The organism is Arcticibacter pallidicorallinus (assembly GCF_003002875.1).
Classification (GTDB): domain Bacteria; phylum Bacteroidota; class Bacteroidia; order Sphingobacteriales; family Sphingobacteriaceae; genus Arcticibacter; species Arcticibacter pallidicorallinus.
In genome coordinates, this window is the sequence record NZ_PVTH01000001.1 from 403,699 (window position 1) to 634,384 (window position 230,686).

Genomic DNA, 230,686 nt, shown 5'->3' on the forward strand with positions numbered 1-230,686 from the left:
TAGATACGAGTAATGGCGTGTCTGTGAGAGAGGTTTCGATAAACGCTCATAGTGTTCCGGATGTTGCGGGAATGGGATTAAAAGATGCGGTATATCTGTTAAGCAATGCCGGTCTCAAGCCAGTAGTGAAGGGTAGCGGCAAGGTTATCAAACAGTCGCTGGCTGCCGGTTCGAGAATTGTTAAAGGATACCCAATAAATATAGAATTGCAATGAGAAGAACATTTACTGAATTATTAAGCGGAATCACGATTCTTGATCTGCAGGGCTCTGGCACTGTCGGCATCGGGAATATCTGCTTTGATTCGAGACAGGTAAAGCCAGGTTCTTTGTTCATTGCAGTTAAAGGCACGGTTTCTGACGGGCATGATTACATCGGAAAAGCCGTTGAGCTGGGTGTGTCTGCCGTTGTGTGCGAGACGATGCCCGCTGTGTTGGCAGAGGGTGTAAGCTATGCGGTCGTGGCGGATTCAGCTATAGCGCTGGGTTTGATCGCCTCTGAATTTTACGATCATCCGTCTGAGTCAATGAAGGTGGTTGGCGTTACCGGAACGAACGGTAAGACGACTGTTGCTACGCTGCTGTTTAAGTTGTTTAAGGAGCTGGGGTATAAGGTGGGCTTGGTTTCTACGGTCGAGAACTATATTCATAATTCGGTGGTTCCCTCTACGCATACTACGCCTGATCCGATCGCGCTGAACACGCTTTTGGCTGAAATGGTGGCCGCGGGCTGCGATTATTGCTTCATGGAAGTCAGTTCTCATGCAGTAGCTCAGCACCGTATTGCGGGTCTGCAGTTTACGGGTGGGGTTTTTACTAACCTGACGCACGATCATCTGGACTTTCACAAGACCTTCGATGCTTACCTGAAAGCAAAGCGGGGCTTTTTTGACTCTTTGCCTAAATCGGCTTTTGCCTTAACAAATGCAGATGACCGCAACGGGCAGGTTATGCTGCAAAACACGAAGGCCTATAAGAAGTCTTATGGCCTGAAGAATATGGCCGACTTCAAGGTTCGTATTATTGAAGACGAGTTGAGCGGACTGATTCTGGAAATTGATGGTCAGGAAGTTTGGTTCAAACTTATCGGGAATTTCAACGCCTATAACCTGCTAAGTGTGTATGCAACCGCTATGCTCCTGGAGCAGGATAGCAACCGCGTGCTGACCATTTTGAGCAGACTAAGCAGTGCGGAAGGAAGATTTGATTATATAACTGCCCCTAATGGCGTGATCGCTATTGTCGATTATGCTCATACTCCTGATGCTGTCCAGAATGTGTTAAGCACCATTCAATCCGTCAGAAAAGGTATTGAACAGGTGATTACGGTGATTGGTTGTGGTGGTGACAGAGACAGGACAAAGCGTAAGCCGATGGCGCAGATTGCATGCGACTGGAGCGATAAAGTGATTTTGACGTCTGATAATCCGCGTTCGGAAGAACCGATGGAGATCATCAGAGAGATGGAAGCGGGAGTAAGTCCGGAAAATAAAAGAAAAGTTTTGGTAATAGCGGACAGGGGAGAAGCCATTCGTACGGCATGTCATCTGGCGAAGGCCGGAGATATCATTTTGGTGGCTGGAAAAGGGCATGAGAAATATCAGGAGATAAAGGGTGTAAAGCATCCTTTTGATGACAAGAAAGTATTGACTGAACAACTAATCCAGGTAGGCTGATGTTATATTATCTATTTACATGGTTGCATAATGAGTACGGTCTAACCGGTACGGGTGTTTTTCAATACATATCCTTCAGAACTGCCATGTCGATCATCTTCTCGCTATTGTTCACTACGATCTACGGAAGTCGCCTGATAAAGAAGCTGCACGCGCTGCAGGTTGGGGAAACGGTACGGAACCTGGGACTTGAAGGACAGATGCAGAAACAGGGGACGCCTACCATGGGTGGTATCATCATACTTTTGGGAATCCTGATTCCTACACTGTTGTTTGCCAAGCTGGAAAATGTCTATATCATTCTGATGCTCGTTACTACAGTTTGGATGGGTATCATCGGGTTTATTGACGATTATATAAAAGTATTTAAGAAGGATAAAGAAGGTCTTGCAGGGAGGTTTAAGATCCTCGGTCAGGTTGTGCTGGCGCTGATTATCGGCTGGACGATGTATTTCCATCCGGATATTGTGGTACGTCAGCAGGTTACCCTGCCAACGACGAATACGAGTCCGCTTGAAGTACACCAAAAGGGTAATTCCTACTACTTCACGCAGAACCTGAAGTCGACCATGACAAACATACCTTTCGTGAAGAACAACGAATTCGACTATGCGAAATTCCTGAGCTTTTTGGGAGAAGGACATGAAAAGTATGCCTTAGTGGTGTTCCTGTTCTTTGTGATTGTAATCGTTACGGCGGTATCGAACGGCGCCAATATAACGGATGGAATAGACGGACTGGCCACGGGGACCTCGGCGATAATCGGGGTGACGTTGGCCGTGCTGGCCTATGTATCGGGTAATACCATCATGGCGGAGTATCTGAACATCATGTATATCCCCAACTCCGGAGAGCTCGTGATTTTTGCGGGGGCTTTTGTGGGTGCTTGCGTAGGCTTTTTATGGTACAACTCCTATCCGGCACAGGTGTTCATGGGTGATACGGGAAGTTTAGCTATTGGTGGTATTATCGCTGCTTTTGCGATTATGATTCGTAAGGAACTATTGATTCCGATCCTCTGCGGTGTGTTTTTGTTCGAGAATTTATCGGTAATCCTACAGGTGTCATATTTCAAGTACACAAAGAAGAAATTTGGTGAAGGGCGTCGGATTTTGCTGATGTCGCCAGTTCACCACCATTACCAGAAGAAGGGGTATCATGAATCGAAGATCGTGACCCGTTTTTGGATCGTCGGGATTATTCTGGCTGTGTTAACTATTGTAACCTTAAAACTGAGATAATGGAATCAAAGCGTTATATCGTGATTTTAGGTGCGGGTGAAAGTGGCACGGGAGCGGCAGTCTTAGCCCAGAAGCAGGGCTTTGAGGTTTTCGTTTCAGACGCGGGACCTATAGCTCCTCAGTATATTAAGGAACTGGAAGATGCAGGGATTGCTTTCGAGCAGCTTCAGCATTCGGTAGAGAAGATCGAGTCGGCTGATGAGGTAATTAAAAGTCCGGGTATTCCCGAGAAGGCTCCTCTGGTAAAGAAGCTTCGGGAGAAAGGTGTTTCAGTTGTTTCGGAAATTGAGTTCGCTTCAAGATACTCCAAGGCGAAGACGATTTGCATTACCGGATCAAACGGGAAATCAACAACCACGATGCTGACCTACCACATTCTGAAGAATGCAGGGATGAACGTGGGGCTTGCCGGAAATATCGGACAGAGTTTCGCCCGTCAGGTTGCGCAATCGGAACATGACTGGTACGTTTTGGAGATCAGCAGTTTCATGCTTGACGACATGTACGAGTTCAAGGCAGATATTGCGGTGTTACTAAATATCACACCTGACCACCTGGATCGCTATGACTACAAGCTGGAGAACTATGCGGAGTCAAAGATCAGGATCATTCAGAACCAGACGGAAGGCGATGTTTTTGTTTACTGTGCAGACGATCCGGAGACGATCGAAATATTAAAGAAGCATCCCGCGGTAGCGGTTACTTATCCTTTTTCAATAAAGGAAGAGCTCGAAAAGGGCGCGTATATAAAGGATAATCAGATAATTATTAAACTCAATACAGAACAAGAATTTAAGATGACTATTACAGATTTAGCGTTACAGGGAAAGCATAATATCTACAATTCTATGGCTTCGGGTATTGTGGCTAAGGTTCTTGAATTGCGCAACGAAAGCGTAAGAGAGAGCATGGGCGATTTTAAGAATATCGAACACCGTTTAGAGCATGCCGGAAGAATCACGGGCGTTGAATTTATCAATGATTCTAAGGCGACCAATGTAAACTCTACATGGTATGCATTGGAAAGCATGACGACTGACGTGATCCTGATACTGGGTGGGGTAGATAAAGGAAATGATTATTCTATTCTGAAAGATCTTGTTCGGCAGAAAGTGCGCGCAATTGTTTGTCTGGGTAAGGATAACAAACGTATCCATGAGGCTTTCGAGGAAGATGTGGAAGTGATTGTAAATGCATTCTCGGCTCAGGATGCGGTAGAGATGTCGTATCATCTGGCGAAGAAGGGTGAAACGGTATTGTTATCACCGGCTTGTGCGAGTTTTGACTTGTTTAAGAATTACGAAGATCGTGGAGATCAGTTCAAGGCGGCTATAAAGAATTTGTAGTGATAAAACTATAAGAATATGGTTGAAAGTATATTAAGCAGAGCAAAAGGAGACCGATGGATCTGGCTGATCGTGATATTACTTTCGGTATTATCATTATTAGCGGTGTACAGCTCTACAGGTACGCTCGCCTATAAGAAGGGCGTGGGTACGGAGCAGTACTTATTCAAGCATCTGGTGATGATTGTTGGCGGCCTGGCGCTGATGTATTTCTCGCATTTGCTGGATTATCGCTATTATGCGGGAATCTCGAAAGTGCTGATGATCGTGACTGTGCCATTGCTTTTATATACTTTGATTTTTGGTAATAACGTGAACGACGCGAGTCGCTGGGTAACGATTCCGATCATAAATCAGACTTTCCAGACTTCGGATTTGGCTAAGCTGGCCTTGATTACTTTTCTGGCGAGGATGCTAACCCGTAAGCAGGAACAGATAAAGGACGTCAGGAAGTCGTTTCTTCCGATCATTCTGTATGTGGGTCTGGTATTCGTGTTAATTGCCTGGGCGAATTTGTCTACGGCTATGATGCTCTTCGGTGTGAGTATATTGCTGTTGATCATCGGAAGAATCAGTATCAAGCAGATAGGTGCTGTATGCTTGTTTGGATTTGTGTTGTTGTTAGGCGTTATATTTTTGGGACCCAGAAAGGCAACTTATGCTTCCCGTATTGATGTATATCTGCATCCGGAAAAAGCTGATCCTGATAAAGCGTTTCAGGCCAATCAGGCTAAGATTGCAATTGCGACGGGTGGAATTTTTGGTAAAGGGCCGGGTAACAGCACGCAGAGGAACTACCTGCCGCATCCGTATTCTGACTTTGTGTATGCATTGATTATTGAAGAGTATGGAATGGTGGGCGGTGTAGGAATTGTGTTTTTGTATCTGATGTTGCTTTACCGCTGCATTTTGATTGTAACAGCGAGTCCGAAGGCCTTTGGCGCTTTGCTGGCGGCGGGACTGAGTTTCAGTCTCAGTATCCAGGCGTTCGCAAATATGGCCGTGGCGGTCGGTTTAGGTCCCGTTACGGGGGTGCCCCTGCCTCTGGTTAGTATGGGAGGGACGTCGATCTTATTTACGAGTGTAGCTTTCGGGATTATACTCAGTGTAAGTCGTGATATTGAAGAGAAGAAGGGTAAGGAGAAAACTGTAGAAGATAGAGTAGTTGTGGGTGAAATACCGGCAATGTAAGGAGATAAAGAAATGGCGAAAAGAATAATCATCAGTGGAGGAGGAACCGGAGGGCATATATTCCCTGCGATAGCCATCGCTAATGCGTTGAAACGCCTTGATCCGGCAACGGAGATCCTCTTTGTTGGAGCTAACGGACGTATGGAGATGGAAAAAGTCCCTGCTGCCGGATATAAAATAGTGGGACTGGATATTCAGGGTTTTCAGCGCAAGTCTCTGTTAAAAAACCTGAAGCTGCCTTTTAAGGTAGTAGCGAGCCTGATGAAGGCGAGGGCTGTAATCAGGAACTTTAAGCCGGATGCAGCTGTAGGTGTTGGTGGTTATGCATCAGGACCGCTCTTGCTGGCGGCGGGGAATATGAGCGTGCCCTATCTCATTCAGGAGCAGAATTCATACGCGGGCATGACCAATAAATGGTTAGGTAAAAAGGCGGAAAAAGTATGTGTGGCGTTCTCGGGAATGGACCAGTTTTTTCCTGCCGGAAAGATATTAATGACGGGTAATCCGATTCGTAAGGAAGCGGTTGAGGTAAGCGGAAAACGGGCGGAAGCGCTTGCCAGTTTTGGATTGTCAGCAGATAAGAAGACCGTTTTAGTTACTGGCGGAAGCCTTGGCGCTGGTACGCTGAATAAGAGCATGCTGGCTGAGCTGGATCTTTTTGCGAAAGAGGACGTGCAGCTGATCTGGCAGACGGGTAAGTTTTACTATAAGTCGATACTGGAAAAAACTCAGGGAAGGTTGCCGGCAAACGTGCGCATCGTTGAGTTTTTAAACCGTATGGATCTGGCTTATGCCGCTGCTGATGTGATTGTATCGAGGGCAGGAGCGGGGACGATTGCTGAGCTGTGTGTTGTCGCCAAGCCGGTGATTCTGGTGCCTTCGCCAAATGTGGCAGAAGACCATCAGACGCAGAATGCGATGGCCCTTGTAAAGCGTAATGCAGCTGTTCTGATCGCTGATCATGAAGCCGAGGGAACGCTTGGTTCGCTGGCGGTAAGCTTGATCAGGGATGAGCAGAAGTCCAGGGAGCTGCAGGCGAATATCGCCAGCCTTGCGCTTCCGGATGCGGATGATGTGATTGCAAAAGAAGTTTTAATTATAGCTAAATGATCGTATAAATGGAGCTGGATTCAATTAAAAAGGTTTATCTCATAGGTATTGGCGGCATTGGAATGAGCGGCCTCGCCAGGTATTTTCATAAAAGAGGATGCCAGGTGAGCGGTTACGACCGTACGCGGACTGCCCTTACAGATAGCCTTGTTGAAGAGAATATCAGCATTTCGTTTATTGACGATACCAGCGAACTGGTGAGTGCGTGGGCGGACAAGGAAAATATCCTTGTCATTTATACGCCGGCTATTCCGCGGGAATCCAGGATATTGAATTATTTCAAAGATGGCGGTTACATCCTGAAGAAACGTTCGGAAGTTCTGGGGATCATCAGCAGGGGTATGTTTACGATCGCTGTGGCGGGTACCCATGGGAAGACCACTACTTCGACGATGGTTGCGCATATACTGAAGCATACAGGATATGATTGTACCGCTTTTCTTGGGGGTATTTCGTCAAACTTCAATACGAATGTGCTCTTTGGAGAGAATAATGTGATGGTGGTGGAAGCGGATGAATATGATCGTTCATTTTTGACGCTGCATCCTGACATCGCTATTGTAACATCCATGGATGCGGATCATCTTGATATCTATGGAACAGACGATCAGGTAAAGGAATCGTTTCGGCTTTTTGCTTCGCAGTTGAAAGAAGGAGGAAAGCTGATTCATAAAAAGGGTCTCGCGCTGACAGGTGGATTGACTTATTCAGCGTCGGAACAGGCGGAGAGTTATGCACATAACGTTCGTGTGGAGAATGGTCAGTTCTTTTTTGACTTCTCTGGTAATGGAAATGCGATCAGCGACATCGCTATGCCTTTGCCGGGACTACATAATATTGAAAACGCGGTAGCAGCGATACAGGCAGCCCTTTATTTGGAAATTCCGGCGGAGGATATAAAAACGGCAATTGCTGATTTCAGGGGCGTGAAACGTCGCTTCGAATATGTGGTAAGAGCAGAAAAGTCGGTTTATATCGATGATTATGCCCATCACCCGGAAGAATTGAGAGCCTGTATCTCGGCAGTAAAAACCCTGTATCCGGATAAGACTTTAACGGTGATTTTTCAGCCGCATTTGTATTCCCGTACCAGGGACTTTGCTCCCGGCTTTGCCGAGGCGCTTGGTATGGCAGATGAGTTGATTCTGCTGGATATTTATCCTGCCAGAGAGCTTCCGATAGAAGGGGTGACGTCGAGGATTATTCTGGATGAAGTGGAAGGCGGCCTCAAAATGCTTTGCAGCATGGAGGAGTGCCTGCATTATATTTCAATCCGGAAGCCGGAACTTCTGCTTACGGTTGGAGCGGGTGATATTGATACTATGGTTGGACCTTTAAAGGAGATGATGAGCCATGCTTAAAAGGATCGCCTGGAAACGGATTTTGTGCGTATTCACGTGGTTACTCAGCATTGGGGGACTGATGGTATTGATGAGCTTTATCGATGGTAAAAAGAGCTATTTAAAGTGTAAGGATATTAAAGTTATCATACCGGGAACTGCGGGATTTATTGACCGCAACGAAGTGAACAGGATTATTCAGAATCATTCAGGTCTGATTATCAGCAAGTACTTGCATGAGATTAATTTGCATGAGCTGGAGAATGAATTTAAGAGGAATCCTTATATCAGGGACGCGAAGGTTTTTGCGGATATGGACGGAACGGTAAACATTAAAGTTATTCAAAGTGATCCGATTTTAAGGGTCATGACTTTGAACAACCAGGATTATTACATTGACAGGCTGGGAAACAAAATTCCTGTGTCTAAGGACTATACACCTCATGTACTGGTGGCGAACGGACATATAACGGAAAATTATACAAAAAGAGAAGATTCGCTTAGAACAAAAGTGACGCGCGATTTGTATAAAACAGCTCTGTACGTTGAAAAAGATTCTTTATGGCGAGATCAGTTTGAGCAGCTCTACGTGAATGCACAACGAGAAATTGAGATCGTGCCTCGTGTTGGAAATCAGAAGATTATTTTAGGAGATGCAGACTCCCTGGAGACAAGGCTGCGCAATTTAAAAGTATTCTACAAAAAGGCTATGCCGGTTGTGGGGTGGAATGCTTATAAAACAATAAACATTAAATACACGAACCAGATCATTTGTGAGCGCAACCTCGCAGACAGTGCCTGGCTCGTGATAACACAAAAGTAAAACGGAAAACATCAACAATACATCAGCAAAAAAAATTAACACCTTAGTTATGGATAAAGGCACTTCTACATCATCGAAAAATTCGCCTATTGTCGTCGGTTTAGACATAGGAACAACTAAAATTTGTGTGATAGTTGGCCGCCGAAGTGGACATGGGAAGATAGAAATACTCGGATTGGGTAAGGCAGAATCGGCTGGTGTGAGCCGGGGTGTGGTAGCCAATATACAGAAGACTGTTCAGGGCATTCTTCAGGCGGTTGAGGAGGCCAGTGTCCAGTCTAACGTAGAGATTAAGATCGTCAATGTCGGTATCGCCGGGCAACACATAAAAAGCCTTCAGCACCGCGGAATTCTTACAAGGAAAGATCTGCAGAACGAGATTCAGCGTAAAGACATCGAGAAGCTTATCGAGGATATGTATAAGCTTGTCATGCCTCCGGGAGAAGAGATTATTCATGTCCTTCCGCAGGAATTTACCATCGACAACGAGCCGGGTATCAAAGATCCGATCGGAATGGCAGGAGTACGTCTTGAGGCGAATTTCCACATCATTTCGGGTCATGTGAGTGCCGTAAGGAACATTTTGAAATGCGTTCGCAATGCAAACCTGGAAACGCAGGAACTGATCCTGGAGCCACTGGCGTCATCTGATGCTGTGTTGAGCGACGAGGAAAAAGAAGCTGGTGTTGTTTTGGTAGACATCGGTGGTGGTACTACCGATATCGCGATCTTCCACGAAGGCATCATCAGACATACGGCTGTGATTCCATTCGGTGGTAACAGCGTTACAGAGGATATCCGTGAAGGGTGTTCGGTAATGCGCAATCAGGCAGAGCTCCTGAAAACACGCTTCGGATCTGCCCTGGCTGACGAGAATAAAGACAATGAGATTATTTCAGTGCCGGGATTGAGAGGAAGAGAGCCTAAGGAAATTTCTGTTAAGAATCTGGCTTATGTGATCCAGGCGAGAATGGAGGAGATCATTGAGCACGTTTATTACGAAATCAAGGCTTCGGGATATGAGAAAAGGTTGATCGCCGGGATCGTGATTACGGGTGGTGGGGCGCAACTGAAGCATCTGCCACAGCTGGTTGAGTATGTTACAGGGCTGGATTGCCGTGTGGGATATCCTAACGAGCATCTTGCTAAAAATGAAGTGCTGCCTAAGAATATATATGATGATCTGAAGAGTCCGCTTTATGCTACAGGTATCGGTCTTTTGATCAAGGGAATTCAGAAAGCAGAAGAGGTGCAGGAAATGATGAAACAGCCAGGTGTTTATGTACAAGCGCCTCAGGATCCGAAGAATAAGAAAAGTATCGGCTTATTTGATAAGCTCCTTCAAACGGGTGCGAGGTTTATCAAAGATGATATCAAGGACGAGGATTACCTGAAGTAATTTTCAACAAAGGATTAGTTTTCCACAATCTTAACAAATGTGGAAAACCTTTGTGTAAAATTATTTAATATTACGATGGTGCAATGGCGATAAAATTCGAAATCTATTCTATTGATTGATAACGATATGCAGTTTGAAATGTTAAAAGAAAAATCATCAATTATCAAGGTAATTGGTGTTGGTGGCGGCGGTGGTAACGCAGTAAACCATATGTATAGGCAAGGAATTACAGGGGTGGATTTCATCATTTGTAATACGGATGCCCAGGCCCTTGAACTTAGCCCGATTCCTAATAAGGTTCAGCTGGGTGCAAGTTTAACGGAGGGAATGGGCGCTGGATCAATACCTGAGGTGGGGAAGAACTCTGCAATAGAAAATATTGAAGATATAAAACGTATGCTTGGCAGCACGACCAAAATGTTGTTCATTACTGCAGGAATGGGTGGTGGAACCGGTACGGGCGCAAGTCCGATCATAGCAAAAGCTGCGAAAGAACTGGATATTCTTACGGTAGGCATCATTACTACTCCTTTCTCTTTTGAGGGAAAGCGTAGAAAGATGCAGGCAGAAGAAGGGCTCGAGGAGTTTAAAAAGTACGTAGATTCTTATCTGGTCATATCCAATGACCGGTTACGGGAAATCTTCGGAAACCTGACGCTTAGTGCAGCCTTCGCCCAGGCAGACAATATTTTAACAACTGCAGCAAAAGGGATAGCGGAAATTATTACGATACCGGGTTATATAAACGTCGACTTTAAGGATGTTCGCACAGTTATGAACAACAGCGGTGTTGCGATCATGGGTAGCTATTCTGCAGAAGGCGAGAGCCGTGCTCTTCGCGCTGTTGAGGGTGCTCTTGCATCTCCATTGCTGAAGGATAACGAAATCGAAGGTGCCCGTTACATTCTGTTGAATATCAGTTCGGGTTCGAGGGAAGTCTCTATGGACGAGGTGAGCGTGATTACAGATTACATCCAGGATGAAGCTGGTTTAGCGGCTGATCTTATCTGGGGTAACTGTATGGATGAAAATCTTGGTGATAAAATATCGGTAACGATCATTGCTACAGGCTTCCAGACGAAAGAGGAAAGGGCTATAGAGAAGAGTCATCAAAAAAAGGTGTCTTTGCTGACACCGGACAATGCGCCGATGATTAAGCCTGTAAATTCTTTCATTGAACAAGTTGAAGAGGCTGAAGAGCTGAAAGAAGAGGAGCCTGCTCCGTCTAAGTTTACAGCGGAATTACAGGTTGATTTGTTTGGAGGTTTTGCTCCGAAGAAAATAGAAGAAAAGAAGGTTGCTGAACAACCGAAAGTGATCAGACATACTTTGCAGGATGAAGAAAAGCAGATTCAGGAGTCGTCTTTTGAATTTGGTTTTAAAGTGGCTGAAAGTGAATATCAGTTTGATGATGTACCCGTACAATCGGCACCCTCAGCTCAGGAGCCAGCTAAACCGGTTGAGCCAATAGCTTATAACCCCGACGAGAACAAGACAGATGAGTCTATCGAGGAGCAGCTCAGAAAGTCAAGGGAACGTATTTTGAGACTAAAGGATTTGAGTATGAAGCTACGTTCAGCGAATGGGCTTCAGGAGTTGGAAGCAGAGCCAGCTTACAAAAGGAAACAAATGGCTCTTCAACAGGTTCCGCATTCTTCAGAATCTCAGGTTTCTCGGTTTACCTTATCTAATGAAGATGGGGTGACTGAAATCAGACCTAATAATTCGTTTTTACACGATAATGTAGACTAGATTTATTTTAATAGAAATCAAAGCCCTTGCAGTTAGTAAGGGCTTTTTGCTTTTGTAAGAATTAATGCAGGCAAGCTTTTTAAAATTGCTAACTTTGCAACTTTATTTTGTAGTTAATTAAATTTTAATACGTTGGATATATTCGATAAGATATCTCAGAACATGGGACCGTTAGGCCAGCACCAAAAGATGGCGCATGGATACTTTGCATTTCCTAAACTGGAAGGTGAGATCGGACCTCATATGAAGTTCAGGGGAAAGGATCACCTGGTGTGGAGCCTGAACAATTACCTTGGCCTTGCAAATCATCCGGAGGTAAGGGAAGCGGATGCGAAAGGTGCGCAGGAGTTTGGAATGGCTTACCCAATGGGAGCCAGGATGATGTCTGGAAATTCCAACCATCATGAGGCTCTGGAGCAGGATCTTGCAAAATTTACTGGAAAGCAAGATGCGTTCTTGCTGAACTACGGATATCAGGGGATGGTATCGATTATCGATACGCTTGTTGACCGTAACGATGTTATCGTTTATGACGCGGAATGTCATGCGTGTATTATAGATGGTTTAAGGCTTCATATTGGTAAGCGGTTTGTTTACCAACACAATGATATTGAAAGCTGCAGAAAGCAGTTGGAGCGTGCTACAAAGCTTACCAGTCAGACTGGTGGTGGTATATTAGTGATTACAGAAGGTGTATTTGGTATGTCGGGTGCTCAAGGCAAACTGGCGGACATTGTGGCTTTGAAAAGCGACTTTAATTTCCGTTTGCTTATCGATGACGCACACGGATTCGGTACAATGGGAGCAACAGGAGCGGGTACTCACGAGGCTCAAAACTGCATTGACGGAGTTGATGTTTACTTTGGGACATTTGCGAAGTCTATGGCAGGAATTGGTGCGTTCGTGTCTTCCACCGAGACGATTGTTAACTATCTCAGGTATAATATGCGTTCACAGACCTTTGCGAAGGCTCTTCCGATGCCTATGGTTATCGGTTTACGTAAGAGGCTGGAGCTGCTTCAAAGTAAGCCTGAGCTGAGAGAGAAACTATGGAATATTGCTGCTACTTTACAAAAGGGACTGCGTGAACGCGGATTCAACCTAGGTGTAACTGACACCATGGTAACTCCTGTATTCTTGAAAGGTGAGCTGAACGAAGCTACGGCCATCACGATGGATTTACGTGAGAACTACAGTATTTTCTGCTCAATCGTTGTGTATCCGGTTATTCCGAAAGGTTTAATGGAGCTTCGGATCATTCCAACGGCCGCACACTCACCGGAAGATGTTCAGGTTACCCTGGATGCGTTTTCAGAGGTTGCAGAAAAGCTTAAAGCAGGTTATTACAAAGAGCAGAGTGCTGTAAACGTATAGTCTTCGTTTTCAGGTCGGTTAGCTGTCTTAATTCGTAGATAATTATTTTTTTTCTTCAAAAAAGCTATTACATTAGCTTAAGCTTAATAGAAGCAGAACTAAAACTAACGTATTATGGCAAATTTTGAAAGGTTTACCGAGCTAAAGGAGCTCCTGACTGGCTTAGAGGCAGATGCAGACAAATTCTATAACAAAGGAAATAGTGCTGCCGGTACTAGATTAAGAAAAGGCTTGCAGGATATTAAAAATCTTGCACAGTCCATTCGTCTGGAAATTCAGGAATCTAAAAATTCGGTAGCTGCTAAGAAGTAATTTTACACAAAAAAAGAGAGTAGCGATACTCTCTTTTTTTGTTTTTATATGATTTTATCCAACTCCAGGCGGATCACTTCGCTGTTCTGCTCACTAACAGGACATAGCGGTAAGCGGAGGTAATCATCACAAATCCCTAAGTGCTTCAAGGCTGATTTTATGCCCCCAGGGTTGTTTTCAGCGAAGAGTTTGCTGAAGAAATTCGTAAGCTTCAGAAACTTGGGTGCAGCTGTCTTAAAGTCGCCGGAAAGACCAAGCCGAACGACATCCGAGAGTTGCTTTGGTATGGCATTTCCTGCTACAGAAATGATACCCGAGCCACCCATCGCTATAAGGGGAAGGGTGATGCCATCATCTCCTGAGATAAAGAGGAAATCTTCCGGCTTATCACGCAGTATAACGTTAAACTGATCGAAATTACCGGAGGCTTCTTTAGTGCCAAATATATTGCTGCAATCGTTAGCAAGACGCAGCGTGGTTTCAGCAGAAATATTGCTGGCTGTTCTGCCCGGAACATTATAGATCAGAACCGGCAGGGGAGATTGTTCAGCAATGATTTTATAATGCTGATAAATTCCTTCTTGTGTTGGCTTATTATAGAAAGGGCTCACAGAGAGGATTGCGTCGTAGCCTTCTGTATTAAACTTCTTAAGTCCTTCAAGCACTTCTGCGGTATTATAGCCGCCTATACCTGCCATGAGAGGAACCCGTTTATCTACCACTTCGGCAGTAAACTTCCATACAGCTTCTTTTTCACTCTTGCTTAGGGTAGCAGCCTCACCTGTTGTTCCCAGAACAACCAGGTATTCGACTCCGCCGTCTATTTGATAGTTAATCAGTTTGCTTAGTCCCTGATAATCTATTGATCCATTCTGATCGAACGGGGTAACCATAGCTACTCCAGTTCCTAAAAATTTATTCATTCGTAAGTGCCTGTGATTCCTAATTATCGGATTTGAAATTTAGTCTGCTAAGTTAATAGGTTTTATTGAAAAATAGTTCCGTTTTATCAATCGTTTAGCATCTTAAGGAGGTCTTCATCCGAAATAATCGGAATCTTGAGCTTGTTGGCCTTCTCTAGCTTAGATGGTCCCATGTTGTCGCCCGCTAACAGGTAGTTCAATTTTCCGGATATCCCACTGAGTATTTTTCCGCCGTTCATCTCGATCATGGAGGATAACTCATCCCGACTGTACTGCTCAAATACTCCTGATATAACAAAGGTCTTGCCGGCCAGCTTATCACTGGAAAAGATAATTTCCTGCTCCTGACGGCTAAATTGAAGTCCACTATCGCGCAAACGGCTGATCTGATCAATATGCCGTTGGTCTTGGAAATACAGTTGAATACTCTCGGCAATGCGTCCGCCAATTTCGTCAGCTGCAATCAGTTCATCATAACTGGCACTCATCAAACTATCGATGTCTTTAAAGTGTATGGTAAGCTTCCTGGCGACTGTTTCGCCTACATAACGGATGCCCAGTCCGAAAAGTACCTTCTCGAAAGGCATCTGCTTCGACTTTTCTATGCCTTCGAGCATATTGCTGATTGACTTTTCACCGAAACGTTTCAGTTCACGCAGCTGATCGGGCTTCTGGTAAAGAACGTAGAGGTCACTTATATGCTCAATCAGGTTTTTGCGATAGAGGAGTTCTATGGTCTCATTACCAATACCGTCTATGTTCATCGCTCTGCGACTACAAAAATGCTGGATCTTGCCAACGATCTGTGGCGGGCATGCTTCGTCGTTCGGGCAGTAGAATGCCGCTTCTCCCTCTTTTCGGATGAGGTTACTTCCGCATTCGGGGCAGAGCTCAGGATATACGATTTTTGCACTTCCTTCTTTCCGTTTCAGTGTATTCACGGAAGTGATCTTTGGTATGATCTCACCGCCTTTTTCGACGAAGACAGTGTCGCCTTCGTGAAGGTCAAGGCGCTCCATCTCATTGGCGTTGTGCAGAGTAGCACGCTTAACCGTTGTTCCAGCAAGCAGGACAGGTTTGAGGTTGGCGACGGGGGTTACTGCACCAGTACGCCCCACCTGATAGGTTACGAGCTTCAGCTCTGTTTCCACCTCCTGCGCTTTGTATTTATAGGAGATGGCCCATCTCGGAGATTTGGCCGTGAAACCAAGCTCCTCCTGCTGGGCATAGCTGTTTACCTTGATCACGATACCGTCGATGTCGTATCCCAATTTGTAACGCTCGTTTTCCCAATAATGGATGAACTCAATAACATCGTCAATGGTATGGCAGAGTCGGTTATGTTCACATACGTGGAAGCCCCATTTACTGACAGCTTGCAGGCTCTCCCAATGAGTCCTGAAAAGGCGTTTATCGGTATATAAAAAGTAGAGAAAGCAATCTAGCGGTCGTCTGGCTACTTCGGCAGAGTCTCGAAGCTTGAGCGTGCCTGACGCAAAGTTCCGGGGATTTGCGTAGGGAACCTCGCCGTTATTGATTCGCTCCGTATTGAGACGCTCGAAAGCGGCCCTGTGCATAAATACCTCGCCCCGAATCTCAAAGGTATCTGGGTAGTCATCAGCCTTTACGTGATGTGGAATGCGCTTAATGGTTTTAACGTTCGTTGTAACATCGTCTCCCTGTGTTCCGTCGCCACGTGTTACCGCCCTTAGGAGTTTGCCGTTTTCATATGTCAGACTGATGGATAAGCCGTCGAATTTAAGTTCGCAAACGTATTGGAAATCATCACCGATAGCTTTTTTAATGCGGTCGTCAAAATCACGCAGATCTTGCTCATTATAGGTATTGCCCAGGGAAAGCATAGCCCACTTATGCTTAACCGTCTTAAACTCTTTCGTTATCTCTCCACCGACCCGTTGGGTGGGGGAGTAGGGATCTTGAAGCTCAGGGTTATCCTTTTCAAGCTGCTCGAGTTCCTTGAGTTTCTGATCAAACTCAAAGTCAGTTATGGTGGGCTGAGCGAGAACATAATAATTATAATTATGCTGGTTAAGCTCAGCTGTAAGGGCATCTATACGGCTTTTGATATCAGAAATTGACATAAAGCGAAGATAGGTATTTTGAATTATTTAGCGGCGTAGGGTAGGAGACGGACTTCGATCTGATTGAAAATGGTAATGAAGTCTTCTTTCAGGACCTCGAGGTAAGCGGTAAGGATTGTGGCAATACGGAACTTCTCTTCGTCTGTAAAAGGTTGAGGCCATATACGCTGACAGATCTTTCCGATAGCGTACATGATGTCCTTGGGTTCGCGATAACTTTCCAGATATTTCGAGCGTATGAACCCTTCCAGGAAGTTAAAAAAGGTCGAAGGTTCCGGGATGTTGTTTAATAGAAGAAAGTTGTCCAGCATATCTTCGTCTGCATTCGTTAATTGAGTGTAAAAACGCGAGGAGTTGAGGTTTAACTCAGTAAGGAGAAGGCTGTCGAGCATGAGTTCCAGTGCGATATGAGCTACGAAAGAAGGCCTGACATTCGAATGGAGAAGATGGGGTACGATCTGCAGACGTAGTATCGAAGTATGCCTGCGGAAAAATTCTGAAGAGTGAAAGTAGCGATCTACTTCCAGATGCCGCTTCCAACCCTCGAGAAGGCCTCTCTGTGAGTCATCGTGCAGAAAAAGATGCTCGTTCTTCTCTGGTCGCAAGTTCCATTCCTTATTGGCATTCTTTAGCAGATCAGGCAGTACGATGCCCATGATCCGATATGGGTTCTCTTCATCTCTGTCAAAATAAAAATGGGAAAGGAAGTTCATGGGTTGGAGGTGACGCGCAATTGCTACAATATAATAAGATTTATTGATTCAGGGAAGCGAGAGCTCATTAAGTCGCAGAATTTCTATCTTTGCGACTTTAAACGAACAAAATGAATTTTATAGAAGAACTCAGATGGAGAGGCATGCTACACGATATGATGCCTGGAACAGAGGAAGAACTGAATAAAGGCATGGTATCGGGATATATTGGTTTTGATCCAACTGCTGATTCTCTCCATGTGGGGCATCTTACACAAATCATGACGCTCATCCATTTCCAGAACGCAGGACATAAGCCTTTTGCGCTTGTGGGTGGAGCCACAGGAATGGTTGGGGACCCTTCAGGGAAATCGGCGGAGAGAAACTTGCTCTCGGAAGAAACGCTCCAGAAGAATGTTCATGCCCTGGAAACGCAGTTGAAGAAGTTTTTGGATTTCGACTGCGGTCCTAATAGTGCCGAGATGGTTAACAACTACGACTGGTTCAAGAATTTCAACTTTCTAGACTTTATTCGTGACGTTGGAAAGCACATCACCGTGAATTATATGATGGCCAAAGACTCCGTTAAGAAGCGTTTGGAGGGAGATGCCGGTCTGTCATTTACCGAATTCAGCTACCAGCTGATTCAGGGTTATGATTTTTATTGGTTGTGGAAGAACAAAAACTGTCAGGTTCAGATGGGTGGTTCAGATCAGTGGGGCAATATTGTGACCGGAACAGAGCTAATACGCCGTATGGGCGGAGGAGGAGCTTTCGCGATGACTACTCAACTCATCAAGAAGGCTGATGGTAACAAGTTCGGAAAGACTGAGTCTGGTGCCGTTTGGCTGGATCCCGAGAGGACTTCTCCTTATAAGTTTTATCAGTTTTGGCTGAATGCGAGTGATGAGGATGCGAAAAATTGGATCAGGATCTTTTCCTTGAAATCTAAGGAGGAAATAGAGGCTATTGAAGCTGAGCATGCAACGGCTCCACATATGCGCGCACTTCAAAAAGCCCTCGCTGCTGAGATTACCATCCGCACTCACTCTGAGGAAGCGCTGCAAAAAGCGTTAACGACCTCAGACTTCCTTTTTGGAAACGGACCGATCGAATTTCTTTCACAACTGACTGAAGCTGAAGTGCTGGAGATATTCGAAGGGATACCCCAGTTCGACATGTCAAGGGAATTGCTTAGTGAAGGTCTCAACGTGGTAGATATGCTTGCTGAACATACGAAGGTATTCCCCTCTAAGGGCGAAGCACGCAAGATGATTCAGGGTGGTGGTTTAGCTATTAATCGTTCCAAGGTTGCTGATGCCGCGGAGCTCATACAGTTAACACACCTGATTAGCGACAAATTTATAGTGGTACAAAAGGGTAAGAAGAACTATTTTCTTATTACCGTAGCATAATAGTAAAAAAAAAGGTGCAGTGTGGGCGCGGGAGGGAAACTATTACCAGCGCTGCGCCTTTTTTATTCAGTGTAACCTCCGTATGGTCAGCTGTCGCATCCTGAAGCTGCCGCTAAGTCACAGGCCTGATAATGTTACTGAACCAGCAAGTTACAGCCGCGTATGTCACTGTTATCGAACCTTCCTATGATCTCAAATGAGCCGTCCTGGTACTTCTTTCCAAGATCCTGAGTTGCAATGAACGAACACGAATAGATATTCGCCAGATCAATGATGTTGATTCCCCCCGTCGCTCCTGTTTGCAAGAAGCTAAATGGATCATTGATATCCCGTATGTCGATGCGCATCCAGGGTGGGCACCTAAATAACCCTTTTCCCGAAGAGTATGCCTGGGAAAGAAGCTCGGTCATCCCGTATTCTGAATGAATAGCATTCACGCCAAAGCCCGCACACAGCTGCTGATGAAGCTCCTCCCGGATCATCTCCTTGCGCTTTCCTTTCATTCCCCCGGTTTCCATCACAATAAGATCAGGAAAATCCAGCGTATAGCGTTCTACAAAATCAAGCAAGGCGTACGTTACACCGATTAGTATCACTTTACTACCGGCATGGCGCAGTTTAACTAGAGCCTGATACAACTCATCGTGATTGTATAAGAAGTAGCCACTTTCCGGATTACCAGTTCGTTGAATCAGATCTTCGACCATATAGATCAAAGAGGACCCCTCTCGCTCCAGGTAAGATGGCAGGAGCGCCAGAATGACGAGATCACGGATATCGCCGTAGAAAAGTTCGAACGTTTTACGGAAACTCTCCTCGTACACCGACAGATCAAGTACTTCATGCTTGCTTTGCACCATTCCGGTGGTTCCGGAGCTGCTGAAAACTATTTCCGGGGAATCTGAGCCGGATATTATACTGTGATTTTTGAAGAACTCCACCGGCATATAGGGGATATCCCTGACGTTGGTAATTGATTCAGAATCTTTCTTTAACCCTTTCACGAAACTTGCGTATACAGCGTTATGAGCTACCTGAAATCTGAACACGTCTATCGCCAGATTATTAAAGTTTTCTTCTGAACGGTTCAGAAATAGCGGTTTTGAAAAAACATGTTCCACAAGACAAAGGTAACAACATTTAAAGTTCAATTTTCTATATTTACCCCCAAACACTTTCATCAGGGCAACAGAATTACATCATGGAAGAAAAAGAAAAGCAATCATTGCCGGAGATCAGCATTGAGCAATTGGAAGAAGGCGTACAGCATGTCAACAATCCAATAATAGGTTTAAAGCCCATTGAAAAGCGTTACTTACAGTCTGTAAAGGAATACAAACAGGTTAACAACAGTTTCTATTTTACAGACGGCGAGTCGACCGTTGAAGTTATGGTCCTGAGTGACGAGATTATTCGCGTCCGCATGGCCCCCCAGGGTACCTTTCTGGAAGACTTCTCCTACGCTGTTCCCAAGCTTGTTAACACGGCAACAGTATTCTCTTTTACCGAAACAGCCGAAGATTACCGTGTGGAAACCAACACGGTCTCTTGCATCATCGACAAAAAGCACTTCCTGATATCGTTTGCCGATAATCAGCAGAATATCATCAACGAAGACCTTTCTGCAATGCATTGGGAGGAAAACGTCGACTTCGGAGGGTATTACGTCTACTGTACGAAGAAAGGTCACCCCGGGGAAGGTTATTTCGGATTAGGAGATAAGCCAACCACATTTAACATGCGTGGCCGTCGTTTCCAGAACTGGAATACGGATACCTATTCATTTGCAAGAGACCAGGACCCCCTATACAGGTCAATTCCTTTCTATATAGGGCTGAAGGATACGACTGCTTACGGAATCTTTTTTGATAATTCTTACAGAACTTACTTTGACTTCGGTCAGGAAGATCAGGACAAAACCAGTTTCTGGGCCGAGGGCGGAGAACTACTATACTATTATATTCACGGTCCTCATATGATGGACGTAGTGAAGAGATATCATACGCTTACAGGAACCCACCCTATGCCACCGCAATGGGCACTCGGTTATCAGCAATGCCGCTGGAGCTACTATCCTGAAAGTAAGGTTAAAAAACTCGCGCAAACATTCCGGGACAAGAAGATTCCTTGTGACGCACTGTATCTCGATATCGACTATATGGACGGCTACAGATGCTTCACCTGGAACAAGAAATATTTCCCTGATCCAAAGAAAATGGTCAAGGAGCTGTCAGACGACGGCTTCAAAACGGTAGTGATCATCGACCCGGGAATTAAGGTCGACGAAAATTATTGGGTCTACAAAGAAGGGAAAGATAATAAGTACTTCTGTCGCAGGAGCGACGATTATTTCATGGAAGGCCACGTATGGCCAGGCAGATGCCAGTTTCCTGATTTCACCAATCCCGAAGTACGCGAGTGGTGGGGAGGTCTTTTCAAAGGTCTTGTCGACACAGGAGTAGCCGGTATCTGGAATGACATGAATGAGCCAGCGGTATTTGGTTCAGGTACTTTCCCTGACGACGTCAGGCATCAATACGACGGACACCGTGGTTCCCATCGTAAAGCACACAACGTCTACGGCATGCAGATGGTACGTGCAACCTATGACGGCTTGAAGAAACTTTATAAAAACAAACGTCCGCTTACTATTACCCGTGCGGGTTATGCAGGCGTTCAGCGATATTCATCTGTATGGACGGGCGATAACCTCGCTTCATGGGATCACTTGAAGCTGGCCTTGCTGCAATGTATGAGGCTTTCCTTATCAGGAGTGTCCTTCTGCGGAACCGACATCGGAGGCTTTACAGGTGAACCTGATGGAGAACTTTTCACGAGATGGATCCAGTTAGGCGTGTTCACGCCGTTTATGCGCGCCCATTCTGCCGGTGATACCAGAGAAAGAGAGCCCTGGAGCTATGGCGAAGAACTTGAAGCCATCAACCGCAAGTTCATCGAGCTTCGGTACAAGCTGATGCCTTATATCTACTCAACTTTCTGGGAACACCACAAATATGGCTTCCCTATTTTAAGGCCCGTGGTGATGCTGGAGCAGGATAAGATTGAGAACAGAGCACGTGAGGAAGAGTTCACATTTGGCGACAAGATTCTTATTTCGCCAATCCTACATCCGGGACAAACGTCTAAAACCGTCTATCTTCCCGAAGGTAAATGGTACAACTACTGGACTTACGAAAGCTACGAAGGAGGGATGGAGCATACCGCACATGCGGCGCTCGATAGCATGCCTATATTCGTGAAAGCAGGTTCTGTAATACCAGAATGGCCGGTAATGCAATATGTGGGAGAGGTAGATCTTGAAGAGATCAAGTTCCAGGTTTACCATGCGCCGTATGAAGTGAATTCCTTCTATTATGAGGATCATGGCGACACATTCGCCTATGAGCAGGAAATTTATACAGAAAAGAAATTTGTCGTCAAAGGAGATGACCACAGCCTGAGCATTCGTCAATTCTCGGAAGGCTTATACACCCCGCGTTACGAAACGTATGATCTTAAGCTGATTGGACTTCCTTTCCTTCCAACACGCGTTATTATCGACGGGAAGGAACAGCAAGTGGAGCTTGAATTTGATGCGTTAAAGCGCGTACGTATTAATGCAAACAAAAACTTTAAGGAAATACAGGTGTTAAGTTAACCTACTCAAACCATATAATGAAAACCAGGAAAAAAAGTTTAACTCCTATATCGACCCCTGTTATTGCTTATTCTCGTTTTACAGACTATGATATTCACCTGTTCAAAGCCGGTAAACACTATAAGCTCTACGACAAGCTGGGCTCGCATGTAGTCACAACCGACGATGGCCAGACTGGCACTTACTTCGCGGTATGGGCTCCCAATGCGCTCGGCGTATCGGTCATAGGAAACTTCAATGGTTGGAATAGAGAATCCCATCAGCTTTCAAGCAGATGGGACAGTTCAGGGATATGGGAAGGCTTCATACCAAACATTGCTGCAGGCGAAGTCTATAAGTATCTGATCAAGTCAAATACAGGCGAGGTCCTGGAGAAGGCTGATCCTTACGCATTGAGATGGGAGGAACCTCCGCATACGGCCAGTATCGTCTGGGATACCTGGTTTGAATGGACAGATGCGGAGTGGATGGAATCCCGCTTTAAGAACAACAGCCTGAACAGACCCTGGTCTGTTTACGAAGTACACCTGGGATCATGGAAAAGAAGCCCAGAAGCTCCTGAAAAGTTCCTCGGGTACCGTCTGATGGCGGACGAGCTGGTGCCGTATATCAAGGAGATGGGCTTTACGCATGTAGAGTTTATGCCTTTAATGGAGCACCCTTACTATCCTTCTTGGGGCTATCAGATTACCGGCTTCTTCGCAGCATCGTCACGATATGGTACACCACAGGATCTGATGTATCTCATCGAACAATTGCATCTGAACGGAATAGGCGTAGTGCTCGACTGGGTGCCTTCTCACTTTCCCGGAGATATGCACGGCTTATATAAGTTCGATGGTACTAATCTCTACGAGCATGCTAACGATAAAGAGGGTTTTCATCCAGATTGGAAGTCATATATCTTCAACTACGGGAGAAACGAAGTTCGTTCTTTCCTGATAAGCAACGCCCTTTTCTGGCTTGATCGCTACCACATTGATGGCCTCCGTGTGGATGCCGTAGCTTCAATGCTTTACCGGGATTACTCCCGTAAGGAAGGAGAGTGGATACCTAACGAGTTCGGTGGAAGAGAGAATCTTGAAGCCATTAGCTTCCTTAAGGAGCTGAACATAGCTGTGTATGGGCAATTTCCCGACGTACAAACTATCGCCGAGGAATCAACAGCGTTTCCGGGGGTAAGTAAACCCGTATTTAGCGATGGCCTGGGTTTCGGTATGAAGTGGATGATGGGTTGGATGAACGACACACTGTCCTATTTCCAGCAAGATCCCATTCATAGGAGATATTTTCATGGCCAGATTACTTTCAGTACCGTTTATGCCTTTACAGAGAACTTCATGATGCCCCTGTCGCACGATGAAGTTGTTCATGGCAAGAAGTCGCTGGTTTATAAAATGCCCGGTGACGAGTGGCAGAAGTTTGCCAACCTCCGGTTGATGTACAGCTATATGTTTACGCATCCCGGTACCAAGTTGCTGTTCATGGGTAATGAGTTTGGACAGACCTCAGAATGGAACTTCGAACAGTCGCTTGATTGGCACCTGCTCGATTTTAAGCCTCACCAGGGCATAAAACAACTCGTTAAGGATCTTAATGCTCTTTATACAACAGAAGGCGCCCTGTATCAGAAGAACTTTGAATGGGAGGGCTTTAGATGGATAGAGGCAGGGGATGCAGAGAACTCAGTTCTTGCTTACTGCAGAAAAGGCGATGTGAACGATGAGAAGCTCGTCATTGTACTCAACATGACGCCCGTCCCGCGCTACAACTACCGCATTGGCTTACCTATGCATGGCGATTGGGAAATTGTCTTCAATTCAGACGAAGTGCAATATTACGGTAGCGGCTTTGAGCTAAACTACAATATCACCACTCAGCAGTTACCCTGGCAAGGAAAAGAGCAATCTGTATTGCTCAATCTTCCGCCACTTTCAGCACTCGTGCTGAAGCGATTTAACAGACAGTCCAAGTTCTGGTAAAAGCCAAAATAGAAAGCATAAAAAAAGAGCTTTGCGAATCGCAAAGCTCTTTTTTATGCTTAAGGAATATTAAGCTTTACCAACTAACTGAACAAGGTCAATAAGTTTGTTTGAATATCCCCATTCGTTATCGTACCAAGATACAACTTTCACAAAGTTGTCATTCAAAGCGATACCTGCTTTAGCATCAAAGATGGAAGTTCTTGCGTCAGTTAAGAAATCCTGAGAAACAACATCATCTTCAGTATAACCTAAGATACCTTTTAATTCACCTTCAGAAGCTTCTTTCATGGCTGCTTTGATATCTTCGTAAGTAGCAGATTTTTCTAAACGAACTACTAAGTCAACAACAGAAACGTCAGGAACCGGTACACGGAAAGACATACCTGTTAATTTGCCTTTCAGCTCAGGAATAACTAATGCAACCGCTTTAGCAGCACCTGTGGAAGAAGGGATGATGTTCTGGTAAGCTCCACGTCCACCTCTCCAGTCCTTAGCAGAAGGACCATCAACAGTCTTCTGAGTAGCAGTAACCGCGTGGATAGTGCTCATCAAACCTTCGATGATACCGAATTTATCGTTTAACACCTTAGCAATTGGAGCAAGGCAGTTTGTAGTACAAGAAGCGTTAGAAACGATGTTCTGATCAGCTTTTAATTCTTTGTGGTTTACACCCAATACGAAAGTAGGGGTGTCATCCTTTGCAGGAGCAGACATAACTACTTTCTTAGCACCAGCAGTGATGTGTTTTCCAGCAGACTCCTGAGTAAGGAATAAACCAGTTGACTCAATAACTACTTCAGCACCAACTTCATCCCACTTCAGGTTTGCAGGATCTTTCTCTGCAGTAACACGGATAGTTTTTCCGTTAACAACCAGGTTGCCATCTTTAACCTCAACAGTACCATTGAAACGACCGTGAGTTGAATCGTATTTAAGCATGTAAGCCATGTAATCAGGCTCCACAAGATCATTAATACCCACAACTTCAATATCGCTGCGGTCTACAGCGGCTCTGAATGCTAAACGACCGATGCGGCCGAATCCGTTAATTCCAACTTTCATGTTAATTAATTTTTGTTCGTGTAATAATTCAATATATTATAAATCGGTCTCTTAATGACCGACGATATATTCAGATTATGATCCCCTGCAATCTGGCTTAATGTAGATTGAAAGCCATCCGCGACCGGACCTGTAAAATGTAGTGGCACACCCGGGTGCTTTTCAGTGATAGGTAAGACGTAAGTTTTAAAATACAAGCTTAATCCTTTTTGAACCAGTTGTTTAACATACGGTTGGTCAAAGTGTTCTATTAAAAAATCAGTATAAGAACTCAGGAAAAGAACCGGACTCGTTTGCCTGTAAATTTTATCCAGAATCTGTTTTCTATCAGGGTTGTACCGCAATACAAAGATACTCTCAAATTCTTTAGGCATTGTCCCCGTAAAGTAATCCCGTAATAAATTACGGCCAAGCCAGTTAGACGAACCCTCATCTGCGAGGATATACCCCATCCCAAAGTTGTTTTCCTTGATCTTCTTGCCGTCAAAATACGCTACGTTCGAGCCACTACCAAGGATACCCACTATACCTGGCTGATCGCCGCAGGTAGCCAGGGCAGAGGCCTTTAAATCGTGGTTTATCGAGATCTTAGCCTTACTAAAGAACTTGCTGAACGAAGAGGCTACTACCTGTTGGCGTTCCCTGGAAGAAGCTCCGGCGCCGAAGAAGTAGATGCGCTTGATGTCATCCGCATAGGATATCAACTGGTGATTCTTGGCCAGGATGGCGCTGATTGCTTTTTCGTCATTAAAAAAGGGATTAATTCCAGCAGTTTTCACGTCGCAAACAATCCTTCCCTTTTCGGCAAGCTTCCAGTCTGCATTTCTCGATCCGCTATAAACTACTGCAATCATATCTATTTATTATATTGACAGGATGGCGGCCATTTCAACAAGATCATCTTCCAGCTTGTAGGAATGATTGTTGATCGCCTCCTGTATATCAGTGAGCTTGATCTCGTTTCCGCGAAGGCCTACCATTTTTCTGCTCTCGCCCGCAACCAGTGCTTTTACAGCTGCATAACCCAATCTGCAAGCCAAAACCCTGTCAAAGCTGCTCGGAGTTCCGCCCCTCTGAAGGTGGCCAAGAATAGTAACCTTGATATCGTAGAAGTTGAACTTCTCTTTTACGCGTTTAGCAACGTTATATGCCCCGCCATTCTTATCACCTTCGGCGATAATCACGATACTGGAGCTTTTATTACTCAAAGCACCTGCTTCAAGTTTGGCGATAAGGTCGTCAATAGCAGTCTCTTTCTCGGGAAGCAAAATAGCCTCTGCACCACCGGCAACGCCTGAGTGTAATGCAATACATCCGGAGTCGCGACCCATTACCTCAACAAAGAAGAGCCTGTCATGAGAAGCTGCAGTATCACGGATCTTGTCAATAGCCTCCAAAACAGTATTGGTTGCCGTGTCATATCCCAGGGTAAAGTCAGAACCATACAAATCGTTGTCAATTGTTCCGGGAATACCGATCACAGGAATATCAAACTCTCTCGACAGTACTTCAGCACCTGTAAATGTACCGTCGCCACCGATAGCAACAATCGCATCGATACCCTCTTCCTGTAAGTTTTTATATGCTTTCGCCCTTCCTTCAGGAGTCCTGAATTCCGCGCAACGGGCTGTTTTTAAAACCGTTCCCCCTAATTGTATGATATTTCTTACTGATCGGGCATCCATGTTGATGAACTTCTTTTCGATCATTCCCTGATAACCCTGATGAATGCCAACCACTTCCATGCCATGGAAGATGCCTGTACGTACAACAGCACGAATGCAGGCATTCATGCCGGGAGCATCACCACCAGAAGTAAAAACACCTATTTTTTTTATGCTGGACATTTTATTTTTGTTTTATTTGGCTAATATACTGTGTGTGACTTACACTAAGAGAATTTTTGGGAATTTTTTCCACTTTTGTGATGACGATCATAGTTAGATTTTACTAATAGCACAATGCTTTCAAAATTCGATTCCATATTTTCAATTGACTGTGTCATCTTTGGCTTCGAAGAAGGTGAGCTCAAAGTATTACTTATCGAAAGAAACGATGAACCTTTTCAGAACTGGTGGGCCCTTCCTGGTTATTTTGTAGAAAACGACGAAAGTATAGAAGACGCCGCGGAGCGTATTTTGCATAGCTTTACTGGCTTGAGAGATATCTATCTGGAACAGTTTTATACCTTCGGCGACGTAAACCGCCATCCGCAGGGGCGGGTGATCACAGTTGCCTACTATGCCATGATCAGGTTAAACGGTAAGGCAGATCTTCATCCAACCACACCCTTTGTTAAAACGGCGGTCTGGCATCCGGTTAGCGAAATGCCCGACCTTGCTTTTGATCATAAGCTCATATTTGACAAGAGCCTTCAGAAGATACGCAGAAAGATAAGCTACCAGCCGATTGCCTTCGAGCTATTACCCGAAAAGTTTACGCTCACCCAGCTCCAGAACGTCTATGAAGCTATTCTAAACAAAAAGCTGGATAAAAGGAACTTCCGGAAGAAAATGCTCAATCACGGAATCCTCAAGGAGCTTGACGAAAAGCAGCAGGGGGTGTCGTATCGCGCGGCAACTTTTTACAAATTCGACAGACGCGCATACAACAAACAATTCAAAAAGGAACTCAGCTTCTCGAAGGAATAATCAGAAGCAATCAAAAAAAAGGAGGGTCTCTGCATAAGAGCCCTCCTTATAAAAACATTAAACTTGATATCGCTTATCCCCGCGGATGATCAATATGGAATTTTACCAGGTCATCTATAGGGGAACGAATGAGCTTCCCAATCTTCATTCCGAATTCGTCAGCTACCTCTTCGAGAATATTCCGGAAATTATAACCTACTGAACCGATACAGTTTAGCTCGTATTTTTGATAGTCAGGATAATGGCTGACCAGATTTTTAAAGAAATCAGTAAATGAAGTCTTTACCAGGTTATGCGTATAGCCAATGTTGTCTGAATTGTCATAAACAAACTTCGCGAAACTCGCACAAAAGCGGTTTGCAAGTGGCTTGGTATACACGTTTTCCTGAATATCATCAGGTGTGAGCTTGAAAGTCTCCCAGAAAGTTGCTCTTACCGCCTCTGGCATATAGCCTCTCAGGTAATCCGTGAGGAGTTTCTTGCCGATGTGGCAACCACTACCTTCGTCTCCCAGGATGTAGGCAGCCGAGTTAATTTGAAAAACAATATCATCACCGTCGTAAATTCCGGTATTGGTTCCGGTGCCCAAAATGGCCGCAAAGCCGGTATCCTTACCTAGAAGAGCCCGTGCCGCTGCCAGCAGGTCGTGACCTACGAAGATATCACTATGAGTAAATACAGCTCCGAACGCCTCTTTCAATTGCGCGGCTTTCTCCTTATTGTGCACACCAGCACCGTAAAAATTCACTTCCGTGATCTTTTCGAACTCCAGATCGTCAGGGAGATTCTTTTTGAGCGACTCAATTACATATTCTACGGTAACAAAATAGGGATTATACCCTTCTGTGTTAAAATAGATCTTTTTATTGTCGTCATTTAACAGACACCAATTGGTTTTTGTAGAACCGCCGTCAGCTATTATTATCATGTTATTTTAATAAGCGTAAATAATCAATGGTAAATGTAAATAATTCTTTAAGATTGTATAAAAACAAAAAATATTTGTTGTCTTAAGCCAAAAAAATACGCCGATTTATGATAGTCGATCTACGAAGTGATACTGTAACGAAGCCAACTCCCCAAATGCTCGACGCCATGTTCTCAGCAAACGTCGGCGATGATGTTTATGAAGAAGACGAATCTGTAAACGCGCTGGAGCGCAAAGCAGCTGCCATGTTCGGAATGGACGATGCCCTGTTTTGTCCCTCCGGAACCATGACCAACCAAATCGCCATCAAATGCCACACAGCTCCTATGGACGAAGTAATATGCGACGAGTCATCACACATTTACCGGTACGAAACCGGAGGTATCGCTTTCAACTCAGGCGCCTCTGTTAAGCTGCTTTACGGAGACCGCGGTCGTCTGACAGCAGAAATGATCGAAAAAGTTATTAACCCGGACGACGTTTGCATGCCCCATTCTAAACTGATTGTTCTTGAAAATACCTGTAACAGGGGAGGAGGCAGCTATTATGATCTCGACGAAATAGAATCGATTTACCATCTTGCCCGGCTGAAAAACTGTAACCTGCATCTTGATGGCGCCCGGCTGTTTAACGCGCTCGTGGAGACTGGCGATAGCATGGAGCGGTACGGTCATTTCTTCGATACCATTTCCATCTGCCTGTCCAAAGGACTGGGGGCGCCGGTTGGCTCGGTGTTGCTTGGAGATATCAAAACCATCCGTCAGGCAAGACGTATCCGCAAGGTGTTTGGAGGTGGAATGCGTCAGGCAGGGTTCCTGGCCGCAGCCGGCAGCTATGCGCTCGACCATCATATCGACAGACTGAAAACCGATCACCTCCACGCGAGGTTACTCGGTGAGACGCTGGAAAAACTTTCTTACGCGGATAAGGTATTACCCGTCGACACCAATATTGTCATTGTTAAGCTTCAGGATGATGTGAACGCAGATGTTTACGTGGAACGTATGCGTGATAACGGAATTTTATGCAGCAGGTTCGGAGAGCAGCTGGTGCGCTTCGTCACTCATCTGGATATCACGCCCGAAATGATAGATCATACCATTACCGTTTGCAAAAAGCTACATTAATGATCAGCCGAAAAGATCAGTGCTGAGATACCTGTCGCCGCGGTCGCATGCAATAAAAACGATAACGCCGCTTTCAAGCGTCTCAGCCACTCTAAGCGCAGCGTGTGCAGCTCCGCCGGTACTCATTCCTGCAAAGATACCCTCGGTTCTGGCCAGCTTACGCGCCATGTCAGTCGCATCAGCCTGCGAAATATCCAGCACCTCATCAACGCGCGATGCATCAAATATCTTCGGCATATAAGCGGCAGGCCAGCGTCGGATCCCGGGGATAGACGATTCTTCCGTAGGCTGGCAACCAACAATCCGAATCTCCGGATTTTGCTCTTTCAAAAACATGGAATTACCCATAATGCTTCCTGTGGTGCCCATCGCACTCACAAAGTGGGTGATCTTTCCCTCCGTATCCCGCCATATTTCCGGACCGGTAGTTTTGTAATGCGCCAGGTAATTATCCGGATTGGAGAACTGATTCATCAGGTAATAATCATCTCCCAGCCCCTTCTCCTCTGCATAATCCCTGCAGATTTCCATCGTTTCCATCAGCACCACTTTGGCGCCGAACGCCTCCATGGTCAGCGTCCGCTCCTTGCTGGAGCTCGCCGGCATAATCAGCTCAATCTCCAAGCCGAATAAACGCGCCATCATGGCCAGCGCGATACCCGTGTTCCCGCTTGTCGCTTCTATAAGCTTCATCCCGGGCTTGATATCCCCCCGCTCAAGCGCAGTCCGAATCATATTCAATGCTGCCCGGTCCTTTACACTTCCGGCAGGGTTATTACCCTCGAGCTTGGCATATATTTTTACATTTTTGTTCGGATTAAGCCTTGTAAGCTCCGCCATGGGCGTGTTCCCAACAAGATCGATTATTCCAGCCATAACAAATCAGCTTTTGCGTTCAACAACCTTAAACTGCGTCTCATGGTAAACTACCGAACCCGCAGGCACACTCTTAGTCAGCCAGACGTTCCCGCCTATGATGCTGTTTTCTCCAATAACGGTGTCGCCACCCAGGATTGTCGCACCTGAGTAGATCACTACATGATCCTGTACCGTAGGATGACGCTTCTTAGACGCCATCGTTTTGTCCACACTTAAAGCGCCCAGCGTAACTCCCTGATATAGCTTAACATGACAGCCTATATGCGTCGTTTCACCAATAACAATACCGGTGCCGTGGTCGATATACAAATAGTCGCCAATCACCGCTCCAGGATGAATGTCAATACCCGTCTTGGAATGAGCGTATTCAGTAAGTATCCGTGGTAACAAGGGAACATCCAAGATAAACAGGGCATGCGCGATCCGGTAAAACGATATGGCATAAAAGCCAGGATAAGCCCGGATAATCTCAAATTCGCTCCTCGCAGCTGGGTCGCCCTGCAGAATGGAGCTGATATCGGTATTCAGGGCACGGTACAGTTCAGGAACTTGTTCAAAAAACGCTTTAGCGCGCTGTTCGTTGTCGCATTCCTCACAGGCACGTGTTGAGTCCATGATCTCTTTCAGTCGCGCCTCCAGCGACTGAATCTCCATCTCAATATCCCTCACAGAAAGGAAAAAACTCTTCGACTGTTCCGGAAATAAAAGGCGTATAAGGGCCAGAGCCCAGCCGGCAATCTCTTTATTGGACGGGACGGCCTCAATTTGCTGGTGCCTCTTGAAAATGTATTCGTAAAAGTCTTTATCCATTAATCGGCAAAATAAAAAAGAAAGTAGAGCCTTCTTGAGGTTTACTGTCGACGCCAAACTTTCCCATATGAGCTTTGATGATTTCGGCAGATATATACAAGCCAATACCTAAGCCGCTGGCTGCATAATTTTTATCATCAACTCGATAGAAACGTTCGAATATACGGTCTTTTTGATGATCTGACAATCCAATTCCAAAGTCTTTTACCGATATCTTTACCGAGTCGCCAATCACTTCCGTGCTCAGGATAATGTCTTTGTTTACGGGCGAATATTTTACCGAGTTGTTGATCAGATTCATGATTACCTGTTCGAGTCGCTCCTGATTTCCCTCCAATATCACCTCCTCGCTATTTTCCACCGTGATATTATAGGTTGGATACATAAATCTCGCGTTGTCGGCACATGAATGTATCAAGGTGTTCAGACTAAGAGAATACTTGCTGAAGGCAAGTTTGCCCGCCTGGATCTTACTTACGTCCAGAAGGTCATTAACCAGGTTAGCAAGCTTTCCGATAGCTTCATTTGCCTTGTTTGTAAACTGCCTGATCGTCGCCGGTACTTCCTCCTTTCTATAAGAGGAGATCAGCTGCAGATAACCCTTCAGGCTTGTCAGCGGGGTCTTCAGCTCATGACTCGCGATTCCTATAAACTCATCTTTTTTCGCAAGCGCCTGTTTCTGGTCCTCAATATTGGTTTTGGTGCCCAGCCAGGTCATAACCTGACCCTCCTCATCGCTGAAAGGAATAGCTTTCGCCAAGTGCCATAAGTACTCTCCTGAACCATCTTTTCTTAAACGGTATTCTGTTTCGAACTGTGACCCCGTTAGCAAAGAGGTCCTCCAGGCAGCGATGGTTCGGTCAATGTCTTCGGGGTGTACGGCGGTAATCCAGTTTGAATCCAAAGAGGCCTCGGCGCTGAGTCCGGTGTATTCAATCCATTGCTGGTTAAAATAGTCAAACTGACCGTCGGCATTGGCGGTCCAAACAATCACCGGGATATTGTCTGATAAAAACTTGAAGTTTCCCTGACTGATGAGCAGGTCCCGGGTTCGTTCCTTAATCGTCTTTTGAAGTTCTTTGTTCAAATGCGCTGCAACCCGCTGAGCTTCCTCGAGTTCATCATTCTTGGCTTTCAGCACGTACCTGTTTTCAACTACCGAACTCAGGTCAGTCATGATAATACTCATCGCCGTGCCGTCTTCCAGTTCCAGAGCGGTGAGCGACAGGAGAAAGGGAATCGCTTTACCGTCGTTCCCTACCAGGTCAAGCTCCGCCTTGGCTTCCTCCAGCCAGCCCGTTTGCAGAAGCTTGTTGAATTCTCTTTTCGACTCTTCCGGAAAGAAGTTAAGCAGGGGCACGCCGATGAGGTTTTCAAGCGGAATACCAAGAAGAGCAGCAAACCTCGAATTGCTATACAGGATGATGCCATTTTTATCCAGAGTAACCGCACCTTCGGTCATCTTTTCTATAAATGCACGATACGTATGATCGGCGTTCTTTAATGTATAAAGACGATGACCGGTCTCATGCTCCACAATTATAGCATCGATTTGTCCCGTCCGGATGGCATCTATTGTGTCCCGGGCTTCTTCCAGTTGAAGCTTGAGTTCGGCTACCTCTTTAATTAAAGCCTCTGTTTTCTCCGTTTCCATTTTTCTGCTTAAATGACAATGCCCAGCCCCTTCAAAACTTTCTTTTCATCCGACAAATCACCAAGCAAGCGACGTTCAGGTCCTGGCGCCTTCTTAATTAAAAGGGGTAAAGCGACGAGCTGTTCCACTAGTGCCCTTTCAGGCTGCTGATAAACATCGATAATCTCGAGGGAATATCGGTTTTTTAAGTGCAGCTCACAAATTTTTCGAATGTTAGATATCGCCCGGGCCGAGTTGGGTGAAGCCCCCGTAATAAACAACCGGAGAACAAACTCTTCATTATCAGGACGGTTTAATATATTTCCGGTTTCTTTCAGCACAGCGTTTAGGTAAGGGGTCGGATGTTCAATCCAACCAGTACTTTTTCTTCATTAGACAAATCACCAATTATCTTACGTATAGGAACAGGCACCTTCCTTACGAGTGTGGGTACTGCAAATATCTGATCACCTTCGGCCAGCTGAGGCTTCTCCAGCAAGTCAATTACTTCAATCTGATATTTTCCTTTCAGGTGTTCTTCACAATAACGCTTTAAATTATTCAAGGCAGTTACCGCTTTAGGTGTCTTTCCGGCGATATAGAGGCGTAACTCCCACGTTTGTTCTGTTTCAATTTCCTGCTCTTCCATATTATTCTTCCATATTGTTTTCTTCAGGATCCACTGTTCCTGACAGGCCTCCCCGCCGGCTGGTAATTTCCCGGCGGTTACTCTCAGTCGCGTCCTTCTTAATCCGTTCTTCCGTATAAACGCGGTTCAACTCTTCTTCTACCGATTCAAATTCGGCTTTCAGATTTGCAATCTTAGCTTCAAGGATGTTCCGCTTTCGTAAAACTTCCTTGTCCTTAGCGCTCATCTGATAGCCTTTTAGAACCTCACCGGCATGCTCCTGAAGAACCTGTTCTTCACGTGCCGACCCGGTGAGTATCCCGTTTGGACCCAGATAGACGTCCACCAGTTCAAGGCCATTATCCGTGATTACAAATTCTCTTACCTGATTAGAATGCTTCATTCCTCTCGACTTCATGATGTACATTCCGCGGTTTCTTTCCCCATTCGACTCAATGTCGCGCACCAGAAGCCAGGCGTCCACCAACGAGGATATTGTCTCATCCGTCTGTTCCTGCACGATATTGTTTAGAGCCAGAGCTGTAAACATAACCGTAACCTGTTGATCCTGTAAAAAACTTATTAATCTGATCAGCATCGATTTAACTTCATTGATCGATCCGATGGTGATCAAGTTAGTGATCGGATCAACTATGACCGTATCGGGCTTAAACGCCTTGATGCGTTTGTGAATATCCACCAGGTGCATCTCAAGGCCATATAGTGTAGGTCGGGAAGCACAAATTTCCAGAAGGCCCGATTGTATGTGCTTTTCGAGGTCCAGGCCGATGGATTTTGTATTTCTTAATATCTGGCTTTCCGATTCCTCAAACGAAAAGTAAATGCACTTTTCGCCTCTTTCACAAGCTCCTGCGGCGAAGGTTGTGGCGATACTCGTTTTTCCCGTGCCTGCAGTGCCCGATATCAGAATGCTGCTGCCGCGATAGAAGCCTTTTCCGTCAAGCATATCGTCAAGACTTTTAACTCCCGTCGAGACCCTTTCAGAGGAAGCTTCATGGCCCTGGCTCAAACTGGTTACCGGTAACACCGAGATTCCATCACTGTCGATCAGGAACGGGTATTCGTTAGTGCCATGAAGGGAGCCACGGTATTTTACAATACGCAGCATTCTGGTGGATATCTGATGCTTTACCCTGTGTTCAAGCAAGATTACACAATCTGATACATACTCTTCCAATCCCTGCCGTGTTAAGGTGTCCTTACCCCGCTCACCGGTGATGATAGCCGTCACACCTTTATCTTTAAGCCACTGAAAAAGACGACGTAATTCAGCGCGTATAATGCTTTCATTCGTAAGCCCGGAGAAAAGGTTTTCTATCGTGTCGAGCACAACCCTTTTTGCTCCAATGCTGTCTATCGCGTAAGAAAGACGTATAAATAATCCGTCCAGGTCATATTCACCGGTTTCTTCTATCTCGCTTCGGTCAATGTGAACGTAATCCACTCTTATCTTTTTCTCCTGAACCAGTCTGTCGAGGTCGAAACCTAAAGAAAGTGTGTTAACACTCAGCTCGTCTGCTTTTTCTTCGAATGCCATGAAAACCCCCGGCTCATCAAATTCGGTCGCACCCCGAACGATGAATTCCATAGACATCAGCGTTTTTCCGCATCCCGCACTCCCGCAAATCAGCGTAGGGCGGCCCTTTGGAAGTCCTCCATTGGTGATTTCGTCCAATCCGGTGATCCCCGTTGGCGTCTTGGCGAGGTGTGAAGGCTTTGTTTGTTTTATCTGCTCCATTTGTTAATGCATTTGCAGACCGGGACATCAAAATACAGCTCCGGCCTGGAAATAATTATCTAACAAACGAAGTAATACGATTTCTGTTTGACACGTCGTGCCAAATGCGCAACAGAATGACCGATTCGCTTTTGGGGTAGGCGGGTTATTTTCTTAAGCTGATATTACTCAGCGTCGTAAATAACAACCTTCTCAAAGTAAGCCCTGAACTGCTCAAGGAAAGCAAGGTGGAGGGGGTGCGTCTGATAAACGTTATGTCCGTCCAGATCCTCAAATAGCGCCAGAAGAGAAAAAGTATAGGTCGTGTCTACTACGACGCGCTCAATGGGAGCAGGTGTGCCGATAAATAAAGATTTAACCGTTTCAACACCATTCAGTGTTTCGAGGCTTGATCTGAAAGCGGCTTTTTGTTCTTCGGTTGTATCGGCTTTCAGCCAGAAAAGTACGTGATGAGTAAGCATGGTTATGTATTTAGTTAATGGGGTAAAGATATTAAAACTTGCATCACCGATTCGGAACTTTATAAACCATAGAATTGAAAAAGCCAGAATTTAGAACTACGTTTATCGCATGAAAGAGCTGGAAGCCCTCGTAAAGGCATACTATCCGAAAATGAAGACGGGAAGTGAAGTAACAGAAACGTACCTTGATTTTTTAAAAAATGAGTACAATTCTGATCTGTCCAAAATGCTTTTTGCAACATCATTGTGTTGTGATGACATTAATGTTTCCACAGACTTCCGCAGGGTTCTTACTCGTCCCTTTTCCATGGGTGGACTCGGGGGATTGCCTTTTTCTGGCTTCACGGGCATGGTTGCGTATGCGCACCACATCCCTGACGGTGGCGACGCGTTTATTTTCTATGGTCCGCATATCGGGATGACGGATGAGGGTAAGCTCGGCAAAATGCGCCGGCCAGGCCAGAAGCAGCTAACCAACAGCTGCGGAGCGCTGATGCTGGCCTTGCAGCGCTTGCAGCAGGAAAATGAAGTTTATGTTCCCATCAACTCTGAACTCGACTACCAGCAGACGCTTTTAGAGCGTACCGTTATGCCCTATAAGCACCGCATTCTTACTTCGGCTAATCCGGAGAAGGAGATAACGGACGTTGCTTATGAAGAGATTCATAAAAAGCTGAACATGCTCATCCGGATGAGCCGAAAAGAATTCCGTTGCGACCGGATTTTCTTATTGGGAGGCGTAATCGTCAATACCAGTCCGGAATACGAAGACGCTGTAGAGGTGCGTAATTTTGAAATCGTCGACACGAATGAACTTGACGACGCCGTGCCATCCTTTTCCATCCTTGAATCTGAAGCGTTTAAGAATCTGTAACCACAGCTGATCTCGACGAGTTCGCTCGTTATAAATCCGTTTCGGCCCGCTTAAGTAAAGCCAGTAATCCGTCGGCGACCATCTAGTGGTCTTGTTAGGGTTGTGCTCTACCCAGCCTTAGGTTGTAGCCGCATTGAAGCCACGGTGAGGCCACGTTGAAGCCACCTTTTTCAGGGAAAACGTGGCCTCACTGTGGCCTCACTGTGGCCTCACCGTGGCCTCAGTCTGGCCTCATCCACTGGCTATCTGCCAGGTAGTCACCGGCTGGTCACCAGTAAGGCCTTTGTAGAATCAGAAGCAGTTGCCCTTGGTGCAATCAGAAAGCAGTCGCCCTTTGCCTCATGTCGCTGTTCCTTGATCTCATCTCCTCTACTCGACAGGAGGCAAAATCTTCCAGGTTGTTTAAAAGGCAGTGTATGAATTGGTTAGGATAGATGTTAACATGTGTTAATAAAATATGTGCACACTCGTTGTGAAAATTTGCTAACTTTTCGCTGCCGAAAGATTATTATCACTCTCATTTATAAATATTTATAAATTTTTTCGGGAAACTTCTTCAGCTTTTCGTTTTAACTTGAATACAAATATTAACTTTGCCACTTCAAAAATCTGATCATGGAAATCGAGAATCTCTCTGAAATCAAGACCACATATTCTGCGGACGAAGCCTATCAAAAGTCTCTTGTTTACTTCAAGGGCGATGATTTGGCAGCGCGGGTTTGGGTAAATAAATACGCGTTGAAAGATTCGTACGGAGCCATTTACGAAGCTACACCTGATGATATGCATCGCCGTATTGCTTCTGAAATTGCGCGGATAGATCAACGATATCCAAACGCCCTGACTGAAGATGAAATCTTCGAACTAATAAGGGATTTTAAGTATATCATTCCTCAGGGAAGTCCAATGACCGGTATAGGTAATCCTTATCAGATTGCCTCCCTGTCAAACTGTTTTGTTATCGGTAATAATGGCGAATCCGACTCTTACGGTGGGATCATGAAGATCGACCAGGAGCAGGTACAGTTGATGAAAAGACGTGGTGGAGTGGGTCATGACCTGTCACATATCCGTCCGAAGGGCTCTCCTGTAAAGAATTCGGCACTGACCTCTACCGGAATTGTTCCATTCATGGAACGTTTCTCCAATTCAACTCGCGAGGTAGCTCAGGACGGAAGAAGAGGAGCACTGATGCTTTCGGTGGCTATTAAACATCCGGATTCTGAAGGTTTCATTGACGCCAAAATGGAGCAAGGCAAGGTTACGGGAGCAAACGTGTCTGTACGTATTGACGATGAATTTATGCGTGCTGTAGAAGAAAAACGCAGTTACGTTCAACAATATCCTATCCACGGAAACGATACCTTATATCAAAAAGAGATCGATCCGACGCTGTTGTGGAAGAAAATCGTTCACAATGCATGGCGCTCGGCTGAACCAGGAATCTTATTCTGGGATACGATCATTCGGGAGTCGGTGCCAGATTGCTATGCAGACTTAGGTTACCGTACCGTTTCTACCAATCCGTGTGGTGAAATTCCATTGTGTCCGTATGACTCATGCCGCTTGCTGGCCATCAACCTGTTCTCCTATGTAGAGAAACCGTTCACGAAGGATGCGTATTTCAACTGGGAGCTGTTTAAAAAGCATATCCATGCCGCCCAGCGTATGATGGACGATATTATCGACCTGGAGCTGGAGAAGATCGACGCTATCCTGAAAAAGATCGACGACGATCCGGAAGAGGCTGAGGTGAAACGTACCGAGAGAAACCTGTGGCTGAATATTCAGACCAAGGCAAACGAAGGACGCAGAACAGGTATCGGCATCACAGCAGAAGGCGATATGCTTGCGGCCCTGGGTCTCCGTTACGGCAGTGACGAGGGAACTAAGTTTGCGGTAGAAATTCACAAGAACATCGCAATCGAGGCGTACCGCGCTTCTGTAATGACGGCAAAAGAAAGAGGCCCGTTTGCAATTTTTGATGCTGAAAGAGAGAAGAACAATCCTTTCATTCAGCGTTTAAAAGAAGCAGACCCTGAGCTTTATTTCCAGATGCTGGAGCATGGTCGTCGTAACATTGCCTTGCTGACCATCGCACCTACCGGAACCACCAGTTTGATGTCGCAGACCAGCTCGGGTATTGAGCCGGTGTTCATGCCGGTTTATAAGAGAAGAAGAAAGGTTAATCCGAATGATAAGGAAGTACGCGTTGACTTTGTTGACGAAGTAGGCGATTCCTGGGAAGAATATGTGGTTTTCCACCACCGTTTCAAGCAGTGGATGGAAGTGAATGGCCATGATCTGACCAAGAACTACGGACAGAAAGAGCTTGATGACCTGGTGAAGCAATCGCCTTATTACAAGGCTACATCCAACGATGTCGATTACCATAAGAAGGTTCAGATGCAGGGAGAGATCCAGAAATGGGTTGACCACTCGATCAGCGTGACCATTAATATGCCGGAGGATGTTACCGAGGAACTGGTAGGGCAGCTATACATGGAGGCCTGGAAGGCCGGATGTAAAGGTGTTACGGTCTATAGAGACGGATCACGTTCAGGGGTGTTGATTTCAAATTCGGAGAAAGAGGCCAAGGCTGAAGAGGATGAAAAGAATCATGCGAGCTTCCCGGTAATACGGCCTGTCGTTCTTGAGGCTGACGTGGTACGCTTCCAGAATAACCGTGATAAATGGATCGCCTTCATCGGTTTGATTGACGGAAGACCTTATGAAATTTTCACCGGTTTTCTGGATGATGAGGATGGTATCCTGATTCCGAGATGGGTTAACGAGGGTCTGATCATTAAGAACAGAGAGGCTGACGGAAGTTCAAGATATGACTTCCAGTATCAGAATAAGCGCGGACATAAGACTACTATTGAAGGTCTGTCTTATAAGTTTAACCCGGAATACTGGAACTATGCGAAGTTAATTTCCAGTACGTTGAGACATGGAATGGCGATTGAGAAAGTGGTTGATCTGATTAATAGCCTTCAATTGGATGAATCCATCAATACCTGGAAAAATGGTGTTGCGCGTGCTTTGAAGCGTTATATTCCGGATGGAACAGAAGCTAAGAAACAAAAATGTCAGAACTGTAATTCTACCAACCTGCTTTATCAGGAAGGTTGTCTAACCTGTAAAGATTGCGGTTCGTCTAAATGCGGATAATGCTGTAATCGGTCTGATTATTGTTAAAAAAAGCCCTTTCAGTCTGCGGATTGAAAGGGCTTTTTAGTATGTTTAGCTCTCCAAAAAAACCTAAAATCTATATGAAAGTAAGAACTGAACTTTCTCTGAGGCATGCTTTTATGATGCTTCCTTTGCTGTTAAGCGCTAATCTTCACGCTAAAGTTAAGTTGCCTTCGGTGTTCGGAGACAATATGGTTTTTCAGCAGAAGACTGAGGCTGCGGTTTGGGGGAAAACCGACCCCGGCAAAACGGTGGAACTGGTGCCGGGCTGGAGCAAGAAAACCTATACGGGAAAAGCCGATGCAAAGGGTAATTGGAAGATCTTGATGCCCACCCCATCTTACGGGGGACCTTATACGCTAAAGATATCCGACGGGGAGCAGTTAATACTCAATAACGTTTTGATCGGAGAAGTATGGGTTTGCTCAGGCCAGTCTAACATGGAGATGCCGCTTGCCGGCTGGGGACGGATTAATAACTACCAGCAGGAAATCGCTGCAGCGTCTTATCCGAATATACGTTTGCTGCAGGTAGAGCGTGAGACGAGTCTGACTCCGCAGGAGGATGCCAAAGTATGGGAGGGCGGCTGGCAGGCATGTAGTCCGGCCAGTGTTCCAGGGTTCTCATCGGTAGCGTATTTTTTCGCAAGGGATATCTATAAGAAGACGGGGGTGCCTATTGGCTTGATCCATACGTCATGGGGTGGTACGATCGCCGAAGCCTGGACGAGCGGTGGAGCACTGAAAAAGATGGCTGATTTCAAAGATATGGTTGTGCAGATGGAAACCTCGCAAGCAAATGAGAACGGCAAACCTTTCAAGCAGCAGATGGAGGAATGGGAAGCTTCAGTGAAGACCCGGGATGGTGGCTTTAAGGCCGGTTCGGCCATTTGGGCCGCTTCTTCATTGGATGATGTATCATGGAAGAAAATAGACGTTCCGGGCTTTTGGGAACGGACGGCTCTGCCCGCTTTCGATGGAGTGGTTTGGTTCAGAAAAAAGATCACTATACCTGCATCATGGGCCGGGAAGGAGCTTGAAATTGATCTAGGTGTAATCGATGATGACGACATTACCTATTTTAACGGTCAGGTGATCGGTGCGACGCAGGGCTATAATAAGCCGAGAGTCTACACGGTGCCGGCAGCGGCGGTAAAGGGTACTGAAGCCGTGATTGCAGTAAGGGTGTTTGATTCTACAGGTGAGGGTGGCTTTTCGAGCGATAAAAACACGATGGCAGTGATTGGGGGAAATGGTGAGCGTATATCGTTAGACGGCGACTGGCAATACAAAGAGGGCTTTAATCTGAAAGACGTTCCGGCTATGCCGGTTTCCAAAGAAGGACCCAACAGACCAATGGTGTTGTACAATGCCATGATTCACCCTTTCATTCAGTTTTCGATCCGGGGTGCGATCTGGTACCAGGGAGAGAGTAATGTCGGAAGGGCTTATCAGTATCGGGAGTTGTTTCCGCTGATGATTAGCGACTGGAGGGAGAAGTGGGGCAGGGGAGACTTTCCTTTTTACTTTGTGCAGCTGGCTAATTTCATGAAAGTGAATGATCAGCCTGAGGCTACAGGTTGGGCGGCCTTAAGAGAAGCTCAACTTCAGACCTTGTCATTGCCGAATACGGGTATGGCAGTGAGTATTGATATTGGTGATGGAGAGGATATCCACCCTAAAAATAAACAGGATGTGGGTGGCAGGCTCGCGCTGATTGCGCTGGCTAATACCTATGGTGAGAAAGTTCAGTTTTCGGGACCTCTGTTTAAAACGAGTCAGGTAAAGGGCAAAGAGATGATTCTCAGCTTTACACATGCCGATGGGGGACTTCGTTCCAGCGATGGTAAGCCCTTAACTGGTTTTGCTGTGGCCGGCGAGGACCAGAAATTCTATTGGGCAGATGCAAAGATACAGGGTAATCAGGTCGTGGTAAGCAGCGAGCGGGTGGCTAAACCTGTGGCGATAAGGTATGCCTGGGCGAATAATCCGGTTTGCAATCTGGTGAATGAGGCCGGCCTGCCTGCATCGCCTTTCCGGACAGACAGTTGGTTTGATCCTTCCTATGGGCAGCGATAGTCTTTAGTTTGAGAGCACTAAAAACGGTCGGCGTAACAGCTTATTTACCAAGTTCGCTGTTATGCCGGCCGTTTTGTTTACATATTTGAATTACATGAAAACCCAATTATTTATCTTACTTTCTGTGGCCCTGGGCCTCGGAGCTCAGGCTCAGAACTCAGCGACACCTCAAAACTATTCATGGGATAACCTCCCCAAAGTAACCAGACCAGTTTTTAAAGCCGACACGATCAATATTGTCAAGTATGGCGCCGTGCCTGACGGCAGGACGCTGAACACCCGGTTTATCAACCAGGCAATAGAAGATTGCAACAAAAAAGGAGGCGGAGTAGTCTTGATTCCAGCAGGTCTTTGGATAAGTGGACCAATTTATTTGAAGAGTAATGTTAATCTTCATGTTGCGAAGAGTGCGACATTGTTTTTTACTGATGATAAATCGCAGTATAAGATCGTCGAAGGCGAGTACGAGGGTAGAAAGGTCGCCAGAAATGAGTCTCCTATATTCGGACAGGACCTGGAGAATATTGCTATCACCGGGAAGGGAATAATCGACGGAAATGGCGATGTGTGGAGAGCCGTGCATCAAAGTCAGCTCCCACCGCCGGATTGGAAAAAGAAGGTGGCTTCCGGAGGAGTGGTGAGTGATGATGGTAAGACCTGGTATCCTAGTCAGCAGTTTAAGGAAGCCAGCGCACAGAAAAAGAGCATGCTGCTGGTACCGGGAAAACCGCTTTCCGCTTTTGAAGACATGAAGGATGTTTTGCGGCCCAACCTTCTGGTGTTGAACAATTGCAAAAAGGTGCTTATAGAAGGGGTTATTTTGCAAAATTCTGCTGCATGGTGCTTACATCCCATCCTTTGCGAAGACCTTACCATCAGTGACGTGATGGTAAAGAACCCTGATTATGCGCATAATGGTGACGGGATGGATATCGAGTCATGCCGCAATTTCATCATTGAAAACAGTATTCTCGATGTTGGCGATGATGCTATTTGTATCAAGTCAGGTAAAGATGAGGAAGGTAGAAAACGCGGCAGACCAACGGAGAATGGAATTATTCGTGGTAACACCGTATATAAAGGGCACGGCGGCGTTGTTGTGGGAAGTGAGATGAGCGGAGGTGCACGAAACCTTTTCATTGAGAACTGCAGTTTCCTGGGCACGGATAAGGGATTAAGGTTCAAGTCGACAAGAGGCAGAGGGGGAGTGGTCGAAAATATCTACGCTCGCAATCTTTATATGAAAGATATTATACAGGAAGCTGTATTCTTTGATATGCACTATTTTGTAAAGTTCATTACGGATAGCGAACGTGATACCCGTCCGGTTGTGAACGAAGGGACACCCGTTTTCAGAAACATGGTGTTCGAAAATATCGCGTGTAGTGGAGCGAATACGGCTTTGTTCATAAGAGGGCTGTCTGAAATGCCTATTCAGAATATTACGCTGAAGAATTCAGTTTTTAAGTCAACTGTTGGGGTTGAACTCATCGAAGCAAGTAATATTCATATTGAGAACGTACAGCTGCATACAAATCCTTCGAAGCCGTTGGTTTCTGTCAATACGGCAAGGAACGTAACGATTGACGGATTGAAATACGCTTCCGGACTAGGCGTATTGCTGAAGGCAGATGGAAAGGACAATCAGAAGATCAGTATTAGAAATACTGATACAAAATCGGCAAAGCAGGCTCTCGAACTGACGGGCGGTGCGGTTAAGGGGCAGGTGGTGTTTAGATAGCGTGTGACGAAAACAGAAAAGCCGTCTTAGCGATATGTTAAGACGGCTTTTTTGTTTTTGATATTCTGTGTGTTCCCGACGAGATTCGAACTCATATCTTTAGAACCGGAATCTAAAATTCTATCCATTGAACTACGGGAACAGAGTGGGCAAATATAGTAATCTAGGCTTAGTATTTTTAGATTTTTGTAAAATTCAAGAACAGGCAGTTTATGTAAGCGGCCACATCGTCTAAATGACATTGGATGTTGAATAAAGCTTGCGTTGATGTAATATTCTCATAATTTTGCCAGACCCATTTATAAACCAAAGAAACCTTTACTTTGCAGTCCATTGACGAATTGAGTGAGTCTAAAGACGATGTTTTGCAGTGAAGTGTTTGCGATAACCAGAACCCCAGATGAGATGCGCAAAAAGCAGTAACTTTGCTTACAGTAGATTTATCTTTCTCGCCACCTTTATTTTACTCTATTCCTGTAAAAGCGAGTTATTCTCACAAGAACTGGTCTCGATCAAGGATCATGTGCCTCAACATATCTTTTCTTATAATGAGATTGAGATGTACGAGGATCCTGAAGGTACCTTGCAAATGTCGGAGGTTCTTAAACCTGCGATAGACACACTATTTAAGAAGAGCAGATCTTACACACCGAAGATCTTTAATTTTAAGTCCTACTATTGGTTTAAAATCAGGGTCCGTTCTCTCCCTTCGTCGAAGAAGAACTGGATGCTGGAGTTTTTTGACCAAACGATAGATGAGATAACACTATACGCTCCGGATCAGTATAAAAGATATACTGCTTACCATTTTGGAGATCGCTACCCTTTTCGTCATCGAACGTTTCAGCATAAAAACTTCACCTTTAATCTCGATCCTTCCGTAACAGGTGACAATGTCTATTACGTCAGATTAAAGTCGTCACAATCTGCCAGCGTCATCATCGTATTAAGAAATGTTGAACGGTTTGTCGAGTATGCGATCGAGGAGTACATGATCTTCGGGATATTTTACGGGATGATTATTGTTTTCAGCCTGTATAATATACTCATGTTCTTTGCAGTCAGGCAGAAGCAATATCTGTACTACGTACTTTACAATTTGAGTATTGGATTGTATGAGATGTGTATTGACGGTATTGCATTTCAATATCTGTGGCCGAATTACCCCGACTGGAACCAGTATTCTTACGGGATTGCTTTGTTCTCGAGTAGCGTCTTCGCTCTGTTGTTCGCATCGAGCTTTTTATATCTCAAAGCTAAGTTCCCCAGGCTTTATCACCTCATCAACGTAGTGATCTTACTGAGGATAGCGTTCCTGCTAGCTTGTTTAATAGATAAGAACTTGTTTACCTATAAGATTGTCGAGGTAGTGCCGACTTTGGCAGCCTTGTATGCGGGGATTTATGTGTGGAAGAGTGGCTATCGTCCTGCCCGTTTCTTCGTGATCGGCTATTTGTTTCTATTACTTGGAATAGTGGTGAAAATTCTGATCCTCTTTAACGTAAACTGGTTGCCATACGGCCCTGTTACCCATTACAGTTTGAGCTTTTGCTTCGTGATGGAGATGGTCCTTGTTTCCTTTGCGATAGGAGATAATGTTGCTCACCTAAAGAGGAAGAAGGTCAAGGCTCAAAGGAGAATGATACATCAGCTGCAGGTCAACGAAAAGCTCAAAGACACCCTTAACAAAGAACTCAGCACCCTGGTGGATAAAAGAACCAGACAGCTCGTGGAGAAGGCCTCTATTATTGAACAGCAAAACGCGGAGCTCTCTGATGCTAATGCGTTGCTAGAAAAGCAGTCTGCAGAAATTTCCCGTATAAACGGCCTGCTGCAGCAGGATAACCAAAATCTGCACGTGAATATTGAAAAGGTTACGCGTGCACGCGTCATGTCCCAGGACGTAGACTTTAGTGAGTTTAGTGAGATCTATCCAGACCGCGAAACGTGCTTCAAATTTTTATCAGACTTAAAATGGGCAGAAGGTTATAGTTGCAAAAAATGTGGAAACACCAATTATCTTCATGGACAGCTCCCTTACAGCCGCCGCTGCACCAAATGCAGGTATGAAGAGTCGGTAATAGCAAACACAATATTTCAGAACAGCCGGATACCAATTAATAAGGCTTTTTACATGTTGTTTCTTGTATATAGCACCAAAGGAAAGATCTCATCACATAAATTGTCAGAGATCCTGGAGATTCGACAGAGCACCTGCTGGTCTTACAGCAGCAGAATGAAAAAGGTAATGGAAGATCGAAAGAAGGATATCAAGAACGCCGGCGACCGGGGATGGAGTAAACTTGTTCTGGATTACCCCATCATTTTTTCCGAGAAATAAGAAAATTTTCATTTATTTCATTGCTATCCAAGCGTATCATGATACGCTTGGATACTCTCGGTGTAAAGCGGTTTGGCGCTAACTATCAGTGTAATAGGAAATGGACGTTATTGCAAATATGCGTATCGGTTTGTTTGTAACTCTCTAAATAACAGGCATTTATAATTATTTTCATTGTTTTTATTGCTAACATTGCCTTACATTTGACTAGCCCAATTCTAAAACTAATATTGTCAAAATGAATTAAAGACTCCATGCAATTTTCCAGAGCCTCTGAAACCAGGTTGCAGGCGCCTGAACTCAATAACCAACCAATAATTAACCGATTATTAAGCGCTGTTGTGTGACGAAGACTGACACCTTAATAACAAAAGCCAATTATGTTATATGGATAAATTGTACCATTCCAAAGAAGGGGATGTTCGGTATTTGAAAGGGTACCTCCCTCACTTAAGAAAAATTATGTACCTGCTCTTTATGAGTATCTGGCTGGTATCTCCGGCGTTCGCTCAGGTAAATGTGACGGGAACAGTGACCGATATTAAAGGAGAGCCTTTGCCGGGCGTAAGTATCCGGGTAAAAGGCACCACCACAGGCGTCAGTAGCGCTGTGAATGGTAAATTTAGTTTGAGGGTACCAGGTAAAGATGCCATTCTAGTCTTTTCTTATGTCGGATTTAACCCCCATGAGGAACCGCTCAAAGGACGTTCGCAGGTGGATGTTAAACTAAGTGAGAACATCAATACGTTAAATGAAGTCGTGGTTGTGCAAACTGGCTATGGGGGGACAGTAAAGAAGAGGGATCTGACAAGTGCAACCTCGACTGTTACAGCCGCCCAGATTGAAGACAGGCAGCCTTTGAATATATTCGACGCCTTGCAAGGGCAGGCTGCGGGTGTAATGGTTATGAACGATAACGGTGAGCCAGGAGGAGAGGGTTCCATTACCATCCGCGGTCCTTCTACTTTCTCGTCAGAAGGTAATGGCACAAGTCCACTCTACGTAGTCGACGGGGTTATCACACAAAGTATCAGCGCGATCAATCCAAGCGATATCCAGAGTTTTGAGATATTGAAAGACGCGGCTTCAGCCTCTATTTATGGGTCCAGAGCAGCCAATGGCGTAATTTTGATCAGCACCAAGCGGGGTGTCGAAGGAAAGCCGCGACTGGATGTCCAGTATGTGTACACCATGGGTAAGATCGCACATGAGATCCAGCAGTCTAATCCGGTGGACATTCGCTACTACAGGCAACTGCAGGGTCAGTTGGGCGTACTGACAGATTCATTGAATCCGAGTTTAAATTCAGCAAATGACCTTCAGGATTTGTTGCTTGGCAATCTGGGACAGAAGCATGATGTCAGGTTCTCGGTTAGCGGCGGTGGTAAAAATCTAACATACGCCGGGAGTGTGAATTATCTTGACGATAAAGGAATAGCGCTGAATAGCAACAGCAAACGCATCCAGTCAAGGGTTAATGTTGACTACCAGGCTTTAAAGAAGCTAAAGTATTCGACAAACCTGTCGGTTTACCGCCAGACAGGAAACATGGCGAATGTAAATAACTCCATTCGTCCGGTATTTGACAGGCCCACCAGCTATCTGATCTATTACCCGGATGGCAGTCTCACGAGCTATATCAACAATAAGCGAAATCCGGTGGCCTATGCGCTGCAGGAAACGAATACCAGAGAAGATTACAGGGTTCAGTTCGTCAATACGATCAATTACGATATTTTGGATAACCTTAAGTTCACGGCGGCAATAAACGCGCAGCTGGATGACGGACAGCGGGTACAGTTCACACCAAGATATATCGCCACACAGACGGGAACTACGAATTCGGCGGTAAATCAGTTCAATAAGAAGTTCTATTACGAGGCACAAGCCTATATGAACTATAATAAAACGCTTAATGAGCATCATACGTTTACCGCTACCGCCGGAATCACTCGCGATCGTATGCGTTATGATAATGTTTATCTAACAGGTACCAACTTCGTTCTGGAAAATGTGACCACCATAACCGGTAGTAATATGACCAACCTCACTCAACAACGTGTAGGCGCAGGCGCAGTTTCCACAGCTTCTTATTTCGGACGAATTGGCTATAGTTACAAAGGGAAGTATTTATTGCAAGGGGTCTATAGAAATGACGCGTCTTCCCGCTTTGGTAAAGATAATCGGTCCGGAGGGTTCCCTGCGGGATCTATAGGCTGGCGTTTTACCGATGAGAAATTCCTTTCATGGACCAAGAAGCTTCTGGACGATGGTAAGTTGAGATTTAGCTATGGTAGTGGTGGTAATGACCCGATCGGTGATTATGAGTCTATCAGCCGGGTGGAGATTGGCGGCAATAGCTATAACAGCATATCCGGAATATCGCCGACGGGAAGCTTCAGTAACTCCACACTCAAATGGGAATCCACAGTCACCAAGAACCTGGGGCTGGACCTGAGTTTCCTCAAGGGAAGACTTGGTTTCATAGTAGACGCCTATGTAAGGACTACAGAGGATCTGCTGTATGACAGACAGATGCCAAGGGAGACCGGATACAGCTCCATTAAGGTAAACGTAGGAAATATCGAAAATAAAGGATTGGAATTAGTATTGACGGGTAACCCTGTTGTTTCACAGAACTTCAACTGGACGGTAAATGCCAACCTGACGTTCGAACGTGGAAAGATTACCAAGCTTTATAACGGTGAGTCGTTTATTGCGACAGGATCAGGAGGAGTAAGCGGAGGTAACGCACGTTATCTGATCGCTGAAGGAAGCAGAATAGGGGATTTTTATGGCTGGCGCAACCTGGGTGTCTACCAGTATGACGTTTCGAATGCATACACACCTGAAGGGCAGAGGTTAACTCCTGTGGGTGTTACAGTAGGGGGAGGTCTTGGTCGGACCGGTACATCTTCTGCTGATCATTATGAACTGAATGGAGAGGTTTATAGTGGTGAGATCGTTAAAAAGCGCGACCACAATGGCAATGTTCTATTGGGAGGTGATACCGAATGGGAAGATATAGACAATAATGGTGTGATCAATGATAACGACCGTCACGTCATCGGAAATGCACAAGCGGATGCTTACCTGGGGTTCGTTAATAACTTCTCTTATAAGCGGGTTTCCTTATCTTTTATCGTTAACTCCACGATCGGCGGGAAGGTGTATAACCAATTCAAGCAGAATCTTACCAACTTCGCCAATAACGGTAATCCCTCACTGCCTGAGGCGATTTATGGTGCCTGGACCAAACAGGGTGATGTTTCTACATTTCCTTTTTACCCCGACAAAGACACGAGGGGAAGTCAGCGGGGTGGCGGCAACAGTTACTTTCTGGAAGACGCAACATTTGTTAGGTTGTCTAATGTCCGTTTGACGTATCGCCTGAGTCCCGACCTGGCCAAAAAGGCTTTTGCCAGAAATATTTCAGCCTACGTCTATGGCGTTAACCTGCTTACCTATACCAACTATACAGGATATGACCCTGAGTTTACTTCATCGTCCGGACTAACGCCCGGCGAAGACAACGGTAAATATCCGAAGCGCAGGGAGCTTGGTTTTGGTATAACTCTGGGATTTTAAAGAAAGAAACATGAAGAAGAAATTTCATATTTATATGTTGGGCTTGCTGATGATTTTAGTAAGCTGTGCGAAGTCGATTGATGAAAAACCTGTTTCTGAGGGTACGCTGGAAGCTTTTTTCAAAAGCAGGCTGGACGCGGAAGCGGCATTGGCCGGGATGTATGGCGAGTTTCAGTCGACTATGATCGGAGAGACGCAGTACAGTAACCGGATTACCTGGTGGGGAGAGGCACGTTCGGACAATTGGGAAAGGCGACTCTCTTATTCAGTGAATGCCACCAATGAGATCGAGTTTAATGGTCTAACCGCCAATAATTCTTATGCCGACTACTCGTTTTTATACAGTACTATTGGACGGGCTAATCTCCTGATCAAGAAGCTTCCGGAGATTAAGAACTTTGCTGCTCCAGGATCGCCTACAGCCTTAACTCCTGCTCAGGAAGCAAGTTATACCGCTCAGGCACATGCCATGCGTGCGCTCTGCTATTTCTGGATTGCGCGGGTTTGGGGAAATGCACCTATCCGGACCGAGCCCTATACCAATATCAACGATCAGGCCGAAGCAGCTAAGGAACCTCAGGAGAAAATTCTTGCTCAGGCAATAGCGGATCTGGAGCTTGCTTATCAGCTGACTGCTAAAAATCAGACACCGACGGTTTGGTATCTGGGCGAAGGGGCTATCTGCGCGATTATGGCAGATATCTATATGTGGAAGCATGATTACGAAAACGCTATTGTTTGGTTTAAACGATTGTTTGCTGCCAAGTCACCAACGGGAAAAGTATACAATGCCTCTGGCGCCCAGGCAACGGGTGCAGGTGGTGCGGTGGCAGACCTGCAATCAGGAACCACCTGGAATACGCAGTTTGTTAGTCCGGCTTCAAGCGTAGAAAGTATCTTTAATATCCACTGGGACTTTGTATCGAATGGATGCGCTTGTATGGCTGGTGTATCGAGAACCACTAATGAGCCCCAGATACGTATGGCTGATCCGTTGTGGACCGACTGGCCTAAGGTATCGACTGCGACCTACGGCACAACTACCGCGACAACCGATTTGCGCGTAAGACAGACATATAACATTACTTCTGCGACCAGTCAGCCAATCCGTGACAGGAGTTTTTGGAAGTTCTATGCGGGGACATTTACTCCTGCAACAGCAACGGCCGGATACTCATTTGTAACTGCTTTATATACGAGTAATTTACCTGCAGCACAGGAAACGAACGTGTATATCCCGTTGTACCGCCTGAGTGGTATGTATCTTCTGTATGCTGAAGCGCTGAATAAGATCGGTGATAGGGAGAATGCGGTGAAGTACCTGAATCTGATCAAGGCCAGGGCGGGGGTTCCGACGGTTAGTGCTGCGCAGTTCGCAAGCGTGAATGACCTCGAGAATGCGATATTAAAAGAAAGACAGTTCGAGCTTATAGGTGAGGGTGTAAGATGGTTTGATCTGGTACGTACTGACAAAGTCAAGGAGGTCATGGACCCTATCCTGATCGCACGTCAGACAGCCGCTGGAAATGCCGTTACCGGATGGGGAGATGATAAGCGGAAATATTACTGGCCATTCAGTACGAATGTCATGTATGCGAACAGTATGCTGGTTCAGAACGAGCCTTATGGAGGCCAGTAGTTGTATAAGCAGGAGAAACTTAATCAAGCAAGTACATCATCTTAAAAATAATCAGATGAAAGGAATTTATAAATTATTATCAGCACTCGTTCTGAGCAGTCTGCTTTCCAGCTGCTCCATGTTCGGGCTGGATCTTCAGGAGGATTATCCTTACGAAAAATCTGTTCTTGATCCGCATATTGATAAAACAGCTCGTCAGTATCTGGAAGCGAGAGGCAAAAATCCCGTTGTCGCCAATGACACTATTTTCAAATGGATGCAATTGGGGCTGGAATATGCAGAGATGGACCTGAACGAATATGAGCAAAGCGGCAGGTCATTCATTCTGTTAGCCAATAATGCAATACGCGTCAGAAACGCAAGTACCGGCGTCATCACTGCCGGTATGTGGTTTGACTTTCCGGTTATTGAAAAGAACCCCAATGGAAGCATACGCTTTGCAACGGATGGAGTGACCCCGGTAACCAGACCCGCGAATAAATGGAGCGACTATAGCAAGGAAACAGTCAGGAACTACTTCTTGTATCTGATATTTCAAGGCGACTTTGGCTTCTCAAATGCGAAGTTGGAAAATACAACCTTCCAAACCTTGTTGCCTGCAGGCGCTGTTGCTACAAAAGAGAGCAAGCTGGGCTATGCAGTGACTTCTACGAGTCCTGTGGTTAGTCCGAGTGGTGGAAGAGTCCTCACCTACAACTATATCACAGGGGGGAGCGGTTTCGATCCGGAAGGCAAGATCAACATGAAAATATTGAACAGTGATTACTCACCTTTGCAAGTTAATGATCAGACGGCTGTTTCCACAGCCGGGATCATTGCCTTAAACGGGACTGTTCATGTCTGTTCTACCACGGTATATCCCTGGAGATACTAAAGACCAAATGTTAAAGTACATCATTTAATTCTTATCCCATTGCCCGCACCGGCGATGGGATAAGAAATTACCCTCAAGTTTATGTCTAAATTATTTTTTCCGGTTCTTCTCTCGTTAATTATAGGTAGCTCTGAGCTTTGTGCTCAGACGCGGATTTCATCGCCAAAGTCTATCGATGACAAGGTCAGTGAGCTGATGTCCAAAATGACCCTCGAAGAAAAAGTAGGTCAGTTAAATCAATACACGGGCGAGCGGCTCGCGACAGGGCCTGTTACCGCGAACAGTACAAAATATGAGGATATAAAGGCAGGACGCGTGGGGTCCATGCTCAACGTTAGGGGAGCCAAGGACACGCGTGAGGTGCAGGCTTTGGCCATGCAGTCGCGTCTTAAAATTCCCCTGTTATTTGGACTTGACGTGGTTCACGGGTACAGGGTGACCTTTCCTATACCGCTGGCTGAAGCTGCGAGTTGGGATATTCCGGCGATTGAGGGAGCGGCGAGGATCGCCGCTGAAGAGGCCTCAGCATCAGGGATTCACTGGACTTTCGCACCGATGATTGATATCTCCAGAGATCCGCGCTGGGGGAGGGTAATGGAAGGCGCAGGAGAGGACCCTTATCTTGGATCGATCATTTCAAGTGCCAGGGTAAAGGGATTTCAGGGGAAAGGATTGGGAACGTTAGACGCAATCATGGCCTGTGCTAAACACTTCGCAGCTTATGGTGCGGCGTTGGCCGGCAGGGACTATAATTCGGTAGATATGAGTGAGCGGATGTTACACGAAGTTTATCTCCCCCCGTTTAAGGCAGCTATGGATGCAGGCGTAGCCACATTTATGAATGCGTTTAATGATTTGAACGGTATTCCGGCTACGGGAAGCAGCTATTTGCAGCGCGACATCCTGAAAGATTCGTGGAAATTTCCGGGATTTATCGTGAGCGATTGGGGATCTATCAAGGAGATGGTTCCGCATGGCTATGCCAAAGACAATCGGGAAGCTGCCCGCCTGGCTATTCAGGCTGGTAGTGATATGGATATGGAAAGTCATAGCTATCTCCCTTATTTAGCCGATCTGGTAAAAAAGGGTGAGGTAGAGGAGCGTCTTATTGATGATGCCGTTCGCCGGATTCTGACCAAGAAATTTGAGATGGGTCTGTTCGATGACCCTTACCGATTCAGCAATGAGGCACGTGAGAAGAAAACTTTAAACTCAGCCAAGAACAAAGAAGCGGCCAGAAAGATGGCTGAAAAAAGCATTGTTCTCCTGAAGAACGAAGGGCAAATTCTGCCCCTATCGAAAAATGCCAAGAAAATTGCTGTAATAGGTCCACTTGGGAAGTCAAAAGAGGATATGAAAGGCTTCTGGTCGGTAAAGTGGGATGACGATGACCTGGTATCTCTTTATGAGGGTCTGCAAAAGAAGGTTGGCGCAGGATCTAGGATAGAGTACGCGATGGGATGTACAATTAGTGACACTTCCCGTGCAGGTTTCGCTGATGCTATAGAAACGGCAAAGCGGTCTGATGTAGTCATTATGGCTGTAGGAGAGACGTTTGACATGAGCGGCGAAGGAAACAGCAGGGCGAATATAGGTCTGCCCGGAGTTCAGGAGGAGTTGATCAAAGCGATTCAGGCCACCGGAAAGCCGGTTGTGGTGCTAGTGATGGCCGGACGCCCCCTGATATTTAACTGGACGTCGGAGCATGTACCTGCGATTATGTACACCTGGTGGTTAGGCAGTGAGGCCGGTCATGCCATGGCGAACGTTCTGTTCGGAGATTACAATCCGGCCGGTAAACTTCCGATGACCTTTCCGAGGTCAGAAGGACAGATTCCTCTGTTTTATAGCTATAAGAACACGGGACGCCCCCCTTTAAATGAGAATGATCGCCGGTATAGATCCATCTATCTCGATCTGCCCAATACCCCTCGCTACGCCTTCGGTTACGGACTAAGTTACACGCAGTTTGCCCTGTCAGACCTGAAACTGACGAAGAACAGTATTCACTCTTCAGACTCCATCGTGGTAAGCTGTACCATCAGGAACACGGGTAAGTACGCGGGCGAAGAAGTGGTACAACTCTATCTTCAGGATATGTTTGCCAGCGTAACGCGTCCTCTGAAAGAGCTTAAAGATTTTAAGAAGGTCATGCTTCAACCGGGAGAGAGCAAGAAGTTACAATTTGTTATCAATAAAGATAAGCTGGCCTTTTACGATCAGCAAATGAACTGGACTACCGAGCCGGGAGAATTTAATCTGATGCTGGGTACGAGTTCGGACAAAATATCACTGGAGAGGAAATTTCAATTGATAAACTGATGATGGTGAAAAGAATTATCCTGTTAGTAGGCATGTTTTTGCCGGTAATATCTGTCCACGCACAGTATGTGAGTTTGAATGTGTCTGAACTGGATGCATTCAGACAGCTTGTGAAGAGCGATGAGCAGGCCGCTGCGTTTTACAAACGTACAGAGAAAAGGGCGACCGAGGCACTCCGTGATGTGCCTGCACCGATCGCGCTTATTACTTCGCAAGGCTTGCTCATGGGAGATCCGAATAAGATGGCCAGCTTGCAGGCGCTGCATGACGTAGACAAGATTTTCTCTCTGGCACTCGTAGCCGGCGTTGGTAAGGATCCGCGCTATCTGGATAAATGCATTTCGTTTCTGCTGGCTTGGGCAACAGGTAATAATCCGGACGGAAACCCGATTAACGAGACGAAATTAGAAGATTTGGTGTTTGGATATGATCTGATTCGTTCATCAGTTCCGGTCAGAGATCGAAAGGTTATTGATGGCTGGCTATCGACGATGCGCGACAAAGAGGCCGAGCATGTGTCGGGGAAAAGCGGGAAAAGCACTTCGGTTAATAATTGGAACAGCCATCGGGTAAAGATGATGATCATGATCAACTATACATTGAAGGATGGGAAGTACGACAAGTATGTAGAAGAGCAACTGCAGAAGCAGATCGCCAATAATCTAAATGCCGACGGTTCGACGTATGACTTCCATGAAAGGGATGCGCTGAACTACCATATTTTCAGTGTTGAACCTCTTCTGAAAGCAATCACGGTGCTTAAAAGGGCGACTGGCAAAGACTATTTCCGGTTCGAATCAGCTTCGGGAGGCTCAATAAAGAAAGGGGTTGACTTTCTTGTGCCCTATATGAAAGGACTTAAAACTCACAAGGAGTTTTTAAATAGTAAGGTAGAGTTTGACAGGAAGCGCGCCAGGAACAACGAGAAAGGCTTTCAGATCAATGATTTTGTACCGGCCAGGGGGATCCCGGCACTAAGTCCTGCAGTCTACTTTGATTCGTCTTATCTTGATGTGATCGACAGTGCGAAAGCAGAGAATGGACCTTACTTCGATTGGCAGATACTTTTGTACAAAGTCAGAAAGCAAAACGGCAGTTAGCTGCAGGTTACTATTAAGAAGATATGAAAGTGAACTACAAAAAAGTTAAGAGCAGCCATTTCGGACACTCGGTTTGTATGCTGATCCTGATGATGGTCTTCCAATCGTTCGATTCGGTCGGACAGGTGGGGAGGGTAAAAACCAGTCTGAATCATGGCTGGCAATTCAGTAGAACTATTGCATCAGATTCCCTGGAATGGGAGGCTGTCAATCTTCCTCATACCTGGAATGCTCAGGATGTAATGGATGATAAGCCTGGCTATCACCGGGCGGTATGTAGCTACAGGAAAGAACTGCAAATTGATAGCAGATGGAAAGGCAAGAACCTCTTCATTTATTTTGAAGGGGCAAACCAGGTTGCTGATCTGTTGGTAAACGGCAAAAAAGTTGGATCTCATACCGGCGGGTACACCGGGTTCATTGTTCGGGTGGATCAGTTTCTGAACTTTGAAGAAGGCGCCCGCAATGAGATCGTTGTCTATGTGGATAACCGGCATAATGAAAATATTCCTCCTTTATCGGCTGACTTTACCTTCTTTGGCGGTATTTATCGGGATGTGTTTCTGATAGCGACAGACAGAGTACATTTCAGCCTGGACCATGCGGCAAAAGGGATCTATGTAACCACTCCGCGGGTTTCCGAAGAGGAGGCTAGCCTTCATATCAGTGGGTTTTTAGAAAACACATCTGAGAAAGATCAGCGTGTACGTCTGAAAACTACCTTAAGAAACCCGGATGGTAAAGTAATTGGAGAGAGAACTTCGTTGGCTAACTTAAGGAAAGGAAGTCAAACGCCTCTCGTTCTGAATATGCCAAACGTTCAGAAGCCTAAACTATGGAGTCCTGAAAGTCCGAATCTGTATCATGTCCTGGTTCAGGTTCTTGACGCTCGGTCAAATACTGTGCTCGACGAGATATCCAGTCCGGTAGGCTTCAGGTGGTTCAGATTTGATGCGAAGACAGGCTTTCACCTAAACGGCAAGCCCTATAAATTGATAGGTGCCAGCAGACATCAGGATTTCAAAGGTTTAGGTAATGCTTTGCCTGATAGCTACGCTATACAAGACTTGAAATTATTAAAGGCGATGGGCGGTAATTTTTTGCGGGTTGCTCATTATCCGCAGGATCCTGCAGTGCTCGAAGCCTGTGACAGATTGGGTTTACTCGCCTCTGTGGAGATTCCTGTTGTGAATGCCATCACCGAAACAGAAGAATTCTACCAGAACTGCAGATCCATGCAGGTCGAGATGATCAGGCAGAACTTCAATCATCCAAGTGTGATCATCTGGGCATATATGAATGAAGTCTTGTTGAGGATGAAGTTCGTGGGGCAACCTGAGCGGCAGAAAATCTATATAAGCAATGTGGCGAAGCTGGCTCGAGAACTTGAAGAATTAACCAGTAAGGAGGATCCGTCAAGATACACCATGCTTGCTCACCATGGTGACTATACCAGATACAAAGATGCTGGATTGCTGGATATACCCATGATAACCGGCTGGAATTTGTATCAGGGTTGGTACTCGGGTAATATCGCAGGGTTTGCCGGCTTTATGGATCGGTTTCATCAGGAATATCCCGATAAACCTGTAGTCGTTACAGAATATGGGGCAGATGCGGATCCGCGCATTCGCTCCCTTAGCGCTGAACGATTCGACAAGAGCATGGAGTATTCTTTGGATTACCATGAGATCTACCTGAAGGCGATTATGGACAGGCCCTTCATTGCGGCTGGTATGGCATGGAACCTCGCGGACTTTAATTCGGAGACCAGGGAGGAGACAATGCCGCATATCAACAATAAAGGTTTGCTGACGATCGACAGGAAGCCTAAAGATATCTACCGTTTTTACCAGTCGAAGCTCTTGTCTGCTCCTTTTATTCAGATTTCTGACTGGGATAGACGGGCAGGTTGTGTTGATTCGGGACAGGTATTCTCTACGCAGTCTATGGACGTCTTTTCAAATGGAGAATCGGTTGAGCTCTTTTTAAACGGCAAATCATTAGGGCAGAAGCAGCAGTCTGACAAACGTTTCAGCTGGCAAGTGCCATTTGTTTCGGGAACGAATAGAATTGAAGCAGTTATGAGCAGTGGGGGCCAAGAATACCGTGATGTCAGGAATGTGGAGTTTCAGCTAATACCCCGCAAGTTAAAGGGTGACATGCTATTTGAGCAGATCAATATCCTCCTTGGGGCGAAACGGATTTACAGTGAAACGCAGAGTGGGCTGATATGGCTTCCAGACCAGCCTTATCAGTCGGGTAGTTGGGGGCACATCGGCGGCAAGCCTTTTGAACTGCCTTCGAAAGCCAGACAGGGGTATGGTACAGACCGGAACATACGGAAAACAGAAGACGATCCCATCTATCAGACTCAACAAGTCGGGATTAGTCAGTATAAAATGGATGTTCAGGACGGACACTATGAATTGATCTTGCACTTTGCAGAATTGACCAGCGACGAGAAAAAGGAAGCCTTGGTTTATAATCTTGGGCAGGCAGAAAAGCAACAAGCAGCGCAGGAACGCGTATTTGATATTTCGATCAATGGCCTGACGGTATATCGGGACATGAACGTCGCAAAACGCTATGGGGCGCTGACCGCGCATTCCGAAAAGATCAGCGTTGAGGTAAATGGCGGCAAGGGAATCGAGATTGGCTTTCATCCCAAGCAGGGCGATCCCATACTGAATGCTATACAAGTAATGAGGAAATATTAAACGTCCGGATTTATTTCGAGACAAAAGTAATTTATCTAAGTACGGAAATATGAAGAAGTACATTATTGTGCTGCTGGTGTCTCTACTATGCAGTCAATCGTTCGCTCAGCAGAGGTCGAGAATAAACACGGGCTGGGAGTTTGTAAAGCATGATCTGGGTGGTATCTGGGAGGCTGTACGCGTTGCAGCGAAAGGAAGCTCAGAAAGCGTTCCGATCTGGGAGGAAGTGACTTTACCCCATTGCTTCAATGCGCAGGACGCAGTAAACCCGGATGTGAATTATTACCAAGGGCCCGGATGGTACCGTACCCAGCTTAAACTTGAGAATCCTTACAGCAAGGGAAGAATATTGCTACATTTCGAGGGTGCGGGACAAAAGACTGATGTCTACGTGCATACCACCAAAGTTGGTTCTCACACCGGGGGGTATGACGAATGGACACTCGATATTACCGATGCTGTTGAAGCGTTTAAAAAGACAGCACTTTATACTTCTCAGTTTAAAGGCTTAATTCCAATCTCTATCCGCTGTGATAATTCAAGGGATCTGCAGATGATCCCTTCAGACTTAAGTGATTTTAACGTTTATGGTGGAATATATCGCTACTTGAACCTGGTATATGTTCCCCAACTTAGTCTGGAAAAGCTATTTGTGAAGGCAGAAACTGATAAAGATGGAAAAGCAGGGCGTGTGGTGGTGAAGGGAAGGTTTTACGATCCGGGTAAGGTTGGTAAGGCGTCTATAACGCTTCATCTAAGAGACCCGGAGAATAAAATATTGCAGACTCTTCGTGTTGATGTCGGGAATATAGATGAAGATAAATTCTTAGCTGAATTCAAGATAAGATCTCCTAAGCGCTGGTCGCCAGATCAGCCTGCGCAGTATACTGTTGAAGCTGCTGTACATGGTGAGGAAGAATATATCCATAAGGAGAAGATTGGTTTTCGCCATTTTGAATTTTTGGAAAACGGTCCATTTGTTTTGAACGGCAAACGCCTTCTGCTGCGTGGTACACACCGTCATGAGGATCATGCGGGAGTGGCAGCAGCAATGTCTGAAGGTCAGATCCGCCAGGAAATGGTCATGATGAAGGATATGGGGGTTAATTTCATTCGGCTGGGCCATTATCAGCAGTCGCGCATCGTGCTCGATTTATGCGATAGTCTGGGAATCCTGGTATGGGAAGAAATTCCATGGTGCAGAGGTGGATTAGGAGGTGACGTATATAAAGAACAGGCGCGGAGAATGCTAACCAACATGATTGAGCAGCACTACAACCATCCTTCTGTGATCATCTGGGGTTTAGGCAACGAGAATGACTGGCCAGGTGACTTTTCGGAGTTTGATCAGGATAAAATCCGGGCTTTTATGACCGAACTAAATACTTTATCACATACCCTCGATCCCTCAAGGAAAACAGCAATAAGAAGATGTGATTTTTGCAGGGACATCGTAGACGTTTATTCACCGTCCATCTGGGCCGGATGGTATCGGGGTGTCTATACCGACTATAAAAGGGTCTCTGAAGAGGAAAACAAGCGAGTAAAGCATTTCCTGCATGTCGAATGGGGTGGAGATAGCCATGCAAGAAGACATTCGGAGGACCCGGACAACGCGCTTCAGAAAATTGAAAAAAGTCAGGGAGCAGATGAGAGGTCTGGCGACGCATCACTATATGGAGGCTCTGCGCGGGTGTCTAAGGATGGCGATTGGAGCGAATCGTATATCTGTAACCTCATCGACTGGCATTTGAAGGAGCAGGAAACCATGTCCTGGTTGAGTGGCACGGCGTACTGGCCGTTCAAGGATTTTTCCACACCGGTAAGACCTGAAAATCCGGTGCCTTACATGAACCAAAAGGGGGTCGTAGAACGTGATTTTACGAAGAAAGAATCTTATTATGTTTTTCAATCCTACTGGGCCAAAGAACCTATGGTCCATATTTATGGCCATTCATGGCCTGTGAGATGGGGTAAACTCGGCGAAGAAAAGATGGTTAAGGTGTTTTCAAACTGTGATCGTGCGGAGATCTTTTTGAATGGGAGAAGCTATGGTGTTAAGAAACGGAACAGTGCTGATTTTCCGGCAGCTGGACTGCGATGGAATCTGGTCTTTGAGTCGGGAAAGAACATGCTTGAAGTAAGGGCTTGGAAGGGAAAAACGATGCTCAGAGATACGGTTCATTTCGATTATGAAACGAGGCCATGGGGAAAGGCCGCTAAACTGGAACTCTCGAAAGTTAGTTCGGAGAACGGTATAGCGGTATTGGAAGCAAAATTATATGATGAGAAGGGAGTGCAATGTCTGGATGCATCAGACCTGATAAGCTTTTCTCTTTCGGGTGATGGAAAGCTGATCGACGACCAGGGTACATCAACAGGATCAAGAAAAGTTCAATTATACAATGGCCGGGCCATCATCCGAGTGGAGGAACGTAGAGGAAACAGTGTGGTGGGGGTAAGCTGCCCGGGAGTTAAAACAGTTTTTATCAACTTATAAGCTATACGTATTATGCGCTATTTTTTAGGATTACTATTTCTTTTCGCTCAGGCCCTGCCTTCTATGGCACAGAAAAAACCAAATGTGGGTAACGAGATTAAGTTTGCTCAAACGCAAACCGACCAGATGTTGCTGGAGATACGAGGGATAACCGGCAGTCCGGAGAAGGTGTCGCCGAGGACTATCGAAAATGGAAAGCTTAAGATGGTCGTTTCAAGAGACTGGACGAGCGGATTCTTTCCTGGAGTTCTGTGGTACCTATATGACTATACTAAAGATCCAAAATGGCTGGCGGAAGCTAAATCCTTCACAGCCAAATTAGAGAAAGAGCAATACAATACGGGAACGCATGATCTGGGCTTTATGATCTATTGCAGCTTCGGAAATGGTTACAGGCTTACTGGAGACAAGGCATATAAAGATGTTATCGTGCAGGCAGCCAAATCATTGTCTACCCGCTTTAATCCCAAAACAGGAGTGATCCGTTCATGGGATCATAATCGGGATAAGTGGGAATATCCGGTCATCATTGACAACATGATGAACCTCGAGCTGCTTTTTGAAGCAACACGCTTTTCGGGAGATTCTTCCTTCTATAAAATTGCTGTAACCCATGCTGATAATACGCTAAGAAACCACTTCCGCCCGGATTACAGCTCATTCCATGTTGTTGACTACAGTCCGGAAGACGGCAGCGTGCGATCCAGAGTCACTCACCAGGGATACTCAGATGAATCTGCCTGGGCAAGGGGACAAGCATGGGGCCTTTATGGTTATATCATCTGCTACCGTGAAACGAAAGACCCACGATATCTCGAGCAGGCAAAGAACATCGCAAAGTTCATCTTTAGTCACCCCAATCTGCCGAAGGATCTCATACCGTACTGGGACTTTAATGACCCTTCAATTCCCAATACCAGCCGGGATGCGTCTGCTGCCGCTATAACCGCCTCGGCTCTTTATGAGCTAGCTGGGTATACGAAGTCGAAAGATTATGTTAAAAAGGCGGATGCTATACTGGGAAGCTTGAGTAGAGGGTATAAATCCCCGCTGAAGGGAAATGCGGGTTTTATTTTACAGCACAGCACGGGTCACAGACCAGCCAAAAGCGAGATAGATGTTCCTATCAACTACGCTGACTACTATTACGTGGAGGCATTATTACGAAGTAAAAAAGCGAGGTGACATGATGATGTTAAGGAGATACCTATTTTGTTTGGCGATGCTAACGGGCTGTACAGCCTATGTGTTTGGTGCTGATATAGAAAAGAATGCCGTAAAGGTTTTACGCAGGCAGATCATAGAGGAGGCATTGTGGGCGTTGCAGCAGCAACCTGTTACAATTACGGCGGAGCAGTCGGAAAGAAGTGCCGGAGGTAAGCATGATTTCTACTCAGAAGGCGATTACTGGTGGCCTGATAGCACCAACTTGGCTGGCCCCTATGTACAAAGGGATGGATTGACAAACCCTCAGAATTTCACCGCACACCGAAAGGTCATGATCCGCTTTAGTCAGATCATCGGAGCCCTGGCTTCAGCATATAAGATTACCGGAGACGAACGATACGTGAAGCATGCGATTATACACCTTAAGGCCTGGTTTGTAGATCCGGAGACGCTCATGAATCCACATCTGTTATATGCGCAAGCTATTAAAGGAAGGTTTACCGGAAGAGGGATCGGCATCATTGATACGATTCAACTAATGGAAGTTGCACAAGGTGTTTTGGTGATGCAGGGTTCAAAAAATATGAATCCCTTAGTGTTAGACCCGGTGAAAAGCTGGTTTGCCAGTTACATCAAATGGCTGACAAGTCACCCATATGGAAAAGACGAGATGAACGCGGAAAATAATCATGGAACCTGTTGGGTGATGCAGGTTGCTTCATTCGCTAAACTGACGGGCGACCTGGAAATGCTCGACTTTTGTCGCCAGCGATTCAAGGAGGTACTTCTACCCATGCAAATGGCAGCGGACGGAGGTTTTCCGCGCGAATTGAAGCGGACCAAACCATATGGATACTCTCTTTTCAACCTAGACGCGATGAGTATGATCTGTCAGATTCTTTCCAACGATGAGCACGATCTATGGAGCTTCAAACTTTCTGACGGAAGATCCATGAGCAAAGGAGTGAGTTTCTTGCATCCTTTTATCGAAGATAAGGCGAAGTGGCCTTTCCAGAAAGATGTCATGTATTGGGATCAGTGGCCTGTAGCGCATCCCTCTCTTTTATTCGCAGCAAAGGCATTCGGGAACAAGCGATACTTTGATACCTGGCAACGATTCGATCATCATCCGAAAACAGAAGAGGTGATCCGGAACCTTCCGGTCAGACATCCGCTTATATGGTTTTAATTCGCGGAGTTAATAATTAGTGCTTCCTTGCGAGATTAATTCTCTTAGCCGGGGAGCGTCAACCGTGGTGAATATCAGTTTAACTTGGCAATGAGGGGTAATTTTCTTTTATTTATCGAACACGACAATCAGATAGTATGAAATTACCCCTCATTATAGTCAGTACTCTGCTTCTGTTTTTTGCAGTGCCTGCAAATGCACAAACCCCTGCCAGGGAGATTCCAAATTTTACATTTTTCACTGTCGACGGTAATCCCTTCGCTTCGAGCCAAATACCAAAGGGCCGCCCCTCGGTATTTAGTTTCTTTGATGTAACCTGTACACACTGCAAGTCTACAATGAAGACACTTGGAGACCGGTATCCTGATCTCCGGAAAGCCTCAGTCTACCTGGTGACTCTTGATGGCAGAAAAGAAGCACTTGATTTCGTCAAAAAGCACGGTCCTCAGCTCCTTAATAAACCAAACGTCACGATACTTATTGATCTGAATAAAGAGTTTCTACCAAAGTTTCAGCCTCAGCAATACCCATCCGTTTATGTGTATAATAAGTACAGGCGCCTTGAGCTTTATGAGAAAGACGAGAGGAAGATCCCGCATATCTTTGAAAAGATCAAAAGCCTTTAGTGGGATTCACTAACCCTAAAGATCATTTAAAGTGCGATTAGCGGAAAAGTTACATTAAAAAGCCAGTATATTTGAGTGCCTTGTTTTCGCGGCAAACATATCTAATAAGTGCTGTTGAATGGATTCAATCAATATTAAACAACTAGCAGAAAAGCTAAATCTATCGACTTCTACCGTCTCTCGTGCTTTCCGGGGTCATAACGACATCAATAAGGAAACGAAAGAAAGGATTTTGGCTATGGCGCGGGAATTGAACTATCAGCCCAATCATCTCGCAAGTAATCTAAGAGAGAATAAAAGCAAGACCATTGCGGTCGTTGTCCCGGAGATCGCCAATAATTTCTTTTCCAGAGCTATTAACGGGATTGAGAGGATGGCCAGAGACAAGGGATACCATGTATTGATATATCTGACTAATGACGATTTTGACAAGGAAGTCGAATTCCTTTCTGAACTTCATAATGGCAGGGTTGATGGCATTATTATGTCTGTTACGGGTGAGGCAAAAGACCACAGTTACATGCATAAAATAAGGAAGAAGAGTATTCCACTGGTTTTCTTTGACCGTGTGTATGATGACGTCGTCGCATCAAAAGTGCTGACAAATGATTATGAAAGCAGCTTTACAGCTACCAAACACCTTTTAGAGAAAGGTTGTAAAAAGATTGTCTATCTGGTAGTGAATAAAAATCTATCCATCGGAAAAATGAGGATGCAGGGTTACTGTGATGCGCTCGAATCCTCGGGAATCAAGTTTTCCGAAGATCTGGTTATTGATTGCAGTAACGATATGTCGAGTAATATGGAGCTGCTGGGGCAGGTGTTTCAAACAGTTAAACCCGATGGAGTCTTTGCTTCTGTGGAACGCCTGGCGCTCGCCAGCTATTATGTTTGTCACGATCTGGGTATACGGATCGGTCAGGATCTAAAAATTATCTGTTTCTCCAGTCTGGAGATCGCACCCCTCTTAAATCCCTCACTATCTACCATTACTCAGCCAGCTTTCGATATGGGGGGAGAGGCAGCCCGAATCCTTTTTCGTCGCCTGGAGGATGCCAATCCCGACGAGCACGAAAATGTAGTGCTGGCCTCTGAACTTATTATCCGAAATTCCAGTCTCTAACAGCAAATTTTTAGGCGTTGCACCACGCTTTTTGGCGTTTTAGACGTCCGATTTCGTGCCGAAATGGTTAAAAGTTTTCCACATTCGGGAACGTTCCCATAGAATGGGTACCCGTAGAATTATTGAATATTTAGATACTTTAACGTCTTAAAGTCTATTAACTATCTGATTTTTAGAGCAGTACATTGTTTTTAGCTCCTTTTTCAAAGCCCGTGACTATAGGTCTTTCCAGAGGATTGGAATGTTAATAACTTTTCCCGGGAAAGCTTTTGCTCGGGAACGTTCCCGACTATCTTTAACCCATCAAAACGCTGGTTTTGCTAACCCAAAATTGAAACTTAAATAACCCTCAAATGAAAAAACGTTACATGGAGAGAATCCTTCTGTTGCTATTCTTCGTTGCGCTATCCGGCTTGAGCTATGCCCAGACAGGTAGTATAAGCGGAGTGGTGCTGGATGAACTTAACCAGCCCCTGCCAGGGGCATCCGTCAACATTAAAAGCCTTAGCAGGGGCACGTCTACAGACGGCAACGGGCGCTTTAATCTGCCTAACCTTCCTATGGGGGAGCATGCTGTATCGGTTACCTTTATTGGCTATGAAGTCCTCAACAGGCAGGTCACCGTCAATGGAGCAACACAAGTGTCGCTTAAGCTCGTGCCTTCAGCGCAGAACCTAAACGAAGTGGTAGTAATCGGGTACGGTACCCAGGAAAAAAAGGATGTTACCGGTTCGATATCAACGGTAAGCTCCAAAGATTTCCAAAAAGGGACCATTACATCGCCCGATCAGCTGATCGTAGGTAAGATAGCCGGTGTGCAGGTTACCACTAATGGCGGTCAGCCAGGTGGCGGAAGCACGATCCGGATCCGTGGAGGAGCTTCTCTTAACGCCAGTAATGATCCGCTGATCGTAGTGGATGGTGTGCCTTTGTCTAGCTTTAAAGATAAAGACGGCAATAATACTTTGCCCGGTGTAGGTAATCCGCTTTCCTTGATCAACCCCAATGATATTGAAACCTTCACTATATTGAAGGATGCAAACGCAACCGCTATTTACGGATCGAGAGCTTCTAATGGAGTTGTATTGATTACGACTAAAAAAGGAAAGAGTGGAAAACCATCGGTGAGCTTCAGTACTCAGAACTCCGTGGCAACGGTTGCCAGGAAACTGGATGTTCTTTCTGCTGATGAAATCCGTGATTTCGTTAATGCGAACGGATCAGCAGCGCAGATTGGGATGTTAGGAGCAGCTAATACGAACTGGCAGGATGAAGTATATCAGAAAGCTTTCACTTCTGACAACAACCTCAGCATAGCTGGTGCGTATAAGAAAATGCCTTATCGCGTGTCTCTCGGATACCTGAATCAGGATGGAACGCTGATCACCGACAATCTGAAACGTACCTCAGGTGCGGTTAGCGTAACACCTAAGTTGTTTGACGATCATCTGAAGATCGACTTGAATCTGAAAGGATCAATGACTAAGTCGCGCTTTGCTTTTCAGGACGGGATAGCAAATGCTATTCAATTTGATCCGACGCAGCCTGTGCGTACTGAAAACGAGTACGGCAATTACTTTGAGTGGTTACAGACTTCCGGAGTTCCGAATCCTAATGCGCCAAGAAACCCTGTAGGGCTGATTGAACTGAAGGACGACCGGGGCGAGACAGCTCGTAGTTTCGGTAATTTGCAGTTTGACTATTCTTTCCACTTCCTTCCTGAGCTACACGCCAACCTGAATCTGGGGTATGACGTATCTCAAGGAAAAGGTTCTACCTATATTCCTGATTTTGCTGCGCAGAGTGCATCCACAAACGGATATTTCAAGGAGTATAAATCTGATATCTCTAATAAAGTAATTGAGTTCTATCTGAACTATGCGAAGGATATCCCTTCTCTGAAAAGTAATATTAATGCAACTGCAGGATATGGTTTCTACGCCAACAGAACCAAGGTATACAATTTTAACGCATACGAGGGCGACCGTGAGACCGTAACATCTACGCCGGTTTTCCCTTTTGACCAGCCTGAAAACAGATTATTGTCTTATTACGGTCGTGTAATCTATACGTTCAATGAGAAGTATATTCTGGCGGGTACCGTGCGTACGGATGGTTCTTCACGCTTTAGCGAAGATAACCGCTGGGGTGTATTCCCATCTGCCGCGTTTACATGGAGAATTAACGAAGAAAACTTCTTACAGTCAGTTCCTGCACTATCCGATTTGAAATTGAGACTGAGCTATGGTATAACCGGACAGCAAGAGGGTATTGCAAATTACTCTTATCTGGCGAACTATGCAACGAGCAGCAATGAATCGATGTATGAATTAGGCGGTCAGTTCTATTACATGAACGCTCCGGTAGCATACGACGAGAACGTAAAATGGGAAACGACTGAAACATATAACGCAGGTTTAGACTACGGGTTTTTGAACGGTCGTGTCAACGGAAGCATCGATATCTACAAAAAGAAAACGAAAGATCTGTTAAGCGTTATTCCTATTCCTATTGGTTCAAACTTCAGCAATCAGCTGCTAACCAATGTGGGTAACATGGAAGCAACCGGTTTTGAGTTCTCCCTGAACGGCAAGCCTATACTAAAAGAAGATTTCTCATGGGATCTCGGATTCAACGTGACTTATAACAAATTGAAGGTTACGAATCTTACTGCATCATTTGACCCTAGCTACAGAGTGCTTACGGGTGGTATCAAGGGATCTACCGGAAATTTCGTTCAGGCACATACTTTAAACCGTACGCCTTATTCATTTAACGTGTACAAGCAGGTTTACGATGCGGAAGGGAAACCACTGCAAGGGGTATATGCTGACCTGGACGGGGATGGAGCGATCACAGAGAGGGACAGATATTTCTACAAATCTCCTGCGCCGAAGGTTATCCTTGGCTTCTCTACAGGAGTAAATTACAAGCAGTGGACATTGAACACCGTTATGCGTGCCAGTATTGGTAATTACCTATACGACAACGTATCATCCAACTTCTCTACGCGGTCTGCCTTATTAAATGCAGGAGCTGGTATTTTAAACAATGTTACCAGAGACTTTTATAACTCAGGCTTCACAACCGCTCAATACCAGAGTGATTACTTCGTGAAGGATGCTTCATTCCTGAAGATGGATAACGTTGGACTGAGCTATAATGCGGGCAACATTCTAAGTAACCGCACAACCGGCAACCTGACTATTTCAGCTAACGTCCAGAACGTATTTACGGTAACAAATTATAAGGGAATCGATCCGGAGGTACAAAATGGTATTGACTACCAGTTGTATCCAAGACCAAGAACATTTGTATTAGGTCTAAACATTGGGTTTTAATTATTAAAGGAATCGAGATGAAAAAACAGAATAAAATATTCACAGCGATAATAGGTTTGCTATTTCTTGCTTCTTCATGTAAGAAAGATCTAAACCTGGCGCCGACAAATGATATAACTGCAGATGTTGCCTACTCCACACCTGAGGGCTACAAGAGCGGGATCGCGAAGGTATATGGAAGTATGGCGAATACGGGTAATCAAGGCCCCGGGTCAGGAGATCTTGGGGGAATTGATGCCGGAACGTCTGACTTCCTGCGCTTATACTGGATGGTGCAGCAATTACCTACGGACGAGGCTGCTTGCGCCTGGGTGGGCGACGATGGTATTCCCGGACTGGATTACCTGAACTGGTCATCGTCAAATATTATGTTACTGGGCGTATACGCACGCAGCATCTATCAGGTAACATTGGTTAATGAATTTTTACGTGAGAGCACCGACGCGAAGCTGGCTTCAAGAGGCATCAGCGGTGCGGAAGCTACCAATATTAAGGATTATGCTAATGAAGCACGCTTCTTAAGAGCTTTCCAATACTGGGTTCTAATGGATCTTTTCGGCAATCCCCCTTTCGTAACAGAAGAAAGTAAGGTGGGAAAGGAATCTCCAAAGCAGATTTCCCGCGCAGATCTTTTCAAGTACGTCGAGTCTGAACTGCTCGCTATTGAAGCGAACCTAAAGGATACGAATGAATATGGACGTGTAAGTAAAGGCGCTGCATGGGCGCTACTGGCCAGACTTTATTTGAATGCTCAGGTATACACAGGCACGCCTAAGTTTACAGAAGCAGCAAATTATGCCGAAAAAGTAATCAACTCCGGTAAATATTCACTGCACACCTCTTACGCCAACTTGTTTAAAGCTGATAACCACCTGAACAATCCGGAGGTAATCTTTTCTATCAACTATGATGGTGTGAAAACACAGAACTACGGCGGTACTACCTACCTGATCAATGCTGCTGTGAATGGCGATATGAAACCTGAAAACTTTGGTATTCCAAGAGGTGGGTGGGGTGGAAACCGCAGCCGTGAGAACCTACCAGCTGTTTTTGGAAATTACAAAACAACGGCCGATAAGAGAGCTATGTTCTTTGGCGATAATCCGGTAATCAACGACATGTCGGTTTTTAAAGAAGGCCTTGCTGTGACGAAGTTTACTAACCTTACATCGACAGGCGCAACTGCCGAATCTATTGGCGGTACTTTCTGTTCTACAGACTTTCCTTTGTTCCGCCTGGCGGAGATGCATCTGATTTATGCTGAAGCGGTACTTCGCGGAGGGACAGGCAGCGCTGCAACTGCAGTGAACTACGTAAATCTTCTGCGTCAGCGGGCTTACGGTAACACTTCGGGAAATGTATCTGCACTTACTGTTGATGATATTCTGAACGAGCGTGCCAGAGAGCTGTATTGGGAAGGCTTCAGACGTACCGATCTTATTCGCTACGCCAAGTTTGTAGAAGGAACCTATTTGTGGCCGTACAAGGGTGGCGTTATTAACGGAAAGGCTGTTGAGCCTTACCGTACGCTGTATCCACTTCCGGCTTCTGATGTTATCGCGAATCCAAACCTGACACAGAATACCGGTTACTAAGATATTCCGATATAGGAAACTATCATGGGCATGGGGTTTACTCAGTGCAGCGAATCCTGCTTATGATAGTTTCTTCACCGCAAAAAAGAAATTATAGTCTGATGAAAAAGATATTTAAAAATATAGGGGTACTGGCACTCAGTATGTTCGTGCTTGCGTCCTGTACAAAGGACGAGGAGATGTTAACCATCAGTACTGGAGAGTCTCCGGTACTCACATCGTCCTCAAATGCTTTGATCCTGTCCAAAGAAACTGCGGCAGATACAGTCATTTCGTTCTCCTGGAATCCATATGATGTAACCTGGTCTGAGCCTGGTCAGGCGATTGGTATAACAAAATATACACTGGAGATCGACTCGGTGGGGCAGAATTTTGCTTCTCCTTATCAAATTGATATGACAGGCAGAACTGTTGGAAAGTACAATGGAGCTGACTTCAACGCACTGCTGCTGAACAGGCTTCAGTTACCCGCGGGTAAAGAGTCTTCTCTGGAGATTCGTCTGAAGTCGATGCTTTCTGAGAATTCCGTGCCGGTATACTCGAATGTAGTCGGTATGAAAGTAACACCTTATCTTGTTTCAAGTATTCCTGACTATCCTTCTTTATTCGTCGTAGGTAGTCACCAGGGATGGTCGCCAGAAACTGCTCCTGCAATCCGCTCTGCTAAGAATGATGGAGCCTACGAAGGCTTTGTCAATTTCCCAGAAGCTAAAACCGAGTTTAAGATAACTACGGCCAGAAACTGGACAGAACCAGCTTATGGTAATGCGGGTCCAGGTGTGCTCAGCACTACCGGTGGGAACATTACTCAAGAAGGGCCGGGTTACTACTACATCAAGTTCAACGACAAGACCCTCACCTGGTCTGCAGCAAAGACAACCTGGGCGCTAATTGGTGCTGCTACTCCAGGTGGCTGGGATGCGGATACTCCGCTTGCTTATGATGCGGAAGCGAAGGTTTGGAAAGCTACCGTTTCGCTAACGGCCGGAGAGTACAAGTTCAGAGCCAATGGTGGCTGGGACGTTAACCTTGGAGTTGGAAGTGCTGATGGCGTATTGAGCTTCGGAACAGACAATTTGAAGGTGGAAGAAGCAGGAACCTATGATGTTGTTCTAGACCTCTCCAACGGCGCCTACTATATCTATAAGCTAACGAAGAAGTAATCTAAATGCATACTGCCGGGATCTCCCATAGGAGCCATGCAGTATGCTTATTTGTATGCTTTAAACCTGTCGGAAGCACAGCCTGCTGCTGCGACATCCTCCAAAATACATAAGGAATGAAATTAAAATTTACTTTAGGCCTGCTCTGTCTTTTCCTGCAGTTCCAGGCATTTGCTCAGATACCGGCTCTCGAGAGAGTGGAACCCTCTTTCTGGTGGGTAGGTATGAACAATCCTAAACTACAGTTGGTCGTTCATGGTAATGGTATAGCGTCCCGCGAGGTTAAGCTCAATTATGCGGGCGTAACGCTTTCGCAAGTCCACAAAGTCGAGAACCCCAATTATCTCTTCCTTGACCTGCTGATTTCAGCAGAGGCCAGGCCGGGTAAATTCAACATTGAGTTCCAGGGAAAGAATCAGAAGAAACTCAGCTATACCTATGAGCTGAAGGATCGTGATAAGTCGTCCAACCGCATCATGGGGGTAACGAACAAAGATTTTATGTATCTCATCATGCCCGACCGCTTTGCCAATGGCGATAAGCGCAACGACGTGATTAAAGGGATGCAGGAAACGGCGCTAAACCGTGATTCCATGTATTACCGACACGGGGGAGACCTGCAGGGCATCATTAACCATCTCGATTACCTGGAAGACCTCGGCGTAACCGCCCTATGGCTGAACCCGGTGTTGGAGAATGACCAGCCTAAAACGTCTTACCATGGCTATGCTAACACGGAGAACTACAAGATTGACCCCCGTTTTGGCGATAACGCGCTGTATAAAAAGTTGGTTGATGAGTCTCATGCCCGTGGAATAAAAGTGATCAAAGATTTGGTACATAACCACTTCGGAAGTCAGCACTGGATCCTGAAGGATATGCCTTCCAAAGACTGGGTACATAACTGGCCCGAATTCACTAAATCATCCTTCAAAGATCAGGTGTTATTCGATCCGTATGCATCAGAGGCAGACAAAAAGATCATGACCGACGGATGGTTCGATGGGCATATGCCTGACCTGAACCAAAAGAATGAATTCGTGAAAAACTACCTAACTCAGAGTCACATCTGGTGGATCGAGTACGCGGGTCTGGACGGTTTTCGTCTGGATACCTACGCTTATAATGATCCGGAGTTCATGGCTGAATGGGCTAAATTCATAAAGGCAGAATATCCTCGCTTTACTTTCTTCGCTGAGACCTGGGTGCACGGCATCCCGAATCAGGCGTTCTTTACCCAGGGAAATACAATCAACAGAGGTTTCGATACCGAACTTCCCGGAGTTACAGATTTCCAGACACTCTGGGGCATCAACGAAACCCTGAACGGAAAGTTTGGTTGGAATGAGGGCGTAAATAAGCTTTACACCACCATCGCAAGCGACTTCATGTATCAGGATGCCACAAGAAATGTGGTGTTTCTTGATAATCATGACCTGAGCAGATTCTATTCGGTGATCGGTGAAGATTTTGATGACTTCAAATCGGGTATAGCCTGGTTGCTGACCACCAGGGGAATCCCTCAGCTGTACTATGGTACTGAGATTCTCATGAAGAACTTCTCTAACCCGGATGGTCTTGTTCGTGAAGACTTTAAAGGTGGCTGGTCTGGCGATAAAGAGAACAAATTTACCGCGCAGGGTCGTACGCCAAAAGAGAACGAAGCCTTCAATTTCGTGCGTACGCTGGCCAACTACCGTAAGAACAACGAGGTGCTGCAAACCGGTAAGCTGATGCAGTATGTGCCTGAAAACGGCATTTACGTGTACTTCCGGTATAACGCAGATAAAACGGTGATGATCGTTATGAACACGAATGACACCATTTCGGATCTATCATTGAAACGATTCAATGAGCGCCTCGATGGCTTCAATAGCGCTTTGAACGTCATCACTTCTCAAAAAATCAATTCACTGCTAACCATCAATATTCCCGCAAAGACCACTCTTGTGCTGGAATTACAGAAATAAAATGTCACAAATAAGAGCTTGTATATTTGACCTGGACGGAGTAATAGTCGATACAGCCGTATATCACTACCGCGCCTGGAAGCGCCTGGCTAACGAACTGGGCTTCGACTTTACCGAAGAAGATAACGAAAAACTCAAGGGGATCAGCAGGGTTCAATCCCTTGAGCTCATCCTCGGTTGGGGTGGGGTAGAAAAAACACCCGCTGAAAAGCTGGAACTTGCTACGCGCAAAAACACCTGGTACGTGGAAATGATTCAGGCTATGACTCCCGACGAGATTCTGCCTGGCGCTAAAGAATTCCTCCAGGAGGTGAAGGCTGCAGGCTTAAAATCAGCCTTAGGATCCGCAAGTAAGAACTCCGGCCTCATCCTCGAACGCACCGGCTTACTCCCATTTTTCGATGTCATCATTGATGGAAATGTTGTCTCTGCGTCCAAGCCAGATCCGGAAGTCTTTCTTAAAGGTGCTGAAGCTCTTCAAATACCACCACAGCAATGTGTCGTTTTTGAAGATGCCCTGGCCGGAGTGCAGGCTGCCCGCGCAGGCGGAATGAAAGTGATCGGGATCGGGTCCCCTGAAATATTAGGCGATGCCGATGTAGTTGTAAGTGGACTCTCAGCGTTTCGCGTCAATATGTTGGACGCCCTGTAGTCTGTATTAGCTGAATAATTTTTTTTCGAATAAAATGAAGAAGTATATCGTTGCTGACGAGTGGAATATCATAGAGGAAGGTTTTGATCCTCATTTAAATAAAATATCAGAAAGCATCTTCAGTCTGGGTAACGGGCGCATGGGGCAGAGGGCAAACTTTGAAGAGAACTATTCCGGCGAAACACTACAAGGGAACTACGTTGCCGGGATTTATTATCCCGACAAAACCCGCGTGGGATGGTGGAAGAACGGATACCCGGAATACTTTGCCAAAGTGCTCAATGCTGCCAATTGGATCGGGATAGACATACGGATTGGTGAAGAAACGCTCGACCTCTACACCGCTGAGGTGTCAAATTTTAAGCGGGTATTGAATATGAAAGAAGGCTACCTGGAACGCACCTTCACAGCTAAACTTCAAAGCGGCAAAATGCTTCAGGTTTGCGCAAAACGTTTCTGCAGTATCGTAGACGACGAAGCTGCCGCTATTCAATATTCCCTAAAAGCGCTGAACTTTGATGATGTACTTACCATCATTCCTTATATCGACGGGGATGTGCAGAATCAGGACTCTAACTATGACGAGAAGTTCTGGGATGAAGTCTATAAGGAAGTCAAAGGGGCGGATGCTTACCTGACGCTGCGGACGAAGAAAACAGCTTTTGATGTATGTACCGCTACCCGATTCAGCGTTGATACCGATCAGCATTATGATATCGAAGAGCTGATGAAGGAGAAGCATGTTGGCGCACGTCTTCAGATTAACATAAAAGCGGGAGAGGAGATCCGGATCTTCAAATATGCGGTCAACTTATCTTCTGAAAATTATCCTAAAGACCAGCTGCTGCAGGCAAGTAAAGATCTCTTAAACCGAGTATCAGCGAAAGGCTTTGACACAATGCTTCAGGAGCAGGCTTCTGCCTGGGCAGAGAAGTGGAAAGAAAGTGACATCATCATTAAAGGCGATGTCGAGGCTCAGCAGGGAATTCGCTTTAACATCTTCCAGCTCAACCAAACCTATACAGGCGAAGACGAGCGTCTCAATATCGGCCCGAAGGGCTTCACCGGGGAGAAATACGGAGGTTCAACATATTGGGATACGGAAGCGTATTGTGTGCCATTTTATCTGGCTACAGCCTCGCCCGATGTGACACGCAAGCTGCTGATTTATCGCTATAAGCATTTGCAGAAAGCCATTGAGAACGCGCAAAAGCTAGGCTTTAAAGACGGAGCAGCCTTATATCCGATGGTAACCATCAATGGAGAAGAATGCCATAATGAATGGGAGATCACTTTCGAAGAGATCCACAGAAACGGCGCCATTGCTTTTGCCATTTACAATTACATCCGCTATACTGGCGACCAGGAGTATCTCAGTGAATACGGACTCGAAGTTCTGGTCGGCATAGCACGGTTCTGGAGCCAAAGGGTTAACTGGAGTGAGGCCAGGAAGCAATATGTTATGCTTGGCGTCACCGGTCCGAATGAATACGAGAACAACGTCAATAATAACTGGTACACCAACACCATGGCTTGCTGGTGCATGAAATATGCGATCGAAGCACTTGACTATGTAAGCGGCACTCACTCTGATCGCTATACCGAGTTAACAACAAAGATGTCTTTCGATGCGCATAAAGAAATTCAGGCATGGAAGCATATTATCGACAACATGTACTACCCGCAGGATGAACAGCGCGGCGTATTCCTGCAGCAGGACGGCTTCCTCGATAAGGAGCTGATACCCGTTTCAGAACTCGATCCTTCAGACAGACCCTTAAACCAGAAGTGGAGCTGGGATCGCATTCTCCGTTCGGTTTACATCAAGCAGGCCGACGTTCTACAGGGCTTGTATCTTCTGGAGGATCAGTTCGACGAAGTTACCCTGCGCAGGAACTTCGACTTTTATGAGCCACTTACCGTACATGAGAGCTCGCTTTCGCCATGTGTCCACGCTATCCTGGCAGCAAAACTGGGTGATCAAAAGCGCGCCTATGAGTTCTACCTCCGTACATCGCGCCTCGATCTGGACGATTATAATAACGACACAGAAGATGGCCTCCATATCACTTCCATGGCAGGTACCTGGATGAGTGTAGTAGAAGGGTTTGCTGGGATGCGTGTGAGAGACGGACAATTACAGTTCCACCCGTTCCTTCCGGAGAAATGGCAGTCGTTCTCTTTTAATATTTTCTTCCGGGGGTCGGTGATCAACATCAACGTAGATAAAGATGGCGTATGCCTGAATAACCGCTCGGAGAAAGATATTACAATTCTTCTTTTCGGGAAACCAGTTTTTCTGGCCGGATCAAGCAGCGTGAATGTTGATAACCATTGTGCTGAATTTCAATAGATTTACTACTTAAATTAAATATTATTCGATGAAAGTTCACTTCCTGATAGCCCTGATCGCATCCATAGTCTGGATATCATGCGGTAATCGCGCGAAAAAGTCAGCTTCTACGACTACTGATTCGATAAATACTGCCCACAAGTCATCCGATAAGATCAATATTTATCAAATGATGGTTCGCTTATTTGGAAACAAGACCACTACCAATAAGCTCTACGGTTCGAAAGATGAAAACGGTGTTGGCAAGTTCAATGATATCAGCGACAGGGCACTGGAGGAGCTAAAAAAAATGAGTATCACGCACGTTTGGTACACCGGTATTATCGAACACGCTACGATGACTGATTATTCCGCGCAGGGTATTCTGGTCGATGATCCCGATATCGTAAAAGGTAGAGCCGGATCACCTTACGCCATTAGAGATTACTACGATGTGGCCCCCGATCTTGCCGTCGATGTGAAGAACAGGATGGCTGAATTTGAGTCCCTCGTCGAAAGAACGCATAAGCATGGTCTGAAGGTCATTATCGACTTTGTGCCCAATCACGTAGCGCGCACATACAACTCCGACGCCAAGCCGGCGGGTGTAAAAGACTTCGGCGAAACGGACGACGTCACCAAGGCATTTTCTCCCGTTAACGACTTCTACTACATTCCCGGAAAGGCCTTCGTGGTTCCTTCGGGTACTGATGCCGGGGGCAAAAACTTCAAAAGTCCCTTAAAGGACCTCCGGTTCAATGAGAATCCCGCCAAGGCTACGGGTAATAATGTGTTTAGTGCCAAGCCTAGTCTGGGCGACTGGTCCGAAACCATCAAACTCAACTACGGTGTTGACTATCAGAACAAGGAAAAGACTTATTTTGATCCGATTCCGCCCGTGTGGGTTAAGATGAAAGACATACTCGTGTTTTGGGCCGGCAAGAAGGTTGACGGTTTCAGATGTGATATGGCGGAGATGGTGCCTGTTGAGTTCTGGAACTGGGTAATTCCCCAGATCAAAGAAGTCAATCCTGAGATTATTTTCATAGCAGAGATTTATAACCCCAAGCAGTATGAAAAGTACATTCGCCAGGGTAAGTTCGATTATCTGTATGACAAAGTAGGTCTTTATGACGGCATAAAGCGTCTGATCAGGAACGAGCCGAAGGCAGACGTTCAAGATATCAGCCACGTGGTCAACGTAGAAAGCAAGGGTTTTTCGTCAAAAATGCTGCGCTTCCTGGAGAACCACGATGAAGAACGGATCGCATCCTCTGGCTTCGCCGGGGATCCCGCCTTTGCCAAACCGGGCATGGTGATCTCTGCTACGCTTTCCGGCGGACCGGTGATGATCTACTTCGGACAAGAAGTTGCTGAGCCCGGTAAGGGTATCGAAGGCTTCGGAGGGGATGATAACCGCACCACCATCTTCGACTACTGGGGCGTACCCGAACATCAGAAATGGATGAACAACGGCGCTTTCGACGGTGTTAAGTTAAGTCAGGAGCAACATGAATTACGCAAATTCTACAGCGATCTCCTACGTATATCGAAAGATACCGAAGCCATTGCAAACGGAGAAATCATGGAGCTGACCAAGCAGCCACAGTTCAACAACCGGATGTATGCTTTCGTACGCTATACAGGCAAAGAGCGCGTATTGGTTGTTGCTAACTTCGACCGCTCAAAGACCTTGAAAACCCACATCAATCTTCCGGAGAAGCTTCTAAAAGGAGTTAAGAAGGGTCAGATAGAAATACAGGATCTCCTGAAAAGGGAGAGCTTCAGCGTAGATCCGGCATCAGGCGGCATCCCAGTAGACCTGGGGCCGTCTGATGCTCTTGTTTACAAGTTTTAACTAACAAATCCTAAATTATGAGCACTGTTATAGACAAGCCGAAACTGTCTTTTTGGCAAATTTGGAACATGAGTTTCGGCTTCTTCGGAATCCAGTTCGGCTTTGCCCTCCAAAATGGAAACGCTTCACGAATCCTGCAAACCTACGGCGCAGACGTGGAACACTTATCACTTTTTTGGTTAGCAGCGCCTATAACGGGAATGATCATCCAGCCAATTATCGGCCATTACAGCGACCGCACCTGGACAAGATTAGGTCGCAGAAGACCATTTTTTCTCGTCGGTGCGATTCTTGCAGCGCTGGCTCTTATCTTGATGCCCAACTCCGCTGTGCTGGCGTATATGCTTCCTCCCATTATGGTGGGTGCCGGTATTCTTATGATCATGGATGCGTCTTTTAACGTGGCTATGGAGCCATTCCGGGCGCTCGTGGCGGACAATCTACCCAATAGTCAACATAGTGTAGGCTTCTCGGTTCAGACCTTCCTGATCGGTGCAGGTGCTGTTATAGGCTCCTGGCTTCCCTATATTTTCTCTGAATACATAGGAGTTTCCAAGATTGCAGGCGAAGGTCAGGTGCCAGATAACGTCGTTTACTCTTTTTATGTAGGTGCGGCGGTCTTACTCACAACATTGCTGTGGACCGTATTTACCACCAAAGAATATTCTCCGGAGGAGCATGCCCGCTTTCAGTCACACGAGCCTGCAGTCGAAGAGCAAAAGGGGATACTCAGTATTTTTACTGATTTCTCCAATATGCCCAAAACCATGAAGCAACTGGGATTAGTTCAGTTCTTTTCCTGGTTTGCGCTTTTTTCGATGTGGGTGTTCTCTACACCGGCAATCGCACAGCATGTTTACAAGGTTCTTCCGGGAGATACCTCATCTACACAATATGCCGACGCGGCCAACTGGGTAGGGATCTTGTTCGGAATTTACAACGGGGTGTCGGCAATCTACGCGCTTTGTCTGCCATCAATAGCCAGGATGACCAGCCGCAAGATCGCGCATGCGTTCTCGCTATGCGCAGGTGGCGCTGGACTGCTGTCCATCTACTTCATCGAGGATCCGCAGCTACTGATCTTTTCTATGATCGGGATAGGTCTGGCCTGGGGTAGTATCCTCGCGATGCCTTACGCTATCCTGTCGAGCTCCATTCCTGCCCGCAAAATGGGCGTGTACATGGGGATATTTAACTTCTTCATCACCTTCCCACAGATCGTTAATGGATTCTTCGGAGGAATGATTCTGAAGCAGGTGTTCGGCGGACAGGCTATTTATGCCCTGGTAATGGCGGGTGTACTGATGTTTTTAGCTGCCATTTCTGTGCTTTATGTACAAGATCAGGGTGAAAGACGCCGGCAATAATCGCCCTTTATCATATAACTAACCATACCTATGAAAAACATATTTATCTACATGCTTGTGCCGCTGTTTATCCTGTCGGCTTGCAAGAAAAAGGACATCGACGATGTCGACGTTCCGGTAGTCGAGGCCTCAGCGGGGCTAATAACCTGGTCGCCTGCTTTCCCTGACGGGGAAGATGCGGTTACCATTACTTTTGATGCTACAAAAGGGAACGCCGGGTTAAAAGACGCTTCCGGAGAGATCTATATGCATGCCGGGGTAATCACCGATAAAAGTACCGGCAGCTCAGACTGGAAGTATGTAAAAAGTAGCTCGTTCAATACAGCAGATCCCGCTGCGGTGATGACACCGCTCGGCAACAATCTATTTAAAATAAGCATCAGCCCGCGCTCTTTCTTTAAGGTTCCTGCGGGAGAAAAGATTCTGAAGTTGGCCCTTCTTTTCAGGAATGCAGATGGCAGTAGGGTAGGCCGAAACACCGACAACAGCGATATCTACCTGCCTGTCACCCAGCCAGGTGCTCTGGATATACGTTTTATCAATCCAGAGTTCTCACCGATGTACCAGCCCACACCAGCCGTACAGGTTAAGGAAATGGGGCAGGATCTGACGATCTCTGCATTAACCTCGCGGCAGGCAAACATCACCCTGTATTTCAACGGGACAGAGATTGCCACAGCTTCCAACGCTAGTTCCATCAGTGCGAAACAAAAGGTGGAGGGGACAGGCACTCAAACGGTCAAAGTGGTAGCTACCAATGCAGGCTCCACTGCCGAGTCATCCTTTACCTTCACCGTAAATGGAAGCGTCCAGGTTGCAGAGCTCCCTTCGGGGGCTAAAGAGGGCGTTACCTTCATCAACGGCGGTCGTTCGGCTATTTTTCACTTATATGCTCCGGGCAAGCAGTTTGCCTATGTGGCAGGCGATTTTAATGACTGGAAGTCTGAAGCCGCACAATTTATGAAACGGACGCCAGATGGCAAAAGCTGGTGGATACAGGTCGATAACCTGGATCCCGCAAAAGAATATGCCTACCAGTATTGGGTAGACGGATCGCTCAAAATTGCCGACCCCTATTCAGAAAAGATCCTTGACCCCTCGAACGACAGCTACATACCCTCAGCAGTATACCCGAATCTTAAGGCATACCCGCAGGGCAAAACTACCGGCAACGTGAGTGTTATACAAGGTGGAAGTACAAAGTACAGCTGGAAAAATAATACTTTCCAAAGGCCTGAAACGAAAGATCTGGTGATTTATGAACTGCATCTGCGCGATTTTCTGGGGGCGCATAGCTACAGCGCACTGAAAGATACGCTGAATTACCTGAGCCGCCTGGGTGTCAATGCCATCGAGCTGATGCCGGTTAAGGAGTTTGAAGGCAATTCCAGCTGGGGATACAACCCCTCATTCTTTTTTGCCGCAGATAAGTATTACGGTACAAAGGCAGCCCTGCAGCAACTCATAGATGAATGTCATTCCAGAGGAATGGCTGTGATTCTGGACATGGTGTTGAATCATGCATTCGGGCAATCGCCCATGGTGCAGCTCTACTTTGACCAGAGTGCCGGAAAGCCCTCTGCCAGCAGTCCCTGGTTCAATGCCGATCCAACACATCCGTTCAATGTAGGGTACGATTTCAACCACGAGAGTCCCGATACCAAACGCTTCGTGAAAAACGTCCTGAAGTTCTGGATAGAAGAGTATAAAGTAGACGGCTTCCGGTTCGATCTTTCCAAGGGCTTCACCCAAAAGAACTCCGGTACATCCGATGCTGCAGTTAATGCCTGGAGCGCTTATGATGCCAGCCGTGTTCAGATCTGGAAAGACTACAATAACTTCATCAAAACGATAGATCCTAAGTTCTATGTTATACTGGAGCACTTCGGCGCCGATGCGGAAGAAACCGAGTTAAGCAACGAAGGCATGATGCTCTGGAATAATCTGAACCATGCTTATAACGAAGGGACCATGGGTTATGTAAACAACTCAGACCTGTCGCGCGCTTTTTACGACAAGCACGGTTTTACGAAACCCTACAATCTCGTAACCTATATGGAGAGTCATGATGAAGAGCGGCTGATGTTCAAAAACCTCCAGTATGGCGGCTCTGCAGGTACTTACAGTACCAAGGATCTGGCAACGGCCCTCAAACGACAGGAGCTTGCTGCGGCCTTCTTCTTTACCATTCCCGGTCCGAAGATGATCTGGCAGTTCGGCGAGCTCGGTTACGATAAGTCAATTGATGAGAACGGGCGAACAGGGGAGAAGCCGATCCTCTGGCAGTACAACAACGATGCCCGGCGTAAGGTGCTTTATCGGGTCTATTCCAGACTGATCAACCTGAAGAAGAATAATGCAGTGTTCTCATCTACCGATTTCTCGTACAGCCTTACCGGGGCGGTAAAAACGATTACCCTGAAGAGCCCTTCGGTGAATGTGGTGGTTGTTGGAAACTTCGATCTGGTATCGAGACAGACCACCCTAACGTTCCCTGCGGGAGGTATGTGGTATGACCATTTCAGCGGCAGCCAGATAGACGTCTCTGGCAATTCGCTAACGCTGGATCTGAGTCCGGGGGAATATCATCTGTACAGCAGTGCTCCATTAAAATAGCGTAAGGTCATTCCAACGGACGACACAAAAGAAAAGGGCTTCAAGTTGACGAAAGATGAAGCCCTTTTATATTTTAAGCAGTCAGCGTCTTAAACGTTGAAGCGGAAGTGCATGATGTCGCCATCTGCAACAACATAGGTCTTACCCTCCACACTCAGTTTACCGGCTTCTTTACAAGCAGCCTCAGATTCATATTTAATGAAATCTTCGTACTTGATAACTTCCGCACGGATAAACCCTTTTTCAAAGTCACTGTGAATAACACCGGCAGCCTGTGGTGCAGTGAATCCCAGCGTGATGGTCCAGGCTCTAACTTCCTGCACACCTGCAGTAAAGTAGGTACCCAGGTTCAGCAGGCGGTATGCCGCACGGATCAACTGGCTAACGCCAGATTCCTGCAAGCCAAGATCATTCAGGAATTCCTGTCTCTCTTCATAGCTTTCCAGCTCAGCGATCTCCGACTCAATCTTCGCAGAAATGATCAGCACCTGCGCGTTCTCTTCTTTAACAGCCTCTTTTACGCGGTCTACGTATGCGTTTCCGTTTGTAACCGAGTTCTCGTCAACATTACAAACGTAAACTACCGGCTTTTCAGTCAGCAGGAACAAGTCTTCGATAAACACTCTGTCCTCTTCAGAAATCGGAGCGGTACGCACAGACTTACCCGATTCCAGGTGAGTCTTCACCACATTGCAAACCTCATAGGCCTTCTTTGCATCCTTGTCTCCACCGGTCTTCGCCATCTTCTCCACTTTCTGGATCTTCTTGCTTACCGCGTCAAGATCTTTAAGCTGAAGTTCGGTATCGATGATCTCTTTATCGCGGATGGGGTCTACAGAACCGTCAACATGAATCACATTGCCATCATCGAAGCAACGAAGCACGTGGATGATCGCATTGGTAGCACGAATATTTCCAAGGAACTGGTTTCCAAGTCCCTCGCCCTTGCTTGCCCCCTTAACCAGACCGGCGATATCTACGATCTCGATCGTATTCGGAACCACGCGGTTAGGGTTAACCAGTTCAGCCAGTTTCGTCAGACGCTCATCCGGAACTGTGATAACACCAACATTGGGTTCTATCGTACAGAAAGGGAAGTTGGCAGCCTGTGCTTTAGCATTCGATAAACAATTAAAAAGAGTTGATTTTCCAACGTTGGGTAAACCAACGATTCCGCATTGTAAAGCCATTTATATGTGTAAGTTGAATTTTAAATTTGGTGTAATTAATTATACAGTGGTTTGAAAGCGATAACCGATGAGCTTATAAGCCAGTTTCGCGAGCGTATATTCAGAAAGGATACTGCCTTCGATAGGGGCACATTCCACGATATCGAAACCGACAACGTTTCTTTCTTTGCACACCTGCTGCAGCAAGGCCAGTGTCTCCGTCCAGAACAAACCGTTGGGTTCTGCAGTACCCACCCCCGGCATGATCGAGGGGTCGAAGCCATCGGCGTCGATGGTGATATAGACATCGTTGTTCAGCGGGCCGATGATCTCATCTATCCATAAGGGGTTGTTCCGGATCTGATGAGCATAGAAGGTATGGATGTTTTCAGATGACTTGATCAGTTCAGCTTCTTCACGCGCTTGTGCGCGGATACCAGCCTGACAGATCGTTAGCCCCAAATCGTGAATACGTGCCATTACGCAGGCATGCGACAGCGGATTATCCTGATAGCTCTGGCGCAGGTCAGAATGGGCGTCAATCTGAAGGATGCTCAGGTTGCGGTATTTTTTAACGAAAGCCTTAACGATGCCATAGGTCACGGTATGCTCAGCTCCCAATGAAACTACAAATTTATCGTCTTTCAGGAAACGCCCGGTAGACTCCTCAATCAGGCTAATCGCCTGTTCGTTAACAACGCCCTCAAAAATCAGCGGATCTGCTGTGAAGATCCCTGTTTCTTCAACGATTTCGGTGTCGATCTCCTCATCGTAGCATTCTACAAAACCGGAGGCCGCAACAATAGCAGCCGGACCTTTGGCAGAGCCTGCGATATAAGATGAGGTGTACTCATAGGGGAGCTGCTGAATTACCACTTTACTGGTATCATAGGCAGTAAGAGCAGGATCAGAGAGTCCAAGGAAATGATTACCAGATGTAGCCTTCATGGTTTAAAAATAAGGGCAAAGATATAAAATATCAATCAGGGTAGTCTCTAAAAAAGAGAAACCCTACCGCAGGCGGTAGGGTTTCTCTTTTTAATCTCTTATAAAGGGATTTTAACGACCGTTAAGTTCGTTAAAATGTAAAATCATCCTCTGTTTTAGCAACTTCTACAGGTTGCTCGCTGAACTCATACTTTTTTTCTATAACATCCTGGTGAGCTTTGATATAGTCTACGGTGTCTTTCAGACCTTCTGCAAACTTCTCAAAATCTTCCTTGTACAAAAAGATCTTATGCTTAACAAAAACCCCATCCTCAAGGCGTTTTTTGCTCTCCGTAACCGTAATGTAATAGTCATTTGAACGTGTTGACTTTACATCAAAAAAATAGGTACGTTTCCCGGCTCTTACTTTCTTTGAAAAAACCTCTTCTCTCTCTTTGTTTTCAAAATCTCCCATGTTATAGTTAAAGTTTGGTTGCGGTAAATATAACGTATAAATATTTAAAGATCAAAATACAATTTATTACACAGATAATCACTTTTTTTCGGGCAGCTGGTCCTCCAAAAGCTGTTTTTCATACAGATATCGGTAAGGCCCGTCTGTTTCTAACAGTTCTTCATGATTTCCCTGCTCCACAATTTGTCCCTCATCAAACACCAGAATCTTATCAGCGTTTTTTATGGTAGATACGCGGTGTGAAATAAGGATGCTCGTTTTTCCCTGCAAATTAGTTCCCAGATTTCTCAGAATCTCTTCTTCTGTCTTCGTGTCGATCGCTGAAAGGCAATCATCCATAACGAGAACCTGCGGAGACTTAATCAGTGCTCTTGCGATGGAAACACGCTGTTTTTGTCCCCCCGAAAGCGTTACACCCCTTTCGCCAACCAGCGTTTCGAAGTCGTGTTCAAATTTCATGATATTGGCATATACTGCAGCATCTTTCGCCGCCTGATGCACTTTCGGCATGTCTGTAGACGCTTCGCCAAAGGCGATGTTATTTGCTATCGTATCTGAAAACAGGAAGACTTCCTGAGGAACAAAGCCCAGTTGACTCCGGTATTGCTTGAGATCCACATCCGGAAGGGGTACGCCGTCGATCAGTATGCTGCCTTCTGTAGGGTCGTACATCCGCATGATCAGATTAGCGATGGTCGATTTGCCCGACCCCGTTCTGCCCACTATGGCAACGAACTGACCCGGCTCCATGGTAAAGGACACATTATTCAGCGCCTTAATGCCCGTGTCCGGGTAGACAAAGGTGACGTTTCGGAATTCAATCTTTCCTTTGATCTGAAGCGGAGAGGATGTTTTGAAATGGATGTCTGAAGGTGTATGCAGGAATTCGTTGATCCTTTTCTGGGAAGCTGCGGCACGCTGAATCAGCGATGTGACCCATCCCAGCGACATCACCGGAAACGTCAGCTGGTTCACATACACTACAAACTCGGCAATATTACCTGCAGAAATGGAGCCGTCCATCACCTCCAGTCCGCCGATATAGATCGTTACAATCGTGCTAATACCAATCAGCAGCAGCAAAACCGGATAGAAGATTGCCTGCACCTGCACCAGAGCCAGCGACGTCTTTTTATAGGCCTCACTTTCTTCGGCAAACTTCCCGCGGATATCGTCTTCCCGCCCGTATGATTTGATCACCCGTATTCCGGAGAAGTTCTCCTGAGCAAAGCCGGATAAACGGGAAAGCTGTTTCTGGATCTGCTCACTCCTGGTGTTGATCATGGAGTGGACGTAGTAGATGATGATAGCCATTAATGGAAGTGGCAGCAGACTGAAAAAAGCCAGCTTTACACTCACGTTAACCATAGAAAAGATGATCAAAATGAAGAGTACGATCGTGTTGAGGCTGTACATGATAGCCGGCCCCACGTACATGCGAACCCGGCTGACGTCTTCGGTAGCCCTGTTCATCAGATCACCGGTGTCGTTTCTCCTGTAGAAGCTCATTGACAGATCCTGGTAGTGGGCGTATATTTCGTTCTTGAGATCGTATTCAATATGCCGCGACATAAGAATAATGGTTTGCCGCATAAAGAACAGGAAGAGCCCCCGAAGCAGGGCTAATGCCAGCACGAGCACACCGAAGAACAGCAGGCTGGAGCTGAATACCTCGTGAACGAGCTCTTGCCGTTCGAAACCGTCGAACAGCCGGTACACCCCGATGTTCTCGCTTACCAGGTCGAAAGCTATTTGTATGACCCTCGCCGGAAGTACGGCGAAGATGTTGGAAATGATCACGAAGATGATCCCCGGAAGCAGTCTCCAACGATATTTATAAAAGAATTTATTTAGATAGGCCAGATGTTTCATACCGCGTTCTACAAAAGTACATATTTACGGGACATCTCCTTTAATCCTGCCTGATACTGTCTTGTACAACCGGCCGGAAAACCCGGATCAGCTACGTGAGAGCGTCGCCATTTCTATGGGTTTTATCGAAGCTGGTACGACGTTGGTACGACTTTGGTTCGAGTTTGCCAGGGCGTTCATGAAACGCCCTGGCAACCCCGAAGACGGGCGGTGGGGAGTCTCACAAGCCCGGCGCTTCTCAGAAATTATGCGAACCAGCCATAAATTGCCGTGATTATCGCGAAAAATTACTACTTTTGGAGCCTTATTCCGCCCCAAAAAATATGTCTTTAAAGTCGTTTGAAGAAGGTTCTGTTTTTAATCAGCTAAGTAAGTCATCGCATCAGAACGTTGTTTTCTGTAGTGATGAGGATACAGGATTGAAGGCCATTATTGCCATCCATGATACCACATTAGGTCCCGCATTAGGTGGAACCAGGATGTGGACTTACAGCACAGAAGCAGATGCATTAAGTGATGTGCTTAGGCTATCACGCACGATGACATACAAAGCCGCTATCAGCGGACTTAATCTGGGCGGAGGTAACGCCGTCATTATTGGCGACAGCTCTACAGACAAAACGGAGGCTTTAATGCGTCGTTTTGGTCGTTTTATTAAGAATCTCAACGGAACCTTCATTACAGCGGAAGATTTGGGTACCAATACCAAGGATATGGAATATATCCGGATGGAGACCCAGTATGTAACCGGCGTACCTGAAACTTTAGGTGGAAGCGGTGATCCTTCGCCAATAGCTGCCAAAGGGGTGCTGATGGGTATAAAAGCCTGTATAAAGGAGCATTTCGGAAATGACAGCCTGGTGGGTCGGTCTATAGCCGTTCAGGGAATCGGTCAGGTAGGCGAGAATCTGGTTCATTTGCTTCGCGAAGAACATGCAAAAGTTTACGTCAGTGATATCAACGAGGATCGTTTGATGCGTGTAGCCGCCAAGTATGGTGCGCAGGCTGTTTCCAACAATAACCTGCTTGATTTTGAATTTGATGTTTATGCCCCTTGTGCTATGGGAGGTACGGTCAATTCGCAGACTATTCCCAAGATGAAGTGCGCGATTATTGCAGGTTCGGCAAACAACCAGCTGGCTGATGAGGATGTGCACGGAAGAATGCTTTTGGAAAAGGGTATCCTTTACGCACCGGATTATCTGATCAACGCCGGTGGGATGATCAACTGTTACTCTGAATTATCAGGTTACAGTCGCAAGCGTACCATGCAGCTTGCAGAGAATATTTATTCAGCAACGAGAAATGTATTGCAAAAGTCTGCCAGTGACCATATTCCGGCCATCAGGGCGGCAGATATCATTGCAGAGAAGCGTATCGCAGATATAAAGAAAATTAAAGGGTCTTACTAAATGAATTGATCCGCAATAGCGGAAGTTCGTCAGTAAGTCGGGTATATTTATTACAAATCGTTCTTATAACATGTTAAACAGAAGGCAGCTTAGAGTAAAAGTTTTACAGGTACTATATGCGTACAATTCCTCAGAAGACAAAGTAGTAAAGGTTTTCGAGAAAAAATTATTAGAGAGCGTGGATGAAGTGTACGAAATGTATATCCACTTGCTCGGTTTACTTGTTGATGTTGCCGACTATGTACTTGTTGACGCCGACGAACGTGCGAATAAGCACCGCCCATCCGAAAGCGATTTGAACGCCAATACCAAGCTCAATACCAATAAATTTATTCAGCTGCTGAGGGAGAACCCAGCCTTCCAGATCAACGCGAAGAAGTATTCTTTGGCGTCCAGCCTTGATCTTGAGGTGACCAAACAGATCTTCAACATCCTGAAAGATTCTGAAACTTACCAGAATTATCTCGAGAGTGAAGATACTTCGCTACGTGCCGAGAAAGACATCATTAAATATATCTACAAAAAGATCATTCGTGTAACGCCCGGGATTGAGCAGACCTTCGAAGAGAAGTTCATTAACTGGCCGGTAGACAAAGAGGTTCTGGAGGCTATGCTTGCCAAAACTTTCAGTAACTTCCAAAGTGAGGTTGCTACCGAAAATAAGCTCGCGCTGATCAGCTCTTCATGGTCTGAAGACCGCGAGTTTATCCTCGACCTCTTCTCGAGGGTGATTGCCTTTGACGAAGAGTTTCAACGGTTCATATCGGATAAGACAAAGAACTGGGATGCCGATCGTATCGCCATCATTGATATCCTGTTGATGAAGATGGCCATTGCGGAGCTGATTCACTTCCAGGGGATACCGGTTAAGGTAACCATGAACGAGTATATCGAAATCGCAAAAGAGTTCAGTACCCCTAAAAGTAATTTGTTTATTAATGGTATTTTAGACAAAATTTTAGCCGACCTTAAGGCCGCGGGTAAAATCCGCAAAGTGGGTCGGGGATTAATAGAATAAAATTTATATGAAAAAGCTTTTTATCACCGCCGTTGCGGGACTTGCAATTAGTTTATCTGCATGTAACAGCAACTCATCATCTAAAGTGAATTCACAGGACTCTGTTTCTGCTGATTCAGCGAGTGCAGCAACCATTGTTTTCGAAAGCCCGGTATATGATTTCGGTAAAGCAACAGACGGAGACAAGGTTTCTCACGACTTTAAATTTACGAATTCAGGCACAAGCCCGCTAATAATTACCAATGCTTCTGCGAGCTGTGGTTGTACAGTACCCGACTATCCGCGCGAGCCGATAGCACCTGGTGCGAGTGGAATCATCAAGGTTGTATTCGATACTTCAAATAAGGTGGGTATTCAAAATAAGCAGATTATTATTGCGTCTAACGCGGCAACACCTTCGACAGAACTGTTCATCAAGGGTGAAGTACAATCTTTAACTAAATAAATTTCAAAATGACAGTATCAATCTTACTACAAGCTGGCGGTGCGTCTCAGCTGATGAGCTTCTTGCCAATGGTGTTAATCATCATTGTATTCTACTTTTTCATGATCCGTCCGCAGATGAAGAAAGCAAAAGATCAGAAGAAGTTTATCGAAGAGCTGAAAAAGGGAGATAAAGTAATTACATCTGCTGGTATCCACGGCAGAATTGTTGATATGAACGAAACTTCTTTCTTAATCGAAGTGGAAAGTGGCGCTAAGATTCGCTTTGATAAGTCGGCAATTTCGCTTGACGCGTCTAAAGCGCTGAATGCCGTTAAAGCCTAGAAATTATGAATGCCGTCTTTTAAGACGGCATTCTGCTTATTAAGGGAAGTTTGTTATATCTTTATTCTTTATGCCCTTGATAACTCTGAATCGTATTGAAAGACGGCGTTTGACAGTGTTTATAAGCTGCTTGATTGTCGCATTTTCTACCTGGATGATGATCGCGTTATCGGGTAACTATATTTACAAGGTTGAATCCAAAGTCAACTATGTGGATCCGCCCGAAAACCGGGCATACCATCCGCTGCAAGACGATAGTGTGTCGTTGCAAATTGAGGGCTCAGGGTGGCAGTTGTTGTTTTCCAGACTACGTTTGCAGCCTACGGCTATCAATGTGAGCCTCAAGTCGCTTCAAACGCGTAGCTTCATCGTTTTCTCCAATCAACTGGGTGATATAAACAAGCAGTTTACTTCCAGTCAGAAAGTTATATCTGTTGTCCCCGATACCTTATTTTTCGATTTTTCTAAACGTTCTGTTAAGAAAATCCCCATCCGCTTGATGCATAATCTCAGTTTTGAGAATAATTACGGCATTTCGGGGCCTATCAGGATGACGCCAAACCACGTTATCGTCAATGGAGCAACCGAAGAACTGAAAAAGATTGATATCTGGCCTACAACTATGCTCACACGCAGCGATGTAAGTGCCCCTATTACCGCTAAAATAGGTTTTATGGAATCGAAAGCGAACAATATCGATGTGTTTCCATTGTCTGTTAAAGTGGAAATCCCGGTGGAGATGTTTACCGAAAAGATTATAGAGGTACCGGTAAAAATCCTGAACGCGGGCGGAAGGGAAGTGCAGGTGCTGCCCGAGCGGGTGGCGGTAACGGTATTGACTCCGCTTAGTCGCTACCCGGCTGTGAAAGTGGATTCATTTTCTGTCGCTATTGACCTGAAGGACAGGCCGACGGGTGGTTACTCGCAGCTCCCCGTATTGATGAGACGGCGCCCTCAGTTTATCAAGTTGGTGAAAGTCGATCCTCAGGTTGTCGACTTCTTTATAAAATAATCGGATGTTGAAAATTGGTATCACCGGTGGTATCGGTAGCGGCAAAACTACAGTATGCCGGATATTTGAGCTTTTAGGAGTTGCGGTATATTATGCAGATGTACGGGCGAAAATGCTGATGCAGACTGATCTTGAACTTATCGAAGGGATTAAGATGGCCTTTGGCAAGGAGGCTTATAATGGACTCGTGCTTAACCGGGCATTTTTGGGAGCTATCGTTTTTAATAATGCCGAACGACTTCAGCAGTTGAACGGACTGGTGCATCCGGCGGTTTTTCGGGACTTTGACACCTGGTCTTTGAAGCAAAAGGGATTATATGTGTTGAAGGAAGCAGCCATTCTTTTTGAAAGCGGCTCTTCGAAGGATTGTGCATATACGATACTGGTTAAGTCGCCGGTGGATCTCCGGACGTCTAGGGTCATGTTGCGCGACGGTATCAGCAAAGCGGATGTAATAAAGCGGATGGATAAGCAGATGAGCGATGAAGAGAAGGATAAACTGGCGAGCTTCGTGATTTTGAATGACGAGGTGCAGCTGGTGATACCGCAGGTTCTTGCCCTGCATAACCAGATAACTGATTTAGCATTGATAAATAATGATCATAGATGACTTTCTGGCTTTTAAAGAGTCGGGATTATATTGCAGGGTAGGAGACTTTTACCTCGACCCCAAGCTGCCGGTAAAAATGGCTGTTATCACCCATGCGCATGGAGATCACGCCTGCCCGGGCAATGAATTGGTCTACTGCACGAAGGCCACGGCGGCGATTATGCAGCTGCGGATAAGAAAGAATGCGGCGAAGCAATTCCACACCGTAGACTTTCATCAGCCTTTTTACATAGGTGGGGTGAAGATAACGCTGATTGCTGCAGGGCATATTCTGGGCTCGGCTCAGATATTGATGGAATATGAGGGTGTGAGGTATCTCTATACCGGCGACATCAAAATGCAGGACGACCCTACCTGTGAACGGATCGATACCGTGCAGGCGGATGTGCTGATTACGGAGACGACCTTTGCCAATCCGGAGGTAATTCATCCGGACCCTGTCGATGAAATCAGGAAGCTCAATGCCTCCGCTCACAATGTGCTGCTCGGTTCTTATTCGCTCGGAAAGAGCCAGCGACTCGTTCATCTAATAACTGAACATTGTCCGCAACGTTCGGTACTTTTGCACCATTCGATGGTGGGCATCACGAAAATATATGAAGATTTCGGGTTTAATCCGGGGAATTATGCCCCATATAACCGGAAATTAATGAAATACCCTGATAAGGGGTTTGTTTATATTGTTCCTCCTCTTACATTTGACTGTTATTTCAGAGCTAAGGGAGTATTGAGAGCTTTCGCCTCCGGATGGAAGCGTTTGCAGGCTCAGAACGATCTGTCGATCTATATATCCGATCATGCGGATTGGAACGATCTTTTGAAGTATATTGAGGCTGTAAGGCCTTCGGAAGTATGGACTCTTCATGGGGACGGTGAGCATCTGAGAAAGCATTTCGATGGTGTGATGCCGGTTAAATTATTAGTTTGATGTGGAAACATCATCATTAGTATTTTAATGAAGAAGGGTACATGGCTTTAACAGCTGGATGCCAGTTTACATTACCCATGAAATTGCGGACAATCAGATAAGCTAGAAAAGATTAACCGTTAATTTGAAGACAAATGGAATTAGAGAAGGAAATCCATCAGGTAAGATTTAAGAATGATTATCACAAGCTGGTGGTCAATATGATCTATTCTTATAGTTGGGTTACGGGGCTGGTAAAAGAACGCCTGAGCACTGAACAAGTAACATTGCAACAATATAACCTTTTACGGATACTGCGTGGCCAGTTTCCAAACCCTTCAACGATCAACCTGCTTAAGGAGCGGATGCTCGACAAAATGTCTGACGCTTCCCGTATTGTTGAAAGACTGGTACAGAAGGAGCTGGTGACACGTACGGTGAACGCTGCAGACAGAAGGGCTGTAGATATCCTGATCACCCAGAAAGGGCTCGATGTGCTTGCTTACCTGGATCCGGTAGTGACACCTGTTGATATTCTTAAGAACAACCTTACGGAAGATGAAGCCAGGCAGCTTAACGTGTTGCTGGATAAGCTGCGTGGGTAGAGGTGCTAATGGCTATGCATGAAGAAGCCTAACAGGGCGATAGCGGTGCCTCCGAGTACAGCCAGCAGCTTCTTCTTGTTGAAATGATGATCGACGCTTGACTCGAATAAAATGGTAGTAGAGATGTGCAGGAATATGCCGATAACTACAGCCATAATTCTATCGAAGTAGGCGTCGATATTGCCCATTGAACCGTTGCTGATCCCGTTGCTCAGGATGTATCCGAAGGGCGACATCAGCGAGAATAACACGATCATCGCAATAATCATGTTTTTGCTGATTTTATTTTGCATTAACACGCTGGCGAGCGCGAAGGCAGCCGGGATATGGTGCAGGGCAATACCAAACAGCAGTTCGTTTTGATGTCCCTGTGTAAGCGGCATACCTTCCAGAAAGGCATGAAGGCAGAGGCTGACCATGATTCCGTAAGGAAAATGGGGGTGGCTATGGGCGGAAGTATGCACGTGACCGTGTTCTATGCCGTCTGAAAACTGTTCAAGCACGATCTGAAACAGAAATCCTCCGAGTATGAACAATCCGATATTATGATCGTGGGCTTCGTAAACCTCCGGGATGAGGTGCAATACCGTTATGGCAAAGAGATAGGCCCCGCTAAAAGATAGCAGTAGCTTAATGCTTTTGGTATTCTCTTTCTTAAAAAAGAAGATGCTCATCCCTCCCACGAAGCAGCTTGCAAAGAGGACTATCAGCTTCCAGTATTCCATATTTGTTTCATGTAAAGGGTAAGGAAGGTTGAGCCGACAACATAGCCGACCAGGGATCCCAGAAGGGCGCCAACGGTTACGTCGACCGGAAAGTGTACACCTACATACACCTGAGCAAATGAGATGCTGAAGGCCCATCCCAGGGCCAGAATCGTGATGGGTTTCCAGCGGTGAGAAAAAACCACGATGAGAAATACCCCGATGGCGAAATGGTTGGTTGCATGGGATGAGGGAAAGCTAAACCCGCTTCCGCAATGTACCAGAGACCGAATCTCTTCCCTGAAACCTATTTCATTGCAAGGTCGCAGCCTTTCGAAGATCGGCTTAATCATAGAAGCGCTTACGAAGTCGCTGATGGCAAAGGTAATAAGCAGAAAAATGATGCATATCCAGCCGAACTTCTTGTAATGTCTTGCCAGAAAGACGATTAAAAAGAAGTAAAGCGGTATCCAGAAGAATCTGTTCCGGAGCAGGGGCATGATCCAATCGAAGAATGGATTGGCAAGCCCTTGGTTGATCCCAAGAAACGCCTGGTGGTCAAGTTGGTTTAGCTGCTCAATCATCTGCTTTTTTGCAAATAAATATTAGTCTGTCGGATGTGTTCTCTTCGTATTCTGACAATGAATAATCACCGTAATAATGAATTATTTCAAAGCCGCTGAGTTTGAATATTTTCTGGAAGTCGGTCAGTGAAAAAGCGACGACTTCTTCTTTGAACTCGTAATGATGGCCCTTGTCATCAAAGTTAATGGTTTTGATGACTTTGCCATTATCTACGTGCTTGGTTATATGAAAGCTGATGCCGTCGATTTTTTTGGTTGACTTGTTGGTGAGGTGGCTTAATATCTTGCTGCTGTTGAAATAGTCGAGTACAAGCAGGCCATCGGGTTTAAGTGATTTTCGGAATGCCTGAAGGGCCTTAACGTGATCGCTCTCTGATTCAAAGTAGCCAAAGCTGGTGAAGAGGTTCAGCGCTATGTCGAAATAGTTGATGTAGAGGAGGTGGCGCATATCATGCTCGTAAAAATGAAGCGTCTCATTTTCATAGCGTTTGGCGTAGGTAACGTTTGAGTGCGATAGGTCTATGCCTGTAACATCAAATCCTTTTTTGTTGAGGTAGATGGAATGTCTTCCTCTGCCGCTTGCAATGTCGAGGATCCGCGCATTGGGCTGGGGCGTCAGTCGCGAGCAAAGCTTATCGATAAAGAACTCGGCCTCAGAATCATTGTGCTGACTGTAAAGAATGTGATAGTATGGTGAGTTAAACCAACTCTGATACCATTTGTCGGGCATATCGTAGATATTTACAAAGTTGCAAACTTACATAAATTTTTATCTCTCACTAACAACGGTGGTAAAAGACCGCTGAGATTTTATTCTTATTTTTGACGCTCATTTAAAAATCTAAACGTGACTCTTATAAAATCAATTTCAGGAATCAGAGGTACTATCGGCGGCAAGTCCGGAGATGGTCTTACCCCTGTAGATATATTAAAGTTTACGGCCGCTTATGGCAAATGGATAGCTGCGAAGACAGGTAAAAAGAAGATTGTTATTGGCAGAGATGCCCGTATTTCCGGTGAAATGGTTCGTAACCTCATCGCGGGTACCCTGCAGAGTATAGGAATGGACGTTATTGATCTGGGCCTTTCTACCACACCTACAGTGGAGGTAGCGGTTCCTTTAGAGCGTGCAGGTGGCGGTATCATCATTACAGCCAGCCATAATCCAAAACAGTGGAACGCACTGAAATTGCTTAATGCTTCGGGCGAATTTATCAATGATACCGAGGGTAAGGAAGTTCTGGAGTTGGCGGAAACCATGGATGATCTTGATTTTGCGGGAGTAGATCATCTGGGATCTATCAAGATGGACAATAGTTATATGCAAAAGCATATTGATATGATCCTTGCTTTGCCTCTGGTGAATGTGGAGCTGATCAGAAAAGCGAAGTTCAAGATTGCTATTGACTGTGTTAACTCTTCAGGGGGTATCTTCGTCCCGGCTTTATTGCGTGCTTTGGGAGTGCAAGCGATCCATGAGTTGTATTGTACCCCGGACGGGCATTTTCCTCATAATCCGGAGCCTTTGCCGGAGAATCTGGTAGCGCTTTCGCAGGAGGTAGTGGCTAAGAGGGCAGATCTGGGTATTGCGGTTGATCCGGATGTGGATCGTTTGTGCTTTATATGCGAGGATGGCTCTGTGTTTGGTGAGGAGTACACGCTGGTAGCGGTCTCGGATTATGTTTTGAAGAAGCAGGGAGGCAATACGGTATCGAACCTCTCTTCTACGAGAGCATTGAGGGACGTAACCGAAAAAGCCGGCTTTACTTACCAGGCTGCGGCAGTGGGAGAGGTGAACGTGGTGAACAAGATGAAGGAGACTAACGCGGTGATAGGTGGTGAGGGTAACGGTGGAGTGATCTTCCCTGAGCTGCATTACGGCCGGGATGCGCTCGTTGGAATCGCTTTGTTTTTGACTCACCTGGCTGAATCTGGTCAAAAAGTGTCTGCCATGCGGGCGTCTTATCCGAACTACTTCATCTCGAAAAACAAGATGACGTTGAGAGAGGGTATGGACATTGATGCGCTGTTAAAGCAGGTGCAGGATAAGTATATCAATCAGCCGCATTCGACTATAGATGGCTTGAAGATTGAGTTCGATAGCGAGTGGGTTCACTTGAGAAAGTCGAATACAGAACCGATCATCAGAATATACTCTGAATCTACTTCAGAAGAAAACGCAAATGCCCTGGCAACAAGGCTGATTGCGGATATGAATGCAATTTTAAGTGCTTAATTATACGATATAATGCGGGTGTATTTAGATAATGCCGCGACCACTCCGCTTGACGCTGAGGTGTTGAGGGAGATGACTTTGGTGATGGAAAGTTGCTTCGGCAATCCTTCATCCATTCATGGTCACGGCAGAGAGGCGAGATCGCTTTTGGAGAAGTCGCGGAAAACAGTTGCAGGTTTGCTGCATGCTGCGCCTTCGGAGATTTTTTTTACTTCAGGTGGTACGGAAGCGGATAATACGGCTATCCGGTCGGGCATTTCGAGCTATGGTATCAAACATGCTGTTACGGCAAAGACGGAGCATCATGCGGTATTGCACACCCTGGAGGACCTGGAGAAACAGGGACAGATCAGGCTGAGCTATGTAAACATTGATAGTAAGGGAAATGTTGACCTTGCCCATCTGGAGGAGCTCATAGCTCAGGAAAGGAGCTTTGTGTCGCTTATGCACGCGAACAATGAGCTGGGTACCCTGACGGATATTGAGGCGGTAGGGGAGATCTGTGAAAGGCATGGAGCCCTGTTTCATTGCGATACGGTTCAAACGATGGGACATTATCCTCACGATGTTGAGAAGCTGAAAGTGCATTTCCTGGTATGTGCGGCGCATAAACTGCATGGACCGAAGGGAACCGGGTTTTTATATATCAATCATCGGGTGAAGATTGCTCCAATGATCAGTGGTGGCGCCCAGGAGCGGAATATGCGCGGCGGTACGGAGAATATATACGGCATCGCCGGTATGGCGAAGGCTCTGGAGATTGCGTACCGGGATATGGATGAGCATCATCAGCACATCCAGGGTATCAAGTCTTACATGAAAGAACAGCTGGAGACCATACCGGGTGTTACCTTTAATGGTGAAACCGATCCTTCGTCGAGCTTATATACGGTGTTGAATGCGTCTTTTCCGGAGATGGAAATGGCTGATATGCTGTTGTTTAATCTCGATATTTCGGGGATATCGGTATCGGGTGGCAGTGCCTGCAGTTCAGGTACGAGTATTGGCTCCCACGTATTGGAAGCGATCGGAGTAAGTGCCGACAGGCCAGCGATCCGGTTCTCGTTCAGTAAGTTCACGACAAGGGAAGAAATTGATTTCACGATCATCAAGCTTAAGGAGGCCCTGGGGGTGTAATCCCGGACGGCTTTTGTAATATTTCTTGTTTCCTCAAACAATGTACCTGTATGCGATTGTTAGTAAGGGTGTTAAACCTTTAAACTCATTTACGTATGGAACTATTTGAAGAAAAGTATCAGGAAAGAGAGCGAATAGCAGAGACCTATTCCGGCCCTGAAGACGAAGATGATATAGCACCTCTTGACGATGAAGATGATAGCGACATTGATCTCGACGCTGATGAAATAGATGATGATGATGACATCGTTGCCCGTGATATTGATCCCGAAGATGACGATGATGATCTGATTGCAGATGATGACCTTATTGAGGATGATGATTTTGCGGATGACGATGACATCATTCTTGACGACGATGATGATGAGGAAGACCTTGTATTGGATGATGACGATGAGTCGACCACGGAAACCAATGCACCTCAGCACCTCAATTCGCCTAATACAGGATTTTCGTCGCGGGTAGAATCCCGCCGCTCCGGCCCTATAGTAGGGCATGAGCCAGGAACAGGACCAGGAGGCGATCTTTAAGGTTGTTCGCTAGAAAGATTTATTTACTAAAACGCCCCGTTTGCAAGCTGCAGACGGGGCGTTTTATTTAGTGGGCAGGCATTCCTACCGGGTAAATCATTAGTTATTCATCAGTGAGATGAAGTTTGAAATCTTGTTTTTCATTTCTCTCCTGTCTACGATGAAGTCGAGGAAGCCATGCTCGAGTACAAACTCGGAGGTCTGGAATCCTTTAGGAAGATCTTTTTTAATGGTTTCCTTGATGACGCGGGGCCCGGCGAATCCGATAAGCGCTTCCGGTTCTGCGATATTAATATCACCCAGCATGGCATAAGATGCCGTAACGCCTCCGGTAGTAGGATCTGTTAAGAGCGAAATGTAAGGGATCTTTGCTCTGCTCAACAATGCGAGTTTAGCAGAGGTTTTAGCCATCTGCATCAGCGAAAAGGCTGCTTCCATCATTCGCGCACCACCTGATTTGGAGATCATCAGAAAAGGGATCTTATTCTCGATGCAGTAGTCAATAGACCTTCCGATCTTCTCGCCTACAACTGAACCCATGGATCCGCCAATAAAGTTGAAATCCATACAGGCAATCACAAGTTCCTGTCCGTCTATCTTACCATGCGCGGCGCGGATAGCATCTTTAAGGCCTGTTTTGGCGTTGCTATCTTTTATCCTATCGGTATATTTTTTAGTATCTGTAAAGTTTAACGGGTCTCCTGACATCAGGTTAGGGGAAAGCTCCGTGAATTCGTTATCGTCAAACAGTACGGAAAAGTATTCTGCTGAACCGATCCGTAAATGGTAGTTACAGTAGTGACACACGTACTTATTTTCTACCTGTTCAGCATAATGAAGGGGTTTCTTGCACTGCGGACATTTATTCCAAATGCCATCGGGTGCCTCCTTCTTATCCTGAGTAGATGTTATAATTCCTTTTTTATCTCTTTTGAACCAAGCCATGTCTTATGGAATAAGCTTGCAAAGAAACGAAATTTTAAGAAAAGAACTTCGATTATGACATCAAAGCGTTAAATTTTATGATCCAAATCATTTAGGATTTAGTTATAATTCTTAATTTCGGAAATCCAAAATAAATTAAATTAGTATGAATCTGAAAAACTATAAAGGCGTATTGTATGGCGACGCTGTTCAGGAATTATTCGAGCAGGCAAAGAAACACCAGTTTGCTTTACCGGCGGTTAATGTGATCGGAACGAACTCCATCAACGCGGTTATGGAAACGGCTAAAGCTGTGAATTCACCCGTTATTATCCAGCTTTCTAATGGTGGAGCGCAGTTTTTTGCAGGCAAGTCGCTTGATAATTCAAAGTTAGAAGCATGTATTCTTGGTGCTGTGTCGGCAGCAAAGCACGTACATTTGCTGGCTGAGCACTATGGTGTTGCCGTGATATTACACACAGATCATGCTGCGATGAAATTATTGCCATGGATCGACGGCATGCTGTCGCACGGCGAAAGATTCCATCAGCAAACAGGAAAACCATTATTTTCTTCGCATATGATTGATCTTTCTGAAGAGCCTATCGAAGAGAATATCGCTATAAGCAAAAAGTATCTGGAGCGTATGAAAAACCTGGGCATGACTCTCGAAATAGAGTTAGGTGTTACAGGCGGTGAAGAAGATGGTGTGGATAACACCGATGTGGATAGCTCACGCTTATACACGCAGCCGGAAGAGGTTTTTTACTCTTACAAAGAACTAAGCACAATTAGCCACAGATTCACCATCGCAGCAGCTTTCGGTAACGTTCATGGGGTTTATAAGCCAGGTAACGTTAAGCTTGAGCCGAAGATTCTTAAAAACTCTCAGGAGTATTTGAAGAAGGAATTGGGTCTTGAAGCTGAGAAACCTATTAACTTCGTGTTCCATGGTGGCTCGGGATCTTCTCAGGAAGAAATCAGAGAAGCAATTTCTTACGGAGCGGTGAAGATGAATATCGATACAGACATGCAATGGGCATTCTGGGAAGGTATCAAAGACTTCTATCAGTCGAAAGAAGGCTACTTACAGTCTCAAATAGGTAGTCCGGATGGTCCTGATTCTCCGAATAAAAAATTCTATGACCCACGCGTATGGTTACGTAAAGGCGAGGAAACGTTTGTAAAGCGTCTTTCTCAGGCTTTTGAAGATCTGAATTGTTTAGACGTGAATAGCAAGTTATAATTCTGCTGTTCTTCTAACTCAAAAAAGAGACTGGTATCATCATGATTCAGTCTCTTTTTGTTTTTGATAGTTTGCTTTGATGTCTTTTTAAACAGGGAGTTGTCCTTTATTTGTTCGCCGTATCTTCCGTCATGGACTCCCTGTTGAAGGGCCTGATGATTAGCCGTGTCCCCCTGTCGTAGCTAAAATAGCTCCAAATCCAATTCACAAGTACCACTAGTCTGTTTCTGAAGCCTACGAGGCTCATCAGGTGCACAAACATCCACACGAACCATGCAAAGACTCCCTGAAAGCGTATTTTGCCCACATCTACAACGGCACGATTACGACCTATAGTAGCCATCGATCCCTTGTCTTTGTATTTAAAAGGCTCTGGTTCTTCTTTGTTGATTATTTTGATCAGGTTATTGGCGAGATGCTGACCTTGCTGCATGGCCGCAGGCGCCACCCCCGGATGCCCGTTAGGATAATCCTCGGTAGACATAGCCGCGACATCGCCTATAGCGAAGATGTCGTCATAACCATCTATTCGATTGAAATGATCTACTTTGATGCGGCCGCCTCTGACGATTCTATCCATCGGAATTCCTTCGGGCACTTCACCCTTAACACCAGCAGACCATAAGACATTCTTTGTAGCTATCTCCTGATTATTTGAAAGGACGATTTTGTCGCCGTCATAGGAAGACACACGGGTATCCGTTAGAACGATTACGCCGAGTTCCTCAAGAAACTTTCGGGCATGCTCCTGTGATTGCTTAGACATGGGCCCCAGAAGCACAGGGGAGCCCTCCACGAGATAAATATTCATCTCGTTCATATCTAGCTCAGGATAATCTTTTTTGAGCACGTGGCGCTTTAATTCAGCTATTGATCCTGCGAGTTCTACACCCGTAGGACCTCCGCCCGTAATAACGAAATTAAGCAAGGCTGATTTTCTTATAGGATCTTTTTCAATTAACGACTCTTCCAGGTTCTGCAAGATCATGCTGCGGAGATTCAGCGACTCAGGAATTGTCTTCATCGGCATCGTGTAATGCTCCAGCTCTTTAGAACCGAAGAAGTTCGTGTCTGATCCGGTCGCCACTACCAGATAGTCGTAGGAGATTTCGCCTATGGAGGTGCTGATTACCTTTCGCTCGGGAATGATGGATTGTACTTCCGCATTTCTGAAGAGAAAGTTGCTCTGGCCTTTGAATATCTTGCGGAGGGGAAACGCAATAGAGTCAGCTTCCAGACCCCCGGTAGCTACCTGATAAAGCAGAGGCTGAAACGTATGATAATTATGTCTGTCGAGCATAAGAACCTGAACTTCTTTATCTCTTAGTTTCTTACTGAGCTGAATGCCACCAAAGCCTCCGCCTATAATAACCACACGCGGGAAATTGGTAGTAGAATCTTGTGAGTTCATATAATGAGTAGATGGTATTTTCAATTAACCTCATTTTGTTGAAAATGTTGGAATTAAAAAAAAAGGCCCCCACTTATGAGTGGGGGCCGTTCTAAATCGTAAGACTATTTATCTTATGGATGGTGAACTTCAGTCTTAGTTGCTTTTTTATCTTCAAATTCCTTCTCACGAATCAACTCCACAACAAACGGAGTTGCTACGAAAAGTGAAGAGTAAGTTCCGAAGATTACACCGATCAACATCGCAAAGGAGAATCCTCTTAGAATTTCTCCACCGAAGATGAAGATAATGATCAATACAGCAATTACACAGATACCCGTTACCACCGTACGGCTCAATGTGCTGTTAAGGGCGTTATTGATCACGGTTGATACACTCTGTCCTTTTCCTTTACCCTCATTGATATATTCCCTGATTCTGTCAAAGATTACGACCGTGTCATTGATAGAGTAGCCCATCACTGTAAGAATCGCAGCAATGAATGCCTGATCGATATCTAAAGAGAACGGTAAAATACCGTTGAACAAGGTGAAAATGGACAGGAGAACCAACACGTCGTGGGCTAATGCTACGATTGCTGATACACCAAACTGCCATCTTCTGAAACGGATAAAGATATACAGGAAGATAACCAGAATAGAGAATAGTACGGCGTACACAGCGGAGATCTTGATGTCGTTCGCTATAGTAGGACCGACGGTCTGCGCATCTTTGATCTCATAGTTAGGGCTGATCTGCGATAGACCGTCGCGAAGCTTCTTGCTCACGATAGCTTCAGTCTCCGGAGAGCTGTCATCGATCATGAAAGAAGTAGTGATTTTAACCTCGTTGCTTGATCCGTAAGTTTTAACCTCAGGCGCTACATCGAACTCAGTTAAGAGCACATCTCTTACATCATCTGTCTTAACCGGTTTATCGAATTCTACGAAGTACGAACGCCCGCCTTTGAAATCAACACCAAGACTGAATCCTCTGGTGAACATCGAGACCAGACCAGCAATAATGATGATACTGGAGATAGCATAGAATTTCTTTCTGCCTGAGATAAAGTCAAACTTGGAATCCTTAAACAGGTTTTCAGTCGCTTTGATAGAGAAGCTGATATTCTGCTTTCTGTCAAGCATCCATTCCAGGATCAGACGGGTAATGAAGATCGCAGAGAACAACGACGTCAGGATACCCAGCATCAAGGTAGTTGCGAATCCAAGGATCGGACCACTACCGAAGATGTATAGAATTACGCCTACAAGGAATGTGGTAATGTTGGAGTCAAGGATAGATGACATTGCCTTGCTGAAACCTTCAGAGACTGCTACCTTCAGCGATTTGCCATTAGCGATCTCTTCTCTTATTCGTTCGTATATCAGTACGTTGGCATCAATAGCCATCGCAAGAGATAGCACGATACCCGCGATACCTGGTAGTGTCAGTACTGCTCCCAAGGATGCCATTACACCCATCAGGAAGAATAAGTTCACTAACAGAGCAGCGTTAGCAACCCATCCGCCTTTGCTGTAATACATACCCATAAACAAGAGGATCACGATCACACCAATGATGGAAGAAGCAAGTCCCTTATTGATAGACTCAAGACCCAGTGACGGACCTACAACATATTCACTAACAATTTTGGCTGGTGCAGGTAAGCGACCGGCTTTAAGTACGTTTGCAAGATCCTTTGTATCGTTAGATGTGAATTGTCCGGTTATCGATGATACACCGCCTGAAATTTCATTCTGAACAGTAGGAGCAGAGTACACATAGTTATCGAGTACGATAGCGATGCTTTTTTTGTTGTTTGGATCAGCCGCGGCTGCAGCAGTTACCTGTCTCCATTTACGTGAGCCTTCAGCGTTCATAATCATGACCACTTCAGGGTTATTGTTCTGATCAACGTCTGAACGAGCATCAGTGATCACATCACCGGCCATTGCAGCCTCACCATTGAATCCGGAGGATTTCAATGCATAAAGTTCCAGAACTTTGCTTTCAGCACTGATCGGTTTAACACCCCAAAGAAGCTTTAAGTTACGCGGGATCAGGGCCTGAACTGCTGGAGAGCTCAGGTAGGCATTCACTTTAGCCGTATCTTTTTGTGCTGCGTAACCTACAACTGGTCCTGGACGAAGAGCCGGTTGTCCGTTTTCTGCCTGATAAGTAGCAGGAGCAAGAACAGCGAAAAGTGGGTTCTGACGAGCCTGATCTGCTTGTGTTCCGGCCAGGCCAGAAGTATCACCACCGGTTGAATCTTTTCTTGCACCAAGTTGTGCCAGCTTACCTGCTGCCGAATCAGGCTTTGCGGTAGTAACTGGTTTAGCGGCTGTAGTATCTTTAGTCGTCTGCGTTGCTGCAATTGTCTTATTGATGTTTTCGATTAAGCCAAATATCTCCTGGTTATCATACGTTTCCCAGAATTCAAGCTGAGCAGATCCTTGAAGTAGTTTTCTTACACGCTGCGCATCAGAAACACCCGGAAGCTCAATAAGAATTCTGTTAGTACCCTGCTGCATCTGAATGTTTGGCGAGGTTACACCAAATTTATCGATACGGGTACGCAGGATGTTAAATGATCTTTCAACAGCACTCGTTGCCTGCGCGCGGAGAAAATTCAATACATCTTTATTGCTTGCGTCGATCTTTACCTGAGCTGCGTTTTCACGTGTAGCAAAGATAGGTGCCAGCTTTCCGCCGGGACTCAGCTTTTCAAATTCTTCGCCAAACAGGGTGACGATATCTTTCTGGCTGGTCTTCAACCGTGCTTCTGCATTCTTTAATGCTGTAGCAAATGTCGCATCAGGATTGTGGTTCGCCAGGTTCTTGATCAAATCTACCATGGAAATCTCCATAGTAACGTTCATACCACCTGCAAGATCCAGTCCTAGTGGAATTTCGCGCTCTTTAACGTACTGGTAGGTAAACTTGGCGAAACCAAGGTTGTACACGGGCTCAGTAGCTACTGAGTCAAGATACGCTGTTTCCTTATCTGGATCTCCCTTGGCGTACTCGCGCGCGTCATTTTCCACCTTTTTAGCCATCCACGTAAACGATAAGGAGTATAAACATCCAATCGTCAATGCGATAGCGGCAAACTTAATCAAACCTTTACCTTGCATTTTTGTTATTGTATATAGTGTAAATTTTGTACTCTTCTACTTCCGACTGCTCAGAAGGGTTTATAATAAGCAATCCTGAATAAGACGGCAAATCTAAATAAATTTTTAATTTATAAAATTCTTTAATTCAGAAAACTCTGCGTTTAAGAAGCCTGTTTTTGGTACTTTAAAAAAGAATATGTATATAGGTTCTTTTCGTCCGGCTCGCAGTCTTCCCTTGATACTTCTTCCCAGTCGTTCCAGTCTATCCCGTTCAGGAATGTATCCGCATCGAAGTGATGCTTTATACGTGTAATATACATGGCTGAAATCAGTGGCAAGGCTTGTTTGAAGATTTTTGCCCCTCCTATTATAAATACTTCTGCCTCCGAAGAGCATAAGGAAATCGCCTCTTCCAGAGAACGAACGAGCTCCGCGTCCTGCAGATGAAGGTTTTCCTGTCTGCTGATAACTATATTGCGACGATTAGGAAGGGCTTTGCCCATGCTGTCGTACGTTTTCCTTCCCATGATCACGGTATGTCCGGTCGTGACGGACTTGAAGTATTTCAGATCAGCAGGCAGATGCCAGGGAAGCTGATTGTCCTTTCCAATACCATAATTCTCGTCAACCGCGACGATTATGCTTAAATTCATAAGGTTTATCGGTAATTAATGTGCTTATACGGCCACAGGCGCTTTAATATGCGGATGTGGGTCGTAGTTTTCAAGACTGAAATCTTCATACTTAAAATCGAAGATATCCTTTATTTCGGGATTAAGAACCATTTTCGGCAAAGGTTTCGGCGCTCTGCTCATCTGAAGTCTTGTTTGTTCCAGATGATTATTATATAAGTGCGCGTCTCCAAGCGTGTGGATGAAGTCGCCCGGTTCCAGATCGCAAACCTGTGCAATCATCATCGTCAACAAAGCATACGACGCAATATTAAACGGTACTCCCAGGAAAATATCCGCGCTCCGCTGATAAAGCTGGCAGCTAAGTTTGCCATCGGCAACGTAAAACTGGAAGAAGCTATGGCAGGGTGGAAGCGCCATTTTCGAAATCTCGGCAACATTCCACGCTGAAACGATTAGACGCCGGGAGTCGGGATTATTCTTGATCTGGTTGATAACGTCTGTAATCTGGTCAATCTGTCCGCCGTCGGGAGTTGGCCATGACCGCCACTGCTGACCGTAAACCGGACCAAGTTCGCCGTTCTCATCTGCCCACTCATCCCAGATGCTGACGTTGTTTTCTTTCAGATACCTGATATTGGTGTCGCCCTTTAGAAACCAGATGAGCTCGTGAATGATCGATCTCAGGTGTACTTTCTTAGTGCTGACCAAGGGGAAGCCCTCCTGCAGATCAAAACGCATCTGATGACCAAAGACGCTTAAAGTTCCAGTGCCGGTGCGATCGTGTTTTTGCGTGCCATTCTCAAGCACATGCTTCATCAGCTCAATATATTGCTTCATCTCAGAATCTCTGTCTAATGCTCCGTCGGCTTCATCGGGTGATGGGTCGGGGCAGAGCCATGCGAATTTAGGAAATAAATGTATTTTTACCACTTTAACGATAAAGATATACTATGATATTGTTTCCGAATGCCAAAATCAATATCGGACTGAACGTGATCAGCCGACGGACTGACGGCTACCATAACCTGGAAACAGTTTTTTACCCCATTCCGCTTCACGACTCCATCGAAGTTGTAGAGGCAGAGCAGATGAGCTTTCAATCATCAGGGATCGAGATTCCCGGACATGCAAACGAAAACCTCTGTCTGAAAGCCTACGATCTGCTGATTAAAGATTTTGCGTTACCTCCCTTGAGTATCCATTTGCACAAGCACATCCCGATAGGAGCGGGACTTGGAGGAGGGTCGTCTGACGCCGCTTTCTTTGTTAAGCTGCTCAATCAAAAGTTTAATCTTGGTTTAAGTACCGCGCAGATGGAAAACTATGTAAGACAACTTGGTGCGGATTGTGCTTTTTTTATAACCAACAAGCCGGTGTTCGCAAATGGAAAAGGCGATGAGTTTACCTCTATTGATCTTGATTTATCTGCCTACAGCATCGTACTGGTTAAGCCCCCGGTCCACGTCTCCACTGGCGAAGCTTATCGGGGTGTCATTCCCCATACTCCGGAGAACTCTCTTCTGGACTTAATCAAGCTGCCCGTCTCCGAATGGAAGAATAAGATCAAGAATGACTTTGAGGATTCGATATTTGAAACTCACTCGCTTATTCGAGAGGTTAAGGCCGACCTTTACGAGAAAGGGGCTTTATATGCCGCAATGAGTGGCAGCGGATCGGCTGTTTACGGAATATTCGAATCTAAACCTGATATCCCTGAGTTTGGTGATGGCTTAAAGGTCTATTGTTTTTAATTAACTTAACAATTTGTCTCTTAGCTAAATAGCGGATCGTGTTTGTTGAGTATCGTTATAGATACAGAAGATATTGATTAATGTTGTCTTTAGTTTAAGCTTTTTTGTAGATATGTGATACTTTGGTTGTTTCAGGTGTGAAAATGGAATTATTCAAGGTTAAAATGTCGGAGTCCAGACGCCTGATTAGCCCATAGTTAATCTGGATAGTCAACAGTTGACCTCGTAATTAGGCATGAGTAAAAATGTAACTAGATGTAACAATCGTTTGAGTCAATGAAACTATTTATCTTAAGTGCCGTTAAAAGCGTATTATATATAAAACTAAACGTACACAGCCATGGCAAATGTGACCGAGCAGGATGTAGTCAACTTCCTGAAGCAAAAAATCACCAAACTTCAAAATGAACTAAAGAAAGCTCAATCAGCACTGGACTTATTCACCGGATCTACGGTTGAGGAAGGTGGCGAGCCTGTTACCGAAGCTATTATTAAGCAGGCGAAGCCAGGTCGGGGACCAAAGGCGGATAAAGTCAAGGCTTTATTGGCTCCCGAAGAATATAATTCAGGTTTAAAGCTGGATGGTAAAATCGCTTATGTTCTTGCCACTAACGGTCCGTCATTTAATACAGATATTATTAGCAAACTACAAGAACTGGAACCTGAGAAAAACGCAGATAAGCTGTTTAAGGCGGTAATGGTTAAACTATCGTCTTTGCACAAAGCCGGAAGGATTAGGGGCGCTAAGGAAGGGCGTAAGTTTAAATACCAACTCTGAGTTTTAGGAAGACATTCCAGGCTTGACTTTGGTCAGGAGCTGAAGAATAACTAATTCTCCCATTCGGGATGTAAGGGTGATCGTTAATCAGGATCACCCTTTTTTCGTTCGTAGGCAGCTTGTCGAGAACCAGTGGTCTGCCGGTGGTTATACTGTGGCTGCACCCACTAGCAGTCCCTAAGCTAGCTACCAGCAGACAGACAACTGGGCATTCGCCAGCGACCAGCGTGTTGCCAGCAGCAGTCCAGTCAGCCACCACTGGCTAGTATGCCCTGGTGAAACAGGCGCTTTACTTATAAATAAATACAGCCTGTTGAGGCGATTGGCCTGTTCTAAACTTGTACGCAAGTGTGCCGTCAGACTTAAAGCAATAGGCCATTCCTGTAGCGTCGCCAAATTTTCCGGAGTCCGTAATCAAAACGTCGCCGTTAAGTGAATTAACCGTTATCCCATAGGGCGTCGTGATCGAAGTCGTACCAGTAGCAAAATTACCAGCCATTTCTCCTGTCGATGTATTAAAAGTCATTACCTCTCGCTGTCCCCACTGCCCCACGGCAGCATATCCGGAGTTTCCCGCAACGGTAAAGATGTCAACCTCCATTTTGTGACTAGCTGTTACGACGTCAGTCTTCGTGTTGATTTTTTTAAATGTGTAGTTGTTTCCTCCAATACCCGGGACGGTTACAAACAGGTTTCCGTCAGGAGCTACGTCAATATATTTGGGGTTAGAACCTACTTCGATTTCCTTTAACTTGGTAAAGCTGTTCAGGTCAACAATCGATATCGTAGATCCAGATCCCGTCCAGAACCGGTCTGAGTTGGCAGCGTAAAGCTTCCCGTTGGCGATGGCCAGGCCTTCCAATGTTCCCCCGGTCTGTACCTCTTTATCAATCGTCAGCGAGGCCGTATCAATCCTGCGGATGTATCCGTCAAATCCTGCCACGTATGCTTTAGTTCCTGCAAAAGCGATGGATCGGGGCAAATAAACCTCTGTTCCTTTGAAAAACGGGATCCTTTTTATAGACTTCAGACTAGACGGATCAAGGACTTCAAGAAACGATTCAGACGCCCCATCTGTACCCGAAACAATACAATAAATCTTGTTTCCATACTGTTTTAGTTGTACAGCGCTTTCTCCCAAGTTATAGCCATTAACCTTCTTGAAATAGTCGGCTATCACGGTATCCTTTTTAATATCATAAAAATCGATGCCGCTATTTTGCATGTTCCATGTGCCTTCATGCAATAGATAAACCCCCGCTGTCTCCGGGTCTGACTTCGTTTGCAGGCTGTCTTTCTTGCAAGCTGATAGGCCAATCAGCAGGAATGCCATTGCAAAAGTTAAGTTTCTGATCAGGTAGTTGTGTTTCATATTTTTGATATTATTTATTGCTGTTTAAGGTATTTGAAGGTCTATAATTCCGGATACGTCGGTCGAAACCTCGCCGACCTGTCGTCCTTCGGTGGTATCATCTCCGGTACTTCCAGCGCTGTTTTGAGCGGTCATAACGCGCACGAAGTCGATATGCTGAAGATCCACTTTGTTGCCGCTCTTGTCCACCGCCCAGGAAATATCAAACGTGTTATATCCGCGCCCATATTCATATCGGAGCTGTATGAACTCTTCAGAACCGCTGTCTGCATAGCCCCAGGCAAACGAAGGATTCGTATTGAGTCCCTCCGAACGCGGTGCAGGAGGGAGGAGCGTTCCGCTGAAACTTATAGAATCCTGTTCTTTAAACCAAAGCGGATAGTACTCCTGACTATGAAAGATATTCCGCAGCACCTTTCCCCGTTTTCCCTGGTTATCTTCCCAGAGAACGTCATCGGTGCTATTTCGGGGATTGTAATAGGTGATGCGGTAATTTTTAACGGTCGCGGGATTAAGATGCTCGCTTCCCGCCAGCTCATACCACTCCCCATCGTCGGCAAGGCCATTGCCGTTCTTATCCTGCATAACGGAAACAATGCCGGGCTCTGACCATTCGGTTCCAACTCCGGTGTTCGGGTTTCCATATATGCCGATGTCTGCGCCCTCTCCATTCTGTATCGTATGGTCGAACGCCACCACTACATAACCACCAAAGGCGCCGAGCGACAGCAGAGATGAGGTTCCGCCCACTAAGGTCTCTGCTGCTTCCGGAGTGCCGGTGTTCTTTTCGTTGATGAACTGTCCCGGTGCTGGCCGGTACTCCAGTACTCTGCTCACATACTTGCTGATAACAGCAGAGTCTTCGCTTTTTTTGCACGAACCAACTGCCATCGCGGCCGCTATCAAAAATGCTAGATATCTTGAATTGATCATGTTCATCAGTTGTTTGGTATAAAGGCCAGGTGAGCAGGGATGTCGCCGGTTACCACCGACCATTTTTTTATGCCGTTTTTGTCGAAACAATAGAGGGTACCCGGACTGAGGTAATCCTTTGCATCAGTAACATATATATCCTTCGTTTCCGGATCTACTGCTATACCGAAGGGTTTAGTAATAATTTTATCCGTTCCGTCTTTAATGAAGTTACCCTCGATTACTGTCTCGTCGCGGACGTTGATCAGCGAGTAATTCACTGTGTTACGCTGGCTGGCGTAGTCCCATTCCAGGCTGTAGACATAGGCCAGGTCATCATCTATCCAGATATTGCTAGTTGAAATATCGAAAACCTTTTTTACCTGTTCTGTGCGTGTATTGATGACGGAGAGTTTGGAAGGAGTGCCGTAATAGTCGCCCCTGGAGCTCACATAGATGTCGCCATACTTATCGGCACGTACACGGTGCAGGTTTTCCGCCACGTCGATCCGCTTGAGTTCCTGAAAGCTGTCGAGATCAATTACCGAAACGCTTCTTTCATAATTGGTGGGGTCATAGCCGCCCGAGTTTGCTACGTAGAGTTTTCTTCCTACAATGGCCATTTCTTCAGGTTGTCTGCCCACTTTGGTGCTTGCCTCAATACGCAGGCTTGCCGTATCGATCCGTACCACCGACCCTTCCGCTTTATTACTGTTGCCGGGAGTGCCTTCGTAAGAACTTACATAAGCTTTACCCGCATCAAACGTGATATACCGGCAGTTCTGAATGTCGATCTTGTTTATTCTCCTGGCGGTGCGCAGGTCGAGCACTTCCACCTTGTTCGAGATGTTTACCACCACATACAATTTAGAGCCGTAGACTTTGATGTCATTTCCAACATCTCCCAGTCCCCTGATCACCTCCGGGTTGGTCGCTTCGAAGATGTTCCGCCGATAGGTTCCAGAAGAGGCTTCGAATTTATCAAGAGAGGCTTTGTTCATGTTCATGTTCCCCTCGTTTAGCAGGAAAAAGCTCCTTGCTTTGGATGGACCCGTGACCTGTTCGGTTTCTTCGGGCACCACGGCTGCATCCTTCCGGCAGGCTGCCAGAACAAGCAGTAAAAAGCTTAAGCTATAGAGTATTCTTTTCATTTCAGATGTTGGTGCTAAGGGTAAATCTGAATGAACGTCCCGGCATCGGGAAGTTCAGCACAATGTCGCGATATTGGTTGAAGATGTTATTCAACTCACCGCTGAGTTTGTATTGGTGACCGGAGATTTTAACCGTCTGTATAAGCGATACGTCATGGGTGTACCAGGGCTGAATGTAGTTAGCAGGGATGTTCGTTTTCTGACTGTAGCGCTCGCCACAATAGGCGTAGCTGTAATTCAGCGACAGATCTTTATAGTCGGCCCCCAATGTTAGCGAACCGCTATGCACCGGGGTATAAGGAATCTGATGATTGAAGTTGGCGGCCCCGGGCGTTACGTCAATGGCTTTCTGGTAGGTATAGTTTAAACCGATTTGAAGTATGACCTCTGAGGAAGCTTGCAACTGAGACCGAAAAGTGCTTTCAATCCCCCGGATATCTACTTCGCCGAGATTGGTCATGGTCCAGCGGAAGAGGTTCTCAGCGGGTATCGCCACAATCTTGTCTTTTACTTTATTATAGTAAGCATTTGCCTGGAAAGACAGGCTTTTCCAAACGCTGCCGTTCAAGTTCTTGTTGAATGAAGCTCCCAGGTTATGTTGTGCAACTTGTTCCGGTTGGAGCGCGGTGTTGCCAATCATACTATAATAAAGATCATTGAAGGTTGGCATCCTGAAGGTCTCCTTATAAAAGGCGTTAACAAGCAGCGGATGTCTGCTGAAGGGCTGCCAGGAGGCGCTTACCGCAGGGGTGTATTTATGGAAGTTGCTGGCTGACTGATACGTTTTCACTTTTTCCGACACATAGGTTCCCAATAAACTTGCCTGAAGATGGAATGTTTTGAAATCTAAAGAAGATGCTGCGGCAACTAAGCCGCTGTTGCGGGTAGGGTAGGCGAAGAAGTCAAGATCAGCGTCCAGCTTATTGCTTATCCAGTCGCCCGAGAGCCCCACTGTCCAGAATGGTTTGATATGATATTTATTCGCGAGGGAGATGTACAGCTCCTTTTGCCGGTAATGGTTGTCGAGCGGCCCTTCCTGACGGTAATAATCCGGGTCAAGGTAGCGGGTGTAGTCATACGCATATTTGGCGTTAGCCATAGTCTGCAGCCTACGCCCGACAGGCGATTTCCAGGATGCCTGTACAAAGCTGTTCCTGTCCCATAGCCGCTCATCCGACTCGAAGTTATTGCTTACGATGGCCCGGGGCAGTCCGCGTGCCGACCGGTAGTGGTAGCTCTTTATTGTCCATTGGCTGCTGTCGCGCATCGTTCCATATAAACCAGCTTCTAATCGCATAGCGTCAATATCCCCGTTCTGCCGCGAGGCGGTGGTGTCGTACACACCATTGGTGTATCTGAATGGATAGTCACCATCCGACTTCTGCCATTCAGTGCTCAGACTGGCAAAAACGTTTTTAGAGATCTTTTGCTGCAACAGGCCAGAAGGGTTGATCAGTCCGAACGACCCGGCCTTTAACTTTAGCCCTGCATTCGTTCGGCGACCTTCTCTGAATACAGGCGCCTTCGACTCCAGATACAGGGAGTTCCCTGCTGCAAACGCCCGCGCAGGTTGGAAGATGTCGCTCTTTTGGAAAGTGTATAGATGGATTTCGCCGATATTATCGAGAGAAAATTTACCCAGGTCGGTCTGGCCGTTCATGGCATTGCCCAGCTGAACTCCGTCATAAAATACCGACGTGTGGTTTGTGCCCATGCTTCTTACATCGACAGTCTTGAGGCCGCCCACGCCGCCATAGTCCTTGACCTGTAAACCCGAGAAGAACCGCAGCGCATCGGCAACGTTCAGACTGTTGAGGCGCTCCAGCTGTGTGCCTTTAAGGCTTTGGTGTGGTACCGGAGACTTTACGGGGGGTAGTAGATGACTTGCGTTTATTTGTACCTGGTGGAGGGTATCGGTATGCAGCAATGCGGGTGCCGGCGAGCTTTTATCCTGACCATAGCAGTATCCTGAACCGGCCAATAAGACCAGCAAAGAAAGCAGGTAGTTAATAAAAGACTTTTGCGGAGCTTTTCCGGCTATTCCTGTCGCCATTGCATATTGATATTACAATTGAGCACAGAATGAAATATAGCCCGACAGATAGATCTCATTCCAGCCTCAATCCACGAAAGCTATGAATCATACATGCTTATGGCAGGTCTTCTGACTTGCTCCTCCTTTGCCTGTCTTCCCGTAAGCATGCGTGCTTACAGTGACATCGTGTGGCATCGGATTAAGGAGCTTACAGCTGCGGGACAGTTCCGGACTCGCACCGGATTCCCTTTTAATCCCCGTCGTGAGACAGAGAACCAAAGCGCAGCAAATGTAAGTCTTTAGGTTGTCAAATGCAATATTGGGATATCAGCTGATGTAATCGCGATCCTCGTCGCTCAACTTTGACTTGTAGGTGTTGACAGGGGTATTTTGAGGATCTTCTTCGGGATAGATGTCTTCTTCTTCATCTATAAGTACCTTCTTTTTTCGCGGACGCATTATCAGCGCACCGACGATGAAGCCAAGCACAAATACAACGGCGAGAATAATAAGCTTTGATATCCTCGTCGTGCCGAATAGCCACATATCTATTTCTTCCGTATTGTTCATCAGAACAATGGTCACCAGAACGGTGATCAGAATGATGAAGAAGGTTTTGATTCTCATAATTAGAAGCTATAAGTTGCAATCGTTTCGAAGATCGGCTTCCGACCCGGTCTATCATTTAAAAATACGACTTTTCCGCCAATATCAAAGTTAGGAAGATAAAAACGGAGCAGGTTCATGTCGCCACGTAGCTCAGCGCCAAAGGAGCGTGGCGAAAATCTGTTGTTATGTCCCACGTTTTCGAAATCGGCGAAGAGTCCCACCTTGATTCGTTTGATATAAGCCAGCGGGCCCATTTCCAGGTCGGGATAGAAGAGCGGGAAGCGGTAGTTAAAAAACAGGGTGTTGTATGTGTTGCCTATTGGTGTCAGAAAGCTATAGCCGGCCACTCGTGGTACATCGACCGCATTCTGGTAGTTGCCGTCTCCTTCCTGGAAGTTGAAGCTGGCGGCGAAAGAATGGTTGCGCATGAGTCCGGGGAAGTACAGGGTGCTCCTGAAAACAAAGAGCTGTCCCTCTACTCTTGGCTCGAAAGGGAAGTGACGGTAGGTTAATGTGATGTTCTGACCCCAGCGCGGAACGAGGTCGCGGGCGCTTCGCCTGCTGTTATGCGAGGCCGACAATTGGTAGTGCATTGGGAAGTCCAGTCTCGTGACGAGCGAAGGCATGCGGTTCTCGATGTCGTATCGGTTGGTGAGGCTGGTGCCCGTCTTGAAGGTTAGACCGTAAGTATGGTTGAATCTATTGAATGTTAGAGGTACGCTCAGCTCCGCCTTGATCTCATTCTCCCGCCAGGTTACGGGGGTATAGGTCGTCACGTTATTACTCGTCGCCCGGCGATAGATCAGTCGAGGTCTGTTGAGGTAATTGACGTTCAGGATCGGGAAGAATCTCTTATAGGCGAAGCCGGCGTTGTACTCACTTTTTCGGAGGGCATTGTTGTACTGATAGCCCGTGTAAAAGCTCATGGTGTTAAGCAGATTGTCGGACTGAATCTCCAGCCCGATGTTGCTGTTATCGAAGTAAGGATTGTCTTCCACGATTGGAATCAGACTGTGAAAATTGAAGAGATTATTCCATTCGTTATACTTGGTGGAGGGATAGCTCTTGTGGATAACATCGTATAATATATTACTGCTTCCTTCCTGTTGATAAGCCGCGTTGCCGTAATCCACAAAATGATTCTTCACCTCTTCCAGAGGAGTGTTTTCTAGGGAATTCGCATTTAGAGTCGCTATATCGTATCCAAAGGGCGTATACGTGTTGAAGGTCATCTTTTTCGAGATCGTGTCGTAGAAGGGATTAAAAGCGCCCAATTTTGCGGAGCTTACCTGGAAGATTTTGCGGTCCGCCAGCTGTAGGCGGTAAATATTATCGGTTCCGTTATAATGCGCTTTAAAAAAAATGGATCCTTCAGCGTACACCGGGCGGAGGATCTCCTGTTTCTGATAGGGTAGGAGAGGGGCAAACTCAGCCAGATCGAGGTCAAGCTCCAGGAGTGTCTTTCCTGAATCGCTGACCGCCACGACCACCGCCTTTTTTGCGTCGGGACTATACGACGGCATTTGCAGCATGTCGTTCTTTGGAGACCTGAATCGTCGGAGTTCTTTGCCGCTTGCGGCGTCAATTTCTGTGAGCGAGATTTCATTAGTATAGGATACTGAAACGGCAATGATTCTGGAGCCGTCAGGCGACAGGGAAGGAGCGAACAGGCGAGTCTTTTTGGTGATCTGTCTAGCCTTTTTTGAAAGGGTGTCATAGACGTTGATGACGTTGAAAGATCGTTGATGAAACCGGCCGTCGAAGCGGTGTTCATCCCACACGATTTTACCCCCGCCGTAGCCGAACCAGGGTAGCTCCTGGTGACCTATTTCGAGTACCTTTTTTTCTTTGCCTGAGGCGTTGATCCGGACGATTCTGGGGGTGCTCGCCTTGCTCTGTTTTAGTGCCAGGATTTCGCCGCCCGGAAGGGTTTGTGGCATCAGGTAATTTTCAGGAACGCTGTCTCGTCTCCTGTTGATCGAAGGGTAGTCGCGGGTGTTGGAACGGTCTGCCTGTGCCTGCCAGAGACGGCGCAGTTCGCTAATGGTAGAGTCGTGGAGCTGGCGGGTGTTCATGCCCGTCAGATTCTTCATGGAGCGGCTCAAATTATATGGCCTGAAGGGTTGTTTAACCATTCGCGAGAACAGCTGTTCCATGATGTCCTCTCCATAATCTTTTCTGAGTTTACTGGTCATGAAAAAGCCGAGTTGATAATAACCGGGACTGAAGTCTTTTACCGAGCCGAGGAAGTTCTTTGAGTAGGAGAAGTTTCGGCCGCTTAGTGTATTGGCGCGTAGTGCTATGCTCCACTCAGGGATCCGGCCTCTGCCTGCATCCGTTAAAGCTGTCTCCGTTACTACGGCATCTCCTTCGAAGAACCAGGGTGGGAGCGTTATCCCGAAAATAGCGAGGGCAAGTTGTTCGAAGAAGGGGGCGTTCAGTTTACCTGTCAACTTGTCAAACTGTATAACGTGTCTCATCTCATGTATAGCCAGACTGTTCAGCCAGCTTTGGAAATCGAAGCTCTGAGAAGGGGTGGTGTAGAACTCTGATCGGCGGGGGGCCAGCTCAACAAATCCATTGGAGGTGACGCCTTGATTTTGGAGGATGATAGAAATCTTTTTAGGCCTTACCCGGATGCTCTGGCGTTCCTTCTCTATAATAGTTTCCAGCACTGCGGTGATCTTCTGAGCCTCTTCCGAAAGGGCGGATGGGAAGATTACCTGAAAGTTTGGAGTGTTGATTTGGCGCCATCGGAGGGAGGGAGGGTTCTGGTCAGAGCTGTAGACTTGGGCAGAAAGCTTATCTGAAAGTAAGGTTGAGCATAAAATAAACAATGTGCTGATAGTAATGCGTATATGTGAGATAAAATGTTGGTTTTTTGGCACTTGCTAAATATATTAGTTAAAAATACATAGTGGTCAGAATATTACATAAATGAATACATGAAGATGTGGTAAAATTAATGCTGATTACCATCGGTTTATTCTATTTATACAATCTCTTCTTAATCGGGATAAAAACTGAATTTACGCATTTTTTGTAACAATACGGCCGATTGCTTTTCGAATCTCTGTTTGAAAGAGAGGTCTCTCTCCTCCCCCTCTGTCCTGTGTGAGTTTAAGCAGTTTTTGGACGCTCGATCATCACACATACCTTACACTAAGAAGAGCAAATGCCGTGCCACCCAAGGCGAGGAAGTAGTCCCGATGCCGGGTCTCCGACAGGCTGAGGCAAGAGGCGAGAAACGCAAGAGACCACGTTTGCTGTCATATCTGTTCCTCTTAAATTCGGCTGCTTTTAGGTGTCTCCGGATCGGCTGGAAGGCTCCTTTTGGATGTGGATATAGTGCTCCCGCTTGCTGAAAGTCGATGTGTGAATTGTGTCGATATGGCAGTATGTCGTGATGTTGCTAAGGTCAGAAATTTCTGGATGATCTGCTTTCGGGGAGCTGAAGAAGGGGTCAGTAGTGATCCGAGGTACCGTGGTTGATTACCAAGGCGCTACTGATGTATGTGTTTTTATCCCTGGATATCTTCCATAATAAATGCCCGTAAACTAAAAGGGCCCGTTTTAAACGGGCCCCTTAGTGTATTTTTTGAATATCTATACCAGCGGTAGAGTCTTCTCGAGCTTTCGCTTTTCAATCTTGTTTCGCAAGTAAGGGTACATGAAGATAGCCCCCATGATCATGGCCGCACCGCCATAGAAGCCTAGCGTCATATGCTCCCTGCTGCCATAGAAAATGAATGCCAGGAGTATGCCGTATACGGGTTCCAGATTGGTGATCAGGGCAACCCTGAATGCTGATAATTCACGCATCACAGCTACCCCTGCAACGTAGGCCAGCGAGGTGCAGATCGTTCCCAGGATCATGAGGTAAACGAAGTCGGAAGTCTGTAATTTCATGCCCGAATCAAAGCCTCCGGTGAGCGACATGTACAGCGAAAGCCATATAAATGCACCAATCATTTCATAGAAACTGATGAGGCTCGCAGGGTGCTTTTGCACCTGTTTGGAGTTAATGATGGAGAATAAACTGGCCAGGAAAGCACTGCCTAATCCCAGCGAAATTCCCAGTGAATACTGGCTCTCAAATTTGAAGATCATCACGATTCCGCAGATGATAAAAACGCCTGTGAAAATTTCCAGCGGAGAGATCTTTTTACGGCCAATCAGAGGCTCCAGAATAGCGGTAAAAAGAGTCAGCGAAGAGAGGCAAACGAGGCCCACAGAGATGGTTGAACTCTTGATGGACTGAAAGAATAATATCCAGTGTCCGCCTACCAGTGCACCTGTTAAAAACAGTTTCAATAGTGCCTTTCGGGGCAAAGAAAGAGAGGTCTTCGTCACCTTGAAATAGACATACAAAGTGATGAATGCGATGAGCACCCGGTACCATACCAGAGGTACGCTGGGGATGCTGATAACGGAGCCGAGGATGCCGGTAAAACCCCACACCAATACCGTTCCGTGAAGGATTAAAAGATTACGATTACGAGAAGAAAATGACATGTTTTTATTTCGGTGCCTTAATCATGAGATAAACACCCAGGGCACCAAAAAGGATGTTCGGTATAAAGACGGCAACAAGAGGAGGGAGTCCTCCTTTAAGGGAGAACATGGTGGAAAATTGAATAAATAGGATATAGGTGAAGCTCAGGAAGATTCCGATACCAAGCGGCAATCCGATACCTCCACGTACCTTTCGCGACGACAGAGAGACTCCCATGAGGGTTAAAACGAATGCGGCAAGTGGGTTTACATACCGCTTATACAATTCCAGCTGCAGCAGCTGCATCACGCCCGTTCCCCGGATCTTCTCTTTCTCAATCCGTTCATTCAGTTCAGGGGTAGACATGGCCGAATAGATATTGTCGTAAACTACAAAGTCTACGGGTCTCATATCCAGCGTAGTATCCTTCTTTGTGCCCGAGGTCATCGTCTCTTTCAAGCCCTTGATGGTTCTGACGGTATAGTTCTCTATGCTCCATTTCGACTTAACGGAATCCCAGACAATACGGTCGGCCATCATTTTCTCAACGAGCTGATCGCCGTTAAACTTCTCCAGAATGAAAGTATAGCCAACTTTCTGCACGTTATCAAAGTTCTTGATGAAGACCAGTGTATTCTTGTCGATCTGCATATGCGTCTCTGACTTGGATTCGTTATTCGCCGGTTTGATATAAATATTCTCAAACCGGATCATCAGTTTATTCGTCTGAGGGATTACAAAAAGATTGGCAATCAGGCTAATAGAAAACAGAATGAAGGAAGATATGAAGTACGGCCAAAGAAAGCGTTTGAAGCTGACCCCTCCGCTCAGGATGGGGACGATCTCCGTTTGGTCGGCCATTTTAGCCGTAAAGAAGATCACTGCAATGAAGTTGATCAGTGGCCACAGGAAGTTCAGATAGAAAGGTACAAAGCCCGCATAGTACTCAAACAGGATCTTGGAGAGGGGAGCACTCCTTTTAAGGAAGTCGTCCAGCTTCTCTGACACGTCAAAGATCACAATCACTACGGTAAAAATAGCGCAGGTAAACAGGAACGTACCCAGGTACTTCCTGATAATATACCAATCTATGATCTTGACGAATCTGTTCATTTGTACTACAAACGTTGAGCTAACTGTACTACCATTTTCTTCTTCCAGTCGTAAAATTCACCGGAAATAATCTTCTCACGCGCCTCGCCCACCAGCCAGATATAGAAATGGAGGTTATGCAAGGTTGCTATCTGAGCGCCAAGGATTTCCTTTGAAGAAATCAGGTGACGAAGATAGGCTTTTGTGTATACCTGGTCAGCAAAAAGATCGCTGTCTGCCTCAATGGGCGAGAAATCGTTCTTCCACTTTTCGTTCCGCATGTTCAGGATACCGTTCTTGGTGAAAAGCATACCGTTACGTGCATTACGGGTCGGCATAACGCAGTCAAACATGTCCACGCCAAGGGCAATGTTCTCCAGGATATTCACCGGAGTACCAACACCCATCAGGTAACGAGGTTTGTCCTGAGGTAAAATATTACATACCAGCTCGGTCATTGCGTACATTTCTTCTGCGGGTTCTCCAACAGAAAGTCCGCCGATAGCGTTGCCTTCGCGGCCAAAGGAAGCGATCACTTCTGCCGATCTCACACGAAGATCTTTGTATACAGAGCCTTGAACGATAGGGAATAAGGTTTGCGAATAGCCATATTTAGGCTCCGTAGAGTCGAACCGGTCGCAGCAGCGTTTTAGCCAGCGGTGCGTCATCTCAATAGAGCGCTTCGCATAGTTATAGTCGCATGGGTAAGGTGTACACTCATCAAAGGCCATAATGATGTCGCCACCAATCACCCGCTGGATGTCCATCGCCGCTTCCGGAGTAAACAGATGTTTTGAACCGTCGATATGCGAGCGGAAAGTTACCCCTTCCTCCTTGATCTTTCGTACATCTGACAATGAATACACCTGATAGCCACCGCTATCCGTCAGGATGGGACCATCCCAGCCATTGAACTTATGCAAACCTCCTGCTCTTTCCAGCGTCTCCAGTCCGGGTCTGAGGTAAAGATGATAGGTGTTTCCCAGTATGATCTGGGCCTTGATATCGTTCTTTAACTCCCTCTGGTGTACGGCTTTAACCGTACCTGCGGTGCCCACAGGCATGAAAATGGGTGTCTTTATATTACCGTGATCGGTCGTGATCTCACCGGCTCTTGCCTGTGATTGCTGATCTTTAGCCTCTAATTTGAATTTCATTTAACGTGCAAAGGTAAGAATTTGATTGAGGTTCCAACTTTACTTTTAACTTTGCGCTCTATAAACGAACGTACACCTTGGTAGATTATATCTTTGTATCTGTTTTTATTTTACTGCAGGTAGTCCTGATTATTCAATTATACTTTATTACCATTGTGCACGGCCGGCTTCGAGCTTATAAAATCACGGAACCGGCAGAGCAAACAACGCTCCCTGTATCCGTTATCATCTGCGCCCGGAACGAGGAAAAGAATCTCGAAAAGAACCTCAGTCTGATCCTGGAGCAGGACTATCCTGACTTCGAAGTGGTCGTCGTGAATGACTGTTCATCCGACGATTCTGAAATGCTTTTACGCGGATTTTCTTCCAGATATCCGCATCTGAAAGTCGTCACGCTTACCGAACATGCCCGCTTCAAGCACGGAAAAAAGTTCGCCGTTACGATAGGGGTGAAGGCCGCTAAAAACGAACATCTGCTGTTTACTGATGCCGACTGCCGTCCCGCGTCACCCAACTGGATCCGCAGGATGCAGGCCCAATATACCCCCGGCATATCTATCGTACTGGGATATTCTCCCTACGAAAATCGTGGCGGCTTCCTCAATGCCTTTATCCGTTACGAGTCCTTCAGTACCGCATTGAATTACCTCTCTTTTGCCTTGGCCGGCAATCCATACATGGGAGTCGGACGTAACCTCAGCTATACCAAGTCGCTTTTCTTTAAGGCCAAGGGCTTCGCTTCGCACATGCATATTCTCTCAGGCGATGATGACCTTTTTGTGAATGAAAATGCCACATCAGCCAATACCGGGATCGAAGTTCATCCCGATAGTCATGTCTGGTCTGAACCCAAAACCAGCTGGTCGTCGCTATGGCGCCAAAAGGTTCGCCACATGGGTGCGGGTAAGGCTTATAAAGCAAGAGATAAGCGGATCCTGTCCCTGCAAACAGGAAGTTCGGTGCTTTTTTACGTCCTGCTGGGCGCGATGGCTGCGCTGCAGGCACAATGGTGGATCGTTCCGGCAGTTTACCTGATCCGGCTGATCATCCAGATTGTTGTGTACTATCCTGCAATGAAGAAATTAAATTGCAAAAATGTGATATGGTGGTTCCCGCTATTGGATTTGTTTTTTAATACCTTTATAAGTATACTGGCATTAGTGGCATCATTCAGGAAAAAGGTACAATGGAAGTAAACCCGAATTTTTCAGTTAACGCAGTAAATGATTTCAATCAGGTACAGCGTGCCAAGGGCGGCGATCAAAAGGCTTACGCCGAACTGATGCAGCGGTATCGGGATTCTATCTTTTTCATGACCCTGAAGATGGTGAACAACCGCGATGATGCCAATGACCTCACCATCGAGACTTTCGGAAAAGCCTTCGAAAACCTCGAAAAGTACAAGCCCGACTTTGCATTCAGTACCTGGCTCTTCCGCATAGCCACCAATAACTGCATCGACTTTATTCGTAAGAAACGCCTTAACGTCGTTTCCATGAATGCGATGGAGGATAAAGATGGGGATGAACGAACATTCGATATCAGGTCAGACGTCCTGAATCCCGAAGAACGCTCCATCAAGAAACAGCAAAAAGAAACCCTGCAGCTTATCATCGATAAGCTTCCAAACCGATATAAAATTTTAATCAACCTTCGGTATTTTGAAGAGATGTCTTACGAAGAGATCTCTACACAGCTCGATCTTCCCCTCGGCACTGTCAAAGCACAGCTGTTCAGAGCAAGAGATCTGCTGGCAAACGTTTTAAACCGCAGGAAAAAAAATCCCTCAAGTGACTTCTGAATTAATTACACATTACTTTCCCAACCTCAGCGAAGAGCAAAAGCAGCAGTTCGCACAATTAGAGGAGCTGTATGCCACGTGGAACGCGCAGATCAACGTGATCTCCCGCAAAGACATTGAGAGCCTTTACCTGCGTCATATCCTGCATTCCCTGGGTATTGCCAAGGTGATATCCTTCCTGCCCGGAGAGAAAGTCCTCGATGTAGGTACTGGAGGAGGTTTTCCGGGAGTTCCCCTGGCAATTCTTTTCCCTGAAACATCCTTCCATCTTGTCGATTCCATCGGAAAGAAGATCAAGGTGGTGAAAGAAGTATCCAAAGCTATCGGACTGAAAAATCTCGAAGCTACCCATGCCCGTGCTGAACAGATCGATGACAAGTTTCACTTCGTGGTGTCCCGTGCAGTTACGCAACTTAAAGACTTCTACCCGTGGGTGAAAGGCAAGTTCGAGAAGACCTCAGGCAATACCCTGCCCAACGGTGTATTGTACCTGAAAGGCGGAGATTTGCAGCAGGAGATTGCAGAATCAGGACTGAAAGACGTAACGCTTACACCCCTGTCAAAATACTTCGCAGAGGATTTTTTTGACACAAAATTTGTGCTATCTTTCAAGGCCCAATAAAGCCTTATGTCCTCTTTACATGAAATAGCCTTAACGTTCATTCCGGGCGTTGGAGTCGTAACTGCCAAAGTCCTTTTAGACTATCTTGGCGATGCCCGGTCCATTTTCGATGCAAGCCGCAAAGACCTTATCAGCGTACCTGGCATAGGCCCCAAAACCGCAGAAGCTATCCTCTCGCAGTCGTTCATGCAGCGCGCGGAAGAGGAGCTGAAGTTTCTCGAGCGTTACAAGATCAAGCCACTTTTTATCAGTTCACATGACTACCCCTGGAGGCTGCGCAACTGCTATGATGCGCCTGTGATGCTTTACTACAAGGGCAATGCGGAGCTGAATGCCGATAAAATCGTAAGCATTGTCGGTACGCGAAACGCAACAGAATACGGCAGGGATCTCACTCAGCAGCTCGTAGAAGGCCTGAAAGCGCAGAATGTACTGGTGGTAAGCGGACTTGCCTATGGTATCGATGTAGCGGCGCATAAGGCCTGCCTGAAATCAGGCGTCCCCACGGTAGGGGTGGTAGGTCATGGTCTCGACCGGATATATCCCGCACAGCATCGCGCAGTAGCAGAAAGTATGCTTAGCACAGGAGGGCTCCTTACCGAATTTGCCTCTCAAACGAAACCCGACAAAGAAAATTTCCCCAAACGCAATCGTATTGTCGCCGGACTGGCAGATGCCACTATCGTTGTCGAAGCAGGGCTTAAAGGAGGGGCGCTCATCACCGCAGAGCTGGCTAATTCATATGACCGCGATGTAATGGCGTTTCCGGGGCGGGTAAATGACACCTATTCAGCCGGCTGCAACTTCCTGATCAAATCAAACAGGGCCCACCTCGTTACAGGTGTGAAAGATGTGGAATATCTGATGGATTGGATCCCCTCACAGAATCCCAAGCAAGCAGATCCCCAACTAAGTCTGCCTCTAAACCTCTACGGCGAAGAAAAAACGATCGCAGAGTGCCTACACGAGTACGGCTCGTTATCGTTCGACCAGTTGCAGGCAGCTGTGGAAATACCACAAACCAAGCTTACCATGGTACTCCTGAATATGGAAATGCAGGATCTGGTGATCGCACTGCCGGGTAAAAGATATCGACTGCGTTAATCAGCTTCCCCCTCCTCATTCTTGGGGTAGTCAAACAGCAGCTGATCTCCCGTCTGGCGGCTCAGCAGTTGCCAGCTCGCAAAGGGGAAGCTGATCAGTACCACACCGCAAGTCGGCAGATTATACAGATCGCTATTACAAAGCTGGTTAACGATCTCCGTCAAGCCCGGATTATGACCAAAGAGTGCAACAGAGTCATAACGGTCATCCAAACCGTTGATCACCTTCAGCAGGGTAGAAGGGGAGGCCTCATAAATCTCTTCCTTAAACAGGATATCCGTAGCCGGATAGCCCCACTCCCGGCAAAAGATCTCCGCCGTAGTTTTCGCGCGAACGGCCGGACTCGATACCACAGCCTGCGGAACCTCATTTCGCTCCGCCAGGCGCCGCGCCATCTCCGGTGCATTCCTTAGTCCCCGTTCATTTAACGTACGGTCAAAATCTCCAAGACCCCGATTGCTCCAGTCAGATTTGCCGTGTCGAATCATCAGCAGTTTTTTCATAACTCATTCAAAATTGAAGCGATCATCTTGTCATCCTGGTGGTTCATGCACTTGAAATGACCCCGCGGACACTTCTCATGACCTATTTTAGAACAAGGCCTGCAAGGCAAACCTTTCACCTCAGCAGTATAATGCCTGTCCGTTTTGTAAGGGTACATCCCGAATTCAGGAACCGTATTTCCCCAAACCGAAACGATCTTTTTGTTGAAAGCGGCGGCGATATGCATCAGTCCCGTATCATGACTCACCATTTGACGGGACATCTTCACCAGAAAGGCCGATTCATTCAGCGAAAAGCTCCCACAGCTGTTTAAAACCCGTTCGCCTACCGCCCGTACCACCGCATCGCCGACAGCTTTATCCTCTTTGCCCCCCAGCAGCACAATAGCACCCTCCGTCTGTTCGCAGATCCGGATGATTTTCTCCAGCGGAAGCCTCTTCGTCGCATGCTGGGCACCGATAGCGAAGCCGGTATATTCCAGGTGGCTCGAAGGAAGCATCTGATCCAGAGCGTAATCATCACCCAGGAAGTAATCCAGACCCTTGCCGTCGTTCTTCACACCCAGCGAAGCAACCGTTTCCAGGTAGCGGTCAACGATATGTACATCCGGCAGCCTGTTGATCATTAAGTTCACCAGCAGGAACTTTTCAATGTTCAGCTTATTAAAAGAGGCCGACTTAGCACCCAGTGCCCGCTTCATCCGCAGCGTCCGCAGATTATGATGCAGGTCCACCACAAAGTCAAACTTCTCCTCCTTAAGCCTGCGGATCTGATCAGAAAGAGAACCTTCCAGCAGGTGCAGCTTATCGATATAAGGGTTGAATTTCAGAACACTTTCGTATGCCTTTTTCGTAATATAATGAACTTCGACACCCGGAAGCTGCTGCTTTACGCAGCGGATCACCGGCGTCGTCAGCACGATGTCCCCTATGGAACTAAATCGTATGATGAGTATTTTCATGGGCACGTCTGCTTTCAAAGAAAGCACTTATCTCCGTTAAATTTAAAGCATTCAGGCAGTTTTCCGCTGCCACACCGCCCTTGCGGGCGGCGATAATGCCATAGTGAATATCATTGAAACCCCTCACGCTGTGCGCATCCGGGTTAACCGACAGCATCACGCCCTTTTCAATAGCGTACTGATGCCAGCGCCAGTCAATATCCAGTCGCAGCGGATTCGCGTTGATCTCGATCACCACGCCGTTCGCCGCACAGGCGTCGATTACCTTGGGTATGTCCACCGGATAACCGCTTCTGCTCAACAGCAGGCGTCCCGTAGGGTGCCCTAAAATCGTCGTATAGGGGTTTTCAATCGCCTTGATTAAACGACTCGTCGCTTTCTCTTCCGACATCTTGAATACCGAGTGGATCGAAGCCACTATAAAGTCAAACTGCGACAAGATCTCCACCGGGTAATCCAGCGATCCATCAAAAAGGATATCCGATTCAATACCCTTAAAGATCTTAAACGGAGACAACTTTGCATTCAGCGCGTCGATCTCCGCATGCTGCGCCAGCACCCGTTCCTCACTAAGCCCCTTCGCATAAAAAGCCGATTTCGAATGATCGCAGATTCCCAGGTACTCAATCTTCATCTCGTCCCTGCAGAACCTGGCCATCTCTTCCAAAGAACTGGCCCCATCACTCCAGGTGCTGTGGTTATGCAGCGTCCCTTTCAGGTCCTCATAGCAGATCAGCTGAGGCAGGGCATTCTTCTCCGCAAGACTAAACTCAAACACCCCTTCACGAAGCTCAGGCTCAATAAAAGGCAGACCGGCAGCACGGTAATACTCTTCTTCTGAGGCAATAACAGAGGGAACTTCTTTTACACGCGAAGACAACTCCTCCAGATGCTCCGCAGATCCCGTCTGCAACACCAGCTCCTTAAAGTACGCTTCAGCCGTACAAAAACGGATATAAACCTTCACTCCCGAACCACTCTCCGCAGTCAACACATCGTCCTTCCGCTCAACAAGCTGCAAATCTTCAGACGATTCAATCCAGGAAACCACCTCCTCCAGAACCGGGGCACCTATTAAGATGTCCAGACCATCAACGATCTCCGCCTTCCGCCGAAACGCTCCCGTAAAGGATATCAGCTCAGTCCCCGCAATCTCTCTCAACCCCGAAAGCAGTCCCTTGGCAAAACCATGAACATGCGCATACAAGAAACGCCCGCTGTTCGCCATCTTGAACTCAATCGACTTCCTGATGTCTTCCTGCGTCTTCAGTCCGAAGCCCTTCGCCTCCATAAGCCGGTTCTCATTGCAGGCATAAAAAAGCTCACCAATATTCTCAATACCCAGCTCTTTCCAGATCACCAGGACCTTTTTCGGACCAAGGCCTTTGATACTCATGATCTCCACCACTCCCGGCGGCGTCTCTGCAAGCAGCGCCTCCAGCTCTTTCATCGTACCGGTTTCCACAATCTCGCGGACCTTTGCGGCTACGCTTTTACCGATAACCTTAACAGCAGCAAGTTCCTCAAGGCTCTTTGTCGCCACGTCAAAAGGAAGCTTGCCGATTGCAAGAGCCGCATTGGCAATGGTCTTGGTCTTAAATGATTTCTCTCCCTGAAGCTCCATAAGCTGACTTAACAGCCGCAGGAGTCGCGATATGGGCTTGTTTTCCATCAGTCAAAAATAGGAAAATATGTTCGCAAAGACTATTCAAAACCCTAGCCCGGCTTTTCTGTTCTACAAACACACCATCCAGATTTCGCCCATGGCTCAAGTTTCCCTTACCGATTCCATCAAAGTTCTCGTCTTTCTATTCCTCCTGTTCGGAGGGCTTTATTTTGCCGCCGAATTTCTGATTCCCCTCAGCTTCGGAGGAATCATCGCTACTCTCATTTTACCTTTTTGCCGACGCATAGAATCGAAAGGTGTGCACCGCGGAGTGTCTGCGGCATTATGCATCTTGATACTGCTGACGATTATCGGGGGGCTTGTGCTCATCTTTGCCTGGCAATTGTCGGATCTCGCGAAAGACTTTTCCCAGATGCAGCACCATCTCGGCGGCCTGCGCGATAAGATCGAAAGCTATATCAGTAATACCGTTGGCATATCCAGGGAAAAGCAGACGGAGATTATTGATAAGCAGCAGGATGCTACTACTAATCAGATGGCAGGGGTTATTACCGCTTTAATGGGTATAGGTGTGGACTTTATTCTGGTTACGGTGTACACCTTCCTGTTTGTCCTGTACCGCAGCCGGCTGAAAAAGTTTATCCTGATGCTGGTGCCTGTAGAACAAATGCAACGCACGGAGAAAGTGATTAATGAGTCGGCAAAAGTTGCCTTCCAGTACCTGTCGGGACTCTCCATGATGATCGTTATGCTCTGGGTGATGTACGGAATCGGCTTTTCCATTGTGGGAATTGAGGGCGCCATCTTTTTCGCGGTGCTGTGCGGACTGCTGGAAATCGTACCCTTTGTAGGAAACCTGACCGGTACCGGCTTTACTGTGCTGATGGCCATTTCCCAGGGTGGGGGAGGCAGCATGGTACTCGGTGTTCTGGCTACCTACTTCGTGGTTCAATTTGTACAGTCCTATATTATCGAGCCACTGGTAGTCGGTGCTGAAGTCAACATCAATCCTCTTTTTACCATTCTTGTTCTGGTCCTTGGTGAAATGCTATGGGGAATACCCGGAATGGTTCTCGCCATCCCCCTTCTAGGGATAGCGAAGATCATCTGCGATAACGTGGAACCCCTGAGACCTTATGCTTACCTGATAGGAGGAGAGCGAAGAGAAAAGAAAGACAGCGGTTTCATCAGCAAAATCAAAAACGCCTTCAATAAAAAAGCGGAGTAGGCCAGGCCTGCTCCGCTTCAAAGATCTTTAGAATAGCTTACCTGATCTCCAGATTAAACATCATTCTAGCCTGTACACCCGTACCCTCCAGGATGGTCTTCAGCTGCTTATAATAATTATAGCTCTCACCAAACTGAAGCCTGGCATAATGTTCCTTCAGCTTATCCTCACCACTGCTGAAGATCGATTCAAACGGATCCTTCTGCGTCGGATATTCCACTAATTTATAGTTCTTCAGCTTAGCCATTTTTACAGCCGAGTTCACAGCATCCTGAACGTTACCCAAACGGTCGACAAGACCGATCTTCAACGCTTCCGTTCCGCTCCAGACACGTCCCTGACCAACGCCGTCTACATAATCCTGCGTCTTCTTGCGGCCATCAGCCACCCGCTTGGTAAAGGTACCATAGATCCGGTTAACCTCATTCTGGACGATCAGTCGCTCGCCAACCGTAAGCGGACGCGTGGTCGAACCCAGATCCGCATATTCAGCGGTCTTGACCTGATCAAAGGTAATTCCCAGCTTATCATTAAAGAAGTTTTGCATGTTCGGAATGATGCCAAACACACCTATAGAACCCGTTATCGTATTCGGCTGAGCAAAGATAGAGTCGGCAGCACAAGCAATATAATAACCACCCGAAGCAGCAACATCACCCATAGAAACAATCACCGGCTTTACCTTGCGGGTAAGAGCCACCTCGCGCCAGATCACGTCCGATGCAAGCGCACTGCCACCCGGAGAATTTATCCGAAATACAACCGCTTTGACCTTCTCATCGGTGCGCACTTTACGCAAAGTTCTCGAGATACGTTCAGAGCCGATCGTCTCGTCATCACCCTCACCACTCATGATATCACCGGATGCGTACACCATCGCCACACGCGAATCCAGGTCTCCCTCAGCAGGGCGGTTACCTTTAATATAGCCGCTCAGCGTCACAGACTTTATATCCTTTTTCTTATCAACACCCGTCTTTTGTTTCAGCTCATCAATGACTTGATCCTTATAACGAAGCGCATCTGCCAGCTTATACGTTACCGCATCCTTCGCCTGCTGCACCTTCAACTGGTTGGCGATAACAAACAACGAATCCTTCGGAATCTTTCTCGACGCGGAAACATTAATCAGCAAATGATCATAGATAGAACCCAGAAACGAAGTAACCTGCTTCCTGTTCGCATCACTCATCTTGTCGAGAATAAAAGGCTCCACCGCACTCTTAAACGTTCCTACCTTGATGATCTGAGGCTCGATGCCCAGCTTGTCCAACGCGCCCTTGAAGAAAACAGACTGAGAGCTCATACCTGCAAACTCCAGAATTCCCTCCGGATTCAGGTACACTTTATCGGCTACAGAAGCCAGGTAATAGGCTTTTTGCGAATAAACCTCACTATATGCGATGATGAATTTCTTGGATTTCTTGAAGTCGAGCAGTCCGTTACGGATCTCCTCCACTGTTGCCATTCCTGCCTGCACACCCGAAAAGTCCAGGTAGATCCCCTTGATATTGTCGTCTGTTTTCGCCCTTTTCAGCGCTGCCAGAATATCATTCAGGCCCATGTTTTTGCTCACACCAACACCCGCGAAGCTGATATCGTCGAGCGGATTCTTAACGGATCGTTCCGTAATCGGTGCGTTAAGCGAAACATGCAGGAGCGAACCCGGTTCCACTTTAACCTCCTGGTCACCTGCCGAAGAAGCAATGCCGACAATGAGCATCACCATCAGGAAGCCTATGACTATAAACGAGAGGAAAAACCCCAGCATAGAGGCAAAAACAAACTTAAAAAAACCCTTCATGGATATTAAAACTTAATGGTTATACAAGTATATGCAATTAGATATGAATATATTTGAAACGTTACAGCCAAAAAAAGTTTTATGCATTCAGTCATTATATTACTTGGCAGCAATCTGGGAGACAGGTTAACGTATCTCCATAAAGCTACCGCAAGCATAGAAATAGAGGCTGGAAAAGTAGTACAAAAGTCGGCTGTCTATCGAACAGCATCATGGGGGAAAACAGAGCTCCCGGAGTATCTCAATCAGGTGCTTCAGATCGAGTCTGCACTCCCGCCCCAGAAACTACTCAGCACGCTTCAGCAAATAGAAACCAGCCTGGAGCGAACCCGGGAGGAGAAGTGGGGATCGCGAACGATAGATATAGACATACTTTTTTACGACGCACAGCAGATAAATGAAGCCAACCTCATCATACCGCACCCCCTGTTGCAGGAACGGCGGTTTGTTCTGGAGCCCTTAATGGAAATTGCACCTGCACTGGAGCATCCCGTTTTTGGCAAAACGATTGAACAGCTTTACGCACAACTAAAAGACACACTGATTGTTGAAAAGATCTAGAAACCTAAATTATACATCATGAGCAATGCATACCAAGTCGATCTCTCTTATCTCAATGATATAGCAGGAGGGAATGTAGAATTCGTAATCGATATGATCGATATCTTTCTGGAGCAGACGCCGGGATATTTCGAGGAGCTGGGTGCAGCGATACAGCTGCAGGACTGGAAAGTTACCGGCGACATCGCTCATAAGATCAAGCCCACACTGGCGTTTATAGGCGCAGAGGATCTCCGGGTGAAAATGCAGCAAATGGAATCAAACGCAAGAGCACAGCAGAATTTAGATACTATTCCTGAAAGTTTCCGTGAGATTAATGGTACTGCCGAGCAGATCTATGAAAGTTTGCAGCAGGCAAGGGCAGAGCTGTCTGCCAAACTATAAAAAAAGGGATCCATTGTAACAATGGATCCCTTCCTGTTTTATCTCAGTCTGGTAAACTGAATGATCGATAAAACGATATAAATAAATATGATGATCGGGATAGCTACAAATTGCAGCAGCAAAATCAGCAGGACCGAAGAGCCCAGTAAGATATACCGGAAGAGGTTCTCCTCCAGCCCGAAATTCTTAAACTTCAGCGAAATCAGTGGAACTTCCATCACCAGGAGGAATCCCGTGCCGATACTGAATACAAACAAGAAGAATGGATTCAGTATATAAGCATCCAGCGCCCCGCTTCCCGCGGCAATAATCATCGGCAGTGAACCTACCAGCAAGGCATTCGCCGGAGTCGGCAAACCGATGAAATGATCACCCTGGCGCGGGTCAATATTGAACTTTGCCAGGCGAAGAGCCGAAAACATCGCAATAAAGAAGGCCGAGAACTTCAGGTATTCACTCATCTCCCCAACCTGCGGGGCCTGCAAAAACAACTGGTAAACAATTGCAGCAGGCAACAGACCAAAGCTGATCATATCAGCCAGCGAATCCAGTTCTTTCCCCATAGGAGAATAAACGTGAAGCGCCCTTGCGATCAGTCCGTCAACAAAGTCGAACAATGCAGCAATAACAATAAAATAAGCAGCTAAGGTCAGATCATTACTGAAAGCAAACGTAACGCCTATACACCCGCTGAACAAGTTCAGGCACGTGATGGCGTTAGGTATATGTTTTTTCATCAATATCTATTTGAATTAGCTATTCATCGAAATTAAAAATTCCTCATTTGATTTAGTACCTCTCATCTGGCTCAGCAAGAATTCCATTGATTCCTGAGAATTCATATCCGCCAGGTGGTTACGCAGGATCCAGATCCTTTGCAAGTTCTCCCTGTCATGAAGAAGATCGTCACGACGGGTGCTCGATGCAGTAAGATCGATAGCCGGATAGATTCGTTTGTTCGCCAGTTTACGGTCAAGCTGAAGCTCCATGTTACCCGTACCCTTGAACTCTTCGAAAATTACCTCGTCCATTTTAGAACCCGTATCGATCAGCGCAGTAGCCAGGATCGTCAGTGAACCGCCATCCTCGATATTACGTGCCGCACCGAAGAAACGCTTAGGTTTGTGTAGCGCATTCGCATCCACACCACCCGAAAGGATCTTTCCTGATGCAGGCGCAACAGTATTATAAGCACGTGCCAAACGCGTGATTGAATCCAGCAGGATCACCACATCATGTCCGCATTCCACCATTCTCTTCGCCTTTTCCAGAACGATATTGGCAATCTTCACGTGACGCTCAGCAGGCTCATCAAAGGTAGATGAAACCACTTCCGCACGTACACTTCTCGCCATATCCGTTACCTCTTCCGGACGCTCATCGATCAACAGGATGATCAGATAAACCTCAGGGTGGTTCTTTGCAATCGCGTTAGCAACATCCTTCAACAAGATCGTCTTACCGGTCTTAGGCTGTGCCACGATCAAACCACGCTGACCCTTACCAATAGGAGTGAACATATCGATGATACGCGTCGAGTTGTGACTGGTATCCATGAACAGGTTCAGTTTCTCAGAAGGGAAAAGAGGAGTCAGGAAGTCAAACGGTACACGATCCCTTACCTCAGCAGGCAGGCGTCCGTTAATCGCTTCAACCCGAACCAGCGGGAAATATTTTTCGCCTTCTTTCGGAGGACGGATGCTTCCACGTACCGTATCGCCCGTCTTCAAACCGAAAAGTTTGATCTGCGACTGCGATACATAGATATCATCAGGAGAAGTCAGGTAGTTATAGTCAGAAGAGCGCAGGAATCCGTAGCCATCAGGCATGATTTCCAGAACACCTTCGTTCACAATCACGTTGTCAAAATCCAGGTTCACCGCAGCATTCTGATCAGAAAGCCTTTGTTCCTGCGGTCTTTCAGGTGATCTCTCAGCCGATCTCTCTACCGGACGCGCTTCTACCGTTCTACCGGTAGGCGTGCTAAAACGCTTTTCAAACTTGGGAGCCCTTTCGCCTGCAGGAGCTTCAGCATTTGCCGAAGGTTCTTCACGTCTTCTGGGTTGCTCCGAAGGAGGAACGATAGTCCTGTCATGCTTAATGGTGATCTGTCTTCTCGGGCGCTGGGTAGGCTGTGCCGGAGCAGCAGCAGGTTCAGCACCTTCAGCCGGTTTGTTTTCAACCGCAGCAGGAGCAGCTTCCGCCGGAGTGTTCGCACTCTCAGCAGGAGCAGGTGTATTTTGATCAGCTTCCGCTTGTTTTTCTGTAGTAGCCGGTGATTCCGGAGCAGGGGCAGAGAAAAGTGTCTCCTGCGCAGCACTTGCCGCCGCAGCTTTTACCGCATCTGTATTGGTTTTTATAGATCTGCTGCGTTTCTTTGGTTTTTCACCTTCAACACTTGCGCCATTGGCAGCACCGGTATCAATTGATGAGGAACCCTCGCCGGAAGTAGCAGCGTTTTGTGATTGATGAGCCTTTATTTTAGTGATAAGTTCTTGTTTTCTTAAGGCATCTGAGCCCTCCACACCAAAGGATTTGGCAATCTCACGAAGCTCGGACACAAGCTTGTCGTTCAATTCAGTAATTTCCATTCAATTGAAATATTATATAGGATTCTTTTTGTAAGACTTAGTCCACACCCGTAAAAGAAAATCATGTGCAAAAATAAGGCTGATGAGTTTTCTTTTGAGAAAGAGGGGACTGCTTTTTTGAGATAAAGCACAATTCTAAGTGAATAAATCGTAAAAAACAAAAAATATGAAAAAAAATTTTAAAGCCCTTTAATGTTTTGGTTACTTTGAAGCTTATTATTACTATGAATCGTAAAGAGCTAATTGAGCAGATCCGGACCAAAAAATCCTTCCTTTGTATCGGACTCGACACAGACATTACCAAAATCCCAAAATACCTTCTTGATACCGAAGATCCTGTTTATGAGTTTAATAAGCAGATTATTGAGGCAACCAAAGAATACTGCGTTTCCTATAAGATCAATACCGCGTTTTATGAAAGCCGCGGCCTGGCCGGATGGCAAAGTCTGATCCGCACCTGGAATGAGCTGCCGAAAGACACCTTTAGTATTGCCGATGCCAAGCGCGGCGACATAGGCAACACTTCTGAAATGTATGCAAAAGCCTTCTTTCAGGCCGAATCATCCGGAATGAGCTTTGATTCAGTCACCGTCGCACCTTATATGGGAGCCGACTCGGTTAAGCCCTTTCTCAAGTTTGAAAACAAATGGGCCATCGTACTCGGCCTGACTTCCAACGAAGGCAGTAAAGACTTCCAGTTTCTGCCCGTAGCAGAAGAAACCATGCTTTTCGAGCGCGTAATTCAAACGGTAAGCGGCTGGGGAACGAACGATAATATCATGTTCGTTGTAGGTGCTACACGGGGCGAGTCCTTCCTGACGATACGTAAACATGCACCAGACCACTTCCTGCTCGTTCCGGGCGTAGGCGCACAAGGCGGCAACCTGCAGGACGTTTGTAAATATGGAATGAACAAAGATTGCGGATTACTCATCAACTCATCACGTGCGGTGATATATGCATCATCCGGAGAGGATTTTGCAGAAGCAGCAGCGGCAGAAGCACGGAAAGTTCAAAACGAAATGAAGCTGATACTTGAATCGATGTAAGTTGTGCGTATTCTGCTAATAACTAGCTGAATGCACAATGAATGAAGACCTTATCAATTTTATCTGGAGGTTCAGGCTGTTTAGACAAAAAACACTGCTGACCTCCAGAAATGAGCCCATCGAAATTATTTCCCCGGGTTTTTACAATAGTCATGCGGGTCCGGACTTTACCGATGTTAAAGTCCGCATCGGCAGCACTACCTGGATCGGCAGTGCCGAGATCCACATCAGGGCCTCCGACTGGGAGCGCCATGGCCATTCCGGCGACAAGGCTTATAATAACGTCATCCTGCATGTGGTCTATGAGAACGATCTCCGCATGCTGCGTGCGGACGGAACAGAGCCATCCGTATTCGTCATCAAACCCTATATCCCCGAAAACATCCAGGAGCACTATCTGCAGCTCATCCGGAACATGAACTGGATCCCCTGCGAAAAGCAGCTGTCGCGGGTCGACCCCATCTACGTGGAAGATTGCCTCCAGCGCATGCTGATCGAAAGGATGGAAGAAAAATCCGAACAAGTCGCCGAGCTCCTGAACCGCAATCAGGGCGACTGGTCCGAAACCTTCTATATCCTGTTGTGCCGGACATTCGGCTTCAAGCTCAACGTCCTGCCCTTCGAGCTGCTCGCCAGGTCATTGCCCATGCGCATTCTGGAAAGGCACCGGGACAGCCTGTTCCAGCTCGAAGCGTTGTTATTCGGACAGGCAGGCTTCCTCGAAGAGCCCGCTTCAGACGAATACATTCTTAGTTTGCAGGAAGAGTACCGCTACCTGCGTCATAAATACAGCCTTACACCCATCGAATCGTACCTCTGGAAATACCTGCGACTGCGACCACAGAATTTCCCCGCAGTACGCCTGGCACAGTTCGCATCGCTGATCCACCGCTCCCCGCACCTCTTCTCCCGGATCCTCGAAACCAGGGAGCCTGTAGCGTTGCGCAAGCTCTTCGAAGGAATCAGTATGAGCAGCTACTGGCAGAACCACAACAAGCCCGGAAAAGAAAGCGCGAAGATCGCCGCCGGGCTAGGCAGGGAGTCCGTCAATAACATCCTCATCAACACCGTTTCTGTCGCCTTATACAGCTATGGTAAATACACAGATAACAGTCATTTTTTTTCACGCTCCATCTGTCTCCTCGAAAGCATCCCAGCAGAAACGAATCGCATCGTGTTGAAATATAGAGAAATAGGTGTGAAATCTATGAGTGCCGACAGCTCCCAGGCGCTGCTGCAATTGAAAAAAAAATACTGCGATCAGAAAAAATGCGTAAATTGTGCTGTCGGAGCAAGAATTATAAATTCCGCTTAAAATGATACAACGTGTCTTAGCCTTTTTTGAGCGCTATTCTTTCGGAGTTTCCACATATCTGGGCGAGAGGTTCGATATGTCCATCTCCAAAATCCGCTTATTCTTTATCTATTCCTCCTTTTTAGCAGTAGGCTTTCCATTGATCTTTTATTTTTTGGCAGCTTTTGTCCTTGGAATCAGAACCTATATGAAGAGGATCCGCACCCGCATCTGGGATTTTTAATCCCGAAAAAAATATCTTTCATATATTTGAACGGTACAAAACCGCTTACAGATGCCGGTAAAAGGAAATCAGTTCAGATCAAATTCATTCAGAGGGGAAGATGCGCCTAAAACAGCGGGGAAAGGACGCCTGATTAGGGAGAAAGCAGAAGCATTACCAACCTTTACATTCAATAACGGGAGAGCAATCAAGATAGCAGGACTATTCTTCCTGATCCTGTCTATATTCTTCATGATTGCCTTCACATCCTACCTCTTTACCTGGCAGGATGACCAGAGTTACGTATCCGGACCAAACGGCGGCTGGAGCAACTTTTTTAGTCCGCCCGAAGAAATTGCACCCGAAGGACCACAGGAACTGCCCGTAGAAAACTGGCTTGGCCGCTTAGGCGCGCTGTTATCTCACCAGTTCATCTATCAATGGTTCGGTGTAGCCTCCTTTATATTCATCGGCATCCTGTTCATCATCGGGTATCGTCTGTTGTTTAAGGTCAAAATCCTTCCGCTGGGCAAATCATTAGCTTATTCTTTCTTCCTGCTGATATTCACATCTGTCGCCCTGGGTTTCTTCCATAGCTTCGGCTCCGACTATCCGCATTTTCTTGAAGGAGAATTCGGGTTCTGGACCAACCGCCTGTTACAGGGACAGATCGGAAATGCCGGAATAGCAGGACTGCTCGGCTTTTCAGCGCTTACCGCATTGATCATCGCTTATAATATAGACTTCAAAATACCCGAAAGGAAAAAGAAAATCTCCCTGGCCGTTCCGCCTATACCCGACGATCTCGAGTCGGAAGACGATTACCGCAGCGAACCCGTCGAATTTCCATTAGAAAACAAGCGCAGCAGGTTCAACAGAGAACAGCAGAAAGCAGAAGACGAAAAGCCCTTTCCTCCGCTGAAGCAGGAGCGGGTTACAGCACCTTTGGAATACCAGGAGCCAAGCCGTCCCGAACCAATCGTTCCCAAGACCGTCATTCCATTCGAATCCGTAACCCCGATAGCAGACGCGACCCCGGCAGTCGTTGCCGCCGCTGCCGCATCCGCAGCCAGTTCCATTCCGCTGAATATCGAGCGTAACGAAGAACCGAAGCCGGCAGAAGAAAAAGCACAGCCAGCCTTCACCGTTACCAAGACCGCAGAAGAGAAGACCGCAGATCACCTGGTGGAGCAGTTCGGACAATATGACCCGAAGCTCGATCTTTCCTCATACCAGTACCCTCCAATCGAGTTACTGGAGAACTACAAGTCCAACAAGATCCAGGTAGATCCAAATGAGCTTGAGGCCAACAAGAACAAGATCGTTGAGACCCTCAACCATTACAATATTGAGATCGACAAGATCAAAGCGACGATCGGTCCCACTGTTACCCTCTACGAGATTATTCCCGCACCCGGAGTGCGTATTTCCAAGATCAAGAACCTGGAAGACGATATCGCGCTCAGCTTAGCCGCACTCGGCATCCGTATCATCGCCCCGATGCCCGGAAAGGGAACCATCGGTATCGAGGTACCTAACAGGAACCCCGAGATGGTCGCCATGCGTTCCATCATGAACACCGAGAAGTTCCAGAACAATACCATGGACCTTCCGATCGCATTAGGGAAGACCATTTCCAACGAGGTTTACATCGCCGACCTGGCCAAAATGCCCCACTTGCTGGTAGCAGGAGCCACCGGTCAGGGTAAATCCGTCGGTATCAACGCCATTCTCGTATCGCTGCTGTACAAGCTGCACCCATCACAGCTGAAGTTTGTACTCGTCGACCCGAAGAAGGTTGAGCTTACCCTGTTCCGCAAGATCGAAAGACACTTCCTGGCCAAGCTGCCCGGAGAAGAAGACGCCATCATCACCGATACCAAGAAAGTAATCAATACACTGAACTCCCTTTGTATCGAGATGGACCTGCGTTATGACCTGCTGAAAAACGCACAGGTGCGTAACCTCAAAGAATACAACCAGAAGTTTGTCAACCGCAAGCTGAACCCCGAAGAAGGACACCGCTTCCTGCCATTCATCGTACTGATCATTGACGAGTTCGCCGATCTGATGATGACCGCAGGAAAAGAAGTAGAGACCCCGATAGCGCGACTCGCACAGCTGGCCCGTGCCGTAGGGATTCACCTCGTGATCGCTACCCAGCGTCCGTCCGTCAACATCATCACCGGTACCATCAAAGCCAACTTCCCTGCCCGTTTAGCATTCAGGGTACTGTCGAAGATCGACTCCCGCACCATTCTCGATTCAGGAGGCGCAGACCAGCTGATCGGAAGAGGGGATATGCTGCTGGCGACAGGAAGTGAGCTGATCAGGTTGCAGTGCGCATTCGTAGATACCCCAGAAGTAGAGCGGATATCCGACTTTATTGGCGAGCAGCGCGGTTATGCCTCTGCCTGGATGCTTCCCGAGTACGTGGATGAGAACGGAGAAGCAGGCGGTATGAAAGACTTCGACGCCAGCAACCGCGACCCACTGTTCGAAGACGCAGCCAGACTCATCGTGATGCACCAGCAAGGATCCACATCCCTGATCCAGCGCAAGCTGAAACTCGGCTACAACCGTGCAGGAAGAATCATCGACCAGCTCGAAGCCGCAGGAGTAGTAGGACCGTTTGAAGGAAGCAAGGCCCGGGAAGTATTACTGCCCGACGACTACGCCCTGGAGCATTTCCTCGAAAACCTCGATAAATAGATAAACCATTTTTCGTTACAGGAGTCTATACAAGGTATAAACACACATACCAGATGAAAAGAACATTTTTAACCAGCTTTATATTATTTGTATTCGTCAGTCTGAGCATGGCGCAGACCGACCCGAAAGCCAAGAGCATCCTTGCAGCCGTAAGTAAGAAATACGCGTCTATGCCGGTTATTAAAGCCGACTTCAGCTATACGATCGAGAATCCCAAGAGTAAAACGAAGCATTCCGAGTCCGGCACCCTGTACACCCGGTCAAAAGCCAACAAATACAAGATCATCACCCCAACCCAGGATCTGATGAGCGACGGCAAGACCCAGTGGACCTATTTGAAGCAGGACAATGAAGTAAACGTGAGCGATGTCGACAACAGCTCCAACTCCATTAACCCCGCAAAGATCTTCAGCATCCACGAGAAAGGATACAAATACGTAGCCCTCCCCGATATCAGGCAGAGCGGCAAAGTGTTCCACGTGATCGACCTGACACCAACAACCGAGGGAAACAATTTTTTCAAGATCAGGCTGACAATCGACAAAGCCAGCAGTCAGATCGCCAAAACGATGGTCTTCGACAAAAATGGCAACCGCTATAGCTATGTAATTAAATCACTTACGCCTGCAAAAGTATCCGACTCCATTTTTGCCTTCCAGGCAGCCAGCTATCCAGGCGTAGAAGTCGTAGATTTGCGATAAATTTATGTCTTAATGGCCATTACGTACACACAGCACACCCTTGAAAAACTGGAAGTCTTGTTAAAGGACCTGCAGTACAAGCTGCGCTATGAAAAAGGAAATTTCAAGACGGCGGCCTGCATTCTCGACAAGAATAAAGTCGTCGTCGTAAACCGATTTTCCACACTCGAAAGCAAAATAAACGTGCTCGCAGGACTCATCCAGGAAATTGAAGTTGATGAAGATTCGTTGAATGAGAAACAAAAACAGTTTCTTTATACTTTGAAAAAATCAACACTGCAGCTGTGACCGTTACATTTTTAGGAACAGGAACCTCCCAGGGCGTGCCGGTAATCGGTTGCGAATGTCCCGTTTGTACCTCTGAAGACCCAAGAGACAAGCGCCTTCGCAGCTCAATCCTGGTGGAGCGTGAGGGGAAACACCTGGTAGTTGATACTGGTCCCGATTTCCGTTACCAAATGTTGCGCGAAAAAGTCAAGACCCTCGACGCAGTGATCTTCAGTCACGAACACAAAGACCATATAGCCGGTCTGGACGACGTCAGAGCCTTTAATTACCGGCAGGGTAGGGCAATGGACATCTACGCCCATCCGAGAGTTCAGGAAGCCCTGAAACGCGATTTTCATTACGCCTTCGCAGAAATGAAGCATTACGGCATTCCGCTGCTGGAACTGCACGACATCAGCAAAGACTCAAGCTTTACCGCCGCCGGCCTGGAAGTGCAACCCATCGAAGTTTTACACTACAAGCTGCCGGTTCTGGGCTTCCGTTTCGGCGACTTCAGTTACATTACCGATGGCAAAACGATATCCCCTACGGAAAAAGCCAAGCTAAAAGGCTCAAAGGTTTTGGTGTTGAATGCGTTACAAAAAACTTCACACATTTCACACTTTACACTGGAAGAAGCGATCAGTCTGGCTGAAGAAATAAACGCTGAACAGACCTATTTAACCCACATCAGCCACCTTTTAGGCAAGCATGCCGACGTTAACACCGAGCTCCCCGATGGTGTAGCGTTAGCTTATGATGGATTAAAGATTAATTTTTAGTGATTTATTGTAAACCAAGAAGGGCAAGCGATGTTGTATAAGAAAATACACATATGAGCACAAGACCAAGTTTCTCAGACATCATTCATTCAGAAAAGCCAACGCTGGTTGACTTCTTCGCTGAGTGGTGCGGTCCCTGCAAAATGATGTCGCCCATATTAACTGAGTTGAAAGGCACGCTGGATGATTCGGTAACCATAATTAAAATTGATGTTGACAAGAACCCTGCGGCCGCGCAGGCGTATAACGTGCAGGGAGTACCTACACTTATTTTGTTCAAAAGCGGAGAGATTAAGTGGAGGCAGTCGGGTGTATTGACCAGCTCGCAATTGCAGCAGGTGATACAGCAATATTCCTGATTAATTTTAAAACATACACAGTATTTTCCTCATTAATATAACATGGATCAGACAGTTTTTCTATTGGTAAAAGACCCTAATAATGCTTGTCAGGATATTATCAGGCACCGGGACGGATCGCTGAGGATCAGGGTTTACTGCCTTGGAAAGGACAAGTTTGAGCCTCATGAAGATGAGCTGCAGTTCTTCGCGAATGACGCCGGCGATCTGATGGCTTTCGAAACCTCGGATTATGACGGCGATGATCCCTTGCTGGTGATTGAAGCGATCCGGTGGTATGCCGAGTATATCGGAAATCCGAAAATGGAGATCCTCGCTGAGGATCCCCGGTTATTTGATCAGGAGCATTAGGGGGTTGGGTACCTGATGATGTTTAGGTAAAGGCTGTTGGAGGCGTTTTTCCGGTCTCTGCTAATGGTTCCTATGTAGACGTGGAAGTTGAAGTCGACGTCTGTATTGCTGAGGTCGAAGGTGTATTCTCCGGCTTGTCTGTTTATTTCTGCGACACTTTCCATCACGAGTTCTCGTTGCGTGTCAACAAGCGCGATAATCATCTGTTGACTTTTAGCTGCTTTCTTATCCCAATTTATGGTGATGCCCGTTGGAGTCGACATGACTCTGGCATCTTGCACCGGCTCGAGCTTTCCGAAGCTGATCAGGACATTGGGGTAGTCTATCTCCCCGCCCTCAGGGCTTTCCTTCCAGGCTTTCGTTAAAATATGCGATTGAGCTGCATTCCTGCCCGTCATTCTCTCCGGGTTTTGAATAAAGGCCAGTTGAACGCATTCATTCACCAAGCTTAAAAAATTGTTGGCGGCCCTGAATTTTGCACGAGACTGCAGCTGTTTCTCTGTTGGTTCTTTAGTTGATTTTTTGTTGTGACCTTTAAAGTAATTGATATCGCGCCAGCTGCTTGCGATCACGCTTCCGACTTTTCCGGAGGCAGGGCCATTGAGGCCTTTTTTGTACGTTGCCATTTTGATAAGATTAGGTTAAAAATTCAATTTTTATTGGTTTTCATTGAGGGTTAAAAAGGGTCTTTTTTAGCGCGTATCTGGGACGGGTCGGGTACGTGTTTTCGACGGGTTTTATCGAAGCAGGTACGACGCTGGTACGTCTTTGGTACGGGGCTGAGAAGGCCTTGATTAACGGTGTTATAAAGATGAGGAGAGAAGTTGGGAATATGAAATTATTTCGGGGGATTTGGCTTTGTACCCTTTGTTAACCAGAGTTTTGTGCCATTTTGGTTAACAAGGAGGAGGTGATTTGATGGAATTTTCTTGGAATTTTGAAAGGAGATTGTATTTTTGCTCTTGTAAAGAAAGCAGGTGGGGTAACTGCCTGTTTCGGGATGTAGCGTAGCCCGGTATCGCGCCAGCATGGGGTGCTGGAGGTCGTGGGTTCGAATCCCGCCATCCCGACGGAGAGAAGAAGGACTTCGGATTTCAGAATCGAAGTCCTTTATTACAACTTTTAAGCGGGAATTTTTACAAAGGTCTTCAAGATCAAGGGCTCTTAATCCTTGCAGGGCGCTTCCTGATGTTTGTCGAAGCCAATCCGATTAAGATACAGTATTCTCTTCGATTTGTCTCAGCATGATTTCAGTAGCTTCTTCTTTTGTAATCCTGTTTCCCAATTCCTTCAACGATTGTTCGTCCGAGTAAATTCCGTTGGGATCATTCCAATTAAGCCACTCAACCATATCCTCTCTTGAAAGGGCGTTAATTTGTAAAATAACTTTCTCCAAACTCAGCTCGGCGAATTGCTGATATGTATAACGTGAATCTTGCCAAAAGCCCATATATAAATATCTGAAAAATACGTGTAAATTAGATAAAGAAAGTTACAAATAATCGGTTTTTAGATGGTAATGGAATATTCAAATTTTGGAGTCGCTTAAACTGAATACTTGATATAATTGTGCGATGGCGGATGTACATACAGAGGCGATTCGGAGCTACAACATGTCCCGAATTCGCAGTAAGAATACAAAACCAGAAGTTCTGGTTCGGAAACAGCTACACAGAAGAGGATTCAGATTTCGAATTAATGTCAAAAATATGCTTGGCAAGCCGGATATTGTATTGCCTAAGTATAAAACTGTAATCTTCGTCAATGGTTGCTTTTGGCACGGGCATAAGGGTTGCAGATACTTCGTAATTCCGAAGACCCGAACGGAATGGTGGCTGAATAAGATTAGTAGAAATAGTTTGAATGATGAAAAAGTTATCCAGATATTGGCAAATCAAGGATGGTTTTCTATTGTCTTGTGGGAATGTGAACTAAAGAACGAACATCTGGAATCGACTATCGAAAGGTGCGTAACCGCTCTCGGCAGTTACACCAAACCAGTTATCCAAAATCCTTGATAGTCCCTGTTTGGTTAGATGCTATTTTTGCTGATTCAAATGCTACCGAAGTAAGTATGATACACGCTTTTTCGCTATCTTTTAGAACGCGCGGCGAATCCCGGTAATAGTTAAAAATGGTTGACAACGTCATTTCATTAGATCGTTGGACAATAGAAACTCTGAGTCCACAGATCTTAAGGGTTAATGATACTTGCAAAATTCCTAGTTCGTCAGACGAGTGCCTGATTAGGATAAGTCAAAATTTATTTACCTTGAAATTAACAGTAAAGCCTTGTATTATTCCAATGAAGGTTATTATCTTAGAGGCTAACATTCGTAAAGACAGAAATATGCCTAAAGCAGGAGATAGTTTTATTGCTATTTTAAAACGACCCCATGTTGGATGGGGTACCCATCGACATACAGGAACCAGAAAATTAATAAATGGAGAAGGTTATTTGCATATTCCTGCATATATAGCAAGGAAGTTCGATATCACGAATATTCATGGTATAGGAAATAGAGACTATACTTGTAATTCAGCAGACGGATATTTAAAGAACAGTGCTCTCATAGCCTCGGGTGGAACTGACAGATTAAGTAAATACGCTAAGAATCTTCAAGGAAAGGGGGATCTTAAAATATTAGGAGGCTGGTTTAACCATATAAATGCACAAGTTGGAGATAGAATCGAAGTGAAATTTGTAACTCCAACGGAAATATTGCTTTCGAAAATCTCTCGATAAGAGAAAGCTATTGCAGTTTCATAAACGAGAATTTATGCAGTTAAAAGTCTAGATGCTAGTAGAATTTAATTCAAATTTCAGGCGTAGCTGGATGTTGCCAAGAGCGATTAGGAAGATTTATCCCTGGAAGTTAGCTCAAATCTGCCAAATCTTGAATCAAATGGCATTGAACAATTGGAGTCAGGAGATACAAAACGAATTCAGCGGATTGTTAACAGCAGGGAACCTTAAAGGCCGAAATGAGATACGAGACCCTAAAAGTGGTGGTGCAAGAACATACATTTCACAACTTGAAAGTATTGGCCTACTTTATAGAAGGCAAAAAGAATTGTTTTTTACCCTTGCGGGCAGGAGTTTGATTGATTTTGAAACCCCTCTAAAAGTTTTACAATCCCAAATATTAAATTATCAATATCCCAGTACATATAGCAACGGAAGAAATGTACGCATACATCCAGATATAAAGGTTAAACCCTTCGTGTTTGCATTAAGGCTATTAAGAAACAATAAGATTAAATATCTTACAGTAGATGAGATTGTTTTTTGTGTGGTATATGGTCATAATTCTAAGTGTGAAGATTTTGTAGTTAGCAAGATATTAAGCTTTCGAAGCCAAAATTTGCAGAGAAATGATCTCCTAAAACTTATCGATAGGCCATTAGAAGATTTATCAACTCCAAAAGCGACGCAAAAAGACAATGCTCATAAATTATTATTGGAAGCTATAAATGTCGCAAATACATTTAAAAATTATCTCATCAGCTCTAGTCTAGCGTATGAGGATGCGACAACAAAAAACATCATTATAAGTGAAGAGTTTGCAGATATAATCGATGAAGCAATATCGAAAATGCACAACTTTATCTCTTACTCGCCAGGCTTTGAAGAAAAATATACAAGAACGTACGGAGCTTGGAACAAGAAGAAGGATACGACAACTAACTCGGAGCGTAAGAAATTAAACAAGGGGGAATCGATCATCTCTGCACAGTTTTTTGAATATATAGGCAATGTTTTAATAACCGAACATCCGGAAGATTTTATATCAAAAATGGTAAAGGATTTTGGCTTTGACCGTGATCTTGTTCTTGATGTAATCACCCCCCTAATCCCTAAGTCTCTAACGTATTTTGAAAGCAAGTATTTAGAATTATCTAAAGGCGGGGTAACAACTGCCCGAGATTTTGAACTTGCAACTGCAGAGCTATTCAAAACACGATTAGGAATAAATGCTAAACACACAGGAAGCGCTTACAAAAAGGGAGTTGGAGGATATTCAGATATAATACTAATTAATGAATCTGTTGGAGAATGTGCAATCGCCGACACAAAAGCAAGTAGCCATTACACACTACCATCAATGGATTATGCTAAAATGATTAGTAATTATATACCTAATTATCAGGAACTTGAATTAGCTAAGGGGCATAGATTGGGTTTTATATTGTATGTAGCGGGAGGCGTCGGTGGGGAAATACAAACTAAATTACTTACTTTGTATCGAGAAAGCGGTTTGCCAGCGTCAGCAATAAATGCACGAACCCTTATCGAAGTAGCCCAGATAAAAGGTCTTGAAAGGGACTACCTCTGGAAAAAGCTAAAAGCAAATAAAGTACTTAAAATATCAGATTTTCATTAGATGGCAGTGTTTAGGTTAGGGGAATTATTTTCGGGACCGGGAGGTATAGCTCTTGGTGCGATTAATTCTGTGGTAAATAATGGAAGAGAAGAATATAGTATCGCTCATGAATGGGCGAATGATTACGACAAAGATACATGCGAAACATATCGACACAATATCTGCCCTGAATCTAGAACTTCAGTAATTTGTAGAGATGTAAGAAAGTTGGATATAGAAAAGTTGTCTGATATTGATGCATTAGCGTTTGGCTTCCCATGCAATGATTTTAGTATTGTAGGGGAGCAAAAGGGAATAGATGGTGTTTTTGGTCCCTTGTATTCTTATGGAGTAAGTATATTAAAGAGGTTTCAGCCAAAATGGTTCTTGGCGGAGAATGTCGGAGGCTTGAAAAATTCGAATGACGGACAGGCTTTCAAAACTATTATTAGCGAATTGGAATCAGCAGGCTATAGGGTTGTTCCACACCTTTATAAGTTCGAAAACTATGGGATTCCGCAGGCAAGACATAGGATTATAATAATAGGCATAAGGAATGATCTAGAAATAACATTTAAAGTTCCTTTTATCCCCAACAATAAAATAGTTACGTCCCGAGAAGCAATTTTAAGTCCTCCAATAGATCCAGGTACGCCAAATAACGAGCTGACCAAGCAATCAGAAACAGTAGTTGAACGCTTGAAATTCATTAAGCCGGGCGAAAATGCCTTTACGGCAAATATGCCAGATTATTTAAGATTAAATGTAAAAGGTGCCAAAATCAGTCAAATATATAAGCGATTAGATCCTAATAAGCCAGCATATACGGTAACTGGAAGCGGTGGAGGCGGGACTCATATTTATCACTGGGAGGAAAATCGTGCTTTAACGAATCGGGAGCGTGCACGCTTACAAACTTTCCCGGATAGTTTTGAATTCTTAGGTTCAAAAGAAAGCGTAAGAAAGCAAATTGGAATGGCTGTTCCTCCACAGGGAGCGAAGATCATAATTGAAGCAGTTCTTAAGTGTTTTGCTGGTATTGAGTATCCTTTTATAGAACCTAATATTAAATTAAGCGCAAAAACTTTAAAGACGCCAGAAGTCTTAGTGGAAGTATGATAACGGGCCAAGGAGAGCTATTTGACGAAATTTTGGCTAACCCAGTCATTGAAGGAGCGGATAAGCTACTTATTGTGACCGGATACGCCTCAGCAAATATGGTAGCCAGACATGTAGATTATGTAAGAAAAATACTTAAAAGGAGCTTCCGTCTTGAGCTTATTATCGGAATGGCGGTCAAGGATGGAATTGAGTTGAAAAACCATAAATCTTTCATTCAACTTCAAGAAAGCAAGGATTTAGATTTCGAGTGTAACTACATTATCAATCCTCCTGCTATCCATTCAAAGGTTTACACCTGGCTAAAAAAAGAAGAGCCTTATAAAAGCTTTACAGGATCTGCTAATTATACTCAAAATGCATTTAGTACTTCGCAGAGAGAGGCCGTTGCTCCGAGTTGTCCCAAGTTGGCGAGTGATTATTTTCAAAATCTTTTGCGCGAGAGTATTAACTGCAATGACGACTTCGACATTATCAGTTCCCACATTGATTTTTATGAGTCTAAACGAATAATTAAAGAGGTACATAAGTATGATGATACTAACTTGTTAAGTTATGAACTTGAAAAGGTTACACTCACACTTTTAGATAGATCTACTGGTGAAGTTCCTAATCGTTCAGGTTTAAATTGGGGACAACGTCCTGAATATAATAGGGATCCCAATCAAGCATATTTAAACATTCCATCAGATATTTGTAGATCGGGATTTTTTCCAGACTTAAGAAACGTATTTACAATATTAACAGATGACGACAAACAGTTAATATGTGTCAGGGCACAACAAAATGGGAAGGGACTACATACAACTCTTAACAATGCACTAATGGGTCAATATTTCAGGTTTAGGCTATGCCTTGGGAACGGTAAAAAGATAACATTGAAGGACCTACTCAAATATGGGCGGACCGATGTAGATATATATAAAATTGATGAGGAAACTTACCATTTGGATTTCTCCGTATAAGGAGTCCTAGTCTCTAATTAAAGTTAAAAAATCAAAATTTTTCAGATGTCCGAAATATAGTGCCTCAAACATTGGCGAGATACTAGAAGAATCTATATTAGCAATAAGAGTCTCTTGGGGGGCAAATCCAAGGATCTGAACGTCTCTACTATCGACATTAATAAAGGCAACAATACCAATATCATAATTGCCTCTCGGAACAGTTGGGTAAGAATCTAAGCTTGCAGTAATTAATTCCACAGAACGTCCGTTGTAGGTAAATTGTGGTTTATAATTCTTACTGTCAACTTTCAGCGTCCAATCAATGGTGGCCTGATTCAAAAGTTTTTCCAGGGCTACTTCTGCATAAGACCGAATCAAAAAAGAGTGGTAAAATTTTTGGCCCTCGAAACGATCTCTTAACTTATTCATGTCAGTAACATTTAGATGCTTCAAGGCAATGTGCTGTAGTTTCTGATAGATCTTATATTCGACTTTAAACCTAATAGCCGGTTTACCAATTAATTCTTTTATCATGCTATATATTTGGCAAAAATAGCTTTATAAATTTAGAATAAACTGTTATTGTCGCTGAATTTACTGACGACAATGAGTTGATCTTGGCAATAATACTAAAAGTGCCCCTTATATTGCACAGCCTCTATCGAGCAAAATTTGTCATAGCGACCTCGAACTCGAAACATTTTAGGACTATCTGAAAAGTTGAATATACGATACAAGTGAAAATTTTCGCTGTTAATTATCGAGAATTTATATTCATTAGAGGAAAAGAAAAAAGGCGAATATATTCCGAGTTTTGTTGTTTTTACTTCTATATACTTATCAGTTCCGTCGAGATTCGATGAAAGTATATCGAAACCTGCGCCATCTCCGAATTTATCTGATACCCACTCGACCTTTTTTGCTAGGGCCTCCTTTCCAGCCATAATTAATAGATTTCTTTCGAATTCCAATGCCAGTTCCTCTCCTTTTTTCCCTAGCGTAATGTTGTGTTGCTCTTTTTCCAAATAATTTATTTTGCCAGAAATTTTGAAGGAAGGGGAAGGTTCCATAAGTACGCTTTTATTCTTTTCGGGAGGGTTTACTAATAATTCGTCAAATTGTACAACGGAGGGCGAGACTAAATCGGCATTGTTACAGAATGAGTCGAGGACTTTCTGGATTTCTGGATTTAGTAAGATATATCGTTGAATGGAAGGGATCAGCTTGCTTCTCTGAGCCTTACTCAAAGGTTTATACCCCTTGATATAAGGAAGGCCGAGTTCTATATTGACTGCACTAATATTTTGGTGTTTTCGTTCTATAGATAAATCGGGGCGATCGTTTAACAGAGGCTTTAAGTGTCGTCGATGTTCCGATTTATTGTAAGAATTCCCATTTAGTTCCTCAATCAGCATGGAGAAATAATCGTTGACAATCAAGTCAACCTCGTTATCAGACCAATTTTCTCTCATGGTGAGCTAAGTTAGTGAATGTTTTCTAATTCTATTTGCAAAGAGAACGATTCGATGTATTCTGCTTAATTGGAACGGAGCGTGTGTTTCAAGGGCGAACGTAAGCATACAGTTACATATCAAAGCTGTTCCAATAGGTTTTCGAGTACGCATGGATTCAAGCTCATCTGAAGGTCGGTAAGCTGGTCGCCAAAGATAACCATGGCCCGTCGAAAAAACATTGCAATGATAAGGTGTAGGAGAAATAGGAACCCGGTAGGGGAGCGAGAACGCCAGGGGCTGGATCTTTATGGAAATGCTCTTTCGAGAACCTGAAAGGGGTATTTAACTGGGCTTTAGACGATTGAATAAGGAGTAATGCGACTTCTCATACAGTGCCTTTTTCTTATCTTAGAACCTACATGGGGATTCCTGAAACACTACGTAAATACCTTCACAAACTAACCCGTCTCAACCGTGCTCCAACCGTCTATGGTAAAGCTCCTCATAAACCGGTTCTCTTGATATCGATTATAGATTTATTCGAAAAAGGAATGATTACCGCAAATCGGATATTCGTGAACACAGAATTGGTTGCTACATTCCGGGAGAACTGGGACCTCCTGGTGAATACTGCTCACCAGTCCGACTTTACTCAGCCTTTCTATTATCTGCAGAGCGAGAGAGTTGAAGGAGAGCAGATATGGTTCTTGCAGCCAAGAATAGGATGGAATGGGAAAAAACATCGGGCATTGGGGAGGACGGTTGATTTGGCAGCTTGGAGATGTTGGTGATTTGATCATCTGTTGGAAATCACTACCAAATGAGGATCCGCGCCTGGTAGAGAAATCTTTGATAAGAAGTTTCACCTCCCAGTTTGTTAAGCGCCCCTTTGCAAAGTCGGAGACTTAGAATCCTATCGTCGATTTTGGTGAGGCCGTTATGCTGATCAGCGTTGGCTTATCTATGATGCCAAACGAAAATACGGCTTATACTATGACCTAGAAACCGTTAGTACAGTAGAGTTGCAGTTCCACTCAGGAAAAGTGCCATCTTCTGCTGGCGCAGAAATATTTGATGAAAGGGAGGGATTTTATCAGCAGCTATGGAAGCGTTATTTTGGCGCTGTAAATATAAAAGCCAGGAAAACATGAAGCTGCATTTACAGCACATACCAAAACGTTACTGGAAACATTTAACGATGCCCAATTCTCTCAAAGCAAGTAACCAGCTTGATCTGATTTTTCTGGTAATTGATATTTTAGGTGTGCTGCCGCATTTATTTTTTAGCTGACAAATGATCGATATATTTATTGATCATTTTTTCTTGTTTGCTTTCATCATGCGCTGCTAGAATATCTTTAATCATAGCTTCCTGCTCATCGTCCGGCAAAGTTTTAAATTTTTGATAAACATCAGCATCCTTAAAGCAATCTTTTACATCATCTTCCTGGGTTAGATGATTATCAGTGGTTTTATATAAGGTCACTATCACTTCGTCACCACCTTTTTTGCCAATAGCTTTCCTGATCTTACTATTAATGGAGATGCGTTTATCCTTTCCAGTTAATGGGGCAAGATTAAGATCTTTAATTTCATGGCCGTCGATGGTTCCGGAAACTTTCATAACACCCCACTTTCCCCGGATGTCTTTAGTATCTGGAATGACCAGATGATACGTCCATGCACCTTTGCCAGGAACGTGCTGCAGGACTAGCTTTTTATTTTTTAAGAGTTCTTTCACAGTTGTACTTAAATGGAATTTACGAAAATATTCAAATTCGGACAAGCTTTAAAACATTCCACGATGGTTTCAAAGTTATCCTTTCCATGAAAAAAGTATCAGGGTAATAGTTTCTGACGAAGTATCCTTTCATTTTTAAAAAATCACCCGCAGGGCTGTCTGAATCAAAGTCTTTAGGCACTTTTCGTAAACTTTCCTGGGCAACGATCCCATCAGAAAATGCGTTGAGCAACTTAGCATTTTCAGTAATTTTCTTCCAATCCTGGAAATTGTAATTAATTACCTGACGGATTTTTTTCAACCTCTGGGGTTCTGGCTGAAAAGCACCAGCTCCTAAATAGCATTCGCCAAATTTAATGACGATAAAGTAACCAGCGTTACCACTTTTGCGATCACCCTCATTAATGATCGAATATAAATAGGTTTTATAAGGTGATTTATCTTTAGCAAATCGTAAATCACGGTTTAACCTGGGAATACAATCTTTCCCTCGCAGATCTGATTTCGCAAAATTTTGGAAACAACGTGGACTTATTTAAGGTCATGTAGTGATCGATGTATTGTTGCTGCTCACAGGCCATTTTCTCGAAAGCAATGGCCTGGTCATCCGATCCTAAATTTTCCGCGCTGATCAGTGAAACACTTTTAGTCGATCCGTAGATCTATTAACACTTAGTCCTATGTATGGCTTTTTTCTTTCTGAAATATTTCTTGTTTATGATTTAATCCCCAATTTTTTAACGCCTCAATTATCGGTGTTAACGTATCGGCATAAGGTGTCCATTTATAAGTGATTTTAACTGGATAATCATTAGTGATAATTCGCTGAATAAGCTTGTGCTGTTCCAGTTCCTTTAATTCCTTTGCCATAGCCTTCGGGGAGATACCCGGTATGCTGTCCTGAATATCCGTAAACCGCTCGTTACCTACACCAACAGAAATGATAATAGGTAGTTTCCATTTTCCATTTATTACGTCCAGTGCATCCCGCACTGGTTTTACTGAATCCAAACAAGATAGATACGGTTTTTTAGTAGCCATAAGTGTATAATGATAAATTGTACTTTACTTTAGGTAAGTACTATACAAAGTAAAGTATTATTTAACTAATTTTGTTGCACAACTCTAAAAAAATGTAATTATGAAAATAGGAATTATAGGTGTTGGTCATATAGGAAAGACATTAGCGTTAAGATTAGCACAAGCAGGTCATGATGTGGTGGTAGCTAATTCTCGCGGCCCAGAAAATATAGATTTAAATGTACTCTCTACTGGTGCTCGCGCCGTTACTATTGAGTATGCAATTGAAGGGAAAGATGTAATTATCCTGTCTATCCCCTTGAATAGAATCCCTGATATTAAAAACCTATTCTCAGCGGTTTCAGATTCTACAACCATCATTGATACTTCTAATTATTATCCTGCTCGTGACAGCAAAATTGATAGCATTGAAGCAGGGCAAGTTGAAAGTTTATGGGTAACGGAACAATTGGGACGTCCTATAGCTAAAGCCTGGAATGCCATTGGTTCAGATTCTTTGGTAAAAAATGATAAACCAGCTGGAAGCTCAGGGCGTATTGCAATTCCTGTAGCCTCGGATCGTGAGGTTGACAAAACAATTGCTATGCAATTAATAGACGACACCGGCTTTGAGGCTTACTATACTGGATCCCTGGCAGACTCATGGAGACAACAACCTGGAGCACCGATCTATTGTACGGATCTGACAATAGATGAAATGGCAACGTTAATTAATACCGCAGAAAAGGAACGATTACCTGCACGCCGTGATATAGCAGTATCAGCTATTATGGAGCGCATGAGCAATCCTACTACAAATCCTGATGCAGAATTCGGCTTACGGTTAAGTCGTGCCCTGTATATCTAATACATCTAAGGTAATACATGAAAGAGAAACTTGATACTGTTTCGGCTACCGATAGAAAAATGTTAATTGGCCTCCACTTAGGTAATGGGTATGGTTCCCAATCTGGAGCATGGCGTATGCCATGGGTCGACCGTCAGCAGAGCGTTACGGTCGTGATCCCGATGAGATCAAGTACATTCCAGGATTAATGACAACCATAGCCAAAGACAGACGCTCGGCACTTGACCGCCGAATTCGACTAGGGGGTGATCAATTCCCACAAAGGATTGGTTATCTTCAACAGATGATAGGTATTCAACTTGATCCTTTAAGAATGAACGAACCGCTATCGAAGGCCCAATTGAATACTGCCAGACCTTCACGTTACGATCCCCGATCCGACAATGCTCTAAAGATTGCTAAAGAAGGATGGACCCTGCGCGATATTCTAGCACATGGAGTGATCGATTATCATCCAGTCATTGTAGGTCCAGGTATTGAGGCAGCAGATCATATGCAAGAATGGTTTGAAGCAGGCGCAGCTGACGGCTTTTGGATTTCAGCGGATGTTAATTCAGATGGAATTGATGCTTTTGTCGATGAGGTGATCCCTGTCTTGCAGGAACGTGGTTTGTTTCACAAAGATTATGAAGGAAAAACTTTACGCGAACATTTGGGTGTGCCCGATCAGTATGGACTTGATCCCCGGGTTTAACAAAATCATTTAGTACACATAAATTTAACTTAATATGGAAATAGGAATAATCGGATCTGGTAACATTGGTAGTACCCTTGCTGGATATTTAATAAAACTTGGTCACCAGGTTACTATTGCAAATTCACGAGGACCAGAATCCTTAACTGATGTAGCAGAGAACACTGGCGCGAAGCCTGTTACAGCAGAAGAAGCTGCTCGAGCAAAAGATCTTGTCATTATCGCAATTCCTGCCAAGGCGATTAGGAAACTCCCTGTTGATATTCTATCCGCTTCGAAAGCTATTGTTTTAGATGCTGGTAATTACTATCCTTCGCGTGACGGGCAAATCGCAGAGATTGAAGATGGATTAACGGATAGTGAATGGGTAGCAAAAGTTATTGGTCACCCGGTAATAAAGGCTTTTAATAATATAGTTGCCGGAAGCTTAGCTTCTAAGGCCAGGCCAGGTGGAGGAACTGATCGAATCGCCTTATCAGTTGCCGGTGATAACAAGGAGCAGACAAAAGATATTATGAAACTGATTGAAGAAATTGGTTTCGATGCTATTGATGGAGGCACGTTATCAGAATCTTGGAAACAACAGCCGGGTGAACCAGCTTATTGCCAGGATTTAGAAAAAGATGCTTTGGAAGCAGCGCTACAAGAGGCAGACCCTAGCACGCATCGAGAAAACCTTGCGAAGGCCGATGAGATGGCACGGCCATATTTCTAAGAACGGATAAGACTGATTTAAGACTTAGTTAGATGGGAAGATTTGTGAATGAAACCATTGCCTTCCTTAAGTTGCGCGACTTTACCGGATACACAAAAATTATTGTCCTATGCCTGACAAATTAGGTATCGTAAAAAGCTACTTACCTTCTGATCTCTCACGATCTGACGTACTGAAGGAACCTTGTCACCCGCCTTTAATTTTAGGAGTTTTAAGTTTCTTCTACTTTATCCGCAATCTGTTCCTAACGGAGGCTTTTTCCTGTCATCACCTGTATCAAAACACCTAACTATCAGTTGAATCGGCTATTTCTTACGATAGACAACAAAGACATCAAAGACTATCGCGAACTATGGGGCGTGAATCTGTTCGCCATTGATGTTAACGACTTTTTCAAGAAAGGGAATCTGATCATGACGTTAGATGATGCAAATGGAAATGTTGTATATTATAGGTTACTTAGGCGAGTAGATTAGGTGAAGCTGCGCTTATTTTCAAAAGACGGAATTTAATATATGTAGTTTATTTTGTGAGCACTTCTTCCAATTTTTGAGAGACCATACCTCCGGTTTCCCTTAATTCAACCGCTATGATCTTCCCCTCAGGATCAATTAAAAAGTTTTCGGGCACAGCCCAAACGCCGTACATATGTGCAACGGGACTATCATATAAGCTCTCATCGACAAGGGTTGTCCACTTTACTCCATCCTTTTGGATGGCCTTCTCTAGCGCTGTTTTTGTATCCAAACCAACACCGAGAATGTCGAAGCCTCGGTTTTTATATTTTTCATATACCTTCCTTAAGACAATATTCTCTCCGCGGCAGGGGCTACACCAACTTCCCCAAAAGTCGAGCAATACATACTTTCCTCTGTAAGAAGATAATTGCACTGATTTTCCACTAACAGACGTCATCGTGAAGTCTGGAGCGTTATCACCCACCTTAAGCTGTCTGTATTGTTCAATAAAACCCAGGAGTAAGGTGCCAAATGAATGGGCTTTTACTCTGTCTGTAAACGCGCTATAGAAGCTCTTTACCTTGCCTATCGGAATAACCTGTCTGTAGAGGTATAGTTCCATTACGCTCTTGTAAGCATCAGGATGACTTTCGATATACCTTGTCGTTAGAGCTGTCTTAAGCGAGTCGGAATAGTTGTCTACAGTTACTTTGCCTTTGATGTAAAATTCGTTAAAATAAAAGTCATAGTCAATGTTGGAAGCTGAACCTGACACGACAGCTGCAGGCAGGTTTCCACTGGTTCCGCTAATTCTAATTTCGCTATTCTCCAGCCAGAAGATCTTTCTCTTTTCCCTTTCAACAGCATTACTCAAAGAGGAAAAAACGATGGCAGCTTCCACGGGTTCTTTTACTTCTCCTTGAAAGCTGAATCTGTTTGCTTCAACAATTGTGGAATCAATTTGATCAGAGAGGAACTTCAAAAGATAAACCTTTGCGCCATTCTCAACCCCACTAATATTTCCAGCAATTGAGTAGGAGTGCTGTCCTAACAATGAAAGGCTACATTGTAGCAGGATGAATAAAGGCAATAAATGTTTCATCTATTAATATAAAAATTCCTTCACTCAGATTGAGCTTAAACGCTTTGACGCGTGCAGGTATTGCGCATCTATATTTTATCGCGATAAGAGAGGGGCAGCACCGTACAGGCACTACTTCCCGAGCGTTTCATAAATAAATATTTATCGCCGCATTTCATTGTTTAAATAATTAAGGTTATCTTAAGTGATCAATTAACCATCTGACAATTAGTAACTTTCCTAGCCTTTATCTATGAATAATGTGTTAATTATGGCTGGAGGTCGGTCAAGCAGAATGCGAAACACAACCAGTCTTAGCCTGCACAAAGCTCTGGCTCCAATTTTCGGCATACCTTTGATTGAACTGAACCTTCTTTATGCTTACGTTTACGGCTATCGTCAGGCGTGGGTGTCTGTAGCCGCAACAGAGCAGCAGTTACTGACCCACTTGGATAGGCTTAAGAAATTGTATCGGAATAAACTTGGCCTCATTATTCAGATTATTGTTGAGGAGATACCTCTCGGGACTATAGGCGCGGCACAGTTTGTCGATATAGGAGATGACGATGTGCTTGTGTTGAATGTAGACAATCTTCTGAATCTTGACCTTAGTGTTTTGGAGAACTCGCATATCTCTTCAAGGGCCGTTATGACTATTGCTTCTCACTACGAATCTTTTTCGATTCCTTTTGGGCAACTTGTGGTTGAAGAAGGAGAAGTGGTAGATTACCTGGAAAAGCCGAAACAAAGAATATTAGTATCCAGCGGGACATATATACTTGGACCGAAAGCCAGGAGTATAGTTAGTCAAAATTACCCGGAGCAACGAATAGATATTCCGGGTCTTAGTAAAGACTTAATAGCCTTGGGCGATAAGGTACATTCGTTCCTTCACCAATCCATCTGGAGTGATATAAATGATAAAGACACACTGGAACGAGTTCGGGAGTCGGAAAAGTGGCCTCTGATCGATAAAATACAAGACCTTATAAGAGAGGTGGTTTAATAATCGCGCAACCATGAAAAAACAACCCATAAATATCCTTTCTATAGTAGCCTACGGATTGTCGTTTGGAGGGGATGAAACCAGGTTGTTAAATCAATGTCGTTTAATAAATAAGGAGAAATTTAATTGCATCATTTGTACACCGCGATCTGCGGGAGCCAACATGATGTCGCACTTCAAGAACATAGATGCAAAGATTATCTACATAACCATATTGCCATTCAATTTGAAAAGCGTTTGGAAACCGCTGAGATTTTTCTTGTTGTTGATCAACTTTGTGATGTATTCAGTTCAATTGGTTAGAATACTGTATAACAAGAAAATTGATATAATAGACGGTCGCCTTTTGGCGGGTGGAATATACGGCCTTCTCGCAAAAAAAATAATGGGTTTACCAGTATTGGTGACCCTTTACCAAAAGAGTGACTATAGCTTTCTTGGATCTCTTTGCTCGTACCTGCTGCGATCCAGTGATGTCATAATTTGCGACTCTCAAATGCGGTTGGACGAACTAAAAGAATGGATAGGTAAATCAAGAGCTAGATTTTTGGTAATCCCAAGTGCAATAGAGGTAAAGTTTTCTGATAAAGATGAGCTGAGAAGAATGAGCTGGTATAGGGAGGATACGAAGAAAATAGTTATTGGACAGATAGCTAGCATTATTCCGTTCAAGGGCCAGGATTTACTGATCGATGTTTTTGGTGATATTTCGGCACTGCACAGTATGGCGGAGTTATGGTTAATTGGATATTCGCGGGACGATATCTATTACGATCGCTTGCAGCAACAGGCTTGTGAGTTAGGAATTGGGGACAAGGTTCGTTTTATCAGCTATCCCGGATACATAGGGGACGTTTTTAAAATGATCGATATACAGGTCCATGCTAGCAGATTTGATTCGCTCCCTAACAGTATTTTGGAGGGAATGTCATTAGGAAAGGCTTTGATCGCGTCGTCTGTCGGTGGAATCCCTGAGGTGGTGGACCATGGTTTGACAGGTCTGCTTTTTGAAGTAAATGATCGTCGGGCTCTAGCTGATCATTTAAGTGAGCTGATTGTTGACGAGAAAAAAAGAGAGCGGCTCGGCCAGGCCGCGAGGAAAAGATTTGAAGAGGGGTATTCGCCAGATTTTTTGATAAAGCAACTGGAGGATGAAATAGCTGACCTTACAACTTGCAAAAGATGAAAATAGCAATCACAGGTGCTGGCGGTTTTATAGGTTCCAATTTGGTTGATAGCCTGCGTAAAGAGGATGTTGATCTGGTGCTGATCAGCGGGGCTCATGGAAATGTAAAGTTGTTTGATGATGCTCTTGTAGTGGATATTCTGGATTTTGAGCTGATGAGAAAATCCTTGACCGGGGTGGATCTTGTAGTGCACCTAGCCGGCTTTAACAGTGTTCGGGAATCTTTCGAGAACCCCGATCAGGCTATAATGGTGAATACCATGGGTACAAGTATATTGTTAAACGTATGTTTTCATCTCGACATTCGCAAGGTTGTGATAATCTCCTCCGCCGAAGTTTACGGACGTCCTGAATCAAATCCAGTGACAGAGAGTGCTATGTTCAGGCCGCTTTCGCCTTATGGGGTGTCGAAAGTAGCTATAGAGCAGCTTTGCTATGTATATTACGTTGCTTATAACATGAATTTTAAGATTCTTAGACCGTTCTCAATTTATGGTCCGGGAATGTCATCCAGATCCCTGATAAGGGAGATATATAACAGCGCTAGGGATCGACATGGTGTAACATTGTTTAACTGCTCTTCCACTCGCGATTACTGCTATGTAGGGGACGTAACGTCCGCGATCAAAAAGGCTCTTTTTTCTGAGTTTTGCGGGGTCGATACCTATAATATTGCCAGTGGCATCGGCACCAATTCGAGGCAGCTGGCAGAAGCCATCCTAACATTAATGAATGAATCAGGGCGTATATCTGAGAGCCCGTTACCCGACAGACCAAGAAATGCTGATATCGATTGCCTGGTTGCTGACGTTTCGAAAGCGGGAGAGGAGCTGGACTGGTGGTCAACTACCGGCTTAAATGATGGCCTTAAACAAACTATCGAGTCTTTTGAAAATGAATGAACGTGTATTAATAACAGGAGCACAGGGCTTTTTAGGCCGGTATGTGACGGCCGCAATCTTGAAGGCTGATTCCAACTGCGAAGTTATCGGGATAGGCAGATCAGGGCGTTCTGATGATAGTTTTACGCATACTCTTCACATTAAAGATGGTCAAAATATCCCTGCGCCTCTGCCTTTAGCACTTAGAAACATTTTCACAGAACGTTATCGTTACCTTTCGGTAGATATCAACAGTAAAGCGCAAATAGATGAGCTTTTCCAAGCTTATCGTCCATCGGCCATTATTCACCTGGCGTCAGGGTTAAGAGGTGACAGTTGTAGTAAATTATTCAATACCAATATTAGTGGGATGTTGAATTTAATGAGTGCTTGCAGGGCTTATGATTATACCGGGTCATTTATTAGCGTCTCCAGTGGTGGGGTATACGGTTTTCCAAGTAAACCAGGTGATCTTCCGTTTTTGGAGTCGCATCCTTGCAATCCCGAAGATTCGTATCAATTAACCAAGGCGGCCGAAGAAACAATTGTAAAGGAGTTTTGTGAGTATTTGGCGATCCCCTGGATGATCCTGAGGGTCTTTAACGTTATAGGTCCGGGGCAAGACGAACGGCATGTTTGCGGCCGGTTTGTAAGCGAACTGGTGCGCATCAAAAATGAATATAAAGACGCATACTTGAAAACGTCAGCACTTACATCAGTGCGTGATTTTGTAGACGTAAGGGACGTGGCAAGTAATATAGTGGGTCTTTTTATGAATAAGCAGTACAAAAACGTATTTAATATCTCATCAGGGAAGCCTGCAGAGATCGCTGTCGTTTTGAATAGCTGTTTGGCCGCGGTCTTTGGTGCAGAGATCGGTCATTTAAAGATCGATAGCGTGCAGACGGACGAAACCGTTAGTAAACAAATTGATCACCATTTTGGAGACAATTGTAAGTTGCTTTCTTTTGGAGGTTCTGTGAATTTTAGTTTGGAGAACAGCATCAGGGACATGGTAGCATATTATGATTCGGTGTATACTAAACATTAGCCGGCATTGGTCCCGCCCTTGCTTATAGGTGTTTCCAAAACTATCAGATGTACGTCTTCGCTTCCTGTATTTAGCAATTGATGTGTCCCGCCGATTGGATTAACAATCACGTCTCCTTCTTTGACACTGTATGCTTTACCTTCAACTATCATCTCCGCTTGTCCGGATATAATGATGTAAATTTCTTGGTTATCAGCGGAATGGGTGTGCTTTCCAATGCCGGAGGATACAGGCACCTTCACAAAATCAAGAAAGTTAAAGGCAAAATGTGAGGACAGAGTAGCCACACGGGAGAAGTAAATCGGGTTCATGCCGTTATGAGCTTTGCCATAACTATAATCAAGATTATCAAAGGAATATTTCATAACTCGTTTTAGATAGTGTCACAATGGGATAGGGTTGTTTAATTTCAGGGACAGGTTGACTGCGTCTACCAATTCCTGGGTTTTTTTCGCTTCTTCTACATTACATAAAATGGATGATGGATCGTTGTTGATTACTGCGTTCAGAAAGCTCCTGGTTTCGATATCGAAGATGTCCTGACCTGACAACATAGGAAGCGATAAGTCATCCGGAGATGTCAGATTGAAATCCCATCCGGTCAAGCTGACTTTGTTTTCTTTCGTGTAAAGATCAAGTCCAATGTTCTTGGCGCTTGCATCACAGCTGTACAAAATGTTCCCCACGATACCAGATTTAAACTTAAGCGCAATGCTGATGGAGGTTGCAAAGGAAAGCTCATTGTCGGCGCCGGTGGCATATACTTCTCTTACTTCACCCATGATATAGCGGTTAAGATCAAGTAGATGGGTAGCTTGTTCGTTTAGTGGTCCTCCAGATTCTGATTGATTAGCCCACCAGGGTACCTGATACATCTTATTAATCCAGTAACTTGAAATGCCCAGACAGGCAACGTCTTTTACATGCTTTATGGAGGCGCGATATCTGTTCATGTATCCTACCGCATTTATCAATCGTTTCTCGTTGATTTTTTGCAGCAGGTTCTCTAATCCATCGGAATTGAGGGAAAGAGGTTTTTCTATAAGAAAAGGCAGATTATTCTCAATAGCAAATTCAATATGCGTCAGATGGTGGCAAGGGGGTGAGCATATAAAAAGCGCATCAATCTTTTCTGTCGGGAATTTCTCCAGGCTTGGATAGGTATGTACATCGGGATATACTTCTTTGATTTCTCTTAAACGATTCGCGTCAGTGTCTGAGACAGCTACAACACGGTGGCCGGAAGCCTGAGTAGATGCAGCCCTGATCTTACCCATTCTCCCACATCCCAGTATGCCTATGTTAAGTGTTTGCATGTTCTTGTTCTTTATGATAAACATTTGAAATGTACTTTTCCATTATATCTATCTCCGTGTCTTTGGCAAGTGGGTCAAGTTCTAATGCTTGTTTAATGTTTTGTGATGTGGGATCCAGCGAAGCTGTCAAAACTGCGCTTTCAAGTTTGATAAATGTTTGTAACCATTTCCCGGCCTCCAGAGGAGCTTTTGCTGATTCAAGAGCGGTCAATGATGATTGGCTTACCTGAGTTAAACCCTCGATAGTTAATCCTGAATGGTTTACCGTATTCAGCACCAGGGTTTTTGCAGAGTCGGAACCCATGGCTTTCAACAGGGGTATCACCCCGTTTTCGTACCAGTCCATATTTCGGTCTTTAAGGCTTAAGGGCGAATGATCAGCCTCAAGAAGGAGCTCCTGTATTATTCGATTTCCAATTAATTGTACCTCTTGCGCTCTGTACTCCGGGTGATGTGACTCGGTAAACAGATGAAAGTATTTGAGCGGAATGGCACCCAGCGCTTCGATTTCGTTACAAGTAAATCTGTTGAATCCCTCATCGGCTATCATTTCGAGAAAAGTAGCAAATACGTCCTTCCCTCTAAATTTAACGCTATGGATGAACCCACGATGGTTAAGTCCCGAATATTGCCAGTCTATTTCCTCCGGAGGAAGCTTCAGCACTTTGGCAACTTTTTCAAGCGTTGTAACCGGTAATTCGCAAATACCGACAACATTTCTAACGTTACAATGATGAAATATGGAAACTGCGATACTGAGTGGGTTGGTTAAATTAATAACCATTGCATCGGGGCATAATTTCATAATTTTACCTGACAGCTCTCTTAAATATGGGGCCATTCGAATGGCTGATTTCAAGCCGCATGGGCCAAGAGTTTCATCAGGGGGAAAACCAAATTTTCGAGCGAAGGATTCATCCTCCATACGTCCCACCAAACCTCCGTACCTGTTTTGATGAAGTAAAATATCTGCGCCATAAAGTGCATCATCTAAGCTGATGCTGCATTGGATGTGCCAGCCAGCTTTTCTCAGGAGTTTTGTTGCGTACACGGCAATTAAATCCAGCTGTCCGCTATTTCTTCCATGTAATACCAGATGGTAAGCTTGTTCAAAACTCGCTGAAGCAAATTGTTCAATAAGCTCTATGGTGAAAGGGCTGCTGCCCCCTAGAATAGTGAGTTTTGGTAACCGGGCCAGGCTCATGTGTTGAAAAACTGGAGAGTGCTGTCACAAACGTAGTTTAACTCATCTTCCGTCATATCTGGTCTTACCGGCAGGCATAATAGTTCACGGGATAATGCTTCTGCTACAGGAAAATCTCCCTTTACCCAACCTTCATTCTGAAAGGCATGCTGTAAATGGATAGCAATAGGATATCGGACAACTGCGTCTATCTCCTTACTTTTTAGAAAGGCCATGAGTTCGTCTCGCTTTTTGGTCCTTATAGTAAACTGATGATAGGCATGTACTTCATTCACATCGCGTCTTTGGAAAATTAAAGGGAGTCCGCTTAGTTTTTGAGTATAGTAGTCCGCAATTCGATTCCTATCCTCGTTCCATTTGTTTAAAAACTGAAGCTTCCAATCGAGTATTCTGGCTTGCAGAGCATCTAGCTTACTGTTAAAGCCTAACACTACATGGTTGTTTTGACCATCTTGTCCGAGTGACGCTATCCATTGGCTTTTTACGTAGAGATCTTCGTCATTGGTCACAATACAACCCGCATCACCAGCAGCTGCAAGGTTTTTACTTGGATGAAAGCTGAAGCAACCGATCTTTCCAAACGTGCCCACAAACTGTCCATTTAAAGCAGAACCGTGAGCGTGCGCACAATCTTCAATTACCGACAGGTGGTATTTGGCGCAGAGCTCTGTTATTTCCGGCATTGGAGTTGGTTTTCCATAAAGGTGTACCGGAATAATGACTTTTGTTCTATGGGTTATTTTTGCTTCGAGTTGATTGATGTCAAGGAGGTAGGTGTCATTATCTGCATCAATCAATATCGGAGTTGCTCCTACAAACTTTATAGCCGCTACAGTAGCATGAAAGGTGTTTGCTTGTGTTATTACTTCATCACCCGGGCCAATGTTTAATACCTTCAATGCAAGTATCAGTGCATCGGTGCCAGAGTTGGTGCCACAGGCATAGCGAGCATGAGTAAATGCAGCGAAGTTTTTCAGAAACGATGTTACTTCTTTAGTGAGTACGTAATTACCTACCAACAGCATTCGTTTTATGTCATCAAATAGTTCTTCTACATCCGGCCCGAATTGCTTTTCATACGCATATCTATTTATTTTCATATATCGCTTTTCTTACAGTTTCAGAGAATCTGCCGGCGCCCGCTAATCCTATTTCTGTTCCTTCCGGTCCAATTTTTACCATTTCATCCCAGTTCTGTCCGAGATTCCAGCAAAAAGTAGCAGCAAGATCCGCAACACTACGGCGGTATGTTTCGCCCAGTGCGGTTGAAAAGCCGCCAATGATTATAAACAGCTCTATGCCCGTAGTCGTATGTATAAGCGCTATCGCTCTGGCAAGTTGCCTTGCCGTTTTGTCGATTACGCTTACCGTCCACGCGTCGCCCTTTAAGTAAGCCGTCACAAGAGTTTCGTTAAGAATATCCTGGCAGTCAGGATGTATTTTGCCCACATATGATTTCTGATAGTCTGCATGATTGGACATGGATTGGGTTTTTGCAAACCCGAGAACACCCCTGCCAGAACATATGCCTCCAAGATGGCCCTTTCCTCCGCAATCGCAAATCGGTGCTTCCTGTGAATCATCGGTTACCCAGTGACCAATTTCTCCACCACGCCCCATAACACCGGTATAGGGTTTCCCGTTGATAAAAAGCTTACTACCGATTCCCGAACTTACACTAATGACACAGAAGTCTTCCGGGTAAATGTCTTTCAAAAGGTATCCAGCTGCCGAAATATCATTCAGGACATGAACATTCGAATTTGGCCAAAAGCTTTTAAGACGCGGGATAATGGATGACGAACCTTTAAACCTTTCGCCCCAGATAGTGGGCGTACTCAGTAGCTCGCCGCTCGGGGTGATAGGACCGGGGAAGCCAATTGTGACCACTTCCGGCTCATCATATTCAAAAAGCTCCTTACTCAATAGAGTCATTTCTTTATAGAGTTGCTCAAAGGGCAAGACATCAGACGGGGTGTTCCAGGCATTAGGTGTATCCTTTCTGCTGATACTGACGAGTTGTTGTGTGGCAAAGGAATAACGCCCCGCTCGCAAATTTGTACCACCAACGTCAAACACTAAAGCATCGGCCATATTTTAAAATGATTGGTTAATAATGTGTTGAAGCCTTAGATAATGCAAGTTCATCTTTCGCTACCAGATCGTTGCACGCATATTCAAATTCTGAAAAAGAAAAATCGCTTAGAAAAAAGGGGTCGCCGATTTTCCGGAGAGCCACGATACTAAAGTTGCCACCCTTATGTTTAGTCACGACTTCCTTTTTATCAAATAGTTGTTGGCAAGTTAAAGCTGAATGCCAGCTCGGCATGTTTAATGAGTCAAGCACTGAGACGAAATCCTCATAATGACTTTTATCCATTAAACCTTGCACATAAGCGAGGTTGTTAGATAATCGCATTCCAATACCGACAGCTTCTCCATGTGATATTTCAAAGTTGGTTAGCACCTCTATTAAGTGACCAAATTCGTGACCATAATCAACGACACGGTACAGGTTTTCCTCAAATAGATTATCGCGTAATTCCTCCAGCATAAAGTATATTGACCGGTCTATCAATTCAATTACATCCGCATCTATTTTTTTGAGCAGAAAATTGTGAATATTGCGCTTTAATAGGTGCCAGCTATCGTTGTCTTTTAATGATATGATTTTAATCATTTCAATTAATCCATTCTTGATCTCACATAGGGGAAGCGTATCCAGGAAGTCCAAGTCGATAAAAACAACATCCGGCAAATAAAACGTGCCAAGGGAGTTCTTACAGCCGGCATAATTAATACCGTTTTTCACTCCAACAGAGGCATCGATGATGCCTAACAAAGTGGTAGGGATCTTGATGCAGGGCGTGCCCCGTCTGATTAAATTAGCAGACATACCGGCCAGATCACAAACTATGCCGCCTCCAATAGCAATGATGGAGTCGCGCCTGCCAATACCATTCTTGAAACAAAATGAGGTGAAGTCTATAACAGTCTGTAAGTCTTTGCTCTTCTCTGAAGCATCAATCAAGAAGTGATAAGCTTCAATACCATTTCGTGAAAAATAGGCCTTTGCCGCAAGGTATTCGTTTATCAGCTTTCTGTCAATAAGGCAATATGCTTTATGGGTCTTGATATGATTGCCTAATGCCGGATTGTTTTCATCGAAAATGTTTGTCACCCGTTTTATCTCATACGTTAACGTATTCTCGAGGGATATTTTAAAGACTCGATCCATATACTGAATTTGTGATGTATTTAGGTTCGTAAAGAAAGCTGACTACTTATTGCTGACAATCACAACCAATAACCAATTGTATAGTAGGTTATTTTGTGGTTAAAAAACAGAGAGTATGAACAATTATATTGATAGCCTATATTGGCTAAACGAGTTAGTTGTTAACGAAGTGAAAGAGTCATACGATAAATTTAATCAGATTTTAATGTAAATTATGTGAACTCAGGAGACAGTTTTAGGGCATTTTTTTACCATACAGGAGCTAAAGTCGAGTAATTTGTGGGATAATAACCGGGCACGATCATCATTGCCGGTTTTCTTTCTTCTTCCGCCTGTACTCCGTTGGGCTGCAATTATATCGGGCTTTGAACACCGTGGAAAAATACGTCGGGGAGGCAATACCTACTTGATAGGTTATTTCAGAGATGGATATCTCTTCGTTCAATAATAAATATTTGGCTTTCTGTAGACGCCTGTTTAAGATATAGTCGGTAATCGTACAATCCAACAGCGCTTTCGCTTTGCGGTATAGCTGAATTCTGGACATACCTATGCTTTTGCAGATATCGTCTACACTGAAGTTTTCGTTGGCGATATTGCTCTCCACTATAGAAGCAAACTCGTTTAAAAATTTCTTGTCAAGCTTTTTGGAGGCGGGTAGTTTACTTTCTACCGGGAACTCACTGCTAAAACGGGATCGTAATAAATCTCTGTTATGAAGGAGGTTTTTGATCGTTTCGTCGAGATATTGAAGATTAAAGGGTTTGGTAATGTAAGCATCAGCCATTGTTTTTAAGCCCTTTATCTGCTGTTCCTGGCTTCCTTGAGCCGTTAGAAGGATGATGGGTATGTGAGATGTCCGGATGTCGTTTTTAAGCGCCTGGGTGATTTCTGTTCCTGATTGTGCTGGAAGCACAACGTCTGAAATGATAACATCCGGGACGTTTTCAAACGCCTGATGTAAGCCGCTGTTTCCGTTGTTAGCTGTAAACGTCTCGTATTGGGTGGAAAACTTCTGTTTCAAGAAGTTCAACAGTTCTTCGTTGTCTTCGATTATGAGAATAGAACGCTCCTTTAATGATTGCTGAGGTATTGGTGTATCTGCTATCTCTGTTGTGTCTTCTAATTCAGTGGTATAGATCTTAATGTTGTCGTAATCCACTGTAGATTCTTCTGCTGTATGAACTTTCTCGTCCTCATGGAGATGTCTATCACCTAAGGGCAGCTGAATAATGAAGCGTGCGCCTTTTTCTTTTTGACTGGACACTTTTATTGATCCTTTGTGTAACAAGATCATCTCTTTCGAAAGCGACAGTCCCAGACCAGAACCTTTGGATCGCTTCAAATCATCTTGATAGAACAGGTCGAACGCATGCGTCAGTGTATGTTCATCCATTCCTGCGCCATTGTCCTCGACTTTCAACTCCACGCTATTCGTCTCCTCGTTCTTTTCTATGGTGACAATGATTTTTCCGCTGTCGTGGCTGAACTTAAAGGCGTTGGATAGCAGGTTGAATAGCACTTTGTCAAGCATATTGGTGTCGAACCAGGCGCTTATACGGCTTTCGCGGCTTACCATCCGTAAATCTATATTTCTTTTATACGCGATATCTTTGAATAGATCGATAATCTCCTTTGTGAATGCTAGAAGATCATTTTCTGTAGCGCGTACCCGCATCTTTTCATAGTCTATCTTTCTGAAATCAATCAACTGATTGACCATTCGCAGGAGCCTCATCACGTTTCTGTTAATAAGCTGCAAATGACTTCGTGTTTTTTGAGGAAGTTTGCTGTCGGCAAGCAGCTCTTCTAATGGTATGAGTATCAGGGTTAAAGGAGTTCTGAATTCATGTGAGATATTGGTAAAGAAATTAAATTTGGCTTCCGTGGCGGATTTGGCTTTTTCAGACATTTCTATTAGCTGATTTTGCTTTTCGAGAATCTCATGATTTTTGTTTTCCAGGTGCTTATTGTTTTTCCAGTTTTCGTTAAGTGAATAAAAAGCGATTCCGGCGAACACAATCGCTAATACCAGGCTGACGACCAGAATATTCAGTATTACTTGCTGATTGTTATAAACAATTTTTTGTTCGGAAAGCATATTCTGCTGCCTCTCAATATCTTTCTGCTGGCTGGTCATTTTATCTGCCTGCAGGATCATCAGTTCTACATTGCTTGAATCGATCACAACTGACTTCAATGCTGTGTTTTTATCGAAGGGCAACTTGTTCAGGATATTGATGGCTGTGCGGATCGCTTCTTTTCCTCCTGTAGGGTACAACATGGATGCATCGAGTACTTTTTTTGATACTAGTTCAAGACCGTTGTTTTTTCCGGGTAAAGCATCAACGCCTACGAGTTTGATCTTTCCTTCAAGGTCGTTGTTTCTAAGAACAGCGCAGGTTCCCAAGGCCATTTGATCGTTATGAGCGAATATGGCATCGGCCTGGAAGAGTAAGTGCTTGTTCAAGCTGACCTCTTCTTGTGCCTTATTGTTGAGCCAGCTTCCCGAAAGCTGCTTAATGATTTTGATTGATGGATAGCGTTTTAGAGCATTCTTAAAGCCCTCGTTTCGCTCTATTGCAGGAGAGGATCCGGTAAGTCCTGTCACCTCAATAATATTTCCTTTTTCCCCCAGACGGTGAGCCAGGTATTCGCCGGCCATTCTCCCGATCTCAAAATTGTCGGCACCCACGTATGCTGTATAAAAGTTAGAAGAGACCTTACGGTCAATTACTACGACTGGCGTTCCCTGGCTGAAAGCTTGTTCGACAATGGGTGTCAGGGGCTCTGATTCGTTGGGGGAAATAATCAGGAGATCGATATCTTTCTCCAGTAGTGATTTGACCTGTTCAATCTGTTTATTACTGTTTCCGCCCGCATCTTCATAAATGAGCTCGATATCTGAATGAAATGATAGTTCTCTGCGCATCTCTTCCAGCATGGTGACCCTCCACTGGTCGGAACCGATGCACTGGGAGAAACCGATTGTGAATCTGGGCTTATCTTGATTGCCTTTACAAGCACTCAAAAACCCTGCAAAAAGCGATAAGAGTAAAATCAAAAGATGAAGTCTCTTCTTATTTCCCGTCATGTGTTTCCTCTGATTCTATAATTGATTATTGAAAGCTACATAAATTTGATTAAATGCTAAACCTTAAGGGTTTGATCACCGCGTTTGAACTCCTCAGACCTATCTCTAAAGTGATTTAAAAGTTAAAAAAGGTGATACAAATTTGAAAGTGTAGTTGGTTCTTAAATTGGTGTTTAAAGATAAATATTTGATATATAGATATTTACAAATATATTCGACTGCGCTTCATTTTTTGAAGACATTGATACGAATTCAAAACCTAAAATTGGAATAAGCATCTACTTTGGTGATTGTAAACCTAATAAGTATATGCAAAAAAATTCTGTTATCGCCTGGTCACTGGTTGTGGCACTCGGCGGATTTCTCTTCGGCTTTGACACTGCGGTGATTTCGGGAGCTGAAAAATCTATCCAGCAATATTGGGCACTTAATGTCTTCGAACATGGCCTGACGGTGTCTATAGCTTTAATAGGTACCGTAATAGGCTCCCTGGTTGGCTCGGTTCCTTCTGATAAATATGGTAGGAAAAATACGCTATATATGGTTGCTGCTTTGTATTTGTTGTCTGCTATTGGAACGGCTTATGCAACCGACTGGTATGTATTCTTGCTATTCAGATTGATGGGCGGATTCGGAGTGGGTATGTCTTCGGTTACTGCTCCTATCTACATCTCGGAAATATCTCCTGCTAATCTGAGAGGCCGTTTGGTTGCCTTGTTTCAGTTCAATGTGGTACTGGGGATTTTGATTGCTTATTTATCCAATTACCTCATTGGTCAGGAGGGGGAGAATTCATGGCGATGGATGCTCGGTGTTCAGGCATTTCCGTCACTCATCTATCTTGCGTTAATCAGGTTGGTTCCTGAGAGTCCCCGTTGGTTGGTATTGCACAAGGGGAGGGATGCTGAAGCTTTGAAGGTATTGAAACGGATCAATCCGCTTAATTCGGAGCAGGAGCTGATCGCGATTAAGCAATCACATAGGGTTCTGGCTGAATTTGAAAAGCCGGATTCTCTGCTCACAAAGAAGTATAAAACGCCGATAACATTGGCGGTTTTATTCGCTGTCTTCAATCAGGTGTCAGGTATAAATGCGATTATCTATTATTCTCCGCGCATTTTTGAGATGGCGGGACTGGGTGCTCATACATCTTTATTATCTACTGTAGGTATTGGGCTAGTAAACTTTACTTTCACTTTGATAGCCATTGGCTTCATCGATAAGGTGGGAAGAAGGACCTTGATGTTGATAGGGTCTGTGGGCTTAATACTCTCTCTCGGTTTGGTCTCACGTACTTTCTTTATGAACGATTTTAGCGGCTTCGCGATCACATTTTATCTGATGATATATATCGCATTCTTTGCTTTTTCACAGGGTGCCGTAATCTGGGTATTTATTTCAGAGATCTTCCCAAATGAGGTTCGCGCGAAAGGCCAGACGCTCGGAAGTTTTACGCATTGGATTATGGCAGCTGCGATTACCTTTTGTTTTCCATACCTGTCTGAAATTGCGGGCGGCGGAAATACATTTCTATTTTTCAGTGTAATGATGATGCTGCAGTTGCTCTTCGTATGGAAACTTATGCCTGAGACTAAGGGTAAGTCACTTGAGCAGATTGAAAGCAATATGATGATGCATTAACCATATTAAACCTTTAAGAATTGCAGGTATGAAAGGAAAAGATCACAATGTAGTCTGCTTTGGTGAGATTCTATGGGATAACTTGCCCACAGGCAGAAAGCCAGGCGGCGCACCCATGAACGTCGCCTACCATTTAAAAAAACTGGGTATAAACAGTATACTGATCAGTCGGGTAGGGGATGATCATAATGGTGAAGAGCTGATCCGCTTTATTAAGGCAAAGGGATTATCTACGGACTTTTGCCAGAAGGATCCTGATCACGTAACTTCTACGGTAGAGGTAGTGATAGGCGATGACCAGGAGGTGAGGTACGATATCGTTGCGCCCGTAGCCTGGGATTATATAGCACTCGAAAAGGGCTTGCCTGAGCTTGTTTCTGAATCAGATGCCTTCGTCTTTGGAAGTCTGGCAACAAGAAATAGGACTTCTTACGAGACGTTGCTTTCTTTACTTGAGAAAGCGAGCTGCAAAGTGTTTGATGTTAATCTGCGCGCTCCTCATTTTGACGTGAAGAAAATCGGTAAGTTGCTATCAAAAACCGACTTGTTGAAACTAAATATCCATGAACTTTACCTCATCTCTGGTTGGTTTGATACAACCTGTAGTACGGAAAGTGAAAGGATCAGCGTATTGCAAAATCTCTTTGGCATTCCGGAAATAGTTCTGACCAAGGGTGGAAGTGGTGCATCTTTCTATACTCAAAACGCTCAGTGTAATTACCCTGCTTTTAAGGTTGAAGTGAATGATACTGTCGGGAGCGGAGACTCTTTTCTTGCTGCATTTTTGTCGAAAAGGATAAAGGGAGAGGGTATTGAGGGGACTTTAAATTACGCCGCAGCTTTGGGAGCTTTTATTACGACTCACTCAGGAGCATGTCCGGAGTATAAGAAATACGATTTAGAAAGATTTATATGGAAAAATGATCTAAACTCAGCCAGACACTTAATTAAGTAGAAAATTAACTAACTAACCAAACTCATGAAAAATTTAATACTTATAATTCCTCTGATTTTAGCTGTAATGTGCTCTTCCACAGCGCAGGAGCGAATAGTCAGGGGAAGGATCACAGAAAAAGCAACCGGGCAACCTGTTATCGGTGCTTCTGTTGTCGTTCAGGAAACGAACAAAAGTACAAGTACCGATATAAATGGAGCATTCGCTGTTAATGCGGCCACCGGCCAAACGATCAGGGTCACTTATATTGGCTTCGAGACTGCGCTGGTAAAAGTAACTACCGGAAACGAGATAGTTATTCAGCTTGATGAAGCTGCCGCGAGTTTATTGTCTGAAGTTGTGGTTACCGGATATCAGTCCCAACGAAAGAAGGATTTGACAGGAGCTGTTACGGTGGTCGATGTGGAGGAAATGAATAAGCAGGCTGTAGCCAATCCTATGAAAGCATTGCAGGGACAGGTTCCTGGAATGTATGTTACCGGAAATGGTGCGCCAAGCTCTCCCGCGACTGTCAGAATCCGGGGTATAGGGACGCTTAATGACAATAATCCGCTGTATATAATTGATGGAGTACCCACAAAGTCTGGTATGCATGAATTAAACTCTGCAGACATTGAGTCGATGCAGGTATTGAAAGATGCCTCTGCCGCCAGTATTTACGGATCCAGGGCAGCTAATGGGGTTATCATTATAACGACGAAGAGAGGAAAATCCGGTGCTGCGCAGGTGAGTGCAAGTGCATCTACTTCACTCTCGAGCCTTGTCAATAATGTAAGTATGCTGGATGCGGAAGGCTATGGACGCGTCATGTGGCAGGCAAATGTTAATGGTAATTTCAATCCCGACAACAACGGCATTCAGTATAAATATGACTGGTATGTTGATCCGGAAACGAACGAGCCTGTGTTAAACAAAGTATTCGTCCCGGAGTTCCTGGATCCTGCTCATACCATGAGATCAGCAGATACTGATTGGCTAAAAGAAATATCCCAGGTCGGCGTCGTGCAGGATTATAACGTTCAGCTCGCTAATGGCTCGGAGAACGGAAGTTACCTGTTGTCTGTTGGCTACTTTGATAATAAAGGCGTTGTGAGAACCACAGGTTTTAACAGGCTATCGGCACGTGTGAATTCTGACTACCGGTTATTTAAGGGGAAGATAAACGTTGGGCAAAATTTAAGTTTGTCGAAAACAAAAGAAGTTGCGGCGGACATTATCAACTCTGCTATCCAGGCAGTTCCTATTATTCCTGTGCGTACTGAGGATGGTATTGGATGGGGAGGTCCGGTAGCGGGCATGAACGACAGGCAAAATCCGGTACGTGTCCTGGAGGATAACAAGCAGAACGGATACAACTATATGCGTCTGTTCGGGAACTTCTTCGCTGACCTCAAAATTGTTGAGGGATTAACTTTCAGATCTAATGTCGGCATTGATTACGGGAACTTCACATCGCGCAACTGGCAGAAGAAATATCAGTCAGGCTACCTCAAAAATGACGTGAACAAAGTAACCAATACGCAAACACATAGCGTCAAGACGACATGGACGAATACCCTGAATTATAAACTCCAGTTAAAACAGCATAATCTTGATATCATAGGCGGGACGGAGTATTATGTGGATAATACAACCTCATTTATGGCATCCAGAGAGGGTTTCGTATTGGAGGATCCGAATTATTTATACCTGGATGCAGGAACGGGTACGAAGGACAATGCTGGAAGTGGAGCTAAAAATGTATTGCTTTCTTATTTTGGAAAAGCCAACTACTCTTATCTTGACAGGTACCTGTTTTCTGCAACGATCAGATATGACGGATCTTCCCGTTTTGGTGATAATAATCGTTTCGGAACCTTTCCGGCCTTCTCAGCAGGATGGCGTATTAGCGAGGAAGGGTTTATTAAAGATAACGCGGAAATTTTTGATGAATTAAAACTCCGTTTCGGCTGGGGAAAAACGGGCAACCAGGAGATCGAAAATAATGCTATTTATAACCTGTATTTTCCGAACTATAACATCACTGCCTACGATATTAATGGCGATAAAAGTGGCGTGCTGGCTTCTGGATTTTACTTATCACAAAATGCCAATCCCAATCTGAAATGGGAAGCTACGGAAATGAGCAACGTAGGGCTTGATTACTCCTTGTTTAATCAAAAGCTTTATGGAAGTGTGGACTACTACATTAAAAAGACATCTGACATTTTGCTAAAACCACCATATATCGGTGTCTTAGGTGAGGGTGGTAATACTTGGGTTAACGGTGCGTCAATGGAGAATAAGGGTTTTGAATTTGTCATTGGACACCGGAGTACGATCAACAGAAATCTTAAGCTTGATCTCACCGGTAATTTTGATGTGGTTAAAAACAGAGTGACCAAGTTGCCTCCGGAAGTTATCAATGCCTACGGTGGTGACGGACGGGGACAGAACATTCTGGGAAGAACGTTCGGGTCACACTTTGGCTATATTGCCGATGGCTTGTTTAGAACGCAGGATGAAGTTGATGCAAGTGCCGAACAGCCGAATAAGGGACTAGGGCGTATCCGCTATCGCGATCTGAATGGAGATAAGGTGATCAATGATTATGACAGAACATGGATTGGTACTCCTCTCCCCAAGTTTACGTATGGTTTCAATGCGGCGGTTAGTTATAAGAACTTTGACTTTTCTTTCTTGCTGCAGGGATTGGGGTCAATCGATGTCAGGAACGAGTCGAAGTTTTATACCGACTTCTGGAGTGCTGTAGAATCTTCATCCAACAAGGGGACGCGGCTGTTGGACGCATGGTCGCCTACTAACCCTGATTCAGACATCCCCGCGGTAGCGCTCACAGATAATAATTCGGAAGCAAGGTTTTCGACCTATTTCGTTGAGAACGGGTCTTATCTGAAGCTGAGAAATGCTCAAATTGGTTATTCACTCCATAAATCGCTTATATCCAGACTTAAGGTGCAATCGGTGAGAGTATACCTCGGTGGCGATAATCTGGGGATACTGCTTAAATCAAAATCGTTTACTGGTGTGGATCCTGAGAGTCCGGGATTTGGATACCCCAATCCGCTGGTGGTCACTGCAGGAGTTAACCTGCGCTTTTAACGAGAGAGATTGTCTGATTTAATAATCTGTTATAGATCTGAATAGTATGAAAAGATATTTTTTTAAAGCTATTTTAATAGCTATCACTTTGAGTTCTTGCACCAAGGACCTTGATGTGGGCGCAGTAGGTGCGCTTGACGAAAGCCAGGTTTCTAACCCTGAGCAAGCTGAAGGCTTCGTGATTGCAGCTTATTCGCAGCTTGGCAATGATGAAATTAACCGCGCCTTCAGTATGTACCAGTATGGTAATGTCAGGGCTGACGATGCCTACAAGGGAGGAGGCGGTATCAGCGACGGGGATGTTTTTCACTTTATGGAGACTTTCGTAACCTCCAGACCGGATCAATGGAACTATGATGGTATTTGGTTTAATATTTATGTGGGGATTCGAAGAGCTAACGAAGGCCTGCGTATTCTTAATCAGTTTACTACTGCCGAATATCCGCTGGTAAATATACGTAAGGCTGAATTGCGCTTTTTAAGGGGCTACTGGTATCTTATGCTTGAAAATTTATTCAAGAATATCCCTTACATAGACGAGAACGTACCTGCCTCAGAATATAAATTCGTTTTAAATAATGAATTTACAAGGGATGAAATCCTGGAAAAGATTGCAGCTGATTTTCAATACGGTACAGAAAACCTTCCGGCAACACAACCTCAAATTGGGCGCGCCAATAAGTACGCTGCCTATGCCTTCCTTGCAAAAACAAGATTGTTTCAGGCATATAAGCAAAACGATCAGCACGCTGTGACCAGCATAGATGCAGGTAAACTGGAAGAAGTGGTTCAGGCTGCCAATCAGGTGTTGAGTTCCAGTTATGGCCTTCAGCCGGATTTCGCGAATAATTTTCTATCAGGCTCCGGTTTTGAAAATGGAAAAGAAGCGATCATGTCTGTACAGTTTTCAAGCAGTGATGGGGCAGGACGCGGAAGAGTGAATTTCGGTGACATGCTTACGGTACCCCAGGGATTGGGCTGCTGTGATTTTCAAAAGCCTTCGCAGACTTTAGTAAACGCTTACAGGACTAATGCTAATGGTGTTCCTTTATTTGAGACGTATAACCAGCAAAATGTAGACTTGGCAGAGGCAACGATTGATCCGCGATTAGACCACACCATCTCCAGACCGGGCGCACCCTGGAAATATGATCCTAACCTGCTGGTATCTAACGGATGGAGCCGGAATATTGCACTGTATGGTACGTATAATTCCATGAAAGAAAATGTATCGCCAGATGCTCTGATAAACATCGATCCATTCTACGGAAATACCAAACCGCGCATTATGATCAGGTATGCTGATGTGATGTTGTTTAAAGCCGAGGCTTTAATTGAATTGGGTCGCCACAATGAGGCTCTTCCACTCATAAATGAAATTAGAGAAAGAGCCGCAAATAGTGCCGCTCGGTTGGTTAAAGCTGACGGAACGCCAACTGCAAAGTATTACGTGCAGCCTTATATAGCTGGCGAGAACATCATTTGGAATCAGGAAAACGCGCGCAAGGCTTTGCGTTTTGAGCGGCGGCTTGAAATGGCTCTCGAAGGGGAGCGATTCTTTGACTTGATGCGCTGGGGCGTTACAGCTGAAGTGATGAACGCATTTTTCGACGCAGAGAGGCCGTCCCGCAGTATATATCAGGGCGCAAGATTTACGAAGGGTAGAGATGAGTTTTTGCCTATTCCTCAGAATCAAATTTTCTGGAGTGAGAACCGGTATGTTCAAAATCCAGGATATAATTAATACTAATCATCATAGATATGACCAGCTATTTTAACCGACATAGAGCATACTGTTTGCTCATGGTACTTGTAATGTTATCGTTTGGGTGTAAGAAAGATAGTTCGACGCTCAATCTAGACGCTGAAGTACAATTGACTTCCTTTGCCATTAATGGTGTCACCGGAGAAATAAATCAGGGATCTGGAGATATATTAATCAATCTTCCTTTTGGGACTGATGTTAGTTCTTTGACCCCTGTTCTTGGGCTTCCTGAGCAGGCTGTTTCATCGATGGATCCGGGGCGGCCGCATAACTTTACGGGCCCGGTAAGTTACAGAATCACGAATGGGAATTTATATAAAGAGTACTTAGTAACAGTAAAGATCATTCCTCCATTGGTATCGTTTAGTATCAACGGTGTTGACGCTACAATTGACCATGGGAACAAGAGTATTTCTGTACTGCTGCCGGATGGTACCGACCTGAGCAACTTAACGCCTTCTATTGCTTTGCAGCAGGATGTGACTGTTTCTCCTTCTCCAAATACTGCTCAGAATTTCGTTAAACCGGTGTTGTATACCCTTTCAAAAGGCGGTGTGAGTGCTGTTTATCAGGTAAACGTGATCAGCAACTCGATCAGTCAGTATGCGTTTCTTGGAGTGGCTCCAAGCCGGGACATGATTACGAACAGCGATGAAAAGGCTGCTGCGGACTGGTTCTTTGAAACGTATCCTGAAGCGGATTATATTTCTTTTCAGACAATAGAAACGGGAATGAGACTGTCGAATTACAAGGTAATCTGGTGGCATTTTGATTCTTCTCAATCCTTGCCTGACGCGGCCCTAAATCCGAATGTTATCAACGCCCTTAAAGCTTACCGGGCTAATGGAGGGAGCTTGTTGTTAACGTCCTATGCGACCATTTATCTGGAGAGGCTGGGTATAGTACCTGCCGGTAAGGGGCCGAACAATGTTTTTGGTGATTTTCTCCCTGCGGGTGGTATTGAGTTCAATAGTGACTGGGGGATCTCATTCAAAGGAAGGGAGAATCATCCGATCTTCAGGAACCTGGAGACTTTCGAAACAGGTAAGGCCTATCTTCTGGAAAGAGGAACATTCCGGCTAAATCACACGGCGTGGTGGTTCTTGCCTGAGTGGGGCGGGTATGGAAATGGAGCTAACTGGAGACAGCAAACCGGCGGTGTAAATCTCGCTTCGGAGGCTTGGGATGACCAGCTTGATGGAAGAGTTGGAATTGCCGAATGGCCAGCGGCAGGTAATGGCAATACACTTATCATTGCCTTCGGAGCTTACGATTGGTATTCTGAGCCTCAAGCTGGCGCAAGTACTGCTAACAGATACATGAATAACATTCGGATTCTTACGAGAAACGCTGTAGACTATTTAAGAGGAACTAACTAAGCGCGTTATCCAAAAAACCATTTACTAACAAGACAATTATGTTTTTAGGAAGAATATTTTGTGCTGCAGGCCTGCTATTAAGCTTGATGTCTTGTAGCAAAGACAAAACGGAATACACTTTTGAACCGGTGAAGGTTGAAAAGTTTACTATTTACCCTAAGCCAACCGGAGGTACGAGCCAGAATAATGGATATATAGGCTGGGTGGGTGATGTGATGCCCTATTATGAAGATGGTAAATTTCAAATTTTCTTCCTTCATGATGCAACCGATCTGGTGAAAAGCAGCAGTGCAGGACAACATCCTGTCCATAAGTTTACTTCAACCAACGTATTGGATTTTAATTACGAAGGGGAGATGATCCCCTATGGTGATGCAAATACGCAGGATCAACTGCCAGGTACAGGATCTGTCGTTAAGGTGGGGGATACTTATTACTTTTATTATACGGGACATAACAGCAGTGCTTCCTGGCTGCAAAATAACAATCCTGGCTGGGCTACGGCAAACGACCGGGAAGCGGTGATGTATGCGACAAGCAAAGATCTCAGTAACTGGACAAAGCGTAAAGACTTTTCACTGAGAGCCCCCTCCGGATATACAGGCAATGACTTCAGGGATCCTTATGTGTTTTATAACGATGAGTTCGGGGAGTACTGGATGCTGGTGAGTACAAAAACAGCGACTAATGGGGCAGTCGGAAAAGGAGTTATTCTGGTATATACTACAAAAGACCCTTCTTCGAATACCTGGGTGTTAAAGCCTGCTCCTTTATCTGTTGAAGGTACTTACGAAATGCTCGAATGTGCAGATATCTTTAAGGCGGGAGACAAGTATTATATGCTATTTGCTGAAGACTGGAGTAGCACACCTGGTACTCATTACCGTGTAGCTAATTCTACCGCAGGGCCATGGATGAAGCCCGCAGATGGAAATGATATGTTTGACGGTCATCAGTTCTACGCCGCTCGTTCAGCTGCTGACGCATCTCATCGTTATGCTTTTGGATGGGCCCATCGTCGACAGGGTGAAACGGATAACGGCGCAAGAACCTGGGCAGGAAACTTGATTACACATGAAATTTACCCCCTTTCCAATAATAAGCTGGGTGTGAGAAGTCCTCTCTCCGTAACAGAATATTTTAGCAATGAGAAAGAAGCCAGCGCAATTTCTGAAAGCGGGACGGTGAGCCGTTCGGGTTCAAATTATATGTTGAACGGAACGAATGGCATGGCTTTATACAAATTTGAAGGGATAGAAGGGACAGCTAAGGTTCTGGGCACCTTCGCTATAAATAATCTTACAGGTACCGCTGCTATAGGGTTCAATACAACTGATAATAACACAGGCAGTTACACAATAAAGTTCGACGCAGGAACCGGTCGTATTGTGGCTTATAATAATGGTGTGGAAGTAACTCGTGTTCCTTTCAACCTGGAAGTTAACAAAGCCTATACGTTCAGTTTGATTATAGACGGGTCGGTGAGCGTACTCTATGTAAATGACGAAGTGGCATTGACGAACCGAATATACAGTCTACAAGGGAAGCCCTGGAGCTTCACAGCTGATGGAGTCACATTAAATGTGAACAATCTGAAGGTGCGCTATCATTAATCACTTTTAACGCTTATTTACATGGGTAAAGTATTTTTTAGATCCTCAATTTATACAATCCTGATGTTCACTTTCTTGGTTTCAGACGTAAATGGGCAGCAAAACTCATCGAGGAGCAGAGAAGAAAAGTACAGGCCCCAATACCATTTTAGTCCTGAGAAAGGATGGATAGGAGACCCCGACGGCTTGGTTATTCATCGGGGTAAATTTCATCTCTTCTGGTGGGGGCATGCAGTATCTGAAGATCTTGTGCACTGGAAAGAATTACCACCGCCAATGAAGGGCGACGATAAATCATTTTCTTACTTCAGCGGATCTGTGGCAGTAGATCTTCAGAATACGAGTGGATTTGGAAAAAACAGCATGGTGGCGGTATATACAAGACATTTTGCGGGTGATTCTTTGCCTGAAACGCAGGCGCTTTCTATTAGTAAAGACGATGGATTGGTGTTTAATTATTATGCAGAAAATCCGGTTTTAGATATTGGGAAAGTATTCTTCAGAGACCCTCAGGTTTTTTGGTACCCGGCAGACAAGCTGTGGAAAATGGTTGTTGCTCTTCCAGATGTGCAGCAAATTCACATATATGAGTCGAGAGATTTAAAAAGCTGGCAGTTTTGCAGCACATTTACCGGCTTAGGGGCCCAGAATTCTTTTTGGGAGTGCCCGGATCTCTTTGAGCTACCTGTGTTGAACGGTAAAAAGGAAAAAAAATGGGTAATGCTCATTGGTCGCGGTCCAAATAGAGTCCAGTACTTTGTAGGCGATTTTGATGGGAAAACATTCACATCTGATACTCAAACTGCCAGTTTCATTAAAACTGGAAAAGGTCTGGATGGTGAGGTCTACGATGATTTTGAGGCAGGCCATGAGTCGAAATGGAGTAGGGAAGGAACGGCGTTTTCCAAGAATACCGGAAGTAAAGAGCTAACCGATTACCTGGGTAAAAGTTACATCGGGAGCGTAGCTAAAGAGGGCTCAATAGGCAGGATGAAATCTGCACCATTTCTGATTAAGCAAAAAGCGATTAATTTTTTAATTGCCGGAGGTGATTCTGCGGATTCTACTGGTATACGTTTGATTGTAGATGGTAAAGTCGTGAGATCTTCTACGGGAGATAATAGCAAGGTTTTAAAATGGAATGGTTGGGATGTACGTAATCTGGCAGGTAAACGGGCTTACCTGGAGATTTTAGACCTTACTACGGATACGATCAGCGGCTCCATAGCTATAGATCATATTGTATTTTCTGATCAGTTGTTAAATCAGCGGCTGGAGCATGCTTTATGGTTGGATTATGGAAGTGACTACTATGCTACGAGAACCTGGAGAAATTATGATGAAAGTAAGGCGCTGGGTGATACAGTGTTCGCCATAGGGTGGATGGGAAATTGGGATTATGCCAGAAAAGCACCAACGTCATGGGGAAAGGGGTTCGAGTCGTTGCCCCGGACGATGGCTCTTAAGCGAACTGGAGCGGGATATCGGATCGTCCAGCAGCCGGTTCCACAGTTGCAGAAGCTCCGGCAGGCCCTTCACGAATCTGGAATGCAAGAAATAAATGGAATACAAAAACTCGAAACATTCCGGCCGTCAAGAAATACATATGAAATGGAGGTAGAATTTAAGGCATCGTCTGATGCAGCGTTCGGCCTGTTTTTACTTGAAGGAGAGGGGAGGAAGTTAGTTTTGCGATATGATCCGGTAACTTCTGAAATCCGCCTGGACCGTACAAACTGTACTGATTTTGTATCGGATTCATCGTTTAACGAACTATTTGCTAAGGAAATGTCTGCTCCTTTAAAGTTGGATCAAGGAAAGCTTCGGCTACACATTTTTGTAGATCAATCTTCCATAGAAGTGTTTACGAATGATGGGGAAGTGGTGCTCAGCGCCACAACATTTCCATCGGATGGGCAATTAGGAATATCGCTGTTTTCCGAAAGAGGGAAAACGCAATTAACCAAACTGAAAGCCTGGGAGTTGAATTCTATTTGGAAGTAGGTTGCTCTGTTCAATCTGAATAATAAATTAAATATTTTTATGAGAACTATTAGATTACTTTGTTTCTTGTGCCTTGCTCTAACTATTGGAGCTTGTAATGTTAGCAAAATTGCTGTCGCACAACCTTACAATCAAACTCACCGCCCACAGTTTCACTTTTCTCCTAAGGCGCACTGGATGAATGACCCCAATGGTATGGTCTATCTAAATGGGAAATATCATTTATTTTATCAGCATTATCCAGAAGGTACAACCTGGGGCCCTATGTACTGGGGACATGCGACAAGTAAGGATTTGGTGCATTGGCAGGAGCAACCTGTCGCGTTGTCACCAGACAGCCTGGGCTATATATTTTCAGGAAGTGCAGTTGTAGATCATAACAACACGTCGGGTTTGGGCAAGGACGGAAAAGTGCCGCTTGTAGCGATCTTTACCCATCATAACAAGGAATTGGAGAGTAAAGGCCGGAATGATTTTCAGTACCAAAGCATTGCATATAGTTTGGATGAAGGTATTACGTGGGCGAAATATGCTGGTAATCCGGTTCTTAAAAATCCCGGAATCGTTGATTTTAGAGATCCTAAGGTAATGTGGCATGAGGAGGGGAAAAAGTGGATTATGACTTTAGCTACTAAGGACAGGATAACGTTTTATTCATCTCCAGACTTAAAAAGCTGGGTAAGAGAGAGTGATTTTGGAGCCGAGATCGGTGCTCATGGCGGCGTATGGGAATGTCCTGATCTTTTTCCTCTCGATCTGGACGGGAAGAAGACATGGGTGCTATTGGTAAGCATCAATCCCGGAGCTCCGAACGGTGGTTCAGGTACGCAGTATTTCACGGGAGATTTTGATGGTAAAACGTTTGTTCCGCATTCTACGGAAACCAAGTGGCTTGACTATGGGACTGATAATTACGCAGGAGTAACCTGGTCTAATACAGGAAACAGAAAAGTATTTATTGGTTGGATGAATAACTGGCAGTACGCGAATGTTGTTCCAACGGTTGAGTGGCGAGGAGCAACCACTATGGCGAGAGAGTTGAGCCTCACGGCGGTAGATGGAAAAGCTTATTTGGTGTCTTCTCCTGTTAAGGAGTTCGAAAAGATAACGAGGCTAACCTATTCAAAAGAAAATATTAATAGCTCAAGGGAAATTGATCTGTCCGCCAAACTTAAAAAGCTGAACGGTAGTTTTAGGCTGGACGTATCTTTCCAAAATAAGGAAAATTTTCAGGTCGTTCTTTCTAATAAAACCGGTGAAGAGTTAAGGATAGGATACGAAAAGGATTCCAATCAATATTTTATTGACAGGAGCAAGGCGGGTAAGTCTGATTTCGAAAAAGGTTTCGCAAAAAAACATTTTGCACCCCGGATATCTTCTTCAGAGCGAATTGATTTGAGTATCTATTTTGATTCTGCGTCTGCTGAGGTTTTTGTCGATAATGGTTTAAACGTGTTTACCGATGTCTATTTTCCGGAGAATCAAATGGACCAGCTTAAAATTGAAACAAATAATGCAGCTACTGTAGGCCGGATAGAAGTTTACGATATTAGCAGTATCTGGTAAGGTACTGTTGTCTATGCCGTGATGTAAGTTATCAAGATTTAGACTGTCGGTTGTGAATTATTGCGACATTATATTGTCGCAATAACTTATCCTGCCAGCGGAAGATTAAGATCTCTTGTTGTGCTTCGCTGCCATTTACTTTGCGAACAAAAAACAGATGCAGCTGGGTGAAAGTATTGTTGTATATTTACTATACACTCACACACCAATGTTGAAAGGATTTATCAAAGCCGTCGTATGTCTTACTGTAATATGGTTTTCGAGCCATGCAGTGGGTCAGGCACAGATCGTCGTCAATCCAGACGGTTCTCATTCGATCGTAGCGGGGAACGTTGCGATTAATCCAGACGGTACGCACTCTGTTATAGTCGGGAACATTGCAATTAATCCAAACGGAACGCATTCTGTCATCATGGGCAATACTGTCGTTAACCCAAATGGCACGCACTCCGTGATTGTGGGCGGTTCTCAGGAAGAGAGTACATCTTACATGCGGTCGAAGAAATCAGATTACAGAAGTATAACCTGGTCTGAATACCGTCAGGCAAAATTAGCACGTAAAGAGGGGAGGCGAAAAGCCAGAGAGGCCCGCCGTTTAATGAAACGAGGAAATGAAGGGGGGAACGAACTATGAGAACAATAAATCCATGGATCAACTTTAACGGCAATGCCGAAGAAGCGTTCACTTTCTACAAATCTGTTTTTGGTGGAGAGTTCACGAAGGTTATTAGATTTAAGGATTTAACAAGCGCTGAATTTCCTGTTCCGGATAATGAGGCAGATAAAATAATGTACATTGCTTTGCCTCTTGGCAAAAACAACCAATTAATTGGTAATGACGTCCCGGAATTTATGGGACAGATAAATGAAAACGAAAACCGATCCAAGATCTCCATTAGCACTGAAAGCCGAGAGGAAGCAGATAAATTATTTAACGGACTATCAGCAGGTGGAAGTGTTGAAGGGGAGATAGGCGAGAGTCCGTGGGGTACCTATGCTGGAATGTTCAGAGACAGATTTGGCATAGAGTGGATTGTGGAATTCGATTCCGGTTAATTTGACTCGACAAACCTTATCCGCATATGCGCTTTACTCAGATAATAATACTTATACTTTTAAGTGTATTTTTTACTTCCTGCAAGAAAGATCAAGACAAAGAAGAACCTCAGCAACCTCCAATCGTTAAGGAAACGGAGCAGAGCTTTTACAAAGATTTGAAGGTAGACAGCATACAGATGCTCTCTGCCCTGGTGTCTTTTCAGCTCTCTAAACCCATGAAGGGGGTAGGAATGTTAATTGCGCTTGACTCATTATCGCTGGTAAACCGAATCGAGGATTACATGAATCGGGATTTGGTTTTGCGGGATAACAGATATTACGGAAAAATTGAATGGCCATATAATCTGCCTCCCAGTGATGACATCTTTTGGTTCCGTCTGTATGTCATTGAAGAGAACGGTACAAGGACCTATTCTCCGGTATTTCGTCAGCCAATAGCCACCTACCAGATAAAGAATATCTATGTTGTCAACGGCAATGGTTCTTTCAATAAGCATCCCAAGAATTTTTATATGAATTATGAAGGTGGCGCTATCGGTTCCTATGATAACGCGCTTATGGCAGAAGCAGTGACTAATGACGTAAACCCTAAAAATTACAAGGCGACTTTAAACGGAGTAAGTATTTCCACAAACAGTGTGGACCCTATGGCATATCCGGAAAGCCACAAACGAATAGTATTTGACGTTCCGGACGATTATCCGCTCGGGGCGGCTACTTTTAAATTGTATTATCTGAATGAATTGGTCTTAGCTCAGCAAGTGCAGGTAATAAACGGCGGGCTTTTGACTAAGGATAAACATCCCAGTAGCGAATATATAGAATGGCAAAGTGTCTTCGTTCACGATAATGAGCTGTATACGTTTATAAGTGGGATCACAATTCGGGTAAGTAGGCTTTATAAATGGAACCCATTGACAAAAAAATGGTCTGAACTGCCAAGCCCTGGCGTTGCGCCCAGGATAGGTCAGAGCAATAGAGCGTTTTCTATCAATGGGATAGTTTACTTTCCCCCTGCGAAAATCGAACGCTGGGGTATTTTTGATGAGAACAATCCCTACTATTATAAAGAGGTGATTACTACCTATGAACCATCAAGTAATTCGTGGGGGGAGATTGAGTTATTTTCTACCCTGGATGAAAACCTGGATAGGGGATTGGAAGTACTAGAAAGCTTTGCCATCGGTGATAATATTTACAGTATCATACGGGAGAGCTCAAAGAACGCAGCAATGAGTCGCTGTATTATAAAGGTATTCAACGTGAAGGACAGAAGTTGGACGGAGTTCATGGAACTTCCCAGTAAGGTTTATCGAGCTACAGTATTGGATGGCATCGTGTATCTTCTGAGCTGTGAGGGGGATGTTCAGGAATATGCGTCAAGTACTTTCAAAAATGAGTTCATGATCCTCGATTTGGCAAACAAATCGCTCATAAAGAAGAGGTGGATCTCTCATAAGAACGCGGGTACTTATAAGTCATATTTGACAGCCTTTGAAAATAAGATCTATGTATATGGCGGGCAGTATTCTTCAGGTTATACAACTTTGTATTCATCGTTGTTCGCAGTTTATAACCCTTCAGTGGATGAATGGAAGCCGGTAAGTGGATACAGTTATTTTACAGCGTGGGTGAGTCAAACAAACGGGTTCATGCTTCCGATCGATAAAAAGCTTTATGTCGGCATGGGCTTTGACAGGTACACCAATGGTAATATTTACGGGAGTGTAAGTAATTTTACAATCTCTCAGCTGTCGGTAAGGTAGCTCGTTCAGGTAAATACTACGTCATTCCATGAACTTTTTATAGCAAGGAAAATCTTTAAGTTTCAGGAGTGCTAAGTGCTTTATGGGTAGCCGATTTCTGCGCCAGGAGGCTAGAAACTGCATTTTAAACAAATAAGACAGCAATTTGTACAATTGTGCCATCGACTAGATCAGTCTTCAACTACTTTAGTTCAACCAAATATTATTGGCGATGAAGTACTATCGCCGGATTAATAACCAACTAACCAATTATAAATAACATGATTAAAAACTTACCTAACGACGGGCACTAACTGAAAAGGTGCCGAACGGCCAACTCATTACCATTTATCATTACTTATCTTATACATAACTCCGTTTTCGGTAATCGCGCCGCTTACGCATCATCAGCGGTCCTGAGTAAGTTTTGTGGCGGATACCGAGCCTAACCGATAAGATAAGAAACGCAGCATTTTAAGGAAGCAGGATTATTGTTTTTCCAACAGTGGAGGGAACCTCTATGCCTTTGAATGAGAGAATTCCTGCTAACAAATTATTTAAACCTTTTTTAACCAATGGAAAGTAGTAAAAAAGTTCATAAGGACTGGCGTCAAGGGCGACGCTCTCTTAAAAAAGCTCTGCTTGCAGGCCTTGTTTTCGTTTTGCTGGCAAACGTCGTTTTTGCCCAGCAGCAAAGAACGGTCACCGGGGTTGTTGTCGAGGGACAAGATATTCCTGTCATAGCAGCAACTGTATCTGTAAAGGGCACGTCCATTAAAACCTCTACCAACGGATCGGGGCAATTCACACTGAGCGTCCCGCAAAATGCGACGACCTTAACAGTGGTTTACATTGGGATGGTGAGCCAGGAGGTGGATATCCGCAATAAGAACAGTGTTCGTGTGGTTATGAAAGATGACGTGCAGATGCTCCAGGAAGCTGTAGTTCAGGTTGGTTACGGCCAGCAGAAGAAGGCAAGTGTGGTTGGCTCCATCACTCAAACCACAAGCGAAGTGTTGGAGCGTACCGGGGGTGTAACCAGTTTGGGGGCTGCCCTGACTGGAAATTTACCAGGGGTAATCACAACAGCAAGTTCAGGTATGCCAGGGGAAGAGGATCCTCAAATCCTGATCCGAGGTCGCAGTACCTGGAATAATGCCAGTCCACTCATTCTCGTGGACGGTGTCGAACGATCGATGAATAATATAGATATCGCCTCGGTTGAAACAGTATCGGTACTGAAAGATGCATCAGCTACTGCTGTATTCGGAGTTAAGGGAGCAAATGGTGTTATTTTGATAACCACTAAAAGGGGCCGCTCAGGTAAAGCTGAAGTCAGAGCTTCTTTGAATACGGTTGTAAAAGCGCCATCAAAACTTCCGGGAAAGCTGGATTCCTATGATATGTTTCGTACCAGAAACCAGGTCATTGAATATGAGTTGGGTCTTTCACCAGGCGCATGGTCTTCTATTCTGCCTGAAGAAGTGATGATGAAGTACCGTTCTCCCGCCAATCTGGAGGAAGCCGAGCGCTATCCGAATGTTGACTGGGTAGATGTACTGTTTCGCGATAACGCCATGAGTTACAATGCTAACGTAAATGTTAGTGGGGGTACTCCCTTTGTGAAATATTTCACGTCAGTTGATTATCTCGACGAGGGTGACCTTTTCAAACGTTTCGAGAACAATCGCGGATACGAAGGGGGATATGGTTATAATAGATTGAATGTACGTAGTAATCTGGATTTTCAGCTTACAAAAAGTACTGTGTTCAGAACCAATCTTACTGGTTCCAGAGGGTTAACCAGCCGTCCGTGGATTGGAGTAAATCCTTATAATACCTGGACTGCTGCTTATTCTGCAGCACCGAACCTTTTCTTACCAAAATATTCGGATGGAGTCTGGGGATTTTATTTCCCGAATGTACAGCAAGGGCTCAACTCAGCGCAGATCTTGTCAACAAGCGGAGTCCAGGACGTTACTACTTCCCGCATCACTACAGATTTTACACTTGACCAGGATCTAGGGATGGTTCTGAAGGGCTTGAACTTCAAGGGAACCCTTTCTATTGACAATACGTTTGTTGAAGATCAACGTGGAGTGAATGATACGAATAACGGTGTTTTGAGTAAATATATTGATCCTGAAACGGGTCTTGTAACCTACTCGCAAACTAAAGACGCCGGGACAGAACTTGAATGGAGAGAGAGTGTTCGTTGGGCAAGCAGCGCAGGTTCCGTCGATGACAGGGCTACTTACAGGCGCATGTTTTCGCAATTTCAGTTAAACTATGGAACTCAAATTGGGAAGCATCACAATGTTACAGCAATGGGACTTTGGAGCCGCGACCAGACTGCACGAGGTAGTGTTATTCCATCATACCGCGAAGACTGGGTGTTTAGAACAACATATAACTATAAAGGAAAGTACAGTGCTGAGTATAACGGAGCCTATAACGGTTCTGAGAGGTTTGGCCCAGACTATCGCTTCGAGTTCTTTTCTTCCGGAGGTTTCGGATGGATGCTGTCTGAAGAAGCCTTCATGAAAAATATTCGCTTCCTGGATATGCTTAAAATCAGAGGATCATACGGAGAAATTGGTGATGATGGTGGTTCACCAAGGTTCGCTTACCTCGGAATTTGGGAGTTTGGCGGTCGGACTCCATTGGGTATAACCGGAGAATCTGCAGAACAGAGTCCTTATAACTGGTACAGAGAAACGGGAGTGGGAAATCCGAATGTACGTTGGGAGAAAGTTGTGAAAAAGAACATTGCAATTGATTTTGGAATTTTTAGAAATCTGTTGTCGGGTAGTATCGACTTCTTCCAGGATGATAGAAGTGATATTCTTAGTACTACACGTGCTGTGCCGACATATTACGGTGCCAATCCTCCTGTAGCGAACGTTGGAAGAGTGAGGTCAAGAGGGTATGAATTTGATTTACGTTTCAACAAGCGGATCAACGATAATCTTCGCGTGTGGTCAAATATCAATTTTACCCATGCGAAAAATGAAGTGCTTGAGGCAGACGTAGCATCATTGTTGCCACTTTACTCAAAGCCTTTGGAAAAGCAGATTGGTCAGGCGTATTCTCACGTGAGCCAGGGTTATTACAACACCTGGGATGAGCTTTTTGCCAGCACTCCACACAACGCGAATGACGACCAAAAACTTCCGGGTAACTATCACATCGTTGACTATAACGCGGATGGTATTATCGATGCAAACGATAATATTCCTTACGGCTATTCCGGAGCTCCCGAGAACACCTATAACGCTACATTGGGTTTTGACTGGAAGCGCTTCAGCATATTCGCTCAGTTCTACGGTGTGAATAATGTTACTCGCCAGGTTGTTCTGGGAAGTTTCGGTGGAAAGAACACTGTTGCTTACGAAGAAGGAAGTTACTGGTCAATGAATAATACTAGTCCGGATGGACCAATGCCGAGATGGGAATCAACACCAACCGGTTTCTACACTGCGGACAGGCATTTTTATGATGCTTCTTATATCCGCTTGAAGAACGCAGAGATTGCTTATACGTTTGATCAAAACTGGATTAAAAAGGCAGGTATGTCTAGCGTAAGGCTGTTTATCAATGGAAACAACCTGTTCGTTTGGACCAAGATGCCTGATGACCGTGAAGCAAACTACCAGGGTGCAGGCGGGCAGGGATGGGCTTCTCAGGGAGCGTATCCTACGGTAAAACGTTATAACCTTGGTGCAAACATCACCTTCTAATATTGATTGTAATGAAAAGATATATAAAGAGCATATTGATTATGGGACTCGTTTCCTCTATGGTAGGAGGAGTTTCTTGTAAAAAGTATTTAGACAGGGATCCGGAGTCAATCGTATCAGAGGAGTCTGCATTCAAAGACTTTCGAAACTTTCAGGGATATACAGAAGAACTATATAACTGTATTCCGGATTTCACGAACCGGTATTGGACGAATAGCTGGAATTGGGGCGAGGATGAGATTCAATCTACGGTCCAGAATTTTCACATCGTTAACAAGATCGATAACGGCGATTTTTGGGGATGGCAGCGCGAATTCGACGGCTGGGGTGCGGGGTTCATGGACAACGCTACGGCAAATACGAATAATGACCGTATGACAAAAGGGCTTTGGCCGCTGGCATGGTACGCCATTCGTAAATCGAACATAGGCTTGGAGAATATAGATAAGATGGTTAACGCAACGGATGAGGAGCGGAAACTGATCAAAGGTCAGCTTCTTTTTTTCAGAGCCTGGTCTCACTTCATGCTTATGCAGTATTTCGGAGGCTTGCCGTATGTTGATAAGGTGCTTCCGTCTGATGAGCCACTAAGGCTTCCGAGACTAAGCTACCAGGAATGTGCAGCTCTGGCCGCAAAAGATTTTCGCGAAGCTGCCGATCTGCTACCGATAAATTGGGATGACACCCAGGCTGGAAGAACAACGCTTGGAAAGAATCAATTGCGTATTAACAAGATCATGGCTCTGGGCTATCTGGGTAAAAACTACCTGTGGGCAGCCAGTCCGCTGATGAATTCAGAATCTACAGGAAGTAAATCATACAACGCTGAGTTAAGTAAACTTGCAGCAGCGGCGTTTGCTGAACTTTTACAGCTTACAGAGAGTGGTGCTGCTCCTCACAGGTTGCTGCCTTTTAACAAATACAGCGATAACTTTTATACAATCGGGCAGAATTTCATGATTCCCGGCGGTACTGAAGCGATTTTTACGGGTCCGTATTGGGGAGCCCATGGATCTACTTACGGAACCGCAAAACAGTATATGACGCTTGTAGCGGGTGCTGAGTCGCTTGTTTTTACACCTACTGCCAATTATGTGAACTATTACGGAATGCAGAACGGCCTTCCTATTCCTAACTCAGCTCAGGCAGATGCTGCATCGGGATATGATCCGCAGTACCCATGGCGCGGTCGCGATCCTCGTTTTTATAATGACATCGGTTATGACGGAGTGAAGGTGATTCAGGGCCCGCTCGCTGAAGAAGTGGAGCGCAATCGCTATGCTAATCTTCACACCGGGGGAAGCTATCGCGATGACCGGTCAGGTAGCCGTACAGGATATCTTTTGTACAAGTTCGTCCCACGTACCGCCAATGGGTATGATCAGGGATGGAATTATGGTCAGAATCTTAATATAAAGGTGTCGTACATGCGTTTAGCCGACATTTATCTGATGTATGCCGAGGCTGTTGCTGCAGGTTACAACTCAGCTGCTGCGAGTGCTCCGGGATTCGCCAAGACGGCTGTCGATGCTGTCAACGTTATTCGTGACAGGGCAGGTGTAGCACATGTTGCTCCTCAATTCCTTGCTTCTGCTGACGAGTTTATGAAAGAGGTTAGAAGGGAACGTGCTGTGGAACTCGCGTTTGAGGGTCACCGCTTTAACGATCTTCGCCGCTGGTATCTCCTTTCAGAAGTGCCTTATACTTTGAAGACGGCAGCGGAGTTCGACAGGGCTGCAACGTTGAATTCAACCATTGATCCAAAGGAAAACAGGGTGGTAAACTATCGTGAACGGGTGATCTTGCAGCGTCCATTCGGAGAAAGGCATTACTGGTTGCCGCTTAAGAGATCCGATGTAAACATGTATCCGGAGTTTAAACAAAATCCCGGTTGGTAATTCATCGAGTGTATAGATCAGATAAAAAATTTAATATGAAATATTCAAGAATAGCATGGGCTATATACCTTTTTGTCATGCTCTCGGTTGGTGTGGCAAATGCTCAGGATGCCGCTAAAATAGCTGTTAAAGCAATTGTCCGGGGGGTTGGCGGCGAACCGCTCTCCGGGGCTGTAATTACCAACGAATCGCTAAAACTTAAAACGGTGACTGATAGCCGCGGCATGTTAGAGGTTAGCGTTCCGGAAGAAGCCATTCTTACTGTCAGCGCTGATGGCTACAAGACATCCTCTATCGTGGTCACTGCTGATTTAGATCGCATTGACCTGGCTCAGGATATTTATTCTGTCAATGTTGCTTTCAAATCGGCTAATGCTAAGGACTTGCCATCGGGAGTATCCAGTGTAAATATTTCCGAACTGTTGGAAAAGAACTATCTCATCAATTATGACGGCCTGGAAGCTTTTGCACCCGGTTACAATGGAAACCAGTTATGGGGAATGAACAGCTCGCTGGTATTGATAGATGGTGTGCCTCGTGATATCAGCAGCATTTCACCTAATGAAGTCGACCATATTACCTTTCTGAAAAGTGCATCAGCCGTTGCCCTCTATGGAAGCCGGGGCGCAAAAGGCGTTATTATGGTATCTACGAAGAGGGGAACAGACTCTAATCAACGCATAAACGTCCGCGCAAATGCGGGTATTAATGCTCCGAAAGGATATCCTCAATACCTGGGTTCTTCTGAATACATGACATTGTATAACGAGGCCAGACTGAATGATGGCCTGGGCGTATTGTATTCTGACGAGGCTATCTACAATCATTCTGCAGGAAATCCTTACCGTTATCCGAACGTGGATTACTACTCATCTGATTACATTAAGAACAGTTATGCGCGCTACGATGCTGTAACTGAAATATCGGGAGGTAACGAGCGTGCCCGCTATTATACTAATCTGGGTATGAGTTCAAATGGTTCTCTTCTGAACTTTGGCGAGGCGAAGGATCACAATACGACGCAACGTTTCAACGTGCGCGGTAATGTTGATATGAAGCTTAACAGGATTTTGAAAGCGCGGATCGACGCCAGTGCAGTGTTCGCAAACGGTTCCGGTGTGAATACAGACTATTTTGGAAGCGCCGCAACGTTACGTCCGAATCGCTTTACTCCACTCATACCTTTGAGCTACCTGGAAGAGAATGATGAGGCTAATTGGGCTATAGTGAATGCCGCTACGATTATTGACAATAAGTATGTTCTCGGTGGTACATCTCTGGATCAAACGAACCCATTCGCTGCAATCTACGCAGGGGGTAGTAATAAATTCGTGCAACGTGAATTTCAGTTCACCACAGGTGTGGATGCGGATCTGAATGGTCTAATGGATGGCTTATCTTTTAGCACAACAATGGGCGTGGATTACTGGAACAGATACAACCAGGGTTACAGAAACGGGTACGCAACTTATCAACCGACCTGGACATCGTATTCAGGTACAGATTTACTGTCAGGACTACAGATCTTCGGACAAGACACACGTAGCGGACAGGAAGTAATTGCAGATAGCTGGTACCGTCAAACGATTTCGTTATCGGCGCAGTTGAATTACAATAAGACAGTAAACGGTAGTCACAACATCTCGGCAATATTGATGGGTGCCGCGTTCCGCCAATCTCTTTCTGAAGTTTACCAGCCGACTACCAATTCGAACATTGGTTTGCAGTTGGGATACAACTTCAACCAAAAGTACTTTGCAGAACTTACGGGTGCTGTAGTGCGCTCACCAAAGCTCGCTTCGGGCAATCGTACTGCATTTTCACCGGCAGGCTCGATCGGCTGGAGACTTAGCGAAGAGCCATTCCTTAAAGATGTATCGTTTATTGACAATCTGAAGCTAACAGCTTCTGCCGGAATCTTACATACGGATATCGACATTACGGATTATTTCCTGTACGAAAGCATATACACCGGTACCGGAAACTGGTATGGCTGGAATGACGGCTCGGGAACACAATCAACTGATTCGCGGAGAGGCGAAAACTTCGATCTGAAAATGGCCAGAAGAGAAGAGGTTAGTCTGGGTATAGATGGTATTTTGTTTAAAAATCAGCTTAGCTTTGGTGCAAACGTTTTCCGTAACACGTTGTCTGGTAATGCTATTCAGGCATCTGCGTTGTATCCAAACTATTTTACTCAAAATTTCCCGAGTTCATCGTTCATCCCTTATGTGAACTATAATAATGATCAACGCACAGGCCTTGATTTTTATCTGAATGTTAACAAGCGCATTGGCGCCGTAAACTGGATCCTGGGTACTGCATTAACCTATTATACTACGAAAGCGACAAAGCGTGCAGAAATTTTCCAGGATGCTTACCAGAATCGCTCAGGCAGACCACTGGATGCTATCTGGGGTCTTCAAAGCGATGGCTTCTATATGGACGCCGCGGAAGTTGCTGCTGCTGACGGTGTAAATGGTGCTAAGCCTGCATTTGGTGCGATTGCGCCGGGTGATATCCGATATAAGGATCAAAATGGCGACAATGTCATCAATGAGCGGGATGAGGTATATCTTGGTCGTGGAGGATGGTCTGGATCTCCTTTGACTGTAGGGGTTAACCTGTCTGCGACATGGAAGAACCTGACGTTTTTCGCATTGGCAACCGGTCGCTTTGGCGCCTATGCAATGAAGAGCAATAGCTATTTCTGGGTTAATGGTGATGATAAATATTCTGCTGTTGTGAGGGACCGCTGGACGGAGGAAACTAAAAATACAGCGACCTTCCCACGACTGACAACGCTTGGCGGTGATAACAATTTCAGGAACTCTGACTTCTGGATGTATTCTACAGACAGGATTGATCTCTCCAAAGTGCAGATATCATACAAGATTTCTGATAACGTATTGAAGAGTAAGTTTCTTCATGAACTCGGTATATATGTAGCAGGATATAATCTACTTACAGGGGCAAAGGAACGGGAGATACTGGAAACAAATTTTGGCGCTGCTCCTCAGACGCGGCTTTACAACCTGGGCGTAAAGGCTCTCTTTTAATGATTTAACACTTAATGATATGAATAGATTTTCAGTGCTACTTATAGGTGTTGTTCTAGCGCTTACCGGCTGTAAGAAATTAACAGACCCGGCTCCCCAGAATAACGGCGACTTCGAAAATATATATGATGAACCGAGTTTGGCTCACGGCCTGTTATTGAATGGCTATACCCGTCTTCCGACAAACGGCTGGACATTTAGCGATGTAGCAACCGATGATGCGGTAAGTAATGATGCAACCAATAATTTCAGGAGAGTTGCTACGGGACAATGGTCATCTGTTTTGAATCCTCTGGATCAATGGACTAATTCACGTGCTGGCATTCAATACCTGAACATGTTTCTGGCTGAGGCCGACAAAGTGAACTGGGATACTAAAGATCCAATGCTTGCTACGATGTTCAAGGACAGGCTTACAGGCGAGGCTTATGGCCTTAGAGCGTATTTGATGTTTTATATGCTGCAGGCTCATGCCGGTTGGGTAAACGGCGTTTTGTATGGCTTTCCTTTGGTTCTGGATCCGGAAACACCTACTTCAGACTTTAATAAGCCGAGGGCAACTTTTGACGAGTGTATGCAACAGATTTATAGCGACCTTGCAAAGGCGGAAGAACTTCTTCCTTTGGACTATAACGACATCTCGTCAGCATCTCAGGTGCCTGCTAAGTATGCAGGGGTAAAAACGGAAAATTACAACCGGGTTTTTGGCCGTCTTTTTAAACTGAGGATGACAGCGAGGATTGCGAAGGCAATCCGTGCAAAGGCAGCTCTACTGGCAGCTAGCCCTGCGTACTCGACGGCAAATAATCCTGATCGCTGGGTTGAAGCGGCGAATCGTGCCGGAGAAGTTCTGCAGCTTAACGGATGGTTGACCAACCTGGATCCTGAGGGTGTAACCTGGTACAACAACAAAGCTGAAATTGACGCTTTAGCCTCGGGAGCCATTCCTAAGGAAATACTATGGCGTACTAATATTGGTTCTAACAGTGACCTTGAAGCAGACCATTATCCACCTACATTGTTTGGAAACGGACGTCTGAATCCGACACAGAACCTCGTCGATGCGTTCCCGATGGCTAATGGTTATCCCATCAGGGATGCTGCATCAAGTGGCTACAGCTCTGGTACTCCTTACGCGAATCGCGATCCACGTTTAGCTAAGTACATCGTGTATAACGGAGAAATCGCAGGTCCGACGAATGCCGTAATCAACACATCAGCTGATGGCCTTACCAATGATGCTTTGAACAGGGTGGAAACTTCTACCAGAACGGGTTATTACATGCGTAAACTGCTGAGACAAGATGTGAGCAGGAATTCTGCTTCCATTAACAACCAGAAGCATTATAGACCACACATCCGTTATACTGAAATCTTTCTGGCATACGCCGAAGCGGCGAATGAAGCATGGGGACCAACAGGAACGGGAGGTAATGCCAACAGTGCTTATGATATTATTAAAGCACTGCGTAACAGGGCAGGTGTAGGAAGAACCAATGGAGATGCTTACCTTGAATCAGTGAAAAATGACAAGGATGCTATGAGAACGCTGATCAGGAATGAGCGGAGATTGGAGCTAGCCTTTGAAGGCTTTAGATTCTGGGATCTGCGCAGGTGGAACCAAGATTTGAACGAAACGGCTAAGGGAGTTCGTATACAGCAAAACGTTCATCAGGTAATTGATGTCGAGGCTCGATCATATCAGGATTTTATGAGGTTTGGCCCTATCCCTTATAGTGAGGTTTTAAAATTTAACGCGCTGCAACAAAATACAGGATGGTAATCCGCTGCAGATTATAAAACAATGATAGGGTTTAACGATTCGGTTGCCCTATCTGAGTTCATATATAACTAAAATATTGTGATGAAAAGATTATTAAATATTGCGCTGGTGCTGGTAGCAGCATTAAGCTCCTGTAAAAATGAAGAATGGGCATTTCCCGACTATGATGTCCAGTCGGTCTATTTCTCCTATCAAGGCCCAATCCGCACGCTAACATTGGGTGAAGACATATTCGATACTTCATTAGATAATGAAAAGAAGGTACAGATTATGGCTACAACTGGCGGTGTGTATAAGAATAGGAAAGATATAACAATAGGAATAGCTGTAAATAACTCTCTGACTCAAGGGCTAAATTTTCCCGCTCCGTTTAGTGGAGCTGTAAGACCTATGCCTGAAAGCTATTACAGACTTGCTTCGGATAGGATAGTCATTCCTTCGGATAAACTGATAGGCGGGGTAGAGGTACAGCTTACTGATGCCTTCTTTGCAGATCCTCTATCTATAAAGACCACCTATGTGATTCCCTTATCGATGACCAATCTGTCGGGTGCCGACTCTATTCTGGCGAGTAAATCGTACACGCTTTATGCCATTAGATACATCAATCAGTGGGACGGTAACTACCTGCGCAGAGGAAAAGATGTATTTGTTGGTAAAAATGGAAACACGGCTCTGAATACAACCGTAACCAGACATGCGCAATACGTGGAAAAAGATGAAGTGAAGAAGATAAGTACCCGATCATTAAATCAGGTTGAATTCCCTGTGAGCTTCAAGGCTGCCGACGCAACAAACATCAATCGTACTTTGCTTCTCACCTTTAGTGACGATGGCAATTGCACAATTGCTGCAGCCGATGCGAGCTTCACTGCAAGTGGAAGCGGTAAGTTTGTAAAGAAAGGTGAAAAAAACAGTTGGGGTAGCAAAGACCGTGACGCCCTTTACCTGACTTATCAGGTGGAATTGCCGGAAAGGAATGTTTCTTCTACGGACACCCTGGTTTTGCGTGACCGGGGAGTGAAAGCAGAATTCTTTACCCCGATAGCGAACTAATTATAAACTTTAGATCCGGAACAAATGAAATTAGTTAACAAATTCGCATTAGGGCTGGCCTTCTCGGTGGGCTTAGTTTCCTGTAATGAATATGAATCTCTTGACTACGAGGTTGAAAAACCTCAGACAGTCATTGAGCAGGAAAGAATAGATTCTTTGGAGCCCTTGAAGGCTTATATAGATAGAGCGGCAAACCCCGGTTTTAAGCTTGGCGTGGCACTTTCATTATCTCAGTATACAAGCAAGGGCCTGATGTACAGGCTTGCAAACAGTAACTTTGATGAAATAACGCTGGGGTATGAAATGAAGCATGGGGCTATCGTCCAGGCTAATGGAACATTAAACCTGGCTAACGTAACTGCGCTTCTTGAAACAGCATCGGAGGCAGGTACTTCCGTATACGGACATACGCTTGCCTGGCATGCCAATCAGAACGCAACTTATTTGAAGAGTTTAATAGCGCCAGTAGTGATTCCTTCAACCGGAGGACCTAGTTGGGATCTCGTCACAGCTGCGGACTTTGAGACGGATGCTGCGCCGAATTATCAGTACAATACAAACGCGGTGGCTGGATTTACTGCGCAGGGACAGGGTGCTAAGGGATCTGGAAGAGCACTGAAGATTACGAATACAGCTGTTCGTGCCAACGACTGGGACGTTCAGTTGTTTGTGAAGTTCTCGCCCGCCGTCAAGGTTGGAGAGCAGTATCGGCTTACACTTGATGTACGTTCTGATGTAAATGCTTCTTATGGCACCCAGGCTCATATTACAGCAGGATCTTATAAACACTGGGATTTTTTTGGTACTGTGAACTCAACCCCGGAATGGAAGACTTATACCAGGGAAATTGTCGTCACTACGGAAATGGTGACCAGCGGCGCGATCGCCTTTAATCTCGGAAAAACCGCAACGACGTTTTACTTCGATAATTTAAAACTGGAGAAATTGAATCCGGAGGGTGGAAGTACCATAATTGAAAAGACTGCGGAAGAAAAGAAAGTCATCCTTACTGCTGCTCTCGAAAACTGGATCAAGGGCATGCTTGAAGTATCTAAGCCGTATGTCAAAGCTTGGGATGTTGTTAACGAACCTATGGACGACGGAAAGCCTATGGAGCTCAAAACAGCAGCAGGAAGAGAGTCTATTCCCGCGGATCACTTCTTCTGGCAGGATTATTTGGGTAAGGATTATGCTTTGAAGGCTTTTCAGCTCGCAAGACAATACGGTAATCCGACGGACATCCATTTTATCAATGACTATAATCTCGAATACAGCCTTGATAAGTGTCGCGGTCTGATAGAATACGTGAAGTATCTGGAATCTAAAGGCGCAAAAATCGACGGAATTGGTACTCAAATGCATATCGATGCCACTTCGGATAAAGCGAAAATTGAGGAAATGTTCAAGTTGCTTGCAGCTACAGGGAAACTTATAAAGGTATCAGAACTGGATATGGGTCTTGGAGGAAAGGTATTGACTCCTCAGGCGACACCGGCACAGTATGCTGCACAAGCGGAGATGTACAAGTGGGTAATCCAAAAGTATATGGAGCTTGTTCCTGCAGCACAGCGTTACGGTATCACGATCTGGAGTCCGTTAGATAGTCCTGCCGGTTCAGGTTGGAGGGCCGGGGAGCCTGTAGGTCTGTGGACAGAAGGCCAGGTGAGGAAGCCTGCTTACATGGGGGTAGTGGAAGGTCTTAAAAAGAAATAGTTAATTTCGCAATAGGCAATAAAGTAAAAGGGTGCACCGGTTAACGGTTGCACCCTTTTTTACGTTTTTCGAGCTACTCTCGAAGCTTTTGTGCAGGCCTGGAATTGACCGGCTAATCAACTAATTTTAATATCATTGTATAAACAATAATTATATGAAAAAAACCTTACTCCTGTTCGTACTCATCAGTGCAAACCTACTTGCTTTTGGGCAATACGAAAATGCGAAACAAGTATTTGAAAGTCCTAAACTAAAGACTGCTGTGGCTACACATAAAGTCGTAGCCATCCTTCCCTTTGGAACTAAAATATCTTTCAAGAAGCAACCCAAAGATTTTGATCTGGAAGCCCATGTGCAAAAGGAAAGGGCAATGGCAACTTCCATTCAGTCGAGTATGTATACTTTTCTCCTTAGAAAGTCAAGCAACTACACTGTTGAATTTCAAGATGTCGAAAAGACAAATGTGTTGCTGAAAAAAGCCGGGCTGATTGACAAATTAGATGAAGTTACTAAAGATGAAGTGGCGAAGGCTTTAGGTGTTGATGCCGTCATTTCAGGGAAATTTGAGACAGAGCAAACAAGATCAGAAGCTGGAGCAATTGTAACTACTGTTTTATTTGGTGGTATTGGAAGCAAAACAGGCTCAGGTTCACTAACTATGGCTGTTTATAACGGTCAGTCAGGCGATATGTTGTGGCGTTTCTTCAAAGCTATGAATGATGGAGTCTTTTCTTCCAGCGATGAATTAATTGATCGGATGATGAGAAAGGTATCCCGAAACTTTCCATACAGTAAATAATAGATGTTACTTTCAGGCATTTCATAATGTGACATAAGAAAAGCGGGGAATGAATCCCCGCTTTTTTTGCATTTAGTGTCCTTTAAGTTCTCTGATACTCGGAGACACCAGTCCAAAACTGTTAGATTATTTAGAGCTCCTTTAGCTCGCTTACTACTTTAGACATAGAAGATTTGGCGTCTCCAAATAGCATTAAGCAGTTTGGAAAGCCGAACAATTCGTTCTCGATACCTGCATAACCTGCGTTCATACTCCGTTTAGAAACAATTACAGTACGAGCTTTGTCAGCATTTAATATCGGCATACCATAGATAGGGCTTTGTGGATTGTTACGGGCAGCGGGATTCACAACATCATTCGCACCAATAATTAATGCGATATCGGTATTAGCGAATTCATCATTGATGTCGTCCATTTCAATCAACTTATCGTAAGGGATATTTGCCTCTGCCAAAAGTACATTCATGTGCCCCGGCATACGTCCTGCAACAGGATGAATAGCGAACTTAACAGAGATGTTCCTTTTTTCTAACAGGTCGGTTAATTCCCTTACCACGTGCTGGGCTTGTGCCACTGCCATTCCGTAACCCGGAACAATGATAACAGAGGAAGCCGAATCAAAAAGCATCGCTGTTTCTTCAACACCCACTTCTTTGGTCACTATTTCCTGCTCACTCTTCGAAGAAGTCCCTACGGTTTGACCGAAGCCTCCTAACAACACGTTTGCTAAAGAACGGTTCATGGCTTTACACATAATTTGCGTAAGGATGATACCCGAGGTTCCTACGAGCGCGCCAGCGATGATTAAAACCTGGTTGTTTAATATGAAACCTGTTGCACATGCTGCGATACCGGAGTAAGAGTTGAGCAAAGAAATTACTACTGGCATATCGGCACCACCGATAGGTATCACTACCAACACGCCTAAAACCAGTGATAAGAACAATAGGGAGAACATCCAAACTTCGGTGTTGGGACTGGAAACCATCATTGCGGATAGAATGATGATTGCAGCTAAAAAAAGTGCGTTTAATAAGTGCTGTCCTTTGAAAGTCACAGACCCTCCGTTTATCAAACCTTTTAGTTTGCCAAACGCCACCATAGATCCTGTGAAAGTAACAGAGCCGATGATAACACTTAAGGCTGTCGTTATTGCAGCGATAGGATCCATAGTTGCAGCGCTATCGTGTGCTAATTTCCAATATTCGGATGTTGCTACTAAAACAGAAGAAGCACCGCCAAAGCCATTTAACAACGCCACCATTTCGGGCATTTGCGTCATCTCGACTTTCTGAGCGATATATAAGCCCACAGCAGATCCGATCAGGATAGTGACGAATATTTCAGTATAGCTTAATACATTCTTATCCAAAAGCGTTATTAACACGGCAATTAACATTGCAGCAGAGCTTAGGGTATTTCCTTTGCGGGCGGTCGTCGTTTTTCCAAGCATCTTAATGCCCACGATAAACAGGACGGATGCTACCAAGTAGGCTATTTTTATAATAATGTCTTGATTCATTTCTTCTTTTTAAACATCTGGAGCATTCTGTCGGTAACTGCGTAACCACCTACTACATTTAGTGTAGCCAGGAAAAGTGCAGCTATTCCTAAAACTTTACTGGTCGACCATACATCCGGACCGGAGGCTACAATGGCGCCAACAATGGTAATTCCGGATATGGCATTGGAACCCGACATTAGTGGTGTATGTAAAGTAGGAGGGATTTTGGCGATAAGTTCAAATCCGACGAAACTGGCCAAAACCAGCACATAGAGCAGTACGATTAAGTTTTCTGGGTTCATGCTTTGTTTTTATTTAGTATTTCTTTGGTAAAATCGTTCACAATTTCAGCATTATGGGTGATGAGTGATCCTTTGGTAATCTCATCATCCATGTCCCATTTGAAATGTTCCCTATCTGCCAGATGTAGCAACAAAGTGCTGATGTTTTTTGCGTAAAGTTCGCTGGCGTTCACAGCAACGAGTCCAGGCAGGTTCGCTTCGCCAACCAGGGTAATTCCGTGTTTGACAATTGTTGTATTGAACTCGCTCAGCTCGCAGTTGCCCCCGCTTTCTACGGCCATATCAACGATTACTGAACCTGGTTTCATCGTTTTGACCATGTCTTCAGTAATCAGTACCGGTGCTTTTTTTCCGATTACAAGAGCTGTCGTTATCACAATATCAGCTTCCGCTACATGTTTGGAAATAAGTTCTTTTTGCTTCTTTAAATACTCCTCAGAGACCTCTGTCGCGTATCCGCCTTCGGTTTGAACGCCATCTGACTCTACTTGTAAAAAGCGTCCGCCAAGTGATTCTACCTGTTCCTTCGTTTCGACCCGTACATCTGTTACTTCTACAACCGCCCCCAGGCGTTTAGCAGTAGCCACAGCTTGCAGGCCTGCAACTCCGGCACCAAAAATGAGTACTCGTGCAGGTGTAATTGTGCCTGCTGCGGTCATCATTAATGGGAATATTTTCCCTAGTGCATTTGCACCTAAAAGTACTGCTTTGTATCCCGCTAAGTTTGATTGAGAGCTTAATGCATCCATCTTTTGAGCCCGGGAAATCCGTGGAACTGCATCCATCGCAAAGGTGGATATCTTCTTTGCATTACAGGCTTCCACTATCTCAGGGATCGTGTAAGCATACATAAAGGAAATGATGACAGCGCCTTCTTTTAAAAGCGATACCTCATCAAGCGATGGGGCATTCACTTTTAGCAAAATATTGGCGTCGCCCAGTAAAGGCGCTCTGTCCTTTTCAATCACGGCACCTGCTGCAACATAAGATGAGTCATAAAATCCGCTCCCGTCTCCGGCAGAACTTTCAATATGACATTTGAACCCTGCTTTTACCAGTGTTTTAACAACGTCTGGCGTTAATGCCACCCTTTTTTCAGGATGTTTCTTTTCTTTAAGAACTGCTACCTTCAATGCGCTACGAATTATTTATTTGAATATAAGTTTATTTTGGTAAGTGCCTGCTCATTAAGTTCATGCTGTTCAAAAGTAAGAGGAATGTCCATATCGCAAAATGTTCTACGTCATTTTTTGCGATTTAGAGGGTGGTCGTAGGGTGATGACAGGATATATTCATCATTTGAGAATGCGACAATGAAAAAAGAAAATCATAGCAATTGTTACCTTTGCCTGGAACAATATTTAATAACATGAACGAACTAGCACCTTGCCCAATTTGCCAATCACCCTATACTTATGAACAGGAAAGCTTACTGGTTTGTCCGGAGTGCGGACATGAGTGGGCTGCTGCTGAAGAGCAGACTGGTGAGACAAGCTTCGTCGTAAAAGATAGTAACGGTAATATTCTGGCCGACGGCGATTCTGTGATTACAATCAAAAATCTGCCGGTAAAAGGGAGCCCGAAGAGCATCAAAGCTGGTACAAAGGTCAAGAATATCCGTCTGGTGGATAGCGATCACAATATTGATTGCAAGATAGAGGGTTTCGGTGCTATGGCGCTCAAATCAGAATTTGTTAAAAAGGCCTGACCTTCAAGTTCGCTTTGATGATCAGGCTTGGCGCTGTATGCTATTTTGCCCAGTCTTTCCCTTCCTGAGTGAATCGCCATTGAAAGTATGAATCTAATACCCTCATGGATTTTTCATCGGGAACGGGGCCAAGGTGCGAAGTTGTTTTCAGATACATCACTTTTGGATTTGTGTGCTTGAAGGCCGGCCATTCTGGTACTCCTTTTCCGTTGGGATTCCCGGTTTTAGCAAAGTTTGTCCAGTAGGTACTGATGAGATCTGAAACCTTGATATCAGAGGGAGTAATATCGGGATTCTTGTCATTCAGGGTCTGAAATACATAGGCCACATCTTGTCCATGCGGAGATCCCTGTCCGTATTTTGGAGAATCTTTCGGGTATTCCGGGTGTTGGTCGAAATAATAGAGGAAAACCTTGTCCTGACTGGTTTGCGATTGCAGATTAGCCCAGATCCAGGTCTGCCAACCGAAGGCTGCATCGCGGCTCAGGTTGCGGGCTGATTTAGGTATGCCATCTTTGGAAAGGGGATAAGCTGCCAATAGCGGTTCGGCAAACTTTCCATATCGTTTTTCGACATTAGCCTTAAATTCTTCAGGGTTCTTTTCCCGGGTAAAGCTGAGTCCTTCGTCTGAGTTATAACCAATCAGAACGGGTGTCGGGTTGTATTTGCCTTCTTTGTAAAGCTTGTACTGATTGTCGGGAAGAACGTGACCATCGATGATCGGCCATCCTCCACCCATATTCATGCCCATAGGCAGTTTCTCAGGATCCAGTTTGCGCAATTCGGCTATAGAAGAAGCGTTCACTGCCTGGGCATATGTAAGGCCATCAGCTTCAGCCAGCTTCAGCGTTTTCATGTTTTCGCCGGGGTAGGTAGTGGCACGAGTTGGACCGAAGGAGCCACCGCTTTGGGAAATAGCACCGTGAAACAGGCCCTTGGCTAATGGAGATGCGCAGAGCATGCTAACAGATATCCCTCCGGCAGACTCACCAAATATGGTCACTTTTCCAGGATCCCCACCGAAGGCTTTGATGTTTTTCTGCACCCATTTGAGTCCCGCTATCTGGTCTAGTAAGCCATAGTTACCGGATACTTTATTCGGATCTTCGGCACTTAGTTCTGGATGAGCAAGAAACCCTAACTGGCCAACGCGGTAGGGGATACTCACAATAATTACGCCCTTTTTTGCCAGGTTAGCACCAGTTGTGGTCGGATCTGCTGTTGATCCGAAGCTGAATCCGCCACCATAGATCCAGACCATAACGGGCAGTTTCTCTTCGGGTGATTTAGCCGGTGTCCAGACATTCAGGTACAGGCAATCCTCGCTTTTTCCGGCAGCGGCGTTTCCAGGCTGATAAGGGGAGGGAGAAAACTCTGTTGCTTGTTTAATGCCTTCCCATTTTGCGGCTTGTTGAGGGGCTTTCCAGCGTAATTCTTTTACAGGAGGTGCTGCGAAGGGAATGCCTTTGAAGACAGTTAAGCCATTTTCATTTTTCCCCTGCAATATCCCTTGTTCAACTTTGACTTGGAGAGGGTTTCTTTGCGGCTGAGCCATAGTGGATAAGGCTATTGCAATAAGGAAGGTACTTAGAATTGGAACTTTCATTTAATTTCTTTTAGGTTTTAGGAGATTAAGTACAGGCTGCAAGCACTTGAAGGTGACTTGATTATTGTTATGCAATTTATTATTTATACCTGGATAATAAAAATGCTAATGGTGGACGCGGAAGATGGCGTTTACGAATGTGTCTGGTTAGTTGACGGGAACCTGAGGTGTCCTTTGGAGAAGTGATGGAGATGTGGTTCGTGTTTTTCGTCAATTCTGTGTAGGTTTGAAGCCGTTGATGAGAGTGGAGTCAACCGTAAACCTCCCTAATAAAGATAAAGATGAAAAAGCTTTTAACCTGTTTGATTGGAATCATTGCATGCTCTTCAGTTTTAGCGCAGAAATACTCGGGGAACCGAAAGTTTTTGCTTAGGGATGAGGGTCTCTCACAGGTCAGCTTCGTAAACCTGGATGATTCGACGGCCAACTGGTTTATTAAAGTGCCTGCAGGCCGTGATCTGCAGCTGGTGGGCAACAGAACCGTACTTGTGAGTACTGGTACGGGATATCAGGAACTTGATGTCCGTTCAGGAAGAATGCTGAAAGAGGTTTCTGATTATGCAGGGTCTGTAATGGCGCGTCGATTAAAGAACGGGAATACATTGCTTGTGGGGCTGAATTGGGAAGGTAAAAAGGGTGTTGTTCTATTGGAAGTTGATGCAGACGGAACGAATAGGAAGGTTTTAAATTTTCCGGAGCATAATTATGTGCGTTTGGTTAGGGAAACGGCTAAGGGAACTTTTTTAATTACCGCCAATACCATGGTGTTTGAGTCTGACCGGGATGGGAAAGTTATATGGAAAGCCAATTTGACCGGACCTAAGAAAATTAATTCATGGCAGGCGTTGCGACTGCGTAGAAATAAGACTGTTGTTAGCTCGGGTTATGCAGTGAACTTTCAGATTCTTGATAAAAATGGTGCCGTCAGTAAAACTTTCACAGGCCCTAAGGAAGTGAATCCTCATTTCTTTGCAGGCTTTCAAGTTTTGAAGAACGGCAACTATCTGGTTACAAACTGGCAGGGACATGGCCCAGATTTTGGTCACAGCGGCAGTCAACTGCTTGAGTTTACACCGCAGGGTAAACTGGTGTGGTCATGGAAGCAGGACCCGGCGAAGTTTTCTTCGCTGCAAGGGGTTATAGCGCTTGATGGCTTAAATCCGGAATATTTATATATTGAGGGTAAGGACGGCAAGCTTAAGAAGCAAAAGACGGCGAAAAAGTCAAAATGATTTGGTTAAGTGATTGTCTTTTACTGTAGCTGTTTTAATCTGCCCGATTGTTGGAAATCAGCTTTTGCAAAGACCGCATATGAATAGATTGTTGCAATTTCTTCGAAATAATGGCTTCTCCCTCATTATTGGAATCGCCTTAATCGTTTTAATGGTTAGCCCTGATGCAAAGTCGTTTGTGCTACGACAGATGATGTTAACAGGGTTCTTTAATGCGAGCATCGATAGAAATACTTCTGAAGATTCGAATGATAGTCATGTTGATTTTAGTTTCGAAGACGGAAACGGAACTATTCAAAACACAGCTTCTTTGAGAAATAAGGTCGTGTTTGTTAATTTCTGGGCATCGTGGTGCCCTCCATGCCGGGCAGAATTTCCTTCAATTGAAAAACTATATTCAGAATTTAAAGACCATCCTGATGTTTTCTTTCTGATGATTAACGAGGATAGTGATCCTACCACCGTAAAGGCTTATCTCAATAAGGAGAAATACTCCGTTCCCCTATACAGGTCGGTCGGAAGTGTGCCCAAGGAAGTTTATTCCGGATCATTGCCCACAACAGTTGTGCTCGACAAGAGAGGCAAAGTCAGGCTTCATCATACAGGACTTGCTAATTACTCATCCGCTGGTTTTCTGAAGCAGATTGAGGAGTTGATAAGGGAGTAACTTATTCATTATATTTATCTCAATGAAAAAAATTGGCTTTTTATCGTTCGGGCATTGGTCGAATCAACCTTCTTATAAGGCCCGTAGCGCTGGGGATACTTTGCTTCAAGCCATTGAACTTGCTGTTGCCGCAGAGGAACTTGGCCTTGACGGTGCCTATTTCCGGGTGCATCATTTCGCTGCTCAACTGGCATCACCGTTTCCTTTGCTGGCTGCCGTTGCGGCAAGGACGAGTAAAATCGAGATCGGTACCGGCGTGATCGATATGCGGTATGAAAACCCTATGTACATGGTGGAAGATGCCGGTGCTGCTGATCTTATTTCCGGAGGGCGCTTGCAGCTGGGCATTAGCAGAGGTTCTCCGGAGCAGGTGATCGACGGGTGGCGATATTTCGGCTATGAACCGAAAGAAGGAGAAAGTGACGCCGATATGGGAAGAAGAAAAGCTCTGGAATTTTTGGATAAACTCAAAGGTGTCGGCTTTGCTAAGCCTAATCCGTATCCCATGTTTCCCAATCCGCCGGGATTGTTGCGGTTGGAACCGCACTCAGAAGGTCTGCGGGATCGTATCTGGTGGGGCGCGGCATCGAATGCTACGGCTATTTGGGCTGCCGAAAACGGGATGCATCTGCAGAGCTCTACACTGAAATACGATGAGAGTGGCAAGCCGTTTCATGTACAGCAGGCTGAACAGTTACGGCTTTTTAAAGATGCCTGGAAGAAAGCTGGACACGCGGGGGAACCCCGTACATCGATAAGCCGTTCAATCTTCGCGTTGGTTAATGACCAGGACCGGTATTATTTCGGTCATGAAGCGAGTCGTGACGACAAGTTCGGTTATATCGATAGTAATAAGCGGGCGATCTTTGGCAAGGGTTACGCAGCGGAACCGCAGCAGCTTATTGACGAATTGGCCAAAGATGAAGCTATCCAGGAAGCCGACACACTGTTATTGACCATACCGAACACTTTGGGCGTTGACTACAATGTGCATGTATTGTCCTCGATTTTGGAACATGTCGCGCCCGGGCTAGGGTGGCGGTGAGTTACACCGCCGTTTCTCACTTCACTGAAATGTTAAATTCCTGCGTTACCATCTTCCCTTCGAGCACCGTTATCTGGTTCTTATGAATCGGGACGTACACCTCTCTTGGGGTGCCTGCCCCGAGAAGCTGAACTAGAACCGGACGGGAGGTGTTCAGGAGAAGAATATCAATTGGCCCGTCCAGATTGCTCGATCTTGGAAATGTGTAGTTCTGGACGCGTCCAAAAGTACTTCCCGATGCAAACATGACTGCTGTCTGCTCTAGATAAATCTCCACCTGATAGTCCGTCAAATCGGAGATCCTCACCTCCAGCTTTCCAATGATTCGCTGCATGATTATGTCCAGTGTTTTATCGCTAGCGATGTTCGCGTCCACCTGCGCCAAAAAGGTATCGGTGGTTTGATACGTTCGGTTCGCTTCGCTGTGGGATTTTTGCCAGTATTGCATATTCGCCTCCTGGTAGGGCAACATTACAGCGCTAAGAGTGTCTTGAAGCCGAAACTGATTAATGCCAAAAGGCGTTTGCGAACTTGCAGCTACAAACCGATAGTTTCCCTTGGGTAGCTCAAATTCGATATCTCCGAAATTGCTTTGCGTGAAGAGGTGCGTTTGTCGAGCCACCTCATTTCCTGTTTCCATGCTATACACAATGACACTCAACTGGGAAACGTAATTCTTAAGCGGTTCTGTTTGAAAGCCGGTGTTTGGCTCTCCTACCGTATGGTTATACCCCCCGAAGCGGAAGTCAACCAGATACTTCTTTTTACCGTGACCGTCGTGAAGATCCAAAAACGCCTGCTCACAACCAGAAAGTGTTGTGAGAAATACCAATGAAATGAAAATGATGAGAGTTTTCATAGGCTTTTTTTTATAAATATACAGGTAATCAGTTGTTTAGCCCATAGGTATTTGAGGTCGAGACGAAATTGGTGATTTCGGGAAACATTCTCACACAGTGTATTCACATCGCAGCCATCACTATTGTTCCTGCCTTATTTCGGAGCTGATTGATCAAACAAGAGACCTTGTGTGATAGTATGAAGAATAGAGAATATAGGATATACTGCTGGTTAGGAATGCGGTCTAAATTAAACCAAACATGCATTCCCTTGTTAGAAATTAAATACTTCAATTTTAGCTGTACTGAATGAATAATTTAATTCCCTACTTCGAACATATCCCTGACTTTATTTTTAACCTTTTGCTTCTGTTTCTTGCAATCATCGCCGGTCTGGTTATCAGATTCATTTTGAATAAGAGTTTCTGGATTTATTACCGACGGAGCAAAAGTTTCACTTCTCAGCAAATCATCAGGCATCTGCATACTCCTGTGGGTTTTCTTCTTCCGCTGATGATGGTAAATGCCACCCTTCCGCTGATGAGAATGAGTAAGGATGCTTTGGCAGTGGTTGATAAGACTGTTGAGATTGGCCTTGTCCTGGCCTTTGCAGCGGTCATAATTTATTCGATTAAAATACTCGAATTGGTGGTATTCCATATATACGACATTAGTCAGTCAAACAATCTCAAAGCGAGGAGGATCCGTACACAAATGCAGTTTATTCGACAACTGCTCGTGTCGATCATTGTGGTGTTGACTCTCGCCGCTATACTCATGAGTTTCGAAAATATGCGTAAGCTGGGAGCCGGCTTGTTAGGGGGAGTGGCTATAGGCGCAACCATCCTGGGATTTGCTGCCCAACAATCCCTTGGCAATTTACTTGCCGGATTCCAGATTGCCTTCACACAACCTATACGCATCGATGACGTGCTTGTTGTCGAGGGCGAATGGGGGAGAGTGGAGGAAATCACGCTGACTTATGTGGTGCTGAGAATCTGGGATCAAAGGCGACTGATTCTTCCAATCAGTTACTTTATTCAGAAGCCTTTTCAAAACTGGACACGCAACTCTTCGGATATTCTGGGTACAGCCTTTTTTTATCTCGATTATCGTGTTCCGGTAGAAAAGGTCCGTGAAGAACTTACCCGTTTGCTGCAATTATCTCCGCTGTGGGATGGAAAAGTAGACGTGTTACAGGTAACCGACACCAAGGAAAGAAGCGTTGAAATTCGGGCACTAATGAGCGCCAGAAATTCGGGAGAGGCATTCGATCTTCGGTGTTACATCAGGGAGAATTTAATCAAGTTCATTGAGAATAACTATCCCGAAAGCTTGCCGCGGACGAGAGCCGAAATTGACCAGGCCGTAGTAGTAACGGACTGCCGATAGTGAGGTGAGAAGAAATTATTTATTTGGCTCCCTGATACCGCCGAAATTTATATTTAAGTTAGCAATAGGCAATCTCAGTAGATTGCTGTTATACAATGACGAGAGGAATGACCAAACTCTTAGTTATGAAGCTGCATCTTGATTGGACCATAATAATTTAGGAGCTCCGGGGAGATTAAACTATGGCGACAAAAAACAAAACGGCATCTACGCCCGTCAGCGTAGTAGAGTTTATAAACTCATCTGTTGAAAGCACACAAAGGAAGCAAAACAGCTTTCGTCTCATTGAACTAATGCAGGAATGGTCCGGCTGCGAACCCAAAATGTATGGGCCGACGATAATAGGATTTGGAAGCTATCATTATAAATATGCCAGCGGCCATGAAGGAGATGCCCCTTTAATCGGGTTTTCGCCACGGAAAGCTGAGTTTTCACTTTATGTAACCGCTCCGGGGAATGAGGACCAAAACCATTTTGATAAATTAGGTAAAGTTAAGATGGGAAAAGCGTGTATCTATTTCAAGAAGTTGGATGATCTCAATCTCGATGCCCTGGAACAGATTAGTATAGCGACGATCAGATACATAAAGAAGCACTACGCATGAGTTTGAGAAAGACGATTCTATTTACTCTTCATTATGCAAGTGAGGCTTATTCCATACAAGTCATGCCCAATGAGTATTATAGTTTAATGACCCTCATCGCAGACAAGCTCGCCATTCCGGGCTTCGGTTTGTGTTGCGGAATGGGCAGTTGTGGCACTTGCCTGGTGCAGATCGCTCATGCTCAAAGCAAAGCGAAAGCAAATGTTCTGGCTTGCGACATACGTGTGGATGACAGTCTTGCTAACGCAGTGATTATCATTCCGGACACCAGATTTTGAAATCCCGATATTGCTGTTTCGAACAATATGGAGGCGTTTCCTGACAAATGTCCTATCGTTTTAGACAATTTTACTATTCCCGCTTCTCCTAATCAGTTAATATTGTGACGGATATCGTGATGTTTTGTGAAAGAACTTAAACGAGTTTCTGAAAAGTCTGATCTGAGTAACTAACCTAAATTAATTATACCTAAAGTTCAAATATGGACATAAAACGCAAATCATTATTGCTGGGGATGGCCTTTGTAATTTCTGCCGGAATGGGATTACAAAAAGTGTCTGGCAATTTAAAGGACAAGATCGACAGTACTGTGCAAAAAGACACCTCAAGAAGTATAGCATCGTACTTCAGCCCAGCGACAACATCAAAGAAGACGCCTGACTCTGAAGGCTTCATCCAACGATGGCTACTCCTGGAGCCGATAAATAAACCTAACCGCACTAATACGGTATTTACTGACAGCTACTTAAGGGCAGCTTTTGCTGAGAAATATTTCCCAAATCAATTAACTGTTCTGCCGAAAAATGGAGATAAGGTCAAGGTTGGAGATCAGGAGCTTAAATGGCATGCTCTGGATAGCAAAAATTTTAATGTAAAGCTGTTTCGCTTTGCACACGGGCTGGAGAAGGAGATATATGGAGTGCTTTTTTGGGCGGTGACCATTGTGGATAGTCCCAGGGAAATGAAAGATGTAAGAATGGCTGTCGGGTCAAATTCAGCATCAATGTGGTGGTTAAATGGGAAGGAGGCCCTTTTGCTTTCAGGTGACAGGCGTATGGTAATGGATGATGTTGTTTCAAGACGGCTAACGCTCAACAAAGGCAGAAACATCATCCGCGGCGCAGTAATCAACGGTCCGGGAATGAGTGATTTCTGCGTCCGTTTTTTAGATGACAAGGGCGAGCCGGTAAAATCTCTCAACATAAGCCATAAATGATAAAGAATTACCATGATCAAAGGAATTAAAAGAACTGGCACAATAGCCATATTAACATGCTTGGTGACAAGCGCAGCAATAGCACAAGTAGGAAAACCATTTATTCATGATCCGTCGACCATCGCGGAATGCGACGGTAAGTATTACACATTTGGCACCGGGTCTGGCGGTTTAATATCGAAAGATGGCTGGACATGGGAAAAAGGCGGTGTACGACCGGGCGGCGGAGCTGCTCCGGATGTTTTGAAAATAGGTGACCGCTACCTTGTCGCGTATGGTGCAACCGGAGGGGGCTTAGGTGGTGGACACAACGGCAGGATACTGACTATGTGGAACAAAACGCTTGATCCTGATTCCCCTGATTTCAAATACACAGAGGCTATCGTAGTGGCATCTTCCGATGGAACGGAAGATTGCGACGCTATTGACCCCGGACTTCTGCTTGATCCTACGGACGGCCGTTTATGGTTATCTTATGGTACTTACTTTGGGTTCATTCGCCTCGTAGAACTTGATCCGAAAACAGGTAAACGTGTGGAAGGGAATGAAGCAATCAATATTGCTATTGATTGCGAGGCTACAACTATGATGTATCAGGATGGCTGGTATTATCTTCTTGGGACGCACGGAACGTGCTGCGACGGGCCGAACTCGACTTATAATATTGTAGTGGGCCGCTCCAGGAAGGTTACTGGTCCTTATCTGGATAATATGGGAAGGGACATGTTAAAGGGTGGAGGTAAAATGGTTATTGCTGCTGGTGGAAGGGTAAACGGGCCCGGCCACTTCGGACGCTTGGTCCTTGGTGACGGAGTTGAGAAGATGTCTTGTCACTTTGAAGCGGATCTGGATCAAAGCGCTAGAAGTGTATTGGGTATTCGGCCATTACTTTGGAAAAATGGATGGCCGGTTGCAGGGGATTTGTTTAAGGAAGGGACTTACGAAATTGAATCAGAGAGAAGAGGATATGCGTTGGAGTTGACGGTTGATTTTACAAGAATGCCTGGTGGAATGCGTGGGTTTAACCGTGATAACAACGAGCCTATAAAGCCTGTTGCCTCACAACAATTGGCAGACGTTATTAAACTATGGCCTACAGGGAATATCGATGTGAGAATAGGTGACTACATGTTCCGCCCCCATCAAAAATGGACAATTACAGCGGTTCCTGAAGCAGGCGGCCATTTAGGCGGCCCTTATTTTAAAATCGTAATAGAAGGAACCGACCGGGCATTAGCAGCAACTGCAGACGCTGAGGTGATCACTGTTCCAAAATTTACAGGCGCTCAGGAACAGTTATGGCGGATCGATCAACTTACTGATGGCACCTACAGGATAATGCCCAAAGTCATTCCTGGTTTAAATAAGAACCTGGCTTTAGTGTCTGCCGGAGATAGCACGCCCACACTTGGCGAGTTTGATATGAAGAGCGATAATTCTAAATGGAATTTTAAAGCTCATTGAGTTTATACTTTACTTTATCGAAGGCGCAGGTTAGAACTAACTTGCGCCTTTTTATTACTTAGGGTTAAGCGTTATAGATGGGTAGAATTGAAAGGATTGAGTTATTGCAGCTTTCAAAGACCCCTGGCTCAGAATTTTTAACATATGTCTATTGGCTTCAGAAAATTCGTTATTAGACATCGATGTATTGTATTGAAAATGAGTCTGATTGTTCGGATTAATAATCTAATTTTATAAAAAAATTAACATGAAAAAAACCTTCTTATCACTATTACTCGTATTAAGTATAACCCTTTCTTTCAGTCAGGAAAACAGTACTTACAAAGCATCATTAAAAAAAATGATCCAGGTTTCAGGTTCAGAATCAGCCTCCAAAGGCATAGTAAATCAAATGATCACCATGTTTAAACAGCAGCAAGCAAATGTGCCTGTCGAATTTTGGGATGAATTTGCTGCCGAAATGAACAGAGATGCTATCGGCCAGCTTGTAGACATGCTAACGCCGATATACCAAAAACACTTAACTGAGAAAGACCTTCAAGGTGTGATTTCTTTTTATGAAACGCCTTCTGGCAAAAAGTTCGCAGAGAAAACTCCTCTTATTACTCAGGAGTCGATGCTCGCAGGTCAGGAGTGGGGTAAGCAAATTGCCACCAAGGTGGTTGAAAGGCTTCAAGCGAAGGGATATATGAACAAATAAAACGCCAAAAATAAACGCCGATGGGAAAGTTAATCATGTGGAATATCATCACACTGGATGGTTATTTTGAAGGAACAAAAAGTTGGGATCTTCCTTTTCATGAAACGGTGTGGGGGCCAGAGTTAGAGCGTCTGTCCATCGGGCAGCTGGAATCAGCAGCTTATCTGGTGTTTGGGCGCGTGACGTACGAAGGAATGGCGGCCTACTGGACGGACGCTGAAGGCGAAATTGCTGACTTGATGAATAGCATACCCAAAATAGTCATCTCCCGGACGCTCGAATCAGCCGACTGGACTAACTCGACCTTGGTTCAGGAAAATATAGTATCCGAACTCATACGTTTAAAGTCGGAAGCCGATAAAGATATGTATGTATTTGGCAGTGCCAACTTATCGGAGACACTCATAAGAGAGGAGATTTTTGATGAATATAGAATTGGAGTAGCACCGGTTCTTCTAGGAAGTGGGAAGCGTTTGTTTCCTGAATTAATGAATACAAAAAAGTTATCTCTGCTTTCTTCTCAGCCTCTTAGCAATGGAGGTATCGTATTGAAATACCGATCTTAAAAGACAAAAGCCAGAAATCATCCTATGGGGATGATTTCTGGCTTTGAACGTCAGCTGGTGCAAGCTGACATTCTGCATAAACAGCCATTTTATGGCTTATCCCAAAATATCCGTGTTGTCAGATTATCAGGACCAAAGCTGGCAACTGCCGCTTGATAGCTTTCGCTATTTCTCGCTGACTCTTCATTTGGATAAGCGAACCGTCTGACAAATCCACCTTGTAAGTTGTTGTTATAATTGTTTGGTGTCAGTGCAGGATATCCGCTTCTGCGGAAGTTGGCAAATGATTCCGCTCCGTTCCCGAAAGAAGCAATCCAGTATTGGGTATTGATACGCTCAAGTGCATTGGCAGCACTGTACGCAACTGCAGGCTGATTCAGGTAGCTATCCTGGGTGCTACCCGGAATTGCGGGATTAGGCACTGTTGGGTAAAGTGAATACTCATCCATTGATGCTTTAACACCGGCATTATAATATTCCTGCGCGGTCAAAGCTCCTGCAGGAAGCCAGCCCCGGAAAGACGCTTCAGCTAAAAGCAGCTTCGTTTGTGCATTAGTGACAAAGAATATAGGAGCGGTAGCACTTCCAAAAACCCGTAAGTTGATCTGCGAATAGTTCTGACCAGTGCCGGCTGTTCCTCTGTACCCAGGTGCATTTTTTACACTTGTTTGATCATAACCAATCGGGAAGCCGAATTGATTGGCCGCTGTAGTGTCCGGAGTCAGTGCTAACGCCTCATTCGGTGCCGCATATTTTCCGGAGATATATTTCAGGCGCGGATCGTTTGCTGATTTAAGCCTGTTGACAAATGGCTCTGCGAGGTAAAAGTAATACAGGTTTCCGGTTCTTATTACTGCATTAAGCGGGTTATTGTATGTGGCATTATATTGCACCATTACGTTATCGGAATTTGATGCCATTACCCCGCCATTAAAAGCTTCCTGTACAATTGAGGCAGCTTTAGTCGGATCTAACTTAGAGTAGCGCATTCCTAAACGCAACAGGAGGGAATTGCCGACCTTTCTCCATTTTTCTACCTGAATGGCAGCAGAGCCGGAGGTGCCAAAAAACAGTTCTTCCTTTACCTGATCCTTCTCGGGAGATAGCGCTGCAGTAGCTGTCTTGATCTCATTGTACAGATCCTCATAAATTACCTCGTCTTTATCGTATTTAGGATAGTAGAGTCCACCAATGTAGGCTTTGCCTGCTTCGCTGTAAGGTACATCACCATAAGTATCTACCAAGGTCATAAATATATATGCCCTCCATATCCTCAACTGGCTGTACAGATTGCTACGTGCAGGATCGTCTTTCACTAATTCGATGGCTTGCTCCAGGAACTTGATGGGGCCCGGATAGTTATCATTCCAGCGCGGCACGTTGAAAATGTTAGAATCCTCATTAAAATTGAAACCTGTCGTAGCTCCAAGGTTATATGCGTTAACAAATTGCTGAACTACTGTTTGCTCGGCTTCATAAAAGCCGCCGCTGGTAAGTCGCTGCGCGTTAGCGAACAATAGTGCAGGGTTGATATTCGTGAGTGCGTACGGATTGGTGTTTACCTTGTCGAAGTCTTTGTCGCAACCGGACAGAGAAAACGCAATCAGAATGGTGTATGTATAATATTTTAATCTGTTCATGATGCCAGTCTTAGAATTTCACATTTAGGTTTAAACCGTAGGTACGGGTGGTAGGTAGGGTCGTTTGCTCATAACCGATCCTGTTATCGCCTGATGATGCGAATGCTTCAGGATCAAGATCGTCTATGTACTTTTTGAGAATCAGTACATTCCGGCAAGATGCAGATAATGTCAGTCCTTTAACAAACTTCAACCTTGTTCCAATCATGTTGGAGAAATCGTAGGCCAGAGTGATATTCCTAAGCTTGATGAAATCTGCTTTGTAGATAAATGGATCAGCGATCTGAAGGTTCCGGTAATCGGTATAGAACGTCTGAGGATCTACAGCCACAGTGTTCGGCGTACCGTCGGCCCTGACTCCGGGGAAGATCACTCCACCTTCACGTCCAACTAACGAAGCTTTTGTATGACCCTGTCTCAATCCGTTAAGCGCCGTCGAAGAGAGGATTTTACCACCAAATTTGTAGTCAATATGAACTAACATAGTCAGGTTCTTAAAACGGAATGAGTTATTCCAGCCTCCGGTGTATTTCGGGGTTCCGGTACCGAATAGAACGTCGCTGCTGTTAGCCAAAAGACGACCGTTGTTGCCTACAACGATATTGCCATTATCATCTCTCAGATACGTTCTGGCGGCAAGCTGGTTCAAGGGCTTACCTACTTCATACACAAGTGAGCCGATAAATTCATTACCTCCAAATTGAGAAACGATCTGCCTGTTTACTCCAGGTGCGAGTGACAATACTTTTGAGTTGTTTAAAGCGGTGTTGAAAGATGTATTCCACTTGAAGTTTTGTGTGCTTACAGGTAATAGATCAAGTAAAACTTCCACGCCACGATTTTCCAATGAACCCAAATTCAGGGGGGTTCCGGTGTAGCCGGAGGCATTTGAAACAGGAACTATAATAATCTGGTCGCGTGTCTGTTTATCATAGAAAGCGATATCGAAATTCACCCTGCTATCGAATGTTTTTAGTTCCAGACCTATTTCTTTCTCACTTACACCAAAGGGCTTGATCTGCGGATTTGGGCTGTTTGCATTACGAATAGTCCCCAGGCTAATGGCGTTGAATGGATTTGCTTCAACTCCATAAGCAAGACGGTTTGAATATGCACCGATTCCGTTTGCACTACCCACATCGGCATAAGTAGCTCTCAGCTTACCATAATTAAGCCATGAAGATCCTTTAAGTAATTCAGAGAAGATGAAACTACCACTAACTGAAGGGTATAGGTAAGAGTTGTTAGCAGGATCCAAAACAGAAAACCAGTCCTGTCTTGCTGTCACATTCAAATAAAGTAAGTTTTTATAGCCAATATCTGCGAAGGCATAAAGTGAATTAACTTGTTCCTTATAGATTCCAAAAGTTTGGTCTTTTGTTATACCATTTTCAATTGAGTAAAGATCGATAACAGTAAAGTCAGTTACATTCTGCGTTACGTTTTTATTGGTGATGGTAAATCGGTTTCCGCCGATGCTTGCGTCAACGCTGATATCCCCGAACTTATGGTTAAAGCCCAACAGGAAATCCATGTTCATTTGCTTTTCGGTACTATTGTTGACGGCATAAGCACCATTGTATCCGGCGCCCGTGCCGTTTAAAGCAGTAGAACTGCCCATGCCGGTCGGCGTGTTTCTTTCGAAGAATGGAGTAGCATAATCCATATTCACCCGTCCCTGTAAATACAGCCAGTTAAAGAAATCGTACCTAACGGTAGTTGTACCGAGGAACCGATCACGGTTGTTGCGGATAAACTGTCTTGGCATTAAGAAATAGGGGTTTATCAGCGTAGTTTGGAAACCTGATGTCTGCCTTTCGGTAATGCCATTTTCAGCAACGGCTTTTTCTTTTAATACATCCAGAGATATTGAGTTGGCCAGCCGATAAAGGAAATTAGGAGCACCTTGCCCTTGAATACCTACTTCCGGTGGATTCTCGTTTCTCTCGTTTGTATAGTTTATGTTAACCTGGACGGATAGTTTTTCTGTGACGTTTTGATTGACACCGAGATTGAATATTTTCTTGTGATAGTCATTGTTTGGCGATATGCCTTTGACGTCCTGGTTAGAGAATGATGTGCGGTAGCTTCCTGTGGCGTTCCCTCCTGATAATGCAATAGTATTTATAAAGGAAGTACCGGTTCTGTAGAAGTCGGTAATCCGGTTTTTCTGTGGCAAGTAGGGCCTGAGCTCTCCGTCAAATTGCACTGTTGGCACGCCGTCATATTTTTCGCCCCAACCAAACTGCCCGGTGCTTATTGCTGCTCCCTGATTGGCGGGGCGAACACCGGCCTGTCCCTGGCCATACTCATACTGAAAATCGGTGAAGTCAAGAACCTCATCAGAGGAGAAGTTGGAAGTTACCTCTACGCCAAACTGTGCGTTCTTTTTTCCTGTTTTGGTAGTGATGATAATGGCTCCGTTAGCCGCCCTGGAGCCGTATAATGCGGCCGCTGTGGCACCCTTCAGCACCGTCATGGTTTCCACGTCATCCGGGTTGATCTGTTGCATATTGTCTCCCAGATCGAGCCCGTTGTTTCCATCAGCCCCACGAGCTCCCTGATCCATTGGCAAGCCGTTAATTACAATGAGCGGAGAGTTATTCGCGCCTGAAAATGCAGCTTGTCCCCTTAAACGGATCCGGTTTCCTCCGCCAGCACCCGATGAGGGAGGTGCAATCTCAAGCCCTGCAATCTTACCTTCGAGAGAGGTCATGACATTGGTCGTGCGATTTTGCTGAATCTCCTGCAATTTCACCGTTTCTGCAGCGTAACCTAGCTTTCTGGAGTCCTTTTTGATACCCAGTGCTGTAACAACTACCTCGCTTAGATCTTGCGAATCTTCGCTTAGTACTACATCAATTACCGTTCTCCTGTTAACGGGAACTTCAATGCGCTTAAAGCCTACCATGTTGAAAATAAGCGTGGCATCAGGAGCAGTTTGGATACTGTACTTGCCTGTGGCACTGGTACTGGTGCCCATGTTCGAATTTTTTACCATTACCGAAACGCCGATCAGTGTTTCGCCCTTCTGATCTTTTACCGTGCCTGTTACAGTTTGCGCTTCAGATACATAAGAAACCAGTAAGAAAGATAATAGAGACAATAGATGTCTACCCCGCAAGTTGCGGTAAATGCACAAAATTTTTGCAGCCATAATTCGGAAGAAAGGTTAGTTTTTAGTTTATAGTCTGTTGTCCTATTAGTAAAAGTATAGCCTTATGTAGTATGATACTTCCAAATCTTTTCAGCGGTGGATGTTATACAAAGAAATTTGTGCTATGACGCATTTTCCTGTTGTAAAGCGGCGATTGCTTCAAATTCATCAGCTAATTTGACGCTGAGGCGTTCAAAAACTTTGAAATATTGATTGTATATTTTATGATTTTGCTTATTAGGCTTGTAATCAACAGGAAGGGTAACCGATTTGGCCGCTTCATCTATGTCTTTGTAAATTCCCATATTGATGGCGCTTAACAGAAAGGCTCCTTTTCCGACGCTGTTCCGCTCACTTATAATTCCTACCGGCTTATTAAATATATCCGAGATCATCTGTGCGCAAAAAGGAATGGTAGCGAAACTTCCATTCAAGGAAAGGGACTCAATGTTGCGATGGGCTTTCATGGATTGTCCTATATTATAGATTCCGTAGATTATTCCCTCCAGGGTGGCCCTGACCAAGTGCTTGCGTTCATGACGGATGTTGAGCCCGAAGTAAACGCCCCTGGCGTTGGCATCCCAGATTGGTGCCCTCTCCCCAAGCAGGTAAGGCAAGAATAATGCGCCGTTTGAACCTGCAGGAACTTCAGTTGCCTCCTCAATCAAACCCTCAGCTGCGAGATCCATGTTAAATCCGGTTTTCGAATCCCCGAACTGACTGTTGAACCAGTCAAAGATCAACCCGCCATTGTTTGTCGGGCCTCCCGATATAATATGCTGATTGGTAAGTACGTAATTAAATAGCCGTTGCTTTTCGTCATGTATCGGTTTGTCGCTGACGACCCGGAGGGCTCCGCTGTCTTCAATAGTAATGGTGGCCTTATCGCCGTCCCAGATACCGGCTCCCAGTGTGGCCATACACCCATCGCTGGAACCTACTATGATCCGGGTGCCTGTATCTAGTTTCAGTGTGTTCAGATATTCTTTTCTCAATTTGAGATCCGAGAAAAACACTTCACAAAGTGCAGGCAGCTTATCAATGTTAATCCCCGCATAATCAAGGGATTTTTGTTCCCATTGCAGGTCGTGTATGTTAAAAAGCCCTGTGGCTGAAGCTATGCTCTGGTCGACAAGATATTCACCTGTCAGCTGCTGTATAATATAGCTCTTAATGGAAAGGAATTTCCATGTTTTCTTGAACCTGTCGGGCAGATTGGTTCGGATCCAGGCAATCTTCACCAGAGGCGACATGGGATGTATAGGGGTTCCGGTTAGACTGTAGATCTCTTTACCCAAGGCTGAGTTCTTCAGATCTGTAGCTTCCTTCTTTCCCCGGTTGTCAGCCCAGGTGATAGCATTTCCGATGGGCACACCTTTTTTATCAACGGCAAGTAAGCTGTGCATGGAGGCTGAAAAGCAAATGCTATCTACGCGATATTTCTGAGGATGGATCTTCTCTATTAAAAGATTTTTCAACACATAAAGCATGGTAATGAACATCTGTTCCGGATCCTGCTCGCTATAGTCTTGCTCGTCGTGAAATGTAGGATAATGCCCTTTGGCTGAATCGATCAGCGTGCCATCGATCTTAAATGCGAAAATTCTTACCGCATTTGTGCCCATTTCTATAGTAATAATGCAATTCATATTATTCAGATAGGTTCTTTTTACGGAATTGACTGGGCGTATAGCCAGTCAGCTTCTTAAAGGTTGTTGCAAAGTGTTGTGAAGAGTAGAATCCGGTGCTTAAAGCTATCTCTGTTACATTGGCGTCGCATTTCTTCAACTGTTTTATGGCCTCCGAAACTCGAATATTTATCAGATAGTTAAGCGGTGAGAATCCAGAGTAGTTTTTTACTTTCTCGGTAAATGTCGTCGTTCCCATATCCGCTATCGCGGCCATTTCCTCTACCGTCCATTGGTGGCTCAGGTCATGACGCAAAGCCTGATCAAGCTTAAGAAAGATCTGGGGAAAGTCACGGGTAGACGTGCCTTGCTTCATGATATTGCGCGTGAACTGGATAAATAATTCCGCTAACATGGCGTTGATACGCGCGTGATGACCAATCTCCCGGTTTATCAGTTCGACATATATGGCGTTAAAAAGCGCTCCCGCATCCTTGAGCTTCATAGTAGAACGACCTGGTTGCGTATTGAGTATGTACCAGATACGCTGCATATCAGGATGCGTTATTCCGCTCCATTGACTGATCGTTGGCTTGTTGGAACTATTCGTTACCTTGATTTTTAACCAGCATAGTGTCCCCACATTGAGGATACGTTCCTGTCCTGTTAATTTCTGCCTGGGAAGAACGAGCAATACATCACCCGGATAGAGTGTGTAGTTCTGTTCTTGCACCTGCCACTCAAACTTACCTTCAACAATATAATAAACTCGTACCAGATCCGGCGCCTCCTGGTAAAATTCATCTAATTGCAAGGTGTTAATCCGCTTTAGTGCAAATTCAATCATATGCGGAAACCGTTCGAGTTCCTTTGATGTACCCTGCTGTAGTTGAAATTGGTTCATTCAGGTTTTAAGTGGTTGCTTAGGGTTGTCAGTTGATACACAAGTTTACATAAATAGTCCAGCTGTTTTGTATAAAAATCAACGGCGAATTTTAATGGTATTGTCTGCTGTTTAATTTCCCAAACTTGCGGATACTAACTAACCACTCTAAATCTCTAGCTAGCCATGCATATATACCGCACACCAGATGCCATCGTTATCCATTTTATGAACAAGTCCTATTCTTTCCCAGGGCGGGACTGGGATAGCTTTGTTAACAGACCATCGTTATATTCCCGGTTACTGGAAGAAATAAAAGAATGCCCTTCTGATCAGCAGAGCGAACTGCAAATTCCTGAAGCTATTCTTGCTCCTCTGAACAGGCAGGAGGTATGGGCTTCTGGCGTGACCTATCTTCGCAGCCGGGAAGCGCGTATAGAAGAAGCTCAGGATGCAGCGGGAGGCGATTTTTACTCGAGGGTGTATGACGCAGAACGCCCTGAATTGTTCTTCAAATCTTCCCCCTACAGGGTGACTGGAGACGGGGGGGCAGTACGCATCCGTAAAGATTCGATGTGGAATGTTCCCGAGCCTGAGCTTACCTTGTTTATGTGCTCTGAAGGTTCTATCGAGGGATACACCATCGGAAATGATATGTCTTCCCGGGATATCGAAGGTGAAAATCCCTTGTATCTCCCACAGGCGAAGTGTTATAATGGAGCAGCCGCGATAGGTCCTTGTCTATATGTACCTGAAAATCCCATTCCTCCGGATACGAAGATTAGTCTTTCTATCAAAAGGGATGGCGTGGAACTTTTCTCAGATTGTGTATTGCTAAGTAAGATGAAACGGACCTTGAAGGAACTCGCATCCTATCTATTTCGGGAGATGTCCTTTCCGGATGGCGTGTTTTTAATGACCGGGACGGGTATAGTCCCTTCCGATGACTTTACACTTGCCCTGGGCGATCGTATCAGTATCAGCATTGAAGGAATCGGTACTTTGAATAATACAGTTACGCAATAAAATATATGAATATCAGCCAAATCCAAGGAAAACAATTGATTGGTTATCAGGAACAGGCAGAGGGAAACGAATATTTTCATTCTGTTGACCCGGCTTCTGGCGCCTTGTCATCGATCCGATTCTATAAAGCTACTACGGCAGAAGTAAGCCAAGCTGCAAGCCTGGCAGAAAGTGCCTTTGCTATTTACCGTAAGACCTCTGGCCAGGATAAATCAGCCTTTCTGCTTAAGATTGCTGAAGAACTGGTCAATAATAAAGCGGAGCTTGTTGAGGTCTGCATGAAGGAAACCGCATTGCCCCAGGCTCGCCTTGATGGAGAGGTAGGACGTACTGTTAATCAATTAAAGCTCTTTTCAGAGCTTCTTGCAGAGGGTTCGTGGGTTGACGCACGTATTGATACGGCAATGCCCGATAGGAGCCCGCTTCCGAAACCAGACCTGAGGTCTATGCTAATTCCGCTGGGTCCGGTCGCAATATTCGGTGCAAGTAATTTTCCCTTTGCATTCTCTGTAGCAGGAGGGGATACAGTCTCGGCTCTTGCGTCGGGTTGTCCGGTTATTTTTAAAGCCCATCCGGCCCATCCTATAACGAGCGAGCTGGTCGGTAAGGCTATCCTGAGAGCAGCAGCGGCTTGTGGTCTTCCTGAGGGTGTATTTTCCATGCTGCATGGAGACGGTCCATCAACCGGCACAGCCCTGGTTACTCATCCATCGATCAAGGCTGTAGGATTTACGGGTTCTTATAAAGCGGGCAAGTCAATAGCAGAAGCGGCCTTTAACAGACCTCAACCTATTCCTGTATATGCTGAAGTGGGGAGTTCCAATCCGGTTTTTGTATTGCCGGGGGCATTAAAGCAGCACACAGACAAGATCGCCGCTGGTTATGTGCAATCATTAACAATGGGAGCCGGGCAATTTTGCACGAATCCCGGACTTCTTGTATATCAGGAGGATAGTTCTCCTGAAAGCAATATATTTCTATCTGCCCTGAAGGATGGCATCAGCAAAGCTACTACCCACTCTCTCCTTACCGAAGCGATAGGTATGGCCTTTTCGAAAGGGGTGGTCGAGCGTTCTGCTCATCCGGCCCTGGCTGTACTGGCAAGTAGTACAGCAGCGGAAAAACAGCCCGTGCCGACGTTGTTTTCAGCTGACCACACGGCATTCAGCGAGGATCCCTCATTGGAGGAAGAGTTGTTTGGCCCCGCGGGCATTATAGTAAATACCCCCTCCAAAGAGGATCTTTTACAACTCGCAAGAAAGCTCTCAGGACACCTGACAGCTACTATTCACGCTACTGAAGAAGACCTCAGAGACTATAAAGACCTCTTTGATATTCTGGAGCAGAAGGTTGGCAGAATTCTCATAAATGGGTTTCCTACAGGCGTGGAGGTCAGTCATGCGATGGTTCATGGTGGACCATACCCGGCCACCAGCGACTCCCGTACCACCTCGGTAGGTACTGCTGCTATCTTCAGGTTTACAAGACCTGTATGTTATCAATCTTTTGCCGGTTTTCTGCTTCCGGATGAACTGAAAGATGAAAATCCGCTGGGTATCTGGCGCTTGGTTAATGGAAAACGTACGAATGAAATAATCTAACCCACAAAATATGTGTGCTTACAGAAGCTCAGAATGGTTCGGCAAAACAGGTAAAATGGGATTCCTATACCGCAGCTGGATGAAGAATCAGGGTATACCGGATGATATGTTCGATGGTCGGCCTGTGATTGGAATATGCAACACTTGGTCTGAGCTCACTCCTTGTAACGCTCATCTCCGAGATATTGCAGAATCAGTGAAAAAAGGTGTTCTCGAAGCCGGAGGGTTTCCTGTAGAATTTCCCATCATGTCTTTAGGTGAAACATTATTGAAACCTACAGCCATGCTCTTCCGCAACCTGGCGAGCATGGATGCGGAAGAATCTATAAGGGGCAATCCTATGGACGGAGTGGTGCTCTTAACCGGATGCGACAAGACCACTCCTTCAACCATGATGGGAGCTGCAAGTGTGGACTTACCTACGATTGTTGTTCCCGGTGGACCAATGCTAAACGGTCATTATAACGGCGAACAGATCGGATCGGGTACCGCAGTATGGAAATTGACCGATGATCTGAAACTCGGCAAAATAACTCAGGACGAGTACCTGGCTGCGGAAAGCTGCATGTCCAGAAGTGCCGGCCACTGCATGACTATGGGAACGGCTTCTACAATGGCCTGTATGGTGGAGTCGCTGGGTATGTGCCTTCCGGGAGGAGCGGCCATTCCGGCGGTTGATTCAAGGAGAAAGGTTCTGGCACGTATGTCGGGCAGGCGGATCGTTGAAATGGTTAAAGAAGACCTTCGTATGTCGAAGATCTTAACACGCGATGCGTTTGAAAATGCCATTAAGGTAAATGCGGCAATTGGTGGATCGTCCAATTTTATCATTCATCTGACCGCTATTGCTGGCCGTATCGGTGTAGATATCCATCTCGAAGATTACGATAACCTCGGAAGCAGTATTCCCTTGCTGCTGAACCTCATGCCCTCCGGGAAGTTTCTGATGGAAGATTTCTTCTATGCGGGCGGTGTTCCGGTGATCATGAATGAGCTAAATGATAAGATGAATCTCGACACGCTTACGGTAAGTGGGAAATCACACAGGGAGAATATCGTAGGAAAATGCAATTGCTATAACCGGGAAGTCATTACTTCCTATGACGATCCGCTGATTCCTGAAGCCGGTATAGTTGTGTTGAAAGGTAACCTTGCTCTTAACGGTGCTGTGATGAAACCTTCGGCTGCCACTCCTGCACTGATGCAACATACCGGTAGGGCAGTGGTGTTTGAAAATATCGAGGATTACCATAGCCGGGTCGATGATCCTGATCTGGACATAGACGAAACCTGCGTCATGGTACTCAAGCATGTAGGACCTGTGGGATACCCGGGTATGCCTGAAGTTGGTAATATGGTGCTTCCCAAAAAGCTTTTGGAAAAGGGCGTAACCGACATGGTGAGGATTTCGGATGGTAGGATGAGCGGAACCGCTTTTGGAACCGTTATTCTGCATGTATCTCCGGAGTCCGCGATTGGAGGAAATCTCGCACTGGTGCACAACGGAGACATGATCACCCTGGATACGAAGAACAGATCAATAAATGTCGATGTTTCAGATGAGGAGTTGTCGCTTAGAAGAAAGAACTGGCTTAAACCCGCTTATGTCACGGATCGAGGCTATGTGGGAATGTACGTGAGACATGTTCAGCAAGCAGATAAGGGGGCTGATCTGGATTTTCTCACAGGCAAATCGGGAGACGAGGTATTGCGTGATTCACATTAATATACGCCTCCGCCTATGAGCATGATCATTCTCGTTTCCTGTATTACGCTTCTTATTCTGCTGATCGCAAGATTCAAGTGGAACGCTTTCTTGGCTTTTCTGGTCGTTTCGTTGCTTTGCGGTTTGCTGTTGGGCATGCCGGCACAAGAGGTCGTGGCGTCAGTTAACAAGGGTGTTGGAGACACGCTTGGCTCCATTCTGGTGATCATCGTGCTCGGTGCCATGCTCGGTCGCCTGATAGGAGAGAGCGGAGCCGCAAATCGCATTGCCGGAACCATACGCTCGCTTTTTGGCGAAAAGTACATTACCTGGGCGATGGCTTTTACTGGCTTTGTGGTCGGTATTCCGCTATATTATAATGTTGGGTTCGTATTACTTGTACCCATCATATTTTCCGTAGCCTACCACTATAAACTTTCCAAGGTTTATATCGGTTTGCCCATGCTTACAGCTCTTTCGGTGATGCATGGCTTTTTGCCTCCTCACCCTGCCGCTATGGTACTTGCCATACAATTCAAAGCTGATCTGGTCAGAACATTTATTTACGGTGTGATCGTGGCCATACCTGCCATTGTTATTGCGGGTCCCATCTTTGCTTCTGCCTTTAAAAACAAACAAGATAGGGAGGGTTCGGTAATCGCCGTTCCGGCTCCGCAGGAAGGGTCCCTACCTGGAATTGTGAACGCAGTTTGCTGCTCATTATCCCCGGTGCTTTTTATTGCCTTTGCATCGATCCTGGGCTTGCTGGGCAGCGGTAATCCGGTGCTCAAAGGTACGGCTGACTTCCTAAGCCAACCTGCCATCGCGATGCTTCTGTCGCTGATTATTTGCAGCATCAGCCTCGGCCTGTCTGCCGGAATCAGTTTAAAGAATTTGATGACCAGCTATGCCGAGTCGGTTAAAGACATTGCAATGATCCTGCTGATCATTGGCAGTGCGGGTATGTTGAAACAGATTGTGGTGGACAGCAGTCTCAGCGTGGAGATCACCAGCTGGATGCTAAAGTGTCCCTTGCCACCACTTGTGCTGGCCTGGCTTATCACCGCTGGCCTGAGGTTGAGTCTGGGCTCGGCCACTATCGCTGGACTAACGGCTGCGGGTGTGATCTTCCCGCTTGTAGAGCAGACAGGTATTCCTCCGGAGTTCTTCGTGTTGACCGTGGGAGCAGGTAGCCTCTTCGGGTCTCACGTGAATGATACTGCATTCTGGATGTTCAAAGAATATTTTAATCTCACACTGAGGGAAACTTTTCTCTCCTGGACGGTCATGGAAAGCATGGTGTCTGTTATCGGCCTCGGGGGTGTGCTCATCCTTGAGAGTGTGGTGAGGGGATCTTGATTGTAAACACTAACTAAATGAATAAAATGAAATCTATGCTTTTCTTGGTACTGGCTGTATTCGCCATCGTGCCTTTTCGAAGTTATTCCCAACAGATCTCCAAGGAAGAAATGCTCTTCCTCACACCTCTCTGGAAAGGTGAACGTTTTGCGGATGGACGCCCCAAGGTGTCAGACGATCTCTTAAAACGTTTGAAGCTCGTTACGCATGAGGAGGCCTGGGCCGTGATGAAGAATAAGGGCTTCGCTTATCAGTATGCAGAAGGATGGGAAACCATTAATCGCGACAGTGTATTGGTTGGCCGGGCCGTTACAGCGACTTTTATGCCGGGGCGCCCGGACATCTGGAAAGCTATTGATGACAGAGGAAAAAAAGAAGGAAAGCGGGGCCAGAACAGCTGGCCTGTTGACTTGCTTGTTAAGGGTGATGTTTATGTCGCTGACCAGTTTGGTGCCCATATCGACGGACCTACGATAGGAGACAACGTCGCGAATGCTATTTATGCTAAAACCGGCAATGGAATCGTCTATGATGGTGCACTGAGGGATATCTCCGGATTAAGAGAATTGGGCGGTTTTACCTCTTTCTTTGCCAGTTACCACCCTTCTTACCATAATCCCAATCCTAATGCACTGAATACGATGTTGATCGGTATCAATCGTCCTACCAGAATTCGTAGTGCAACGGCGATGGCTGGTGATGTAGTCCTCGGACGCGATGGAGCCGTGGCGTTTATTCCTGCCCACCTGGTCGAGGAGGTGGTAAAGACTTCGGAGGTAGTGCGCCTGCGGGATCTTTTTGGCCATGAGCGCCTCAGGGAAGGAAAGTATAGCGCCGGACAAATCGACGCGCGTTGGTCAGACGACATTGAGCGGGATTTCTCGCAATGGCTGAATACCCATATCGATAAACTCCCGGTACCAAAAGAACAAATCCAGGAGCTTCTTAAATCCAGGACCTGGTAGACCTAATCCAACTAATCATTATACTATAAACCGATTAAACATGTCATTAAAACAGAACCGGCGTTCATTCTTATCTAAAACTGCTTTGGCCGGGGCGGGACTATTGAGTGCCCCGGCCCTCAGCTGGGGGCAAGGCCTGATTGACGCTAACGAACGTACATCAAAGGCTTCTGCACCATCAGATCTTAAAATCACCGCGGTTACTTGTGCATTCTCAGGCGGAAGCCTTTTTGTGAAAATAAGCTCAAACCAAGGGATAGTCGGCTACGGCGAAGGTGTGGATGCGGTGGGAGGTACTTACCATCTCGTAAAACGTCTGGGTATGCAGATTACCAACCAGAGTCCACTTAATCCTAATCGTCTAATCGAGCAGCTGAGAAAAGGCGCTTTCTTTGGCGGAGCCCAGTCGGGAGTCTATATCGCCGTGCTATCTGCTATCGAAACAGCGCTTTGGGACTTAACAGGGAAGGCGCTTGGTTTGCCTGTATATCAACTCATGGGAGGTAAGTTCCGCGACAAGTGCAGGGTTTACTGCGATACTGCGTTGTACACTCGTAACCTGCCCACGCCGGATGACTATGCAAAGGCAGCTGCGGGTTCTGTCGCAAAAGGATATACCGCCATCAAATTTGATATCGATGCAGGCAACGACCCAAACAAGTACGATCGTTTCAACTGGACGGCAGGTCCCGCAGAGCTTGAACGGATGTACAATGCTATAGCTGCCGCGAGAAAGGCGGTGGGAAGTAAGATAGATATTTGTGTGGACTTGCATGGTCGTTACGATGCCACAACGGGACACAGGGTAGCCAAGATGATGGAGCCGCTTAATCTAATGTGGCTGGAAGAGCCTGTCCCGGCAGACAATGTGGATGCTTACAAGCATATCACGCGGGAAACCAGCACGCCAATCTGTACGGGTGAGAACGTTTACCTGGCGTATGGATTTACACGGTTGCTATCAGATGGCGCTGTTGATATCGTCATGCCTGATCTTCAGAAAACGGGGGGCTTAAGTGAAGGTCAGCGAATCGCCAACCTTGCAAATCTTTATTATGTGCCTTTTTCACCACATATGGTTGCCTCTTTTCTCGGTGCGATGGCCTGCGCACATTGCTGCGTATCCGTCCCCAACTTCCAGATCATGGAATGGCAAACTTATTTTGATGTGGATACCAAGTGGAAAGATATGGTTATTTACGATAAGCCATGGGTTGAAAAAGGGTTTCTTACCGTATCCGAAAAACCAGGTATAGGGGTGGACATCAACGAAGAGGGCCTTAAAAAATATGCCACTCCAGGCATCCCGTATTTTGAATAGTTAACGAAAGTATTATGCAAAAGCCGGAATGAATTTCCCGGCTTTTGCGATAAACCTAATTGATGAAAAATCCAACTATTTATAAGTCAATCCTTGCATTGGCATTCCTCTTTCTACTGATCTCTATCGGCGTAGCACTCTCAGGCGAAGTTGCGGGGTCAGGGATATTTCTTATACTGTTCTTTCTAGCGCTGGCTATCGGGTTCAGGGGCTATGATGCGCTGAGAGGATATTCATATACGGTTATGATCTTCGCAGCAGCAGTATCTGCTTTGTATTATCCGCATCTCTTCGTTGAATGGAACGGGTTCAAGTTTGCAGGGCTTATCATTCCACTTATCCAACTTATCATGTTCGGCATGGGCACCTCCATGAGCTTTAATGATTTCGTGGGCGTAGTGAAAGCTCCGAAGGGAGTGTTTCTTGGCGTGATCAGTCAT

At 45.2% G+C, this 230,686-nt stretch carries 189 protein-coding genes, 2 tRNA genes and 1 riboswitch (2 of these 192 running past the window's edge); of the genes, 124 read left to right on the top strand and 67 right to left on the bottom strand.

The features are described 5' to 3' along the window. The 12 genes from B0I27_RS01660 to B0I27_RS01715 form a co-directional block, all read left to right on the top strand. Positions 1–215 carry the final stretch of a penicillin-binding protein gene (locus B0I27_RS01660; protein WP_106290724.1) on the top strand. It extends 1,882 nt beyond the left edge of the window, so 215 of the gene's 2,097 nt are visible here — the last part of the coding sequence; its start codon lies off the left edge, out of view; it ends in the stop codon at positions 213–215. Next, positions 212–1,675, top strand: a complete 1,464-nt coding sequence (locus tag B0I27_RS01665) for a UDP-N-acetylmuramoyl-L-alanyl-D-glutamate--2,6-diaminopimelate ligase (RefSeq protein WP_106290726.1) — start codon at positions 212–214, stop codon at positions 1,673–1,675. Before B0I27_RS01660 ends, B0I27_RS01665 begins: the two co-directional genes overlap by 4 nt. Further along, the gene (gene mraY, locus B0I27_RS01670) at positions 1,675–2,916 is read left to right on the top strand and encodes a phospho-N-acetylmuramoyl-pentapeptide-transferase (protein ID WP_106290728.1); all 1,242 of its coding nucleotides are present in this window, start codon (positions 1,675–1,677) and stop codon (positions 2,914–2,916) included. Before B0I27_RS01665 ends, mraY begins: the two co-directional genes overlap by 1 nt. Next, the gene (murD, locus tag B0I27_RS01675; protein ID WP_106290730.1) at positions 2,916–4,262 is read left to right on the top strand and encodes a UDP-N-acetylmuramoyl-L-alanine--D-glutamate ligase; all 1,347 of its coding nucleotides are present in this window, start codon (positions 2,916–2,918) and stop codon (positions 4,260–4,262) included. The genes mraY and murD overlap by 1 nt, the downstream gene beginning before the upstream one ends. An 18-nt stretch (positions 4,263–4,280) precedes the next feature. Beyond that, entirely contained in the window at positions 4,281–5,453 is a 1,173-nt protein-coding gene (locus tag B0I27_RS01680; RefSeq protein WP_106290732.1) for an FtsW/RodA/SpoVE family cell cycle protein, read from the top strand. A gap of 12 nt (positions 5,454–5,465) precedes the next feature. Continuing rightward, positions 5,466–6,563, top strand: a complete 1,098-nt coding sequence (murG, locus tag B0I27_RS01685; RefSeq protein ID WP_106290734.1) for an undecaprenyldiphospho-muramoylpentapeptide beta-N-acetylglucosaminyltransferase — start codon at positions 5,466–5,468, stop codon at positions 6,561–6,563. A gap of 8 nt (positions 6,564–6,571) precedes the next feature. Further along, positions 6,572–7,924, top strand: coding sequence for a UDP-N-acetylmuramate--L-alanine ligase (gene murC, locus B0I27_RS01690; protein ID WP_106290736.1), 1,353 nt, complete (start codon positions 6,572–6,574; stop codon positions 7,922–7,924). Continuing rightward, the gene (locus B0I27_RS01695) at positions 7,917–8,726 is read left to right on the top strand and encodes a cell division protein FtsQ/DivIB (RefSeq protein WP_106290738.1); all 810 of its coding nucleotides are present in this window, start codon (positions 7,917–7,919) and stop codon (positions 8,724–8,726) included. Before murC ends, B0I27_RS01695 begins: the two co-directional genes overlap by 8 nt. A 49-nt stretch (positions 8,727–8,775) precedes the next feature. Then, positions 8,776–10,125 carry a cell division protein FtsA gene (gene ftsA, locus B0I27_RS01700; RefSeq protein ID WP_106290740.1) on the top strand — a complete coding sequence of 450 codons (1,350 nt, stop codon included), beginning with the start codon at positions 8,776–8,778 and terminating at the stop codon, positions 10,123–10,125. Between the two features lie 126 nt (positions 10,126–10,251). Next, complete coding sequence (ftsZ, locus tag B0I27_RS01705; protein ID WP_106290742.1) at positions 10,252–11,877, top strand: cell division protein FtsZ; 1,626 nt, start codon at positions 10,252–10,254, stop codon at positions 11,875–11,877. 132 nt (positions 11,878–12,009) lie between these two features. Continuing rightward, positions 12,010–13,251, top strand: coding sequence for an aminotransferase class I/II-fold pyridoxal phosphate-dependent enzyme (locus tag B0I27_RS01710; protein WP_106290744.1), 1,242 nt, complete (start codon positions 12,010–12,012; stop codon positions 13,249–13,251). A gap of 114 nt (positions 13,252–13,365) precedes the next feature. After that, complete coding sequence (locus B0I27_RS01715; protein ID WP_106290746.1) at positions 13,366–13,563, top strand: histone H1; 198 nt, start codon at positions 13,366–13,368, stop codon at positions 13,561–13,563. Between the two features lie 44 nt (positions 13,564–13,607). On the opposite strand, the gene dapA is transcribed toward B0I27_RS01715, so the two are convergent. The 3 genes from dapA to B0I27_RS01730 form a co-directional block, all read right to left on the bottom strand. Continuing rightward, the gene (dapA, locus tag B0I27_RS01720) at positions 13,608–14,486 is read right to left on the bottom strand and encodes a 4-hydroxy-tetrahydrodipicolinate synthase (protein ID WP_106290748.1); all 879 of its coding nucleotides are present in this window, start codon (positions 14,484–14,486) and stop codon (positions 13,608–13,610) included. An 86-nt stretch (positions 14,487–14,572) separates the two neighbouring features. Next, on the bottom strand, positions 14,573–16,588 hold the full coding sequence (gene ligA, locus B0I27_RS01725) for an NAD-dependent DNA ligase LigA (protein WP_106290750.1): 2,016 nt from the start codon (positions 16,586–16,588) through the stop codon (positions 14,573–14,575). 23 nt (positions 16,589–16,611) lie between these two features. Then, positions 16,612–17,301 (bottom strand): ACP phosphodiesterase, encoded by a 690-nt coding sequence (locus tag B0I27_RS01730; protein WP_106290752.1) that lies wholly within the window; start codon positions 17,299–17,301, stop codon positions 16,612–16,614. Positions 17,302–17,411: 110 nt separating this feature from the next. Between B0I27_RS01730 and tyrS the strand changes: the two genes are divergently transcribed. Continuing rightward, complete coding sequence (gene tyrS / locus B0I27_RS01735) at positions 17,412–18,695, top strand: tyrosine--tRNA ligase (protein WP_106290754.1); 1,284 nt, start codon at positions 17,412–17,414, stop codon at positions 18,693–18,695. 134 nt (positions 18,696–18,829) lie between these two features. Here tyrS and B0I27_RS01740 read toward each other — a convergent pair whose 3' ends face one another. Continuing rightward, a complete protein-coding gene (locus B0I27_RS01740) occupies positions 18,830–19,816 on the bottom strand; it encodes a LuxE/PaaK family acyltransferase (protein WP_106290756.1) in 987 nt (328 codons plus the stop codon). 80 nt (positions 19,817–19,896) lie between these two features. On the opposite strand from B0I27_RS01740, the gene B0I27_RS01745 reads away from it, so the two are divergent. Together B0I27_RS01745 and glgB are read left to right on the top strand one after the other, a co-directional pair. Further along, complete coding sequence (locus B0I27_RS01745) at positions 19,897–22,353, top strand: glycoside hydrolase family 31 protein (RefSeq protein WP_106290758.1); 2,457 nt, start codon at positions 19,897–19,899, stop codon at positions 22,351–22,353. Between the two features lie 17 nt (positions 22,354–22,370). Continuing rightward, positions 22,371–24,335, top strand: coding sequence for a 1,4-alpha-glucan branching protein GlgB (glgB, locus tag B0I27_RS01750; protein WP_181276648.1), 1,965 nt, complete (start codon positions 22,371–22,373; stop codon positions 24,333–24,335). 69 nt (positions 24,336–24,404) lie between these two features. Here the strand turns inward: glgB and gap are convergent, their stop codons facing one another. From gap to pfkA, 3 genes are read right to left on the bottom strand one after another with little or no spacing between them, the layout of a single operon-like run. Further along, positions 24,405–25,400: a type I glyceraldehyde-3-phosphate dehydrogenase gene (gap, locus tag B0I27_RS01755; RefSeq protein ID WP_106290760.1), complete on the bottom strand. Its 996-nt coding sequence runs from the start codon at positions 25,398–25,400 to the stop codon at positions 24,405–24,407. A gap of 5 nt (positions 25,401–25,405) precedes the next feature. Further along, entirely contained in the window at positions 25,406–26,254 is an 849-nt protein-coding gene (locus B0I27_RS01760; RefSeq protein WP_106290762.1) for a hypothetical protein, read from the bottom strand. A gap of 9 nt (positions 26,255–26,263) precedes the next feature. After that, complete coding sequence (gene pfkA, locus B0I27_RS01765; protein ID WP_106290764.1) at positions 26,264–27,247, bottom strand: 6-phosphofructokinase; 984 nt, start codon at positions 27,245–27,247, stop codon at positions 26,264–26,266. Positions 27,248–27,361: 114 nt separating this feature from the next. Between pfkA and B0I27_RS01770 the strand changes: the two genes are divergently transcribed. Continuing rightward, complete coding sequence (locus B0I27_RS01770; protein WP_106290766.1) at positions 27,362–28,051, top strand: NUDIX hydrolase; 690 nt, start codon at positions 27,362–27,364, stop codon at positions 28,049–28,051. A 73-nt stretch (positions 28,052–28,124) separates the two neighbouring features. Here B0I27_RS01770 and B0I27_RS01775 read toward each other — a convergent pair whose 3' ends face one another. After that, complete coding sequence (locus B0I27_RS01775) at positions 28,125–28,979, bottom strand: N-acetylglucosamine kinase (protein WP_106290768.1); 855 nt, start codon at positions 28,977–28,979, stop codon at positions 28,125–28,127. Between the two features lie 107 nt (positions 28,980–29,086). Between B0I27_RS01775 and B0I27_RS01780 the strand changes: the two genes are divergently transcribed. After that, the gene (locus tag B0I27_RS01780; RefSeq protein WP_106290770.1) at positions 29,087–30,106 is read left to right on the top strand and encodes a threonine aldolase family protein; all 1,020 of its coding nucleotides are present in this window, start codon (positions 29,087–29,089) and stop codon (positions 30,104–30,106) included. A gap of 3 nt (positions 30,107–30,109) precedes the next feature. Here the strand turns inward: B0I27_RS01780 and cysM are convergent, their stop codons facing one another. From cysM to B0I27_RS01815, 7 genes are all read right to left on the bottom strand, one after another. Continuing rightward, complete coding sequence (gene cysM / locus B0I27_RS01785) at positions 30,110–30,982, bottom strand: cysteine synthase CysM (protein ID WP_106290772.1); 873 nt, start codon at positions 30,980–30,982, stop codon at positions 30,110–30,112. Positions 30,983–30,988: 6 nt separating this feature from the next. Further along, positions 30,989–31,795 carry a serine O-acetyltransferase EpsC gene (gene epsC, locus B0I27_RS01790; RefSeq protein WP_106290774.1) on the bottom strand — a complete coding sequence of 269 codons (807 nt, stop codon included), beginning with the start codon at positions 31,793–31,795 and terminating at the stop codon, positions 30,989–30,991. Then, positions 31,788–33,449, bottom strand: a complete 1,662-nt coding sequence (locus B0I27_RS01795) for a PAS domain-containing sensor histidine kinase (protein WP_106290776.1) — start codon at positions 33,447–33,449, stop codon at positions 31,788–31,790. The genes epsC and B0I27_RS01795 overlap by 8 nt, the downstream gene beginning before the upstream one ends. A gap of 8 nt (positions 33,450–33,457) precedes the next feature. After that, positions 33,458–33,769, bottom strand: a complete 312-nt coding sequence (locus tag B0I27_RS01800; protein WP_181276649.1) for a circadian clock KaiB family protein — start codon at positions 33,767–33,769, stop codon at positions 33,458–33,460. A 5-nt stretch (positions 33,770–33,774) separates the two neighbouring features. Then, positions 33,775–34,077 (bottom strand): circadian clock KaiB family protein, encoded by a 303-nt coding sequence (locus B0I27_RS01805; protein WP_106290778.1) that lies wholly within the window; start codon positions 34,075–34,077, stop codon positions 33,775–33,777. Position 34,078: 1 nt separating this feature from the next. Next, complete coding sequence (gene kaiC / locus B0I27_RS01810) at positions 34,079–35,815, bottom strand: circadian clock protein KaiC (protein ID WP_106290780.1); 1,737 nt, start codon at positions 35,813–35,815, stop codon at positions 34,079–34,081. A gap of 164 nt (positions 35,816–35,979) precedes the next feature. Beyond that, positions 35,980–36,276, bottom strand: coding sequence for a Dabb family protein (locus B0I27_RS01815; RefSeq protein WP_106290782.1), 297 nt, complete (start codon positions 36,274–36,276; stop codon positions 35,980–35,982). Positions 36,277–36,385: 109 nt separating this feature from the next. On the opposite strand from B0I27_RS01815, the gene B0I27_RS01820 reads away from it, so the two are divergent. From B0I27_RS01820 to B0I27_RS01835, 4 genes are all read left to right on the top strand, one after another. Next, entirely contained in the window at positions 36,386–37,150 is a 765-nt protein-coding gene (locus B0I27_RS01820) for a hypothetical protein (RefSeq protein WP_106290784.1), read from the top strand. A 615-nt stretch (positions 37,151–37,765) separates the two neighbouring features. After that, complete coding sequence (locus B0I27_RS01825) at positions 37,766–40,324, top strand: adenosylcobalamin-dependent ribonucleoside-diphosphate reductase (RefSeq protein ID WP_106290786.1); 2,559 nt, start codon at positions 37,766–37,768, stop codon at positions 40,322–40,324. A 101-nt stretch (positions 40,325–40,425) separates the two neighbouring features. Next, positions 40,426–42,423, top strand: coding sequence for a sialate O-acetylesterase (locus B0I27_RS01830; RefSeq protein WP_245925400.1), 1,998 nt, complete (start codon positions 40,426–40,428; stop codon positions 42,421–42,423). A 94-nt stretch (positions 42,424–42,517) separates the two neighbouring features. Next, positions 42,518–44,164, top strand: coding sequence for a glycoside hydrolase family 28 protein (locus B0I27_RS01835; RefSeq protein WP_106291229.1), 1,647 nt, complete (start codon positions 42,518–42,520; stop codon positions 44,162–44,164). A 70-nt stretch (positions 44,165–44,234) separates the two neighbouring features. Here B0I27_RS01835 and B0I27_RS01840 read toward each other — a convergent pair. Then, positions 44,235–44,306, bottom strand: a tRNA-Arg gene (locus B0I27_RS01840). A 258-nt stretch (positions 44,307–44,564) separates the two neighbouring features. Between B0I27_RS01840 and B0I27_RS01845 the strand changes: the two genes are divergently transcribed. The 21 genes from B0I27_RS01845 to B0I27_RS01945 all read left to right on the top strand — a co-directional run bounded on the left by B0I27_RS01845 (position 44,565) and on the right by B0I27_RS01945 (position 82,247). Beyond that, the gene (locus tag B0I27_RS01845; protein WP_106290788.1) at positions 44,565–46,505 is read left to right on the top strand and encodes a 7TM diverse intracellular signaling domain-containing protein; all 1,941 of its coding nucleotides are present in this window, start codon (positions 44,565–44,567) and stop codon (positions 46,503–46,505) included. 387 nt (positions 46,506–46,892) lie between these two features. After that, on the top strand, positions 46,893–50,093 hold the full coding sequence (locus tag B0I27_RS01850; protein WP_106290790.1) for a SusC/RagA family TonB-linked outer membrane protein: 3,201 nt from the start codon (positions 46,893–46,895) through the stop codon (positions 50,091–50,093). 10 nt (positions 50,094–50,103) lie between these two features. Then, positions 50,104–51,732: a RagB/SusD family nutrient uptake outer membrane protein gene (locus B0I27_RS01855; RefSeq protein ID WP_106290792.1), complete on the top strand. Its 1,629-nt coding sequence runs from the start codon at positions 50,104–50,106 to the stop codon at positions 51,730–51,732. 55 nt (positions 51,733–51,787) lie between these two features. After that, positions 51,788–52,606: a hypothetical protein gene (locus B0I27_RS01860; protein WP_106290794.1), complete on the top strand. Its 819-nt coding sequence runs from the start codon at positions 51,788–51,790 to the stop codon at positions 52,604–52,606. 81 nt (positions 52,607–52,687) lie between these two features. Continuing rightward, positions 52,688–54,928 (top strand): glycoside hydrolase family 3 N-terminal domain-containing protein, encoded by a 2,241-nt coding sequence (locus B0I27_RS01865; protein WP_106290796.1) that lies wholly within the window; start codon positions 52,688–52,690, stop codon positions 54,926–54,928. Then, positions 54,928–56,028 carry an alginate lyase family protein gene (locus B0I27_RS01870; protein WP_106290799.1) on the top strand — a complete coding sequence of 367 codons (1,101 nt, stop codon included), beginning with the start codon at positions 54,928–54,930 and terminating at the stop codon, positions 56,026–56,028. Before B0I27_RS01865 ends, B0I27_RS01870 begins: the two co-directional genes overlap by 1 nt. A 23-nt stretch (positions 56,029–56,051) precedes the next feature. Continuing rightward, entirely contained in the window at positions 56,052–58,748 is a 2,697-nt protein-coding gene (locus tag B0I27_RS01875; protein WP_106290801.1) for a glycoside hydrolase family 2 TIM barrel-domain containing protein, read from the top strand. A gap of 49 nt (positions 58,749–58,797) precedes the next feature. After that, entirely contained in the window at positions 58,798–61,248 is a 2,451-nt protein-coding gene (locus B0I27_RS01880) for a glycoside hydrolase family 2 TIM barrel-domain containing protein (RefSeq protein ID WP_106290803.1), read from the top strand. A 12-nt stretch (positions 61,249–61,260) separates the two neighbouring features. Beyond that, positions 61,261–62,433, top strand: a complete 1,173-nt coding sequence (locus B0I27_RS01885) for a glycoside hydrolase family 88 protein (RefSeq protein WP_106290805.1) — start codon at positions 61,261–61,263, stop codon at positions 62,431–62,433. Positions 62,434–62,470: 37 nt separating this feature from the next. Then, positions 62,471–63,604 carry an alginate lyase family protein gene (locus B0I27_RS01890; protein WP_245925401.1) on the top strand — a complete coding sequence of 378 codons (1,134 nt, stop codon included), beginning with the start codon at positions 62,471–62,473 and terminating at the stop codon, positions 63,602–63,604. A gap of 137 nt (positions 63,605–63,741) precedes the next feature. Beyond that, positions 63,742–64,230: a peroxiredoxin family protein gene (locus B0I27_RS01895; RefSeq protein ID WP_106290807.1), complete on the top strand. Its 489-nt coding sequence runs from the start codon at positions 63,742–63,744 to the stop codon at positions 64,228–64,230. Positions 64,231–64,348: 118 nt separating this feature from the next. After that, positions 64,349–65,353 carry a LacI family DNA-binding transcriptional regulator gene (locus B0I27_RS01900; RefSeq protein WP_106290809.1) on the top strand — a complete coding sequence of 335 codons (1,005 nt, stop codon included), beginning with the start codon at positions 64,349–64,351 and terminating at the stop codon, positions 65,351–65,353. 353 nt (positions 65,354–65,706) lie between these two features. Then, entirely contained in the window at positions 65,707–68,694 is a 2,988-nt protein-coding gene (locus B0I27_RS01905; RefSeq protein WP_106290811.1) for a SusC/RagA family TonB-linked outer membrane protein, read from the top strand. Positions 68,695–68,711: 17 nt separating this feature from the next. Then, complete coding sequence (locus tag B0I27_RS01910; protein ID WP_106290813.1) at positions 68,712–70,289, top strand: RagB/SusD family nutrient uptake outer membrane protein; 1,578 nt, start codon at positions 68,712–68,714, stop codon at positions 70,287–70,289. 101 nt (positions 70,290–70,390) lie between these two features. Then, positions 70,391–71,452 (top strand): SusE domain-containing protein, encoded by a 1,062-nt coding sequence (locus B0I27_RS01915; protein ID WP_181276650.1) that lies wholly within the window; start codon positions 70,391–70,393, stop codon positions 71,450–71,452. A 116-nt stretch (positions 71,453–71,568) separates the two neighbouring features. Further along, complete coding sequence (locus tag B0I27_RS01920; RefSeq protein WP_106290817.1) at positions 71,569–73,422, top strand: glycoside hydrolase family 13 protein; 1,854 nt, start codon at positions 71,569–71,571, stop codon at positions 73,420–73,422. A gap of 1 nt (position 73,423) precedes the next feature. Then, positions 73,424–74,074 (top strand): beta-phosphoglucomutase, encoded by a 651-nt coding sequence (gene pgmB / locus B0I27_RS01925; protein WP_106290819.1) that lies wholly within the window; start codon positions 73,424–73,426, stop codon positions 74,072–74,074. A gap of 34 nt (positions 74,075–74,108) precedes the next feature. Then, positions 74,109–76,427, top strand: a complete 2,319-nt coding sequence (locus B0I27_RS01930) for a glycoside hydrolase family 65 protein (protein ID WP_106290821.1) — start codon at positions 74,109–74,111, stop codon at positions 76,425–76,427. Positions 76,428–76,455: 28 nt separating this feature from the next. Next, positions 76,456–78,264 carry an alpha-amylase family protein gene (locus B0I27_RS01935; protein WP_106290823.1) on the top strand — a complete coding sequence of 603 codons (1,809 nt, stop codon included), beginning with the start codon at positions 76,456–76,458 and terminating at the stop codon, positions 78,262–78,264. A gap of 17 nt (positions 78,265–78,281) precedes the next feature. Further along, complete coding sequence (locus B0I27_RS01940) at positions 78,282–79,631, top strand: MFS transporter (protein WP_106290825.1); 1,350 nt, start codon at positions 78,282–78,284, stop codon at positions 79,629–79,631. A gap of 30 nt (positions 79,632–79,661) precedes the next feature. Then, positions 79,662–82,247, top strand: coding sequence for a DUF4961 domain-containing protein (locus B0I27_RS01945; protein WP_106290827.1), 2,586 nt, complete (start codon positions 79,662–79,664; stop codon positions 82,245–82,247). An 89-nt stretch (positions 82,248–82,336) separates the two neighbouring features. On the opposite strand, the gene ychF is transcribed toward B0I27_RS01945, so the two are convergent. The 4 genes from ychF to B0I27_RS01965 form a co-directional block, all read right to left on the bottom strand. After that, positions 82,337–83,437: a redox-regulated ATPase YchF gene (gene ychF / locus B0I27_RS01950; protein ID WP_106290829.1), complete on the bottom strand. Its 1,101-nt coding sequence runs from the start codon at positions 83,435–83,437 to the stop codon at positions 82,337–82,339. 39 nt (positions 83,438–83,476) lie between these two features. Further along, entirely contained in the window at positions 83,477–84,364 is an 888-nt protein-coding gene (gene speB / locus B0I27_RS01955; RefSeq protein WP_106290831.1) for an agmatinase, read from the bottom strand. Positions 84,365–84,494: 130 nt separating this feature from the next. Next, entirely contained in the window at positions 84,495–84,818 is a 324-nt protein-coding gene (locus B0I27_RS01960) for a DUF3276 family protein (protein WP_106290833.1), read from the bottom strand. 78 nt (positions 84,819–84,896) lie between these two features. Further along, the gene (locus B0I27_RS01965; protein ID WP_106290835.1) at positions 84,897–86,690 is read right to left on the bottom strand and encodes an ABC transporter ATP-binding protein; all 1,794 of its coding nucleotides are present in this window, start codon (positions 86,688–86,690) and stop codon (positions 84,897–84,899) included. A 323-nt stretch (positions 86,691–87,013) separates the two neighbouring features. On the opposite strand from B0I27_RS01965, the gene B0I27_RS01970 reads away from it, so the two are divergent. From B0I27_RS01970 to B0I27_RS02005, 8 genes are all read left to right on the top strand, one after another. Beyond that, positions 87,014–88,102, top strand: coding sequence for a Glu/Leu/Phe/Val family dehydrogenase (locus tag B0I27_RS01970; RefSeq protein ID WP_106290837.1), 1,089 nt, complete (start codon positions 87,014–87,016; stop codon positions 88,100–88,102). Between the two features lie 70 nt (positions 88,103–88,172). After that, entirely contained in the window at positions 88,173–89,120 is a 948-nt protein-coding gene (gene nusB / locus B0I27_RS01975) for a transcription antitermination factor NusB (RefSeq protein ID WP_106290839.1), read from the top strand. 7 nt (positions 89,121–89,127) lie between these two features. Then, the gene (locus tag B0I27_RS01980; protein WP_106290841.1) at positions 89,128–89,565 is read left to right on the top strand and encodes a DUF1573 domain-containing protein; all 438 of its coding nucleotides are present in this window, start codon (positions 89,128–89,130) and stop codon (positions 89,563–89,565) included. 8 nt (positions 89,566–89,573) lie between these two features. Next, positions 89,574–89,888, top strand: coding sequence for a preprotein translocase subunit YajC (yajC, locus tag B0I27_RS01985; RefSeq protein WP_106290843.1), 315 nt, complete (start codon positions 89,574–89,576; stop codon positions 89,886–89,888). A 154-nt stretch (positions 89,889–90,042) separates the two neighbouring features. Beyond that, positions 90,043–90,900, top strand: coding sequence for a hypothetical protein (locus B0I27_RS01990; protein ID WP_181276651.1), 858 nt, complete (start codon positions 90,043–90,045; stop codon positions 90,898–90,900). Between the two features lie 4 nt (positions 90,901–90,904). Next, entirely contained in the window at positions 90,905–91,510 is a 606-nt protein-coding gene (gene coaE, locus B0I27_RS01995) for a dephospho-CoA kinase (protein ID WP_106290847.1), read from the top strand. Next, entirely contained in the window at positions 91,497–92,438 is a 942-nt protein-coding gene (locus B0I27_RS02000; RefSeq protein WP_106290849.1) for an MBL fold metallo-hydrolase, read from the top strand. The genes coaE and B0I27_RS02000 overlap by 14 nt, the downstream gene beginning before the upstream one ends. A 134-nt stretch (positions 92,439–92,572) precedes the next feature. After that, a complete protein-coding gene (locus B0I27_RS02005; RefSeq protein WP_106290851.1) occupies positions 92,573–93,022 on the top strand; it encodes a MarR family winged helix-turn-helix transcriptional regulator in 450 nt (149 codons plus the stop codon). A gap of 5 nt (positions 93,023–93,027) precedes the next feature. Here the strand turns inward: B0I27_RS02005 and B0I27_RS02010 are convergent, their stop codons facing one another. Genes B0I27_RS02010 through B0I27_RS02020 form a run of 3 tightly spaced genes read right to left on the bottom strand, consistent with a single transcriptional unit; the run spans position 93,028 to position 95,040 of the window. Next, on the bottom strand, positions 93,028–93,747 hold the full coding sequence (locus B0I27_RS02010) for a ZIP family metal transporter (RefSeq protein ID WP_106290853.1): 720 nt from the start codon (positions 93,745–93,747) through the stop codon (positions 93,028–93,030). Beyond that, positions 93,729–94,310 carry a phosphatase PAP2 family protein gene (locus tag B0I27_RS02015; RefSeq protein WP_106290855.1) on the bottom strand — a complete coding sequence of 194 codons (582 nt, stop codon included), beginning with the start codon at positions 94,308–94,310 and terminating at the stop codon, positions 93,729–93,731. The genes B0I27_RS02010 and B0I27_RS02015 overlap by 19 nt, the downstream gene beginning before the upstream one ends. Next, the gene (locus tag B0I27_RS02020; RefSeq protein ID WP_106290857.1) at positions 94,303–95,040 is read right to left on the bottom strand and encodes an SAM-dependent methyltransferase; all 738 of its coding nucleotides are present in this window, start codon (positions 95,038–95,040) and stop codon (positions 94,303–94,305) included. The genes B0I27_RS02015 and B0I27_RS02020 overlap by 8 nt, the downstream gene beginning before the upstream one ends. 117 nt (positions 95,041–95,157) lie before the next feature. Here B0I27_RS02020 and glmM point away from each other — a divergent pair, with 117 nt between their 5' ends. The 3 genes from glmM (at position 95,158) to B0I27_RS17430 (ending at position 98,213) form a co-directional block, all read left to right on the top strand. Next, the gene (gene glmM, locus B0I27_RS02025) at positions 95,158–96,546 is read left to right on the top strand and encodes a phosphoglucosamine mutase (protein ID WP_106290859.1); all 1,389 of its coding nucleotides are present in this window, start codon (positions 95,158–95,160) and stop codon (positions 96,544–96,546) included. A 12-nt stretch (positions 96,547–96,558) separates the two neighbouring features. Further along, entirely contained in the window at positions 96,559–97,683 is a 1,125-nt protein-coding gene (locus B0I27_RS02030) for a cysteine desulfurase family protein (RefSeq protein ID WP_106290861.1), read from the top strand. A 95-nt stretch (positions 97,684–97,778) separates the two neighbouring features. Then, positions 97,779–98,213, top strand: a complete 435-nt coding sequence (locus B0I27_RS17430) for a hypothetical protein (protein WP_106290863.1) — start codon at positions 97,779–97,781, stop codon at positions 98,211–98,213. A gap of 99 nt (positions 98,214–98,312) precedes the next feature. Here B0I27_RS17430 and accD read toward each other — a convergent pair whose 3' ends face one another. Beyond that, the gene (gene accD / locus B0I27_RS02040) at positions 98,313–99,158 is read right to left on the bottom strand and encodes an acetyl-CoA carboxylase, carboxyltransferase subunit beta (RefSeq protein WP_106290865.1); all 846 of its coding nucleotides are present in this window, start codon (positions 99,156–99,158) and stop codon (positions 98,313–98,315) included. Positions 99,159–99,303: 145 nt separating this feature from the next. Here accD and fbaA point away from each other — a divergent pair, with 145 nt between their 5' ends. Then, positions 99,304–100,383 (top strand): class II fructose-bisphosphate aldolase, encoded by a 1,080-nt coding sequence (gene fbaA, locus B0I27_RS02045; RefSeq protein WP_106290867.1) that lies wholly within the window; start codon positions 99,304–99,306, stop codon positions 100,381–100,383. A 106-nt stretch (positions 100,384–100,489) separates the two neighbouring features. Here fbaA and B0I27_RS02050 read toward each other — a convergent pair whose 3' ends face one another. The 4 genes from B0I27_RS02050 to B0I27_RS02065 all read right to left on the bottom strand — a co-directional run bounded on the left by B0I27_RS02050 (position 100,490) and on the right by B0I27_RS02065 (position 106,361). Next, positions 100,490–101,794 (bottom strand): NAD(P)/FAD-dependent oxidoreductase, encoded by a 1,305-nt coding sequence (locus B0I27_RS02050; protein ID WP_106290869.1) that lies wholly within the window; start codon positions 101,792–101,794, stop codon positions 100,490–100,492. 113 nt (positions 101,795–101,907) lie between these two features. After that, the gene (secDF, locus tag B0I27_RS02055) at positions 101,908–104,907 is read right to left on the bottom strand and encodes a protein translocase subunit SecDF (protein ID WP_106290871.1); all 3,000 of its coding nucleotides are present in this window, start codon (positions 104,905–104,907) and stop codon (positions 101,908–101,910) included. Positions 104,908–105,050: 143 nt separating this feature from the next. Continuing rightward, positions 105,051–105,542: a dihydrofolate reductase gene (locus B0I27_RS02060; RefSeq protein ID WP_106290873.1), complete on the bottom strand. Its 492-nt coding sequence runs from the start codon at positions 105,540–105,542 to the stop codon at positions 105,051–105,053. Between the two features lie 24 nt (positions 105,543–105,566). Further along, on the bottom strand, positions 105,567–106,361 hold the full coding sequence (locus tag B0I27_RS02065; RefSeq protein WP_106291233.1) for a thymidylate synthase: 795 nt from the start codon (positions 106,359–106,361) through the stop codon (positions 105,567–105,569). A 113-nt stretch (positions 106,362–106,474) separates the two neighbouring features. Here B0I27_RS02065 and ispE point away from each other — a divergent pair, with 113 nt between their 5' ends. Both ispE and B0I27_RS02075 read left to right on the top strand, forming a co-directional pair. After that, positions 106,475–107,275 carry a 4-(cytidine 5'-diphospho)-2-C-methyl-D-erythritol kinase gene (gene ispE, locus B0I27_RS02070; protein ID WP_106290875.1) on the top strand — a complete coding sequence of 267 codons (801 nt, stop codon included), beginning with the start codon at positions 106,475–106,477 and terminating at the stop codon, positions 107,273–107,275. 340 nt (positions 107,276–107,615) lie between these two features. Continuing rightward, positions 107,616–108,053 carry a hypothetical protein gene (locus tag B0I27_RS02075; protein ID WP_106290877.1) on the top strand — a complete coding sequence of 146 codons (438 nt, stop codon included), beginning with the start codon at positions 107,616–107,618 and terminating at the stop codon, positions 108,051–108,053. Positions 108,054–108,342: 289 nt separating this feature from the next. Here the strand turns inward: B0I27_RS02075 and B0I27_RS02080 are convergent, their stop codons facing one another. From B0I27_RS02080 to tgt, 9 genes are all read right to left on the bottom strand, one after another. After that, a complete protein-coding gene (locus B0I27_RS02080) occupies positions 108,343–109,425 on the bottom strand; it encodes a YncE family protein (RefSeq protein ID WP_106290879.1) in 1,083 nt (360 codons plus the stop codon). A 24-nt stretch (positions 109,426–109,449) separates the two neighbouring features. Next, positions 109,450–110,358, bottom strand: coding sequence for a PKD domain-containing protein (locus B0I27_RS02085; RefSeq protein ID WP_245925402.1), 909 nt, complete (start codon positions 110,356–110,358; stop codon positions 109,450–109,452). Positions 110,359–110,363: 5 nt separating this feature from the next. After that, positions 110,364–111,488 carry a YncE family protein gene (locus B0I27_RS02090; protein WP_106290883.1) on the bottom strand — a complete coding sequence of 375 codons (1,125 nt, stop codon included), beginning with the start codon at positions 111,486–111,488 and terminating at the stop codon, positions 110,364–110,366. Position 111,489: 1 nt separating this feature from the next. After that, positions 111,490–113,541: a TonB-dependent receptor plug domain-containing protein gene (locus B0I27_RS02095; RefSeq protein ID WP_106290885.1), complete on the bottom strand. Its 2,052-nt coding sequence runs from the start codon at positions 113,539–113,541 to the stop codon at positions 111,490–111,492. An 84-nt stretch (positions 113,542–113,625) separates the two neighbouring features. After that, positions 113,626–113,818: riboswitch (cobalamin riboswitch) on the bottom strand. Positions 113,819–113,850: 32 nt separating this feature from the next. Beyond that, positions 113,851–114,150 carry a LapA family protein gene (locus B0I27_RS02100; protein WP_106290887.1) on the bottom strand — a complete coding sequence of 100 codons (300 nt, stop codon included), beginning with the start codon at positions 114,148–114,150 and terminating at the stop codon, positions 113,851–113,853. A 2-nt stretch (positions 114,151–114,152) separates the two neighbouring features. Next, entirely contained in the window at positions 114,153–116,969 is a 2,817-nt protein-coding gene (locus B0I27_RS02105) for a BamA/TamA family outer membrane protein (RefSeq protein ID WP_106290889.1), read from the bottom strand. A gap of 769 nt (positions 116,970–117,738) precedes the next feature. Further along, entirely contained in the window at positions 117,739–118,647 is a 909-nt protein-coding gene (locus B0I27_RS02110) for a DMT family transporter (protein WP_106290891.1), read from the bottom strand. A gap of 4 nt (positions 118,648–118,651) precedes the next feature. After that, entirely contained in the window at positions 118,652–119,740 is a 1,089-nt protein-coding gene (locus B0I27_RS02115; RefSeq protein ID WP_106290893.1) for an LptF/LptG family permease, read from the bottom strand. 5 nt (positions 119,741–119,745) lie between these two features. Next, a complete protein-coding gene (gene tgt / locus B0I27_RS02120; RefSeq protein WP_106290895.1) occupies positions 119,746–120,876 on the bottom strand; it encodes a tRNA guanosine(34) transglycosylase Tgt in 1,131 nt (376 codons plus the stop codon). Between the two features lie 77 nt (positions 120,877–120,953). Here tgt and B0I27_RS02125 point away from each other — a divergent pair, with 77 nt between their 5' ends. From B0I27_RS02125 to dprA, 4 genes are read left to right on the top strand one after another with little or no spacing between them, the layout of a single operon-like run. Continuing rightward, on the top strand, positions 120,954–122,072 hold the full coding sequence (locus tag B0I27_RS02125; protein WP_245925403.1) for a glycosyltransferase: 1,119 nt from the start codon (positions 120,954–120,956) through the stop codon (positions 122,070–122,072). Next, entirely contained in the window at positions 122,063–122,677 is a 615-nt protein-coding gene (locus B0I27_RS02130; protein WP_106290897.1) for an RNA polymerase sigma factor, read from the top strand. The genes B0I27_RS02125 and B0I27_RS02130 overlap by 10 nt, the downstream gene beginning before the upstream one ends. Beyond that, the gene (gene rsmG, locus B0I27_RS02135; RefSeq protein WP_106290899.1) at positions 122,667–123,299 is read left to right on the top strand and encodes a 16S rRNA (guanine(527)-N(7))-methyltransferase RsmG; all 633 of its coding nucleotides are present in this window, start codon (positions 122,667–122,669) and stop codon (positions 123,297–123,299) included. The genes B0I27_RS02130 and rsmG overlap by 11 nt, the downstream gene beginning before the upstream one ends. 6 nt (positions 123,300–123,305) lie before the next feature. Further along, positions 123,306–124,403, top strand: a complete 1,098-nt coding sequence (dprA, locus tag B0I27_RS02140; RefSeq protein ID WP_106290901.1) for a DNA-processing protein DprA — start codon at positions 123,306–123,308, stop codon at positions 124,401–124,403. Here the strand turns inward: dprA and B0I27_RS02145 are convergent. From B0I27_RS02145 to B0I27_RS02155, 3 genes are read right to left on the bottom strand one after another with little or no spacing between them, the layout of a single operon-like run. Then, positions 124,400–124,906 carry a SixA phosphatase family protein gene (locus B0I27_RS02145; RefSeq protein ID WP_106290903.1) on the bottom strand — a complete coding sequence of 169 codons (507 nt, stop codon included), beginning with the start codon at positions 124,904–124,906 and terminating at the stop codon, positions 124,400–124,402. The two genes, dprA and B0I27_RS02145, sit on opposite strands and share 4 nt — an antisense overlap. After that, positions 124,903–125,868 carry a glycosyltransferase family 9 protein gene (locus tag B0I27_RS02150; RefSeq protein WP_106290906.1) on the bottom strand — a complete coding sequence of 322 codons (966 nt, stop codon included), beginning with the start codon at positions 125,866–125,868 and terminating at the stop codon, positions 124,903–124,905. Before B0I27_RS02150 ends, B0I27_RS02145 begins: the two co-directional genes overlap by 4 nt. After that, a complete protein-coding gene (locus tag B0I27_RS02155; RefSeq protein WP_106290908.1) occupies positions 125,843–127,540 on the bottom strand; it encodes a DNA polymerase/3'-5' exonuclease PolX in 1,698 nt (565 codons plus the stop codon). Before B0I27_RS02155 ends, B0I27_RS02150 begins: the two co-directional genes overlap by 26 nt. A 19-nt stretch (positions 127,541–127,559) precedes the next feature. On the opposite strand from B0I27_RS02155, the gene B0I27_RS02160 reads away from it, so the two are divergent. Further along, positions 127,560–128,723: an AI-2E family transporter gene (locus B0I27_RS02160; protein ID WP_245925404.1), complete on the top strand. Its 1,164-nt coding sequence runs from the start codon at positions 127,560–127,562 to the stop codon at positions 128,721–128,723. A gap of 37 nt (positions 128,724–128,760) precedes the next feature. Here B0I27_RS02160 and sppA read toward each other — a convergent pair whose 3' ends face one another. Beyond that, the gene (gene sppA / locus B0I27_RS02165) at positions 128,761–130,527 is read right to left on the bottom strand and encodes a signal peptide peptidase SppA (protein ID WP_106290910.1); all 1,767 of its coding nucleotides are present in this window, start codon (positions 130,525–130,527) and stop codon (positions 128,761–128,763) included. A gap of 81 nt (positions 130,528–130,608) precedes the next feature. Between sppA and folK the strand changes: the two genes are divergently transcribed. Together folK and B0I27_RS02175 are read left to right on the top strand one after the other, a co-directional pair. Further along, positions 130,609–131,088, top strand: a complete 480-nt coding sequence (gene folK, locus B0I27_RS02170; protein ID WP_106290912.1) for a 2-amino-4-hydroxy-6-hydroxymethyldihydropteridine diphosphokinase — start codon at positions 130,609–130,611, stop codon at positions 131,086–131,088. An 18-nt stretch (positions 131,089–131,106) separates the two neighbouring features. After that, positions 131,107–131,472 (top strand): Hpt domain-containing protein, encoded by a 366-nt coding sequence (locus B0I27_RS02175; protein ID WP_106290914.1) that lies wholly within the window; start codon positions 131,107–131,109, stop codon positions 131,470–131,472. Positions 131,473–131,510: 38 nt separating this feature from the next. On the opposite strand, the gene pssA is transcribed toward B0I27_RS02175, so the two are convergent. Together pssA and rho are read right to left on the bottom strand one after the other, a co-directional pair. After that, positions 131,511–132,209 carry a CDP-diacylglycerol--serine O-phosphatidyltransferase gene (gene pssA / locus B0I27_RS02180; RefSeq protein ID WP_106290916.1) on the bottom strand — a complete coding sequence of 233 codons (699 nt, stop codon included), beginning with the start codon at positions 132,207–132,209 and terminating at the stop codon, positions 131,511–131,513. A gap of 15 nt (positions 132,210–132,224) precedes the next feature. Further along, positions 132,225–134,063, bottom strand: a complete 1,839-nt coding sequence (gene rho / locus B0I27_RS02185; RefSeq protein WP_106290918.1) for a transcription termination factor Rho — start codon at positions 134,061–134,063, stop codon at positions 132,225–132,227. A 224-nt stretch (positions 134,064–134,287) separates the two neighbouring features. Here rho and pyrF point away from each other — a divergent pair, with 224 nt between their 5' ends. From pyrF to B0I27_RS02230, 9 genes are read left to right on the top strand one after another with little or no spacing between them, the layout of a single operon-like run. Beyond that, positions 134,288–135,112, top strand: a complete 825-nt coding sequence (pyrF, locus tag B0I27_RS02190; protein ID WP_106290920.1) for an orotidine-5'-phosphate decarboxylase — start codon at positions 134,288–134,290, stop codon at positions 135,110–135,112. A 37-nt stretch (positions 135,113–135,149) separates the two neighbouring features. Further along, on the top strand, positions 135,150–136,427 hold the full coding sequence (locus B0I27_RS02195) for a DUF2851 family protein (RefSeq protein WP_106290922.1): 1,278 nt from the start codon (positions 135,150–135,152) through the stop codon (positions 136,425–136,427). Position 136,428: 1 nt separating this feature from the next. After that, the gene (locus tag B0I27_RS02200; RefSeq protein WP_106290924.1) at positions 136,429–136,650 is read left to right on the top strand and encodes a PspC family transcriptional regulator; all 222 of its coding nucleotides are present in this window, start codon (positions 136,429–136,431) and stop codon (positions 136,648–136,650) included. Positions 136,651–136,701: 51 nt separating this feature from the next. Next, the gene (locus B0I27_RS02205; protein WP_106290926.1) at positions 136,702–139,341 is read left to right on the top strand and encodes an FtsK/SpoIIIE family DNA translocase; all 2,640 of its coding nucleotides are present in this window, start codon (positions 136,702–136,704) and stop codon (positions 139,339–139,341) included. Positions 139,342–139,394: 53 nt separating this feature from the next. After that, complete coding sequence (lolA1, locus tag B0I27_RS02210; RefSeq protein ID WP_106290928.1) at positions 139,395–140,042, top strand: outer membrane lipoprotein periplasmic chaperone LolA1; 648 nt, start codon at positions 139,395–139,397, stop codon at positions 140,040–140,042. A 12-nt stretch (positions 140,043–140,054) separates the two neighbouring features. Continuing rightward, positions 140,055–140,330, top strand: a complete 276-nt coding sequence (locus B0I27_RS02215; RefSeq protein ID WP_106290930.1) for a hypothetical protein — start codon at positions 140,055–140,057, stop codon at positions 140,328–140,330. Then, complete coding sequence (locus B0I27_RS02220) at positions 140,327–141,091, top strand: MBL fold metallo-hydrolase (RefSeq protein ID WP_106290932.1); 765 nt, start codon at positions 140,327–140,329, stop codon at positions 141,089–141,091. Before B0I27_RS02215 ends, B0I27_RS02220 begins: the two co-directional genes overlap by 4 nt. Before the next feature lie 53 nt (positions 141,092–141,144). Then, positions 141,145–141,450 (top strand): thioredoxin, encoded by a 306-nt coding sequence (gene trxA / locus B0I27_RS02225; RefSeq protein ID WP_106290934.1) that lies wholly within the window; start codon positions 141,145–141,147, stop codon positions 141,448–141,450. Between the two features lie 42 nt (positions 141,451–141,492). Beyond that, positions 141,493–141,801 (top strand): hypothetical protein, encoded by a 309-nt coding sequence (locus tag B0I27_RS02230; RefSeq protein WP_106290936.1) that lies wholly within the window; start codon positions 141,493–141,495, stop codon positions 141,799–141,801. Here the strand turns inward: B0I27_RS02230 and B0I27_RS02235 are convergent. Next, positions 141,798–142,427, bottom strand: a complete 630-nt coding sequence (locus B0I27_RS02235) for a DUF6266 family protein (RefSeq protein WP_106290938.1) — start codon at positions 142,425–142,427, stop codon at positions 141,798–141,800. The genes B0I27_RS02230 and B0I27_RS02235 overlap by 4 nt on opposite strands. A 370-nt stretch (positions 142,428–142,797) precedes the next feature. Here B0I27_RS02235 and B0I27_RS02240 point away from each other — a divergent pair. After that, positions 142,798–142,871: transfer RNA gene (locus tag B0I27_RS02240), tRNA-Pro, on the top strand. Positions 142,872–143,011: 140 nt separating this feature from the next. On the opposite strand, the gene B0I27_RS02245 is transcribed toward B0I27_RS02240, so the two are convergent. After that, the gene (locus B0I27_RS02245) at positions 143,012–143,251 is read right to left on the bottom strand and encodes a hypothetical protein (RefSeq protein WP_106290940.1); all 240 of its coding nucleotides are present in this window, start codon (positions 143,249–143,251) and stop codon (positions 143,012–143,014) included. A 124-nt stretch (positions 143,252–143,375) separates the two neighbouring features. On the opposite strand from B0I27_RS02245, the gene B0I27_RS02250 reads away from it, so the two are divergent. From B0I27_RS02250 to B0I27_RS02270, 5 genes are all read left to right on the top strand, one after another. Then, on the top strand, positions 143,376–143,819 hold the full coding sequence (locus B0I27_RS02250) for a very short patch repair endonuclease (RefSeq protein WP_106290942.1): 444 nt from the start codon (positions 143,376–143,378) through the stop codon (positions 143,817–143,819). A 254-nt stretch (positions 143,820–144,073) separates the two neighbouring features. Next, on the top strand, positions 144,074–144,547 hold the full coding sequence (locus B0I27_RS02255) for a hypothetical protein (RefSeq protein ID WP_219904961.1): 474 nt from the start codon (positions 144,074–144,076) through the stop codon (positions 144,545–144,547). A gap of 52 nt (positions 144,548–144,599) precedes the next feature. Next, positions 144,600–146,186: a PDDEXK family nuclease gene (locus B0I27_RS02260; protein WP_106290944.1), complete on the top strand. Its 1,587-nt coding sequence runs from the start codon at positions 144,600–144,602 to the stop codon at positions 146,184–146,186. Further along, positions 146,187–147,284, top strand: a complete 1,098-nt coding sequence (locus B0I27_RS02265) for a DNA cytosine methyltransferase (protein WP_106290946.1) — start codon at positions 146,187–146,189, stop codon at positions 147,282–147,284. It abuts the gene before it with no gap. Then, positions 147,281–148,249 carry a restriction endonuclease PLD domain-containing protein gene (locus B0I27_RS02270; protein WP_106290948.1) on the top strand — a complete coding sequence of 323 codons (969 nt, stop codon included), beginning with the start codon at positions 147,281–147,283 and terminating at the stop codon, positions 148,247–148,249. Before B0I27_RS02265 ends, B0I27_RS02270 begins: the two co-directional genes overlap by 4 nt. A gap of 6 nt (positions 148,250–148,255) precedes the next feature. Here the strand turns inward: B0I27_RS02270 and B0I27_RS02275 are convergent, their stop codons facing one another. Together B0I27_RS02275 and B0I27_RS02280 are read right to left on the bottom strand one after the other, a co-directional pair. Continuing rightward, positions 148,256–148,765 carry a hypothetical protein gene (locus B0I27_RS02275; protein WP_106290950.1) on the bottom strand — a complete coding sequence of 170 codons (510 nt, stop codon included), beginning with the start codon at positions 148,763–148,765 and terminating at the stop codon, positions 148,256–148,258. A 95-nt stretch (positions 148,766–148,860) separates the two neighbouring features. Next, positions 148,861–149,703, bottom strand: a complete 843-nt coding sequence (locus B0I27_RS02280) for a protein NO VEIN domain-containing protein (RefSeq protein ID WP_106290952.1) — start codon at positions 149,701–149,703, stop codon at positions 148,861–148,863. 401 nt (positions 149,704–150,104) lie between these two features. Between B0I27_RS02280 and B0I27_RS02285 the strand changes: the two genes are divergently transcribed. Both B0I27_RS02285 and B0I27_RS17875 read left to right on the top strand, forming a co-directional pair. Continuing rightward, positions 150,105–150,476: a hypothetical protein gene (locus B0I27_RS02285; protein ID WP_106290954.1), complete on the top strand. Its 372-nt coding sequence runs from the start codon at positions 150,105–150,107 to the stop codon at positions 150,474–150,476. Positions 150,477–150,644: 168 nt separating this feature from the next. Continuing rightward, positions 150,645–150,836: a DUF4130 domain-containing protein gene (locus B0I27_RS17875; protein ID WP_219904974.1), complete on the top strand. Its 192-nt coding sequence runs from the start codon at positions 150,645–150,647 to the stop codon at positions 150,834–150,836. A gap of 125 nt (positions 150,837–150,961) precedes the next feature. Here B0I27_RS17875 and B0I27_RS02295 read toward each other — a convergent pair whose 3' ends face one another. The 3 genes from B0I27_RS02295 to B0I27_RS02305 form a co-directional block, all read right to left on the bottom strand. Next, positions 150,962–151,426, bottom strand: a complete 465-nt coding sequence (locus B0I27_RS02295; protein ID WP_106291243.1) for a DUF1905 domain-containing protein — start codon at positions 151,424–151,426, stop codon at positions 150,962–150,964. 31 nt (positions 151,427–151,457) lie between these two features. Beyond that, the gene (locus tag B0I27_RS17880) at positions 151,458–151,961 is read right to left on the bottom strand and encodes a TIGR02453 family protein (protein WP_106290956.1); all 504 of its coding nucleotides are present in this window, start codon (positions 151,959–151,961) and stop codon (positions 151,458–151,460) included. Between the two features lie 143 nt (positions 151,962–152,104). After that, complete coding sequence (locus B0I27_RS02305) at positions 152,105–152,467, bottom strand: winged helix-turn-helix transcriptional regulator (protein WP_106290958.1); 363 nt, start codon at positions 152,465–152,467, stop codon at positions 152,105–152,107. A 100-nt stretch (positions 152,468–152,567) separates the two neighbouring features. Here B0I27_RS02305 and B0I27_RS02310 point away from each other — a divergent pair, with 100 nt between their 5' ends. The 4 genes from B0I27_RS02310 (at position 152,568) to B0I27_RS17370 (ending at position 155,199) form a co-directional block, all read left to right on the top strand. Continuing rightward, on the top strand, positions 152,568–153,314 hold the full coding sequence (locus tag B0I27_RS02310; protein ID WP_106290960.1) for an NADPH-dependent F420 reductase: 747 nt from the start codon (positions 152,568–152,570) through the stop codon (positions 153,312–153,314). Between the two features lie 109 nt (positions 153,315–153,423). Further along, complete coding sequence (locus B0I27_RS02315; RefSeq protein ID WP_219904962.1) at positions 153,424–154,008, top strand: LLM class oxidoreductase; 585 nt, start codon at positions 153,424–153,426, stop codon at positions 154,006–154,008. A gap of 34 nt (positions 154,009–154,042) precedes the next feature. Further along, positions 154,043–154,723, top strand: a complete 681-nt coding sequence (locus B0I27_RS02320; RefSeq protein ID WP_106290962.1) for an NADPH-dependent F420 reductase — start codon at positions 154,043–154,045, stop codon at positions 154,721–154,723. A 296-nt stretch (positions 154,724–155,019) separates the two neighbouring features. After that, positions 155,020–155,199, top strand: coding sequence for a hypothetical protein (locus B0I27_RS17370; protein ID WP_146133078.1), 180 nt, complete (start codon positions 155,020–155,022; stop codon positions 155,197–155,199). Between the two features lie 46 nt (positions 155,200–155,245). Here the strand turns inward: B0I27_RS17370 and B0I27_RS02325 are convergent, their stop codons facing one another. Beyond that, positions 155,246–156,283, bottom strand: coding sequence for a TlpA disulfide reductase family protein (locus B0I27_RS02325; RefSeq protein ID WP_106290964.1), 1,038 nt, complete (start codon positions 156,281–156,283; stop codon positions 155,246–155,248). 232 nt (positions 156,284–156,515) lie between these two features. Here B0I27_RS02325 and B0I27_RS02330 point away from each other — a divergent pair, with 232 nt between their 5' ends. From B0I27_RS02330 to B0I27_RS02345, 4 genes are read left to right on the top strand one after another with little or no spacing between them, the layout of a single operon-like run. After that, entirely contained in the window at positions 156,516–157,268 is a 753-nt protein-coding gene (locus B0I27_RS02330; RefSeq protein WP_106290966.1) for a sugar phosphate nucleotidyltransferase, read from the top strand. A gap of 13 nt (positions 157,269–157,281) precedes the next feature. After that, positions 157,282–158,454, top strand: a complete 1,173-nt coding sequence (locus B0I27_RS02335) for a glycosyltransferase family 4 protein (protein WP_106290968.1) — start codon at positions 157,282–157,284, stop codon at positions 158,452–158,454. Further along, positions 158,451–159,356 carry an NAD-dependent epimerase/dehydratase family protein gene (locus B0I27_RS02340; protein WP_106290970.1) on the top strand — a complete coding sequence of 302 codons (906 nt, stop codon included), beginning with the start codon at positions 158,451–158,453 and terminating at the stop codon, positions 159,354–159,356. The genes B0I27_RS02335 and B0I27_RS02340 overlap by 4 nt, the downstream gene beginning before the upstream one ends. Continuing rightward, on the top strand, positions 159,349–160,386 hold the full coding sequence (locus B0I27_RS02345; RefSeq protein ID WP_181276652.1) for an NAD-dependent epimerase/dehydratase family protein: 1,038 nt from the start codon (positions 159,349–159,351) through the stop codon (positions 160,384–160,386). Before B0I27_RS02340 ends, B0I27_RS02345 begins: the two co-directional genes overlap by 8 nt. On the opposite strand, the gene B0I27_RS02350 is transcribed toward B0I27_RS02345, so the two are convergent. The 7 genes from B0I27_RS02350 to B0I27_RS02380 all read right to left on the bottom strand — a co-directional run bounded on the left by B0I27_RS02350 (position 160,383) and on the right by B0I27_RS02380 (position 169,238). Continuing rightward, positions 160,383–160,751 (bottom strand): cupin domain-containing protein, encoded by a 369-nt coding sequence (locus tag B0I27_RS02350; RefSeq protein ID WP_219904963.1) that lies wholly within the window; start codon positions 160,749–160,751, stop codon positions 160,383–160,385. The genes B0I27_RS02345 and B0I27_RS02350 overlap by 4 nt on opposite strands. A gap of 18 nt (positions 160,752–160,769) precedes the next feature. Next, positions 160,770–161,702, bottom strand: coding sequence for a Gfo/Idh/MocA family protein (locus B0I27_RS02355; RefSeq protein WP_181276653.1), 933 nt, complete (start codon positions 161,700–161,702; stop codon positions 160,770–160,772). Continuing rightward, positions 161,689–162,906, bottom strand: a complete 1,218-nt coding sequence (locus B0I27_RS02360; protein WP_106290976.1) for a family 4 glycosyl hydrolase — start codon at positions 162,904–162,906, stop codon at positions 161,689–161,691. The genes B0I27_RS02355 and B0I27_RS02360 overlap by 14 nt, the downstream gene beginning before the upstream one ends. After that, on the bottom strand, positions 162,903–164,006 hold the full coding sequence (locus tag B0I27_RS02365) for a DegT/DnrJ/EryC1/StrS family aminotransferase (protein WP_106290977.1): 1,104 nt from the start codon (positions 164,004–164,006) through the stop codon (positions 162,903–162,905). The genes B0I27_RS02360 and B0I27_RS02365 overlap by 4 nt, the downstream gene beginning before the upstream one ends. Continuing rightward, a complete protein-coding gene (locus B0I27_RS02370; protein ID WP_106290979.1) occupies positions 163,993–165,000 on the bottom strand; it encodes an ROK family protein in 1,008 nt (335 codons plus the stop codon). The genes B0I27_RS02365 and B0I27_RS02370 overlap by 14 nt, the downstream gene beginning before the upstream one ends. Before the next feature lie 16 nt (positions 165,001–165,016). After that, positions 165,017–166,144, bottom strand: coding sequence for a 3-dehydroquinate synthase family protein (locus B0I27_RS02375; protein ID WP_106290981.1), 1,128 nt, complete (start codon positions 166,142–166,144; stop codon positions 165,017–165,019). Positions 166,145–166,448: 304 nt separating this feature from the next. Beyond that, positions 166,449–169,238, bottom strand: coding sequence for a substrate-binding domain-containing protein (locus B0I27_RS02380; RefSeq protein WP_106290983.1), 2,790 nt, complete (start codon positions 169,236–169,238; stop codon positions 166,449–166,451). A gap of 309 nt (positions 169,239–169,547) precedes the next feature. On the opposite strand from B0I27_RS02380, the gene B0I27_RS02385 reads away from it, so the two are divergent. The 18 genes from B0I27_RS02385 to B0I27_RS02470 all read left to right on the top strand — a co-directional run bounded on the left by B0I27_RS02385 (position 169,548) and on the right by B0I27_RS02470 (position 200,115). Continuing rightward, the gene (locus B0I27_RS02385) at positions 169,548–170,879 is read left to right on the top strand and encodes a sugar porter family MFS transporter (RefSeq protein ID WP_106290985.1); all 1,332 of its coding nucleotides are present in this window, start codon (positions 169,548–169,550) and stop codon (positions 170,877–170,879) included. A gap of 28 nt (positions 170,880–170,907) precedes the next feature. After that, on the top strand, positions 170,908–171,834 hold the full coding sequence (locus tag B0I27_RS02390; protein ID WP_106290987.1) for a carbohydrate kinase family protein: 927 nt from the start codon (positions 170,908–170,910) through the stop codon (positions 171,832–171,834). 24 nt (positions 171,835–171,858) lie between these two features. Next, a complete protein-coding gene (locus B0I27_RS02395) occupies positions 171,859–174,936 on the top strand; it encodes a SusC/RagA family TonB-linked outer membrane protein (RefSeq protein ID WP_106290989.1) in 3,078 nt (1,025 codons plus the stop codon). A 46-nt stretch (positions 174,937–174,982) separates the two neighbouring features. Beyond that, a complete protein-coding gene (locus B0I27_RS02400) occupies positions 174,983–176,680 on the top strand; it encodes a RagB/SusD family nutrient uptake outer membrane protein (RefSeq protein WP_106290991.1) in 1,698 nt (565 codons plus the stop codon). A gap of 59 nt (positions 176,681–176,739) precedes the next feature. Beyond that, on the top strand, positions 176,740–178,080 hold the full coding sequence (locus tag B0I27_RS02405; RefSeq protein WP_181276654.1) for a DUF4960 domain-containing protein: 1,341 nt from the start codon (positions 176,740–176,742) through the stop codon (positions 178,078–178,080). 38 nt (positions 178,081–178,118) lie between these two features. Then, positions 178,119–179,693 (top strand): glycoside hydrolase family 32 protein, encoded by a 1,575-nt coding sequence (locus B0I27_RS02410; protein ID WP_106290995.1) that lies wholly within the window; start codon positions 178,119–178,121, stop codon positions 179,691–179,693. 63 nt (positions 179,694–179,756) lie between these two features. Beyond that, positions 179,757–181,697: a glycoside hydrolase family 32 protein gene (locus tag B0I27_RS02415; protein WP_181276655.1), complete on the top strand. Its 1,941-nt coding sequence runs from the start codon at positions 179,757–179,759 to the stop codon at positions 181,695–181,697. 39 nt (positions 181,698–181,736) lie between these two features. Continuing rightward, on the top strand, positions 181,737–183,263 hold the full coding sequence (locus tag B0I27_RS02420) for a glycoside hydrolase family 32 protein (protein ID WP_106290999.1): 1,527 nt from the start codon (positions 181,737–181,739) through the stop codon (positions 183,261–183,263). A 208-nt stretch (positions 183,264–183,471) separates the two neighbouring features. Further along, positions 183,472–183,897 (top strand): hypothetical protein, encoded by a 426-nt coding sequence (locus B0I27_RS02425; protein ID WP_106291001.1) that lies wholly within the window; start codon positions 183,472–183,474, stop codon positions 183,895–183,897. Further along, a complete protein-coding gene (locus B0I27_RS02430; protein ID WP_106291003.1) occupies positions 183,894–184,319 on the top strand; it encodes a VOC family protein in 426 nt (141 codons plus the stop codon). Before B0I27_RS02425 ends, B0I27_RS02430 begins: the two co-directional genes overlap by 4 nt. A 26-nt stretch (positions 184,320–184,345) precedes the next feature. Further along, on the top strand, positions 184,346–186,088 hold the full coding sequence (locus B0I27_RS02435; protein WP_106291005.1) for a Kelch repeat-containing protein: 1,743 nt from the start codon (positions 184,346–184,348) through the stop codon (positions 186,086–186,088). 554 nt (positions 186,089–186,642) lie between these two features. Beyond that, on the top strand, positions 186,643–189,807 hold the full coding sequence (locus B0I27_RS02440; protein ID WP_106291007.1) for a SusC/RagA family TonB-linked outer membrane protein: 3,165 nt from the start codon (positions 186,643–186,645) through the stop codon (positions 189,805–189,807). An 11-nt stretch (positions 189,808–189,818) separates the two neighbouring features. Continuing rightward, positions 189,819–191,705, top strand: coding sequence for a RagB/SusD family nutrient uptake outer membrane protein (locus tag B0I27_RS02445; protein ID WP_106291009.1), 1,887 nt, complete (start codon positions 189,819–189,821; stop codon positions 191,703–191,705). 35 nt (positions 191,706–191,740) lie between these two features. Continuing rightward, positions 191,741–194,764, top strand: coding sequence for a SusC/RagA family TonB-linked outer membrane protein (locus tag B0I27_RS02450; protein ID WP_106291011.1), 3,024 nt, complete (start codon positions 191,741–191,743; stop codon positions 194,762–194,764). Positions 194,765–194,783: 19 nt separating this feature from the next. Next, entirely contained in the window at positions 194,784–196,547 is a 1,764-nt protein-coding gene (locus B0I27_RS02455) for a RagB/SusD family nutrient uptake outer membrane protein (RefSeq protein ID WP_106291013.1), read from the top strand. Between the two features lie 81 nt (positions 196,548–196,628). Continuing rightward, complete coding sequence (locus tag B0I27_RS02460; protein ID WP_106291015.1) at positions 196,629–197,603, top strand: DUF5627 domain-containing protein; 975 nt, start codon at positions 196,629–196,631, stop codon at positions 197,601–197,603. A 24-nt stretch (positions 197,604–197,627) separates the two neighbouring features. Further along, on the top strand, positions 197,628–199,316 hold the full coding sequence (locus B0I27_RS02465; RefSeq protein ID WP_106291017.1) for an endo-1,4-beta-xylanase: 1,689 nt from the start codon (positions 197,628–197,630) through the stop codon (positions 199,314–199,316). A gap of 154 nt (positions 199,317–199,470) precedes the next feature. Further along, positions 199,471–200,115, top strand: coding sequence for a hypothetical protein (locus B0I27_RS02470; RefSeq protein WP_106291019.1), 645 nt, complete (start codon positions 199,471–199,473; stop codon positions 200,113–200,115). A 130-nt stretch (positions 200,116–200,245) separates the two neighbouring features. Here the strand turns inward: B0I27_RS02470 and B0I27_RS02475 are convergent, their stop codons facing one another. Genes B0I27_RS02475 through B0I27_RS02485 form a run of 3 tightly spaced genes read right to left on the bottom strand, consistent with a single transcriptional unit; the run spans position 200,246 to position 203,054 of the window. Further along, entirely contained in the window at positions 200,246–201,637 is a 1,392-nt protein-coding gene (locus tag B0I27_RS02475; RefSeq protein WP_106291021.1) for an NAD(P)(+) transhydrogenase (Re/Si-specific) subunit beta, read from the bottom strand. After that, positions 201,634–201,921, bottom strand: a complete 288-nt coding sequence (locus tag B0I27_RS02480; RefSeq protein ID WP_106291023.1) for an NAD(P) transhydrogenase subunit alpha part 2 — start codon at positions 201,919–201,921, stop codon at positions 201,634–201,636. Before B0I27_RS02480 ends, B0I27_RS02475 begins: the two co-directional genes overlap by 4 nt. Beyond that, positions 201,918–203,054, bottom strand: a complete 1,137-nt coding sequence (locus B0I27_RS02485) for a Re/Si-specific NAD(P)(+) transhydrogenase subunit alpha (protein WP_106291025.1) — start codon at positions 203,052–203,054, stop codon at positions 201,918–201,920. Before B0I27_RS02485 ends, B0I27_RS02480 begins: the two co-directional genes overlap by 4 nt. Before the next feature lie 236 nt (positions 203,055–203,290). Between B0I27_RS02485 and B0I27_RS02490 the strand changes: the two genes are divergently transcribed. Beyond that, positions 203,291–203,629, top strand: coding sequence for a zinc ribbon domain-containing protein YjdM (locus tag B0I27_RS02490; protein WP_106291027.1), 339 nt, complete (start codon positions 203,291–203,293; stop codon positions 203,627–203,629). A gap of 40 nt (positions 203,630–203,669) precedes the next feature. Here the strand turns inward: B0I27_RS02490 and B0I27_RS02495 are convergent, their stop codons facing one another. Continuing rightward, positions 203,670–205,235: a carboxylesterase/lipase family protein gene (locus B0I27_RS02495; protein ID WP_106291029.1), complete on the bottom strand. Its 1,566-nt coding sequence runs from the start codon at positions 205,233–205,235 to the stop codon at positions 203,670–203,672. 281 nt (positions 205,236–205,516) lie between these two features. Here B0I27_RS02495 and B0I27_RS02500 point away from each other — a divergent pair, with 281 nt between their 5' ends. From B0I27_RS02500 to B0I27_RS02510, 3 genes are all read left to right on the top strand, one after another. Beyond that, entirely contained in the window at positions 205,517–206,467 is a 951-nt protein-coding gene (locus B0I27_RS02500; protein ID WP_106291031.1) for a hypothetical protein, read from the top strand. Between the two features lie 79 nt (positions 206,468–206,546). Further along, positions 206,547–207,134 carry a TlpA family protein disulfide reductase gene (locus B0I27_RS02505; protein ID WP_245925405.1) on the top strand — a complete coding sequence of 196 codons (588 nt, stop codon included), beginning with the start codon at positions 206,547–206,549 and terminating at the stop codon, positions 207,132–207,134. 22 nt (positions 207,135–207,156) lie between these two features. Beyond that, the gene (locus B0I27_RS02510; RefSeq protein WP_106291033.1) at positions 207,157–208,179 is read left to right on the top strand and encodes an LLM class flavin-dependent oxidoreductase; all 1,023 of its coding nucleotides are present in this window, start codon (positions 207,157–207,159) and stop codon (positions 208,177–208,179) included. Between the two features lie 16 nt (positions 208,180–208,195). On the opposite strand, the gene B0I27_RS02515 is transcribed toward B0I27_RS02510, so the two are convergent. Beyond that, positions 208,196–209,038 carry a FimB/Mfa2 family fimbrial subunit gene (locus B0I27_RS02515; protein ID WP_106291035.1) on the bottom strand — a complete coding sequence of 281 codons (843 nt, stop codon included), beginning with the start codon at positions 209,036–209,038 and terminating at the stop codon, positions 208,196–208,198. 289 nt (positions 209,039–209,327) lie between these two features. On the opposite strand from B0I27_RS02515, the gene B0I27_RS02520 reads away from it, so the two are divergent. The 7 genes from B0I27_RS02520 (at position 209,328) to B0I27_RS02550 (ending at position 214,961) form a co-directional block, all read left to right on the top strand. Next, entirely contained in the window at positions 209,328–210,410 is a 1,083-nt protein-coding gene (locus B0I27_RS02520) for a mechanosensitive ion channel family protein (protein ID WP_106291037.1), read from the top strand. A 182-nt stretch (positions 210,411–210,592) separates the two neighbouring features. After that, a complete protein-coding gene (locus tag B0I27_RS02525) occupies positions 210,593–211,015 on the top strand; it encodes a DUF1801 domain-containing protein (protein ID WP_106291039.1) in 423 nt (140 codons plus the stop codon). Beyond that, complete coding sequence (locus B0I27_RS02530) at positions 211,012–211,293, top strand: 2Fe-2S iron-sulfur cluster-binding protein (RefSeq protein ID WP_106291041.1); 282 nt, start codon at positions 211,012–211,014, stop codon at positions 211,291–211,293. The genes B0I27_RS02525 and B0I27_RS02530 overlap by 4 nt, the downstream gene beginning before the upstream one ends. 203 nt (positions 211,294–211,496) lie before the next feature. Further along, complete coding sequence (locus tag B0I27_RS02535) at positions 211,497–212,231, top strand: acetylxylan esterase (RefSeq protein WP_106291043.1); 735 nt, start codon at positions 211,497–211,499, stop codon at positions 212,229–212,231. Positions 212,232–212,243: 12 nt separating this feature from the next. Beyond that, positions 212,244–213,695 (top strand): family 43 glycosylhydrolase, encoded by a 1,452-nt coding sequence (locus B0I27_RS02540; protein WP_106291045.1) that lies wholly within the window; start codon positions 212,244–212,246, stop codon positions 213,693–213,695. A gap of 247 nt (positions 213,696–213,942) precedes the next feature. After that, positions 213,943–214,395 carry a DUF2059 domain-containing protein gene (locus B0I27_RS02545; RefSeq protein ID WP_106291047.1) on the top strand — a complete coding sequence of 151 codons (453 nt, stop codon included), beginning with the start codon at positions 213,943–213,945 and terminating at the stop codon, positions 214,393–214,395. A gap of 20 nt (positions 214,396–214,415) precedes the next feature. Next, a complete protein-coding gene (locus tag B0I27_RS02550) occupies positions 214,416–214,961 on the top strand; it encodes a dihydrofolate reductase family protein (RefSeq protein WP_106291049.1) in 546 nt (181 codons plus the stop codon). A gap of 89 nt (positions 214,962–215,050) precedes the next feature. On the opposite strand, the gene B0I27_RS02555 is transcribed toward B0I27_RS02550, so the two are convergent. The 4 genes from B0I27_RS02555 to B0I27_RS02570 form a co-directional block, all read right to left on the bottom strand. Beyond that, positions 215,051–216,601, bottom strand: coding sequence for a SusD/RagB family nutrient-binding outer membrane lipoprotein (locus tag B0I27_RS02555; protein WP_106291051.1), 1,551 nt, complete (start codon positions 216,599–216,601; stop codon positions 215,051–215,053). Positions 216,602–216,611: 10 nt separating this feature from the next. Further along, positions 216,612–219,758: a SusC/RagA family TonB-linked outer membrane protein gene (locus tag B0I27_RS02560; protein ID WP_106291053.1), complete on the bottom strand. Its 3,147-nt coding sequence runs from the start codon at positions 219,756–219,758 to the stop codon at positions 216,612–216,614. A gap of 122 nt (positions 219,759–219,880) precedes the next feature. After that, entirely contained in the window at positions 219,881–221,407 is a 1,527-nt protein-coding gene (locus B0I27_RS02565) for a gluconokinase (protein WP_106291055.1), read from the bottom strand. Between the two features lies 1 nt (position 221,408). After that, a complete protein-coding gene (locus tag B0I27_RS02570) occupies positions 221,409–222,290 on the bottom strand; it encodes a helix-turn-helix domain-containing protein (protein WP_106291057.1) in 882 nt (293 codons plus the stop codon). Positions 222,291–222,497: 207 nt separating this feature from the next. On the opposite strand from B0I27_RS02570, the gene B0I27_RS02575 reads away from it, so the two are divergent. The 7 genes from B0I27_RS02575 to B0I27_RS02605 all read left to right on the top strand — a co-directional run. Further along, positions 222,498–223,295 carry a fumarylacetoacetate hydrolase family protein gene (locus B0I27_RS02575; protein ID WP_245925407.1) on the top strand — a complete coding sequence of 266 codons (798 nt, stop codon included), beginning with the start codon at positions 222,498–222,500 and terminating at the stop codon, positions 223,293–223,295. A 5-nt stretch (positions 223,296–223,300) separates the two neighbouring features. Further along, entirely contained in the window at positions 223,301–224,896 is a 1,596-nt protein-coding gene (locus B0I27_RS02580) for an aldehyde dehydrogenase (NADP(+)) (protein WP_106291061.1), read from the top strand. 10 nt (positions 224,897–224,906) lie between these two features. Beyond that, entirely contained in the window at positions 224,907–226,622 is a 1,716-nt protein-coding gene (locus B0I27_RS02585) for an IlvD/Edd family dehydratase (RefSeq protein ID WP_106291063.1), read from the top strand. Positions 226,623–226,637: 15 nt separating this feature from the next. After that, positions 226,638–227,960 (top strand): gluconate:H+ symporter, encoded by a 1,323-nt coding sequence (locus B0I27_RS02590; RefSeq protein ID WP_106291065.1) that lies wholly within the window; start codon positions 226,638–226,640, stop codon positions 227,958–227,960. Between the two features lie 17 nt (positions 227,961–227,977). Next, positions 227,978–228,925: an RraA family protein gene (locus B0I27_RS02595; protein ID WP_106291067.1), complete on the top strand. Its 948-nt coding sequence runs from the start codon at positions 227,978–227,980 to the stop codon at positions 228,923–228,925. Between the two features lie 40 nt (positions 228,926–228,965). Further along, positions 228,966–230,246, top strand: coding sequence for a mandelate racemase/muconate lactonizing enzyme family protein (locus tag B0I27_RS02600; RefSeq protein ID WP_106291069.1), 1,281 nt, complete (start codon positions 228,966–228,968; stop codon positions 230,244–230,246). Between the two features lie 62 nt (positions 230,247–230,308). Further along, positions 230,309–230,686 carry the 5' portion of a bile acid:sodium symporter family protein gene (locus B0I27_RS02605; RefSeq protein ID WP_106291071.1) on the top strand. The gene runs 750 nt beyond the window's last position, so 378 of the gene's 1,128 nt are visible here — the first part of the coding sequence; it begins with the start codon at positions 230,309–230,311; its stop codon lies beyond the right edge, outside the window.

Coding starts and splice junctions, on each gene's coding strand:
- B0I27_RS02030 (WP_106290861.1), top strand. CDS start 96,559: ATGCGGGTGTATTTAGATAATGCCGCGACCACTCCGCTTGACGCTGAG.
- B0I27_RS02530 (WP_106291041.1), top strand. CDS start 211,012: ATGAGTTTGAGAAAGACGATTCTATTTACTCTTCATTATGCAAGTGAG.
- B0I27_RS02080 (WP_106290879.1), bottom strand. CDS start 109,425: ATGAAACACAACTACCTGATCAGAAACTTAACTTTTGCAATGGCATTC.
- B0I27_RS01860 (WP_106290794.1), top strand. CDS start 51,788: ATGAAAGGAATTTATAAATTATTATCAGCACTCGTTCTGAGCAGTCTG.
- B0I27_RS01815 (WP_106290782.1), bottom strand. CDS start 36,276: ATGCTTACTCATCACGTACTTTTCTGGCTGAAAGCCGATACAACCGAA.
- B0I27_RS02100 (WP_106290887.1), bottom strand. CDS start 114,150: ATGAGAATCAAAACCTTCTTCATCATTCTGATCACCGTTCTGGTGACC.
- B0I27_RS01870 (WP_106290799.1), top strand. CDS start 54,928: ATGATGGTGAAAAGAATTATCCTGTTAGTAGGCATGTTTTTGCCGGTA.
- B0I27_RS02515 (WP_106291035.1), bottom strand. CDS start 209,038: ATGAAAACTCTCATCATTTTCATTTCATTGGTATTTCTCACAACACTT.
- B0I27_RS02015 (WP_106290855.1), bottom strand. CDS start 94,310: ATGATTGAGCAGCTAAACCAACTTGACCACCAGGCGTTTCTTGGGATC.
- pgmB (WP_106290819.1), top strand. CDS start 73,424: ATGTCACAAATAAGAGCTTGTATATTTGACCTGGACGGAGTAATAGTC.
- B0I27_RS02560 (WP_106291053.1), bottom strand. CDS start 219,758: ATGGCTGCAAAAATTTTGTGCATTTACCGCAACTTGCGGGGTAGACAT.
- B0I27_RS02200 (WP_106290924.1), top strand. CDS start 136,429: ATGATACAACGTGTCTTAGCCTTTTTTGAGCGCTATTCTTTCGGAGTT.
- B0I27_RS02195 (WP_106290922.1), top strand. CDS start 135,150: ATGAATGAAGACCTTATCAATTTTATCTGGAGGTTCAGGCTGTTTAGA.
- B0I27_RS02330 (WP_106290966.1), top strand. CDS start 156,516: ATGAATAATGTGTTAATTATGGCTGGAGGTCGGTCAAGCAGAATGCGA.
- mraY (WP_106290728.1), top strand. CDS start 1,675: ATGTTATATTATCTATTTACATGGTTGCATAATGAGTACGGTCTAACC.
- B0I27_RS01780 (WP_106290770.1), top strand. CDS start 29,087: ATGATAGTCGATCTACGAAGTGATACTGTAACGAAGCCAACTCCCCAA.
- B0I27_RS01795 (WP_106290776.1), bottom strand. CDS start 33,449: ATGGAAACGGAGAAAACAGAGGCTTTAATTAAAGAGGTAGCCGAACTC.
- speB (WP_106290831.1), bottom strand. CDS start 84,364: ATGAAGGCTACATCTGGTAATCATTTCCTTGGACTCTCTGATCCTGCT.
- B0I27_RS02600 (WP_106291069.1), top strand. CDS start 228,966: ATGTCATTAAAACAGAACCGGCGTTCATTCTTATCTAAAACTGCTTTG.
- cysM (WP_106290772.1), bottom strand. CDS start 30,982: ATGGCTGGAATAATCGATCTTGTTGGGAACACGCCCATGGCGGAGCTT.
- lolA1 (WP_106290928.1), top strand. CDS start 139,395: ATGAAAAGAACATTTTTAACCAGCTTTATATTATTTGTATTCGTCAGT.
- B0I27_RS02480 (WP_106291023.1), bottom strand. CDS start 201,921: ATGAACCCAGAAAACTTAATCGTACTGCTCTATGTGCTGGTTTTGGCC.
- B0I27_RS02475 (WP_106291021.1), bottom strand. CDS start 201,637: ATGAATCAAGACATTATTATAAAAATAGCCTACTTGGTAGCATCCGTC.
- B0I27_RS01990 (WP_181276651.1), top strand. CDS start 90,043: ATGATGATCGCGTTATCGGGTAACTATATTTACAAGGTTGAATCCAAA.
- coaE (WP_106290847.1), top strand. CDS start 90,905: ATGTTGAAAATTGGTATCACCGGTGGTATCGGTAGCGGCAAAACTACA.
- B0I27_RS02510 (WP_106291033.1), top strand. CDS start 207,157: ATGAAAAAAATTGGCTTTTTATCGTTCGGGCATTGGTCGAATCAACCT.
- tyrS (WP_106290754.1), top strand. CDS start 17,412: ATGAATTTTATAGAAGAACTCAGATGGAGAGGCATGCTACACGATATG.
- B0I27_RS02155 (WP_106290908.1), bottom strand. CDS start 127,540: ATGGAAAACAAGCCCATATCGCGACTCCTGCGGCTGTTAAGTCAGCTT.
- epsC (WP_106290774.1), bottom strand. CDS start 31,795: ATGGATAAAGACTTTTACGAATACATTTTCAAGAGGCACCAGCAAATT.
- B0I27_RS01775 (WP_106290768.1), bottom strand. CDS start 28,979: ATGATAATAATAGCTGACGGCGGTTCTACAAAAACCAATTGGTGTCTG.
- B0I27_RS02455 (WP_106291013.1), top strand. CDS start 194,784: ATGAATAGATTTTCAGTGCTACTTATAGGTGTTGTTCTAGCGCTTACC.
- B0I27_RS02390 (WP_106290987.1), top strand. CDS start 170,908: ATGAAAGGAAAAGATCACAATGTAGTCTGCTTTGGTGAGATTCTATGG.
- B0I27_RS02405 (WP_181276654.1), top strand. CDS start 176,740: ATGGTACTTGTAATGTTATCGTTTGGGTGTAAGAAAGATAGTTCGACG.
- B0I27_RS01830 (WP_245925400.1), top strand. CDS start 40,426: ATGAAAGTAAGAACTGAACTTTCTCTGAGGCATGCTTTTATGATGCTT.
- B0I27_RS02575 (WP_245925407.1), top strand. CDS start 222,498: ATGAACAAGTCCTATTCTTTCCCAGGGCGGGACTGGGATAGCTTTGTT.
- B0I27_RS01820 (WP_106290784.1), top strand. CDS start 36,386: ATGAAAGAGCTGGAAGCCCTCGTAAAGGCATACTATCCGAAAATGAAG.
- B0I27_RS02550 (WP_106291049.1), top strand. CDS start 214,416: ATGGGAAAGTTAATCATGTGGAATATCATCACACTGGATGGTTATTTT.
- B0I27_RS02275 (WP_106290950.1), bottom strand. CDS start 148,765: ATGATAAAAGAATTAATTGGTAAACCGGCTATTAGGTTTAAAGTCGAA.
- nusB (WP_106290839.1), top strand. CDS start 88,173: ATGTTAAACAGAAGGCAGCTTAGAGTAAAAGTTTTACAGGTACTATAT.
- trxA (WP_106290934.1), top strand. CDS start 141,145: ATGAGCACAAGACCAAGTTTCTCAGACATCATTCATTCAGAAAAGCCA.
- B0I27_RS02435 (WP_106291005.1), top strand. CDS start 184,346: ATGCGCTTTACTCAGATAATAATACTTATACTTTTAAGTGTATTTTTT.
- B0I27_RS02235 (WP_106290938.1), bottom strand. CDS start 142,427: ATGGCAACGTACAAAAAAGGCCTCAATGGCCCTGCCTCCGGAAAAGTC.
- folK (WP_106290912.1), top strand. CDS start 130,609: ATGCATTCAGTCATTATATTACTTGGCAGCAATCTGGGAGACAGGTTA.
- B0I27_RS02385 (WP_106290985.1), top strand. CDS start 169,548: ATGCAAAAAAATTCTGTTATCGCCTGGTCACTGGTTGTGGCACTCGGC.
- B0I27_RS02115 (WP_106290893.1), bottom strand. CDS start 119,740: ATGAACAGATTCGTCAAGATCATAGATTGGTATATTATCAGGAAGTAC.
- B0I27_RS02260 (WP_106290944.1), top strand. CDS start 144,600: ATGCTAGTAGAATTTAATTCAAATTTCAGGCGTAGCTGGATGTTGCCA.
- B0I27_RS01805 (WP_106290778.1), bottom strand. CDS start 34,077: ATGGAAGAGCAGGAAATTGAAACAGAACAAACGTGGGAGTTACGCCTC.
- B0I27_RS02090 (WP_106290883.1), bottom strand. CDS start 111,488: ATGAAAAGAATACTCTATAGCTTAAGCTTTTTACTGCTTGTTCTGGCA.
- B0I27_RS02010 (WP_106290853.1), bottom strand. CDS start 93,747: ATGGAATACTGGAAGCTGATAGTCCTCTTTGCAAGCTGCTTCGTGGGA.
- B0I27_RS02085 (WP_245925402.1), bottom strand. CDS start 110,358: ATGATCAATTCAAGATATCTAGCATTTTTGATAGCGGCCGCGATGGCA.
- B0I27_RS02005 (WP_106290851.1), top strand. CDS start 92,573: ATGGAATTAGAGAAGGAAATCCATCAGGTAAGATTTAAGAATGATTAT.
- B0I27_RS02525 (WP_106291039.1), top strand. CDS start 210,593: ATGGCGACAAAAAACAAAACGGCATCTACGCCCGTCAGCGTAGTAGAG.
- B0I27_RS02230 (WP_106290936.1), top strand. CDS start 141,493: ATGGATCAGACAGTTTTTCTATTGGTAAAAGACCCTAATAATGCTTGT.
- fbaA (WP_106290867.1), top strand. CDS start 99,304: ATGAATCTGAAAAACTATAAAGGCGTATTGTATGGCGACGCTGTTCAG.
- B0I27_RS02020 (WP_106290857.1), bottom strand. CDS start 95,040: ATGCCCGACAAATGGTATCAGAGTTGGTTTAACTCACCATACTATCAC.
- B0I27_RS02060 (WP_106290873.1), bottom strand. CDS start 105,542: ATGAATTTAAGCATAATCGTCGCGGTTGACGAGAATTATGGTATTGGA.
- B0I27_RS01970 (WP_106290837.1), top strand. CDS start 87,014: ATGTCTTTAAAGTCGTTTGAAGAAGGTTCTGTTTTTAATCAGCTAAGT.
- B0I27_RS02370 (WP_106290979.1), bottom strand. CDS start 165,000: ATGGCCGATGCTTTAGTGTTTGACGTTGGTGGTACAAATTTGCGAGCG.
- B0I27_RS01865 (WP_106290796.1), top strand. CDS start 52,688: ATGTCTAAATTATTTTTTCCGGTTCTTCTCTCGTTAATTATAGGTAGC.
- glgB (WP_181276648.1), top strand. CDS start 22,371: ATGAAAACCAGGAAAAAAAGTTTAACTCCTATATCGACCCCTGTTATT.
- B0I27_RS02150 (WP_106290906.1), bottom strand. CDS start 125,868: ATGAAAATACTCATCATACGATTTAGTTCCATAGGGGACATCGTGCTG.
- B0I27_RS02345 (WP_181276652.1), top strand. CDS start 159,349: ATGAATGAACGTGTATTAATAACAGGAGCACAGGGCTTTTTAGGCCGG.
- B0I27_RS02095 (WP_106290885.1), bottom strand. CDS start 113,541: ATGGCGACAGGAATAGCCGGAAAAGCTCCGCAAAAGTCTTTTATTAAC.
- B0I27_RS01930 (WP_106290821.1), top strand. CDS start 74,109: ATGAAGAAGTATATCGTTGCTGACGAGTGGAATATCATAGAGGAAGGT.
- gap (WP_106290760.1), bottom strand. CDS start 25,400: ATGAAAGTTGGAATTAACGGATTCGGCCGCATCGGTCGTTTAGCATTC.
- B0I27_RS01715 (WP_106290746.1), top strand. CDS start 13,366: ATGGCAAATTTTGAAAGGTTTACCGAGCTAAAGGAGCTCCTGACTGGC.
- ftsZ (WP_106290742.1), top strand. CDS start 10,252: ATGCAGTTTGAAATGTTAAAAGAAAAATCATCAATTATCAAGGTAATT.
- B0I27_RS02520 (WP_106291037.1), top strand. CDS start 209,328: ATGAATAATTTAATTCCCTACTTCGAACATATCCCTGACTTTATTTTT.
- B0I27_RS02570 (WP_106291057.1), bottom strand. CDS start 222,290: ATGAACCAATTTCAACTACAGCAGGGTACATCAAAGGAACTCGAACGG.
- B0I27_RS02335 (WP_106290968.1), top strand. CDS start 157,282: ATGAAAAAACAACCCATAAATATCCTTTCTATAGTAGCCTACGGATTG.
- B0I27_RS02540 (WP_106291045.1), top strand. CDS start 212,244: ATGATCAAAGGAATTAAAAGAACTGGCACAATAGCCATATTAACATGC.
- B0I27_RS02380 (WP_106290983.1), bottom strand. CDS start 169,238: ATGACGGGAAATAAGAAGAGACTTCATCTTTTGATTTTACTCTTATCG.
- murG (WP_106290734.1), top strand. CDS start 5,466: ATGGCGAAAAGAATAATCATCAGTGGAGGAGGAACCGGAGGGCATATA.
- B0I27_RS01940 (WP_106290825.1), top strand. CDS start 78,282: ATGAGCACTGTTATAGACAAGCCGAAACTGTCTTTTTGGCAAATTTGG.
- B0I27_RS02495 (WP_106291029.1), bottom strand. CDS start 205,235: ATGAAAGTTCCAATTCTAAGTACCTTCCTTATTGCAATAGCCTTATCC.
- B0I27_RS01835 (WP_106291229.1), top strand. CDS start 42,518: ATGAAAACCCAATTATTTATCTTACTTTCTGTGGCCCTGGGCCTCGGA.
- secDF (WP_106290871.1), bottom strand. CDS start 104,907: ATGCAAGGTAAAGGTTTGATTAAGTTTGCCGCTATCGCATTGACGATT.
- B0I27_RS02315 (WP_219904962.1), top strand. CDS start 153,424: ATGGCGTATGCCATGGGTCGACCGTCAGCAGAGCGTTACGGTCGTGAT.
- B0I27_RS02250 (WP_106290942.1), top strand. CDS start 143,376: ATGGCGGATGTACATACAGAGGCGATTCGGAGCTACAACATGTCCCGA.
- sppA (WP_106290910.1), bottom strand. CDS start 130,527: ATGAAGGGTTTTTTTAAGTTTGTTTTTGCCTCTATGCTGGGGTTTTTC.
- B0I27_RS02205 (WP_106290926.1), top strand. CDS start 136,702: ATGCCGGTAAAAGGAAATCAGTTCAGATCAAATTCATTCAGAGGGGAA.
- B0I27_RS01855 (WP_106290792.1), top strand. CDS start 50,104: ATGAAGAAGAAATTTCATATTTATATGTTGGGCTTGCTGATGATTTTA.
- B0I27_RS02555 (WP_106291051.1), bottom strand. CDS start 216,601: ATGAACAGATTAAAATATTATACATACACCATTCTGATTGCGTTTTCT.
- B0I27_RS02160 (WP_245925404.1), top strand. CDS start 127,560: ATGTTCGCAAAGACTATTCAAAACCCTAGCCCGGCTTTTCTGTTCTAC.
- B0I27_RS02460 (WP_106291015.1), top strand. CDS start 196,629: ATGAAAAGATTATTAAATATTGCGCTGGTGCTGGTAGCAGCATTAAGC.
- B0I27_RS02145 (WP_106290903.1), bottom strand. CDS start 124,906: ATGAAAAAACTGCTGATGATTCGACACGGCAAATCTGACTGGAGCAAT.
- B0I27_RS01880 (WP_106290803.1), top strand. CDS start 58,798: ATGAAGAAGTACATTATTGTGCTGCTGGTGTCTCTACTATGCAGTCAA.
- B0I27_RS02130 (WP_106290897.1), top strand. CDS start 122,063: ATGGAAGTAAACCCGAATTTTTCAGTTAACGCAGTAAATGATTTCAAT.
- B0I27_RS01695 (WP_106290738.1), top strand. CDS start 7,917: ATGCTTAAAAGGATCGCCTGGAAACGGATTTTGTGCGTATTCACGTGG.
- B0I27_RS02350 (WP_219904963.1), bottom strand. CDS start 160,751: ATGAAATATTCCTTTGATAATCTTGATTATAGTTATGGCAAAGCTCAT.
- B0I27_RS02535 (WP_106291043.1), top strand. CDS start 211,497: ATGGACATAAAACGCAAATCATTATTGCTGGGGATGGCCTTTGTAATT.
- B0I27_RS02215 (WP_106290930.1), top strand. CDS start 140,055: ATGGCCATTACGTACACACAGCACACCCTTGAAAAACTGGAAGTCTTG.
- ligA (WP_106290750.1), bottom strand. CDS start 16,588: ATGTCAATTTCTGATATCAAAAGCCGTATAGATGCCCTTACAGCTGAG.
- B0I27_RS02110 (WP_106290891.1), bottom strand. CDS start 118,647: ATGTCATTTTCTTCTCGTAATCGTAATCTTTTAATCCTTCACGGAACG.
- B0I27_RS02375 (WP_106290981.1), bottom strand. CDS start 166,144: ATGGATCGAGTCTTTAAAATATCCCTCGAGAATACGTTAACGTATGAG.
- B0I27_RS02580 (WP_106291061.1), top strand. CDS start 223,301: ATGAATATCAGCCAAATCCAAGGAAAACAATTGATTGGTTATCAGGAA.
- B0I27_RS01665 (WP_106290726.1), top strand. CDS start 212: ATGAGAAGAACATTTACTGAATTATTAAGCGGAATCACGATTCTTGAT.
- B0I27_RS01960 (WP_106290833.1), bottom strand. CDS start 84,818: ATGGGAGATTTTGAAAACAAAGAGAGAGAAGAGGTTTTTTCAAAGAAA.
- B0I27_RS01980 (WP_106290841.1), top strand. CDS start 89,128: ATGAAAAAGCTTTTTATCACCGCCGTTGCGGGACTTGCAATTAGTTTA.
- B0I27_RS01890 (WP_245925401.1), top strand. CDS start 62,471: ATGCTAACGGGCTGTACAGCCTATGTGTTTGGTGCTGATATAGAAAAG.
- pfkA (WP_106290764.1), bottom strand. CDS start 27,247: ATGTCCAGCATAAAAAAAATAGGTGTTTTTACTTCTGGTGGTGATGCT.
- B0I27_RS02445 (WP_106291009.1), top strand. CDS start 189,819: ATGAAAAGATATATAAAGAGCATATTGATTATGGGACTCGTTTCCTCT.
- murD (WP_106290730.1), top strand. CDS start 2,916: ATGGAATCAAAGCGTTATATCGTGATTTTAGGTGCGGGTGAAAGTGGC.
- B0I27_RS01850 (WP_106290790.1), top strand. CDS start 46,893: ATGGATAAATTGTACCATTCCAAAGAAGGGGATGTTCGGTATTTGAAA.
- B0I27_RS02075 (WP_106290877.1), top strand. CDS start 107,616: ATGGCAAATGTGACCGAGCAGGATGTAGTCAACTTCCTGAAGCAAAAA.
- ftsA (WP_106290740.1), top strand. CDS start 8,776: ATGGATAAAGGCACTTCTACATCATCGAAAAATTCGCCTATTGTCGTC.
- B0I27_RS02265 (WP_106290946.1), top strand. CDS start 146,187: ATGGCAGTGTTTAGGTTAGGGGAATTATTTTCGGGACCGGGAGGTATA.
- B0I27_RS02365 (WP_106290977.1), bottom strand. CDS start 164,006: ATGAAAATAAATAGATATGCGTATGAAAAGCAATTCGGGCCGGATGTA.
- B0I27_RS02000 (WP_106290849.1), top strand. CDS start 91,497: ATGATCATAGATGACTTTCTGGCTTTTAAAGAGTCGGGATTATATTGC.
- ychF (WP_106290829.1), bottom strand. CDS start 83,437: ATGGCTTTACAATGCGGAATCGTTGGTTTACCCAACGTTGGAAAATCA.
- B0I27_RS01920 (WP_106290817.1), top strand. CDS start 71,569: ATGAAATTAAAATTTACTTTAGGCCTGCTCTGTCTTTTCCTGCAGTTC.
- B0I27_RS02050 (WP_106290869.1), bottom strand. CDS start 101,794: ATGAACTCACAAGATTCTACTACCAATTTCCCGCGTGTGGTTATTATA.
- B0I27_RS02285 (WP_106290954.1), top strand. CDS start 150,105: ATGGGGATTCCTGAAACACTACGTAAATACCTTCACAAACTAACCCGT.
- B0I27_RS02565 (WP_106291055.1), bottom strand. CDS start 221,407: ATGAATTGCATTATTACTATAGAAATGGGCACAAATGCGGTAAGAATT.
- B0I27_RS02470 (WP_106291019.1), top strand. CDS start 199,471: ATGAAAAAAACCTTACTCCTGTTCGTACTCATCAGTGCAAACCTACTT.
- B0I27_RS02305 (WP_106290958.1), bottom strand. CDS start 152,467: ATGGCTACTAAAAAACCGTATCTATCTTGTTTGGATTCAGTAAAACCA.
- B0I27_RS02595 (WP_106291067.1), top strand. CDS start 227,978: ATGAATAAAATGAAATCTATGCTTTTCTTGGTACTGGCTGTATTCGCC.
- B0I27_RS01845 (WP_106290788.1), top strand. CDS start 44,565: ATGAGATGCGCAAAAAGCAGTAACTTTGCTTACAGTAGATTTATCTTT.
- B0I27_RS02395 (WP_106290989.1), top strand. CDS start 171,859: ATGAAAAATTTAATACTTATAATTCCTCTGATTTTAGCTGTAATGTGC.
- B0I27_RS01905 (WP_106290811.1), top strand. CDS start 65,707: ATGAAAAAACGTTACATGGAGAGAATCCTTCTGTTGCTATTCTTCGTT.
- ispE (WP_106290875.1), top strand. CDS start 106,475: ATGATATTGTTTCCGAATGCCAAAATCAATATCGGACTGAACGTGATC.
- B0I27_RS01760 (WP_106290762.1), bottom strand. CDS start 26,254: ATGATTGCAGTAGTTTATAGCGGATCGAGAAATGCAGACTGGAAGCTT.
- kaiC (WP_106290780.1), bottom strand. CDS start 35,815: ATGGAGCAGATAAAACAAACAAAGCCTTCACACCTCGCCAAGACGCCA.
- B0I27_RS02425 (WP_106291001.1), top strand. CDS start 183,472: ATGTTGAAAGGATTTATCAAAGCCGTCGTATGTCTTACTGTAATATGG.
- B0I27_RS02270 (WP_106290948.1), top strand. CDS start 147,281: ATGATAACGGGCCAAGGAGAGCTATTTGACGAAATTTTGGCTAACCCA.
- B0I27_RS17430 (WP_106290863.1), top strand. CDS start 97,779: ATGGAACTATTTGAAGAAAAGTATCAGGAAAGAGAGCGAATAGCAGAG.
- accD (WP_106290865.1), bottom strand. CDS start 99,158: ATGGCTTGGTTCAAAAGAGATAAAAAAGGAATTATAACATCTACTCAG.
- B0I27_RS02545 (WP_106291047.1), top strand. CDS start 213,943: ATGAAAAAAACCTTCTTATCACTATTACTCGTATTAAGTATAACCCTT.
- B0I27_RS01895 (WP_106290807.1), top strand. CDS start 63,742: ATGAAATTACCCCTCATTATAGTCAGTACTCTGCTTCTGTTTTTTGCA.
- B0I27_RS02585 (WP_106291063.1), top strand. CDS start 224,907: ATGTGTGCTTACAGAAGCTCAGAATGGTTCGGCAAAACAGGTAAAATG.
- yajC (WP_106290843.1), top strand. CDS start 89,574: ATGACAGTATCAATCTTACTACAAGCTGGCGGTGCGTCTCAGCTGATG.
- B0I27_RS02310 (WP_106290960.1), top strand. CDS start 152,568: ATGAAAATAGGAATTATAGGTGTTGGTCATATAGGAAAGACATTAGCG.
- rho (WP_106290918.1), bottom strand. CDS start 134,063: ATGGAAATTACTGAATTGAACGACAAGCTTGTGTCCGAGCTTCGTGAG.
- B0I27_RS01825 (WP_106290786.1), top strand. CDS start 37,766: ATGGAAATCGAGAATCTCTCTGAAATCAAGACCACATATTCTGCGGAC.
- B0I27_RS02320 (WP_106290962.1), top strand. CDS start 154,043: ATGGAAATAGGAATAATCGGATCTGGTAACATTGGTAGTACCCTTGCT.
- B0I27_RS01885 (WP_106290805.1), top strand. CDS start 61,261: ATGCGCTATTTTTTAGGATTACTATTTCTTTTCGCTCAGGCCCTGCCT.
- tgt (WP_106290895.1), bottom strand. CDS start 120,876: ATGAAATTCAAATTAGAGGCTAAAGATCAGCAATCACAGGCAAGAGCC.
- B0I27_RS01770 (WP_106290766.1), top strand. CDS start 27,362: ATGCTTTCAAAATTCGATTCCATATTTTCAATTGACTGTGTCATCTTT.
- B0I27_RS02065 (WP_106291233.1), bottom strand. CDS start 106,361: ATGAAGCAATATATTGAGCTGATGAAGCATGTGCTTGAGAATGGCACG.
- B0I27_RS02440 (WP_106291007.1), top strand. CDS start 186,643: ATGGAAAGTAGTAAAAAAGTTCATAAGGACTGGCGTCAAGGGCGACGC.
- B0I27_RS01730 (WP_106290752.1), bottom strand. CDS start 17,301: ATGAACTTCCTTTCCCATTTTTATTTTGACAGAGATGAAGAGAACCCA.
- B0I27_RS02410 (WP_106290995.1), top strand. CDS start 178,119: ATGTTTTTAGGAAGAATATTTTGTGCTGCAGGCCTGCTATTAAGCTTG.
- B0I27_RS02465 (WP_106291017.1), top strand. CDS start 197,628: ATGAAATTAGTTAACAAATTCGCATTAGGGCTGGCCTTCTCGGTGGGC.
- B0I27_RS01965 (WP_106290835.1), bottom strand. CDS start 86,690: ATGAAACATCTGGCCTATCTAAATAAATTCTTTTATAAATATCGTTGG.
- B0I27_RS02360 (WP_106290976.1), bottom strand. CDS start 162,906: ATGAGCCTGGCCCGGTTACCAAAACTCACTATTCTAGGGGGCAGCAGC.
- B0I27_RS02280 (WP_106290952.1), bottom strand. CDS start 149,703: ATGAGAGAAAATTGGTCTGATAACGAGGTTGACTTGATTGTCAACGAT.
- B0I27_RS01745 (WP_106290758.1), top strand. CDS start 19,897: ATGGAAGAAAAAGAAAAGCAATCATTGCCGGAGATCAGCATTGAGCAA.
- B0I27_RS01875 (WP_106290801.1), top strand. CDS start 56,052: ATGAAAGTGAACTACAAAAAAGTTAAGAGCAGCCATTTCGGACACTCG.
- B0I27_RS02415 (WP_181276655.1), top strand. CDS start 179,757: ATGTTCACTTTCTTGGTTTCAGACGTAAATGGGCAGCAAAACTCATCG.
- dprA (WP_106290901.1), top strand. CDS start 123,306: ATGTCCTCTTTACATGAAATAGCCTTAACGTTCATTCCGGGCGTTGGA.
- B0I27_RS01935 (WP_106290823.1), top strand. CDS start 76,456: ATGAAAGTTCACTTCCTGATAGCCCTGATCGCATCCATAGTCTGGATA.
- B0I27_RS01680 (WP_106290732.1), top strand. CDS start 4,281: ATGGTTGAAAGTATATTAAGCAGAGCAAAAGGAGACCGATGGATCTGG.
- B0I27_RS01915 (WP_181276650.1), top strand. CDS start 70,391: ATGAAAAAGATATTTAAAAATATAGGGGTACTGGCACTCAGTATGTTC.
- B0I27_RS02430 (WP_106291003.1), top strand. CDS start 183,894: ATGAGAACAATAAATCCATGGATCAACTTTAACGGCAATGCCGAAGAA.
- B0I27_RS02420 (WP_106290999.1), top strand. CDS start 181,737: ATGAGAACTATTAGATTACTTTGTTTCTTGTGCCTTGCTCTAACTATT.
- B0I27_RS02500 (WP_106291031.1), top strand. CDS start 205,517: ATGAAAAAGCTTTTAACCTGTTTGATTGGAATCATTGCATGCTCTTCA.
- B0I27_RS01945 (WP_106290827.1), top strand. CDS start 79,662: ATGAAAAACATATTTATCTACATGCTTGTGCCGCTGTTTATCCTGTCG.
- B0I27_RS02245 (WP_106290940.1), bottom strand. CDS start 143,251: ATGGGCTTTTGGCAAGATTCACGTTATACATATCAGCAATTCGCCGAG.
- pssA (WP_106290916.1), bottom strand. CDS start 132,209: ATGAAAAAACATATACCTAACGCCATCACGTGCCTGAACTTGTTCAGC.
- B0I27_RS01910 (WP_106290813.1), top strand. CDS start 68,712: ATGAAAAAACAGAATAAAATATTCACAGCGATAATAGGTTTGCTATTT.
- B0I27_RS02505 (WP_245925405.1), top strand. CDS start 206,547: ATGAATAGATTGTTGCAATTTCTTCGAAATAATGGCTTCTCCCTCATT.
- B0I27_RS02450 (WP_106291011.1), top strand. CDS start 191,741: ATGAAATATTCAAGAATAGCATGGGCTATATACCTTTTTGTCATGCTC.
- dapA (WP_106290748.1), bottom strand. CDS start 14,486: ATGAATAAATTTTTAGGAACTGGAGTAGCTATGGTTACCCCGTTCGAT.
- B0I27_RS02340 (WP_106290970.1), top strand. CDS start 158,451: ATGAAAATAGCAATCACAGGTGCTGGCGGTTTTATAGGTTCCAATTTG.
- pyrF (WP_106290920.1), top strand. CDS start 134,288: ATGAATCGTAAAGAGCTAATTGAGCAGATCCGGACCAAAAAATCCTTC.
- B0I27_RS02490 (WP_106291027.1), top strand. CDS start 203,291: ATGAACGAACTAGCACCTTGCCCAATTTGCCAATCACCCTATACTTAT.
- B0I27_RS02590 (WP_106291065.1), top strand. CDS start 226,638: ATGAGCATGATCATTCTCGTTTCCTGTATTACGCTTCTTATTCTGCTG.
- B0I27_RS02355 (WP_181276653.1), bottom strand. CDS start 161,702: ATGCAAACACTTAACATAGGCATACTGGGATGTGGGAGAATGGGTAAG.
- B0I27_RS02325 (WP_106290964.1), bottom strand. CDS start 156,283: ATGAAACATTTATTGCCTTTATTCATCCTGCTACAATGTAGCCTTTCA.
- B0I27_RS02400 (WP_106290991.1), top strand. CDS start 174,983: ATGAAAAGATATTTTTTTAAAGCTATTTTAATAGCTATCACTTTGAGT.
- murC (WP_106290736.1), top strand. CDS start 6,572: ATGGAGCTGGATTCAATTAAAAAGGTTTATCTCATAGGTATTGGCGGC.
- B0I27_RS02175 (WP_106290914.1), top strand. CDS start 131,107: ATGAGCAATGCATACCAAGTCGATCTCTCTTATCTCAATGATATAGCA.
- B0I27_RS01900 (WP_106290809.1), top strand. CDS start 64,349: ATGGATTCAATCAATATTAAACAACTAGCAGAAAAGCTAAATCTATCG.